Genomic DNA, 230,686 nt, shown 5'->3' with positions numbered 1-230,686 from the left:
TTGCTGACTTTAACGGCTTTTTGGACTTGCTATGGGAATTCTTCTTATGCCGATATTCTTCTTCCTGCTCGAGTGAGGTTCGAGCTGCTTTGTCAAAGGAAATCTTCCCATCGCTGATGCCTTGAACCTTATGTTTCCGTTGCGCCACCATCGGATGAGCCAAGCTTTCAATCAGCGGATAAGCCATCTCTTTGGAGGCTCCAGTCACTAGGGTAACCCAAAGGCGGGACAGTTTGATCGTCAGCAACGGCACATTAAAAAAGCGACGCTTTTTATCCATTATTTCCGCTGTTCTTTGCATCATTTCTCTATATGTCATAACCTCCGGCCCGCCTACGTCTATAATTTGTTCATCAAGAGTACGGTTGCCGATGCTCCGATCCAGCGCATTCAAAATATCCTCCAATGCAATCGGGTGGGTCTTGGTTCGGGTCCAACGAGGCAGAATCATGACTGGTAATCTGCGAACGAGCTTGACCAAAATTGGAAACGATGAACCCTGTGGGCCGACGATCAAGCCTGCACGAATTGTGGTTACAGGTACTCCAAAAGACTTCAATACACGCTCAACCTCCAGACGGCTGCGTAAATGTCGGGATAGTTCATCCTCACTTGTATGCTCGGGAAGGATACCGCTCAAGTATACAATCTGCTTCACCCCGTTATTACGCGCTGCCCGGGCAAAATGCTCTGCCAAAATCACATCCATATCCTCAAATGTTCCTTGTGTCAGCTTCGCTGAGGGCAGCATGGAATGAATGAGATATACGGCATAATCCGCTCCATGTAATCCTTGATTTGCATCCTCCATGGAAAAAAAATCACACGAGCGCCATTCCACGTGCTCTGTATTTTTACGCTGATCTCCACTGCGGGATAAGGCAATGACATCTGCATGCTCAGTCAGCCTCTGCAGCAGATTATGCCCGATATAACCACTGGCGCCTGTCAGTGCAATTCGGGATCTGCCTTTTGGATACAATGCTCCAAGCTCCCGCTCTACTTGTCTTATCTCAGGTTCCGGTCGATACTGCTCATCTACACGCCTTTGTCTGTCATTACGTTGCTGCTCATTCACTACACACCGCTCCCCACTCGTTATCACGCTCTGTGTTTCACATACCCTGATTTACAGTGCCCGTAACAAGCCTCATGACAAGACATGGAAACGTAAACTAGACAGTGCCACCCCAGACAAAACAAATGACCGTAACCTCCATATAAGGAGTTACGGTCAGTCTGTTTACTTCCATATATAGTTTAACGGGACGACTCCCACTACCTCCATCTTCCGAACTTATCATTCTGCACTTCGTTAACCTGTCCAAAAAATACCTGCTGGATCTATTTCTACCTGTTCGAGCTGTTCTTCAAAGCACGGATTAGGTGCAATCTCTTTTACGCGCTGCCAGCTTTCAGCCTCTTGCCGGGCATATACATGCCAATGATTTTCCTCCCAGCGAAATTGGACAATGTCCGTGCGATCCCACGACTCAGTTTCATTAGAAGGCCTTTCCTCCGTCAAGATCAAACAGTTATCCTCTATTTGATAAATGAGCCGCACGTCAGAACGCACGTAGCCTGGCACCTTTAGCGCAATATAGCCATTCAGCAGGTATTCAACCTTTTTAACGGTAAACGGATCAATCCGCTTGTTCACGAGATTTCCACCCCTTGATCAATTCGTAAATATTACGATTTAAATATAGCAGAAATCGAAGTTTTTGAAAAGAGTCCTCCTTGCCGTCCCAAAAGCAAAAAGATATCCTCCAGCCTGAAGGCTCAGAAGATATCTTATTACTCTTGTTATACGCAGTCGAATCATAATTCCCTATGATTTCTAGAAAGTTACAGTACCGCTGTGCAACACGTCAACCATCTATAATAGATTTCGCTTATTTATCAACAGAAACGCCATCTGGTGCTGGAATACCAAAATCAGGTGTTCCATCTTCCTTCCAGTTGAACGGCTGAACACGTGTATGACGATTCGGATCATACAGCGGATCACCTGTAATTTCCTTGTAGTTTCGGGCGTGATATACGATTACATCGCTACCGTCAGCAGCAACCGTAAAACTGTTATGACCTGGCCCGAATTGTCCTGTTTCCTCATTGGTGCAGAATACCGGCTCAGGTGATTTCGTCCATGATTTCGGATCAAGTAAATCCGCATTCTCATCTGCTGTCAACAGGCCCATGCAATAATTGTGGTCTGTGGCGCTAGCTGAATAACTGATAAAGATCCGCCCGTTCCGTTTCAGAACCGCTGCTCCTTCATTCACCTTAAAACCGATGATTTCCCAATCATATTCAGGAGTGGAGATCATGACCTGCTCACCGCGCAGCGTCCATGGATTGCTCATTTCAGAAATATACAGATTGGAATTACCGACGATGTCCGGGTCCTTCTGAGCCCACACATAATACAGAACTCCATTATGCTGGAAGGTTGTCGCATCAAGGGCGAACGTCTCCCAACGGGTTTTGATCTGTCCTTTTTCCACCCATTCCCCTTCCAGAGGATTAGCTGAATCATTTTCAAGCACGAACATCCGGTGGTCGAACAGGCCTTCCTTCGTCTCCGTTGTACGAGCTGCTGCAAAATAAATGTACCATTTGTCGTTAATATAATGAATTTCCGGTGCCCAAATGTTCGCACTTAACGGGCCCGTTTCATATTTGTGCCACACTGCGACAGGCTCTGCCGTACTCAAGCCTTGAATAGTACTTGCTCGTCGAACCTCAATGCGGTCATACTCTGGCACAGATCCGGTGAAATAATAGTATCCGTCACTATGCTTGTAAATCCAAGGGTCTGCCCGTTGCTCAATGACCGGATTATTAAAGGGTACAGATTGATTCATGGTTATTCTCTCCTCTATGTGTAGTATGTAGTTCATACAATTAATCGCTGATACGTTTTCCCCAGATGGAAATTCCCTTTTCATTCATACCCGTGAAAATTAGAGTATGGCGGCCGAGCTCCCAGTCCCATGAAGGAAGCAATAACAGTTCTTCCTTTGTTCCTTCGGATGTATCGCTCCAATCCATTGTTAGAGTACGCTTGCCATCAAAGCTCCAGTGACCTTCAAGAGAACCACTGGTTGCCCGCCCTCCATCTTCAAGACGGAGCGGTTCAGCTTCCACCTGACCATCTACTTCCTGCCTTATCACGATGCGCTCCCAGTTGCCGGATAATAGCCTTTTGGGTATATCCTGCTCCTTTTCCCCCGCATAGCGCTCCGGAGAGACGACCGGCCAGCCCTCTGCCGTCCATAATATTTTGCGTACATGCAGGTACGGCCAGCTCTTGTCCGTTTCTCCCCGCGCATGATGTACAATATAATAATCCGCACCGTCCTTCAGGACAGAATTGTGACCTGGCGCAACCCAGCCTTCTCCTTCGCTGAACCGATATCCGCCCAATACCTTGTTTCCAATCTCGTATTGAGGCAAATAGCTGGTATCTGCCATGTCATGTCCATTCATGTCCACATAAGGCCCTGTGATAGAATCTGAGCGAGCAACGCGAACATTGTAGTCCTCGAACAAAGAATCATACGAGACGAACAAGTAGTATTTACGGAACATTGGATTGTACACAATGTAAGGCCCTTCTACAGCACCGTCCTCAGTTGCCCGATCTCTGGCAGCGATATTTTTGCCATAGCCGGACTCTTTAAGCTTTCCAGTCAGGGGATCAAGCGGCGTAATGTAAATACCGCCGAAAAAAGAGCCGTATACCATCCATGGATTTCCCTCTGCATCCAGCACCGGATTGGCATCAATCGCATTCAGCTTGTCATGCTCTCTCGTTTTAACGACCAGCCCCTCATCCTTCCAAGGGCCTTCTGGGGAGCTGGATGTCTGCAATCCGATCGCAGACCGTGTGCTGCCAAAGGTAGAAGCGGAGTAATACATCCGATAGGTATCACCCATCTTGATGATGTCCGGTGCCCACAGATTGGTTGATGATGACCACGCCTCCGCTTCCTTTGGAATGCCGGGGAGTGCATACTGAACCCAGTTCCAGTGAATCAGATCAGTCGATTTGCGTACCATAACACCAGGTCTCAATTCTCCACCTGTCTTTACATCCGTTGAGTAGACATAATAGCCTTGATCTGTTTTGATAATCGCCGGGTCATGTGCATTGTTAATGGTCCAGCGCTGTTCATCGTTAATCGTACTTTGATCATACAAGTGATCGGGAGGCGGAGCCTGCGGATACACAGGGTCCGGAGTGTTATCCCCACAGCCGGATAGACCCAGCATGAGCAGCATAACCATAACTGTTATTCTCCTCCTTCCTTTACCCATTACATATTGTGACTGCCTTACATCATTCATCCATACCCTCCAAGTGTCAATTAGCCTTTGACACCCGAAATGGCAACCGATTCAATAATTTGTTTCTGGAAGATCAAGAATATAATCAGTACAGGTAACAAGGCTATAATTGATGCTGCCATGATAAGCGGATAGTCCGTCTGAATGGCGTAAGTCGCATTAAAATTCGCGATAACCAGCTGCAGTGTCTGCGTTTCTGGTGAGTTCAAGTAAATAATCGGTGCCAAATAATCGTTCCAAATCCCCATGAACCATAAAATAAGCTGTGCTGCAACTGCTGGCTTAATGAGCGGGAACGTAATCGACGAATAGAGTCGGAAATAAGAACTTCCGTCAATTTTAGCAGCTTCGATAATGGCATCTGGTACACTAAGCAAGTACTGCCGCAGGAAAAAGATCATAACTACATTTCCGAACAAACCTGGAACAATCAGAGGCAGCAGTGTATCCACCCAGCCCAGTTTGGAAAACATCATAAACTGTGGAATCATAACCGTTGGGTATGGAATCATCATAGATGCGATGAGTGCCAGAAACAGTTTATTTTTATGAGGGAATCTCAGCTTTGCAAATGCAAAAGCGGCTACACTGGATGTAAAGGTACCTATAACGGTAACACTTACAGCCACAATCACACTGTTCTTGATCCCGCTTAACAAAGGTCCTGCTTCCCAAATTTCCTTATACTTGCCAAACTGGAACACCTCTGGTATCCATACTGGCGGAAGAGCAAAGACATCCTGCTTTTCTTTCACCGAAGTGGACAGCATCCAAAGCAGCGGCGCGATCATCACAATCGCTCCAATCGCTAGTACAATAAAGATAATGGTATTGGTAACTTTCGTTTTTTGACTATGGGACATAATCAGACTCACTCCTTTCCGCGAAAATCAATCCCCATCAAAGGACGATTTTTCATTCATTTTGAATTGAATCAAAGTTACGATAAAAATGAAGATGCCGAGAATCATAGCCATCGCGGAGGCATATCCCATTTGCAGGTTTTTAAATGCCTTATCCCAAATATAAAAGACGATTGAGGCGGATGAGTATTCCGGACCCCCTGTAGGTGTCATAATGTTCATTTCAGTAAAGATTTGCGAACCACCAATGATATTAGTTACGACCAGAAAGAAGGTTACTGGTTTCACCATTGGCCATGTAATATTGCGGAACATCTGGAATCCGCTAGCTCCATCTAGCTCTGCTGCTTCATAATAAGAGCGAGACACGCTTTGCAGGGCTGCCAGATATAGCAGCATCGTATAGCCGAGACCCTTCCAGACGGTCATGAGAATCAAGGCCGGTTTGACCGTATCCTTATCCATCAGCCAGTTAGGACCCTTAATACCGAATATTTCGAGGAATTGGTTCACCAAACCATAGTCTCCGTTGTATGCCCAGTTCCACATAATAGAAACGGCAGCCAACGAAGAAATAACCGGGATATAGTAAATCACACGAAATGTTGTCGTACCTGGAATCTTGCGATTCAAACCTAGTGCCAGCAGTAAAGCTAGTACAAGACCGATTGGAATACCCAGCATTAAGAAAAGAGTATTGTACATCGATTTATAAAAGAGCTCATCGCTAAATAAATCTTTAAAATTGTCGAAACCAATAAAATTCATTTGTCCCAATCCGTCCCAGTCTGTAAAAGAGCCGTATAACGAATAGACAAACGGGAATAACGTAAAGATTAGCAGACCGAGAATAGGTGGAAGAATAAATAAGTATCCATATATCTTCTCTTTGCGGTAGAGATTAGATTTGGTTATCACAGGGCTCACCTCTGTTTCTAATTTGGAATGAAGATGATGTTAGCAGCATGATATTTAGCCACTAACATCATCCTTTTTTCCTCTATTTACGCATTATTTCTGTGATTTTTTCTCTTGCTCCACCGCTTTATCCAGCAGTTTCTGCATTTTCGGTTGTTCTTGCTTCAGATAATCTGCCGCCGTAATTTTGCCGTCCAGTACAGGCTGAATATCTGTGAAGAAAATATCATACCATTCTGCATTATACGTATAGTTGCCTGGTAATGAGCGTCCATAGTCATTTACGATATCAATAAATTCCTGTTTATTGTTAGGCTTGGTTTTCGTATCTTTGGACCATTCATCAGCCATGTCCAGCAGATTCGGAATTTGTACCTTGGCATCTACCAGCTGCTTCATTCCTTCTTTGGAAGTGGTCAGGTAATTAACCAGTTCTACAGCTTCATCTGGATATTTTGTTTTAGAGGAAACACCGATACCCAGGGAACCAATCCATGTTGCCGATTTTCCAGTCGATCCGGCTGGGAACGGCAGCAAATCATATTCGAATGGCAGTTTTTCAAATGTACTCATATCCCAAGGACCTACCGGGAAGAATGCCATTTCGCCCTTCATCCAACGTTGGTATGTGTCCAATGTTTGCGATTGTTCAATACCAGGTGTGATTTTATATTTGTTTTGCATGTCAGCAAAGTACTGAAGCGCTTCCGCAAATTTCGGATCATCAACCGTTACTTTGGTTTTGCTCTCATCCAGCCAATCCGCCCCATTGCTCCATACAAAGGCTTGTAATGCCCACTGAACGTTAAAGCCTGTACCGTACTGATCTGGCTTGCCGTCACCATTCGTATCTTTGGTTAACTCTTGGTTGACCTTGATGAACTCATCCCATGTATACGGTTTGTCTTTATCAGGCAAAGGCACGCCCGCTTTTTCGAACATCGTTTTGTTGTAGCCAAGTGCGAATGGACCCAAGTCCTTCGGCATACCGTAAATATCTCCTTGACCGGCCATTTTACCGTCATAGCGATATAAATCCACACCGTATTTCCAAATGTTATCTAGGTTTATATCCTTATTCTTCTCAATGTAAGGGGTGAGGTTCTTCAGTACCCCACTGTTTACATAAGCTTTCACATCTCCAGGGTTAAAATAAAAAACATCTGGAAGATTATTTCCTGTGATCGCAGCTCTAAGCTTTGTAGCATATTGGTCCGCTGCTGTCACGACCATTTTAACCTTTACGCCAGGATGTTCCGCTTCAAATTTCTTAATTACTTCCTTATAAGCCTTTTGCTCATCTGTTCCACCACGGAACATGAATGTCAGTTCCTTGCTTCCATCACTACTGGAACTTCCCCCGCCACAACCAGTCAATGCAGCCATCATTAACAACAGAACAACCATTGCTATTGCAAAACCTTTTTTCTTTATCAACGCGACCCCTCCTAAATTTAAATGAAACCGCATACATTTGGTGTTAAAATAACTTCATACCACTCGGCCTAATCTTTAACTGTGCGGTACACAACCCGTTGTTGATTGCCGCTGTGATTATCATCCCTCTCATGTACCATATAATTAACATTTTACTTTATCAATAATGAATTCGTTTACAAACAAAATATAGCATGCGCTTCCTCAGTTCGTCAATGTATTTTTCAATCTTTTTAAATAATTATAAAACATAGATTAGAGTAACATGAAAAGCAAAATTAAATCGTATTTAAGTTAATTTTCATCTAAAAAACCAGTAATAAAACTTAAAAACGATTTATTTATGAAATAATCTCTAATTTGGAGCCTAATCACTCCCCTCTTTATTTAGTAAAAAAAATTTACAAAAAAGCAGTTTACTTCTTTTTGATTTTATTTTAACATAAATCAAAGTAAAAAATATAAGCGCTTACATCACAATTTTTATAGATAAGGATGGTCTATAGCTATGATTTATATTAAGAACTTAATGTCAGGGTTAGATATTTTTAAAGCACTGGGTTCCGAAATCCGCATTCAAATTCTCGAGCTACTTGCTTATCAGGGCCAAAGTATGAATGACATTGCAAACAAACTTAATTTGAGCAACGGTACCATTACAATGCATATTCGAAAGTTGGAAGAATGCGGCCTTGTGGAGATCAATACCGTTAGCGGCAAGCACGGTACCCGAAAAATGTGTTATTTGAACAAGGATAAGCTGATGGTAGATTTGCGCAGCAGAGAACAAAAAAATGTGTATGAGGTTGAGATTCGCGTAGGTCATTATAGTAACTACCAAGCGTCCCCCACTTGTGGATTGGTGACCCGAGACAGCATAATCGGCGATTTTGATGATCCACGCTATTTTGCAGATCCCGGGCGGCTGGAGTCGGAAATGATCTGGATGGCCGAAGGTTTTTTGGAATACCGCATCCCCAACTATCTGAAAGCGAATCAATCCTTTAAGGAAATTCAATTCTCCGCAGAACTGGGCTCAGAAGCACCCTGCTATTGTGAGGAATATCCCTCTGACATTTGTTTTCATATTAACGGTATCCCTATTGGGCACTGGACCAGCGCCGGAGATTTTGGAGAAGTGCCGGGGGTTCTGAATCCAGATTGGTGGCCACCGCATTTGAATCAATATGGTATGCTCAAATTAATTCGCATCAATCAGCATGGCAGCTTCATTGACGGGTGCCGCATATCCGAAGTCACAATAGACGATATTAACCTTAACTATAAAAGCGACATTACACTCCGTTTATCCGTAACCGATCAATCGGAAAACAAAGGTGGGCTCACTATTTTTGGCAAAAGATTCGGGAATTTCAGTCAGGATCTGCTTGTGCGCGTGCTTTACGATGTGCACGGGGAGGACAGCACCAACTCCTGACACGCCACATGTAAAAATAGGCCGAAGCCTGTATTCATTGAATACATGTCCTCGGCCTAAACATCCTGATCCTCACTTAAAGAGATATAGATCAATAAATAAAAAATGACTGCTATCCCAAACACCAGCCAGCAAAAGGACAGCAAATGAAGCCTTGGTCCTGCATGTACTCCCCATCTCCAAATATCCGCAAGGAGCACCAGTGGCTGCAATAATACATCCCAGCTATTCCAGCGAGCAAATCTGCCAATATATACGCCTATGCTGGCCAGCCACAACAACACAAAAACTACAGCCCATGCGAGTCCACCTGAACAAATCCTCCTCAGCATATGGTGGATCACCAATACACAAAGGGATGTAAGAAAAAGGCCCAGCCCTGCTGCTGAAAAAGACGTAAATAAGATAAACCAAAATTGTGTGTTCAACCAAAAACGTGTATCAGGATTCACATCGTAAAAACGAAACGCATGAAGTAACTCAGTCACCAAATAAAGAGCATTCGGCAGAAAAAACAACCATACAATTGAAGAGAAAAATAAAAGAATACTTCTCACTTTTGTACTTTGCAGTCTGAATAAAGCCATCATTCCCAGAGTGATAAAGACCGGAACCCAGGCCAGGAATATATCCCAGTACAGAAATTGATACATCCTTGTTCCGCTTGTGGACTGTAAATACATAATGAGTCCGAAACAGCCCAACGTAGCTACAAGCAGCACTCCCAACAAACTGAGCAGCTTGTAGCCCTTCCTTCTTAACAGCAAGTTTCCATCTACCTCCTGCCTGAGTATGCGTATATACGTCTTTTCAAGCCCTATTTTATAGCGCTTTCATACTTAGAGAGAAAGCCTTTGTCTATTTACTCCACGTTTCGTATGTCCTCGGATACATGGTTTGTTATCGTCAAGGCATCAAAGGTAACAGCACAGCCCTCCCCCACCGGGGATTGAGCAACAACTCCAACTTTTAGCTGGTTAGGAACATTCATACCAAAATATCTCGCCAGCTTCCAATGCTGACCGTCTGATGAATAATGGAATGCAAAGCAATTTCCAGCTCGTGCCACTCGTAAATACGGATTGGACACGTCCATCGCCCCAGAGATACAATCATCGGATGTATCCCGAGTGACCACACTAAGAATAGATGGAGTGCTTTCAAAATATTCAAAACACAGCTTAGCCCAGTGGGTATCATCCGCCATCATCATCAAGCATCCTGAATCATAAGGCTGCTTCATATCAACACGGACCCTCGTCCATATTGTAAAATCACCTTGAAGCGTTGTATGCAAAAAGGGTGCGGACGATTTAGTCGCTGCGCCAGACGGATCCCTAAAGAAATCTGCCTGTGAAGGTGCAGAAATTTGCAAAGACTTGGAATCATCGAATCTCCACTCAGCCGGCTCATTGATCCAGCTCCAATCCGCCGGCAAAACTTCACTGCTAAAGCGTTCAAATACGTTCATATGGATACCATTCCTCTCTGGCAATATAGTCATATAACACATTGAAATCTGGGGCACAATCCCCTTGATACCACTATATACGTTATTTTCCAGTCGTCAATGATGATATGTGTCTTTAAAGTTTATAAAAAAAAGACTTGCCATCCTGAAATGTTGTGCTTATAATTACACCTAACTTGATACGGTAACAAATTTCAATGACGAGAACGAGTAAGCTATACAGCGGATTTGCAGAGAGTTGGGGCAGGTGAAAGCCAACATTCCGAGGGTAGCCGAACGCCATCTCTGAGAAGCGGGCTGAACCTGAAGTAAGCTCTGCCGCCTTTCCAGCGTTAACCGGAACACGTATTGATGGATACGTGAACAGAGTGTCATTTCCAATGGAATGAAACTAGGGTGGTAACACGGGTATAAACTCGTCCCTTTTACAGGGGCGGGTTTTTTTGTTTTTTAAAAAGGAGGAAATCATCATGACAAATGTATCGACAGCAGTATCAATAACCGATTTTTTGACTCCAGCTGTACGGGAAATGCCACCTTCAGGCATCCGTAAGTTTTTCGAATATAGTACAGGCAGAAAAGATATTGTATCGCTTGGTGTCGGTGAACCTGACTTTGTAACCCCTCAACATGTCAGAAAGGCCTGTATCACAGCACTGGAAAATGGTAAAACATCATACACACCGAATGCTGGTCTTCCCGAGCTTCGTGAGGAGATTGCCGGATATCTGGAGAGCAGCTTCAGCACATCCTACAACCCGACAGATGAAATCATGGTTACCATTGGCAGCAGTGAAGCACTGGATTTGGCACTACGCGCCCTGATCACCGCACACGATGAAATACTCATTCCGGCTCCATGTTATATTTCGTATTCACCCATCACGTTTCTGAACGGAGGACATACTGTAACGGTTGAAACCTCTGCGGATCAGCAGTTCAAGCTGACAGCTGAGGCACTCCAAGCCAAGCTGACTCCACGATCCAAAGTGCTTATTCTCTGTTATCCGAATAATCCGACGGGTGGGGTGATGACCTATGAGGATTGGCTACCGATTGCCCGCCTGGTTGAGGAGCATAATCTTGTCGTCATATCAGACGAAATTTATGCTGAACTGACCTATGGACAGAAGCATGTAAGCTTCGCTGCTCTGCCGGGAATGAAAGAGCGCACCCTGCTCATCAGCGGATTTTCCAAAGCATTTGCGATGACAGGCTGGAGGGTCGGCTACGTGTGCGGCCCAAGAGAGTTGATTTCAGCTATGCTGAAGATTCATCAATATACCGCCATGTGCGCTCCTATTATCGGGCAAATTGCCGCAATTGAATCCCTGCGTAACGGGCTGGAGGAAAAAGATCGTATGATGGAATCCTACAATCTGCGTAGAAAATGGTTCGTTGAAGGCCTATGTCAGACAGGACTGCCATGTCACGAACCAAACGGTGCCTTCTATGCTTTTCCCTCCATTATGCACACAGGGTTAAGCTCAGAGCAGTTTGCCAAGCGGTTGCTGGAAGAAGAAGGAGTCATTACTGTACCCGGTTCCGCATTTGGCCCAGGCGGCGAGGGCTTTATCCGCTGCTCGTATGCATCATCACGAGAACAGTTGGAAATGGCTTTGGAACGCATCAGCGTATTCTTGAAACGTCTATAAATACGATTTTTCCTATCATGAAATGAACATGAGTACTGGATGAAAGTTACTTTAGCAGCTTCTGAATAAGCTTTCTGGTGTGCTGGCAAGCCTTCCGGCCATTCCCCTACACGGCAATCACAAATGTCGGAGATTTCGGCGCTTGGTCGGAAAGTATCCAGGAGTCCGGTCGTCCTAATCTTTAGGATGTCCGGTATTCAGAACATTTTGCACAAAATCAGTCTTGGCCTCCGTGTATGCTTCACGATCATGCTGATTTTCCATCGCCAGCCGTCTTTTTAATACATCATATTGCTGAATCAGCTCAGGCTGTTCACGAAGTCGATTCCGAAACAATAGCTGCTGATCCCAATGCTCATCAGATTTAAGCATGAGATGCAGATGTCCCTTTCTTTGATCCTGTTCCACTTTAACCAAAAATCTTCTCCATTCCCGACCGTCCAATTCAGGTGGAACATAGTTCCAGCCTGCTGGTTGTAAAGCAGATACGACCTGTTCCAGTTGATCCCAAGATTCTAATTTTGCCATAATATCAATAATGGGCTTAGCGGAAAGATTGGGAATTGCCGTGCTTCCTATATGTTCGATTTCCGTCACCTTAAACGGCAGTAATAACTCCCGCAACTGGTGAATGACCTTTAAGCCCTGCTCTGACCAGGCAGGATCAGCATTCACTATTTTTACAGGCTCCGTAGCCCACACCGGCCAATGTTCCTGGTTTTGCTCCTCATGCATTCATGATCCCCCCTAATTTCCACGCATGTATTCTCTCATTCAGCTGATATTCGGAAAGGCAATGCTTCGTGCATTCAGTTCTAAAGCTAATTGGAGTGCATTATGGTAGCATTTCGCCAATAGCTCCTCTTCCCGATGGTCGCCACCATTCCACACAGGACCGACAGTATGAATAACATATTCAGCATACAGTCACGTTTAATAGTTCAATTTGGGTATCCATTGATCCTCCTCTTCTAAAAATCAACTCGTTTATATAGTCATCTTATAGTCTCCACAGCCAATTTCTACTATATCGTCATAGGTTTTTAGCATAAGGTGCTTTAGATTTTTCCCCCGTGCACTTGCTATTGTAGCCAATAACGGCGTATCTGTAAGCTCATCAAAGCTGCTGCCCTGCGTATATTCCCGATCAGACAGGTGCAAAGCAACGTCCAGTTCAATCATGTTGAAGTAGTAGACTTCTGTGAATATCAGTTCGTAGGGCACAAAACCATCTGTTGCTTCCGCTGCCAGCCCCCCATTAATCTCTCCCTTCAAAACTAGCTCCTTCTTCGAATAATTCATATGCACATGGTCCAAATAGATCGCATCTCGTCCATACAATGCTCCAATCGGGGTTTGAACGGCCTTTATCTGTGGCATCCCTGCTTCTTCCCTTCATCTCTATTTCCCATCCAGTAATATAAGTAAAGTCGCAACCGCCTGATCTATAAAAGAGCGCGCTGGACGTGATTTCATCATCACGGTAATCCCGATTAACAAAGAGACCATCGTATGGGCCAGAGCTCGTGCGTCCATGCTAGCCTCCAGCTCTCCTGATCGTATACCACGCTCAAGGGTTTCCTGAAAGACGGCAGAAAGATACATCTGATGTTCTCTGGTTAAAATTTCAAATCTTTCATCATGAGGGGCTAATTCTACCATCGTATTGATACAAAAGCATCCCCTATTAGGCCCATCCTCGTACTCTTCTGCCACGATTCCTCCAAAAAAATTGTAAAACGCTTCTTTTACAGAAGAATTGCTTTGTAGTCTAGAGCGTACATAAGCAGCGTGGGATTGCGTATATTTGCGCAGCGCGGCTTCGAATAATTGCTTCTTGTCTCCAAAAGCAGCGTAAATGCTAGGGCGCTGAATTCCCATTTTGGAGGTTAAATCGCTTAAAGATGTAGCCTCGAATCCTTTTTCCCAAAAAATTCGCATCGCTGCATTCAACGCTTGATCTTCATCAAATTCCCGTGGTCGAACCATAAGCAGCTCCTTCTTTTCATATCGTTCAGTATATTAAGATTGTATGATCAGGAAAAGAAACTGTCAAATATGTACATGATAAAATCTTGACATTTTATATATGCACGAGTTATATTGACCTAAATTCATTACATACCAATCGGTATATTATACTCAACGGTATGTAAATTACAGAAAGCGACGTGGTATGTGAAAATGAAGACGTCAGAAGAAAAAGCGGTACTCCTCCCTCATCAAACGGTAGCAAATGCTGCCGAAACAGCCCCCATTCCCTCCTTGTCCCGATCTGTGGCACTCTTGTTTGCCATAGCCTGCGGGCTGGCTGTCGCTAACATTTACTATGCACAGCCATTGCTGGATGCGCTGGCAAACGAATTTGGCATTACGCACTCATCGGTAGGCATGGTCATTACCATCACGCAAATTTGTTATGCGTTGGGATTATTGCTGCTCGTCCCGCTTGGCGATCTTTTGAATCGACGACGACTGATTACAGGGCAAATGCTGCTATCCGCGCTGGCACTAATCGTGGTTAGCTTTGCTCCTACCCGTACAATACTGCTTATGGGAATGGCAATGATTGGACTGCTGGCTGTAGTCACTCAAACACTCGTGGCTTTCGCCTCTACCTTGGCTAATCCGACTGAACGTGGGCGTATCGTAGGTCTGGTGACCAGTGGAGTCGTTATCGGCATTCTGCTGGCACGAACCGTGGCCGGTGTATTAACTGATCTGGCAGGCTGGCGTTCAGTTTACCTTGTTTCTGCTATACTTACGCTGTTTATGGCTGTAGCTCTGTTGCGGGTGTTGCCAAAGAACGAACCCACAAGTGTGACACTTTCCTATCCGCAACTGCTCCGCTCGGTTATCGTACTGTTCGTGCAAGAACGAATTCTGCGTATTCGTGCTGTCCTTGCGCTGCTCATTTTTACGGCGTTCAGCATATTGTGGACTTCGCTTGTGTTACCTCTCAGTGCCCCGCCTCTATCTCTTTCACATACAGCCATCGGAGCCTTTGGCCTGGCTGGAGTCGCCGGGGCATTAGCAGCAGCACGAGCAGGGCGTCTTGCCGATCAGGGCTTGGGACAACGGACGACGGGTATCGCACTAGTTGTATTGCTGCTATCCTGGTTACCTATCCGCTACACCGAGCATTCTCTGTTCGCTTTAGTTCTTGGCGTAATACTTTTGGATTTGGCCGTACAGGCTGTACATGTCACCAACCAAAGCCTGATTTTCAATGTTCGCCCTGAGGCACGGAGCCGACTTACTGCAGGCTACATGATATTTTATTCCATCGGTAGCGCCACCGGGGCCATTGCTTCCACTCATATGTACATCTATGCCGGATGGAACGGGGTGTGTCTATTAGGAGCTGGTGTCAGTGCTCTGGCTCTCATCTTTTGGGCTGTAACTCGACGTTCAACTTGATGGGGAGACTGCTATTGATTGAATCAGAAAAACCGCCGGGTCCACGACAATGACCGGCGGTTCTCTTCTGTCACAACAAAATCATCACTTGATTGCAATATAAATCAAAACAGGTTCATCAGGACTGCCGTACACTTCAAAATCACCTGTGTATGTCCGCTCCCCTTGTCCCGTGGCAGCCCACTCCCAGATCGTCTGCCATACACGGAAGACAGAAGAGGGTTCCTGAGTTGCCTGAAAAATGGCGTAGCGTGCAGCCGGAATGACAAGTTCTTCAAGATCATCAGGAGTCTGGAAATCAACAGCCGCTTCCTTCCCGATAAAAAATGTATACTCGCCCAAAGCTCCATTTTCATAGTCAGTATAGCAACCATAGACAGAAGCATGTCCTGCTTTTTCCTTTATCCGACCAGGCACGTCCTCACTCCAAAAACGTTCCCACATGCTTGGAATGATCCCGTGAGATGTTTGTTCATTCTGATTACTTGTACGTGCTTTCAACCCAATCAAACGGATCTCACCTCGATATTCTTCCCGAATGGGTCCATCCAGTGTAAGCCCCGTATCCTCTGAGGACCGCCATCGTTTCAAAAACGGCAGGTAATTACGCAGCATCGAAGTCGCTTCTTCTTCCTGCATCCCCTTCTCTACCAGGAAAGGCACAGACTGCTGAATCATTCCCTCCATAGTCAATTCAGGCTGTACAAATTCGCCTTCCTTGTAACAATACTTGCAATACTCATCCGTTTTATGATGTTGTGCATCCGTTCCATATTGGTCCTCATGCTCCAACGGCATCCCGCAACTTTGACAAGCTTTATCCATCCTCGTAAATCCCCTTTCGCTAACTGATATCAGGTATGCCACCAGTATAACGAAACAAACCTGACAACTATGGGTCAGGTTTGTTTTACTTAATCTAAGATGATTCCCGAACTTCTTCATAATTAGACGCAATACTCAGCGCCATCTTATGAATCTTGTCTCGCAAATGGGTTGGTTCCTTGACAACCACATCCGGTCCCAGGCTTAAAATAAATCCGTACGCCCATGCATCCTCAGGAAACGGGACCGAAACCGTATAGATCCCTTCCTCCTGCTCGGTCAATGCTTCTACGCCAAACCAGTCCTCCGCCAAATGCCTTGAATTACGGTTAAATTGTAGCGTAAATGGTTGTACGGCTCTGGATGCCTCCATCCGTCCCTCATTCCACGGCAGCACTTCATAAGAAAGGTCCCTGCGAGCAAAAACTGTCTCTGTAACCACAGGGTCACTCATGCGGGAGAGTTTGAATAGACGAAACTGCTCCCTATCGGGACAATACGCATATACAAACCATTGTTGTCCTTTCAGAACGAGCGTATGCGGTTCAACATTCCGTTCCGTTATGGCTCCTTCCGCATTTCGATAGGTAAAAGCGACAGTACGCGCTTGGCTCATTGCTTCTTTCACCTTTTTCAATTTGCCTTCCTGTGCAGCTTGATTTCCCCATCCCGAATGATCGACGATAAACTGTGTGGTACGGACACTAAATCGCTCTTTCCCGGACTCCGGCATAATACTTTCAAATTTATGAAGTAACCGCGACACATTGGGGCTGTCCAACGTCGAGGACAAACTCTGCAGCCCCATCACAATGTCCTTGACATCGTTATCCGTCAGCATACTGCGATCCAAACGGTATCCTTCCATCAGACCGATTCCCCCATTGGCTCCCTGATAAGTCACCACCGGAATACCTGCCATACTAATCGCTTCAATATCTCTATAGATCGTCCGGATCGAAACCTCATATAAATCAGCCAGTTCCTTCGCTTGTACTCTATTTTTCTTTAGCAGCAAAATGACGATAGAAAGCAATCGGTCAATTTTCATTTTTTCAAAACCTTTCACCCTTAGTAAAAATAAGCCATGAGTTCCTCATTATATTCCTGTCCGTGATATTCTAAAGCATTCTTTTCTATACCATAGGTTTCAAATCCCAACTTCCTATACAGCTTAACAGCAGCTTGATTGGTAGTTACCACACTCAGGTTAATTTGCTTCAAACCTTCCAATTTTCTACCTTGGCTGATGACTTCCAATAAAAGTTTTTTAGCGATCCCCTGACCTCGGTAGGTCGATGGTACATAAACTCCCCAAATCGTTCCTTTATGCTGCGTTTTTATTTTTTGTTCTCTTCTAAACCCAGTCATACCAGCCAGCTGATGATCCTTTGTAAATGCACCAAGTATGTAATGATCTCGTTTATTTTGTATCTGCTTCACCACATCAGATAATGGAACTCGTGCAGCTTCCTCATAGGAGGTTCCAAAAGCTTCAGGGTTCATTTGCAGGGCTTCCAGTCTCAAATTCCAATACGTTTCAGCGTCTGCTGGTTGTATGTTCCTGATTAAAATCATGGTTTCCCGTCCCTCCAAATGTTTTCCTTCATCTTACTCTATCTCTTCTCTAAAATGAATCTGTTATTCTTCGATTAAAATAACCTCAGGTGCTCTATCCAGCCGGATAGAATGCCTGAGGTTTCAATAACTCCTTACAAATTATGACTCGTAGCGCTTCAGCACAATAACCGCATTATGACCACCGAAGCCGAAAGAATTAGATAGCCCAATATTTAGTGGAACCTTGCGCGCTTCGTGAGGCACATAATCCAGATCGCAAGCAGGGTCTGGATTATCCAGATGCATGGTTGGAGGAATGATACCTTCTCGCAGGCTTTGCACAAGTGCAATCGCTTCAACACCGCCCGCAGCCCCCAGCATATGACCCAGCATGGACTTATTCGCAGTAACCGGAATCTGATAGGCATAATCACCAAAAAGCTTGTGGATTGCAAGGGTCTCAGCGACATCCCCGACAGACGTACTCGTCGCGTGGGCGCTAATCACGTCCACTTCTTCAGGGGAGATGTGAGCCGAACGAAGGGCCGCTTTCATCGCCAAGTAAGCTCCGGTTCCTTCGGGATGCGGTGCAACCATGTGATAAGCATCCGAACTGGCTCCATAACCGATGACCTCACCATAGATTTCCGCACCACGTCGGATAGCGTGTTCCAGTGACTCCAGTACCAGAATACCTGCACCTTCGCTCATGACAAAGCCGTCCCGATTCTGATCAAAAGGTCGACTTGCTATAGAAGGCTCCTCGTTACGTGTGGACAAGGCAGTCGCATTAGCGAAACTCGCCAAGGCCAATCTAGTCACCGCCGCTTCAGCCCCACCGGCAAAAATGACATCCGCATCTCCTGTACGAATCGTCCGAAACGCCTCTCCAATTGCTGTATTCCCAATAGAGCAAGCCGTCACGGGTGAAAGCGTAGGTCCCATCGCTCCAAACGCGATACTAATTTGAGCAGCAGCCATATTCGAGATCATCATAGGTACCAGCGTTGGGCTAACTCTACCCGGCCCACGATGTAGCAGCACATCTACATTGTCCACCAACGTATCCAAACCGCCGACTCCCGATCCCACATAAACACCGACACGCTCCAAATCGGTGTGATCCAGTTCCAGACCGGAATCCTTGAGTGCTTGCTCTGCCGCATATAATGCAAACTGAGTAAACCGATCCATTCGTCTAGCATCTTTACGTCCCCATTGCTTTTCTGCATCAAAATCCTGTACCAGTCCAGCAATTTGTGCTTTCAAATCGGACACATCGAATGTATCAATTTTACGTATACCTGAATTGCCTTCCAGCAAATTCTTCCACAACGTGTCCACTTCATTACCCAGTGGGGAAACGACACCCATACCTGTTATCACTACTCTTTGCATAAGCTATTCATTCCTCCTGCTCGGTGACTTACTTATAATCCTCATTTTAACCTCGTCTTATCCTATTACAAGTGTTTGTTTATCCTGGTATAATGAACACTACTATAGTAAATGCCTTATTTGCTCACTTCGGATATACCCATTGAATGGAGAGAAAATACCTATGAAAACGGAAGCACGTCTGGAAGCACTATCTGTTTTTCTAAAAACGAAAAGAGCCCGCCTACACCCACATATGGTCGGTCTCCCCCAAGGATCACGTCGCAGAACACCAGGCTTGCGCAGAGAAGAAGTCGCTCAGCTGGCAGGTGTCAGTACGACCTGGTATACCTGGCTGGAACAAGGACGAGATATTAAGGTGTCCGCCTCTGTGTTGGATGCTATTGCTGCCGCATTGCAGTTGAACACAGACGAGCGCAAATATTTGTATGATTTGGCGATCGAGGCCGGGTCTCACAGCCTTCCTGCTCCTGAAGAGCAAGCCGTCATTTCCCCCTCTCTGCAAAAGATCGTACAAGAGCTACACTACTGCCCTGCTATTATTTCAGATCGGCGCTGTCATATTGTCGGCTGGAACGCCGCTGCTGCTCATGTTTTTATGGATTTTGCCGAGCTACCCCATGAGCAACGCAATATGATTGAACTGCTATTCACCAAAAAGGAGTTTAAAAGTCTAGCCGTGAATTGGGAACACTTTGTAAAGGGATTCCTTGCTATTTTCCGCGCTTATTACGGGCAATACGTGACAGACCCCTGGTATGCACAATTTATACAAAATATGAGCCAGGCCTACCCAGAGTTTAACGAGCTTTGGAATCAGAGCGAAGTAAGCTCCGCACCGGAGGTGCTCATTGAATTTCGACATGCCAAGGCTGGCAAAATGCTATTTGACCTGACTTCTCTTCAGGTACAAGGCAGTGTTGATCTCCGTTGTAGCATTTACACCCCCAATGCGCAAACCTCTACGGAAAGTAAACTCCAAAAGTTAATGGAAGGCAGCTAAAGGATTTCATCCCTCCTGTTATGAAGATATCTTTTTCCGTCCATACTACATCTACGATCTGTGCTAAATAGATGCCACATATGTGACAGAACCAAGAGCTTCAACTGTGCTACTACCAGGAGGGAGGGAATCATCATGAAAGCCAAATCGACAAGTTCCCCGCATATACACAATCAAGCTCCACTGCCTGTTCCGGTGCAATTTGATCGAAGCTGGCAGGATGAGCTGGACCAACGCCTACGCAAAGGTGGCCCTTGGGGAGATTGGAATCTGTATCAGCTGGCCATTGAGGCTGAAAAAGCCAAGCTGGTGCCGAGCTTCGATGAGCTTCAATGTCTACAGCATTTGCAAGACCTCACTCCACTACCCCATCAGCTGGATACCGCTCGGAAGGTACTGTTTCAAATGTCCGGACGTGCCATTCTTGCCGATGAAGTCGGCCTAGGCAAAACGATCGAAGCTGGAATGATCCTAAAAGAATATCTGGTTCGCGGGCTGGCTTCCAAAGTGCTTATTCTTGTACCCGCATCCCTGGTCCTACAATGGGTGCGTGAGCTGAACAGCAAATTCGGTATTCCCGCTGTCGCCCAGAAGAAAGCGTATTCTTGGTCTTCCGAGGTCGTCGTGGCCTCTATGGATACCGCCAAGCGGGAGCCCCATAGTAACATCCTGCTAGATACCGATTATGACCTGCTCATTATAGACGAGGCTCATAAGCTGAAAAATAAAAAGACATCCAACTACCAGTTCATTATGAAGCTGCGTAAAAAATATTGTTTGCTCCTGACAGCAACACCTGTACAAAACGATCTGTCTGAGCTGTTTAACCTGATTACACTGCTCAAGCCCGGTCAATTGGGAAGACATGGCGATTTTTCAGCCAACTTTGTTGTAGATAAACGTCTGCCTAAAAATGAAGATCAGCTCAAGGATGAGCTGTCTAAAGTCATGATCCGCAATCGTCGCGGAGAAGGCCCGGTTCAATTCACCAAACGAAATGTTTCCAACATTCACTTGGAACTTTCGCCGGAAGAGCAAGCGCTGTACGATGGGGTGACCTCTTTTGTCAAAGAGCAATACCAGGCGAATGGCGGAAATTTAAGTAGCATGCTGTCTCTCGTCACCCTTCAACGGGAAGTGTGCAGCAGCCGGGACGCTGTGTTCGTGACTCTGGTCAATTTGTCTAAAAAGATGGCTCCAGACTCTCCTCTACGCGATCGTGTCTGGGATTTGGTTGCACACATTAAAGCGATCAAGGCCAATTCCAAAGCAGAAAAAGCGCTTGAGCTTATCCGTCAGATGAACGAAAAAGTGATCATTTTTACAGAATACCGAGCCACACAGGAGTATTTGCTGAACTATTTCCGTGACCGTGGCCTATCTGCTGTTCCTTACCGAGGCGGCATGAACCGTGGACGCAAGGATTGGATGATGGATCTGTTCCGTGGGCGCATTCAGGTCATGATTGCCACCGAAGCGGGTGGTGAAGGCATTAACCTGCAATTTTGTCACCATATGATTAACTTCGATTTACCGTGGAATCCCATGCGCGTGGAGCAGCGGATCGGACGGGTACATCGACTTGGACAGACGCATGATGTTAATATTTTTAACTTGTCCACAACTGGAACGATTGAGGAGCATATCCTGCATCTGCTGCATGAAAAGATAAATATGTTTGAGATGGTCATTGGCGGATTGGACGTTATTCTGGAGAAGTTTGAGAAGAAAGAATCCATTGAAAAAAGTTTGTATAAAATTATGCTTGAATCCAGTAGCGATGATGAAATTCGCAAAAAAATGCAAAATCTGGGTCACTCGCTGGATTCCATCAAACAGGAAATGGAACAACTGCGTACAGACCAGCCAAACACCGAGAATTTATTAGGCTTAGCAGGCAATACGGTTCCTCCAGGCAAAGCTCGACGCAGTGTGAAGGGAGGTCGCTAGTTTGACCATGAATGCACAGCAAGTCCAGCGCTTTGTCCACACCTATCTGGAAGCTACCGGATGTAGTGTCATCGAGAGGTCGCCCCACCATGTAACCGTCAAGCTTTCTCCAGAAGCGGATAAAGCCTTAACAAACCGCCCCTACTATTGGGGATACGTAGAGCGTACTGGCGTTCCAGCGCAGACGATGTCCTTCACTTTCATCTTTGATGGGGAAGCCTATCGCACAGAACAGGAACGTTTAGCGGATCATACGCCACCAACTCCAGCATCAGGCAACGCAGCACAGGATCAGGTCATGGGGCGTTACTTCGGTCATGTACCGACGTTACCACAATTGGGACCTGGACGTATTTTGCAGGAGGAGCTTCGATATGGAAGCCGTCGGCTGCATCAAATTTTTGAAGCCGCACGAGATGGAGGGAAATATGTTTATTTGTTTGAGCAGCCTGATGCCCGTCAGCTGTCTGCCCGCTCTCCCGTAGTCTATGAAGCTTGGCTCAGCATTTGCTATAAGATTGAATTCGCCTGCGATTTGAAGCGTGAGGAACTTCAGTGGCTAGGTATTTCGCTCAAAAGCGGCACCATTGTAACCGATTTTGGCGCCATGCTCGAAACCCGGCAGCTCAGCCCGCTGCTGGCGGGCAATATGCATGTACAGCCTGCCAAGCTATCTGTCCCTGAAGCTTCTACCTCGCTTGAAAGCTACATCACTGAACAACTCCGTCAGCAAGATTATGGTTGGGCTGAGCAGGCGAAGGAACGATTGCGCGAGGAATTGGAGGTTATTGACCACTACTACGATGATCTAATCAAAGAGCAGAAAGAGGAAGAGGATAAAAAAGAAGCCATTTCAGAGCAGCATCAAGCCCGCCGTAAAGAAATGGTATGGCAATATGAGCCAAAGGTACTCGTATCCGCCATTAACTGCGGGATATTTCATCTGCGGTAACCGATATCTCTCGCTCCTTCGCAGGAAAGTTGCAGAGGTATCGTCAGCTTGTAACATCTTGCTTCAGCCTACATCAGTTTCCGCTGCTGTAACCACAAGTTTGGTTAAACATGTCTCCTATGTATCGACAGCAAAAAACGAACCTGGATACGACATTTATGCCGACAAGGTGCAGCAGTCTTTTTATCGGACAGGCTGTATGCTGGATAAAAAAGAATGCCTCCGTCGGGCAATCAAGCCGACAGAAAGGTGGATTACATTGAATAAGAGTCATTCCGGGCACTATAGCATAGGTATGATCGCAGCTGTTCTGATCGGCCTGTCCGCAGTCTGTCCGTTCACTTCCATTCATGCGGCTCCCTCAGCCGCACAAGGCAACAATTTAAACTCGGTGTCTCTCTACAACGAAAGCTCGTGGGTTCCTCCATTGAATTCCACGAGTCCTATTCCCCCTTCCCCAGGTGACGTTTCAGCAAGTTTTCCTACTGAGGAGCAAGGCGTGCCCGCAGACGTAAAACAGACTGCGGACAACACGGTACAATCCCTATCATCGCAGCCCCCTTTTGCCTCGTGGAAAGATGCTGAGCTTAGCTATCATCCGCTCGGACCTGGAACCCATAGTTGGCTTGTTCAAGTAAACCGTGCGGGAGAATACATCGGCTACCTGATTATCGGCTCAGACTCCAATGGCGCATATCAACTCAACGAATACGGGAATGGTCCGGGCGGGCCTTATAGTATGGCTGTACTTCGTCAATCCCTGGTGTCGCTCACAGATACTGATCTTTCATCTATCGACAAGCTGCAAATCACACCTATGTATGAGGAACCGCTACTAGCCTACTGGCTGGTGCGTTCCTCTACAGGCAGCGAAATATGTATTGATGCTGTGACTGGCGATCCGTTACCTGTAGAAGTGGCAGATGGGAGTTGGAAACATAAGCTCCAGAACAACGCATTCTCTTTATCTGTACCCTTTTTGAAAACAAAGGCGCAAGCGGTTACGGTCTCGTCTGCTCCTTTTGATCCCTATGACGATCTGGGTTGGCTTCAACCCAAGCAAAAACTTTCTGTCCGTAACACAGCCCAATTTATGGATACACTGAGTATTTCACCGCGTATTATATTTTCTGCCACAGGTATCAATTTTGCCTTTGGAGGTCCCTTATCCATTAGTGGGTATCAGTCCTGGATATCCCCAGATCATCCGTCCCAACCCAATTTATATGCGTTAACCTACCATCATGGACTGTCCCGATTTGTACCATTAAAACAGTTATTGTCAGCTGGTGAATTTTTTCGTTTGGACTCTTAGTTATTAAGAAACACGCAAAATGATTCGGAATGATCCCTACAACACAAAAAGAGACCTCAAATGGCATCCCCTATGCCTCTTGTGGTCTCTTTGGCGAGTTTAATGTCGCTCTCTTCGTTCTCTGCGTGTGGATTTCATCCACATTTTCAGAGCCAGAGGCAACATGCCAAACCATTTGCTCACCCACGGCTCTCTGGCTTGTTTTTGACTGCGTCGAACATCACGCGGCGTTTCCATATAGCGAACAATTCGCTGCGTAATATACGTCACCAGTTCGTCACTCTTCGCCATCCTCCATGACCTCCTCTATTCTGCCCCTATCATGTCCATTCACATTGCTTGGAAATATCGGATTTACACGTTAGGTGCAGATACAACTAGCTTGCTCATTTTCCAAAAGGTCTAACCCCTGTGGGAATAACTATGCATGGTTTCCCTTAAATGGAACATACTATCTTCAACATAACAGTTACCTCAAGGCTAATTGTTATGTTTGAAGGCAGCTACGTTGCTTTAGGTTTGATGTCTGTTATGCATGGTTTTTCAGTAAACAATCAATTCGTCCACTGGAGGAATAGAACGTGCGAAAAAAAAAGTTAAACAAGATATGGCTGAAAGGGCTGGGGTTGAGTCTATGCATCCTTTGCAGTGCTATATTTGCCCCATTTACCTATCTAGCTGCTCAGCCCAACGAGAAAAGTAGCGAACCGAACAAGTATACAGAGGGTCCATCCAACGTACATTCGTCCTATCACGCTTTTGCCAAGCCCGTTGTCCTGATTGATGTAGGCCATGGCGGTGTGGATGGTGGAACAAGTCACAAAGGGCTTTTGGAAAAAGATATCAATCTCGCCATTGCTCAAAAGCTGTACTTGATCTTACGCTCCCAGGGTTACCCTGCTGTCCTGAATCGGGACAAGGACTACGCACTGAGTGACGATAACCGTTGGTTGCAGTCCAAATCCCGGCACCTTAAAGACCTGGCTCAACGTAAAAGTCTAACAGAACAACTGCCCACCGCTTTGGTTGTAAGCCTGCATGTCAATTGGACCAAACGTACCGAAAAACGTGGACCCATTGTGCTGTATCAGGATGAAGGCAGCAGCTATCTGTTGGCTGAACGGATTCAGCATTCATTAAACCGCTTATTTTGCATGAATAGAGAAACAGTGTACGGAAAACCCTTTTATCTTCTGAATAAAATCCAGCATCCCGCTGTAATTGTGGAAACCGGATTTATCAGTAACGAACAGGACAGAGCCATGCTTTCCGGGGATCGCGGTCAAAAAAGCATTGCTGAAGCTGTTGCCGAAGGCATTATTGCGCATCTGACGGCATGGTAGTGTTGGTGGCTGGGTCTCCAGTCCATCCCCATACAGCACGCACCAAATCGCTAATACCCACAAATTTGGCGTGCTCCTTAAGCTTGGGAACCGATGAATGAAGAGCCGAGGATGTATACATGCCAGACACGCCAACGTGCCCAATCGTTACGCATGTATCGTGCTCGTCCAGCCACTCAACCACTTTTGTAAGTTGCCGATTCACATGAGCGAGTGTATGGACATCATCCAGGAAAACATCATTGCGTACCGGTGGCATTCCCTTTTTAGCGGCAAGTTCAGATACCACTGACCAATAATTAGTACGGCTGTCGACAAAAAATAGTCCATGCTCCTTACAAACATCAAGAACAATAGACATAATGCGTTTATCCGAAGTGACCTTGGAACCCATGTGGTTGTTCATTCCTATCGCATAAGGAACATCCTTTATGGCTGCTGTCACCTTAGCACGTACTTCTTCATCCGTCATATTTGCCTTAATTGCTCCGGGTCCAAGCCATTCGGGCTTTCCCTGCTTTGGTTCCATTGGAAGATGGACGATGACATCATGACCACGCTTATGCGCTTCCATAGCGTCCTGCTTGGTTGTAGGCAGGAAAGGCATCACAGCAACGGTAATCTTAACGGGTAAATTTAAAATTTGCTCAGTCCCTTTCATATTATTTCCCAGATCGTCGATAATGACGGCAACCATCTTTTGCGGCACGTCCTGTTTGTCTAATGCTTTTGCAACACCAGTACTACAGACCATGAATAACATGCATACCGAAATACAGAGTACTACGGTTCTCCGTATTTTAGAGCTTGAATGGAATACAGGTACATAAGCTGGCTCTTTCCGGCCGCGAGATGCCTTTAAAGCCTTTTTTATTATGTTTCTCATGTGTAGCTTCCGTCGTGTACTCATTGCGGGTCAGCCTCCTTCTCTGTCCCTTCATTGTGTGAGTAACCTCGTCTAAATATGTATAAGGCAGATCCATGGAATACTCCCTGATCTGCCTTATCGTGCGTAGAAACGTATATTAAAGCCGCTTACCAGTTCTTATCAATAAATTCATCACGGCCTGATTGGGCCCGATCTTCCTTATAGTGCTTCACGTTTTTCTTGTGGTAATCCTGATGATAATCCTCTGCCGGATAAAAAATAGAAGCAGGAAGAATCTCCGTTACAATTGGCTTATCAAAACGTCCACTTTGTACCAACTGCTCCTTGGACTGTTGCGCAAGCTCACGTTGCTGCTCTGTATGATAAAAAATTGCGGGTTTATACTGTGTACCCCGGTCCTGGAATTGACCTTCCCCGTCGGTAGGATCTGTTTGCGGCCAATATAATTCGAGCAGCTTTTCATAAGGAAATAGCTCAGGCTCAAAAGTAATCTGCACCACCTCGTAGTGACCTGTAGTTCCTGTTTTAACCTGCTCGTAGGTCGGATCGGGAATCGTTCCTCCAGTGTATCCTGACACAATGCCATGAATGCCCGGCTGCTCTTCAAATGGTGTCACCATACACCAGAAGCATCCACCTGCAAAAGTTGCTTTCTCCATCTTACATCCAACCTTTCAATAGCTTCATCATAAAGTGCGTTATTTTTTATCATATCTTAAAAGATAGCCTTATAAAAGAAATTTTCTCCCTTTACAAACCTCAACCGATATCCGTATTACATAGTCGTCTGGATTTTTTTCTGCGAAATAGTTGAGCAAATCCACTGCGTACGCACTCCCGCACACAGTCATCCCTTTACTCGCTATATACTCTTTTATAACGGAGTACGCTTCAGACATTGTTTCATATGATCCTCTGTGATTTAAGACAGCATAGAGGCCTTTGGGTTTGGTAACTATTCTCTCTCCCACAGTCGGAGCCTTTAGCTTATTGGCAATATAATCGGAATAATAATCCCCTGACTCAAACCGATCCTTGGATAAAATGGTCCAGATCGGAAACTCATAATCAGTAAAGTGATTTTCGCAATAATCTCGATGTTCACTTAATTTGTGAGCAAACTCCTTATCACCATCACCCTGTTCCAGTTGTGTGGCAATGAAATATTCCTCTTCACATTCTTCTATCGACGGTCCATCGTGTAACTCTACCTTGGCTTGCTCCGTCATTTCAATGGCACCTTTCAATAGGCTTTGCATCCGTTTTATTCTAATCCGTTCCACTTCAAGGTCATGCAGTTTCTGTTTGAATAGCTCTATGAGCAGAGGCGTATTCTGATTCTCAATAAATTCCTTGATTTCCTGTAGTGAGCTCCCCGCCTTCTTTAGCACATTAATAATATCAAGCGCATAGCATTGCTGAATGGAGTAAAAACGATAGCCTTTTGAGTTTGTGAATTCTGGTTTCAAGAGCCCGATCTCATCATAATGGAACAGGGTATGTTTGGTGACTCCGCAAGTCTTGGCCAGCTCACTGGTAGTAAAGTATGGGCTGTGACTTTTTGACATAACTCATTCCTCCGTTATGTTTTAGAAGTTTAGTATGTCTATTTTATCCCGAGAATTAGCACTTGACTATAGGGTAACCCTATAGATTAAGGTTTTAAATTGTAATAACTTAAATTTGTATTCACGGAGGAACAACATGTCTAAATTCAAACGCTGGTTGGTTCTGGCTATCGTATCAAGCGCTCTTTTGCTTATTGTGATGGATATGACCATCCTGTATACCGCATTGCCGAGCTTAACCCATGACCTCGGTGCATCAGCGTCAGAAAAATTATGGATTCTCAATGGCTACTCGCTTGTTATGGCGGGTCTGCTGCCAGCAATGGGAACGCTTGGGGACCGCTTGGGTTATAAAAAAATCTTTACCCTCGGGTTGCTTGTATTTGCTGCTGCTTCGCTTACTGCCGCCTTTTCCCCCGTGCCCTTTGTATTGGTGGCGTCTCGGGTTCTTCTTGCAGTCGGAGCGTCTATGATGATGCCCGCTACCTTGTCAATCATTAGGGTTACATTTACAGATGAACGCGAGCGTGGATTCGCGATCGGCATTTGGGGCTCCGTTTCTGCAGGAGGAGCAGGACTAGGTCCTATCGTCGGCGGGCTTCTTTTAGAGCATTTTTGGTGGGGTTCTGTATTTTTGATTAATTTGCCGATTGCGATCATTGCTTTTGCATTAACTCTGATTTATGTTCCAAAACATGCGGGCAATAAAGAGAAAAAATGGGATCTTACCGGCTCCATCCAAATCATGATCGCCATGGTGGGACTCATCTATTCCATCAAAGAGTTTGCCCGTCGTGACGGGTCTCCAATATTGGCCGTAATAGGTGCGGTTATCGGCGTCTTGGCACTTATCATCTTTATCCGTCGTCAAAATAAAAGCGCTAGCCCTCTTATTGATCTTACTTTATTTAAAATTACAAGGTTCAGCACCGGATTTATAACGGCCTTGGTGGGTGCATTTACACAGATGGGGATTCAATATATTGTAACCCAGCGTCTTCAACTGGTGGAAGGTCTGTCGCCTCTCCAAGCAGGACTGTACACGATCAGCATACCGATTGCATCTCTCATTGCTGGCCCCTTAACCGGGTCCATATTGCATCGCTATGACGTTATCCGTATTAAAAGCTTCTCTCTTCTGATTGCCGGTCTGGGAATGGGCATCTATCTCACGCAATTTAATTCAGGCATGGCCGGGCAGATTCTTGGATTGGCTTTACTTGGTGTGGGTTTGGGAGCAGGTATGACAGCAGCATCTCACTCCATTATGAACTATGCCCCGGCACACAAAGCAGGCATGGCTGCATCGATTGAAGAAGTTGCCTATGAAATGGGAGGAGCATCGGGGATTGCTATCATCGGAAGCATGTCAACTCTTGCGTATTCCCTAGCTATGAAAGTCCCTACGGGACTCCACATTCCAGCGAATGTGAAAGACAGCCTGGATGAAGCGCTCATAGCTGCAGAGGGTTTGCCTGCCCAGGCTGCAGAAGCACTGAAAGATGCGGGCCGTTCTGCTTTTGATCAATCCTTTTTTGTTATCCTTGTGGGTGTAACTGCAATTTTGGTGGTAGCTTCGCTAGTTGTCCGTTTGGCAGGGGCGCGCTCCAAGAAAAAAAGAGATGTTGAGTTTTGATACAGTTAATTCCATGTAGTTAATTCTAAACAACTGCCGCTACATCTCACGAGCGGCAGTTGTTTTATTTGTTATTTTTTAATCGCCTCCAAAAGTCTCGTATTTAGTAGATTCAATTAGGAAAATTTCGACAGCCATTGGTAAGCATATTGAGTAGATTGAACTGAAATAAGATCAAGCATGGCAAGGCTGGAAAGAAAGAGATAGAAGAGGTGAAAATATCGACTTCATAATAGAAATGGGAAAAAATCCACCGGAATGCGCTTATAAGGTCATTCCAACAGTAGACTTATTATCCTGTTCTCATAGCTTCGGAGAGATTTCTTCGACACAGGTCTTGGGTAACAACTTAAATTTTTTAAGCATACAAAAAGGTCCGCAAACTGCTATAAAAGCAATTCACAAACCTGTATATTATAAGATGATGCGGTCGAGAGGACTCGAACCTCCACGGGGGTTAGCCCACACGGACCTGAACCGTGCGCGTCTGCCAATTCCGCCACGACCGCATATATGTTGTCATATACCTCGAAAGATCTATCTTTCTTAGCGACAAGATAGATCATACCATGCTCATATCAAGATGTCAAACCTTTTATGTTTGTTAATTTCCCCTTGATAAAAAAGGAATAATAAGCTAAAATAAGAACATAAGTTCTCAGGAACGAAGGTTCTTTTTTTCAATCGGTTATGAATTATCATCACATTTTCCTAAGGCGGTGAATGGTAATGACTTCTTTAGATACTACTCAGCATGAATGGTCTCTTGTGAAAAGTTATCTGCTCCTTACCTTTATTCAAAAAGTATTTGAGCGGGACAGCCTAATTCTTGAAGAAAGCGGTATGCTGAAAACCCCTGATCTTTATGTCGAAATGGTTAACGCAGGTGTAGATCGTACCGGAATCCTGCTATCTGAAATAAAACATGAATTTAATAAATATCACATTCATGTTCTAGACATACAACAAAACCACTCCGGCGTTCACGCCACCTATATAAGTAAAGGAAATAAAGAGCAGTTCAATATGGCTATGCCAGCATTCCGTAAAGAAATGTATGAGCGGATGCGAGCATATCTGGGGCTCTCGACCTCCATGCCTCATACAGCCGCCCTTCCTTTACTAGAGAAACATCGCCCCGAATTACCAAACAATTCAACTTCCAAACCCCTACGCATCGTTGAACGAAGTTTGGTTACATCCTCTTTGGCCTATAAGCGTAAAACGTCTCGCCCTGCTGCTTTTGCCGCAAGCAGAAGAGCATAATCCCCGCACAACAAACACGCAAAAGAAAGAAGCTTCCGCAGACACCAACTGTGCTCGGAAGCTCCTTTCCATAACCATCATATATCAAAATCGATCTATATTCGCTATCACGAAGTATAAGCATATCTATTAATGATTTGCTTTATTGCAACGCCTTCTGTACACGCGTAACCCCTTGACTTAGAGCATGTCCTCCACCTACTGCTGCGGCCACAGCAATGGTCTCCATAATTTCCTGATCACTGGCTCCTTTGGACCGCGCCTCGTCCACGTGATAAAACGTGCATACTTCATTGTTGGCAAATAAGCCAATGCCTAGCGCAATCAGTTGCTTGGTTTTCTCATCTAAGCTGCCGGCTTGAAAGCACTCTCCGGTAAAGCGATGATATGCATGAACTACCTCGGGCAACTGATCTTCCAAATGGCTGATTTGATCCTTGTATGCATGTACTTTTTCGTCCATAACCGTCATTGACACAGCACGTCCTCTCTGTTGGATTTCCCTTCATTACTGTGTCCGATTTAGAGTTTCTGTATGCCTAATGAATCGCTCAGTTATTTTTATCCAACACCCATTTGGAACCCCTTCCTAACCCAGATCTATCGGATTGTGACGCGGCTCGCCGAACGGCTGGTATGTATAACTGCGAGCCAACTTGACCACACGTCGATTCTGGCGGCGAATAAGTACCTGTTCATCATCCCATGCCAGTACAATGCCAACAACATCGTTGGACTCCAATCCATCGCGTACGACACGCACCTTTTCACCGGAGAGTCGATAAGCATCCAATTCTTCGTCCATAATCATCCTTGTCCCCTCCTTATTCACTTTTTTAACACAGCAACCATGATTCTATATACATGAAAAAAGTTTAAAAAGAGACCTAAACAATCATTTAGGTCTCTTCTCTCTTACTACTTATATGGATTGCCAACAGAGCGACAAATTATCCCGACTGGTTTACACTGTGATCATGTTCTTTTGTATCGTTCTTCTCGTACCAGAAGTCCAGCACTTGTGCAGACAACACTCGCTGATCTACATACTCCACTTGGTGAGCAGTAAATTCTTCTTTCCAAGAGAAGGACAATTCTTCGCATAGGTTAACCAACGTCAACAACTCAGACCAGGCCACATAGCGTTTATACCAAAAAAACTGAGGATGTTCAATCATATAGGGATACAAATCGTCGAATTCCGTATGCTTACAATCCAAGGCACGCTCAAAGTGTACTTTAGCCGCTGCCAGTTTTTCCAGAAAAAACTGTTCGGTCAATTGTTCTTTCCCCATGTTGCTGCCTCCTCTCCAAAACCTTATCTATATTATAAGCGAAATTGAAGCTCATGCAAAGGTTATTATTAGAAATAAGGATCAGGAGTTTTGAATTGTTACTATTCAGCAAACTCAATCTTGCCGTCAGCTAACGACGAAATTTTGACCAATGACTCTACACGAATACCCTGCTCACGGATGGTTCTCGCTCCGGCCTGAAAGCTTTTTTCCACCGCGACACCGAATCCAATCAACTCCGCTCCGGAGCGTTGAATGATTTTAACCATGCCTCGTGCCGCATCACCATTAGCGATAATATCATCAATGAACAGAACACGATCATCTTCGTGAATAAATTGACGAGACAGCATAATATCCGTAACAATACCTTTAGTAAACGAAGGTACGCGTTCACATAGCGCGTCTGGATCAGCTAATAGGGTCTTTTTACGACGAGCAAATACCAACGGTACACCCAATTCCAATGCTGTCGCAAACCCGATGGCAATGCCTGAGGACTCCACGGTCACTACTCTGGTGATCTTCTCTTCCCGGAAACGTGCTGCGAACTCTCGTCCCATTGCCATTGTCAGCTCTGGATCAACCTGGTGATTAAGCAAACCATCCAGCTTCAGCACCTGATCTGATGCAATCACGCCTTCATTTAAAATTCGTTTCTTTAATACTTCCATTACATGACCTCCCACGACATTCCTATGCGGTAAAAGTACCATACTTCACCCGCCGCTTTCAAGCTGTAGCTGCTTTCCATGCGGTCATGTGACATTTTTTTTACGCTTGTTCCAGAACCATGCGGTGATTCCTCCCACAACGATTAAAAGAATAACGACCAGCCCTATCCGATGCGTCACCTTCTCCATTAGCTTCGCCACCTGCTCCCAATGCATGCCCACCGCATGTCCAATCCCCAAAAATGTACCGCACCACAGCAAAGCTCCTGCTGATGCATAACTGATATAGCGAAAAACGCCTAGACGGGTTGTACCTGCCAGATATGAGGATACATGTCTCAAGCCGGGGACAAAATATCCGAACAGGATTCCCCAGGTACCATAGCGCCCAAACCAATTTTCAGAAGAGGCAATTCTAGAAGGCGTAAGCCTCACCCATTTTCCGTATCGATGCAAAAGTGGTTTGCCCAGCAGACGCCCCAGGGTGTAGCTAAGCATCATACCCGTCATACTACCGAAAAATGTGACTGCCAGTGCAGCAATGAAGTTGTAGTGCCCTTGAGACACGAGCCCGCCGAAGGCGATCATTAGCACTTCGTCGGGTATCGGCATACCCGCTACTCCAAGTGCAAGCAAACCGAACATTGCCAAATATCCGTATTCCAGTATCCATGCAAGGATTTGACCCATAAATTACGCTCCCGTCAAGCTATTCATTAAATTCACTTTAATTATTTTCAGTCTCATCCAGTCATGTCCTATTTCAGTTGAACATAGTTTGTATTATATGCTCGCTGCAGCGTTATTCAAGCAGGCAAGGAGGGACTGGGGATGAAACGTAATATTCATGTTTTTCAGATTGCTTTTACATACATTGGTACAATCGTCGGTGCCGGATTTGCTACCGGACAAGAAATTCTGCAATTTTTTACGCAGTACGGTCGTTGGGCTACACTCACTATTATGCTATCCACAATCATATTTGTATGGTTGGGTACGAAAATGATGCTGATCGCTCATGATATTTCAGCCAAATCCTACGAGGACCTGAACAAACATCTTTTTGGCGCCAATGCCGGGAAATGGATTAGCTGGTTCACACTCATCGTGCTGATTGGCGTAAACAGCGTCATGCTGGCAGGAGCCGGCTCTGTTTTTGTAGAGCACCTTCACCTGCATTACCAAACCGGACTGCTTATTACACTGATTGGAACTTATTTGCTGCTAAGTAAAGGCATTAAAGCCATCTTGCATATGAACACCGTGGTTGTCCCTTTGATGATCATCATGTCTCTTCTGCTCGTTCACAGCACGCTCTCCATGCCTAATCCTCAGAGTTTTATTACGAATACGACAGATCACAGTACATTTCGAACCTTGCTCTCTCCACTGCTGTACACGTCCTTCAACCTGACTATGGCCCAAGCCGTGCTTGTACCCCTTGGCAGCCAAACCTTTTCCCGAAGAACCATCCGCTGGGGTGGAGTTTTGGGCGGAATTGGTGTCGGATTTATGCTGATGGCTGCGCACTTTGCCATGTCAGCACATATGCCGGGTATTCAGCAATTTGAAATCCCTATGGGAAGCATTGCTTACCGTCTGGGTGCCTTTGTCGAAATCATATACATTCTACTCATTTTCATGGAAATCTTCAGTACCTTTGTAGCCGACATTTATGGAGTCAGTCTGCAAATTCGTCAGCATGTCCAAATTTCGCCCAAGCTCATCACACTATTCATTATGCTCACCTGTTTTTTAATCAGTCAGTTCGGCTTCAGTTCACTGTTATCTGTCCTTTATCCTATTTTCGGAATGCTCAGTCTGATGTGGGTTAGTAAACTGATCATAGCAGGACGCGGGAGACCTTTCCGTTCCTCACGTCCTCGCTCCAGCTTTCGGCATTCCGATTCCAAACCAGGTGATACTCGTCATGGTTAATGTGGAAATTTCAAATACATTTTCTTCAACTCGTTAACCGCCCGACTTAAAGAATAGCTTGATTTAGCCTTATCACAGGCAGATCTAGCCAGCTCATAACGATAGGCAGGGTCAGCAATGACCTTCTCTAAAGCGTCTGCCAGTGCCCTCGGATTGTCGGGTGGCACGAGCAGGCCATTTACCCCATCCTCAATCTGCTCCGGTATTCCTCCCACTTCTGTACCTACCAATGCCAGACAACTCAACGCTGCTTCCGCAAATACCGAACCAAAGGCCTCCGCCCGAGAAGGCAAAACAAATACATCAAAGAAAGGCATAAACTCTTCTGGATGAAGGGTATATCCATAAAAAATCGTCTCATGGTATATATCGAGCTGTCGTGCCATCTCTTCCAGCTCAGGGCGAACCGGACCGTCTCCAATAATATGAAGCACAAATTCCAGATTTCTTTTTTTAAGTTCAGCACAGGCCCGCAATAAAATATCCAGTCCTTTCGCCGGAACAAGGCGGCAAACGGTTATGAGCTGTGTCACTTCATTTTCGTGTGGAATGGGCTTGAAGCGCTTCTCATCATATCCGTTCGGAATGACTGCAATGTCTTGCGGATTCTGAACGTAAGGAGTTAAGTAATGCTGAAAAGAATGAGATACCGCTATCAAGCGATCCGCCTTCTGCTCCATTTCCCCATACAGTGACACCAAGAATTGGTGTTCAGGCCCGTTCTCCTCTATTTTCCCGTTTAGAATTAACTCCTTCTCATAGGAAGAGTGAATCGTCTGTACGAGCGGAATGTCAGGAAAAACAGTTTTCATGGCGATTCCGGCAATAGGATGATGGGCATGAATGAGGTCATAGGGCTTCTGAATACGAAGCCGTGTCCACCACAAATAGTCACGGTACGTCTGAATATATTTTTGGACGATTGGATATTGTTCATATCTCGTCCAGTCAAAGGTATCAAAAGTTACTTCGTCCCTACCCTTGTTGCGAATCCGTTTAGGGATTGAAAATAGCTCCATTTCCCAACGGGGGGATGTAAATCGCTCTTGCAGATATGGAATCATGGATGAAACGCCTCCCGGTTGCTCGGGTGGGAAAAAGAGAGCCTGTAGCAATTTCATGACGTGCTTCCCCTTTCAAGCATTAAACTGCCCGGATCACAGATTGTATGTATAGGTTTCCGGATTTTCTGAAAGATGATATATTGAGAATAAATGTTAGTCACAAAAGAAAATTATAACATTTTAAATGGGATAAATCCTGTCTATTGTATCGGAACGGTATCATCCGTTCAATAGATTGACTACTTTTGCAAATGGAGTCGGTGATGTTGACGTTGTTGTCCTTATCGGGAACCTTGGGTTTCCCATCTCTGGCCGGGGCCGTAAGTGCAGCCTGCGGTTTGTATATTATACTCATGATGGCACTGATGTGCGTGATCATATATAGCAGACAACGAAAAAAAGCCTATATCCTTTTTTCGGTTGCCGCTATTATTATTATGACATATGAAGCCATGAATCTCTATTCAGCAGGCGGAGGCAAGATACAACTCCAAGGAATCGTGTGGAAAAATGCGCTGGAGGCATCTGCCTTCGTGCTCATCAATGCCGCCGTATTTCAACTCTACCGGAAGCTGAAACGTGTGCAGACATGGACCCTGCTGCTGCTGGGTGCGTTATTGATATTGCCGGTTATTGCTTGGACTGCAGGTTTGTTGCCCGCTTGGATCAGCGCAGCGAAACTAGTTGGGTTCACTCTGTTTTATCGAGTACTGGTACTTATACTGAGCCTTGTGTTCATAACCCCACGAATCGGACAGCCAAAGAAGTATGTAGCGGGCTTATTCATGTATTTGCTCTGGCTCGGCTATTTGTGGCTGCGAAATGACATCCCTGAAGAAGCAGGCAGGTCAAACGCAGTCCTGTATATGTCATTTTTACCATTGCTGTACTATACTACGTTGTTCATCATCCTGTTTGAACGGATTGTGGAGCTGCTCCAAAGGATTTACCGTTCTTCCATCACCGATGGTCTGACAGGGCTGTATAACCGCAAATATTTTTCGGGACGACTACGGCGATATATGGATCAAGGAATCCGCGTGTCGGTCATTTTTTGCGATATTGACAATTTCAAAAAGCTGAATGATACGCAGGGCCATGCTCGTGCGGATGAAGTACTCAAACAGGTCGCACAGATTATGGAGGATGAACTGGATGAAATCGGACTGACCGGACGATACGGTGGCGAGGAACTGGTCGCAATGGTTGTGGATCGACGTGCCAAGGTTGGACATGTCGCAGAACGTATCCGCGAGCGGGTCGCGGAAGAAAGCATTGTCACGATCAGTGTCGGATACAGTACAGTGAAGAAAGAAATGAACCCGGATGAACTGGTCAAGCAGGCCGATCAAGCAATGTACATATCCAAAACGACAGGTAAAAACAAGGTTACAGCTTATAAAGCAGCCGAAGTGAAAAAAAGTCGGGCAGCACGCGCACAATAATTCGTAACCTGCAATTCAGTGTTGAACGTTGAGTTTGAATAATTCTCTGTCTGGTTGCCTATATCATAAAATGACGCACAGGAATCTCATAAGAACCTGTGCGTCATTTATATTTAATCTGCCTATCATACTTCTGACGTCGCAGATGCTATATCCCGGCCGATCCATGCCAGTTCTTCACTAGTCAGCTCTCGATAGCTGCCCAGTGGAAGCTGTTCATCCAGCTTCAATGGCCCCATGGCCGTTCTTTTCAAATAGGTCACCTTTTTACCAACCGCCTCGAACATACGCTTCACTTGATGAAACTTACCCTCATGGATTACAAGCGAAATATAGGAAATGACTTCTCCATCTGCCTGGTACGGATGTTCGTGACGAAGAATGGTCAACTGCGCGGGAAGGGTAACATACCCATCATCCAGTTCCACTCCTGCTGTAAATTGATGAATATCCTCCTCCGTGACATGACCCGACACGGTAGCCTCATACGTTTTAGGGACATGCCGCCGTGGAGAAAGTAGTTCGTGCGCTAGCTTACCGTCGTTGGTCAACAACAATAGTCCTTCTGTATCTTTATCTAAGCGTCCTACTGGAAAGGGCTCAAAATGTCGTTCTTCCGCACTCAGCAAATCCAACACCGTCCGCTCCCTCGTATCTTCAGTTGCAGATATGACGCCCGGTGGCTTGTGCAGCATGATGTAAATATACTCCCGAAAAACAACAAGTTCCCCGTTCACTTCAATCTGATCCTGGTAGGGATGAACCTGTAAGCCGCTATCCTTGGTGGTTCTCCCGTTTACCGTGATCATCCCTTGCTTCACCTGTCTCTTGATATCACTACGGGAGCCATATCCCATATGGGTTAAAACTTTGTCCAAACGTTGCGTTTGTCTTCCTTTTCCACTCATACCGATGTCCACCTCCAGCCTGTAGGGTATTCATTTTTGAGCATGCCGTCCTGCCATTTGCCCCACCCAGCCGAATAACCATCAATGCACACGAGAGTATAGCCTTTGGGCTGGACTTCGTTCCGCAGTGCCATTCTCTCAACGGGGATGGACAAGGTCTCACCTTTTAAATACCGGATGGCCTCAGCATCTGAACTGGAGAGATTGATGCTTCTAACCGCCTCTGAAGGGCGTAATGCCACCGCCAGCGGATGTGAAGGCACAAAGCGACCATTCTTGTCGGTACCCATAAACCAGCCTGGTCGCACCACCTTCAGGCCGTCCAAACGATGTGATGCCAGTGGCGACTGATAAATGCGATCTCCGTAAACCACCGTATAGCCTGTTAAGCACACCTCCAGCTGCTCCTTCACAAATTGGTGATAGGACTCCAGCACATCCTGTGGGGAGCGTGCAGCGGATTTTACATTTTCTTTGCCAGAACGGGACTTATTGCCACCCAAGCCGCGCGCGGACTTTCCTTTACCGGACTTCCCATCCATTCCTTTACCACTTCGTTTAGGCTCACCAGTCGCATGTCTTCCTTGACCGCTTGGCGTCAACGCTTCCTTGACGGACAAAAACTGCTTCTTCCGTGGATACACTGCATCTATGTTCAATGCCCTGTCATTCTTGTCCTCACGTTGAGTCAAATCCCCGGATTCAGTGTGATCTTCCATCGCAGCAGCATTGCCACCCTGATGTTGCAACACAGCGATAAAATGGCCTTCTCCCTCTACGAGATGCGGCCAAAGGCGTGCTGTTCCCCGCAGTTCGGGGTGTGCTGCCGCGACCTCTTCACTCATCCATTCCGGATGACCTGGTGCAAAGCCTGCTTCCGATGGAACAGGGACTACGTCAAAATCGGGATGAGCTCCCAGAAATTCTGCGATCATTCCTTCGTTTTCTTCTGGCGCAAAGGTGCAGGTCGAATAGACAATTCTCCCTCCTGCGCTCAGCATTGAGGCCGCTACACGCAAAATGTCCCGTTGCATGACTACACATTTATCCACCGAATGCGTCTCCCATTGTTTTGCCATATCCTCATCCTTGCGGAACATACCTTCTCCCGAGCAAGGTGCGTCAATTAGTATCTTGTCAAAAAAATGTGGAAAGGCAGCGGCGATTCGATCCGGGCTTTCATTCAGTACCACGGCATTACGCACACCGTACAATTCCACATTTTTAGCCAACGCTTTGGTTCGGTCCGCGCTAATATCATTTGTCACCAATACGCCGCTTCCTTGTAGTTTGGCAGCTATTTGGGTCGATTTCCCGCCCGGTGCAGCGCACAAGTCCAATACAGCTTCGTCCTGAGCTACATTGAGTAGCTCAACTGGAGACATTGCACTCGGTTCCTGTACATAGTACAGCCCCGCATGGTAGTAAGGATGTAACCCCGGCTTTGTACCGTGCGGAATGTAGAAACCCGTGGCACACCACGGAATCGGCCGCAGTTCGAACGGAGAACGTTCCTTAAAGTCCTCCATCGGAATTTTTAACGTATTGACGCGAATCCCGGCATGGGGCGTGTGGTCATAGGCGGTCATAAATGCTTCAAATTCGTCGCCGAGCAATTGCTCCATGCGCTTTACAAATGCTGTGGGGAGCTGTACACCCATAATCGTAATCATCCTGTCCTTTTAAAATAAATTTTATTGTACCATATTCAACCTGTTATCCTGCAATATCGGTGTGATTTACAAACTTTCACTACAAGCTGTAATGTTGTATAATAATGAGATTCATAGCTACATATTTTGAATTTTGATAGGAGAGATTGCATTGAACGCACAAAAATCCAACAAAAAAAAGCTTATACCTGTCATCGGCTTTTTTGTTGTGCTGGTCATTTTGCTTGGAGTGCTACTCGCTTTAAATTCAGGCACTAAGAACAAGCTGTATGGCGTTTCCACAGCCTCGTTAAATCCTGCTACTCAAGAGTTGCTGAATGACCCGAACTATCAGCAAATTATTAAGCCGGAAGATCTACAGAGCAAAATTGATAAAAAGGAAAACTTTTTCGTCTATCATTTCGCGTCCGACTGTGTGCATTGCCGCGCCACTACTCCCAAGCTCTTGCCTTTGAGCAAGCAGGAGAACATCACGATGCACGAATTTAACCTGCGTGAGTATGAGGATGGCTGGGACAAGTATAAGATTGAGTATACCCCTACGCTCATTTATTACGAAAAAGGCGTGGAAAAGGAACGTATGGTAGGCGGGTTGAAGGAAAGTCCTTCGGACAATGGGTACACACTCGACGATTTCAAAGCCTTCTTTGAGAAATATAAAAAGAACGTAACCTCCTAGTCAAACGTTCACACACCTGAAACGATAAAGCAGCCCGATCCCCATGAAACGGATCGGGCTGCTTGCTTACCATGTGCATGTGCTTCAAACTCAAGGCGCATCCTTCGTTTCCACCGAGACAAAGCCCGATCCGCCAGCGGCCTGTCTTCGCCTAATTGAAGCTTCCAGCGCCTGCTGACGCTGCTCATGCTTTTCCCCACGCCGAGGACCTCTCTGCTGCGGGATGTTGACTGGAATGGACGACGATGCCTTCTCCACGGCACGGCGCAACCCGGGCTCGACGATTTCAATCGTCAAATCCCGATAAACCGGCGGTTGGTGCTGAAGCTCTTCCGTGCAGGTCATAACAGCTTCAGCAAGCTGACGGGCGCAAACGCGCGCCTCGTCCACCAGTTTCGCCATATTAATGCCCAGCGCCTGCGAAGGAGCATGCTCCAGCCGGTGGACCGCACTATCCAGCATCATATGTCCACCACGATAGTTACCATTCCGAAAATGATACAGTCCTACAGCAACTTGCAGCAAACCTTTATATACAGGGTCACGGTCCAGCTTAAGCCACAGCTCTTCCAGTACCTCATGACATTCAAAGTAATCCCGATCCCGATTGAAGTATACCAAATAAGTCACGTACAGCGGTTCGTAGGAAAGGTTTACCATTTAATATTCATCCCTGTCTTCTTCCTTGGTAGAGGCTTCTAGCATCTCTTTAACCTCATCGTGAAGCAGCTTGATTCCTTCCATGTCGTGCCGTTCCCACAGTTCATTAAATCTGCGCTGCGCATCAATCGTTTCACTGATCTTATGGTAGAAATACAGCCGATGCATACCTGTTAGCACTTTGGATACGATATTGGCTTCATCCTCGAACTTTTTCTGCGCTTCCAATATTTCAAGACGCATGGAAGACATCTCATTATCCAATACAAAGGCTGCCTCAGCTGCCTTTTTCAACCGTGTGCGCATATTATCAGGCAAGCTTTCACGATACTTATAGCTAAGAGAATGCTCAATAGTTGCCCAAAAATTCATAGCCAACGTACGGATTTGAATCTCTGCCAGCACGATTTTCAACCCCACTGCTGTCTGAACCGGATACTCCACAATCATATGAAAGCTGCGATAGCCGCTGTCTTTATAATTGGTGATATAGTCCTTTTCATACAGTACGGTCAAATCCTTACGTCTTCTGATGTATTCGGCCACCCGCCGAATATCCTCTACAAATTGACACATAATGCGAATGCCTGCAATATCCTCGATTCCCGTCTCCAGCTGATCAGAAGGAACTTGTAATCTCTTCGCCTTATCGAGGATGCTTGATATTTTTTTAACCCGTCCGGTTACGAATTCGATAGGAGCGTATTCCTCGCGCTTTTTCAGCTCCGCACGCATTGTTTTGAACTTGACCTTAAGCTCTTCCACCGCCTGATCGTATGGCAGTAAAAATGTTCCCCAGTCTCTTCCGTCCATCCCCGTACCTCCTGTCTCTTCCGACAACACTTTTTTATCTGTGATCTGCACCAACAGCCTCGTTAATGTGTCTAAAGCCGTCCTTTCGAAGCAGCTCACGCAGGCCAGCATGTATAGCCCTATTTACTTCCGGCCCTTCGTAGATCAATGCTGTATAAATTTCAATCAGGCTTGCGCCTGCTTTAATTTTGTCATAGGCATCACGACTCGTGAAGATGCCGCCTGATCCGATAATAGGCAGCTTACCTTCCGTCTGGCGGTACACCCGTCCGATGACCTCTGTGGAACGGTCACGCAGCGGCTTACCACTCAGCCCTCCTGTTTCACTCGCATTTCGGTGCGTCAGACCAGCTCTGGATATCGTTGTATTGGTCGCAATAATGCCGTCTACTCCACTGGCAGCAATCGCATCTGTCATATATTCCAATTCCTCATCCGATACATCCGGCGCAATTTTAACTAGTACAGACTTGGCATTGCCGTACTTTTTCGCCTGGACTCCCATCTCTGCCCGAACCGCTTCCAATAGCGACTTCAGTTCATGACCATGCTGGAGCTTTCGTAAATCCGGCGTATTCGGCGAGCTAATATTCACTACAAAGAAGTCCGCATACGGATACAGTGCGGAAATACACTTTTCATAGTCCTTATGAGCATCCTCATTGGGCGTGATTTTATTTTTACCGATATTAACTGCGACCGGAACAGGTCGATGTTTGAGTGCAGCCAGACGTTTGGCCATGCTCTCAGCACCCAGATTGTTAAAGCCCATCCGATTGACTAACGCCTCATCGGGAGGCAGTCGGAACAAACGAGGTCGATCATTGCCGGGCTGTCCCACAGGTGTCACCGTTCCCACTTCCATAAATCCAAACCCGATAGAAGAAAAACCAGTAACCGCTTCTGCATTTTTATCCAGTCCTGCAGCCAGTCCAATCGGGTTGGGAAAATGAATGCCAAACAGATCAACGGCAAGATCCTCCGTTTCCTTGACTCCGTACATCCCTCGCAGTGTCGCTGCTCCACCAGGGAGTGAACCCGCATGTTTTAAGCCGTCAATGACTACATGATGGGCCGTCTCTGGACTCATTTTAAAAAAAACAGGTTTCGCAATCCTTCGATACAACACGATTCATCCACTCCGTTCTATGCCCTTGCACAATCCTAAAAAAACATCTCTACAAAATAGTTTAGCTTTTTCCATACCAAAAAGAAAGTAATTTGCGAGGTGTAGTATCAGAACAATTCAGTTGTCATGGAGATGTCATTGAAAATGTATAATCAAACCATTTACAATGGACATAGTAAGACAAGACCTTAGCCCGTTAGAAAAGAGGGATTGCTGATATGAAGACCAAGCGCAAGCCGCCCAGTCTGCAAAAGAAAAAGGATGAGGTGAACAAGAAAGCGATTGTATGGACCGCCGTCAGCTTTGTTCTCCTCATCATTGTGATTATTCTGGTCATTGTTTTAGCACAAGCAGGAAATCGTTAAACACCAAGTAGCAATAGCATCAAAACGTTAATTTAGCCAGTGATAGGTTTTGCGGGGATTTGTCTGGTCATGCTGCGGCTCACTTGTAAATCGAGAACCAGGCACCAGCACTTGATCAGGCAATCCCCCGTTACCAATGACCACCTCCGTACCCGAAGGTACAAGTGCAAACAATTCCTCCACATCCTCTTTACCCATTCGGACGCAACCCAACGACTCATTTTTGCCAATGCTGTCCGGCTCGTTCGTGCCATGAATGGCATAATTCGTTGCAGACAGTTGCATCCCACGACTACCAAACTCACCGTTGGATTTTCCGTTCGGATTTACTACTTTATCGGTAATCACAAATTTCCCTTCTGGTGTTCTTTCTCCACCCAAACCGATAGGATAATTTCGAATAAGTACATTGCCACTTACCAGGGCGAGCCTGTGCTTAGATTTGTCCACCACAATTCGCAGCGGTTGCCCTAGAAAAGGTCGTCCGTGCAATGACGATGCCAGTAATGGACTGCTTTCGGCCGACGAGTCAGCGTCTAAATCTACTGCCTTCCCTGTTCCCTGTCCAGGTGAAGCAAGTAAATTACGCATAGGTGTAAAAGCCTTCTTCATCCCGTCTGTCGTACCGTACATCGTGTTAGCGGGAAAGTCTCGAGTCAGTTCATCAAGACTCTGGGGAAGACGTTGATGCTGTGAGCGAAAAGCACGCATGGAGCTATTCAACACAGCTAATTCCTCCTGTCCAGCAGCCCATTTTAGACCTGCTTTGCGAAGATTTTCACTGTCTGACGGCTTGCAAGCACACGCAGCGGCGTCGTAAGACTGAACAGCTAATCCGCCGTTTCCTTTGTTCTGTACACTAAGTAATGGCTTCATGCCCTCTCTCCAGAGCAGCCACGAGCCCCCTTGCTCCATGCCCAACATCGTAGTCTTGGACGGCAATCGGCTAGTCTTAGCCAACATATCAGTAAGCCCCGTTCCAGCTCCACTCCCTTTTCGAGCTTGAGCCGTAAACACACCACCAACCACACCGATCTGGGCCATCTCCTTCGGATCAGCAGTGGCCACTTTCGTAACTTCAATATTATCAATTGCTGCCTGCTCAGTTCCGGATGGAACAGATGTATTTTCATTTGAAGGTCTCGGTGAATTGGCTGAAGGAACCCATATGAGCAGTAGTACCATTAACGCAGTTAACAGGTGGCGTGTTCGAGCCGTCCTTCGCTCCTTCTCCTTGGACATCTGAACCAGTTTATCCTGATATTCCATCCATACGTCTGCCGGAATCTGTTTATGCTCGAAGGCTTCGAACACTTCTCCTGCGCGATTGAAGCAATAATTTGCTTTGCCCTCCTGACCGCTGCTCTCATACTCTTTGCCGAGTAAATACCAGGCCATTTTATTATCAGGGTGTTTTTTTACATACGATTTAAGATGAGGCGAATGGTTCATCGGATCCTCCTGATCGTGTAATCTTGCATACTTCCTATTATGTATATCGGTAAAAATAGACTCGATGGACAGCACATAAAAAAAAACGTCTATCGATGGACTTTCACGGAAGCCAGACCGCGTTTGGCAGAAGTTTTTTTTAGATTATAGAATGGCTCAGCTCCGCTGAACCATTCTATAATCTAAAAAAACAGCACCGACAGCTTACTTTCACCGTTATACGGCGAAGGGAGCTGTCGGTGCTGTGCCTATCAAAGAAGCCTACGCTTAACCTTCTTTATTGAACGGCTCGTCTGCTACTTTAATGGAATCTGTAGGGCAACCGTCACAAGCATCCTGCATATCATCAAACAAATCATCCGAGATTGCCTTGATGCCTTGGTTTGCATCCCCTTCAAAGATCACTTCAGCCAAACCTTCATCATCATAATCATAAATGTCAGGTGCTGTAGCGCCACAGGCTCCGCAAGCAATGCATGTATCTTTTTCTACCCAAGTGTATTTAGCCATAACTTTTCTCTTCCTCCTATACAATCAAACAAACCAGCTTTTACATTCTATTCACATATTAATACAAACCCAATATTATTACAAATTATTTTCCTTTATCCTTCGTGTAAAAAATGCTTATAACGTAAGCTTCTGATGCTTGCAATAATCTATCCAAAAGCTCACTCCGGAGTTGGTAGATTGTCTTTTTGCAGCGAAGTTCCGCGCAGCTTGGAGTTGCGCAGAAGTACCGAAGGATCATCTCCCAGCATCCCAGCGGTCAAAATTGCATTTTCACCAAACTTATCGCGCAGTGCATCCATCGTCTTCAATAAGCTTTCTTTCTTAGGCTGATCCTGGTATTCAAATAGATCCATTTGAACGGCCGCTTCCTCCTTTGGAATGAGCTGCTGTAACGTAATCCCCAGTAAGCGTACAGGCTTATCTTCTCCCCAATGGCGACGATACAACGCACAAGCTTCCTTATATATGTCCTCTGCACTTTCCGTAGGAGTGCTCCTGACTTGAGAACGCGTAAAGGTCTTCATATCCGGCGTCCGAATCGTCAATTGTATACCTCCTGCCAGCATACCGTGTCGTCGAAGCCGCCGGGCTACCTGATCACTAATGTTAAGAAGTACCCGTTGGGCTTCTTCCAGCTTTACCACATCCATAGGCAGGGTAGTCGTGTGACCAATGGACTTGTTTGGCTCCCGCTCAGTGCTGACAGGTGAATGGTTAATTCCGTTAGCGGCCAATTTTAACCACGAACCCGTCACACCAAATACGCCAACCAGCATATGCTCATCGGCCTTAGCCAGCTGCCCAATGGTACGAATATTCATTTGTAGAAGCTTATCTGCCGTTTTGCGGCCCACACCAAACAATTGACCACAAGGAAGGTTCCACAAAATATTGGGTACATCACGCAAACGTAGAATAGATATCCCGCGTGGTTTTTTCAGATCAGAAGCCATTTTGGCCAGCAACTTGTTAGGAGCAACTCCAATTGAACAGGGCAGGCCCAGCTCGTCTTCTACTCTGCGCTGGATTTCCTCAGCAATTTCCATAGGTGTTCCAAACTGTTTGGATCCAGAAATATCCAGATAGCACTCATCAATTGAAGTCGCTTCCAGCATAGGCGTATACGAATATGCAATGCTCATAAATGCTTTGGAATAACGACGATACAAGTGAAAATCAGGCTGTATTACAATGAGCTGTGGACAGATCCGGCGAGCCTGCTGAACGACCATCCCTGTTGAAATACCCAATCGTCGGGCTTCATAAGAGCAGGTTACAATTACACCTTTGCGCAGCTCACTACTGCCTGCCACCGCGGTAGGCAGTCCCTTATATTTCTCCGGCTCCTCCGCTGCATGAACGGAACAATAAAATGCATTCATATCCACATGCAGAATAACTCGCCCACCAGCCGGATAATAAGCACTGACATCTTTCATGCTCAACCCTTCTTTTTAACTGTAAATTCACCCATCATCGCGGGAATATGTGTTTTGATTTTATACTTGAGACACTTTTAAATGCTATTTCTATTTTACATAAAAATAATGGTTTTGCGGCTAAAAATGATAATTATATATTACAATTGAAGTCATAAGTTGATATAATCGACTAACATACGAACACGACAAACTAACGCTTTCCTGTTTTTAAGCGTTAAACAACTAAATTAATGTGCTTAAAAAAGCAGAGCATCACCAATCTGAGCAATCCGCAAAGGAGGAGTCCCTCATGTCCACCGCTATTTCTATCTTTGACACAACGCTGCGAGACGGCACTCAAGGAGAAGGAATTAGCTTGTCTGCTGATGACAAATTGAAAATCGCCAAAAAACTCGATGATCTCGGTGTTCATTATATTGAAGGCGGGATTCCCGGAAGCAACAGCAAGGATATCGAATTTTTCAAACGGGTACAAGAGCTGGGCCTTCAGGCAAAGATTGTCGCCTTCGGCAGCACGCGCCGCAAAGATAGCATCGCAGCACAGGATGTCAATCTGCAACGAATTCTGGAATCCGGCGCTCAGGCTGCTACACTTGTGGGTAAATCATGGGATTTTCATGTACACACCGCCTTACAGACGACACTAGAGGAAAATCTGTCTATGATTTACGACTCCATCGCCTTTTTAAAGCAAGGGGGCATGGAGGTTATTTTTGATGCCGAACATTTTTTCGACGGATATAAAAACAATCCCGAGTATGCAATGGCCGTTATGAAAAAAGCTGAGGAAGCAGGCGCGGATTGGCTCGTGATGTGCGATACAAACGGCGGTACCCTACCACATGAGATTCAGGAAATTGTCACTATGCTGCAAAGCCAGATAACGAGGTCACAGTTGGGTATTCATACACACAATGACTGCGAATTGGCAGTAGCGAACTCTCTAAGTGCTGTACAAGCAGGCGCAAGGCAGGTTCAGGGTACCATCAACGGCTACGGTGAACGGTGTGGTAACGCTAACCTGTGCTCCGTCATTCCTAATTTGCAGCTCAAGCTGGGCTACGACTGTCTAGATATTGAAAAGTTAAATCAACTCCACAATACAGCCCGCTTTGTGAGCGAAGTCGCCAACGTCAATATGCCTGTGAACCAGCCTTATGTTGGCAATGCAGCTTTTGCCCATAAGGGGGGCATTCACGTGTCAGCCATTCTACGCGACTCGCGAACTTATGAGCACATCGCTCCTGAACTCGTGGGGAACAAGCAGCGGGTTTTGGTCTCCGAACTGGCCGGGCAAAGCAACGTGGTATCCAAAGCGCAAGAGCTGGGCATCACCCTTGACCCATCCAGTGATGAGGCACGTGGCGTAATTAGCCGCATCAAGGAACTGGAGCATCAGGGATACCAGTTTGAAGGCGCGGATGCTTCGCTGGAACTGCTCATTCGTGAAGCAGGCGGTGAAGTGAAGGAAATGTTCTCTTTTGAGTCCTTTAAAGTGCTGGTAGAGAAAACAGCCGGCCGCCCGGTCGTATCCGAGGCATTCTTGAAACTGAATGTCGCAGGGACGAGTGTCTATACCGCAGCTGAAGGCAACGGTCCTGTCAACGCGCTCGATAACGCACTCCGCAAGGCTCTTTCTCAGTATTTCCCTGCCTTGCGGGACATGCATTTGGCTGACTACAAGGTACGTGTGCTTGACGAAAAGGATGCCACCGCCGCCAAGGTACGTGTGCTCATTGAGTCTAAAAATTACGAGGACGTCTGGAGTAACGTAGGTGTATCTGAAAATGTAATTGAAGCCAGCTGGGAAGCTCTCTTGGACAGTTTCCGTTACGCATTGTTGGAAGCACCAACTCCAAAAAACGATCAGGCAGAGCTTACTCATCATGGATTAGTTAATCACTAATCAGGTGCTCGCATGAGCTATAAGGTGCCTTTGGCGGTCTACTCGGCTCCCAAAGACACCTTCTTTTTTTGAAGAGTTTTTATTTTGCGTTCCAACTCCTGCTCACTGAGCATGCCGATTATGATTTCGCGGACCTGTCCATGATGATCAACCAGTACATGGGTCGGAAAAGCCACCCCTCCAAATCGTTCAAACAATGCTCCTTGCTCATCAAGTAAAATGGGAAATTGGAGATCCAAAGAGCGGGAAAACTTCTGTACATCCTCCAATCGATCATAGCGAGTTACATTGATACCATAAACATCCACATCATCTTTGTACTTACTATACAACTCATTCAGCATAGGTGCTTCTAATCGGCACGGGTCGCACCACGAAGCCCAAAAGCTAATAACCAAAGCTTTATTGCGCGTAGCCCCTACATCGTAGGACTTGCCATTTAACCCCTTTAAAATCATAGAAGGAAGCCGTTGCCCAGGTTTTATCTTTTTCATTACCTCTACCGCATGTGTTTCAGCCTCTACCTCTTTCTCAGCTTCAAGTCTTTCTCTACCATATTCCTCTTTTAATGGTACATTTTTTATGGACAGGCTTGCTGCATAAGTTGTGTTTGCAATAACTCCCCATGAAGCCCCAATCACAACCAGCATAACCATCGCTCTGATGAAAAGAAATCTTTTCACGTCTTATCACCTGTCTTTCATCTAAATGACCCTTACCTTCTCCATAGGATGCCCATACTGTTCCCACCTCTAACCTTCTAAATCTGAACAGGACGCAAAAAAAACAGCAAACCCACGAAATCGCGAACTTGCTGTTTTTATGTGTATATGAATGCTATGCCTTGTACTGAATCAGGCATGACTTAAATGCGCGTAGACATCTGCCAAATTGGTCACGTTACGCTTCAGCATTTCCTGAACATACGCAACCCACAGCTTAGCCGTCATTTTCGCATCCTCTAACGCATGGTGCCGCCCTTCAATCGGAATGGATTGGTAGGCCAACAATTCATCCAAACTGTAGGTTTGATGTTGCTGTGGCTCGAGCCATTTGGCAAGCATCATCGTATCCAGAACACGATGAGTCAATTGGACTTTAGATGTTTTCCATAATGCAGCATTCAAAAAGGCCTTATCATGAGCGCTAGCATGTGCTACAAGTACTCGCCCACCTACAAAGGACATAAAGTCGTGCAGTCCATTCATAAGTGGTGGAGCTTGATCCGTCATTTCCCGGGTAATCCCAGTTAGCTCGGTAATGTGCTCAGGAATCACAGTCCGTGGATTAACAAGCGTATAAAACTGCTCTTTTTCCATAATCATGTCCCCGACAACCCGAATCGCCCCGAACGATAAAATCTCATCACCATGCTGTGCTGAAAATCCCGTTGTCTCCAGATCAAAAACTACCGTCTCCAAACGATCCAGCGGGGTCCGCAATACTTCAGAGCGCCGTTGCTCCCGGGTTAAGGAGCGAATAAACGCCATCTGCTGAGCCGTAGGAGCCCCCATTACAGACGCGATCGCAGACGGCACTCCTCCTCTGCGGAGAGCGCTCCAGAAGCCACTTCCCTGCACTGGTTCCTTCATGACCTTCTCCCTTCCATAAATCGCAACTGCCTTTGCAACGCACGATGCAGCCGTCGTACCGTGGAAAGCGCCTCGCGCAACTCATGCCAGCCTTTACCTTGTTTCAGCGGCTTTACAGCCAGGTAGCCATCGCTGACCAGCAATCCATCATTCTCCTTCACTGGCGTAGCCATTCGTAGCTGAAGCGCAATCCGAAAGGCTCGCTCGCAAGCATCGAGTAAAGGCAACGGTGCCGCTTCCAGTGATGCGAGACGACTGAGCCTTTTGAAGGTGGAGGTTTCCTCTACACCATGTTGCAACGCCAAAAAACGGACTGCGTTCACCAGTGGAATGTACAATCCGTATTTCACATCAAAATCGCCCGCATGCTCACCGAAGCGCTCGGTAACGATCTGACCTAAAATATTAAGTGTCGCTTTATGCCTCACTGTGTTCCTAAGTACCGCCGAGGGTAAATCAGGATGTTTTCGGAACAACTCATAAAAACTTCGTTTCCAGTTTGCAGATAGTCGCTCATCTCCAGCGATATGCCTCATATCAGACGAGATAATCAGATAACGGATCGGCTCCCAAGCAAAATCATCCGACCATTTCGTTAGCTGTTTTTGCCATCCAGACAATGTTTGACGCCACAACGGCTCCGAGCACATTACTTTCCCTTCACATTTGGGATATCCCAAATACTCTAACATCGCAGACACTCTGCGACCAAACTCTCTAAAATACAATTCTTTGTCAGCAGATATTGTGTCACTGATAATCATACCGTTATCCTGGTCACTCCACAGCGTCGATTCCGAGCGCCCCATGCTTCCGAAGGCTATAAATGCGTAAGGGACGGGAGGAGGGCCGAAGCCATCCTCAACCATCCCTTTTTCGCACATTTGTACAGCTCTGGCCGCGATGCGGTCATGCATTTCATTCGCCGTTCGTAACCAGTCTGATAACGGAGCGGAGGCTTGGGAAGCCAGCAGCCATTTTTGAGAGTCGACCCTGGCCTGCCTTAGCGATTCAGGTGTATCTGCATGATCTATCGCTTCGGCGGAACTCACCCAAGGGGCCATATTTTGCAGTTCCATACTTCCATCTCCTCCGCTCATCCATACTGGTTCTTTATATTTTACATATTAGTTCACAATTCCAGAACGCTTTTCAGCCTCAGCAACCAACTTCATTTGCTCAGGATACCCGTACGTACCGTGTTCACTGATATCCAGTCCCATCGTTTCTTCCTCTTCCGTAACGCGAATACCCATAATTGCTTTCATCGCACCCAGAATAATGAAGGAAATGACGAACACGAAAGCCAAGGTGCCAATCAGTCCAAGCAGCTGTACTCCTAATTGGGTAAATCCACCACCATAGAACAGACCCGCTTGACCTACACCTGTTATTTTTACAAGCTCAGGAGTAGCGAAGAACCCTGTGGACACTGCGCCCCACATCCCTGCAACACCATGCACGGAGAAAGCATATACCGGGTCATCTACTCTTGCACGCTCAAACCATTGCGCTGTGAAGAAAGTGACGATCCCTGCAACTGCACCAATGACCAGTGCCGCCCAAGGTGCTACAAAGGCACAAGAACCAGTAATGGCAACCAAAGCCGCCAGCACACCGTTTAACATAGCAGGAATATCTGCCTTTCCGTATACCATCCAGGATACGAGCAAAGCGAAAACTCCACCTGCCGCAGCAGCAATATTGGTAGTCAAGGCCACATATCCAAAGAATCCGTCGTTCATAGCCGATACAGCACTACCTGGGTTAAATCCAAACCAACCAAACCAGAGAATAATAACACCCAAGATAGAGTACACCTGATTATGACCAGGGATAATGTTCGGCTTGCCATCTTTATTGAACTTGCCCAGACGCGGTTTGAGCAGCAGTGTAGCGACGAGTGCCGCCGTAGCGCCTGTCAAATGGACTACCGTCGAACCGGCATAATCCTGCATTCCCAACTTACCAAGCCATCCGCCGCCCCACACCCAGTGAGCTACAACCGGATAGATTACGATGGAGAATAAAATACCGAAGATAATGTATACACTTAATTTTGCACGCTCTGCCATCCCCCCGCATGCGATAGAAAGTGATACCGCAGCGAAAGCAAAGTGGAACAAAAACATAATTGTAATCGGAACATCCAGACCTGAAAGAGCATCAAACGATACTGCAGCATCCGTACCACTCATGAAGAAACCCGTCAGTCCCATAAAACCGTTGCCGCCATCATTACCAAAGCCGAATCCAAATCCAAGTGCCCAGAAGGACAAAGCCGCAACACCCGTGGTGAGAATCGTTTTACCAGCGACATGGCCCGCATTCTTCATTCGTGTCGAGCCTGCCTCCAGCAATGCAAATCCCGCTTGCATAAAAAATACAAGTATAAATGCCAAGAACGTAAAGGCCGTGTTTAGCCCAGCTTGAAGTTGAATATTTGTCGGACCGTCAGCAGCAAACGCACCTACCGGAAAAGCTAATACTGTCAGCATGGCCAATAATACAACTAACCACTTTTTTCTCATGAAGCCCACTCCCTCGAATGTTAAGTTTCTTTACATTTCGTGAAATTCTTATTGTCATTATAATCAGAATACATGAAAGTTGACAAGATTTTTTTTATTATGTTAAAAAAAGATGGTCCCAAACAATCCATGTCACATTTACTAACTATAAAAGTAGCTTGTTTCTGTCCGGAAAAAAGCATGACGTTTGACTGTATGGTTGGGAATCATGTAAAATATTCTTTATAAACACTCCGTTTGCAAATGCTAATATTGAAGGTTGAACGAAGAGCGCGAGGTGAAGACAGATGGGGATATGAAGCTGTATCGAATTGGTGAGCTAGCCAAGGCGGCTGGTGTCAGCGAACGAACTATTGATTATTACACAAAGCTTGGTTTGATCACACCTGAAGAACGATCATTGAAAAATTATCGGCTTTATAATGATGAAACCTTAAACAGGCTTGAACGTATTAACCAAATGAAACAAGAGAAATATAGCCTTGAGGAAATCAGACAGACACTGATTAAATGGAACTCGGTCGCGGGGGAAGAGCACGTCACGGACAAATTAACGAGTCTAGAAATGCACATGCAGCGTCTGGAACGTGAAGTCAATGAACTACAGCCTCTTCTGGGGCAGCTCAAGCCCGTTCAAGCGCGCAAGTTGCTTACTGGTCTACTACCACAAAGCGCCGCTTGTATCGAAGCTCTGAAGTATCTGCTAGAGCATAGTTCTATGATGTAGATGCCCGGGCTAGTGATGAACAATAATGGAGGGTTGCTTTATGATGGGTATGTATATATTGATTATTCTTGCGTTCGGATTATCCTTATGGGCGCAATTCCGTGTAAAAGGTACTTTTAATAAATGGTCTGATGTCCCAAATGAAAATGGGTTGACCGGTTATGATGCTGCTCGGCATATGCTGGATCGCAATGGTTTGCATGATGTGCCTATTGAACCAGTACCTGGTGCGTTGTCTGACCATTATGATCCAATGCAAAGAGTCGTACGGCTGTCCGAGCCCGTTTATTATGAAAAATCCATTTCTGCAGTTGCCGTAGCTTGTCACGAGGTCGGTCATGCCATTCAGCATAAAGAGCATTATCCCATGCTGGCACTCCGTCACCGGATCTTTCCGATCGTAAACTTCGCTTCCGGGATTGCACCGTTTCTGCTGATTGCCGGTTTCTTATTCAGCTACACGAACCTGATTGGCTTGGGTATCATCTTTTTCTCGGCTACTGTCGCCTTTCAATTAATTACATTACCGGTTGAATTTAATGCTTCCAACCGCGCCCGAGAAATTATGGTTTCCGAAGGGTTTATCCGTAGTGATGAAGAACGGGGTATAGCCAAAGTATTAAATGCTGCTGCATTAACTTATGTGGCTGCAGCTCTCGTTTCCTTGCTGGAACTAATCCGCTTAATCGGTATCTTTAACAGCCGGGATTAATTGCTTGTATTACAAAAAAGGTTGTTCCTCCACCAAGAGGAACAACCTTTTTCCTTTATCTAAAACCAATCAGCTATACTCACTGCCCTAAATCCGCTTTAGCACTTCCATTCGGAGTAGCAGCACTACCTTTAAGGCCAAAATATTGCAACAAAAAAGTTCGGAATGACTTTGCAACTAATGGTAGTTTGTCATCTCTGCGATGAATCAAGCCAATAGTTCGCGTGACCTCTGGATCAACAATCGACACTCTTGCAGGTTGAAGCGGGTTGGTCTGAAACAACGCCATTTCAGGCAAAAGACTGACTCCCATACCAGCCGCAACTAATCCGCGAATCGTATCTGTCTCTTCACCTTCAAAAGCGATATCCGGCGTAAACCCTGCCTCCAGACAAGCCTGCCAGACAATCGGACGTAACGAATATCCATCTCTGAACAGGATGAATTTTTCTCCTTTAAGCTGACTCAGCGTAATGTGTTTGGCCGTAGCTAAAGGATGATTGGGCGGGAGAACAGCAAACAACTCCTCGGTCAGCACCACATCCCCCTCTACATGATCATGACGATCCGGAAAAGGAGATACAAAAGCCAAATCCACCTCACCCGCTAACACATCACGAATTAAACTCGGGTACATCCCCTGTTTAAATCTGAATTTAACATTGGGATACCGCTTTCGGAATTCAGCCACCACTGTAGGAATAAGATGAATCCCCAAACTGTGCGGAAAACCGATGCGGATTTCGCCCCCCTCAGGATCCAAAAACTCATGTACTTCCAAAACAGCTCGCTCTAGATCTTTTATAATCGTCTCAACCCGTTTGCAAAATAGTTGTCCCACTGGCGTAAGCTGCAAATTGCGACCCTTTTGCATAAAAAGATTGACTCCCAGCTCCTCTTCAAGCTGATGAATTTGCCGACTTACCGCAGATTGCGCCACATGTAGCTCCTCGGCTGCCTGAGTGACATGTTCTTTTTGCGCTACCTTCATGAAGTATTGCAACTGTCGTAATTCCACTCCGATATTCGCTCCAATCTGTTTTTCAACATCCGGAAGAAGACGTCAATCGAACATCATCCTCTTTCTTCCCCTGCTAACTTACCGTAAAACTATCTTTAGTGACGTTTGCGTTGGCCAGTCAATCTGATCATTAATCCATAAAGGAAAAACCCACTGAGCAATCCCCCGAAGTGAGCGGTCCAGTTAATGTTCGCTACAGCGAAAGAAAACAGGATACCAAACCCAAGCAGCGTGTACAGCGTTTTACGCGAGGCGTCATCCATCAGTGACCGCTGGAACAGGGCAACGTATAGGAATGCTCCATAGATGCCATAAATCGCTCCTGAAGCTCCTACAGAGACTGTCGTTTCCGTCATCATATTGTAATGCGCGATGGACAGTATGTTCCCTACAATGCCCGTGACCAGATACAATAACACATAGCGGAAGGACCCCAGCAAACGCTCCAGCGGAGGAGCGAAGACGAGTATGGCGAAGGAATTGAACAGAAGATGATCAAACCCTGCATGTAAAAACATAGCTGATACATATCGCCACAGTTGATCAGTGAATGGCGCCTCATTAATCAAAGCTCCATATCGGATCAACGTCAAACTATTTTCCGATCCACCCTGTACGGTGAGTACAATAAACATCACAATATTAATGAGCAAAATCAGACAGGTCACTGGGTAAAACCGCAAATAACTTTTCCAGTTCTCATAACGTAAAAAAATCAAGGCAATCCTTCCTTCATGGGTGTCTCCACCTTATTCAAATTGGACAATGTCTTTTATAAAAGATTATAATAGATTTCGGCAACGATAACCAATGCTAAAAACCAAGGAGGCTATTACATATGGCACAAGAACGTACAGGAGCTGCTACTTTTAAAGGCAATCCTTTGACACTCTTAGGTCCTGAACTGAAGGTTGGAGATCAGGCACCTGATTTCAAATTACAGAAAAACCTGCTAGAAGCAGCTACGCTCCAAGACTTTGCAGGCAAAGTCAAATTGATCAGTGTTGTTCCTTCTTTGGATACAGGCGTGTGTGACGCACAGACTCGACGTTTTAACCAGGAAGCTGATTCCCTTGGGGATCAAGTCGTAGTGCTGACTGTCAGCGTCGATCTGCCTTTCGCTCAAGCTCGTTGGTGCGGTGCTGCCGGTATCGACCGCGTATTGACACTGTCCGACTATAAGGATCATTCCTTCGGCGAAGCTTATGGTGTGTTCATCAAGGAATTCCATTTGGATCATAGAGCTATTTTTGTGATTGATCAAAATGACAAAATCGCTTACGTAGAATACTTGAGCGAAATGTCCGAGCACCCTGACTATGAGCAAGCGATTGCAGCAGTGAAAAAACTCGTCTAAATCAAGACTGAATATTAAAAAAGCGAGTGAAGGGTTGCCTTCCTCGCTTTTTTTGACGTTTGTCTGCCACATCACTGCTCACACATCTACAATTACTGCACGACCTTATGAGCGGACAGCTTCTTGTCAATCACAGCGAACAGTTGCAAAATGATGCGGTAATTCGCGCCCAAGTCCCCTAGCGATCCGCGTGAAGCAGAATAAATATCCACCGCACTCCGAACTGGCGAGACGGACAATATAGAAACGGTAATGTCGACAGTTCTACCGAACGCCGTTCGCTTCTCTAACGTAATCTCACCTACGGATGCTACCTCATGGAGTACCTTGTAGCCAGGAATTTTTTTCAAAATAGATGATACTTCTTCCCAAGCCTTGTCTCTCGATAAGTTATAATAGCGTGTCTTCATTTGGGGGTCCTTGACCCGGTCGCTTGTACCTTCTTGGCTGCGCACAATCCCTACCAGAGTCCTCTTCAACGACAAGACATTTCCTCCTTCACGATAATCGTTGCCATAATGCAGCACATCGGTTTTTTTGCTGCAAGCGCTTTATAAAAACGTTAAACAACAAAAATTTAACCGACCATACCTGTGGTATGCGACCTTAGTACCTCATGTCTTAGTTTAACATTGTTACATACAAAAAACACCCTGTTTCTGCACGAAGCATGAACAGAGTGTATTCATTATCTTTGGAGTACCCGCCGATGCCGTCCGACCATAGCGTCTTCTGAACCTGCTTTAGCAGGTGGGTGACCGCAGAATAAACTTTTGAAGTCCCCTTGTCAGGAATTGACAGGGCTTTTCAGCTGTTCATCCGTATAGATCTCCCTAGACATTGTCATTGGTTCAAAACAACAAATGACCGTAACGTGCATCGCAGGATGTGACCTTATTATAGCGCTTCTCACTCAGAAAGTAAATGCTAGGAGAAATATGTTTTATTTTTAGAGGTTATCACTTTTCTTGTCTTCAATGGTTGCCGTACCTTCATCTTTCTGCTTCATCTTTTCCATTTGATCTTGCATTTTGAGGAATGTTCCATAAAAATTAAAGAAAGCGAACCAGGCAACCACGCTGCCGATGAAGAATAGGAAAAGCACAGGATATTTGACTCCAATAAATATAACAACGGCGCTGCCGAGCATGGTGGAAAATACACGGAATGGTCGAATCAGCGTCAATAAAACCGCATTTTTAATAATTTGTCCGGTAGACATATGATAATGAGCCACCATCGAAAAGAAGTTAAACATAGACACAAGCAAAATAATGATAAGAATAAGCATAATTACGCCCACGATTTGCAAGTTGCTGAGTTGTGTCATATATACGGTATAATCCACATACATGATGACAAACAGCAATGTGTAAAAGATACCCCCGATCAGACTCTGCTTATAATTCTCTTTATACCCTTTAAAAAAGGTACGAAACACGCCCGTATCGGTATCACCCATTACCCATTTGCGAACCACTGTGAACATAGCCGATGTGGCTGGAAATAAAGTAAGCGGTGCCAAAATAGCCATCGCCCAGTTCATTTGTAAAGACTCATTAGCCAAATTCTGATTCATTACAAGTAGTTTCAGTATGAGGCAGAATACAAAAGGCGACGAACATAACACCCATAACAAATTTGTAGCCGCCAGTCGGGTAATCCACTCGGTCAGGCGGTAAATACCACCCATAGCTCCTTTAAACTCCAATGTCAGTCTCTCCCTCCGCAAGCCTTGGCAGTTCCAAGACTCATGTTGCTATGCCTATAAATTCCGGCTCTTGACTATATCATACCGTATTTCAGCCCTAATACGCCAGAGAAATCAATACGTGACCCATTAAAGCAGATCGCTAAAAGGTTCATTCATACTGATCAATCATAACAAAAAAGCCGAAGCTTCATCTGCTTCGACTTTTCATTATTTCATTTCTTATTCGGAAGAGGAATCTTCACGTCTTGCAGGACGACGAGTTTCTCCATTGCTGCTCGGGCGTGGTTTACGATCTCCACTGTAGCGGCTTCCGGAATCACGGTTGTAGCCACCGCCTTCTTTGCCACGGTTGTAACCGCCATATCCACCTTTACTTCCACTACCGCCGGTACCGCCAGAACGGTTGGAATTGTAACCACCGTTGCTGCGACCGCTATAGTTGGAAGGCTTGCGACCGCCAGAACGCACGTCTGGTTTACGACGTTTTGCACGGATCGGATCTTCTGGAGTCAACTCAATCGATGCTTCTCTTTTCTCACCAGTCATCAGTTTCAGAGCTGCGGAGAGAAGTTGTACAGAATCATATTGCTCCAGCATTTGAATAGCCAAACCTTTGTACTCGTTCAGCTCACCGCTTTCTACAGCCTCTAGGAGACGTTCAGCAATGATACGTTGTTTGCCTTCCAGAGCTTCAGCCAACGTTGGAAGCGGCTTGCGTGGAATGCGGTGACGAGTTACACGTTCGATAAAGTGCAAATGGTCAATTTCACGAGGCGTTACGAAAGACCAAGCTTCCCCTTCTTTACCTGCACGTCCAGTACGTCCAATACGGTGAACATAGCTTTCTGGATCTTGCGGAAGGTCAAAGTTCACAACGTGAGTTACGCCGGAAACGTCCAAACCACGGGCAGCTACGTCAGTCGCTACGAGCACATCGATGCTTCCGTCACGGAATTTACGCATTACAGCATCACGTTGGTTTTGAGACAAGTCACCATGCAAACCGTCTGCAGAATATCCGCGTTTTTGCAGAGCTTCAGCCAGCTCGTCTACCCGACGCTTGGTACGACCAAATACGATAGCAAGTTCTGGGGATTCCATGTCGATCAAGCGGCTCAATGCTTCGAATTTTTGACGCTCAGGAACTTCGATATAGGCCTGATCAATCAGTGGAGCACTAACTTGTTTAGGAATAACTGAAACATGCTCAGGATTTTTGAGGAATTGCTCAGCCAATCTTTTAATATTAGGAGGCATTGTAGCCGAGAAAAGCATCGTTTGGCGCTCGTCTGGAACTTGCTTCAGAATGGATTGAATATCTTCCATGAAGCCCATATCCAACATTTCATCTGCTTCATCCAAAACAACTGTGTTTACATCTTCCAGCTTGATGGTTTTGCGATTAATATGGTCAAGCAAGCGTCCTGGCGTACCAATAATAATTTGAGGTTTCTTTTTCAAAGCACGAATCTGGCGTACGATATCTTGTCCACCATAGATTGGCAAAGTACGAAGACCTTTGAAACGGGAGAGTTTTTCGATTTCTTCAGCTACCTGGATAGCAAGCTCACGTGTTGGTGCCATGATCAGGGCTCTGATTTTTTCGTCGCTTCTAGAAATTTTGTTGATCAGCGGAATACCAAACGCAGCAGTTTTACCAGTACCTGTTTGGGCTTGGCCAATCATGTCTCTGCCTTGCAGTGCAATCGGGATGGATTGGGATTGAATTGGTGTTGCTTCTTCAAAACCCAGTTCTGTAATCGCCTGAATTACTTTCGGTTCAAGATCAAATTCTGCAAATGTCGTCAAATTTATTCAAACTCCTTCATAATGGTGGATGTGGTGGACAATCCACAATGTTGTCTGTATTCTTAAGTAGCGATATTATTGTATAAGTTTTCCCCAATACAGTGACAGTTTATTTAGACCTATAACTGCATCTTTCTGTAATGAATTTGGGGAACCTATCCGATACATCTTAAACGAATTTATCCTTTTTAAAACAGTTTAAATTTTAAGTGTTTCTCTGGACATAGGTCCCTACTCAAGAATATCCACATCGCATTATAGCACAGAACAATTCATGAATACCAGCAAGTTGCTTCCCGTATAATTTAAATGAGGTGAAATTAAGTTGTTAAAAATAGTGTTAAACTGCTTAACTGTCATTTTTGGAGCCGCTGCCATTGCATGCGGTTTTAATCTGTTTCTCGTGCCACACCACTTGCTGAGCGGAGGAGTAGCCGGGCTTTCCATGTTAATCGGCTACTTCACAAAATTTGATATCAGCGCGATGTATTTTATTATCAATATCCCGATGCTTATTGCAGGCTGGTTTATTTTAGGCAAGCGTTTTATTAGCCTGAGCATTTTATCCGTTGTCGTTACAACGTGGATTTTGGCGTGGGTGCCGGTGCAATCTGTCGTGTCGGACCCCCTGCTGGCCTCCGTTTTTGGTGGGGTAATGATCGGCGTTGGAGCAGGAATTTCCTTTCGGGTAGGAGGGTCCACGGGCGGTTTTGACATTATCGGTTCCATCGTCACTCGTTATCGTGACTTCCCCGTAGGAACTGTACTTGTTGGCATGAATGGACTGGTCATTCTTGCAGCAGGATATTTGAACGATGATTGGAATATTGCACTTGCGTCGATGCTATCTATTTTTGTGACTGGCAAGGTATTGGATCAAATCTATGTCAGTCACACGAAGATTACCGTCTACATTATTACAGAGCACACCGACAAGCTACTGGAGCGGATGTTGACCACACCACGCGGTGTTAGCAAAATAAAAATTGAAGGCGCATTTTCACATACCGAAAAGGACATGCTGATGACTGTCACGACACGCTACGAGCTAGTTGAATTAAAACGCATCATTAAAGAAGTGGACCCATCTGCTTTTGTCAATATTGTGGAAACGGTTGGGGTGATGGGTTCATTTCGCCGAAGATAAGCACAAACCTAAGTGTCAAAATACAGTTTCTGTGGTACACTATATGTGCGCTGTTCCCATAGTATATAAAGACCAGCTTTACCTGCTATTTCACAGGCACTTTGCTTTTCCGAATCGTATTGAATGATTCTTTTGGAATGATTCCGAGCAGGAAAGGGTGATTTTTGTGGAAATGGAAACGGTAAAACTGTCCGACATTGTCTTAAGGTGGTACCCGGAAATGCTCCCTTCTCTCAAAAAGGATGAGCTTAACTCGATGATTGTGCTTCGGGACGGGATGGCCATACTCAAGCCAACGGATGCGCTAGAAATTATTCAGTACAGTATTTGCGAGCATCAAGACAATAATTATCTTCAATAAATTTCTTTACCAAGTGCCGCTTCTTCCGGTTGCATCTACGACCGCGAAGAGAGCGGCATTATTTATGCATTTTTATGGATTCAATGAACACCGGTTGGGTTAATCATGTAAGACTGTGCCTGATGATTCCAGTATTGGTTACAAGCGTGTTGTTTTTCGATACATAACTTTACGTATAATCAGGTAAGCGACATACATAAGGGAGAGAGTTAGGAAATGAATATGATTTGGGCAATTATGCTATTGGCGATGGGGATAGGCGGAAACGGGGATCAGTCAGCCAACGCTCCAAATGTAAAAGATACGGTGGCAACAACAATTAGCAGCGCCATGATTCAGGCTCAGCACAATAATATGAAGGTGGATGCCTCCAATCCTCCGGTTAAAATTGACCCACAACCGACGACTCCTGCTATCAAGGGCATCTATGTCACGGCTTATAGCGCAGGCGGTTCGCGTATGACCCAGCTGCTTGAACTGCTTGACAAGACAGAGCTCAATTCCATGGTTATTGATATTAAAGACGATGCAGGTTACATCACTTATCCAACGACCACTCCCGAGCTGCTCAAATTGGGCAAGCCGCAAAAATTCATTCGGGATATTTCCGGTTTGATGGACCGATTGAAAAAGCATAATGTTTACCCGATTGCTCGTATTGTCGTATTTAAAGATACTGTACTGGCCAACAAAAATCCCGAGATGTCTTTCCGTAACCCTGACGGCTCTGTCTGGAAAAACGGCAAAGGAGACGGGTTCGTTAATCCCTATAATAAAGAAGTATGGGATTATAATATCGCCATCGCTAAGGAAGCAGCCAAACTTGGTTTTAAGGAAATTCAATTTGACTATGTACGTTTCCCCGAAGGCTTTGAGAAAAGAGCAGACAAGCTGAAATATACCAAATCAGATCAATCCCGCTCGGATGCAGTCGCTGAATTCGTACAATATGCCCGCAAAGAGCTAGCTCCATTAGGTGTACGAGTATCGGTAGATATTTTCGGATATGCCGCATCCGTTCCTGCTGCGGAGGGGATCGGACAGGATTTCACTAAAATCTCCGAAAATGTGGATGTCATTTCGCCCATGGTTTATCCAAGTCACTACACCACAGGCTGGTTCGGTGTAAAAGATCCCGATAAGAATCCTTACCAGACGATTAAAGGCTCCATGGCCGATACCCACAAAAAGCTCGATCCGACGGGCAAGCTAAAGCCAATTATCCGTCCTTGGATCCAGGATTTTACCGCAAGTTGGTTGGGGAGCGGACATTATGCCAAGTATGGGAAAACTCAAGTAGAGGATCAAATTCGCGCGCTTAAGGATATGAAAGTGGATGAATATTTACTCTGGAATGCCACAAACCGCTATACAAGTGGAGTAACTTACAAATAATTTATCCCTCCGGACTTCTCGTTCTCTTATACAAGATTTAGAAATTATATAATTATTTCGAAGGCTGTCCCGTTGTTTGGCGAACGGGTGCAGTCTTTTTTATTACTGTTCAAATGTAGCGGTATCCCTTACAATAAATACTTACATGTTATGATATATACAAATAATCAATCCCTAGTAAATGAGGAAAACAAAAATGCAATTGACACTAACAACGGGGCAGAAATGGAAGCAGCTTTTCTACATTTTGCTCCCTATCCTGATTACCCAGCTTGCACTATCTGCCATGACTTTTTTCGATACGAATATGTCAGGGCACTTTTCCCCTGCCGATCTGGCTGGAGTAGCCATTGGAGTAAGCCTATGGGTTCCTGTACAAACAGGCCTTAATGGAATACTTATGGCTATCACGCCCATTGTATCTCAATTGGTAGGAGCACAGCGCAAAGATAAAGTCTCCTACTATGTCATTCAAGCACTTTGGCTCTCTCTCGCCCTGTCTATGGTCGTTTTGATTGCTGGCATTATTTTGGTCAAACCTATTTTGAACGGTATGAATTTGGAACTGAGAGTTCATAATGTGGCCCTATACTACCTTTGTGCCATGGCCTTCGGGATTGTTCCTCTATTTGCCTACACTGTGCTCCGAAGCTTTATGGATGCATTGGGACAAACCCGCTTTACGATGTTAATCACGCTCATGTCATTACCCATCAATGTATTGTTAAATTATCTACTTATTTATGGAAACTGGGGTTTTCCGCGTCTGGGGGGTGTGGGTTCCGGGGTAGCGACGGCGACCACCTACTGGATCATCATGCTGGTTGCCGGTATCACTGCGCATCGTGGAAAAATATTTGCCGAATACCGAATCTTTAACAAAATATACGGGATTGCTGCTGGTGCTTTGAAAGAGCTCATCAAGATTGGAGTACCGATTGGATTTGCTATATTTTTTGAGACTGCCGTCTTTTCAGCCGTCACCCTCTTCATGAGCAGTTATAATACAGCTACCATAGCCGCACATCAGGCCGCCATGAACTTTGCATCTACGCTGTATATGATTCCACTCAGCATTTGCATGGCACTTACGATTCTGGTTGGCTATGAAACAGGAGCTACTCGCCCGCGGGATGCCAAAGCTTATAGTGTAATGGGTATCAGCAGCGCAGTAGGTCTATCACTGATTACAGCTATTGTACTGCTTATCTGGGGTGAACAGGTCGCTCGACTTTACTCCACCGATCCGCAGGTCATTCAATTGGCACAGCATTTTCTAATCTATGCGATTTTCTTTCAGATATCTGATGCTGTCGCTACACCTACACAAGGAGCGCTACGCGGGTATAAAGACGTCAATCCAGCCTTTTTGCTCACATTCCTCGCCTATTGGGTCATTGGGCTTCCTGTAGGATATATACTGGCACGCTGGACTTCATTGGGGCCCTACGGCTATTGGATCGGTTTGATTACAGGATTGGCAGTAGGCGCTATTTTACTTCTCTGGCGTCTGGTGAAAGTACAACGTCGTTTCTCCGAAAAAAAACAACACGCAGAGGCTATCTAGCCTTTGCGTGTCTCGATTACATATGCTGCGCCTAAAGTTATTCGTTTTTTCTCCACAATCGCCACTTCGTTCAGCTTGGGAGGAAATAGAAAGTGTCTCTCCACATGTTGTTCAATCTCCTCAAATGCCTGTTCTTCATTTTCAGCGGCGAGAATAACGGTCAGCGCTCCTTCCGAACTGTCCACTTCGATTTTGAATAGGTACATGTATGACTACCTCCTGATAGGACTCAAAGCTAAAAAAATAGCGGATGACTCGGGTCATCCGCATAATTTTGATCTTTTCCAATATCAGAGCCGATCTATTTTACATAAAGGCTCTTATTATTGGGACAAACGCAAGGCCAGCTCATAAAGCTCCATATTGAAATCTTTTTTGGTATTTACAACCTTGTCAATATCTGTAGCTACCAACTTACCGTCGATCGTTCCGCAAGCCTTGTCAGATATGCCCTCAATCAATTGGCGAACAGCAAAGTCACCCAAACGGCTCGCCAGGTTGCGGTCAAACGCTGTTGGTGTGCCTCCACGTTGGATGTGTCCAAGCACTGTAACACGAGGCTCATAATCCGGACAGTTTTCTTGGATAACCTGTGCTACTGTTTCGCCTTTGCCTACACCCTCAGCAACAATAATGATACTGTGGCGTTTGCCATGCTTAAAGTTTTGTTTCATCCGATCGGATACTTCATTCAGATCAAATTCTACCTCAGGCACCAAAATCGTTTCTGCGCCAGAAGCCAGACCTGCATGGAGAGCAATATCGCCACAATGACGTCCCATAACTTCCACGATGGAAGAACGTTCATGGGATGACATCGTATCACGCAGCTTGTTGATTGCGTCCACTACGATACTAACCGCTGTATCAAAACCAATAGTGTAGTCCGTGAAAGAAATGTCATTGTCGATCGTACCCGGAAGACACATGGTTTTAATGCCTTGCTTGGTCAGTTTATTAGCTCCTTGATAGGAACCGTCTCCACCAATCACGACTACGCCGTCAATTCCACGGTTACGCAAAATTTGAGCGCCTTTTTTCTGTCCTTCTTCAGTCGTAAATTCCAGACATCTTGCAGATTGAAGTACAGTACCCCCACGTTGGATAATATCTCCAACGCTTCTCAGATCCATTGGAAAAATATCATCGTTCAAAAGGCCTTGATAACCGCGTTGAATCCCGAATACTTCCAGTCCAAAATACAATCCGCTACGTACGACGGCGCGAACTGCCGCGTTCATCCCTTGTGAATCTCCACCACTTGTTAATACTGCAATTTTCTTAACTGCTGTCATGATTTATGACCTCCTCAAAATAATCATATAAGCCTTCTTATCCATCGACTGTTTAATAAGAAAAACAAACGCATGAGCGGACTATTTTTCATTAAACGTCTCGAAACAGCGCGAACGTCCTGCTGCTCGCTAACTTTAGGGTCGGATAAATATAAAGCCAGCAATCCCTCGATAATCATCCGGTGAAAGGAGCTGGCAGGGACATCTGCAATATCAGCCCGCGCCCGATTCACAACGTAGGCGATCCGGTCTAGCATCATGTCGGTATCTTCATAATAATTGCAAAAGTTAAGATCTCCGCCCTTCCGGTCTTCGTCTTGATCGATTAGATAATCCAGCAAAATATGAAGACTGCACACATGTGGAAAATACGATGCATGTATTGAGGCAGCCCCTGCATCGGTCAGATGCTGGTCGCTGGCAGCAAGAAACAGCATAAAGACCCCCAGAGTTGAACCGGTAGCCGCAGCAAACTCATTCCAGCGCAACTCTGGTGTACGGTCTTTATGAAGCGACCACCAGTCCAAAAGCGCTTGTTCCCGCAGCTCGGGTTTAATATGCTTGTATACTTGCAAATCCGTGTATAATCGCGCCAAATCCTGAACGTAAGGCATTGCCGCCTCATAGCCCGGAAGCCTGCTTACACAAGACTGACAGGTTGTCACCAGCCCGGTCAAATAACCGCCATCCTCCTGCTCACGACGCAACTCATAATAATTCACTGGCCTAGCCGTCGGATTAACCGCATCCAGCATAGCCTGATGCAACAGCCTGAAATCATCCGGGTCCATGGACGTACTGCGATCACACAGGTTGTCCAGATAATCACTAATGGTCTGATACGCTACGATCAGCGGAATTAGCGTCTGCCGGGCAGACATATTGGCTGCGGCATAAACCGCCCCACCCACGCAGTGAAACGTCTTATCCGCTATGCTCGCAAGCGCCTGGCTTCGCAGCTCAGGGTCCGGAATTTGTTCGGCCTTGCTCTTCCAGTTACTCAATTCTAGTTTCGTTTCAGGGAGAATGTGCTTGTACATTCGGCTCATTAGACCTATGGGGCCTCTCGGTACTTGATAACGTCCTTGCTCAACATAACTCAAATGACGGTGCCTCCACATTGTTGTCTACGTAATTATACCTATCCAAACCATATCCATTATAATATGTTCGTCCTTTTAGCACAAATGAACAACCTCACTTTTTTCTTTAAAATTCAAGAAAAATGAGCTATTCTCACAAAAAGACTTTATACCTGTAATGTTTTATTAGTCAAAAATAGGAGTTACACAAAATCTATCCTTATAAGACTTTAATCGCAAATAGTATAAATGGCCTACCGCCTACCTATCCCTTGTCCTCTGCTGGCTTCACCCCTTGGATTCCCTCTCCCATGCTTGCCTGCTTCCATTTCCCGAAAGCATAATAGAAAATGACTGCTACGGCAGAGATAGCAAAACCAACAGGAAAACTCCACCATACAGCATCTAGACCATACTCATCGACAAATGCATAGGCCAAAGGTATACGAATGCCCCATAATGAAATAATGGTAATTAAAAGCGGTATCATTACGGAACCCGTTGATCGAACAACACCTGTAATGACATTGGTAACACCGAATATAACAAAAGACCACAAAGTGATCAGATTAATCCGCATGCCCAATTCCAATGCACCCCCCGTAGAAGGAAGGAACATGAGCAAGGCCTGACGGTTAAACATGTAAATTAATACCACAGCTCCACCAGTCAACACAAAATTATACACAATCCCAATCCAGGTTGTCATGCGCACTCGATCCCAACGTCCGGCTCCGATATTTTGAGCGGCAAAGGAAGATACGGCTGCACCTAACGCCATTGCCGGCATCTGCACATAGCTGGACAAATTATTGGCTGCTGTATAAGCTGCTGCTGCCACTGTTCCGTAGCCATTAATCAGATTCATTAAAGCAATCGCGCTGGTGGAGACAGCAATCATTTGCAACCCCATCGGCACTCCCTTACGGATTAGGGTCCAAATAATCTTCCAATCAAATCTGAGTAAATGAAGCTCTGAAGAAGTAATGCGCAAAAAATATTTTACTCGATATAGGTAAATGAGGATCAACACAAAGCTAATCCCTTGAGCGATCAGGGTAGCAGTAGCGGAGCCTCCAATGCCCATAGCAGGAATCGGTCCCCATCCGAATATTAACAGCGGGTTAAGTAGTACATCTAGTACGACGGAAACAATTAGAAAATAAAATGGTGTTTTGGAATCTCCAGCGCCTCTCATTACGGTCATTATGTAGTTATAGCCGTACAAAAAGGGCATGCCCGCAAAAATAATACGCGTATATGTGATCGCCATATCCACTGATTCGGCAGGTGTATTGAGTACATGAAGAATCCAAGGCGCACTCAAAAATCCGATAATACCTATAGCAAAAGCAAGCACCAGAAAAAAGACTGCACTTGTACCTACTACACGCTTGGTTTCAGCTACGTCTCCTGCTCCAATATTTTGTCCGATCATAATAGTGGCAGCCATGGTGACGCCAAAAATCGAACTGATAAGAAAAAACATTATAATATTTCCATTGGAAGCGGCAGTCAATGCGGCTTCTCCCAGAAACTTTCCAACCCAGATCGAGTTGATCGTTCCATTCAGGGATTGCAGAATGTTTCCGAACAGCATCGGCAAAGAGAACATAAACAGCGTTTTAAGATGTCTTCTGCTTAGTTTTATTACGTATAATACCCTATTCCTGCTCAATCTTCTCATATCGTAAACGTATTTACGCAAAAAAGCGCAGTCCCTTAAATTTAAGGAACTGCGCTCTCAATTCATAGTTTAACCGTAATATATAAGACATCCGTAGAAACGGAACCATTCTTACAATTCAGTTACACTTACAGTTTGATTACGTTAGCTGCTTGGGGTCCACGGTTACCTTCAGTAATTTCGAATTCAACCGCTTGACCTTCTTCCAAAGTTTTAAAGCCGTCGCCTTGGATTGCGGAGAAATGTACGAATACGTCCTCGCCACCATCCATTTGAATGAAGCCATAACCTTTTTCTGCGTTAAACCATTTAACTGTACCTTTCAAGTGAACAACCTCCTAAAAATACCGCCATCTATGGCGAATATCCATATTATACTTCATGCTTTTTCACAATGCAATTGATGTTTTTCCTGGTTTTTCGGGCTGGAATGATTTGCTTTTGCGGCGGAAACTGCGGTATCATGAACCAAAACATCTATAAAATCGGAGACATGCATATGATGAAAAAACACGAAATATACAAAAAAGACAATTGGAACATGATGACTGTCGAGGTGCAGGGCCGTTACATCGTTCTACGGGAAATATCCGATGATTGGGGCGAGGAAGCCCACACGTTTTTAAGCCGTCCGGCGCTGATGCATTGGGCTCAAAATCGGTTTCCCAAGCAGTCCTTTCAAGATAATGAGGAAGAGTGGCAGCGGATCATGAACGCTTTCAAACAGGTCTAGCCTATTCATGGTGTCCAACAGCTATCTCATCTTCATTATTCTGGCCTTCACGCTGGGCGGAGTGCTGATCATGAAGCGTGATACGATACCGACTCCTCTCAAAAAGTGGATGGCCCTCACTGCTGTAATCATGGTTTGCCTTGCCTTTTATCTTATTGTATACAGCTTATTAAATATAGGTTCCAACCCACAGTAAGGAAAATTATACTTTCGGGCGTAAGAGGTCATACTATGGCATAACAAGCCATGGTATAAGGAGGATCTGCCGTTACATGCATCCTGTAAAACCTCTTGCCCTGCTGCTTACGGTAAGCGTGGCGGTTTCTTCGTTTTGGCATCCGTCCCTTACTGCCGCAGCCCTACCCCACATTACGTTCGATCAGAGGAGGCTCTCCATGAGTGAAATTGTAAAACGCGCTGATGCGCCAGTGGAAAATACATGGAAACTGGAAGATTTGTTTCCCAACCGCAAAGCATGGGATCAAGAATATGAAGAAGTCAAACAACTAGCCAAAAAGGCTGAACATTTCCAAGGCAAGCTCAATTCAGCAGAGTCGATTGGCAGCTGCTTTAAATTGGAAGATGAATTGTCGCTTAAAACCGAGCGTGTATATGTGTACGCACATCTGCATCATGATGAGGATACAGCTGAACCTACATACCAGGGTCTTTCGCAAAAAGCAAAAAAATTAGGCGTTGAGGTTAGCGAGTCTCTTTCTTTTGTGACGCCTGAAATTTTGGCACTGCCGGATCATCAGCTTGATGCCTTCATTGAAGATCCAAAGCTTGCAGATTATCGGTTTACACTTCAAGAAATGAAGCGGGAAAAAGCACATATTTTGGGGAAGACAGAAGAAGCGCTGCTCGCTCAGGTTGGCAATCTGGCTCAAGCCCCGCAAACGATTTTTGGCATGCTCAACAACGCTGATCTGAAGTTTCCAAAAATTAAGGATGAGAACGGCAAAGAGGTTGAGCTGACTCATGGCAGCTACATTCAATTCCTCGAAAGTCCGCACCGCGAAGTACGCGAACGTGCTTTTAAAGCGGTATATGACACATATGCCAAAAATAAAAATACAATTGCTTCTACACTAAGTGCCAATGTAAACAAGAATATTTTTTATTCTCGTGTTCGCAAATACCCTTCTGTACTGGAAATGTCACTGTACGGTGACAATATTCCGAAGGAAGTGTACACGAATCTCATTGACACCATTCATGAAAGCTTACCCCTGCTCCATCGTTACATCAAACTGCGTAAAAAGTTGTTAGGTGTGGATGAGCTCCATATGTATGATTTGTTCGCTCCGCTTGTGGACGAATACAAGATGGACATTACGTATGAAGACGCCAAAACGCAAACAAAAGAAGGCCTTAAGCCACTGGGCGAGGACTATCTCGCTTCGCTGCAAAAAGGCTATGATGAGCGCTGGATCGATGTATACGAAAACGAAAACAAACGTACTGGTGCATACAGTTGGGGAGCTTATGGTACCCACCCATATGTGCTGCTGAATCATAAAGACAACCTGAACAGCATGTTCACACTTGCTCATGAAATGGGGCATGCGTTGCATTCGTACTATTCAGACAACGCATTGAAGTATAGAGATGCACAGTACACCATTTTCCTGGCTGAAGTGGCATCCACAACCAATGAAGCGTTGCTAATGGACTACTTGCTGAACAAATCAACCGATCCGAAAGAGAAAATGTACCTTCTCACCTACTATGCAGATCAATTCCGCACAACGGTATTCCGTCAAACCATGTTTGCGGAATTTGAGAAAATTGTACATGAACGCGCTGAACAGGGGGAATCCCTTACACCGCAGCTTTTATCGGAGATTTACTATGATCTGAATGTGAAATATCACGGGCCTGGCATGAAGGTAGACAAAGACATTGAAATGGAATGGGCACGGATCCCTCATTTTTATAACAGTTTTTATGTCTACAAATATGCTACTGGCTTCTCGGCAGCAACTAGTTTCTCGAAACAGATTCTGGAAGAAGGCCAACCAGCCGTTGACCGTTACTTGGGCTTCTTAAAGAGCGGTGGCAGTGATTATTCAATTAATATTTTGAAAAAAGCTGGCGTTGACATGTCCTCTCCGCAGCCGATCCGCGAAGCGATGAGCGTATTCGAAGAAGTCATTACAGAAATGGAAAAGCTAACTGAAGGAAAGTAAAACCGTGCGCACTTAAAATCCAGCATTGAAATGATGCACGGATAAATCCCTTGTCCATGGCGGGCAAGGGATTTTATAATGTAACGGGAGGAGGTGGCATTTTGAAAACACAATGGTCTTTGATCGCAGCTCTTGTTATTGCTCTGTTAACAGCTGTATTTGCTGTTATTAATGTGAATTCGGTTCAAGTGAACTTTCTATTCAGTATGGTTAGCATTCCTTTGATTCTGCTTATTCTTGGTTGCACTCTTCTAGGTGGACTTATTGTCGGTTCTTTCGGTATTTTCCGCCAATATAGGCTTCAGAGAGAGATTAAACGTCTGACTACTCAGCTTCATACATTACAAGAAGAGCACACATCCACGGTGGAAGCAAACGCGGATGTGACCTATGACACGACTGGGTCTTCCAGCACAGGGTCTACTTTCGACCAAGATATAGAGCAACCGTCCTCTAACCCTGATCGGTTGTCCAAATGAGGAGGAGCAACAAATGACGATTCAATTCAATGAAGATTATATGATGAACTTTTTAAATCAGCTACTGAACACGCCCAGTCCCAGTGGGTACACACACCATGTGATGGAGCTGATTCATAAGGAAGCTGAGAGCCTCGGGGTACCCATCGAATGGAATGCAAAAGGCGGTGCCATCTTGACTCTGGAAGGTCAGGAAACGGACCGTACGGTGGCGCTGAGCGCACATGTGGATACATTGGGCGCGATGGTACGTTCGATTACAGCACAAGGCACCCTACGTCTGACATCCGTCGGCGGTTTCATGATGAACAGCATTGAGAACGAATACTGCCTTATTCATACCCGAAGCGGACAAACGTATACGGGTACTATTCTGTCCAGCCATCCATCCGTGCACGTCTATGATGATGCACGAAGCTTTGAGCGCAAGGAGAGCCACATGGAGGTTCGGATTGACGAGCTTGTTGAGTCAAAAGAAGACGTGCTTCAGCTCGGTATTGCGGTGGGCGATTTTATTTCGTTCGATGCGCGTCCAGTCGTAACACCGAGTGGATTTATCAAGTCACGGCATCTGGATGATAAAGCTAGTGTAGCTGCACTGTTTGGTCTACTGGAATCTGCTGTACATGGAAACTGGAAGCCTCGACATACCGTTAAATTGCTCATTTCTAACTATGAGGAAGTGGGGCACGGAGCGGCTTACATACCTGAAGGAATCAGTGAGATGATAGCTGTCGATATGGGCTGTATGGGTGAAGATCTGAGCTGCAAGGAAACGGATGTTTCTATCTGTGCCAAAGATTCCTCCGGGCCTTACGACTATAATATGACGACCCGTCTGATTGAGCTGGCCAAAGAGCTGAATATTCCGTATGCTGTAGATATTTATCCGCACTACGGTTCGGACGCTTCGGCTGCACTAAGAGCAGGTAATAACATCCGTGCTGCTTTGATCGGCCCTGGCGTACACGCCTCCCATGCAATGGAGCGCACGCACAAGCAGGCCGTGGTGAACACTGCACGTCTGCTTGCAGCTTATGTGACAGTTTAATTCGAACGATAAAAACCGACCTGTTCCACTGGAGAATAGGTCGGTGAAGGCTTAGTGAAAGGAAATCACAGCTATGGATCTGAAAAAACTACGTTACTTTATCGCAGTAGCGGAAGAACTGCATTTTAACCGTGCTGCGAAAAAACTGAATATCACCCAACCTCCCTTGAGCCAACAAATTCAAAGCCTTGAAGAAGAGCTTGGTGTGAAGCTTTTGGAACGAACCAAAAGACAAGTTCAACTTACGTCAGCAGGAGCGATATTTTTAGAAGAATCCAGAAATATGGTTGCTCAATTGGAAAGATCTATTAAGATCACACAGCTTGCAAGTCAGGGGAAGTTCGGACATTTATCCATCGCTTTTGTAGATTCAGCCTCTGGCAGTCTGATGGTTAATGCCTTGAAGAAATTCCGAGAGCGCTTCCCAGATGTGAAGCTTACGTTATTTGAAATGACATCTGTCCAACAACTAAAAGCCATACACGATGGCAAAGTTCATGTGGGCTTCCTGCGCAGTGCAGATCCATCTATACATATCACTTCTCGTCTTTACACCAACGAATCACTCATGGCCGTTCTTCCTCAGACACATCCGTTAGCCCACCATTCAACCTTGTCTTTACGTTCTTTAGCGGACGAATCTTTTATCCTGTCTCCGCCTCATATGGGAGCTTCTTTTCATAATCTCATACTCGACTTTTGCGGACAACATGGATTTCAGCCTCAAATCGTACAGGAAGCCGTTCAAATGTATACGATCGTTAACTTGGTAGCGGCGGGTATAGGTATCTCCATTGTCCCCTCTTCCGTATCTGTCTTTCAACGCAGTGATGTCGTATTTCGTTCATTTCAAGAAGAGTCTCCGTCCATCCCACTTTATGCTGCATGGAAAACAGGTGCACATGAAACTGTTCTGACTCATTTTCTGGAAGTGGTTGAAGAAACAGCTTGTAACGAAGAGTTAGACATGTAAATCTCCTTGATCGTATATCTTAACCTGTTTTTCTCGGATCACGTTCAACAATACCATTTAAAACGCTATCCAATTGTCTCATGACCTGCCCATCTAGACGGACACCCGCAGCTTTTACGTTCTCTTTAACCTGCTCGGGCTTGGAAGCACCGATAATAGCTGAGGACACTTGCGGGTTTTGTAAAACCCATGCGACTGCAAGCTGGGGCAGCGTCAGTCCGCATTCTTCTGCAATCGGCTGAATTTTCTTTACTGCCAAAAGGACTTCTTTACGTAACCATTGTCCAGCCAAACGTTCGAAAAATGGTGACCCTGCTGTCGTAGAAGCTCGTGAACCCTCGGGTAACGGCTTGTCTGCTGTATATTTACCAGAAAGGATACCTTGAGCCAGAGGTGACCAAACCACCTGCCCAATCCCTTCCTGCTCACAAGCGGGAATCACTTCAGCTTCAATGACACGCCACAGCATGGAATATTGGGGCTGACTTGCCACGAATGGGACCTTTAATTCCCTAGCCAGAGCAGCTCCTTGCTTTATCTGCTCTGCTGTCCACTCGCTTACTCCTACATACAAAACCTTCCCTTGCCGCACCAAGTCGGATAAGGCCAAAAAAGTTTCTTCAAGCGATACGGTTGGATCAAAACGGTGTGCATAATATACATCAATATAATCCGTTTGTAGGCGTCGAAGAGAAGCATGGCAGGCCTCCATGATATGTTTACGAGACAGCCCTTTATCATTCTGTCCGGTACCTGTGGGATGAAAAACCTTAGTACATAATTCAATACTTTCACGGCGTATTCCCTTTAAAGAATGACCCAAAACCGTTTCCGCCAGGGTATCCGAATACACATCAGCGGTATCAAACGTGGTAATCCCTGAGTCTAGTGCAGCCTTTACACAGGCTTGCGCTATGGTATCATCCACTTGGGCACCGTGGGTGATCCAGTTCCCCAATGCAATCTCACTTACCATCAAACCACTTTTTCCAAGTTTACGATATTCCATTTTCAATTCCTCCCCTCCATCTGCAATCCATTATACCCACTGTAATTTAATATTAGAAATATATAATTCACTCGCTTTTAATATGAAAAACGTATTAATAATTCGATAAAAAAAGCAAGCCCCCACTCTGAATGGTGACTTGCTTCTGTATTTTTAAGATTTACTTTGTTCAATCTGCTCGGCTAGCTCATTCAGGTAGGTCCAGCGTTCCATTTGGTGCTCCAGATGCTGTTCGGCCTTTGCTTGCTCAGCCATGAGCTCCTGTAGTCGTGCTGAATCACTGAAAGACTCTTCCATCTGTCGTTGAATGTCGGCCAACTTCTGTTCGGCTTGTTCAATCAGCTCATCAATTTGCTCATATTCCCGCTGTTCCTTGAAGGTGAATTTAAGCTTGGTTTTACTTGTCTCCTTGACTGAATCAGAAGGACCCGCAGACTTAGGCGCGGAAGAGCGATTCGAGGAAGCCGTACTCGTCGAGACAGACGTATTCACAGAAGATTGAGCATTTTTACTGATCCATTCTGCATACTCACTATAGTCGCCTACATGTACTCGTATCTGTCCATCCCCTTCAAACGCCAGTATTTTGTCCACTGTCCGATCCAGGAAATAGCGATCATGAGAAACAATAAACACCACGCCCGGGAATTCATCCAGATAGTCTTCCAAAACGGAAAGGGTTTGAATATCCAGATCATTTGTTGGTTCATCCAGTAATAGCACATTCGGTGCTGACATCAGAACACGAAGCAGATACAAGCGCCGTTTTTCACCCCCGGACAGCCTGGAAATAACCGTCCATTGCGCGCTTGGTGCAAACAGGAAACGCTCCAGCATTTGTGCAGCTGTAATCGTCGAACCGTCTGCTGTACGAATCACTTCGGCTTCTTCCTTAATATATTCAATGACACGTAATGATTCGTTCATTTCCTGATGTTCCTGAGTAAAATAGCCTATCTTCACGGTCGGCCCCAGCACAACACTGCCGGAATCCGGTTCTATATGCTGGGCAATCATTTGGAGCAGAGTGGATTTCCCACTACCGTTAGGACCTAGGATACCAACACGATCACCAGGAACCGCAATGTAGCTCAGGTCCTGTATCAGCTTACGGGAATCTACCGATTTGGACAGATGCTCGATCTCCAATATCTTTTTACCCAGACGTGTGGAGGCGACAGACATATCTACAGATCCAGAACGAGCTTCCGGTTGCTGATCCCTAAGCTGCTCATATCGGTCAATACGCGCTTTCTGCTTGGTGGAACGAGCCTTTGCTCCACGACGAATCCAGGCCAGCTCATTACGCAGCAAGTTCTTCCTTTTTTGTTCCGTAGACGCTTCCCGCTCCTCGCGTTCTGCCTTCAGCTCCAGAAAACGGGTATAGTTAGCCTCATAACGGAAAAGGCGGCCATGATCCAGCTCCAGCATGACATTTGCAACTCTATCCAGAAAATAGCGATCATGCGTGATCATTAACAACGCACCACGTCTTTTTTGCAAATACTGCTCCAACCATTCAACAGACTCATTATCAATATGGTTTGTAGGCTCGTCCAGAATGAGCAACTCGCAGGGTTGGATTAAAGCCGCCGCCAAAGCCACCCGCTTACGCTGCCCGCCGGATAGAACGCCCATACGAGACTCAAACTGGGTGATCCCCAGTCGGGTAAGTATATTTTTGGCCTCGCTCTCCAGCTGCCATGCCTGGAACGTATCCATTTGCTGACTTGCTCGCAATAGACGGTTTTGAAGCTCCTCGCTACCCGGATTTAACTCCAACAACTCCATGATTTCCGTATATTCACGGACCGCTTTCATCTCAGGCTGGTTGCCATGAAAAATATGCTGGAGCACCTTCATTTCGGGATCAAACTCCGGATTTTGTGCTAGATACTGAATTCGCACATCGTTGTTCACTGCAATATTGCCATCATCTGGCGGCTCTAAGCCGGAAATTACCCGTAAAAACGTTGATTTGCCGGTACCATTTACACCGACGACCCCTATTTTGTCACGTTCATCCATACCAAAGGAAGCATCCTCAAACAACATTTTCTCGCCATAGCTTTTCGTTATATGTTCAACGGTCATAATATTCATACGGATTCCCTACTCTTCCCCTATTTTGTGATGCATCCTGTTTATTTTAACACAGTCACAGCCAATGATTAAAAAAACCGTTACCTGAACGAAGTCAGTACGGTTTTTTAGCAACAAGATGTCAGGATTTTTGTACCCCGGCTTTACAGCCATGCATAAATAAGTTCGCCGCTAATTCAGCCGTCTGATCTACGTCACATTCGCGGAAATCTTTATTCAATAAAATATCCATTTTTAGGCGTTCCAACATACCAATGAAAGCCTTCGCATGAAACTCAGACTGCTGTACACCCTCTGACGCCAGTTTATTTTTGACCAAATCAGTATAGTCCTGGATAAATCCCCACATAAACTCCATTAGGTCGGGGTCACTGTTGGGGGTCATAAAAAATAATTTAGTATGCTGCTTGCGCTTGAAATAGTAGTGCAGATGCAAATTTGCCATCCGCAGCAGTCCTTCTCCCAAAGTACGATTGATTAATGCGCCTTGCATTTCGGCTAGGTATTGCTCGCAATCTCTACGTGTGACTGCTGTAAATAGCTGCTCTTTGCTTTTAAAGTACAAGTATACTGTGCCTTTGGCAACTCCCGCTTGTTCTGCAATCTCGGAAATTTTGCTTTCATAAAAGCCTTTGGTGCCAAAGACGGTGTAAGCGGCGTCCAAAATAGCTTCATATTTATCTCCTTGTATATCGCCCATCTTAGCACCTCCTTATACAGGGATTGAAACACGGTCAATTCTTATAACAATTTTTTCCTTGTAATGATCTCCAGCTCCGTGTTCAAAATATAAAAAAAATACCTGCAAGAGCGACCAATCCTCCGAAAATAGAACTAATGCTATTCACCCGATCATTGCTCATCCAACGCCAGCCTCGTACATAGACCGTCGTTTGTCCACAATGTGAGTCTACTTCTACTTCCCGTCCGCAAACCGTGCAGGAACGCATCATTTGCACTGTAGCACCTAGATAGGAATCAGCAAAGGCCCCGGCGCTACCGGATATACCTCCAACCAGTGCCCACAGCCATAACGGCAAGCTCGGCGTTCCTATGGCGTGTCCAAAGCCCCATGCACCTATGCCGATCAGTACACCCCCAGCCAAGGCCGCAGCCGTTCCCAATACAGATACTCCTCCTGAGGTTCCGGGTGCGAGCACCTTCCCGTTAAGCACCGAACGGGGTGGCCTACGACTCAGGCTGCCAAATTCCGTTGCCCACGTATCGGATGTTACCGTAGCCATGACACCGACAAAAGCCAGCTGCCACGTAACATGAGGCCATATCGCATAGCCCAGGCATAACAGCATACCTAATCCCCCATTGGCCCATACTTGGCCTGCATCCCGGTTTCCGGTTTTGGCATACGATTTTTCCAGCTCAGCCTTGCGCTCCTTTTTGAACCTCGACAGGAGGGTCGACGTGATAAAGAACAAGAGCAATGTGCCGAACCAGAACAGGTTACCCGCCCCATAATATACGGTTCCCATCAGTACAGCCGTGGCAAAGCCAGATAAGGTTAAGGATTTTTTATAAAATGCAGCTCCCGCCACCACAGCAGCACAAAGCAATCCGATGATCCAGTCCATGATATACCCCCGCTTTTGAAATGAATCTCCGTTTTTCTTTTTTCGTTCTGTATATTATTGTACAATGCTCTACACTTATATAAAAGCCGTGTCCCATGCTTTGGCATAGGACACGGCCTTCACAATGCTTTTCTAAGGGAATCGCTCTTTATTTCCCAACTACCAAGAACATTCCCTTTTTTAATCCTCATCCATGAATGCCGTTCACAAGTTTATGCGATGGTGAAGCTCCCCTGACGATCACTCCCCCAGAAAAGCTCAAAGCGATCCCCGCTTGCTGTAGGCCCTACTCCTGCTGGAGTACCTGTAAAAATAATATCTCCTTCACCCAGCCCATAATGAGTCGCTATATATTCGACGATGTGCTGGATAGAAAAAATCATATCTTTAACATGTCCACGCTGGACTTCCTGTCCATTTTTGAGCAAGGAAAAATCCTGCTGCTCCAGCATGTCCAATTTTTCTAAAGGCAGGAATGGTGTCACGGGAGCAGACGATTTAAAGCCTTTGGCGGCGGTCCATGGATGGCCTTTTTTCTTGAGAACACTTTGTACATCACGCAGGGTAAAATCAATGCCGAATGCAAATGCGTTCAGACACGTATCTGCAGACATGCCTGGTTCGTATTTACGTCCTACAGCCACGACCAGCTCAGTCTCAAAATGAATATCTCCCTGCCCCTGAGGAAGCTCCAGCGTGGCGCCATCCAGCGGCACAACCGCATGAGACGGCTTCAAAAAAATCATCGGTTCTGCGGGAACCTCATTACCCAGCTCCTCCGCATGCAGCTTATAATTGCGCCCAACACAGTAAACATTACGAATTTCCACGTTCATTACGATCCGTCACCCTTCCCGCGTATGTAGTCCAATTGATTAACGAATAAGTTTACGTATATAGTGCCACATCCGGTGCTTGGAAAGCAAAAAAACCTGTTCCCAGCGATCCGGCCAATTAGTGCAAATCATCAATTCAGGATGTAATGAGGACAATTTCCGCATTATACGGCGGTCATCCACCGTCCACGCCATGACAGTAATACCGCGTCCGGTGAGATCTTTCATCAGGTTTCGATCCAAACGCGGATAGCCCATGGATAAAAAAGTGCATTGTAGCTGCTCCAGTTGCGTTGCCAAATCATCTGGACGCGCGTCGATAATCAATCCGGTACGGATCTCAGGAGACAGCTCCTTAGCCCGGCGTAATGCGGCACGCTCAAAAGAGGTTAATACCACCTCTCCCTCCATCCCTCTCATCACAATTTCACGGAGTACGGCTTTCTCCAGTCCCGGATACATATCTCCCGCTGTTTTAAGCTCAATATTGAGTGATGCGCGGCCACGACATAAATCCAGTACCTGTGCGAGGGAAGGGATCATTTCTTCACGGTATTCTGCACTTTTCCAGCTACCAGCATCAAGTTGTTGCAATGCTTTCCAGTCTGAATCCTTTACTTTCCCTGTACCATTCGTCGTTCGCTCCAGCGTAAAATCATGAATTACCACCGGAACACCGTCCTTTGACAGCTGTACATCCAGCTCAACCCAGTGTACAAATGGCTGCTTCAACGCAAGCTTAAAGGCTGCCATCGTGTTCTCGGGAGCAATACCCGAAAAACCGCGGTGAGCCACGCACAAATGATTCATCTTGTTATGACCTCCATCCACAAAGGAGTCCTTCATACGATCGTTCCGTCAATTCCCATATAAAAAATTTCTTTTCGAGCTTCTATTGAGCGCTTACTGTACCATCCGTCCCTATAGAGACATTTCCCGGTGACAGTGCCGCCACTCTCTGCAAAATTTTGCTGGCCTCCGTATCCTTCAATGGAATCGGTTGACCTAGCTCCGCCCGGTAAGGGGTCAGCTTCATTTCGCAAGCCCCTTTTCGGGTGCAGGTTGCCTGAAATATGGCTGTATCCCAAGTGGCTGGCACCGTTGATTTAGAAAAAATAAAATTGCCTGTGCTGTATGCGATCCATTTACCTTTATATTGCTCCATCCCTTGAAGCACATGTGGATGACCGCCAATGACAAGATCAGCTCCAGCATCAATAAAAGCATGCGATAACTCGGTCTGATAGGGCTCAAGTGCAGTAGCGCGCTCCTTCCCCCAATGGGCAATGACAATCACCAGATCGGCCTGCATTCGTGCCTCACGGATGGACTTTACGATAGCGGACGAATCATAGGCTCCTGCTACACCGGGCAGTTTGGCGCCCGCATTCCAGTTGGCTTCAGGCATGACACGTGTAGTCCCCAACAACGCAATTTTGATCCCTTTACGTTCAAAATAATGCGGCGCATACGCTTCTTTTGCATTACGTCCGGCTCCAGCATGGGCTATACCTTTTTCATCCAGATACTTCAGTGTATCCAGTAATCCGCCTGTGCCCTGATCCAAAATGTGATTGTTGGCCAAATTGACAGCATCTATCCCTGCCGCAGCCAACGCAGTTAACGCCTTGGGCGAAGATTTATACACATACGTTTTATTTAACGCACCCACACCATTCGTTGTCACGGGCGTTTCCAGATTGGCAATCGTCAGATCGTCTTTATGAAACAAGTTTCCGAGATATTGATACGGAAACTCAAACCCATTCTGTTCCAATCGCTGCTCAACTTTACCGGAAAATTGCACATCCCCTACAAAGTGAAGCGTGACTGTCGGAGAATCTGCACCGTCTGTTTTGGATCTTTTTACATCCTCCGTTCCTCCCTTATCCGCGGATGGATTACCGTCGTATTCCTTATTGGACGTATCGTTCCCTGCTTGCCCGTCTTTCCCCGAGGATAATTTTGCTCCTGAAGAGCTGCCTTCGGGAGCATTTGTGTCAGACGTTGTCGCGGGACGATGGCTTGTGTCTGAAGCAGCAGATTGCTTCGTTTCATCGTCAGCAAATTGCTTATCTGCATGGGAGCCTTCGTCCAGCTGTTTATTTGACAAGTCTGTAACATTTTCACTGACCGAGGGAGTAGACCGCTCTTCACTAGCAGATTCCGTTTGGATTTTCTTCTCCGTTTGCGAATACCCGGCATTTTCCGCAAGAGAGCCACTGTTGTCGTGTTCAAATATGTAATAATAACCGAAAAGACCTACGATCATAAGCAGCAGGACCAGATTCGTAATAATCCAAGCCTTGCCTATTTTTGGTTTTCTTGCTTTCTTGCGACCTTCATTTCTCTGTGATCTGGGAGGGTACATTCTTCACTCCTTCTATGCTATTGCATATGCATAACTTCTTTATTAGCTGGCGAATTTTACACCTTCTCCATTATATATCAAATTTCAATATAAATAGAACCCCTCGCCTGGATCGCGAAGGGTTCATCATTGAACATTTACACCTGTACCTGGACCGCTTCCTGCTGTGTCGTTTGGACGGCATGGGAGGCCCATTCCTTAGCCTGACGGATGCAATCCGGTAAACCAATCGCATCATAGCCAGCACCCAACACATACACTCCCGGCATGGCAGTGCGTAACTCTTCCCGCAAATCAGCTATAGCCTGCGGATGCCCTACCGGATATTGCGGCATGGAATTGCGAAGACGTGTAATTTCCGTGAACAGCGGAGTTGCTGTAACTCCCATCATCTCTTTCAAATCCTTACGTACCAGTGCAATCAGCTCATCATCCGGTAACTCTACAGTGTCTTCAGCTCCTGCTCGCCCTACATAACAGCGCAACAGCACCTTATCATCCGGGCTAGTATGTAGCCACTTGGCAGACGTCCATGTGCAAGCGGTCACGCTGCGTCCTTCTTTGCGAGGGACCAGAAAACCAGAACCGTCAAAGACATTCTCAATATCATTTTTATCGAAGGCCATGACCACGTTTGCTACGGAGACATAATTAACGGCTTCCAGTGCAGCCACATTGACATGATCTCGCAATAGCGGCGCAGCAGCAAAGTTGGGAGTCGTTACAAAAATATCATCCGCCTCCAGCGTCTCTCCATTATCCAGCATAACGCGATATGGGCTGTCTCCACTTTCCGTGGTCTTTGTGAATTCTGTAACAGCAATTCCGGTGCGTAAATCACAGTCATACAAATCATTCAGCAACGCATGCACCAAACTTTGCAAGCCTTGACGGAAGGTCAAAAAGGCGCTTTTTTTCGTACCTGTATGTGTTTCAGCTGGTTTTCGGCCTGTCATCATCCCGTGAATGAGGCTTCCGTATTGTTGCTCTACCTCAGCAAATTGTGGGAAGGTCGCCTGCAAACTTAGCGTCTTCATGTTGGCAGCATAAATCCCCGCCAGCAGTGGCTCAGTTACATTTTCCAGCACTTCTTTGCCCAGTCGGCGTTCAATAAAATCACCCAACGCCTCATCTCCCGGTACACGGCGAGGCGGAATGACAAAATCCATCATAGCCCGCATTTTCCCGCCTAGAGAGATCAAGCCGCTGCGCAAAAAGGGTTTCAGCTCTGTTGGAATCCCCAGCACCAGCCCAGGAGGCATCGGATGAAGCTGTCCTTCATGCAAAATGTATGTCTTTTTAGCCTCAGGATTTGTGCTCACCAGTTCATGATCCAACTCCAGCTCTTTTGCCAGGTCTATCATGGCCGTTTTACGGGCCAGAAAGGAATCTGGCCCCTTTTCAATTACAAAACCATCTTTATGCAGCGTTTCAATTTTCCCGCCCAGCACGGAAGCTTTCTCCACCAGCGTAATTCGAGGTGTGTAGCCAGCTTCTTTGTACATTTTTCGTGTATAAAAAGCAGTGCTAAGCCCGGTCAAGCCTCCGCCTACAATCACAATATTACGTAACTTTTGCTCCATTATGCCCTCATCCCTTTTTCCATTGGTCTATGATGACATCACTAAGCGTCTCCATATACAGTGGATCACTGTTGAGTGAATCAATACGCTGAAAACGCATATCCAATTCCTTCGCCAACGCCTGTGCTTCAATATCCAGATCGTATAACACCTCTAAGTGATCAGAAACAAAGCCAACTGGCGCAGCCAGCACATACTCCACTTGCTCCTCTTTAAGACTGTGCATGGTATCCAAAATGTCTGGCCCCAGCCATGGCTCTGCTGTACGACCGGCGCTTTGCCACGTAAACTGCCAGTTGGTAATTCCCGCCTTGTCCGCAACAGCCTGCGATGTAGCCATTAATTGCTCAACATAAGGATCACCCATAGCCAAAATCCGTTCAGGCAAGCTGTGCGCACTAAACAGAACACGAACCTCATCCCGCTTGGCTCCAGCTTCTTCAAAAAGCGCCAGTTTGGCGTTTACACGCTCAGTCAGCGTCTTAATCAGCTTTGGATGAAGATAATAGCTCTCCACAAATGATATGGCTAGATCCAGTTCCTGTGCCTTAGCCTGTGCGCGCTTAATATAAGTGCCTACACTCATAACGGAATAATGAGGAGCCAGCACGACACCCACCGCTGTACGAATGCCATCTTGCACCATAGCTTCCACACCATCTTCAATAAACGGTTTGGCATGTTTGAGTCCCTGATAACAGATAAATTCAATGTCCGGGTTGCGATTTTCCCGATTTAAGGTTTCCTGCAAGTTTTGAACCTGCCGATCCGTGTTCTGCCGCAGCGGAAACACACCGCCTACAATAGCTTCATAACGATCCTTTAATTCCTTTAACTGCTCCGGCGAGGGAGCATTGCCGCGACGAATATGTGTATAATAGGCTTCCACCTGATCCAGACTCTCCGGCGTCCCGTAGGACATGACCAGTACACCCACTTTTGTTTTCATTAACAGATCACCTCTTAACATTTCTAATGTATTCATTTTTTGACAAAACCGAGCGGGAATACTCATGTACATAATTAGTAAGCTCTCTTAGCTTATCTAGCGAGGCCTCAGGAAATAAACCATGACCGAGATTGAAAATGTAACCCGGCTCCAAAATGCCTTCATCTACAATGGTTTTCGCATACTGCTTGATAACATCGATTGGCGCAGTAAGCACATAAGGATCCAGGTTTCCCTGTACACCAAAACCGTTCCCCAAGCGACGACGTCCTTCAGGTATACTTACCCGCCAGTCCAGTCCAATCACATCGGCTTTTAACCCATTCAAGTGTGGGAGCAATTCACCAGAGCTTACGCCCGGAAAATAAATTTTAGGTACATCCAGATCAGATAGTTCATGGAAAATACGTGTGATAGTCGGCAGCACAAAAGTTTGAAAATCATAAGGCGAGAGCGCACCTACCCAGCTATCAAACAATTGAAAAGCCTTACCGCCATTAGCGATATGGGCTCGCACGTATGTAATAACCATGTCTCCTAGCTTATCCATCAGGCGATGCCACAGCTCAGGCTCTCCATACATCATCGCTTTGGTGCGAATATATCCTTTCGAAGGCCTTCCTTCTATTAAATAGCTTGCAATGGTAAAAGGCGCTCCAGCGAACGTAATCAATGGCACGTTCAGTTCACGGTCCAAAATACGAATCGTTTCCAAAATATGACCCAAATCGCGTTCCACATCAATTGGACGCAACTTATCTACGTCTGCAGCTGACCGGATCGGATTATCAATAACCGGGCCAATATTTTTGACAATATCAAAATCAACCCCTAGAGAGGCTACCGGATTCATAATATCAGAATATAAAATTGCAGCGTCCACCCCAAGCTTGCGCACGGGCATCAAGGTCACTTCTGCGGCCAACTCGGGCTGGCGGCATATTTCAAGCAACGTATATTTTTCTTTAATTTTGCGATACTCAGGGTCATACCTTCCGGCCTGCCGCATGTACCATACGGGAATATGATCCACAGCTTGCTTGCGGCAAGCGCGGATAAAAGTATCATTGTAGGTCATGACTTCAGCCTCCAGTTCGAATCATAAATACTATATTTTATTATGCCCTTTTTCAAGAGTCGTAACAACCGCAGCTCTCGAACAAACCATGACAAACCCATGACATTTGGATAAAGTTTCAATGAAGTGTGCTATACTAGAGAAATGGCTTTTTTAAAGCTCCGGAGAAGTTATGCTTTGATAAGTAGGATTTACAACAGGATGAGAATGGGCAGAAAGGAAGTGAAAGCACATTGAAAACGTGGGAGACGTGGAAAATCAATCTCATTGTGCTTTGGTTCGGTCAGTTTCTGGTCAATGCGGGTATTACGATGATTACTCCGTTCCTCGCCCTGTATCTGGCTCAGGACCTTCATGTGAAGGGAGAGCACGATATTGGTCTATGGGCCGGAGTTATTTTTGCCGCTAACTTTTTGACCTCATTTATGTTCCAGCCTTTGTGGGGCAAGCTGGCTGACCGATATGGACGTAAAGTCATGCTGCTTCGCTCTGGCTTTGGTATGGCTTTGGTCATCGGATGTATGGGTTTGGTCACCCACCCGTGGCAACTGCTAGCGCTTCGCCTGCTGAACGGTACGATTTCGGGTTTCAATCCGGCATCGATTTCCCTAGTGTCGGGTACCACTCCCAAAGAGCGAACCGGATTCGCTATGGGGATTATGCAATCCGGTCAGATGGCTGGCACGATTCTCGGCCCTCTGCTAGGCGGATTTTTGGCTGATTGGGTCGGATTCAGACCGATCTTTTATATTACAGGCGCTCTAATTCTTATAGCCTCGCTCATCGCAATGTTTCTGGTTAAAGAAAATTTCAGCAAAACGGAAGCTGCACGCATACCGCAAATTTCGGTTCTTGCCGGATTAAAGGAGCTAAGCCATACGCCCCAGCTTCCGGCTTTGTTCACCGTAACGTTTCTGCTCCAGTTTGCCATGATCAGTACGGTATCTCTGCTGCCATTATATGTGCAAAAACTGTATGGGTCGGCAGAAGGAATTGCGCTGATTGCCGGGTTCGTTACGGCTATTACAGGCGTATCCAATATGGTTGCTGCACCGCTCCTTGGAAGATTGAGTGACAAGATAGGGGCGCACAAGATCTTGACCATTGCACTGCTCGGAACGGCGGTTATGCTCATTCCGCAGGCTTTTGTCAATGAAGTATGGCAACTTGTCATTATCCGTTTTTTCATGGGTGTATTTATGGGCGGTCTGCTACCAAGCGTAAATGCGTTGATTCGCACGTATACACCGGAAGGAATGGAAAGCCGTTCTTTCGGCTTCAATACCAGTTCGCTAGCGCTCGGAAATATGCTGGGTGCTGTCATTGGCGGGGTTCTATCCGGGTTTATTGGCATCGAAGGACTGTTTATCATGTCAGGTGTCCTGTTAATCGTCAACATATTCTGGGTACGCATGAAGCTTTTTGATCGTAAGGCTACGCCTGATTTCAGGTAAGATAACCTTCGGGTAAGACAAGCCTGCCTTAACAGACAAGAACCACCTTGTTCACGCTGCCGTGGACAAGGTGGTTCTTTCTTTATATGTGGCTATACATGGGGAATGAACGCTATTTAACTCGAGCTAGCGCCAATCCATCGTACGCTGGCAAAAGCGTGCTGACCAGCCGCGGATCTGTTGCTATCGTTTCGTTAAAACGTCTCACGGCCTGGACGGCAGGGCCGTTCTTATCCGTATTCAGCGTCCGTCCGCGAAGGAAACAGTTGTCTCCCGCAATAATGGCACCCGGATTCGCCAGAGCAATCGCATATTCCAGATACACTGGGTAATTTTCCTTATCTGCATCAATAAAGAAAAAATCGAATGTTCTTCCCTCTTCCTGAAGTTCCTTCAAACTATCCGCTGCGGGTCCGATACGGTATTCGACACGGTCACCGTAGCCGTTGTTTTCCATATGTCGATGTGCCAGCGCTGCGTACGCTTCTTTCAGCTCAAGTGACACAATGCGGCCCTTTTCTCCCAGCCCACGGGCCAGACATAATCCACTGTAGCCGCCTAATGCGCCGATTTCCAATACATGCTGTGCGCCAGATACTTCAATTAGAAAGGTCAACAGTTTTCCGTAAGGATGAGCAACGGATACTTCCGGCATACCTTCTTTAACGATAGCCTCCCTAATACTGCACAGTGCTTCATCTTCTCGTACCAGCTGGTCTACATATTGTTCAGGCGTCATATTTGGTGTAATTTCCACGGTTCATCTCTCCTTCTTGCTTAATCATAGCTCAGGTTGGACGTGGTGTCCTTCGTAAATTTTTTACCTTAATGATTTGTCTCTTCGAGTACAATGACCTATACTATAGGGATTGAACCAAGCTTACATGATTATGGGGACGGAGTGAATACGTTTAATGACTCAACTGCAACTAATTGCAACTGCGCCAATGGGACTTGAAGCCGTCGTGGCCCGGGAACTCAGAGAACTCGGATACGAAGATCTGACCGTAGAAAATGGCCGCGTCGTTTTTACCGGAGATTATATGGATATATGCCGGTGTAACCTGTGGCTTCGCACATCAGACCGCGTGCTTATAAAAATGGGTGAATTTGCTGCAACTACCTTCGACGAGCTGTTCGAGGGTACCAAAGCATTGCCTTGGCAGGATTGGATTCCTGTAGATGGTGAATTTCCCGTAGAGGGACGTTCGCACAAATCACAGCTTAGTAGCGTACCAGCCAGTCAGGGAATCGTCAAGAAGGCGATTGTAGAGAAGCTCAAGGAAACCTACCACACAGATTGGTTTGCTGAAGATGGCCCTCGTTACGTCATTGAGGTCATTCTATTGAATGATCGTGCGTTGCTGACACTTGATACGACCGGTCCAGGACTGCACAAACGCGGCTATCGTAAGCTCGTTACAGAGGCGCCTCTCAAAGAAACGATGGCTTCTGCTCTTATTCAGCTTAGTCGCTGGAGCCCTGACCGACCATTCTATGACCCATGCTGCGGTTCCGGTACTTTATTGGTCGAAGCTGCCATGCAAGCCTGGAACATTGCACCAGGCCTGAGACGTACCTTTAACTCGGAAGACTGGCCTGTCATTGGCAGAGAATTATGGGATCAGGCTCGCGACGAAGCGATGGATTTGACCCGCGATGACATTCCTTTTGAGATTGCAGGTAGCGATATCGACCCAAATGCCATACAAGTTGCTGAGGCAGCTGTAAAAGCAGCAGGCTTTGCTAAAGACATCCCTCTTAAGGTAATGCCTGTAACTAAAGTCAGACTCGAAGGACAATATGGTGTGATGATTACAAACCCACCTTATGGCGAGAGGCTGAGCGAGCAATCCGAGGTGGAAAAGCTGATCCGTTCACTCTCACGCACGGCAGCCGAAATGAAGACTTGGTCCTTCTTTGCCATCAGCTCCACCAAGCAATTTGAGCATTATTGGGGTCGTAAAGCAGACAAGCGCCGGAAGTTGTTTAACGGCCGTATTGAATGCCAATACTATCAGTATCTAGGCCCTCTGCCTCCGCGCCGCAAAGATACTTCGCCGTTGCAGCCTTAAATATGATGAAGTTTAGGCCAGGAAACGAACCCTCTGTTCGTTCTTCTGGCCTAATTTGTGCTGTATTTTCTTTACTTAATCATTGAAATGCGCGAGATGAGCGCTATAATAATTAAAGGCATTTCGGTTTTAACATTACGTTAATATGTAGTTTATACTAGCCGAACATTTCTGCCGGAGGGGGTAAAGTGTTGGTTATTCGCACGTCCAGTGCAAGTCGCACTGGTAACACGTTCAGCAGAGTGCTGCTGTCTCGATATTTTGGATTAGGTCTGTTTTTTGTACTTATGATCGGCAAGCTCGTACTGATTCACTATAACTTGCATGCCCAAAATATTGACATGAATCCGCTGGATTATGTCATCGCTATTGGTTCTCTTTTACTTGTGAGCTTCTGGACCTTATGGCTACCACGTCGCGGACGTTTGATTGCTCTTGTGGTGCTCGATATTTTGCTCACCGCGCTCATTTATTCCGACATGGTTTATTATCGGTATTTCCAGGATTTCATTACGATTCCCGTCTTACTTCAAGCCGGACAAGTTGACTCTCTGGGCGGAAGTATCGCATCCCTTATGTACTGGTGGGACATTTTCTTTTTTGCAGACTGGATTCTATTCATTCCGTATGTCATATTTGTGGCTTCGTTACGACGTCGACTTACAACGAATGATACTTATTTAGAAGCATCCCGAAGCTCGTTCACAAGGAGGTTCCTGCTTCGCTTCTCCAAAGGGGCATTGGCCTTCCTGATTGGCTATGTATTGACATTTGGGCCGATCAAATATTATACCTCCACATGGGCAACTGGCATATTTGTCGGCAACTGGTGGTCGATGGCCTTGTACAACGTAACCGGATTGATCGGATTTCATGGATATGACATCTACCGCTATGGTCAGGATCACCTTGGTCCCCAGCCTACATTGGCTCAAGCAGAATCCGATAAGGATAAGGAATGGTTTAATCAGCACCAAAAGTTGCTTCAGGTTAAAAATGATCTATCTGGCAAGTATAAGGGCAAAAACGTGATGGTCATACAAGCTGAAGCGTTCATGAACTTTTTTATCGGTAAACAGATCAACGGTCAAGCGATTACGCCTAACTTTGACAAACTGACGAAGGAAAGCATGTATTTCAACAATTATTTTCACCAGACTGCGCAGGGTCGTACTTCGGACGCGGACTTCTCTACACATGCTTCGCTGCATCCGCTCCCTACTGGCTCGGTATTTATCCGTTATGCGGACCATAAATTCGATACGTTACCTTCCATTTTGAAGGATACTGGGTATAGTCCCAATGCGTTTCACGTGTATGACAGCAGCTTCTGGAACCGTTACACCATGTATAAGGCAATGAACTATGACAAGTTCTACAGTAAAAAAGATTTTAAAATAGATGAGCCACTGGGTTGGTCACTGGGAGATAAATCCTTTTTCCGTCAAACGCTCAATGATCTCACCACCGAAGTTAAGCAGCCGTTCTACGCCTATATGGTCGGTATCTCCAGCCATCATCCGTACAACCTGTCACCTGACGCGGTAGATTTAGACGTTGGCGAGTTTGAAGGTACCATGTTCGGAGACTATCTGAAATCTGTCCATTATGTAGATGAAGCACTGGGCGAATTGGTAGATCAGATGAAGAAAGACGGACTGTGGGATGATACGATCCTGATGTTTTATGGGGATCATGACAATTCTATTAAAGACAAAGCACTGTATGAGAAGTTTTTAGGCAAGCCACTTACGGATCTGGACATGCAGAAAATCATGAATCAGGTGCCATTGCTTGTGCATCTTCCCGACGGAAGTCAGGCGGGCACGTATACGGAACCGGCAGGTCAGTTGGATCTGACGCCTTCCGTAATGCACCTACTTGGGATTTCTACAAAACCATATCATTTTATGGGAAACGATCTGTTTAGCGGGAAGCCTCGTATGGTTGTGCTGCGTACTGGTGCTTTCACCGATGGACGAGTGTACTACATTCCATCTGAAGACGGTACATTTTCCAAAGGGACCTGTTACAACCTGAATACAGGCCAGCCTACAGATGTAAACGCCTGCGGACCGGGCTATACCGAAGCTCTCAATCGGTTGAACATATCTGATCAGGTTATCACATACGATCTTATTCGCGAATGGGAACCACAAACAAAGAAGTAACTCCTTCTGTATCTAATAGACTTTCTGTGGGAGGTTGCTGACATAGCATCCTCCCCGAACTCTTTTAAGGATGCCGATCGCATACCCACCCTGTATATAACAAAAAAGCACGATCCATCAGCTTGTAAGTGCTGTGGATCGTGCTTTTTTATATGGATTGTCACTCGACTGCGCTAGGAACGCAACGTTTTTTTAGCTTGTTCAAGCCGTTGTACCTCTTCACCAAGCATGTCCTCTGCAACTTCTACTGAGTCGTCACAAAGGCTATCCTTTGCCTGCTGTATGGCATGTTCCGCATGAGTGCGAGATTGCTCCGCCTGTTCAATCAGTTGCTCAGCCGGATGTGACAATGCCTGAGAGACGGCATTGTGTAGCCTGTCCACCGAGTTTTGTGTTTGAGCTTCAACACTGTGATTGTCGAGATTAGAATCATATTGGGCCATGAGTCACTCCTCCTTCTGGGCAGTGGTCTACATCCATTAGCATGGATCAGAAGAAGGAGAACTATTCAAAAATTGCGAATGCTGCGTACTGGAACTATTTGATAAAGCGCGCAGCCTTCTCCAATACTTCATCCTCTGTGGCCGCACTCACATAACGTCCGTTCACATATACAAACGCTCGTTTCCCACAAGGACCGCAATACGATTTGCAGCCGATTTTGATCTCGGCATCTGGTGCCATCTTTTGCAACTTGGGCAAGATCGTTTTCAAGCGGATATGATTGCATTCATCACATACGCGAATATCATTGGCCATCTGTCATCCCTCCGAGCTCCGGCTTAGTGGTCGCCGTGATTACCTTGGGAAGGGTTAGTAATGACAAATCCTTCTTCGGGGAAGTACAAGTAATCAATTTTTACACCATCCAGCAGCGGCTGGCCGTTTTCCAAAATTACGTCAATGCCTTTATCTGTAGATACGACAGTATCTGTTTCTTTAGGCGTGTCCAAATCCAGCCCGTAATGAGCATGATCTCCATGAGCATGAGTAATAACAACGCGCAGGCTCTTCCCTTGGTTCTCTTCCTTATCCAGTTCAAGTTTCAATACTTTAGCTGCGTTACGAGTAATTTTGCAGTTCATCAAACTTCATCTCCTTCATATTCATTAAATGAAATGTGGTTCATTGGATACCTATCCACACCACACAACCTAGCGGGTAAAATCAACAACTCAAATAATTAGCCTCTATCCCAGAGGGAAAGAGGTACTATGGCAGCATAGCTGCGTCTGAAACATCATCATGAGCCAATAGATCACAATTATATTCAGCATAGCAAAAGGCAATATTCCTATTGTAAAGAAAATCGTGAAAAATCGCAATCACGAAATTCATAAGCTTATCTACCGAACACGTACATGCTGTTTTTCAAGCACATCTGGATATTTTCGTTCGGCACGGGTGACAAACCAATTCATAAGCAATAGCGTCACACCAATATCGTCGATGGGCATAAATGGCATGACATCAGGTAATACCCAATAGAGCAATACAGGCACCGCAAAGAGTAACTTTTCTCCCAGCGGAATCCTTGATGAAGTAATAAATCGGGGCATACGACGAAATACATGTGACCATTGACGGAGAGATAGTAATCTTTTCCACTTCATAGTTGTTCACTCCATTTCCAATGCTCCTAAGTATATATACCCCATTGAAGGGACATGTAAAGAGGAACACTTATAAAAAACGTGTTCCTCCTAATACGCGCAAATGATTCGATACGTTTCAGTAGGCCGAATTTTTCACCATGACAGCACTGCTGCCATTAACATGCCCACTTCTGCTGCAATATCATCGTAATCACGCATGGGCAGCGGATTTACACCTAGACCGACTTCAACGGTAAACCCTGGTTTACCAAATCGCTGTATAAACCAATCCTTGTACCCTGCATCGCTCCCACCCAGCTTTACCGCCCGGTACCCTGTTGCGGCAGCTAGCCGCAAGGCCCAATCTCGGCTCTCCTTAGGCTCTAGATCCCGATAATTCCAATAGATCTCCTGTCCCTGACTGTGTATGGATAACACCATGTCGAACTGTTCGCGCTCCGTCAGATCGGCAAGCGCCTTGGACTCTGGTTCAGACAAAGGTGCAGGTCCTGCATAGTCTCGTCGAGACGGACCTATTTTACCGCGTCTGCGTACCTCTTCTTCCCAATATGCCGGAAATTGATCGTTGAGGTCGACACCACGAATATTGGCCTTCCAACCGCGATAATCAGCACGTCCTTCATTCCACTTTTTGAGATCATGATACAACGGATGAGTTGGGAGTACACCTTGTTGCACCAGCTCTACCCCATCCGGGTTGACCATCGGAACCACCCATAGGGATGTATGCTCCAGCAAATCCTGCGGAGAACCTCCATACACCCATTGAGAGGTCCCTATATGTTCTTCAGTCCCATCGATCCCTTGTACATATTGCTCTATAAAACGCAGCAAACAAGGCGTCGTCAGCCATTCATTAGCATGAACAGAAGCATTGGCATGAATTTTACGGGTTCCCTGCCCAATACGTACATAAGGAATATCCTTCCCCATGACACTGGTGCCAATGCTGCCAACTTCAATAAACGGATATCTGAGGGCCAAGGCCGCTAGGTCTTCCTTTAAATCTTCATATCCATACTCTCCACGTAATCGTACAATCTGATCCTGATGGTCTTCAGGAATAACAATAGTTTTTCCTTCCGTAAAATCATGCTCCGCAAGTCCTGGATTGGCTAGCTGTAACTCATCAAGCTCCACACCAAACTGCTTGGCAATCTGTCTTGCATACTCACCAGGCTGAATAACGTATTTACGATCCGTAGACGGACGAATATATAACACTTGACCACTAATCAGATAGGGTTGCGTGGCGGCCCACGGATTATCTACGATCAAAGTATCCGCCGATATTTTAAAAGCCGAGGCGACCCGGTGCAATGTATCTCCTTTTTGAACGATATATTCCCTCATCTTACTACGCCCCTTCCATCTGCCTTACTGCATGTTATGCAGACGCGGCGTGTCTTGATGTAGCGAAAAGCAAAACAACCGACTTCTTTTGTCCAATGACAAAAAAAGTCGGCTGTCTCGTTAATCCAAATTGGTGACTTGCCAGACGACAGGCGTTTGGCGAATTTGCTCCCCGAGCCACTGTGCGGCAATGCGCTGGAACAATTCAGGATCGCCGGAACAAAAAAGCTGATGTACCGGCGTTTCGTCCCCAGCTTCCAACTTGCCTTTGTTATACAAAATGGTACTCGTCTCACGCGCCGTTTCATCTGCCGAGCTAATGAGCTTTACTGCAGGCCCCATGACTTCTTGAATCGTTTCCTTCAAAAAAGGATAATGCGTACAACCAAGAATCAGACAATCAATCGGATACGTTTGAATAGGTCTTAATGTCTCCTCCACAACCTGCGATGTCGTCTTGGAGCGGAATAACCCTTGTTCCACCAATGGAACAAGCGCAGGACAAGCATGGCTCACCACGTCTACATAAGGAGACAATTGCTTGAGCGCAGCTGTATACGCTCCGCTTCGAATCGTACCGACAGTCCCAATCACCCCGACATGCCCGGTAGCCGTCGCGCTAATCGCAGCACGAGCCCCAGGGTGAATGACTCCGATCACCGGAATGGATACCTTTTGGCTTATATAGTCCAATGCCGCGGCAGTAGCCGTGTTACAAGCAATAATAATGACTTTCGGATCAAATTGAATCAGAAAATCAACCATTTGCTCTGTAAATTTTTTAACCTCTTCCGATGGTCGGGGGCCATACGGAGTGCGCGCAGTGTCTCCAAAATAAATGATTTTTTCCCGTGGAAGCTGACGCATGACTTCTTTTACAACCGTCAAACCTCCTACACCGGAATCCAATATTGCAATCGCTTGCTGCACGTACACACCGCTTCCTTTTTTGTTCAAATATGAGTTGTTTCATCTCGGAAAGCTATCCGTTGCTACATACCTTATGTCGTATTAATGTAAAAGGTACCCCAAAAGATTACCCTAAAACGAGGAAGTGATCAATAAAAAGGCTCCACCCCAACGGGAGAAGCCACGAATTCAAACCGTTTTCAGTGTTTCACCTACGTTTTACAGACCGTTACAGAGCATCTTTTTCCGTATCTTCTTGAACAGTCGCTGATGAAATACTAACCTCAGGAATAATTTCACCCTTTTTACGCCATTGCCCAATTTCATGAATGACGGCTGAGGCTGTCTCCTTAATTTTGTCAGTATACTCAATTGAGGTGTCTGAAATTTTCCCCGCTAGCTCCTGTCCCTTATCACTTACGTTGCGCGCCTGATCTGTAATATTCTGACGCAGCTCACGACCAGACTTAGGGGCAAATAACAAAGCAGCAACCGAACCAATAATGCTGCCTGCCAACGCGCCTCGGATAAAACTTTTGCAGTTCTCCTTCATCATCATCTCTCCCTTGTGCCCGGGCGAATGCCCATCTGTTAGTGCATTATAAGCATGGAGAGCTTGTCATGATACAGGAAACAAGCATGAAAAGTTTTACTTTTTTTTAGAGCGGATACGATACAGGCAACAACGGCCCCCATCCGCCAAACAATCCTCACGAACAACCTCGGCATCAAGCAGCTCCTCAAACATTTGCTGCTCGCATTCACAAGCCTTGCGGTAACGGCCTGCAATTTGAGAGATAGGACAATTGTATTCCACAATAGAGTAGCTACCATCCTCTTCCTCGTGCCACTCTGCCATATATCCGGAAGCATTCTGGATGCCCGAAAGCTTTTCCACACGTGAAGCCAGTGTAGTCTCCCCCTCCATGTGAGGGGCGTAGCGCTTCATCATTTTACGTTTTCTACCATCAAACAGCGAGTAAACAGCTTCCATTCCCTGCTCTTCGTCCAGCTCCTCTAACAGTTCCAGTAACAGATGATCATAATTACGAGGAAACTGCTCGCTTCCCTGCTCGCTCAGGCTGTATAAAAACGTCGGACGTCCCATCGCCTGTCTCACGATCGTAGCCACGATCAGACCATCCTGCTCCATCAATTTGAGATGCCTGCGCACTCCCATTTCGGTAATGCCCAATTGAGCTGCCAAGCTTCCGACGCCCACAGGTCCCTGGGTTTTCAATAATGTCATGATCATGCGCCTAGTGGGCATTTCGGGTACGATATACTTATCCGTCACTTTTGCCTTTACACTCCCTCGGGCTGGGGACCCAATTCCTTTTTTAAATAATCATGCACGTTAGATGCAAAAAGCTCCAGCAACCCAGGCAGCTTTGGTGTAAGCGGGTGAAGGCTTGTCCGGTCCCAATGGAAGTACTCCTGTACTAGGGGTTTACGTAAGCCTACCAGCTCTACTAGCGAATGAAATACGGTATCATCCAGTACACCCTCCTCATGAATGATACCGATAATATCCTCATAGCTACTAGCGTCACGCATAATAAATCCGTCGATGATATAGCTTCCTACGTCCGTTACCGTCTCAATTGCCAGATGAAGGCAGCGCTCCTGCACTAGCCCCTGCAACAGATCGCCGTTCCAGGCAGCAGAAGTCTGGCGAAGTCCGGCGACAATGTCGGGAACAGCCCCTAGTCGAAGCTCAATTTGTTCCCGGTTGACATAATACAAGGTCCTACACCTCCAGTAATCGCTTTAGATTTCATAATCAACTGCGATAGATACATCCTTTACTTCATTCATGTGTACAATAATTTCCTGGTGCACAGGGTGTACCTGATACGTTTGCAAATCCTCCAGTGTTTCGACAACTGCGGTAAGGGAAATATCATAAGAACGTTCCGAACGAATCACATCCGTACCTACTTCGAGTGACAGCAGCTCTTTGATTTTGCCGTTCATGCTGCGCAAGATGGATGCCGTGTGCTCAATGCTTTCGGGGGAGCGGTCTTTCAATTTGAACAAAACAATATGTTTAATCATGCGTATAGGCTCCTTATCTTAAAATGTTCTCTTGAAAATTTTATCATAACGCCCCACATACGGAAAGAAACTTTGTAATTCTAGCGATCTTTTCCGCCATTTTTACCATCAGACTCCTTGTCCTTTAATAGGGCAAAAAAATTCTTGAGCTTCGGTGGGAGCGGCAGACCCATTCGTGAACAGTTTTCCGTAATAGAGATCAATTCATTGGATAAATAAAAATACGTTGTCGCCCCTTTCATGATTTCGGTACCCATCAGGAGATCCACATGATGCGCCAAAGAAATTACCATTAGCATTAAAGCCTTTCTAGCCAGCCCCCAAAAGCCGGCTTTACTGCTTAAACCTTGCCCAGTCTTAATTGCTGCGGCGACTCCAGTCACATAATCAACAGCCATTGCAACCGTGAATAGCACCATTAGCTGATTCCAGCCGCCAAAGGCAAACGTAATAAGGGCTCCTGCGGTAGCGCAAATCATACTAAACATACTCGGATTAATATTCATACCTCTCCTCCTCTCGGGGCGGTTACTGTAATATATGCAGCGACGTGGTAACCCGTAAAGTCATATGACCTGTGCATAGACATGAATTCATAGATTCATATAAAGCATGCTGCAAACTTCACAATTCCGAGCGAATACAACAAAAAGACACCTTTTCAACCACTATATAATGGTTGAAAAGGTGTCTTTTCTTTCATGCTATTCAATTAACGATGATCATTCCAAAAATTAAGCGGAGTCAGGTTATCATTCAACGGCTCGAACGAATATCCTTCTTTCTGCAAAGCGGCCATGATTTGTGGAAGCACCTTGATCGTAGATGGCTTATCATGCATAAGAACGACTGGTGTTCTGCCTTGCTTTTTCAATCTTCTAATATCACTTAGGACAGTCTGTACAAAATGCTCTGGATTTTTAGTATAACGCCAATCATTCGAATCTATGTTCCAGTCCCAAATATGATAGCCTGCACCTGTCAGTTGATCGCGGTATGCTTTCTTCAAATATGGTTTGCTGCCATAAGGTGTACGAATCAAAGAAGTGCGTTTCCCTGTGGCCTGAAATAAAATCTCGTTATCCTGATTCATCTCTGCGAGTGCTGCTGCCGGGGATGCATAGATTTTCTTCACCTGATGCGTCATCCCATGCAAGCCCAAACCGTGACCCGCCTCTACCATTCTTTTCATCACTGCGCTATGTTGACGAATTTCAGGTCCCAGCATGAAGAAAGTAGCCTTCGCATTATATTTGTCCAAAATATCCAGCAACTGCGACGTATGCGCCGTAGGACCATCATCGAAGCTCAAATAAATCGTACGGCTGGATGATGAGGCAGTTCCCTTGTTGCCTGAATTGCTGGCTTTGCCCGGTTTGACAGCTGCGTACTGTTTAATTTGTGTCGCGAATGTATTTAAAAATTGTGCATCTGACAAGCTAGCATTTGCGTTCTGAATTCGATACAGATTACTTGTTGGAAGCGTAATAGTGAAGCCAAACGCATCGGTCAAAGTGCGAATTGGCACCATTGTACGATCTCCACGCTCGAACACATCCCCCTTGTTCAAATCCAGCGTAAAGCTGCGATTATGTCCAGTCAGTACCAATGTATTTCCGTTGGCCGAAGTAGAAATCCCCATCTTTTGCCCTAATGTAACGATAGGAACATACAACTTATCATTTTTCATTACGGGCTGAATGGTATTCGAATCTAGCAACACATCATTGACCCCCAGCAAAGGAGCCTTCGCTTGTGCACTCGCCGTATTCGTATGTATACCTAGCAAACCCAAACAACAGATTGCCATCAAGCATACAGCCATCCATTTTGCATTTAAAAGCTTCATTCATTACACCATCCTGTGCTGTATTTTATAATGTGCGGGAGCTATCTCTAGCTTGTCTATGAAGTTATACAGACATGACGATATGGACATGGCAATATAGACATTCACTCAACATATAGAACATAAACGCATCTCAACCGACTGAACCGGACGTCTTTTCGTTCCCCCTATATATATTAATAGATTACCAGACTATAGTAGGTAAATATAGTAAAACAATTTGAAAACAATCTCGCAACCCCCCTGCCAGAGAAGGTTACAAAGTTGTGAATAAATTGGCCGGAGTTACGAAGAGTACAAGCGAATTAGATCTCCGTGAAAATTTGGCCGTTCACACTTAGTTTTGTATAGGGACCTGAATACCGATTGTTTGATCAATATTCTAATTTTGCTATTACATGTCTCTCATGTTTTCAATAGTTTGATTAAAACACAAATGATCTACAAGAGGGTCTTTTTTTTCAAAGTTTCCATTTCATTCAGCTATGATGTGGGTAAAAGAAGGGCCTTGGGAACATAGCCCCAAGGCCTAATATCAAGATATAAAAAATGTTTATTTATACATGCCAAAATACTCATCCGAAAACTCACCGTCAATTGTATACTCAATATCATAGTAATATTGTTGAATTTGTGTCTCTGGATGAAGTAATTCAAGGCAAACTCTAAAAAATGGATATATTCTATCATGGTTATTAAGAAATAGTTCTGTACACTTATAACGTACACTAAAATCTTTTAATTTAATGTCATTTGGTAATTTTTCTTCTTCCTCCTTCAAAAAATTTGAATCACTATTTAATATTAGTTTTTCTAGTAATTTGACCGACTTAATTTTTACATCTTCAAAAAGATATGCTTCATTAAAAATTTTCTCAAGATCTAATAAATTCATTTTCCCTCCTACTTACCACTTGTAATGTAATCAAACAATAAATTACCATTATTATCAATTCTGCCATATACCCTTACGTGATTGGAGGCCTTTGCCACCTTTAACTTATATGTGTATAAGTTTCCTTTTTGCATTAATTGCTCACTTTTTGATAGAAAAATAATCCCATTATCATTTGACCGAGTAATTGCTAATCCCTTTTTCATTGCTCGGTCAAATTGTTCATTTAGTCCTAGTCTTTTTAACTCTTTATAGGTGTCTCGTTGAATCCAACGAGAATCGGGAAGACATGAGTTATGCGTCCAAATTCCAAGATTGGATACAAAGTACGTATGGTAATCCTTTACCATAAAATTGTATACAGTGGCATGCTCCTTCTTAACCTCTATTTTCTCAATGGCTAATTCCTTGCCATTCGAGGTTGTAAGAATATCACCTACTAATACGTCTTTGGATTTAACCCAACCTTTTCCAACAATCCAAAATGGATGCTCATCGGTTGTCGTAATGACTTCGCCGCCAACAGTAATATTATATATCTCCTCAACATCACGTTGGAAGAGCCATTCAACTTCCTTGTAAGCCATCTCACCTGTCTCATCATCTTTAGCAAGAACCTTATCCCCGACTTCAATATCCTCAATTGGTTTCTCTCCTTCGTCTGTTTGAACCTTAGTACCTGCTGTAAAGCAATTACATTTACTTATAACATCTTTTACTGTTTTACCCGTACTGGCACTTTTACCTTTAGTTATTTTTGCTACTGCAGGTCCTTCTACAAGGGAACCACTTACAAAACTTGCACACTGTACATCATAGTAGCAACCCATAACTGCATCAGATATACCTGATTTATCCCATTTAACACGAGTCGCGCCTTTAGGATACCATGTACCTTGTTTCACTCCGGCAGCGTAAATAGACCGACCAAAATTAATGGAAATGGAATCTGGAATATAGTCTGCATTTTTACCTGAGCCACTGCAATATCCAGGGTGAGAATAATATTTCCCCCTAACCGTTGCTGTGCACCAATTCCCGGTTGGATCGCTGTTTGTCAATGGATTATTATGCACATACGTATATCCATTCAAACTTAACGGCTCGTTTATCTCCCCCTGATACGTATCCTCGCCCATAAAACGGGCTGTGCCCGGATCGTACCAGCGAGCCCGCAGGTACTGAAGCCCAGTCGTGTCATCCCAATACTCGCCAGCATAACGCAGCACGTTCGGAACGGTCTCTTTGACCTTCTCCGGGCCGCCCCAGATATCGTAGCTGTAGCTATTCAGTTCCTTGCCCGAACTATCACTTAGTCCTACCACATCACCGTGACCATTGAGCTGATAGTATTGCAGTTGTCCACTTGCTTTGTCTTGTCTGGCCCACAGTTGACCGGACAAGTCATACACATAAGCGTAGGTGATTTTCGCTGTTCCACCTTGGACCTCGGCTTCTGCAATCAGCTTCGCTTCTTCGTCATAGTAATACCGGGTCGTTTTGTCGCCCTCTGTACGCTCGTACAGTAGCCCGTCTCCGTTATAGCTGTACCCAACTTCTTTGCCTTCACCGCTCACCTTTGTCAGACGGCTGACAGAATCATACGTATATTCAGCGTTCTTCATACCGAACACTTTGCCACTGCCTTCGGCGCTTCGGTTTCCATTCGGATCGTAGCCATAGGTCTTATTCTTCTCACCTGCGGCTTCGCTGGCAATTCGATTTGACGGATCATATCCAAATTGGTCTGTTGTTCCGTTTTGTGTACGTCCGATGATGTTTTTATTCCCATCTCGTTCATAACCAAATTGGTGTAATGCCGTACCACCTTGCTCCACCGTAACCCCGGACAAATCCAGTCCGTTATAGCTGAATCGTGTACTCAGCCCTCTGCTTGAAGCCTGACTTTTCAGCAAACCATTCGGTGCATACTCAAACGTCATGCGATCTAATGATCCACCCGTAGCAGCCGTCGCTCCTGCTTGGCTCTGTATGTTTGCTGTACCGGCTCCACTGCTAACGTCCATTTGAGTAACTCGGCCCAAGCTGTCCAGCTTGGATTGAACATGCATAGACGTCCCGGAAGCATCTGTCAGCACATATCCTGTACGAGACTGCTTGTTATACTCATAGTTTATTTGCGTGCCGTCCGGGTACTTCAGCCCGGTCAACGATCCATCTGTTAAATTATAGGCATAGGAGGTCGTTCCCTGCCCATCTGTCATGCTTTTTCTTCGTCCTGCGTTATCGTAGGTATAATTGGTTTTAAAATCGGGACCCGCCGCTTCGGTAACCAATCCGTCAGCGTTATATTGAAAGGTGATTGCGTCCGATTTCCCCGTCAGCATACGGGTGATGTTTCCATCCGTATCGTAAATATTTAACGTGGTTCCTCCGCTCGATTTCTCAAGTAAAGTACGTCTGCCCAGCTCGTCATAGGAATACACATTCTTTTGCCCATCAGGATACTGAACGGTCTTCAAATTCCCGGCCAGATCATACATATAGCTAACCTGCTGCCCGGATGGATCTGTGACCGAAGTCATTTGTCCCAGAGCATCGTAGTCATAGATCATGCGTTGACCGTTACCGTCCGTCCGGCTAGTGACCATACCCGCATGATTGTATGCTAGCGACTCCAGCGGCTGAAATGATCCATTTTTAGCTTCTTGTGTGGAGGTCACACGACCTAGAGCATCCGATACTTCACGTATACGGTAGCCAGAGGCATCCGTCTGAGTAACGGTACGATCCACCGTATTATACGCCACGGTATCTGTTGTTCCATCCGCATAGTTCGTCTTTACAGGTCGCCCAAAAGCATCGTAGGCGTAGCGAGTGGTTGCTTGTTCAGCATCCGTGCTTTCTACCATATCTCCATGATCATCATAACCATAACCATAGATTGCATCATCCACCTGCTGCTGGAGCATCTGCCCGAACGGATTATACAATCTTTCAACGCTTACGCCATCGGGTCCGGTAACAGTGACATCATTCGTATCATCCTTGTACACCACGACAGTTTGAGTGCCGTCCGGATAAGTAACCTTTGTTACTCGCCCCATTGCGTCATACACATAAGACTCCGTTTTGCGCTTGGCATCTGTTTGGGACTTGATTTCTCCGGTCGGATAGTAATCATACGTATACTCGACACCTTTAGGCAAAAGCTGCCTTGTTGGGAGGTAAGAACCATAAGGAGAATCATAATCAATAGACACATTAGCATCGCTTCTGTCATCAATTTGAATTTTCTGGCTGCTTACATTCCCTTTTGTATTGTAAAAAGTAGAGCTGTGCGATAATAGCTTTCCTTGCTCTGTGCCTTCATAGTTTTTTAGCTCATACAAATTGCCCTCTGACTTGTAGGTGCGAACCGTCGTCAACGTTTTTCCTTCACTTATTTTGTTGACCGTCTGAGCGGGTTGAACCCAGAAAAAAGGCTCATTAGAGGTTCTATACGTATGAACAGTCTCCGATCCCGTACTCTGGGATATTTTCAAAGGAAGACCATATTCATTGTAGTCATAGAAGGTCGTTACAGGTTCTGATGAAGAACCTCCCTCCGTATAGGACTCTCGCATTTGCACAGGCAAATTCCAGTCCATGGCATCATTATACGTGTAATCTATATGATAGCCGGTAGAATCTCCCTCTTGATCATAGCTGTTTAGAACAAGCTTGTCCGGTGCGTTATTTCCTCTAAAGACTTTACCGAAATGGAAGGTTTCCGCTGTACGTGTCCCTTTGGCAACTACCGTCCATTCAGCGTTTTTCCCATAGTTGGCTAGATCTTCTCCGGAATAGGTGAAATCAATTTTATTTAAAAAACGATTGCCTGCGGTTGTACTGTACATATCAGCGCGTGAAACCACCTTGAACACGCCTTGTGTACCGTATACACCTATCTGCTTGTTAAATGCTTCATAACGAATGTCTGTGATTGATGAAGTAGGTCGTACAATTCGTGTAAGCAACGCCGATGCATTTTGCTGTAGGGCTCCAGTCTTTCCTTCACCATCTACGACCACATTAAAAGGAGCGTCCATGAATGTATACGCATAGCTTGTGCTTCTGGAAAGAGAATCCAACACTTCTGACAGCACCTTGCTGCTTCCCTCGCCACTTTGACGATAGGTGTACTGATGGTCTGTGCCCTGCTCTTTAACAACAAGCTGTCCAGCATTGTAAGTGAAATCAAGCTCTCTGCCATCATTATTTCGAATCGAACGAATGAGCTTTGCTCCACCAGAACTTGTATAATCAAATTCCACCCGATTCTTATACGCATCCTGGATTAAAATCAAATAACCGTCCTGATCCAGATAATAGTTATTTCCATTCAGTACTGCTATTTTGTACGCACTGCTTACTCCCTGCACGTTTGCGCTTTGATCTGTACTGATCTTGAGATCTTTGTAGGCATATCCTTCAAGCTGAAAATCATCTTTTACCTCATATGAGCCTGTTCCCGGCATATACAAATACCGCTTACCATCCAGTTTCTGTATATGAGGAAGATCCCACTTCCAGCCTCTTCCCAGACCAGAAGCTGCTTCCTCCTCACGGATGGCACTGGCGTTTGTATACAACCCTCCATTTTGCTGCACACCAATCTGGTTATTTGCCAATGAACTGTTATACAAACGAGTCAGTGCAAAGGGTAATGAACCCGGCAACACCAAGTCCGTATTTTGCACGGCAAGCTGTCCTGAAGCGGTGAACACACTGTTGTCACCGTAATCCAGCCCATAACGCGAAGTATCATCACTTAGCCTGCTTTGTGCAAGCGCCGCTTGATCAAAAGGAGCATACACATCTGTTGTAGCAGATACCTGCAACAAACTTTGTTGAAGTAAATTCTGCCCGATCAGACTGTTTTCTCCTGGAGTCGGCGCATATACGGAATCAATTACACGGGGGATGGATGGTATATCCATCTCAGTCGTGTCTAGAGCCGGCGCTTTATCCTCTTCCTTATCTAGCGGTTGTTGAGTTGCCTTTTCATCCTGGGCGGTCTGAGTGGGCTTTTCACCTTCCTTCAGCTCAGCCGACTCATCAGACGGTTCCGCCTTTGCATTTGTGCTCAATGTCAGCCCATTCTGCTGTACCCACAAGCTTGGACTTTGTTCCGGTAATGAATTTTCTCCACCATCTTTTTGCCAAGCTTTATAAATATCATATAAAGTATAGCCTTTGGATAACTGTGCATTGACCCAAGCCTGATCTTTACCAGTTTGCTGCGCAAGCCATGCTCTGGTAATAATCTGTGGAGTGGAAGACGAAGAAGACTGAGAAGCTGCCGCCTCTCCGTGCCCTTCTTCTCCATATGCCCATGTGCTCCATGGACCCAGCAACATTGCCATACATAGTAGACTACAAATATAACGTTTAAACACTCGCTCACCCCTATTTAATAATGCCTGTACATCTAACTATCTGTTATGTTTTTTCGAAGCAAAGACATCCTTTTAATCTGTAAAAGGAAATACCTTCTTCGTCCGTCTAATGACGTTTCCGTTTAAGTCATAATCCAGTTGAATTTGATCACCGGTGAACAAAATAACTTTATTCATTCGGTTCCCTTTTCCATATTCATATGAAGTATCCTTACCAAGCGCCATATGTGCTGCCTTAATTACGGTTTGTAATGCGCCGCTATTGGTTTCTGTCAACTTCACATAAATCGTTTGGCCTGCCTTCATCTCATACTCTAAGACCGTGTAATCCCAACCATATATTTGTGCTTGCTCTGTTGAAGAGACAAGCTGGTTACTAAAATCAGGGTCCGTAAACAAGCTTACAATGGGTTGCTGCGCAGCAAAGTTGGATTTATCCTTCACAGCAAAACGGTAAATCCCGTCTTCTTTGGGTGTAAACCGATATTTCCCTTGTTGGCCTGCCGTAAAGTCAGCTTCTTTATCTATGAGCTCAATTAGCTCGTCCAGCTTGCTGTCATCGTTATTTTTTACGGCAAACACACGATAAGGCGCTCCAAAGTTAACAGCAGGAGCAACTGCAGCTACGGCAAGATGAATATTTGCATTAGCTGGCACTTGCTGTTGATTATCTATCGCCTCTTTATGTTCACGAATCACTTTTCCAGCCTGATCCGTAACGGTATATTGATACGTTCCACCAGCCGCCTTCGCATTCGTCACGATAGGGGCCTCCTGACTTCCGCGATTGATCCATATCTCCTGGTTGCCGCCAGACAAAGACGTTTTTAACAACGCCGGTTCTGTGCTTGGCTCCGCTTTAATTTCATTCTTGAAATGAAAGGTCACGGCTTGCGGCGAAGTGACAGTCACAACAAGCGTATCTCCGGCTCCAAGTGAGATTTCAGGTAGAGAAGCATCCATACCTGCTCTATCCACCTTGGAATTTACACCGCTACCTTCTTCATATATGGCATAGTCGTAGAGGCGGCTTTCGTTTGAAGCATCTGTCGTTAATGAGGAAGCCTGTGAACCAGTATTATGGAATACATAGCTTTCTCCCTGCTTGACAGTGACTTGATTGCCTGTCGGCACCTGAGCATCCTCAACGTCGAATATTCCTAACACAGCTCCATAAGTCACTGGCACATCCGAAACCGTCGTTACAATGGCATATCCACCAGCCTGTACCAACGGCAATTGAGTCGTATCACTGGCCTGACTGTACACCGTACCGTCTGCCTTGTAATTCATGTAATTCCACTTCATACCGCTGACTGAAATGACATCCAGAGCCTTGTCCAAAGTGCTTACATTGATAAATTTCCGGCTTTCACCGCGTTTCAATGTAATTCGATGGAAGGCTGCCTGTGCGTTAAGCATAGCCTCTACCTTACTGCTATAGGTAAAAGTAATTGGCCGATCGGATACATTGGTGACAATGGCTTCACCGCCTGCAACAATCTCTGGGTCCACTGTATTGTTGAAATGATCTGATGTCAGTAAACGAAGCCCTCGATAGCTTGCCGAATCAAAGCGTGCACTTCCACTACTTTTGTCATGCCGCAATGAATTCGATTTGCTATCATGATTGCGGAAAATGTACGAATCCCCTGGCTCCAGCGTCGTTTGCCCGATACCATTATCATCTTCGCTGGCCTTAAAGCTCCGATAGATACCACCAAACGTGATTGGCGTGTCACTGGTTACCGTCACACTGGCCTTTTTACCTGCACCAACCAAAAAGGTTGAGTTTCCGGTATTGCGCCTGGATTGCTCTGTACCATCTGCTTTGTACAGAACCACATCATATTTTCCTTTAACGGTACTGGCTGTGCTATGCAGATTCCTCAAATGATCACTAATATTAGTAAAAGCATAACTTTCGCCTTTAGACAGTGTTACGCGTAAAAAGGCAGGATCATTGCTAGTTTCCCAGGAAAAATCATCTGTATAATCAAAGATAATAGGACTCGGACCGATCACAGTCACAATGGCATATCCCGAAGGCGGGATCATGGGACCTGCCTGGCTGTTAAAACCAGAGGAATTTACCGTTCCATCCGGCTTGTAAATAGCATAGTCGAGCAAGCTTCCTACCTTTTTGGAGTTATTGTAGATCGGATTCATTAGCGTACCATTATTGTGGAAAATGTAGCTCTTGCCCACCTCAAGCTCCACACGGCTGATTGCATCACCACCCACAGGACGGGCAATAAAATTGCGATATGGAGCCCCGTATGTAACCGGGTTTGCAGTGACCTGGGTAATTACCGCGTATCTGTCCACAGCAATCTGCGGCTTCGCCGTAGTGCCACTGCCGCGTGAAGCCTCTGTTCCGTTTGCCAGATAAACAACATAGTCAAGTTTATCTTTAGATGTACCGTCACTTTCCACCGTATCCAATCGGGTTCCCACATTGATAAATTGGTAGCTTTCCCCCTGATTTAGGGTAACCCGCGCATAAGCCGGCTCGCCGGTGCTTTCTATACTGTATTTGCCGTATGGAAATCCGAAGGTCACCGCATTGGCAGTGGAACCTGTAATAATCAGTTCCTCGCCATCACCCAAAGAGGGATGAGCAATGCTATTAAGATCAGATGCGGATAAAGTTCCGTCTGCCTTGTATTTTGCGTAATCAAAACGGCGATTGTCTGCATTTGACCCATCATGCTGAATCGAACGGGCAGTCCATCCTTCATTCACAATCCGATAGCTTTCATTTTTAGAGACCGTAACTCGCTCTAGTGCTGGGTCCTCCGATGTACTGTAGGTGAAGACGTCCGTTACTTTTACGGTTAATGCTGCTGTTCCTGTATTCGTAATAAACGCTGTGCCTCCCCCAGGAACACCAATGGGGCTTATGCCATAGTCCATATGGACAGTGCTGATGTCTCCGTCCTCTTTGTAACTTACACTATCGTACAAAATGCCTTTTGATTGAGAAGCGTTGCTATATATGGACTTACTGATCGTATCTGTATTCTCGAATTCATAGGTTTCCCCAGGTTCGATAACGATTGACGTATACTCCACCGTTGCCGCCAAGCTCATCATGAGTGCATTATAAACGCTGTTTGTCGCAGAAGTGGGCGAATTGAAAGAAACTGTTCCATCAGAAAGCTCCTGTTCCTCCTGTACCAAACCTGCATGACCTTGTTGTATTCCGCCCGTTGCATTTTGTTTTTCTGCTCCTGCTACAACAGGCAGACACAGCAAGGTGTTAATCGCTAAAATCGCCGTCAGAAACCATACCACTACCTTTTTACAAATCATCTAGCTGTATAACCTCCCTTTTTCTCGTCAAAAAAATGCATGTTGGGCTGCAAAGACCCACTTTTCTCTCTGTACATCCTTACAATCGTAAGAGAAGAACATATTACCTCCATTTCCATTAATAATGTCACATTTTAATATATCGACACCTTAAACTTCCATTTTTATAGGCCAAATGGACCTTATTTTCCATAAACCGGTTAAGCCCATGGGATTAAAAGAAAATCAGGAGAGGAGTCACTTGCAAACCCCCCTTCGGGTATAGTAGTATGTGGTTAAAAAAAATCGGAGGGTATATGCCTAAACAACAAGATAAACATTCCATTCAGGCGTGGTCTCTGATCAATCGCAAATATTTGGGAAAAGGTGTGCGTGTCAAACGTTTTCGTAAACCAACACGCTGTCAAGTGCGCAATCGCGTTTTGCTTGCCGTTTTGATGGCTAATGACATTAAACTGTCCCAACTTGCCGAGGAGCTTTCCATTTCCTCCCGTAGTGTCAGTGCGTGGGTATATGAAGGTCGCATTCCCGGCAACACTAATCTGGAAAAGACGTGTAATACACTTGGTTATCCGCACCATATTCTATTTAATGAAGAGGTTGTCCGGCGTTCACCACTCATCTGTCAACCAGCGCCGTCCCGTTTTATGAAACGGACTGTGACTCGTTCTCCGGTTAAAAATCGGATCTTGGCGGGTCTATGCATGGTACATGATATTTCGGTGACCGATGTGAGTCATTGGATTGGTGTTCACCCCGGTACATTTCGGAAATGGTTGCATCAGGGTACCGTTCCTTCGCAAACCTTCCAGGATCAGGCGGAACAGTTTTTCCGTATTCCAAAATCCATTTTGTTTGCTGATGCCATGCTGAAAAAGTAAAAATGTCCGTAAAAGAGAAATGGTTGTAATTTTCATGAAAGTCTTTGAAAGGAACGCATTACCATCTTTCATCCGCTGAGACTTTCACATCATGTAATTCACAGAATATAAAAATGCAAAAAAGCACAGTCTGCCGATTCCTCGGCGCACTGTGCTTTTTAGATAACAGACCTTTAAATACTTCTTGCTTATATTTTGTCAGCTTTTTAAGAATGAATGCTTGCCGTTTCAGTTGAACGTTTGGCTTCTTCCTTGATGGACTTTAGCTTTTTCATCATCGGATTGCCTCCACGTCCAAAGTAGTCGTGAAGACGGCTGTATTCCTCGTACAGCTTATCATACACGGCCGCGTTCTCAGGGATCGGCTTGAAGCTCTCGTCCCGTACACGCGCCATATGACGCGCTGCTACGACGATATCGTCGTACCCTCCAGCTTCAGCTCCCGCAGCCACTGCTGCGAACATGGCTGCACCCAACGCAGGAGTTTGGGTAGAAGCAGCGACCTTAATTTCCCGTCTGGTTACGTCAGCATAAATTTGCATCAAAAGACGATTTTTCTGCGGCAATCCACCGCACGCATACAATACGTCTACTGGCACGCCGTTATGATGGAATGCATCGATAACTTTACGTGTTCCGAACGCAGTTGCTTCCAGCAATGTACGATACACTTCCTCTGGCTTCGTCAGCAACGTATATCCGACAATCAGCCCCGTCAGGTTGGTGTCAACCAACAAAGAACGGTTACCGTTCCACCAGTCGAGTGCCAGCAATCCGGTTTCGCCCGGTTTATATTCAGCCGCTTTACGCTCCAGCCATACATGGACGTTCACACCTTCCGCAGCTGCCTGCTCCTTCACTTCGCCCGGAACAGCATGTTCCACAAACCATGCGAAAATGTCTCCTACCGCCGATTGTCCAGCCTCATACCCGTAATAGCCCGGAATAATTCCGTTCTCTACAACGCCACACATACCTTCTACTTCTTTTTCTTCCTCACCGAGGAGCATATGGCAAATGGAAGTTCCCATCGCCATCACCAGCTTGCCTGGTGTGACGACGCCTACTGCCGGAACAGCCGCATGAGCATCCACATTGCCTACCGCTACTGCCGTTCCCGGGTTCAGTCCGAGTTTTGCAGCCATATCCTCTGTTAATCCACCCGCACGGGCACCCAATTCATAAATCTCACCGCGCAGCTTCGTATCCGTCAAATTTTCTAGACGCGGATCGAGCGCTTTGAAAAATTCACGATCCGGATAACCATCGCGATGATGGTAAATAGACTTGTAGCCAGCTGTACACTGATTACGTTTCAGTTCCCCGCTGAGCTGGGAAATTACCCAGTCGGTCGCTTCTACAAAGCGGTCTGTTTGATTATAAATGTCCGGTGCCTCGTTCAGAATTTGCCAAATTTTTGCGATCATCCATTCGGAAGAAATTTTCCCTCCATAGCGAGGCAGAAACGCCTCTCCGCGCTGCGAGGCAATATCATTTAAACGGTCCGCTTCTTCTTGTGCTGCATGATGCTTCCACAGTTTCACCCAACTATGCGGGTTATCTTTCAGGTTCTCGTCAAAGCACAACGGTTGTCCCTGCGCGTCGATCGGCAGCATCGTACATGCTGTAAAATCAATTCCGATCCCGATGATATCGTCTGGAGAAATCCCTGTCTCCTTCATAACAGCAGGTACGGAAGTAGTCAGGACTTCAATATAATCAGCCGGATGTTCCAGCGCCCAATCCATATCCAATTTGCGTCCGCTACCAGGCAATACTTCATCAATAACTCCATGACGGTAAAGTGTTACATGTGTAGCAATTTCAGCTCCGTCAGACAGGTCAACAATGACCGCACGGCCAGACTCCGTTCCATAATCGACACCAATTGTATACTTGCTCATTTGTGTGCCTCCTCCTTTATCGTTGACCATCATAAGCGTTCGCCCCATGCTTGCGCAGAAAATGCTTATCCAGCAGCGCCTGATCCATTGAGGTGAATTCTGGATTCCGAACGAAAGAACAGTACAATGCCAGATGTGTATGCGTATCTGACGAAGAGCGAACGCAAATAAACGCCTTGTAGATTCAGCACAATCAGTTGCTCCGCTTTCAGTTCTTCATAGTCCACGCCCTTGGAAGAGCCAAATTGGCCTCCCATACTTCCTTTTTCAATTGTTCTACTATGTATAAGGCACACCTTTTACTATCATTTTTGAAATCTGCAATGGAGGAGGTGACTGAAACTAGCCTCAAATGGAAAATTACAGGAAGGTCGTGACGACCCTTTATTCTCGGTTCCGCTTTCATTATATGCTTGTACGTACAACTTAGCTAGTCTTTTTTATGTATTTTTTCGATAGATTTATGTACTCATTTTCAGAAAAAACATAGCAAAAACAGTCTATTTCTGCAATCCAGAAAACAGACTGTTCGGTATGGCGAGTAACATGCCCATCAAATATTAAGCGTTGAAGCTGTACACTTACTAACTTGTCCTTACATGTTAAGACTGATCTCCCTGCCTAGTTTTCTCCAGGCATTACCTGAACAGGCCCCGTAGATTCACGAACTATGAGCTCAGGCGGTAGAATTAACTGACGATCTTCTTCATGGTACCCCTTCTCTTCAATCATCGACAGCATGGTATCGGCAGCACGTAACCCCAATTCTTCCTTTGGATGCCGAATTGTCGTTAGCTTGATTTCCGTTGCTGTCGCCAAAAATGAATCATCAAACCCAACCAGCGATAGATCATTGGGAATGTTCAGGCCCGCCGAACGTACAATATCCAGGAGTCGAACAGCCAACTCATCATTGTAGGTCACCCATCCAGTAGGACGCTCTCCCGCCTCCATCGTCAATAGCCTCGACGCACGTTGTAGCGGAATCTCATTTTTTTCTTCTGTCCGGTAAGTCGTTACTGCGTTCGGGTGTAGTGTCACACCATATTTGCGGTGAGCGGCCACAAATCCCTTCATACGAAGAATCCCCTGCATATCATCGGTTTTGAAAAATCCGGCCAAGCGTCGGTGTCCCAGCTTAATCAGATGCTCGGCCGCCAAAAAACCACCCTTTTCATCATCTACTCGCAGACATGGCGCATCCATTTCCTCATAACGCGCATTGATCATCAAATAAGGGATTTGGCGATTTTCCACGGTTAAATAATAGTTCAGATTGGGGTTACGCTCTCCACTTTTAGTCGGTTCAATAATAATTCCGCTCAGCGGTTGACTTAACAGCATTTCCAGGCACTGACTTTCTTGCTCAGGGTCATTACCTGTGCTTGACAGCAGCATCTTGTATCCCTGGCGACTCAATTTGGATTCAATTCCCTGTACAATGGATGGGAAAATATAATCCGATATATAGGTTGTAACGACTCCAATCGTCTTTGGATCTTCGGGCTGCTTGCTGTCCCGTGTCGCGACAAAGGTTCCCTTGCCCTGCATCCGAAACAGCCAGCCTTCCTGCACCAGCTCACCCAGCGCCTGACGCACCGTTTGCCGACTAACGGCAAATTGTTCAGACATTTCATGCTCAGATGGAAGCTGGCTTTGTGGTTCCAGTTTAGATGAATGAATCCAGGACAAAATTTCTTGTTTAACTTGTATATATTTGGGCGCCATAATTTCCTCCGTACTTGCAATATCGTGTACCTGTTCATATTCCACGATTATAGCATACCGTTCATTTGTACATACAAATGTTACAGGAGCAGGATATCGTCGTATTGCTGCCGGAGGTGTAAACCCATTCACTTATCCCTTCCTTGCCACACATAACTGGCCGAATATCTAAGGACAATTTGTGTAGATGTTGCACATTACGAACGAAGCAATTGATGTTCATTCATATACTTAAGTCCTGTATAGCGATCACGCAAGGTATGGGCCGTGCGCAATGCACGCGCAAGCTGTTCCTCCGTAACCCCCAGCTCGGCAATGGTAGATGGGCCTCCGACCTGAGCCAGCCATGCACGCATCTGCTCCGACGTAGGCAAAGCCCGATACACCTTAAAAGCCTCTACATCCTGACTGGCTGCTAAATCCCTGTACAGGTCAGACAGCAATGCGGATGCTACGCCTACTTTGGCACCATGCAAAACTTGCTTGCGTCCCTCTGAAATAAAATCCATTTCAATTCGGTGGGAAATATGGTGCTCTCCCCCTGACGCTGGACGAGAATGATCTATCATCAGCATCGAAATACCAGATGCAATCAGCGCATTCATCAATACCTCGACACCAGCCTTGCTGCCTGCCGCAATCTCGTCGACATGCTCTACACAGTCACGCAGAGCCTCCTCAGTAATGCGATTAGCCACAGGTGAATATGGCTCGTTTCCCAAATCTCTGGAAACATGCCAGTCCGCTAGTGAGGTGAACTTACCGAGCATATCGCCAAAACCGGCCGCAGTCATCGTCTGTGGCGCATTTGCCAGCACAGACAAATCAGCAAAGATCGCCTCTGGCGGAACTGCTTGGAATGTCTGCTTGCTGCCGTCCACAATTAGTGGTGCGCCTGCGGAGGTAAAACCATCCACCGAAGCAGCCGTCGGTACTGACAAGAACGGACGATTCATTTTATAACATACGAAGCGAACCAGATCATGAATCGTGCCAGAGCCTACAGCAAGTACAGCCTGACTCTTATCCGCCACACCCAGCAGCACTTTCATAATGTAGGTCTCATCAGCAATCACATCCCCTACAGCATTCGGAGGTAAGCGAACTACATCAACTGTCAAACCTGCCTCACGGATCAGCTCAGCCACTTTTTTTCCTGCCGCCGCCGAAGTATGTTCATCTTCTACTAGAGTTACATGACGATAATCCAGTTGGTTCAAATAAGGAACAACAGACTCCAGTGCTCCATCTCGTACCTCGATACACAATTCAACCTTTCGGTGAGGATGGTCAGCGTTACTAGCCTGCGCCTCTTCGTTCCACAGCTTGATCTGCTCATTCATATTCATTTCATCAGCCTCCTGAAAAAGGAATAATTTGCACAAGAATGATCCATAATGATTAAAAGATTCCGTTTGAAAACGATTACTATTTAATTGTACGCACAAGTGTGTGTCCAAGTCCAGCGAAAAAGTACAAGTTGCTTTTTACTTTATATATTCGAAAGGAACATGTTTATGAAATTTGGAACGGATATTGCCTGTGCACTTGGGTTACTGGCAGGTACAACGTTTGGCAGTGGTATTGCTTTTTTGTTCGGCTGGCAAGCTTATCGAGCCCTAACGTCTGTCGCTGTCTTTGGCATTGCGGGGATTATTATTACCATTGCCGTTTTTCGCTTGCTGCATCGTAAGTCGCTTTCCACGTCTAATTCTCGATAAATGCTGTTAGTGAACTTTTTTTGACAGTATACATAAAAAACGGGTCTCTTAAGCAATTGCATCGCTTGAGAGTACCCGTTTTTGTTTTACAAATATTCACTTATAAAGTTGTATCAACCTCTGGATTAACATCTAATTCATAATCAATTTCATCAAACCCGAATCCAAATAATTGAAGGAAATCCAGACGGTATTGTTCAAGATCGCCTAATTCAGATACATTTTCTGTAGTGATTTCGGACCAAGCTGCTTTGACAGCCTGCTGCACATCGTCTCTCATTTCCCAGTTATCCAGACGGATGCGTCCTTCTTCATCCGTTTCCACAGTGGACCCACTGTATAGCGTCTCGAACAGACGTTGTGCCTGCTCAATACATCCCTCGTGCAGTCCCTTTTCTTTCATGACCTTAAACAGCAAAGAAATATACAAAGGCACGACTGGAATAGCCGAACTGGATTGTGTAACCAAAGCTTTATTCACAGAAACATAGGCTTTTCCATGATAACGTTCCAGTTGCTTTGTTAGAGTATGTGCTGTAGCTTCCAAATCATTTTTAGCTTGGCCAATGGTTCCTTTACGATAGATAGCCTCCGTAATTTCAGGACCAATATACGAGTAAGCCAGTGTGGTTACTCCTTCAGCCAGCAGATCAGCTTCTTCCAACGCTTTTAGCCACAAGGACCAATCTTCGCCACCCATTACCGTGATGGTGTTCTCAATTTCCTCCTGCGTAGCCGGTTCTAGCGTAATTTCTGATACGACACCTGTATTGGTATTCACTGTTTTATTAGAAAAAGACTGTCCGATAGGCTTGAGAACGGAATTAAAGGTCTCACCCGTATCGGGATGTGTCCGTCGCGGTGAAGCGACACTATACACAATCAGGTCTACCTTGCCCAGCTTTTCCTTTACCAGCTTCAACGTCTCCTGCTTAATTTCATGAGAAAAAGCATCTCCATTAATGCTTTCTGCTATGTAGCCAGCTGCTCTGGCCGCTCTTTCAAAGGCTACCGTATTGTACCAGCCTGCTGAAGCCGTGCGCCCCTCTGATGCGGGACGTTCATAGGATACCCCTATGGTGTCCGCTCCCAGACCGAAGCTCGCAGCAATACGAGAAGCCAGCCCATATCCAGTAGATGCTCCGATCACAAGTACCTTTTTAGCTCCTTGTATTGATGTGCTATCTTTGATGTAGTTGATCTGACGGTTAACATGAGCCGCGCATCCTGCAGGATGTGCAGTCGTACATATGAAACCACGAATTTTCGGTTTAATAATCATTGCAAGGGTCCCCCTACTTTAGCATTCATTTAATATGGATGTAATGGTTGTCCAGTCATAACTATATAGCAAATCAGCTTGCGGCTCAACACATAACATAACACTTGAAGACAGCCGAAGAAAACTACCGTAAACATCATAGTCTACAACGCTTTTTTACTCCACTATTCATTTTGAATCATTTTCTAACAATTTCACATCTTCTCCTTGCTGTTGTCTTATTTTGATATTAGCCCTCCCCCAAGAACACATTAAGTCAATAATTTCATTTGCTGTAATTCCATATTCCGTTATATAATACTCCACTTTTGGAGGCATTTGATTATACACATGTCTACCTATGATACCATCCTTTTCAAGTTCGCGAAGTTGCTGTATAAGAACCTTTTGAGAAATGCCCGGAATACTACGCTGTAATTCACTTGTCCTTTTTCTACCAGACATTAATAAACAAATGATTAATGATTTCCATTTACCTCCGATGATCTCAAGTGTTGCTTCTATGCCTAAATTATATTGTTTCATAGTACCACCTCTTCAACGCTAAAAATAACAAAGTTTATCTAATTAATTTTATAATTGCGTATCTTCACTCTAAGTCCAATGCACACTTTCAAGTAACTATCTTACTTTATTGTGTGTATTTACTTTTTTTGAAGCATACAGAATAATAATAGAGCATCTACAAAGGCAAATATGTTACGTAAGAAAGGTGATTTATGATGAAAACTCTTGTGATTTTAGCTCATCCCCATATCGAAGATTCTAGAGTAAATAACAGATGGAAACGAGAATTACTTCAATATACCAATGAAATTACAATTCACGAAATTTATAAAGAGTACCCAAACTGGAGCATTGATGTTTTGAAAGAGCAAAAGTTACTTGAAGCACATAGTAATATCATAATTCAATTCCCTTTATATTGGTATAGTTACCCGCCTTTATTAAAAAAATGGATGGATGATGTTTTTACTCATGGATGGGCTTATGGTTCACAAGGTGATAAGTTAAAAGGAAAGAAGCTAGGGATAGCCATGTCCATTGGCGATAAAAAAGAAAATTACTCACCTACTGGTTCCGTTTCTTTTACTGTAGATGAAGTTATAGCACCTTTTAAAGCAAGCGCAGTGCATGTTGGCGCGATAACATTACCCTATTTCGCTGTCTTCGGAGCCTCGTTTCAAGCAAGCGACGAAGACATTAATCAGAGTGCAAAGGACTATATTAAATATATATTTCAGTATAAATAAAATAGTTATAATGGTACACGCATCTTAACCATATAAAAACAGGCTCTTGGTGGCATCCAGCCAATCCAAGAACCTGTAAATGTTAGGCTATAATGCGGTCGAGAGGACTCGAACCTCCACGGGGGGTTAGCCCACACGGACCTGAACCGTGCGCGTCTGCCAATTCCGCCACGACCGCATATTATGTACTCACACCGATGTTTTTCAGTCACCGTAATTCAGATTATATCTCCCATAGAACATAAAATCAAGCTATTTTTATATTATATTTTCTATGAATCATTTCCGCAAATATAAGAAAATCACTGGATATCACAATCCATATATGGTAAAATGGGTCCATCAGGAAAGGAGGTGCGTCAACATCAATAATCACATGTTGAGCGTATCCCTTACCCGGTCCGTTATTCTCTAATTTACAGAGTTGACGGAGGCGCGGGATACGGATCAAAGCTTTAATTAAGCGCCACGGGTAGAAAGACCGTCCTCGGACGGTCTTTTTTATTTCAACATCATCTATAAGATTACATACTGCACTGTGAAAGAGGAGATACGATGTCGATTAGACCCGCAAATGTGGAAGAGCTCAACGAGTTGACAGCCATCTGGCTGGATGCTTCCATAGAAGCCCATCATTTTATTGCTCCGCAGTATTGGGCATCACAAGTTACCGAGATGGAAAACAGGTACCTTCCCCTCGCTCAAAACTACGTTATCATACAAGATGATCATAGCATTGGCGGCTTTGTTTCCATGTTGGATGGATACTTGGCGGCTCTGTTTATACGTGTTGATTCTCAAAGAAAAGGCTATGGCAAGTTACTACTAGATTGGATCAAGAAGCAACATGATGAGATTCAATTAAAAGTATACCAGTCGAACACGAAAGCATTTAACTTCTATACCAAAAATGGATTTACCATTCAAGCGGAATCTGTTGATGCCGAAACTGACGAGAAAGAATTTGTGATGGCATGGACAAAACATTAACGATAATGAAACACCTTTAGCTATATAGTCTTCTTATTTAACCTATAGACCTCGGTATATAAAATCTCTTTAAACGGAGCAAAATCCTGTTCAGCCAGCGCACCTGGATAGCTCATAATTTGAAGCCGCAGATCAGCCTGTCCTTCTCTTAAAGGGGGCTGTACATAGTCAAAATGGTTCAGATGAAACCCCAAACGTTCATAAAAACCAATTCTTCTCCGAGTCCATTCATCCACTGGTGGCTCAACCTCCAGTACTACCGGTTTACCGGACTGTGAAATAAACTTGCTCATAAGCTCTTTACCTAACCCGCCACCTCGTATAGCCGAATCTACGGCAATATGCTCTACAAACCGAAAATCTGTAAACTCCCATCCCGCCAAAAAAGCAATTATTTGCCCTTGTTCGTCCTTTTTGGTAAGTAAACGATAACATGGATGATGAAGCAGAGCCCTTTGTGACTCGGATGTTCTGCATTCCGTTTCAGGAAAAGAAGCCTCCATAATCGCATATACTTGAGAGAATTCTAGTTCATTCATTTATACTTTCAACTCCTCTAACGTTAACTTGTTGGTCTACTAATGTCATTTACATTAGGGCCCTAACCCTTTAGACCTTGTTTAATTCCATAAGCGTCAGCAATATGTGTTCCAACAGCTCTGGAATGTCTTCCATCTGATCTTCGTTAATTTGTCTGGAAAATCGGAGTTCAATCCTGTTTTGGTATATAGACGTCTTCTCTCCGTAAATCTGACTAAGGGTTTGTACCGGTCTAAGATCGGGCTTCCAAATTTCGGCCAGTATATTTTCAATCCGGCTGCATTGTGACTCAATCTCACGAATTTCCATGTAAAAACTCAGCAACAAGACACATCCCGGAACTTGATCTTTGATTTCCAAAATTTCCGCAGCCAAGTTGTTTAAATCCGCCTTTAGTTGAATCTCTGCTGTCACACTCGGGTGTTCTCTCAGTCTGAATTGGACAGCAAATTCACGTGACATCACGGACATTTCCAATCTGTCGATCCGCTGTGTAATGTCAATACGTGAATCCAAATTATCCAGATCGTAAACCGTATTTTCCATAGCCACTTTTAAATTATCAAAAACCGTAGGGTCGAACATGTACAATTCACCTCTGCCTATCGTTACAATTTATTATCCAACTCATGTCGAAGTTTGTTCTTAATCCAATGAGTATACCATATATATTTTCCTCCAAGAAACCTAACCTTTAAACAGAAGCCCTAGAAAAAACCTGTAAACAAGCGAAATGCAATTCCGTAACAAAATGTTCTATTATATTTATTTTATTGATAAATATCCCTTTTTATTATTCCAATTCCCTGGTTAATGATATACAATAAACTCGAGCGTAATTACTAATATATTCATATAAATGAATATAAATCACAAAAAAGGAAGGAAGTTTATCAATGAAAAAAATGTTGTTAACTTCATTAGGCCTGACACTTATGTTAAGTACTTCTGCCAGTGTCGCTTTAGCCGAAGAAGCAAATTCTGTACCAGTAGCAAAGGAATCAACTCTAACCTCTGTACTTGAATATAATGAACAGGAGCCAAATGATAGTTTTGAACAAGCTAACTATTTTTTTATAGGTGATGCTGTCATCGGTACCCTTGGTAAAGAGGTTCAAGGAGGCTGGGAAGCCTACGATGTATTTAAAATTAAGGTTTTTAGATCGAACGAAGTTCAGTTTATAATTGAAGGCGACCAATACCCTGATTCTTGGATGGAACTAACTCTTTACGATAGTAATGGTAAACGAATTAAACGTTCAAAAAACGCCCAATATTCTTTAAATGCTGATCTTGAAAAAGGTAAGGAATACTACCTAGCTGTCGATGTACCAGGACTTCAACCTGGAGGAAAGGTATTCGACTATAAAATCTCTACTGAAGTTATAAGGTAGCCTAAATAAATTTATGTAACTTTCCAAATAGTTAAATTATTATTTACTGCCTGCTGTTGTGTTGGATACATACAAAAGGCGCGTACAAAAATCAAAAAACTCTAACTACACCAAGAGCCTAGCCCCTTTTTTAAGGGGCTAGGCTCTTTTTTAAGATCATGCAATTGGTACACTCTGTTATTTCACATTACCCTTGTCTTACGACAAACGTGAGCTAAAGTCCTCGTAGGAGAACTGACGGATTACCTTGATGCCTTCTTCGTCGTTGTAGCTGGCGATGGCTGGCAGGTTGACTCCGTTGAACATGTGGTTTTTGACCATCGTGTAATGGGCCATGTCGCAGAATACAAGCTTGTCTCCCGGCTTCAATGGCTCTTTAAAGGAATAGTCTCCAATCACATCTCCAGCCAAACACGTAAGTCCACCAAGTCTGTAGGTGTAAGCATACTCACCAGGCTTTCCTGCATCAATGATATTCGGACGATATGGCATAGCCAGCACATCAGGCATATGACATTCAGCCGAAGTATCCAGAATGGCAATATCCATTCCGTTTTTCATCGTATCCAATACGGTAGCCACCAGATATCCAGTATTCAAAGCAATAGCTTCGCCTGGCTCCAGATAAACCTGCACACCATATTTATCCTGAAAATATTGAATACAGCGTACCAGCGTGTCCAGATCATAGTCTTCTCTGGTAATATGGTGACCGCCGCCGAAATTGAGCCATTTCATATTCTTAATGTATGGCCCGAATTTCTCATCCACGACTTTAATGGTGCGCTCCAGCGTATCTGAATTCTGTTCACACATCGTATGAAAATGAATACCATCCACGCCATCCAGATCCTCAGGTCTAAAGTTAGCCAGGGTCACACCCATTCTGGAGTTGTTGTAGCAAGGATCATACAGCGGCGTTTCGATTTCCGAATATTCCGGATTAACCCGAATGCCGATGTCGATTTTTTTGGAAGTTACGCCTTGCACTCTGCTTTTGTAGCGTTTCAGTTGATCAAAGGAGTTGAAAACAATATGGTCAACATACTTCAATAGCTCATCAAATTCACTGTCAACATAAGCAGGTGCGTATACGTGAACCTCCTTGTCCATTTTTTCGCGACCAAGTCGTGCCTCGAACAACGAACTGGAGGTTACGCCTTTTAAGTATTTGCCAACCAGAGGAAAGGTCGAAAACATCGAAAATCCCTTAAGAGCGAGCAAAATGCTGCAGCCTGTCCGCTCTTGGACGGAATTTAAAACCTCAAGGTTTTTGACAAGAAGTCTTTCGTCAACAAGATAACAAGGTGATGGAAGTCCTGTAATATCAATATTCATCGCAGACCTCAATCAAGCAACGTAGGCGTAAAGTTCTCTTGCCATGGCAATCCGTGTTTATTTAGTGCTTCCATAAATGGATCTGGATCAAATTCCTCAACGTTGTAAACGCCTGGTTTTTTCCAGATACCTTTGATAATAAGCATTGCGCCGATCATGGCAGGAACACCAGTTGTGTAAGAAATGGCTTGGGAGCCAACCTCTGCATAACATTCCTCATGATCACAAACATTGTAAACATAATACGTTTTTGGTTTTCCATCTTTCACGCCTTGGATGATACAACCAATGTTCGTTTTGCCTTTTGTTCTTGGTCCCAGAGAAGCCGGGTCTGGCAAAATAGCTTTCAGGAATTGCAGTGGAATGATTTGTTGTCCTTCGTAATCAATAGGCTCGATAGAAGTCATGCCTACGTTTTGAAGTACATTCAAATGATTCAGATAATTGTCCGAGAACGTCATCCAGAAGCGGATTTTTTTCACGCCTTTAATATTCACTGCAAGAGATTCCAGTTCTTCATGGTACAAAAGATATATATTTTTCGGTCCAATTTCAGGAAGGTCGTATACCTTTTTCTCAGAAAGTGGCTCAGTTTCAATCCATTCTCCGTTTTCAAAGTAACGGCCCTTCGCCGTAATTTCACGAATATTGATTTCCGGATTAAAATTAGTTGCAAAAGGATATCCGTGGTCCCCTGCATTCGCATCCACAATATCAATCGTATGAATTTCATCAAAGTAGTGCTTTTGAGCATAAGCCGTAAATACTCCAGTTACGCCTGGATCAAAACCGCTGCCCAGCAGAGCTGTAATTCCTGCTTTTTCGAATCTTTCTTTGTAGGCCCATTGCCAGCTGTATTCAAACTTCGGCGTATCCGGCGGTTCATAGTTCGCCGTATCAACGTAATGAACACCTGTCTCAAGGCAAGCATCCATTATCGTCAAATCCTGATAAGGGAGAGCCACATTGATAACTACATCCGGTTGAAAGCTTCGAATCAAGTCAATGACCATGTCGGTGTTGTCAGCATCAAGCTGAGCCGTTTGTATCTTCGTACGACCTCCACCCAGCTTCTCTTTAAGCGCATCGCATTTCTCAACAGTTCTGCTTGCGATACAAATTTCTTCAAATACATCTGGGTTTTGGCAACATTTATGCACCACAACGCTGGCCACGCCACCGGCGCCAATAATCAATGCTTTTCCCAAAATAAATAACCTCCTTATTCCATACGCTAATCGCTAATCATTCTTGCAAACAAAATGATTATAAAGACATCCCACCAAATAATCAAGAAAAACGACAATTTGCTGTATCAAAATTCACAGGAGCATGTCACAAAAACTTTACAAATCCCAAAATTAGGCATAAAAACTTCGTAAAGTGAGCAGAAAACAAATATTACCCCATACATACCAGGGAAGTCAGCACGCATTTAACGGAAGTTTTTTTGAATATAATGCTCATAGCCCTAAAGAGTTAATATTATCTTATTTCTAAACAAAAGACCACCCCTCCGCATCCTATGAAGAAGATTCATGGGGTGGTAAAATAATGGGCTGATAGCGTAATGCCTCATCTACGATCTCTGCCGCACTCAAATCACGATCATCCCAGTAGATTAAATTACTGATCCCCGGATGGGGCGTATTTTGCATCACTATGGTCAGCATACTGTCGATTTCCTCTTCTGTTCCCTCACCTCTGATGATTTTTTCCACCAACTGTATAAGCTCACTTCGTTCTAAACGGTCTAAATTTTGGAGTTCCTCGCTGGCTCGATCCAGACTCATGTAATCGCCCTCCTTTGTATTGAGTATGATCGGCATTGTGTGGCCCATCCCTTTTTCTGTAAGCGCTATATGACCTATTATGGAGCTTTAAGAAGCGTTTATGATAAATAAAGCCGCCCCCAGTATGGGAACGGCTCTATACAGTAAAGCTTTTTAAACCATGATTTTGCAAATATCATTCGTGAATTCAACCGGATCTTGCAGCGGCAAGCCTTCGATCAGCAAAGCCTGATTATACAGTAATGCCGTATAGAGGTTTACTTTCTCCTTATCCTCGGCAAAAGCTTCTTTCAAAGAGTTGAACACCGCATGGTTTATGTTGATTTCCAGCACTTTATTCGCTTTGACATCGGCGTTATTAGGCATAGCGTTCAAGATTTTCTCCATCTCAATCGTCACTTCGCCGTCTGCGGACAGACATACCGGATGTGTCTTCAAGCGCTTGGAGGCTTTAACACTGGATACCTTGCCTTCCAGCAAGCCCTTCATGTACTCGAACAGCTCTTTGTTGTCGTTTTGTTCTGCTTCTGTTTCTTTCTCGTTTTCGTCAGGCTCAATGCCCAGATCGCCGCTCGATACAGATTTGAATTCTTTCTCTTTGTAGCTTAAGAGCATTTTAATAGAAAACTCATCAATATCATCGGTGAAGTACAGAATTTCGTAGCCTTTATCGGCCACCATTTCGGTTTGCGGCAGTTTTTCAATACGCTCGTTGGACTCGCCGGAAGCATAATAAATATACTTCTGATCCTCTGGCATACGTGATACGTATTCGTCCAAGGTAACCTGCTTTTTCTCTGTAGAAGAGTAGAACATAAGCAGATCCTGGAGAGTTTCTTTATGTCTGCCGTAATCGTTGTAAACACCAAATTTCAATTGTCTGCCAAATGATTTGTAGAATTGATCATACTTCTCCCGGTCATTTTTGAGCAAGGTCAGCAATTGGCCTTTAATTTTGCTTTCGATATTTTTGGCAATCAGCTTCAGCTGACGGTCATGCTGCAGCATTTCTCTGGAAATGTTGAGTGACAGGCTTTCGGAGTCAACCATACCTTTGACAAAGCTAAAATAATCCGGCAGCAGGTCAGGAGATTTTTCCATAATCAGCACACCGTTGGCATACAATTCCAGCCCTTTTTCATATTCCTTGGAGTAGAAATCAAACGGGATATTTTCAGGAATAAACAGAATAGCTTGGTACACTACCGCGCCGTCCGCGCTGACGTGGATATGCTGGAGCGGCTTGTCGTAGCCATAGCGTTTTTCCGCATAGAAATTTTGATAATCCTCGTCGGTCAGCTCGCTTTTGTTTTTTCTCCAGATAGGAACCATGCTGTTGATACGCTGTTCTTCTTCGTAATCCTCGAACTCGTTGTCGCTTCCCTCTTTCAGACGCTTGCCTGTAATATCCATTTTAATCGGATAGCGGATAAAGTCGGAGTATTTTTTAATCAGTGCTTTTAAACGATACTCGTCCAAATATTCGTCGTAGGACTCATCTTCGGTGTTTGCCTTGATTTTCAGAACAATCTCGGTTCCAACCTCGTCCTTCTCAGCTGCTTCAATGGTATACCCGTCTGCACCTGTGGATTCCCATTTATAAGCAGTATCACTTCCCAAAGCCTTGGTAGTCACTGTAACCACATCGGCTACCATAAAAGCTGAATAGAAGCCAACGCCGAATTGACCGATGATGTCATGACCATCCTTGGATTCATTTTCATTTTTGAATGCCAGCGAGCCGCTCTTAGCAATAACACCCAGGTTATTTTCTAGTTCTTCCTTGGTCATACCAATCCCGGTATCACGCAGGGTTAGCGTTCTGTTATCCTTATCGGCAGTTACTTTGATATAATAATTTTCTTTGTCAAAGACCAGTTGATCATCCGTCAATGCTTTGTAATAAATTTTGTCAATCGCATCACTTGCATTGGAGATCAGCTCTCTTAGGAAAATTTCCTTTTGCGTGTAAATCGAGTTAATCATCATTTCTAGCAGACGCTTGGACTCAGCCTGAAACTGTTTTTTCTCCATTCGGATATCTCCTTTCAGATATGAACCTATGTAAGGCCAGCAGATATGAGCTATGCAAACGATTCAACTTTGTTAGCACTCCCATCATTCGAGTGCTAGCCTACCTTTTTTATAACATTCCTCATTTTTTATGTCAATATCTCGGTTGGCTGAGCAGTAAAATTACATTTTAGGAAATCGCTAGTGTCTAATGTGCTTAAACATCACGTTAAACATTTCGACAGAAGATGGAAACAGCCCCTGTACATGGGGAAGCAGATTACTCCTGATCCGCAGCTCATCCTCATTCAAATGCTGTAGGTCTTCATGAAAGAACCAAACAATAGGATAATCGCCGTCCTTATGTCTGCTGCCTGCATTTAAACAAACGGGACCCTGATCGTCCTCTGCTATTGCAAAAGGAATGTAGCCTGCTGACAGCAGAGGTGACCATTGATCAATCAAATCATAAAATGCCTTTAAGCCTTGACCTACAGGCAGACGTGGAAACTCAACAAACGTACAATCGCTCCAGTATACTCCCGGAATGGATTCATTATCGAATTGTAAAGATACATAATGGTAGGACATGATAAAACTCCTCAGCAGGGGCGGCAGCTCAAAATGGTATTTTTCCTCCATCTCCCGAACTTCCTGTTCAGTAATCTGTGAAGGGAGAGGCTTCCATTTGATCCATCCCTCCTCGTCGACATTCCCATCACGCATTTCAATCGGTACATTTTCTTCCACATCCATAAAAAAGGCTTCATCCATTTGAGCAAATAGTTCCTTCATGGATGTACGAATATCCGCTTTCTTGTCCATGTCCTCACACCTCTTTCCTCTCTATTCACATTTTGCATCATGGGTTAATGCCAAATGCCATCTATCTGAAAATAGCATTGTAATCATGTGTTACTACACTTTTTAAGTTCAGCTTATCAGAACTTGCTTTTATCACCATTTGCGGAATATTAGTATTACCAGCGCAATGGCTCATAGTTCCGCCAGATCACCCAACGCGCTGTCTCGTGAATTGGTGCGGTGCCAATGCTATATTCGTCCTTCGTGCCGCTCTGCAAATCAATCAAATGAAGCATACCTCCATACGTTCCAACCGCCAACATACCTTCATCAGGTGTAACTGCCAGCCCGGATAACGTACTGCCGACAAAATAGCGCCAAAGTTCACGACCCTTCCTGTCAATCAGACGGAGATAACCGTAGGCATCACCCAAAATAGATCCTTGTGTCAGCGCTGTTGCAGCGTATACTCGCATTTCTTCATTCATTATCGACCATTCTTCCTTATTCTGAGCAAGACCCTGCTCCACCTCAGCAATCGACACTTGAATGGTGGCACCGTTGTAGAAATGACAGGCATTGTACCAGACGTCCAGATCATCTTTGGAAAATATAGCATAATGCGGATAACTAGAACTTGGCTCCAATGTATGCACCGTCTTATCGGACAGATCCATAAGCATATGCTCACTCATCTGGCTGCCGTAAGCGATCCAGCGTCCATCCCTCGACACAGCTCCATGAGCCATATCCACAATCGTGTCTTCCAGCTCTAGTTTTCTTCGTTCAGACGCCTTGGGATGGATCAAATCCACCTGATCAACACCCAGCAAATAAACACCGTAACCGCAAACCAGCAGAAGTCGCTGTCCATCGCCAAACGGGATCACTTCATCTAATATATCTTCAGGATGCTCCTCATCTCCCAAGCACTCCAGATCAGGAATGGATGCTTTTAAGCGTCCTTGTATATCCTTCCACTGAAAATGTGCTGTCTCTTCTCCTTGCAGATTTCGGTCCGGTTGACGAACAATACGAATCCCCTGTCCATCCACCAACGCAAAATAAGTCCCGTCCGGCGAACAGCCTACTCTATGCAGTCCGGGGATTTGCAAGATTCCATCTTTTCCCGTCACATAGATCGTCCCACGTTCCCGAGGATTGCCCGCATGTACAATGATTTCATTGGCTCCATTCACAAAAGCTATCGGCCTAACGGCTTGCAAAGCCTCCTCGAACGCTGGTGTAAGCGGCCAAGACGCGGCTGGAATTTCTCGACGTAACTGCTCCATTTCACCAGCCTGATTTGCCTCCTGAATCATACGAAAAATATCTTTAGCCATCTTGGGGCGTTCGTCCTGCTTTGGCTCTGATTGCTCCTGCTGCCATTCACTTTCCATGCCGACTCTGACAAATTCATTCACATCTGCGGCATACCTTTTTCCTTCCTGTCGCCACTTTGCTGCCATTTCATGATTCAACCAACTCATTTGCTTCCCCCATCCAGTGTATGTATGCCCTGTTTGTTCTACAGGCTTTGTTCATTATGTAAGGTGGTTTCTCACCTTTGTCAGCACAGACCACAGGTCTGTCACTGCCTTCACCTCTTCATAGTCCAGATAGGCATCTCGCTTGTCATAGTATTTTACCGCCATAATCACCATCTGAAGCGTCACTGGCTGTCCAGCAGCCTTAAGGACTTCTACAATACTTTCGAAGGTCGCCAACTCAAACCAGGTTTGAACCTGACGATCCGGCACCCACTTGGGAATATACTCATCTTGTTCGTTGGTTACGGCTGTACCCTCCTCTGCACATTCCTCTAGCCAATGCTCATCCCAATAATAAATCGGTGTGTGAACAGGGTCCTGATCCCATTGATCCACATTCACATATAACCAGTTATTATGCAGTTGCCCCACGCTACGCACCAATTCCTGCAATCCTTCAAATACACGATAAGACGGGCGCTCTCTGCGACGGTAATCCTCAAGTCTTGTCTCATACCTGCTCATCTCCAACCTCCCGCTTCCTATATCAGCTAAACACTCAAAATTCACATAACATACATTTACAACTTATAAAACCCGATATAATTACAAGCACCTCGTAAAGTGTCAAGACTACATAAGGAGATTGATCTATTCATGAAAAGAATCACCGCACTTGTTATCCTGTCCTTGCTATTACTTGTATCCCCGATCTACGCTGCTGCCCCAGCACCTATGCTGGTCTATGTGGACCAGAGTAACCACTCCTTCATCCCGATTCGTCTCCTGAACAGCTATGAAGGGATCACACTCAACATGACGGCAGCGGACAAAAAAATAGAAATTGCGCAAGGCAATACTCGGATTACCCTATTTGCCGGAAAATCTACTGCCAAAGTGAACGATCAAACGGTCCGTTTGCAAAATGCTCCTTTTACCGATAATGGTTCGACCTATGTACCCTTGCAGTTCATCAGCCAATATCTAAACCTGCAAGTCTCATGGCAAAAGGAAACCTCAGCTGTACGCATTAAGCAGGGTACAACGTCCGTCACGCTTCCGGTACTTACCGGTAAGCTACCTGGAAATACTACACCTATTACGACGGCTCATAAAAGCTTCAAGGTCGGATCTCGCACCTTTTCCGCTAAGGTGGTCACCATCTCTATGCTCCATCCCAAGGTAAGCCTGGACGTGGCTCTGGCAGGCGATACTATCGGCAAAGTGGAAGACTTAAGCAGTCTCGCCAAACGTAATCAAGCGGTTGTAGCCATAAATGGTACATTCTTTGACGCCTATACCAAAAGCTCCTACAAAACGCCTTACGGCTACCTGGTCAGTCACGGAAAGATGTTGAAAAAAAGCTCCGGCGACCAACGGACGGTCTTCACCTACGATGCGAACCATTTAGCTGAACTGGTGTCAGGTTCTGCCTTTGAACAACGGTTAAGCCAAGGTAACGTCGAAGGTGCCCTGCAAGCTGGGCCTCGTCTGGTCACAAATGGACAGGTTTCCCTAAATGTCAAAGCCGAAGGCTTCAAGGACCCAAAAATATTAACAGGCGGTGGCGCCCGCAGCGCAATAGGAATGAGTCGGGATCATAAGCTGATCCTCCTGACCACAAGCGGAGCGACTATACCGCAGCTCGCCCAAATGATGAAACAGGCCGGAGCTTATCAGGCCATGAATCTAGACGGCGGTGCTTCCAGCGGGCTGTATTACAACGGCTCCTACCTCACCACACCCGGCCGCCAAATCAGCAATGCCATTATTGTAAAGTATCAATAGACGGATAAAGGGCTGTCTTCACGGATGTGTAAGCCGTGGGGATAGCCCTTTTTCCATTTTCCCCGGTTCCGTTTGTTCCTGCTTCCACCTGTTCAGGTGGCTTGTATGGGCCATTACGGGTTGATCCTGCAACCTACAATCGAATCAGACCCGTAAAGCTATTGGTGCCTTCGCTTCCTTTTTTTAAAGAAAGATAAATACGATTGTCTTCTCTGCTCGCCAAGCATTCATAAAGTCCGGGTTGCACAGAAAGGAACGTCCCTCCCCATACACATTCAGGCTCCAGTCCACCACTTGTGGCTTCCTCCCCTGCTCCAATAAATAGGTTACCTGAGGGAACCTTCAAAAACAGTCGTACAGCAGGCTTGTCAATATGATCTGTCATCACAACCTCATAGGTCCCGTCGGCTCCCAGATTCAAAAAAGCTACATTTCCCGCATTCAACTCGCCCAGCTCGTCCTCTTCGATGGACCACCAATCCGGATCATCGTCCAAACGATGCTTAAGTGCTTGCGTATCAAATAGGCAGAGAGTCGCCGTGTCTGTCGTAAATTGAAATGGACTGCTTGCCATATTCATCATCCGATCCTCCTGATTTTGGTCAGCGAATTTCCGTTTTTCCACGTCTTACGCTATCCGTATTGCTATATACTTGAGGGAAAATCTCCCTGTATGTAAAGTATAACAATGCTTGCAGAGCCAGACAACATGCAGGACTAACACCCATTCTGCATAAAAAAGCCCTCCCTCACGATGTCGTGAAAGAAGGCCGATTTGTGGATTTAAGCGATGCTAACCTGCTGTTAGATCAGAAACGACTTAGTAATAATCACCAACAAAATGAACAATACCAAAATCGCTCCTGTGGATGTCCATGCTCCACCGTAACCTACTTCACCCATGTCTGAATCCCTCCTTGCGTTAAAGCTTACTCTTATCGTATGAAGAAAAGCGGATTACGACAGGGCGAATTGGCAAGTTTATTTGCCATGGAAGGGCTATTCAGAAAATGGACTGATACGTCTCGGATGGATCGCTAATCACTCGGGATGACAACTGGCAGAGAATGTCGTCCGTTCTTCGCAGTAACCTGCTCACATCCTTGTACTTCATTTTTTGAAGGAGCGGGGTTTCTAACTGGGATGAAAGAAATTGAGTGGTACCTATAAATACAACAACATCCAATCCCGGGTTGGTTTCGGTATGTAATAAGTGCAGCAGATCAGTCATGGACAGGAATCCGGGAGGGAAAAGGCTGTTGTTTTCTTTCATATATAGTGCTTTTAACTTGGAAGTCAACGCCCAGTCACATAGGATAATGCAGCATTGGACTTGATTGTGCTTGTACAGGATTTGGGCTAGTTTCATGTGGTATTGGGATAGAGTGTGGAAATCGGTTATTGAATTATGTAGGTGTTGTGAAGGTCTGGATGGTTGGGTGGGACTTGGAATAAAGGTAGAAGGAGCTTCTTTCATATCTATTCCTCCAGAGAATTTTAAGAATAGTCTTATTATACTCTAAAATAATACTTATAGATATAATCAATGCTGAATATACGATTCTTAATCTCATGTTTACCCAAGAAAATCTTGACTACACTTTTTAGTATGAAGGGGTGTAGATAAATGCAGGACAAAGAAGTACTAAAGCTAGTTGGGGCTAGAATAAGAGTGTTACGCAAAGAAAAAGACCTCTCACAAGAAGCTCTTGGGGAAAAAGGTGGATTTCATTTTACATACATTGGACAGATCGAACGTGGAGAAAAGAATGTTTCTTTGATAAATGTAGCTAAAATTGCAAAAGCACTAGACGTAAACTTAGTTCAGTTGTTTTCATATGTAAGCGAGGACCCCAAAATTGTGGAGTCTGATGAAGATATTATAGAAATTATTACGATGCTCAAAAAGTCGAGTCCAGAGAAAGTACGTTTGGCGAGGAATGTGATAAGGGAAATTACAAATTAAAAAAGATTTTTTTGCAAAAATAAAGGAGCCACCTTTAGTTAATAAGGCAGTTCCTATTGCACTATTGTTTTACGTAAGTTCAATACCCTATCGAAAATTAAAATAACATATATATATCCACTATTAACTTAATTTCAAGTTTCTTATATAAAAGCGCGAACTGAATCGAATACGAAATTACAAAGGATTCCCCGCGACTATGAAATTATTGGCTTCTAGGTAGTTTCTTGCGGTCATTCAATTTAGATTTTCTTTTTACCCTTTTTGTGGGCAATACCATACGAACATTTTTTAGCTTCGTTTTTCTTTGAGCACTATTTGTAATAAGGTTGACTGTAAAATTCACGAAACCGCGTTGGATGTTAAGTGTTTTAAAACCAACTCTTCTGCAATTATTACATAAATTCCCATTAATATTCCAGATCCAACATCCACTGAAATTATAATTAGGAACATGTATCGGGAAACTACCTGACCACACAAGATTTCTTGATACGCTCTCAGCGTAATAATAAATTGTTCTATCCCCTACGTTGCCAGTAACAACTTCCCTCGTTTGACCGGGCGCCAAACGGTACCAGGTAGACAATATACCCGTTTGTCCCACAAAGACAAATCCACACCTACTCGCATGATAGAAGATAGCTACTTGTATGGTAGAATTAGTGCTGTTTCGAAAATAAAGACTCATTTTTTTGTCACTCCCTCTTAATGCCATTCTACAATCCATTGTATGCAAGAGTTGTAAATAGGAAGTGGACAAACATAAAAGAGTCTTAGCCTTTTTTAGGATATTCAGAAATTATACTTTTTTAGATTTTCCCGCCATCTGTTTAGCGAAACCATATGACCATATTGTTTATGTTATGGAATTCAATCAAAAGAATACTCCCACCTAATCTTGTAAATATTAAAAAACACGTCAATATATGACGTGTTTTTTAATAAAATATCTTTAACTAATAGAACCTTTTAATTGCCCTATAAACCTTTACTTCCAAATCTCGTCCGCAATCTCTTTAATGAAAGCAAGCTTTTTCCACTGCTGCTCTTCTGTCAGAATATTGCCCTCTTCTGTCGATGCAAAACCGCATTGTGGGCTGAGGCAGATGTGGTTGATGTCGACGAATTGAGTCGCTTCCTTAATACGATTAATGACCGTCTGCTTGTCTTCCAGTTCACCTGTTTTGGAGGAAACGAGGCCCAGTACGACCTGCTTTTGATCTTTCAGATGCTTAAGCGGTGTGAAATCACCTGCACGGTCGGTATCGAATTCGAGGTAGTAGCCGTCGATGTTGTCGATGCCGAACAGAGTTTCGGCTACAGGCTCATAGCCGCCAGAGGATGCCCAGGTGGAATGGTAGTTACCACGGCATACGTGGGTCGTAACGACCAAATCGGCTGGGAGATCATTCACCGTTTCCTGATTCACGCGAGCGAACAGCTTTTTGGTATCTTCCACATTCTCACCCGCATGCTGTCTAGCTTCCCAATAGTTTTTATCACAGAGCATACCCCATGTGCAATCATCCAGCTGTAAGCTGCGGCAACCCTCATTGTACAACGCTTGAATCACGGATTTGTAAGCTTTGGCGATATCCGTCACCAGTTCATCCAGATTGCTGTAATACGTGTCGGTTGTTTCTTTATTTTCGCCACGCAACAGCTCAGCCAGAAATTGCGCAGGTGCCGGGATCGTTTGGCGCGCGATCGCATCCTCACCTGCTACTTGCTTCAGGAATTTGAAATCTTCAATGAAAGGATGACGGGAATGTCCGATTTTACCGGACAAGCGCGCGGTTTCCGCTCTTGTTTCCACACCTTGGAATTGGTAGCCGTTCGAAAGCTGTACCTTTTCCACGCCGTCCAGCCCCCACATAAAATCAAGATGCCACCAAGAGCGTCTGAATTCACCGTCCGTCACGGCTTGAAGTCCTACGGATTTTTGCTTTTCTACTAGCTTGATAATTTCGTTATCTTCAATCTTTCTCAGCTCGTCCGCAGAGATTTCATTATTTTGAAATTGAATTCTGGCGTCTTTAATCGCTTGCGGGCGCAAAAAGCTTCCGACCATATCATGTCTAAAAGGGGTCACTTTACGTTGGGATGCATTGTCAAGGATGCTGCTCATTAGGGTTATCTCCTTTTTCGCTTCTGTAGTGAAGTTCTTGTAAGAAAGATAACATACATTTTCAGTTATAAGGTAACTCCAATAAACTATAGCTAGTTATAGCCTAAGGCTATACCCAACCTTTTATTCCCCTATCGCCTCATGCAACGCTTCTACATAGACGGTAGCCAGCTTGGAGAGCGCAGCGTTTTTATGGCAAATCCATCCCACATTAATAGACTCATCACATTCCAGAGGGACGGAAATAATGTCATTACCATTCAGATCCGCACTGATCACCCCGGTAGAAATCGTATAGCCGTTCAAGCCAATGAGCAGATTAAAGAGGGTCGCCCGGTCATGGACACGAATGCTTTTGGGATGCGATAACGTACTGAGAATTTCCTCGGAAAAGTGAAAAGAATTGTACTCCCCTTGCTCAAAGGACAGATACGGATAGGGATGAAGCTGATCAATGGTCACGATAGACTGTCGGGATAGCGGATTATTGGCACTGATAAAAATATGCGGCTTGGCCGTAAACAGGCTATTGAATTGCAGATTCGCATCTTTTAGCAGCTTGTTAATGACCTTGGCGTTAAATTCGTTCAGATACAGGATTCCAATCTCACTGCGCAGGCTTTTGACATCCTGTATGATTTCATGGGTTTTGGTCTCTCGTAAAGCCAATTCATACTCTTCTTGACCATATTGATTCACTAGATTCACAAATGCATTTACAGCAAAAGCGTAATGCTGCGTGGACACAGCAAAATGCTGTGGTGAAGGCTTGGCATCCAGATAGCGACTTTCCAGTAACTCCGCCTGCTCAACGACCTGGCGTGCATAACCGAGGAATTCCACGCCTTCCTTGGACAAAGAAATCCCCTTATTGGTACGCTCAAAAATGGTGATATGAATTTCTTCCTCCAAATCACGAATCGCGTTCGACAGACTGGGCTGGGAAATGAACAACCGCTTCGCCGCCTCATTCATGGAGCCACGATTGGCAACCTCAATGACATATTTTAATTGTTGTAAGGTCAATGCATAATGTCCTTTCCGTTTGTGTTTCTTCTATTATATAATACATAATCACACTTCTGGAAAAGGGATAGTTGTTGCTTAAATGAAATCAGCCTCTCCCCCTAAGGTTTAAAAAATATAAACACCTCCCTAAATGAAAATCTTCCATTCAGGGAGGTGCTCTAGTTATGATACTTTAATTAACGAATTTCACCGTTTGTGGAGATCAGCTTTTGATACCAATAGAAGCTTTGTTTACGAATACGACGCAGATCCTTGAGATCAAACTCCTCACGATCCACATAGATAAACCCGTAACGCTTGCTGGAGCCCTGATGGGTACTAACAAGATCAATCGCAGACCACGGACAGAAGCCGAATACTTCTACACCGTCTGTAATAGCCAGTTGAATCTGCTCGATATGTTTCTTGAAAAAGTCAATGCGGTAAGGATCATTCACTACATCCCCTTCTTCAAGCTTGTCAAAAGCGCCCAAGCCGTTCTCTGTCACGATTAAAGGCAAGTGGTAGCGAGAATAAATTTGGCGTAATGTGGTTCTAAAACCGACCGGATCAATCTCCCAACCAAACTCCGTCGTTTGCAGGTTGGGGTTGACGGAACCTCGATATGCTCCGGGTTCACCCACAATTTCATGCTGATCTCCTGTATGTGAAAAATCATTTCCGTCATCTAAACTTTCTCCTACGGTTTGAGAGGTATAATAATTAAATGCGATAAAGTCCGGGTTCCCCTTCGCTAAAATGTCCATATCCCCTTCTTCAATGACAGGCTCATAGCCTTTCTCGACCAAATAGCTCCACGCAATGTGATTGTAACGGCCAAATACAGCCATATCCAGATAGAGCCAGTTGCGAATCGCTGCATAGTTATCAGCCGCCAGTGTATCTTCCGGCTTGGAACTGGCTGGATAGATAACCCCGATATTCGGCGCAGGTCCAATTTTCGCGTCAGGTAGCATTTCATGGCACAATACCATTGCTTTCGCCTGCGCGACTAACATATGATGATTTTGTTGATACAGTACCCTTTGTGGATTTTCGAGACTTGTATCTAATGTGCCAATAGAACCGGGATGGAGAATCAGCATGTTCTGCTCATTAATGGTTAACCAATATTTCACCCTGTCTCCAAAGTTCTCAAACAATGTTTTGGCATACTGTTCGAAGGCATCAATCGTCTCCCTCTTCGACCAACCGCCTTGTTTTTCAAGAGCATAAGGCAGATCAAAATGATACATAGTAACAATCGGTTCAATCCCGTATTTAATTAGTTCATCAATTAATGAGCTGTAAAACGCGATTCCCTTCTGATTAACTTCACCTGCGCCCTGGGGATAAATACGTGTCCAAGCAATAGAGAAACGATATGCTTTAAAGCCCATTTCAGCCATCAGAGCTACGTCTTCTTTGAACATATGATAATGATCACTGGTTACCTTAAAATCAGTGACCCCTTCGACGTGATTAGCCATGTCAATGACAGAAGGTCCTTTTCCATCTTCGTCCCATGCACCCTCTACTTGATAAGCGGAAGTGGAAGCTCCCCAGAAAAAATTTTCAGGAAATGCCTTCAATTGATTATGTTTCATGATCTAGTCCCTCCAGTTATAGTTATATCCTTCTGATGTTCGCAATTCATATATGTGATGATGATGCTTGCCAGTATCACACAACCAAAGTTAACAATACTTCATTTTTTTGAATCTGCTCCTGATTTGTCTCAAATACGTCCACTTTATGTTGCGTAAGTGTGACAATGACAGGCGTCACGATTTCGTATCCTGCTTCAATAATCTGCTCCCTGTCAAATTGGATTAACAAATCGCCCTGTTTCACGCTGTCGCCCTCTTTAACCACTGGATTAAAATGCTTCCCTTTCAGCGAAACGGTGTTAATTCCGATATGAATTAATATCTCTGTACCTGCACTGGAAGTCAATCCTATGGCATGTCCTGTGGGGAACAGCGAGGTTACGACTCCATCTATTGGCGATACAACCTCGCCGACAGACGGTTCAATGGCTAACCCTTTTCCCATGGCCCCTGTAGAAAATGCAGAATCATTCACTTGACTCAGTGGTGTGGTCCTGCCTGTGATCGGGCTGTAGATTGTTTCTTTCTTGATATCAACGGCCTTGGTTGCTGTAACAACAGGCTCTGGTTCTGCTGTTTTCACGGATTCAACTGTTTCTGGGGCCTCCCCCTTTACCTTGCTTTCATATCCAAAAATAAGGATCAACATCGTTGCAGCTATAAATGAACATGCAATGGCGATAACATAAATTAAGGTTGGCGTATATACTGGAATTGCAAAAATGTTATGAAAAACATAAGCCGTCATTTTCACTCCAAAATGTCCATTGATAGCTCCGCCTAGAGCGCCTGCGATAATGACAATCGGAATGACACGTTTATAACGAAGCACCAGACCATACACAATCGGCTCTGTCACACCAGCCAGCAATCCTGTAATACTCGTGGAACCGGCAAGAGTTCTAAGTGTTTTATCTTTTCTCGCCTTCAGGAAGATACCAAATGCGACACCAATTTGAGCAAATACAGCTGCTGCAGCCATCGCCTCAATCGGATCACCGCCAACACCGATATTTTGAATCGTAATGGGTGTAAAACCCCAGTGAAGTCCGAAGACGACCATAAAGGTCATAAAACCGCCAAGAACAATCCCTGACAAAATGCCACTTACACCGATTAACCATGTCACACCTGAAGAAATCCAATCTCCTACCCCTGTACCGAAAGGTCCGAAAGCCATCGCAGATAGCGGAACCATAATCATCAAAGCCAGCATCGGAACTAAAAATAGTTGTAAATCCTTAAGAATGATCTTCTTCAAAAACTTATCCACCAACGCATATATGCTAATGGATATGAAAATCGGGAAAATACTGGCGGAGTAGTTCATCATGACTACCGGTATTCCTAAAAACGATACATCAGACCCTTTGTCCATCAGTCCCGTAAAGTTGGGTTCCATGAGAGCCGCACCGATCACACCAGCTACATAAGGATTCGCCTTCAGCTTTATACCAAGCGTGATCCCAAGCAAAATCGGCAAAAAGTAAAACACAGCATTCCCTGCAGCAGACAGGATCATATAAGTATCACTTGTTGCAGACATCCATCCCAGCAGAGTCAGAACCGTCAGGAGTGCTTTTATCATTCCTGAGCCCGCCATCGCCGGAATCAACGGGGAGAAACTGCCCGAAATGACTTCAAAGATTGTGGATATGACCGATGTTTTTTTACCACTAGATTCACTGGCTGTAGAGGAATTCGATTCAAAATTCCTGTTTTTCATGATCTCCGCATATACATAGGCAACATGGCTGCCAATAACAACTTGAAATTGTCCTCCGCTTTCAACAACTGTAATGATCCCCTCGTGCTTCTCAAGCGCTTCTCTTTCGGCTTTTCGTGAATCCTTCAGGTCAAATCGGAGTCGTGTAGCACAATGGACAAGCCCATTGATATTTTCTTCTCCTCCAACGAGACGTACGATGTCTTCGCCCATTTTCTTATGGTCCATGTTCATTCTCCTCTTGGGCAGATTGCCTGAAAACAAAAAAATACCTAAACGAAAGGCCTGTATGATCAAAGAACATGATCACTGCCATTCATTTAGGTATCGCCTGCTTAACCAGTAACAATCCTTATATTTAAGTTGTGAGCCTACTATAAATCACTTAGAAATCGTTTGCAAGCTTTTTTTTCTAAGAAGTAGCCATATCGTTTCTGGAGGTTACACGCTGTATATGAATCGTCAAATACACTTTTTCGTCAATTGACATAGCACTTTCATGCTTTAATTCCAAATATTGATTGATTAATTGGGTGCATTGAAAAGCCCTCGCATATTTATCTTTGACCTGATCATACAAGAAATTGTCACCTGAAGCCAGTTGCTCTTGTTCATTGCTCAGCAATCGTTGGGCAAAGTACTGCAAATGAGTAATAAACCGGGAATAATTGAATGAAGTTTCATCCAGTGTAATCTGATAGTAATCGGTTACAATGTTGAAAATGTCATCAATGACCTCGGTAATCTCAACCGTTTGTTTCATTCCCTGACCGTCTTGTCTTGCATTTACAAAATGCATAGCAATAAAGCTGGCTTCATGCTCATCCATTTGGATGCCAAATTGAGCATGGATGATATCCAATGCATTCATTCCAATCATAAATTCTTTCTTGTAAAATTTTTTAATTTGCCATAGCAGTGAATTTTTAAGTCCCACGGATTTTCTGTATCGAGAGATAGCAAATTGAATATGATCAATCAGAGAAATATAGATATTATCACTAAAAATATCTCCCATTTCCCTTTTCGCGCTGCCTACAATTTCATCCGCCACCTTTAAATACTCTACAGATGTTTCTCCAATGAGATCAATTAATTTTTGCGGAATTTTATCAGACTTTAATACAAAGGTTTTTTCTATTTTTTCCTCATCAACCCTCTGACCATTTTTCTTTTTAAAGCCCAGACCATTCCCGATGACAACAAATTCATGACCCACCTGATTTTCGGCCCGGATGACATTGTTGTTAAATATTTGCCGGATGATCATTTATCTGCTCACCTCATTGATGTAATGACAAAGTTTGTAATAACAAAAAAAACCAAATAACGACTAAATCAATTAGTCATTATTTGGGTATCGCCTGCTAACCAGTAACAATCCCGAAGGACACTTGACCCTTCATTCAATTACTCTTACTATACCGCTTTCAAAGCAGAATAACAATACAATCATGCTGAAAAGTCTTCTGGGAAGATCGTTTATGAACAAATCAGATAAAAATACTGAGTATCATCACGATACCAAAAGCACTGAACCCGAGAATGGTTTCCATGACTGTCCACGTTTTCAGCGTTTGAGGTACGGACAGGTTCATGTATTCTTTAACAATCCAGAAACCGGAGTCATTCACGTGGGACAAAATGATCGAGCCTGCTCCGGTAGCCAACACCAGTAGCTCCGGGCTCACCCCCGGCATCGTGACTGCAATCGGAGCGACAATACCTGCCGCCGTCGTCATGGCTACCGTGGCGGAACCAACGGCGGCCCGGATAAGACCTGCAATCACAAAGGCCAATACAAGCGGAGACAAATGTGCATGCTGGGCAAAACCTGCAATCGCATCTCCTACACCGCTGGCAGTCAGAATCTTGTTGAAACCACCGCCTGCACCGATCAGCAGGATGATAGAAGCAACCGGACCCAGGCAATCGTTCGTAAACTTCAATAGCTGCTTGCTATCGAAGTTGCGTGCATAACCAAAAGAGTAAAGCGAGAACAGCAAAGCAATCAGCAACGCAATAATCGGACTGCCGATGAAATCAATGACCTGTCTGAAGACGTTGGCTTCTGGCAAAATCAGATCGACAATCGTCGCCAGCAGCATCAAAATAACGGGCAGCATAATGGTGAAGAGTGTAATACCAAAGCCTGGCAATTCTCTTTCTTTCGTTTCTGTAAATTGTTCCATCAATTCACTCGAAGTCTCCACCTTGATACGCTTGGAAATCCAGCTTCCGTAGATCGGACCCGCAATCGCTGCGGACGGCAATGCTACGATAAGCGCAAGGAAGATCGTTTTACCAATATTCGCGTTAAAAATACCTACTGCCAGCATCGCTGCCGGATGCGGAGGGATAAGACTATGCACAACCGCCAATCCAGCTACAAGAGAAATCCCGATTTTAATGAGCGAAGTCCCGGTATGCTTGGCGATGACAAATACGAGCGGAAACAACAGTACGATACCTACCTGAATGAATACCGGGATACCACAAATGACAGCGACCACCATCATGGCCCAGTGAACATTTTTCTCACCGAACACCCGCACCATGGTCTTGGCAATCTGCTCCGCACCACCAGACTCAGCCATCAGCTTACCCAGCATCGTACCCAGACCAAGAACAATGGCGATAAAACCGAGCACACTGGCCACACCTTCTTGATAAGCTGTCACAATACTTTTCAGCGGCATACCTGCAATTAGACCCATGAACACAGCGCCGACGATGAGCGCGACAAATGGGTTCATTTTGACTTTAGCGATCAGCAGAATCAGTCCAATAATAGAAATAAGTGCATATAATAACAAACTTGCATCATGACTGAGTCCGAATACGGAATACATGTTATAACCCCCTCATTAAGTAAGCGCTCTCTAAGTTTGTTGAAAAACAGGGGTTAACCCTGCTCGTTTTCAATTTTCTCTACGGTTTCCAGCAATGTTCGTTCTCCGCCCACATTACCAGGGAACACGATATACGGAATGCCGCTGAATTTGGCTTCGTTTCCGGTCAGCCACACAGGGATGCCTGCCGCAACCTGGCCGAGTACACGTGCTTTTCGGATAGCAAGACCTTTGGTTGCCACATCACTGGAAGTAATGCCGCCTTTGGCGATGATAAACTTAGGCACCGTCTCAAGCGACTGTACGATTTCGACCAGTGCACCGGATACCGTTTGACTAATTTTGAAATTATCAGCTTTATTATCTACCGCAATGAGTTTGCGGCTACTGTATACCACCACATTGTTGCCCGCAGCCAGTTGTGTATTGGCTTCTGCGATAACACGGCTTAATTCCTGTGTGTAGCCCTCAGAATCCAACACCCGTTCCACATCAATTTCAAGACCCACAATTTCCGGGTACGTAAGTAACTGCTCCAGCTGTTTTGTTGTTTTTTGAACATAGGAACCGACGACTACAATACCACCGTGACCTTCCTGTCCACTTGCAATCAGTCGTTCCTTTGGCAAATATTCCTGGTCAGATATCCCGGCATACGATTTCACAAAAGAAGCAGCTGTGCGGAAAATAAACATTTTCCCTTGCTCTTCTGCTTTCAGCAGCCCCAGTGATACTACATCCATATCCGCATACGAAAGCACGTTGACGATGATTGGTACGTTATCCTTCGCTTGTAGCAATACTTCTTGCACAGCGTCTGGTCCCTTGCGAATCTGTTCCAGTGAAATGACAAGACATTCCGAGGCATGAATACGGCCTTCTGTCTTTTCTTCCACCCAAGCGGTTAAATCGCCGTTTTCATAGCCAAATACCTTATCCTTGGCAAACTCCGACTCATGTACGGGGATTAGCGTATCATCCTCCACCATATAGTGGGTGTTGCCTCCAGTTACTCGCCCAGCTTCGAAAAAGGCTGGAATGATCAGATGACCGTCGTAGCTCCGTCCACTTTGACGCGATCCTTCTTCTGCCAGTACGTCCGTTTCCAGCGGGTAATACCCACGCAACATGGAATCACTACGGCTGACAAAGGTAAATGATTTGCCCTTTTCGGTGGCGACAGCCTGTACGTTGCGAGCAATCTCGCGGTTAATCCGTTCTGCGGTTTGCGCATCAAGTCCGCGTGTATTGGTCAGGATATAAAATAGCGTTTCCGGTGAGTCGAATGCTTCACGAAGCAATGCTTCATCCCACTGCGTCAAAACATCAATATCATGAACGGTTTGTACCCCGGTCGGATCATCGTCTAATACGATAATTTTCCGTCCTCTGGCGTCATTAATCCGGCGAATTTCCTGACGCAATCCTTTGCTGTCCCATTCAGGAGGCAATTCTGCTTGAAGAGCTAACAACGAAGTATATCCTGCATTTACATTCATGTGATCTCCACCTTATTCAAATTCTTGATTAGCATGCTCTACTACTCTGCTTTTACCTGTACGCCTGCGAGTTTTTCAAAATATTGCACGATTCCGCCGTGATCATCCGCCGCTTTACCATCCACTTTGAGTGCGTGGAATATTTCCAGCAGTTGGCTACTAAGTGGCAACGGTACACCGATGTCATGCGCGGTTTCCATAACGTTCGTGATGTCCTTGAGGTTAATATCAATCCGACCCCCAGCTACAAAATTCCGTTGCAAGATCAGAGGAACTTTAGCATCCAGTACCGCACTGCCTGCCAATCCACCGCGAATCGCTTGCACCATTTTTTCAATATTAATTCCCGCCTTGGCTGCAAATACAAGCGCTTCGGACATGGCAGCGATATTCAGGTTCACCATGATCTGGTTAGCCAGCTTTGCCGTTGTGCCGCAGCCGTTATCACCAACCAAGGTGACATCCTGACCCAGCACATGCAGAACATCCAAGACATGCTCAAACACTGATTCTTTGCCACCAACCATAATCGCCAATGTCCCATCAATTGCTTTCGGTTCGCCACCACTGACAGGGGCATCCAGCATGTGCAGACCAGCCTCAACGGCTTTCACCGACAGCTCTTTGGAGACGACTGGAGAAATCGAGCTCATATCTACGATAACGCTTCCAATACTAGCCCCTTTTAAAATCCCGTTCTCGCCCAAAATGACTTCTTTCACATGATTGGAATTCGGCAACATCGTAAAAATGATTTCACTGCGCTCTGCAACTTCCTTCGGGGATGCCGCTGCATGTGCGCCTGACGCAACCAAAGCAGTGACGGTTTCCTGATTAATATCAAATACGGTCAGCTCATAATCCGCTTTCAAAAGATTTAACGACATCGGACGACCCATAATACCTAATCCAATAAATCCAATTTTCTTTGTCATGTTAAAGTCCCTCCATAGCTTTTCAAATTCGATTTCCTATTCAGGTTTTTTAGAAAAACCCATTTGTAAACGCTTTTTATCACATGTAAGCGCTGTTAATTCGTCTTCACATCTGCGATTGTACACAATAAATTCATTTTTGTATACAAAAAATTAAAATTTGTATCAATTTTTATCAAATACATAGGAAAGACATTGTTTAACCTCCATCTTTTCGCTAAAGTAGACGTAGAGGTGAATGACATGCAGTACAGCAGCAATAACTCTCGAACGGCGCACCAGCAATCTTATGAAACACTGCGTGATATGATCCTGAACGGAACCATCCCTCAAGGAACCAAGTTGGTCGAGGAAAAGCTTGCCACGCAGCTCGGTGTAAGCCGCACGCCTATCCGTGAATCCATCCGCAAATTGGAGCAGGAAGGGCTTATCGTCAATAAACGTGTAGTCAAGCTATCTGAAACCGACCTGCGCAATACCTTTGAGCTACGGATGCTGCTTGAAGGACATGCGGCGCGCAGCGCGGCTGCCTACTTGTCCGAGACAGAGCTACTGGCTTTGGAGCAATGTGTGGACATCGGGCGTTCCGGCTCGCTGGATGAGGTGATGCAAGCGAACAAAGAGTTTCATGAGATCATTATGAAGGCCAGCAATAATTCGATGATGATTGATTTGTTTGATCGGATGCAATCCGTTATTTATTTATTCCGTCATACGGTCGTCTACTATCATCGTCCCTTTCTGATTGATGAGCACCAGCATATTTGTGAGGCTATCCGCGCACATGACGGCGATACAGCAGAACGGCTGATGAAGGAGCATCTCCAGGCTGATCTGGACTTTTGCCTGCATCTGATCAGATAGTCCTTCGCTTCTCCATTTGTATGCCATGCCAAAAAAACCGCCAAACACTCGGAATCCCTTGTGCTTAGCGGTTTTTTTAGGTTCATGCTTAACTCTCTTTCTCTTTACAAAATACCTCTTTGGCAACCTGAATAGCTGAGGCTGCCCGGGGCCATCCTACATAAAAGGCAAGCTGTGTAATGACCTCAACCAGTTCTTCCTCCGAAATCCCGTTCTCCTTGGCCAGTTTCAGATGATAAGGGAGTTGATTTACATGCTCACCCGCTACCAATGCGGAGACGGTGATGAGACTCCGTTCTCTGAGAGATAGCTCACTTCTTCTCCATACATCTCCAAAAAGAACATCCTCTGTATAACCTACAAAAGCGGGAGCAAAATCACCGATGGTTTCTCGAACACTCGATTTGATCAATTTATGCTTCATACAATCATCTGGGCAAGTCCGTTGCCAAAGGACCAATCCTCTAATTCAGTCTCTACCAGTGTTACAAATACATCCTCCGGTCTAACCTTACATTCAATAGATAAGAGTTCCGCTAACTTTTGGTAGAAACTCTTTTTTTGTTCCGTAGTTCTACCCGTTCCCATTGTAATTTGGATATACAGCAGCTTATCTGTTCTGGGTATATTCAAATAATCGGGACTATAATAAAACTCGCTTTGCTTATGAGCATGAAAAACCTGAAAGTAATCTTTTTCCGGAACCAGAAAATGTTCAATCAAAGCGTTCATGATACAACGACTAATCCAAGGCAACTCTTGCTCTGTGTATTGCTGCTCCATGTAGCCAACTCGTACAAATGGCATGTTCAACTCTCCTATCCGTTGGGATAATATAATTGTACTCCCCTTACTTTCATCTGTATAATTGAAAATAATCATAAATATATTCAATTTCACCGATGGAGATGAGCATGCGTGGATCTGAAAGAATTAACTACATTTCGTACCATAATCGAAGAAGGAACGTTTTCAAAAGCTGCTGCCAAATTAAACTACGCTCAGTCTACAGTCACGAGCCAAATCCAGAGATTAGAGAAAGAGCTGGGATTTCAGCTTTTTAAAAGGGGTTGGGATGCGGAGTTAACGTCCCCAGGCAAACTATATGCCGAGGAGATAGACGGGCTTATTCAGCATTGGAATTTTGTAATGGACCAGGCGAAGTCTCTGAAAAAGGAGGAGATTGGCACGCTTCATATCGGTGTGATTGAAACGGTGGCGGCTACCTTACTGCCCTTGGTTCTACAGCAGTTTCGAGAGCATAAACCGAAAATTACGTGCCATTTTACAGTTGGAAACACGGATGCACTCGCACATGCTTTGGTGGACGGTAAGCTGGATTTTGCAATCTCCGGGGAACCTCACTCGATTCATTCCTTACACTTTGAACCCATATATCACGAACACATCGCCTTTATTGTGTCCCGTAATCACCCTTTTGCGGTAAAAAGTGAGCTTCATCTCGAAGATCTGTACGAGTACCCGCTTATCGTCGGAGGTAAGAACTGCTTGTACCATATACGACTGGAAAAAGAACTTTCCCGCTTCCCGTCGATGCCGTTTTTTTATACTGTCAGTCAAATTTCGTCGATCCCCACATTTGTAAAAACGATTCCTTCAGTTGGAGTGGTTCTATCATCAATGCCTATGCAGGAGGAGCTGGTCACCGTCCCCCTCCAGTTAACAGACCCGAATATTCCTATTGGACTCCTACAAAACAACCATCACCAGCAGTATATGTTTTCGGCCCGAAAGCTGTTTATACAGCTGGTTAAGGAGCTTTGTAGGCTATAGCTCCAATGCAATAACTACTAATAAGCTATATAGGCAAAGCCGACACCTTTGCATAAAGAAAAAGCCGCCAAACACTCAGAAACCTGGTGTTTAGCGGCTTTACTATTTTGAAGGCCTAAGGAAATGTGACCCTCTTTTTATTTTTTCACTCCTGTGATACCCGTTATTTCGCTTCGAGCGGTTTTTTCCACAATCCCAGAATGAGCGCGGAAATCACGGAACCAATCGCCACTGCAAGCAAGAACAACAAAGCATGATTGGCAAGAGCTGCTACAAAAATTCCGCCATGTGGAGCTGGAAGATTGATTTGCCAGAACTGCGTCAGACCACCAGCAATCGCTGAACCTACAATACAAGAGGTCAGGACACGCAGAGGATCAGCAGCTGCGAATGGAATGGCTCCTTCCGTAATGAAGGACAATCCAAGTACATAGTTCGTCAAGCCAGACTTGCGCTCTTGCTCAGTAAACTTATTTTTGAAGAACGTCGAAGCTAATGCGATCGCCAACGGAGGTACCATACCACCTGCCATAACAGCCGCCATCATAGCTCCGTTCGTGTTACCACTGGAAGTAAAGACACCGATCGAAAATGCGTAAGCTGCTTTGTTAAAAGGTCCACCCATGTCGATCGACATCATTCCGCCCAGAATCAGACCCAAAATAACTGCATTACCTGTTCCCAAATTGTTCAGAACATTGACAAGCCACGTATTAATACCACCGAAAATCGGATCGAACAGGTAGAACATAATCGCGCCTGAAATTAGGAGTCCAAATACAGGGTATAACAAGATTGGTTTTAAACCATCCAGCGCTTTCGGCAGACCTGCAAAAGCTTTACGCAGGAAGATCACCACATAACCAGCCATGAAACCAGCTGCCAGACCGCCAAGGAAGCCTGCATTAGAGTTTACAGCCATCAGACCCCCAACCATACCTGGCATCAGTGCCGGGCGGTCTCCAATGCTCATCGCGATAAATCCGGCCAGTATCGGAATCAGGAAGTGGAACGCACCTGTTCCACCGCCAATTGTCTGCAACAGTTGGAACAATACATTGTCTTCTCCTGCCACTTGTTCAATCAAGAAGGAAATTGCTAACAAAATCCCCCCGCCTACAACGAATGGCAGCATATGAGAAATACCGTTCATTAAATCCTTGTAGATTTTGCTGCCCACGCTGCTCTTCTCCGCTTTCGACTCATCAGCGCTGCCTTTACCTTCACTACGATAAATTGGGGCATCGCCGTTCAGCGCTTTGCGGATCAGTTCCTCAGATTTACGGATACCGTCGCTTACTGGTCTTTGCAATACAGGTTTACCGTCAAATCTGGCCATTTCAACCTTCTTGTCAGCTGCGACGATTACACCTTTGGCACGGCGAATTTCATCCGCTGTCAGTACGTTTTGTGCGCCTTCCGAGCCGTTCGTCTCTACACGGATATTTACACCCATTTCTTTCGCTTTCTTAATGAGGGCATCTTCTGCCATAAACGTGTGTGCAATGCCTGTAGGACAAGCGGTCACTGCAACCACAAACTCGTCAGAACTCGGATTGCCAACGATAACGTCTGGTGTTTGCTGCGCTTTGGCAGCCTCTTTCTTAGCCTCTTTTGCTTTCTTGGCAGCTTCTTCTTCCGCCTGCTTGGTATCAAACAGCATAGCTACTTCATCCGGTGTTTGCGTTTTCATAAGGCTCCCGATAAAATCGGTATCAATCAACAGTCGGGAAAGGGCAGCCAATGTGCGAAGATGCGTATTTGCTGCTCCCTCCGGAGCCGCAATCATAAAGAACACTTTTGCCGGCTCACCATCCAACGATTCGAATTCTACGCCTTTACTGCTTTTGGCGAAAACGACAGTCGCTTCATTCACGGCTTTGGTCTTGGCATGCGGCATCGCAATGCCGCCGCCGATTCCAGTGCTGGACTCTGCTTCACGTTTGTAAATCATTTCTTTAAACAACGCCCGGTCATTAATACGTCCACTTGCTTCGAGACGAGCGATGAGCTCCTCAATCGCCTCGTCTTTTGTCGTCGCCTGCAGGTCCATGATCATCGTTTCTTTAATCATCAGGTCTGTTATTCTCATTTTTCACACTCTCCTAAGTTCGATCAGCGTGTCGAGACACGCATAATAAGCTCATGATGCAGCTGGATTACCGTTTTGAAATCGTGACTTGCGGCCGTAATTGTTCAATCTTCTCTCTAGTAGCCAGATCATCGGAGAACGCAGTTGCGCTTCCGGATGCCACTCCTGCACGGAATGCTTCGATCGGATCGCCATGAAGAGCCAGCGTACCCACGAATCCAGCAATCATTGAATCACCTGCGCCTACAGAATTTTTCACCGTTCCTGCTGGTACATTTGCGTGATACACTTCATCTGCCGTAATGAACAAAGCCCCTTCTCCTGCCATGGAAATCAGTACATTTTTTGCACCTGCTTCCAGCAGCTTACGACCATAAGTGACGATCTCCTCCTTTGAATGAATAGTTACGCCAAACAACTCAGCCAGCTCATGGTGATTCGGCTTGATGAGCAGCGGTTTATGAACCAGTGCCTTCATTAGCGCCTCACCTGTGGTGTCGATGACGAATTCAGCTCCAGTTTGCTGGCATACGCTAATCAGCCGATCATAGAAGTCTCCTCCAAGTGACGGCGGGATACTTCCCGACAAGACGACAATGTCATTTTTCTGGAGTCCCGCCAGCTTTTGCACCAACGCATCGGCCTCTTGCTCACGAATCGCAGGTCCCAAACCGTTAATTTCCGTTTCATCGCCATGCTTGAGCTTAATGTTAATCCGTGTGTCATCTTCGATAATTACAAAATCAGTTTTAATGGATTCTTCCCGCAATGTATCGTCGATAAACCTGCCTGTGAAGCCTCCGAGAAAACCAATCGCCGTGCTATCTGCTCCCAACTGGTTCAGTACACGTGATACATTAATTCCCTTACCACCTGGCAGTTTTAAATCACGTTTCATCCGGTTCAAATCACCAAGCTTCAAATCATCAACTTCCACGATATAATCAATGGAAGGGTTCAGCGTTACTGTATATATCATTGTTATCCCTCGATTATCTTAGTTTTCTGAGCGATGGATCGGCGTGACCGTTCTGGCATCGATTCGGTAATAAGTATAGCTTCCTTGAGCTCGAACAGTTTGGCGAAGGTTACTTCTCCAATTTTGCTGGAATCGGCTAACACATACGTTTTGCCAGACAGCTGGTGGGCTCGCCGCTTGATTAGCGCCTCTTCAGGATCAGGAGTCGTATACCCCATTTCCATATCCACCCCGTTCGTTCCTAGAAAGCACTTGTCGAATCGAAAATTGTCCAAATTTTGTAGGGCAATACTCCCGATTACGGCTTTGGTATGAATTTTCATCATCCCTCCCAGTAGATAGCTTCTGATTCTTTTGCTTACCAGTGCTTCTACGTGGGATAGTCCATTCGTCACGACCGTCACGTCTTTAGCTTCAATGTAAGGAATCATCGCCATCGTTGTTGTTCCCGCATCCAGATAAATACATTCGCCATCCAAAATTTCTTTGGCTGCTATACGGGCCACTGCATTTTTTTCTTGAACGTTTTTGAATGTTTTTTCTTCCATGCCAGGTTCCTGACTTTTCTGATTCAGCAAGGTTGCCCCGCCATGAATCCGCTTGAGCAACTGACGGCCCTCAAGATCTATCAAATCACGCCGAATCGTTGACTCAGAAGCTCCCAACAGATCAGCCAATTCTTGCAACTTTACAACACCACATTCTTGTAAGCGCTGTATTATTAACTTGTATCTTTCTTCCGTCAGCATCATCATTCCCCCAACTGTTCATATCGTACCACAAACTTGACAAAAAACAATCATTTTTCTTCAAAAAGATTCAAAAAAATTCATTTCTAATTCATTTTTTTACAAAATGGTGAATTCCTGATCCAATCATTATGATTGCGTTTACATTTTAAAGAAAATCCATCTACTTTTATGTAAATTCATTCTTCTTACATAGGAATTCAGCAGTAAACGTTCAAAAACGTTCTAAGGCTTCCATCAGTACTATTTTACCATTATGCGCACAATTCGTCCCCACCTTCTCTACTCAGAAAAAAGCTAAACACGAGGACTGATCCCCTTTGTGTTTAGCCAATCGAGACGCTTAGCGTTCAGCCCTTAACGATTCCAATGACGAAACCGTCATACCCCTTGCTCCCCACGGTTTGGATAGCTGTAGCTGTAATTCTTGATTCTTCAGCCAGCATATCATAAAACTTTCTTACTCCCTGCACCCGAGGGTCTGTGCTCAACTTCCTCCTCTTTCATCTGTGCTAACTGCTCCAAAGCTTCTCCCTCCCGAAGTTCCACCATTCCATCCAACTGAGTCAGCGATATATTCGACCGAGCAATTTTAGCATGGATCGGGTTGGCTTCCAGCGTAACTATTTTTCCATCCTTCGGCAACGCCCTTCCCAACCAGATTGTACTGTAGCCTCCCAAAGTACCGATCTCCAGCACGCGTCGCGCTCCCTGCATTTGAGCAAGGATATTTAATAGCTTTCCCTGATTGGGCGATACATCATGCGGAGGTAGTCCCGCCTTTTGGTTAGTAGCCAATACTTGTTCCAAGACAGCATCATGCGGAATGAGACTCTCCGAGATATACTGGTCTACTTGATCCCACGTGTTCGTTTGATTCATTCGCTCCACTCTCCTTTGGATTAACTTACAATTTGATTGTAAATGAATTATTAGGGAGTGTGACACGTGCCTCTGAACTTATAAATATTAGCCAACCTGCGGTTACCGCCCAGATTAAAAAATTTGAAAAAGAAATATCTCTCTCACTGCTCATGCCGCTAGGAAGGGATTGCCTTAACGGATGCTGGTGAAAAACTTGCTGTACTCGCCAAACGGCTCTTTGTCGTCGAACAGCAAATCGAACAATTATCTCAAGATTATCGTGATGGAGCCCATGGTCATATCCGGCTAGCAGCTACTTATTTACCGGCTCATTTTCTCATTCCGGCCTGGATTGCAAAATTCAAACAAGAATATGAATATGTAGAACGTGGCGAGCTGTGCCGGGTATATGTAGAAGACATCCAGTTTCTCAATTCAATCGCCATCTGTACCCGCAAGAACGAACCCCTATCTACCGCTACCCTAAATCTCATTCAGCTCATACGTAACCATTCCTGATGAGCATTAGGCATCTGTGTACACTAGCGCTGTATTTTAAAATAACAAGAGCCATGACTGCGTGCATACCGCATTCATGGCTCACCTCGTTATGATAAATATTCCCCCTCAATAATCTTCTCCAGATAATCTTCCGGCTGTGCAAGAAACTCGGCAAAGCTGCACACATCCGCATATTCCTGATGTTCCTCGTCATAATATCCCAGGCACTTCTGCTTCGGATTCCACACCAATATAATATCCGAGTAATTATCTACTTTTAGAGACAGACGCAACAGCTTTTGCCGACCTACCTTCATCTCAACCGTATCTATGAATGAGAAGAACTCAACAAATTGAATATCAAGATCATTTTCTGGCAGGTCCACACGGAGCTGATCCCCCATCAGAAAGGCAACAATCTCCTTTGGAAGCTTGTAGCTTTTCAAAGCATGTCGTTTATTTTCCAGATTATGAAATGCTGGAGGCTCTACAGACTTTAAATACTCACCCATTTCTACGTTTTTATTACTTAGTGCAATTGTATATGCCCGTTCTCCATCTTTTTCTGCCAGCGTCACATCAGCGCCTTGCTGAACCAAATACTTCACCATCGCAAAATCATTGTTGCGTGCCGCCACTGTCAAAGGCGTGGCTTTATAAGGATATACCATATTAGGGGCATTGAAATTAATATCTACGCCATGTTCCAATAGTAATGCTACTGTTTTCAGGTCATGCTTACTAACTGCGTTGCGGAGTGTTGCTCCAGCATGCTGCTTCATATCGAGGCCCAGCTCATGGATAAGCAGCATATTGCTTTTGTTACCGTAGTAGGCTTGCTCATAGGCACCGGATTTGACATGATTTTTCCCGTCCAGCTTCGCGCCATGGGCGACCACATAACGGACAATCTCTTCGGTACCATAGCGAACAGCCGTCAGGAATGCGGGATTATCCTTCACATTAAGTTGAACCCCCTCATCGACCAGTAGCTTCAAGACTTCCATTTGCTCAGTGATGAGTGTAATATCCAATGGACTTAATGTCGTATATTTGCTGAGTACGATCCCTTGTTCTATATCCCAGCCTTCGGTCAGAGCTTGGCGTAAAGCGGATATATTGCCTTGAACGATATGCATCGCTAGCTCAGGAAGGACCTCGAAATTGCCTACATCTTTTAATTTAATCATCGTTATTCCCTCACTCTTTATGTATCTACTATCAAACATGCATATCTATTTTATACCAACCTCTCCTTTACATAAATCCGACAGATTCCCCAAAATTCATTATTCACTCTAGCGCAAACAAGTGAGTAATAGAGGTCAAAACACCTCAGAGAAGCTATAATTGTATTATGATTCTGTATAACCTGTGCAACGAAAAGGAGAACATATGAATAGCATTCAATACCTGTCCCAATTTAATTTGCTTCATAGTCTCTCATTAGAAGATTTAATTGAAATGGACCAAATGACCTCCATTACGACTATAGCGAAAAAAAATTTTATACAAACCCCAGAAACCTTTTCCGAGGGACTTTATTTTGTGAAAAAGGGAAAAGTACGTCTGTATAAGCTAAACGCTGACGGAAAGCAATTTACTTTGGATATCCTCAGCGAAGGAAATGTATTTGGTGAAATGGACATGATTTCACTAGGAACAAGGGATATGTATATAGAAACGATAGAAGAATGCGATATCTGCCGGATGGACAAAGACCGATTCGAGCATTTTTTAATAGAACATCCCCGGTTCATGATGAACATGATCAAGGTGTTAAGTGACCGAATCTCAGGAATGAGCAGTCTGGCCCAGCATTTAGCTTTGGGAAATTTACAGGATAAAATTTTGTATATTCTTCTGAAATTGTCCGATCAGTTCGCCCTCCAAAGCCGTGAAGAGTATCGCAAAATCAATTTTCCTCTCTCCCATCAGGAAATTGCGAATCTGGTCGGGGCTACCCGTGAGGCTGTAACAACTGCTCTTCAGGAGCTTGTCAAAGAAAAGGTCATTATAACCGGCTTTAAGGCGATTTACATCCATCGCGAAAAGCTAATGAAGTTGTAAACTACATTACATCTATACTCCTACCCAAAAAAGTATCGTATACCTATCAGACAATTTACGATATGGAGTGAATGAAATGTTACACCGAAAAGGGGCCCGCAAAGGGTCAGATATTCCTAATGATGTGCTTCAGCTGCTACAGCAGGGGCGGCTTGAGACGGTGAATCTCACCGAATGGCTGGCTGTCGATCATGTTGTACTATTGCAAAATACTCTTGATGAATTTGGCTTGCAGCGATCATCCGATGTCTTCATGACCGAATTGAATCAGCTGAAGGAAAAGAAGATCATGAAAATGATACCTGCAATCGCGCGAGCGTGGCTTCATGTGTTTGAGCAACAAGCGATAGAAGAACGTATTCGCATCTTTGATGCGATGGCCTCCCATCTTTCAGACAGTATTCGCTGCTGGGCTGCCTACATCATCGGGATTGATCCCCGTTTAAGTGTAAAGGAAAAATTGGCTGGCATTCGCCCCTTTACAGCCGATTCCCATTTCGGAGTACGTGAAATAGCCTGGATGGCCGTGAGAGAATCCATATCCTTGCAACTGCTTGAAGGGCTTGCCCTGTTAGACAGTTGGGTGCGAGATGAGGATGCTAACATACGTCGTTTTGCCATTGAATTAACCCGACCGCAAGGCGTTTGGGCCAAGCACATCCCTGAACTAAAAGAACATCCCGAGCTGGCTCTTCCTCTCTTGGAGGCTGTTCAGTCCGATCCGGCCAAATATGTCCAGGACTCCGTTGGTAATTGGTTGAATGACGCCAGCAAAACCAACCCAGAATGGGTTCTTCAAGTTTGTAATGCATGGCTGATGATTTCGGATACCAAAGAAACGAAGCGAATAGTAACCCGGGCCCAAAGAAGCTTGAACAAAGAGAAATAATTGGAAGACTCCTCCCCCATCCAATCCATATCTAGAATATTCACATAAACTATAATATTTATCTGGAATATTAGGAATGGAGGAATTCCTATGTCTATTATTCGAATCTATCTGGAAGCAGACAGTATCGTATCTGGAAACATTGCTATTACAACAAGTATCAATGTCACTCCAGTGGTTAATCGTTACACAGCTATTGTCGTGCTTGGTAATATATTAGGTGGAGTGACCACTATCCCGGCACAAAATTTCACAAATGATAGTGGTACTTCAGTCGCGGCAAACAGTCTTGTTGTTCCGACCAGTAGCGGATACTACAATGTATTTGTAAATGGGACGTTGCAGCGAGGCGGCTTAACAACGCTTTCTGCTACAAATCTAATTATAAATACAGGCCTGATTGTTGGTGCAACAGTAGTCGTTGAGGTTATTAATTTCAACTCTAGTGCTTCCTCAACCTCTGTCAACAATGTCACAGTAACGACTACCATAAGCGACTGAGAGAAAGCCTTCGTAAAATTACTATAAAAAACCGCCAAACACAGGGTTTACCCTCGTCTTTAGCGGTTTATTTCTCTTTAAACCTCGAATATTTAAATCTTGAAGTTCTCCACAAGCACCTGAAGCTTCTCGGCCAGTGATGAGAGGAGCGCTGCGGAGGATTCCACTTCTTGCATGGCAGCAAGCTGTTGCTCCGAAGAGGCGGACAGGGACTCTGCCCCTTTAACCGTATGGTTAGAGACCATTACGGTATTCTGAATGGCTTCAACGAGCCCTTCAGAGATCAGCGCCAGATCCCGAACTGTGGCTGATATTTGCTCGCTTTGGGAAGACATGTCGGAGATGGAGACTTCAATCTCGGAGAAGGAGCGCCCGGCTGATATGATCAACTCCTTGCCCTGCATCATTTCGTTCGTGGAACGCTTCATAGTTTCTCCTGCCTTGTCCATTTGGGCGATAATCAGACTGATCAGCTCGCTGATTTGTGTGGCAGAATTGGCCGAACGTTCGGCCAATTTGCGGACAGAGCCAGCGACAACGGCAAAGCCCTGACCTTCTTCTCCGGCGCGCGCAGCTTCTATCGCTGCATTCAAAGACAGCAAGTTGGTCTCCTCGGCGATGCTGGCAATGGTGCCGACAATGTTCTCAATCTCCTTAGAGTGGCTGCCAAGCGTATGAATAATGCTTGAAAGATCGCCGATGCTTTCGCTGACAACTCCCATTTGGGAGGTGGTGGAATCCATCGATTCCCGGCCAAGACGTGCTTTCTGGACATTATCCGCGGCCTTGTTCATTGCGATGTCCGCATTGCCAGCAATATCGCTGATGAAGCGGGACATATCCTGAATAGCTTTATAGCTTCCTTCCAGGTTTTGCAATTGGGTATGCGCCCCATCAGCCAACTCAATCGTAACATCCACGCTATGCTCTCCAGCACGGTTCGTTGCCTGTGCGCTGGCAGACAGCTCCTGAGAGGAAGAAGCGACCTGCATAGAGGTGTCATTGACCTGAGTAATCAGGTTGCGCAGGTTCATTGTCATATCGTTGAAGTCGCGGGCCAGCGTCCCGATTTCATCCTTGTTTTTGAAGAGAAGCGGTTCATGGGTAAGGTCGCCCTTGGTAATGGTGTTCACAGAGGCTGACAGCTTGGTAAGCGGACTTACCATATGGCGAATCAACAGGTAAACAACAAGGATAGCCACGATGAAAATGGAGCCGCCAATAATAAAGGGCTGAACAATAATATCCAACGTCCGTTCCTGAATTAACGAGCCGTCAAAATTGATGGCCATCAGTGCAACAATGGGCTTGGTGGGATCATGGTCCTGATAAATGGGGCCGTATCCAGTTTTGAGCGAGGTTCCTTCATATGTATAAACCTTGGAATATGCTGAATGCTTCATGGTAGTTATCATTTCTTTGTCTTCGTCTGTAAAATAGAAGGTATCGCCAGCTTGATAGCCTCTTTGCTTAAAGTTGGCATCGGCGGCCAAAATTTTTCCATCCAAAGAGATAATAAAAGCCTCCTTAAAAATAGGCTTATGTGCTACAATCCAGCCGATCCGGTCTTCAATGGCAGCAAGTTTGCTGTTATCTCCACTGACCAGAGCCGATATATCCGCAGGATCTATAAGGCCAGTCGTAATATTGGCGCAACCCACCAGCTCGATCCCAGCAGCTTCATCCACTTGATGGTAAGCGGTACGATATCCGAAGTATCCAATGGAGGAGCCTACGAGAAGCAATATGATGAGCATCATCCAAGTTAATTTTGTTGCCAGCTTCATTATTTGAACCACCAATCCTGACTCTAATAAATTTTTGTGACAATCCGTTTTCACTGCTACGATTATAGCCTATCAACACTAACTATAATATGGCATTCCAGTGTCGGAAGATGTCGTTTTTTGTGAGAATAGTCACTGTTTTTTGTAAACGAGGATGTTGCAGCGAACGGCAGTCATTAATGGCGTGGTGACGGCTACAATAAGCGACTGAGGTGAGTGCCTCTGTTGAATTACGACAAAAAAACTGCTAAACACAGAGGTTTACCCTCGTTTTTAGCAGTTTTTTGTCTATGAATCAAGTGTTTCATCGGTAACGTATTTTCGATTTTTATAGCTGTATTCAGCTTTATTTCTTGTGGGCTAATAAGAGATTAACTATGGTATCCAATTGAAGCTCCAATGAATAAGGATCTTCCATCACAAACTCATCCCCTTTATCGCTAAATGAACCGTACATATAAACCTGTCCTTTTTTTACAGCCGGAAGGCCTTTCCATAGCTCACTATGCAGAATCTGATTAGCCCCTTCATCTTCTGAACCGTATACAAAGATGTGATCTCCCATATACTCGGGTAAAACTTCAAGCGAAATATTTTCAAATCCTTCTTTCATGTTCAATGCCTTTTTAGTAGGTGGCAGCTTTAGCATCTGATAAATGGTCGGACTTCCGTAATTGCCGCCTTTCGCTGCCAAAACATATATCGATTTATTGGCGACTTGTACAATTGAAACCGTCTCTCCGTCTTTAACGATACCTTGAATTTTCGTTCTGGCCTCTGCAGCTTTCTTCTCATATTCAGTAATCCACTGCTCGGCTTCTTTCTGCTTGCCAAAGATTTCGCTAATTCTGCGGAATTTATCCAGCGGTCCCGCTGTAGATTCGCCTTCCCAATACGGCAGGAACACAGTCGTTCCTACCTTTTGGTAGCTGTCGATGTTCTTTTCGATTGAACCGATAATTAAATCCGGTTGCAGAACGGTCAGTTCCTCCAAATCCATAGGAAATTCACCGAGATCCTTGATTCCGGCCAATTTCTCTTTGGGATATCCCGATTGATCAATCCAAGCCTCATTCAGCATAAAGCTTCTGACCCCCACCGGAATAATCCCCAGCTTCAAAAGATGACCCATATACTGATCCGATGCCACTCGTTTAGGGTTTGCAGGTACTTCCACATCGCCTTTTAATGTCTTAACCGTTCTTGTCTGTGCTTGCACTGCCGCTTGTCCATCGCTGTTGGATGATGTCGCTGTATGATTAGCCTTCGTTTGCGAGCTTCCATTTGTATTCGTCGGAGCCGAGCAAGCTCCCAGCATCAATGATAAACACAGCATAATCATCATGGCCGTTATTTTGACTCTTCCGTGCATAAACAAATCTCCTTCCGCGTTATACCGATATTGATAATCAATATCAGTATAACGTGCGAAAGATGTCCGCTGAAGGGCATATTTAAGCATCGTTTGGGGCATATCCTGATCTTGCTTCTGAGCATGATGCTCCCGTTCCTTTTTGAATCGTACGGGAGATAGTCCCTTATATTTCTTGAAGCTGCGACTTAAAGAATGGGCATCTGGATATCCCACACGCTCTGCGATCTCCTGCAAAGTGGCGTCCGTCTGCATTAGCAGTTCTGCCGCTCGATCTGCTCTTACCTGGCCCAAGTAATGAATCGGACTGGTATGCATTTTATTTTTGAACAACCTGGATAAATGTCCAATACTGCATTCTAGCTCCTCTGCAATGGACTCAAGTGCCATAGGCCGACTAAAATGCTCACGAATATAGGCTACAGCCTGCGATACCAGGTCGGGCTTAAGAGGCTCAATGCCCTGCCGATACAACTGCTGCAACAACTCATATACAAATTGTTGAAATAAGGCTTTGACATGCAGTTTGCCAAGTCCGGAAGCTTCACGCCATTCTTGCTCCAACAGCTTCACTTTATCGTACAGGGGCAGTGGGTAATGAGGTGCGAAAGCATACTGGTTCTGAAAAGGATTTTCCTTTTCCAGCAATTGTGCAATCTCTTTGCGGCTAGGCAGGGCCAACGTTGCCTTGTACAAAATGATGTAATATTCAAGCACCTCTTCCGCCAGGATACTCAGGCACATTCCTTTTCCGCCATGCAGTACATGGAAACGCTCTACCCTGTGAATACTGTTATCCAACCGTACCCGTGCGTTTCCACGAACGGTATACAAGAACGCACTGGCAGGAAGTCGATAGGTTCGTAGCTCCTCCCCTTCTTCGATCTTCTTATGACGAACATCCATCACCTGTATAAAAACATGATTCCACAGCAAAATGTGATCATTCAACTTCATTGCTTTTGTTCAGCCCCCGATCCAAACCATCCACGTACCTGCTCAAACTCATATTCAAACTATAATATATTATAGTTGATAATTATTCTCACAGGCAATGAAGTGATTTCATACGGAGCCTCTACTTTGGACGGTCCATTTTTCTGACCGCATTCTCCGCAGCCTCCATGATTACTTCTCCCAATGTAGGATGGGGATGAATGGTTAGAGCTAAGTCTTCTACGGTTGCTCCCATCTCGATAGCCAGAGCAAGCTCGGAAATGAGTGTTGAAGCTTCGACGCCGACGATTTGCGCCCCCAGTACGATCCCCGACCCCTGCTTTGCTACGATTTTGATGTACCCCTCTGCTGCCCTTAGCGCCAATGCTCTGCCGTTAATTGCAAAGGAAGCTCTGCCAATGACAATCGGTAAGGCTTTTTCCTTTGCTTCTGTTTCACTTAGGCCAACACTAGCCAGCTCTGGTTCAGAAAAGACAACCAGCGGCATGGCTTTATAATCCACTTTAGCAGCTTGACCTGCAATCGCTTCTGCCGCAATCTTCGCTTCATAGGAAGCCTTATGGGCAAGGGCTGGACCCTCCGTAATATCTCCAATGGCAAAAATATGCGGAATAGCCGTTCTACACTGCTCGTCTGTCTCGATCAACCCCCTGCTCGTCAGTGGCAAGCCAATGTGCTCCAATCCTAATCTGCCATCCGTATTCGGTTTTCTGCCTACAGTAACTAATACAAACTCAGCGGTGACATGATGCTGCTCTTGATCTTTTGAATAATGCAGCGTAATAGTATCCGTATTATGCACGACTTTTTCGGCTATCGCCCCAGTTACGATGCTTGCACCATCTGTTTTCAATTGCTTAACAACAGGGGCCACAAGGTCCGTCTCAAATCCCGGCAGCACCCGTTCCCCTCCCTCCAGAATCATTACCTTTGTTCCAAATTTGGCATACATTTGTCCAAGCTCAACGCCAATATATCCACCACCTATCACGATCAGGCTGGACGGAACCGCTGGAAGCGAAAGCGCCTCTGTAGAGGACAAAATACGTCCGCCAAACGGAAATGCTTTCAGCTCGATTGGACGGGAGCCGGTTGCCAATATGGCATACTTAAAGGATATCGTTTGTTCCGCTCCATTTTGATTGATGATGGCTGTATGCCCATCAACCAAACTCGCCTCCCCTTCCAGAATGCTCACACCTGCCGTTTTCATTAAAAAGCCAACTCCGCCTGCCTGCTTATTCACAATCCCCTGTTTGAAAGCCTGAGCATTCACGAATGACATCGCTGCATCTGCCTGATTTACCTGCCTGAGTATCTCATAGCGATGTGCTTCGGCAATCAAAGCTTTGGATGGAATGCAGCCCACATTCGTGCACACTCCACCTAGCTGACTGCGTTCAACAATCGCCGTTTTCATTCCAAGCTGAGAAGAACGCAATGCTGCCACATAACCTCCTGGCCCTGATCCAATGACCAGTGTTTCTACAGATTCAAGCTTGCTCATAACTAATACCTCCTGTTAAAATGGCATGATTTAAAATATGATGATTATAATATATTATAATCATCATATTTTAAAAGCGTCAATAGTCTTGATCAGCCTTTCTGAAGTTGTCGTTATAGGAAGACAAATTGACACGTTTTATTATGATGATTATAATATTTTGAAGTTAGCATTATAAACCCGTGGAGTGATTACAATGCCTTATCCAAAAGGCCATAAGATGAAAGTGCGGAGTAAGATCGTTGAAAGTGCTGCCCAAGCTTTCCGTGCCAACGGTATTCAAGATGTAAGTGTGCCCTTTATTATGAAAGGGGCAGGATTAACTCACGGCGGGTTTTATTCACACTTTGATAACAAAGAACAGCTAGTCGCCGAAGCCTGTCGCTATGCCGTCAGTGATACCCTCGCACTGCTTCAGGAGGCCGTTGACCAAGAAAAGCAAGATCCTAAAATTAATGTTGTCATCGATTACTATTTAAGCACCCATCACCGTGATCGAACAGAAATAGGCTGTATTATTCCTGCCCTTTCCGTAGAAATAGCCCGTTCTTCCGAAGAAATCCGGCAGATATTCACGCAGGAGTTGGAAAGAATGATTACGTTTATCTCCAATTTGGGGGGAATGGATCAGTCCAAGGGCAGTGCATTGTTCAGTAGTATGGTTGGTTCTCTTGTGCTTGCACGTTCTGTTAATGATCCTAAACTGAGTGACAGCCTTCTCTCGGCAGGCAAACAGTATGCCAAAGCGCTCGTTAATAGTTGAATGTAAGTATGTTTTACGTATGCAAAAAATCCGCTAAACACCAAGAAATCCTTGATGTTTAGCGGATTTTTCCTAAGAATCTAAACTCAAAACGGAGGTAACGATTTGTCAGAGATTCGAAGTCTCCACCTGCCAAATCTCCGTTATGTTCCAAATCGTTTGCGGTACCCGCATTTTCGGCATAACTCTTCTACCGCTTCTCTCTTAGAGAACCCGAAGTACAGACGGTTTGCACGCTCCCCTTCCACAATGTCGGAAAAAGATTGTTCATGCACGTTACCTAAATTTATGACGCCTTCTCCATCCAGACAGCAAGGGACCACCGTTCCATCCACCAATACCGCCGCTTGGCTACGGAGTGCATGGCAAAAGCCTTTTCCGTCATCTTCCGGAGCACTGAGGCTCGGCCATTCAAATTCATGGTCTTGATTCAAATAAACGTTTGGTGCGATTTTGACCCCACTGCCCGGTATCACCTTTTCCTCAATCCGATAGTCCAGTCCAAATTCTCGCTCCAGTCGTTCAAGTGTTTCCCGGTTGCGCTGACGCTGCACATTAGTCAAATTATCTTCAGTCAAGTTCCAGAGACGGAACGAAATAATGACATTGTGTTTCACCGCTTCTCTTACAAACGTGAAAATATTACCCAAATACCCTTCTCGATCCACGGAGCCTTCATGCCCGTCAAAACTGTGGAGAGAGAAGTTCATCTGACGCAGCGCTGGTTGCCCAAGCAGCTTATGTCCGGTCTTCGGCAGCAAGGTACCATTGGTGGTTATATTGACCTTCAAGCCTTTCTCATGAGCACTTTCCAGCAAAAGATCAATTTTCGGATGGAGCAACGGCTCTCCTTTTACATGCAAATAGATGTAATCCGTATGTGGTTTGACCTGATCAAGCACATTTCGAAAGACTTCCGGATCAATAAATTTTTTGACACGCTGTGTTTGAGGACAAAAACTGCATGCGAGATTGCAAATGCTCGTTATCTCAATGTATACCTTTTTAAAAGTTTTCAACATGATTTCCCCATTCTAACCTTCATCCGGAGCATCTTGTTTATGCTCACTAATCTTATGATTATAACGGGTTATCACCGACAGGTAAACTCTCCAGTCTCCCCCTTGGTGTGGGCATCAAATGCTCGACACATACGCCTATCCAAGATTTGATTTGATATTTTCTATTGACCCTAGGTCTGACCTAAGGTTTATAGTGGAGTTATTCAACTATCAGTAAGGAGTCCTGTCATTGAAAGAACACATTACGATCAGCCAGCTTGCTCAGCTCATGAATGTATCTGTACATCAACTGCGATATTTTGAAGAAAAGGGAGTCCTGTATCCATCACATACAGAAGAAAATCAATATCGAATGTACGGGCTTCATGAGATTTATCAGCTTTCGCATATTTTATTATTACGCAAATTAAATGTCCCTGTCGATCAGATTCAAGAATGTATGACTTCCTATGCTGCCGATGACTATAACCAGCTTTTAGAGCATTCGTTGCAGAAGGTACAGGCCGAAATAGCTAACTTGAAGATGCATGAACAGTTTATTCACAAAGTGTTAGAAGAACATAATAATCGGACCCAGCAGGACGATGAGTATCAGGTCAAACGATTAGGTCCCCGTCATTTAAAGCTATGGTTTGCATTGGAGAATGGTCAAGAGCTCACTGCCGGTAACCTATTTGAACACCGCCCTGCCCCACCTCGATTATTTGAAAATGACCTGCATTACTTGTCTGATGCTGGACAGGCGAAGCTATGTTATGAAACGGCGGATGTGGCTGACTATATTCTGGAAGAGGGCAACTATCTTTATAAGCATCTTTCCGTCATTGAAGAACCAGAGATTGATTATGAAATTAAACAAATGGAACGATATGTAGCTCATCACCAATATAACTGCCAAAGCAAGATTGTTCTAGTAGAAAAATCTTATCTTTCGATGTTCGACAACAACAAGCTGCAATACGAAATTCAGGTTAAAGTAGAATAAATCTTGGAGGGCGTTAAATGAGTGCAAAATCCTTTGACATTGTTGCATACCAGAAACAAGACCATGAAGCTGTTTGCAGTCTTTTAGTCGAATCGTTTAAAGCAAAATTCCAATCTCTTGTTACACTGGAGGAGCAAGATATACAGAAGTTGTTAATGCAGGTTTGGGTTCAAAATCCTTATTCTTCATCTATGAAACAATTTGTAGCCAAAGAGAACGAAGATGTTGTCGGTGTTCTTTCCCTCAAATGGAAGGCACCCTCCTCTTCACTTCCTGAAACAAATCCCATTTCTTTAGCTCCGCTCCTAAAACAGTTTGGTTGCTTCAATGTATTTAAATTTTTGACAGGTATGCATGCGCTGGAGTATACCCCCGCTGCAAATGAGTGTTACATTGATCATTTGGCAATTCGTTCAAGTCATCGTAACCAGGGAATAGGGCGCCGTCTTCTAGCTTTCGCACAGCAATTTACGGTTGAATCTGGGTTTCATGCATTGACGCTTCATGTAGCGCATAAGAACCAAGGGGCTATCCGTTTGTATCACAAACTGGCGTTTGAAGTAGAACAATCCAAGTATAATGGGTTACGGCATTTTTGGTTCAAGGAGCCTGTATGGTATCTGATGAGTTGGAAAGAGAACCTGCATTCGAGGAGAGAGCATCGTTGAAAAAAACATTCAAGCTTACTTTTGGTATTGCGGCAACTCTGGCTGTTGCCTTGATACTAATTGTTCTATATCAAAATTCCTACAAGATGACAGAAGAAAAAATACAAATTAAGACACCTAAAGGGCTGTTAACAGGTACATTAGCTTTGCCTAAGAACTACTCGGGAAAGGTTGGATTGGTTGTTTTTGTCCATGGGGATGGTCCTATTAATGACACATATGATGATGGATACAAACCACTGTGGGAAAAGTTCGCTTCCAAGGGTTATGCCTCCCTGTCACTGAATAAGCCCGGTATTAACAGCGCTCCTGGCAATTGGCTCGACCAAAGCATGGAGGACCGCGCACAGGAGATCCGATATGCAATAGACTGGGCAAGAAGCTTACCGATGATTGATAAGCAAAAAATCGGCCTATGGGGAGCCAGTCAAGCAGGATGGGTCATTCCGAAGATCGTTAAAGAGGAGCATGATATTGCATTCAGCATCCTTGTATCGCCTGCCGTGAACTGGATTTCCCAAGGACAATTTAATACCAGAAAAGAAATGGAACAAGAAGGAGCTACTCCGCAAGAAATTCAAAAGACATTGAACTACGATCAAGAAGTTCTACAGTTACTGAAAAAACATGCTTCTTATGAAGAATATCTAGGCATAGCCGATCCTGACGATATGATTTCCAAAGAAAGATGGAGCTTTATAGGCAAAAATTTTCTGTCTGATTCCACCGAGGAATTAAGTCACTTCCATTCTCCTGTACTCTTGGTTCTGGCTGGCAAAGATATTAATGTTGATGTAAAGGGTACCGAGCGAGTCTATCGCCAGAAAATACCTCCAGAACTGCTGTCCGTGATTCATTTACCTGAAGCCGACCATTCCATGATGGATGAAAAAATCGCGCGTTCAAAATCTCTAACTTTCTTAACAGCCGTATTCGCCCCAAGAAAATTGGTGAATGGTGAGTATCTCAAATCCCTTTCCGATTATGTCAGTCAGCGTTAAACAATGATGTTCTTTTTTGCCATACTTCTTTTGATATGCTAATGAAAAAATGCTAATGAAAACCCCATAACTGTTCTCGGTTAGACTGGGAATAGATCTATAAACAACAAAAAAACGGCATCTCTGCCGTTTTTTCTAAAAGGATGGACTCTCAGGGACTCGAACCCTGGACCAATTGATTAAGAGTCAACTGCTCTACCAACTGAGCTAAGAGTCCATAATAAAAGTTTGGTGGAGCCTAGGGGGATCGAACCCCTGACCTCATCGCTGCCAGCGATGCGCTCTCCCAGCTGAGCTAAGGCCCCATCATAAGTAAGTTAATCAACGTTTCAAGCGACTTCTATATCATATAAAATTTTTATTCCTGTGTCAATACTTTTATAAAAAAAATATAATCATCTTCCCACCTTGACCCAAGAAAGATACAGTCAGCGATCAGTCGCTGGCTGTATCTTTAGATAACAATGTTTTCAGTTCCTTCATAAACATATTGATGTCTTTAAACTGACGATAGACGGACGCAAAACGTACGTAGGCGACTTCATCCACTGGGTAAAGCTGTTCCATGACCAGCTCCCCGATCTGCTGACTATCGACTTCTGTGGCTGCTGTGTTGCGGATAGCGTTCTCCACCTGGGATACGATCATATCCAATTGCTCGACGGATACTGGGCGCTTCTCACAGGCTCGAATGAGACCGCGCAGCATTTTATCACGACTAAACTCTTCACGGCTGCCGTCTTTTTTGATGACCATGAGTGGGGTTTCCTCCACCATTTCAAAGGTGGTAAAACGCCTGGCACACTGCTCACATTCACGGCGGCGACGGATGGACTTGTTATCATTCGCAGGTCGCGAATCCAACACTTTCGTGCCATTGTAGGCACAATACGGACATTTCATAATCTCACCACTTTCTTTTTCCAATAAATTCCCGAAGATTTTTAGTAATAATTTTGTCAAAACGGATCATAATATGTTTACCACATCGCGAGGAGGTGAACAACAATGGCACAAGGAAACAATGGCAACTCCAACAATCTGGTAGTCAGCAGATCCTCCGGCGCTCTGGAGCAAATGAAATATGAGATCGCTCAAGAGCTGGGTATCAGCATTCCTCAAGATGGATACCAAGGTAACATGACTTCCTATGAGAACGGTTCGATCGGGGGCTACATCACAAAACGCCTCGTAACGATCGCCGAACAACAATTGGCAGGTCAATACCAATAATCGCGGTAATAATGCAGAAATAACAAGAAAAAGTGTATGGACGGGCTGCTAAAAACAGCCTGTCCTGCGCTTTTTTTCATTTTAAAGCGAAAAGGCTCATCATGTCATTAACTTGTCTTTTAAAAATCATTATAAATTTTCGTGTATTGCCTGTAGTAATAAATGACCCGCTGTACATAATGTCGTGTCTCACCAAAAGGGATTTGCTTAATGGACTCTTCTTTTCCATCCCACACTCCCTTATCGAGCCACTCTTGAACTTTACCCGGCCCTGCATTGTAAGCAGCTACGATTGCTACAGGATTATCCTGAAACTTCATGGATAGGTTATGCAAATACCAGGTTCCCAGCTCTATATTGGTACCAGGCTCGTGCTTGACACTGTCTAGCGGAACCTTTTGAATCTGGGCGCTGTCCATAATCCAATTTGCTGTATTCGGCATAATCTGCATCAACCCCAGTGCACCCTTATGCGATTGCTTACTGGTTTTAAAATTGGTTTCTACGCGGATAATAGACGCCACCAAAAATGGGTCCACTTCATACGTTTGTGAATACTGCCGAATCTCATCCTTATATTGAATCGGATAGAACCAGGACATCCAATTTGAATTGAGGAACAGAATCAGGACAAACCCGACAAACAAAGTGAGCAGGACTCTTTTCTTTCGCAAAATATTCATGCAAGTCCCTTCCGCTGCCAAAATTGATCAATTTGTCGTTTCGTCTCAGACTGTGTTCCGCTATTATCGATAACGATATCGGCCAAGTTTTTCTTTTGTTCAATATCCATTTGTGCGGACAGCCGAAGTCCAGCTTGTTCCTCCGTCAGACCGTCTCTGAGCATCAGACGCTGGAGCTGAATATCACGTGGTACGTACACAACCATAATTTCCTCGTACAAGCTCTCCAGCCCGGACTCGTACATTAACGGGATATCTGCCAAAACAAGCTTGTCCGGCTGTTCCCGTTCATATGCTTCCATACGCAGTCGCATTTCCTCACGAATAGCAGGATGTGTAATATCGTTAAGTGCCTGCCGCTGGGCAGGGTCTCCGAATACAATCTCACCCAGTTTTTTGCGGTGCAGGGTTCCGTCACTGTTCACTATAGCTTGTCCAAAATGCTGTATGACCGCCGCCAGCACCGGATGCCCCGGAAGCATCACTTCCCGGGCAATGGCATCTGCGTCGATCAGCAGCGCACCTTTGGCGACCAAAAGAGCCGACACGGTGCTTTTTCCGGTAGCAATACCTCCGGTTAATCCGATATTCATGCTCTTTCACCTCATAACAGCTTCAATATGCCCATCATAATCAGTAATAATGCCGGCAATACACCCAGCGCCTTCATAAATCGAAATGCTGATAGAAAGAAGCCTGCCTTCATCCCTGCAATCAAAAATGTTCCACTGAATAACGTAATAGCCAGCGCAGTAGACAGTGGCTGAAAACCAAGCATAGCTGCCCCTAATCCCGCTCCGAACGCATCGACCGATAATGCAATACCCAGCCAAACCGCTTCGGTAGCAGATATACTGCCAGAACGGTCCATATCCGCAGCAGACGGGCTTCGAAGAATCCGAATAACAAGTCCCCATTTGCGGAACTCCAGAGAAAATAGCGTTCGCTCCTGCTGCTCTACAGAAGCTTCTGCCGACAGATCTTTTCTTGAGCTAAGGAAAGACTCTGTATCAGCATCCTCTATACTCTTCTTCTCTCCAAGAACAGATCTGCTCACTGGATCAGTCTGTTCTGTAAGAAGCAGCCCCCGAGAGGCCTCCGCTGAATCCTCTAGCGAATCCTCTTTGCGGTGCAGAGCTTGAAACAAAGAGTAACAGCCGATACAGATCAGGATGACAGCGCCGAAAACGGTCGTATATACAGGAGACAGGACACGAGATAGTAATGCGCCCAATTGCATGGATATGCCAATCACCAAACCTGAACATACGGAGATGATAGCAATCGACAACAGTGGAATTTTCATTTTGCGCAGACCATATGTAACACCGACTCCGAAACTGTCCAAACTTAGCGCAAATGCCAGTAACAGCAGGGCTCCCCAATGATTAGCCACTCCAATTCCCTCCCATTGCGAAGGCAGGGCCTTATAACAACCGAAACCCTCCGCAGTATTGGTACTTGGAACAATATATGAGAGGGATGGGCTTGGGGTGACTGTGCCTGTTTAGCGCAGAGGCTGGCAGACCGGACAATGATGTGTGCCACGTCCGGCTACGACAGATTTTTCGATCAATGTGCCACAGTTAATGCAAGGCTTCGCGTTACGTCCATAGATTTGCAATTGATGCTGGAAGTCGCCCGTTTTGCCCTGTCCATTAACGAACGATTTAATGGACGAGCCTCCAACCTGAATCGACGCACCCAGCGTGGAGACAATAGCTTCATGCAAGACATGAAATTGGCTATCCGTTAGGCTTTTGGCTGGCTGTGCTGGATGAATCCCCGCCTTAAACAACGATTCATCTACATAAATATTCCCAATGCCCACCACATATGACTGGTTTAACAGCGCTGCCTTGATCGAAGTCGAACGAGTTCCAACAGCGACACGCAGCATTTCGGGTGTAAAGGCCTCGTCCATCGGTTCCAAACCAAGCTTGTTCAGCGGCTTTTCCAGCAAATCCTGTCCTGCCGGAAATAAGTGCATCGTGCCAAACTGGCGCACATCCTGATAACGCAGCTCCGTACCATCTTTAAAATGAAAGATGACATGGGTATGCTTTTCCACAGGATCATGTTGCGAATACAATCCATATCGCCCTTCCATTCGAAGATGGGAGACCAACACCAGCCCGTCCAGCAAAATCCGCAGAAACTTTCCGCGTCTCTCCACCCCTGTAATCCGGTGATCGGCCAATTCCATCGCAAAAGCATGGATATCATCGGGCCGTTGAATGATCCGCGGTAAATTCACGGTGACATGATCTATATGTTTATCAACGATAAGCTCGTTTAGCGTTCGTTTAATTGTTTCTACTTCCGGTAATTCCGGCATGATGTCTTCACCTCACCCTATATTATAACGGAAGCAGCGTCAAATTGGGACTATCTACTCATTGAAATATCTTACTTGGCCTCATACCAATTGCTTCCATAGCTTACTTCGGCTTTGAGCGGCACAGCCAGCTTTAATGCAGCTTCCATGGTAGCCGGGACAAGCTCTTTCATCGTTTCCATTTCCTCAGGCGGAACCTCGAACACAAGCTCATCATGTACTTGGAGCAGCATTCTGCTGCGAAGATTACGTTCACGTAGCGCCTTATCCATCTGTACCATCGCCAACTTGATAATATCGGCAGCGGTACCTTGAATCGGCGTATTCATCGCTGTACGCTCAGCGAATGAACGCAGGTTGAAATTGCTGGCGTTAATCTCCGGCAAATAGCGTCTGCGTTCCAACAGCGTTTTTACGTAGCCGTCCCGCTTCGCATCCTTCACAATATCATCCATGTAACGGCGAACGCCTTGGAACACATCAAAATACTGGTCGATAAAGCGAGCCGCTTCCTTCCGCGTAATATTCAAATTTTGTGACAGACCATAATCACTGATTCCATAGACAATCCCAAAGTTGACTGCCTTCGCAGAACGCCGCATGTTGGAGTCCACATCTTCCGCTGCTACACCAAACACATCGGATGCGGTCTTGGTATGGATGTCCATATCGTGGACAAAGGCTTCCTTCAAACGTTCATCATCCGAAATATCAGCTAGCACCCGCAGCTCAATCTGTGAGTAGTCTGCCGCCAAAATAGACCAGCCCGGTTCGGACGGAACAAACACTTTGCGGATTTTGCGACCCTCTTCAAGACGAATCGGAATGTTTTGCAAATTCGGAAATTGACTGCTCAAGCGTCCAGTTGCTGCAACCGTCTGCCGGAAATACGTATGCACCTTACCTGTTTTCTCCGAGATTTCTTTCAGCAATCCTTCGACATACGTCGATTGGAGTTTGGCAATAGTGCGGTACTGCAAAATATTTTGCACAATATCATGATAGGGGGCCAGCTTTTCCAATACCTCCGCATCGGTCGAGTACCCCGTTTTCGTCTTTTTAATGACAGGCAAACCCAGTTTATCAAACAAAATCTCACCCAGCTGTTTAGGTGAATTCAGATTGAACTCTACTCCGGCAATGCTGTAGATTTCACCCACCAACGTTGCAATCTGGGCTTCAAATTCTTTCCCCAAAGCGCGTAGTTCTTCTACGTTCACCAAGATGCCCTGCTTCTCCATATCCGCCAAAATGCGGGACAACGGCATCTCCAGCTCATGAAACAGCTTGTGCATTTCCGTTTTTTCCAGCTCCGCCTGCTGCACAGGCACCAAAGCTTCAATCACCGCTGCCTTACGCGCCACATGATCGGACAGTACATCCACGTCAGGGACTTTATATTTAGCTCCTTTGCCGAACACTTCTTCGTCTGGACGGATCGAAGACAAGCCATATTTGGCTGCCAATCCGCTCAATGTCTGGTTTGCATCGGTTGGGTCCAGCAAGTACCCTGCCAGTTGCACATCAAACTCGGCACCTGCAAACTCAATTCCATGCCAGTGTAAAGCCAAATCCGTTCGATGCAGATCATGACCGCGTTTTTTGCGTTCAGGGTCAGCAAGCCATACGCGAATAGGTGTAGCTGCATCGCTTTGCAGTACATCCAGTGTCATAAAAAATTGCTGTCCCGTTGCGGCAAATATCAGACCTACAATGTCAGCATGATGCGGATTATCACCATGCGTCTCAACATGCAGCACATCCACACGATCTAACACTTCTACCAATTCGCTAATCCGCTGCTCATCCAGCACTGTTACGTCAGCCGCGGCTTCCTCTACGTCTACCCCAGTACTGCCAACCTCACCTGAAAAGGATAAACGCTCCAGCAAGGACTTGAACTCCAGCTTCGCCAGAGCTGGCCCGGCTGTTTCTGCTTGCAGCCCGCCGAAAGCCACATCATCCAGCTGCTTGTCCAACGTTACATCCCGATAAATGGTCGCTAAATCTTTGCTCATTCGCGCGTCGTCAGCATGTGTCTCTACGCGTTCTTTCATTTTGCCCTTCAGCTCATTCGTGTGCGCCAGCACTTCTTCGACTGAACCGTATTGATGCAGCAGCTTGAGCGCTGTTTTTTCACCCACGCCGGGAATACCAGGAATATTGTCCGACGTATCGCCCATCAGACCCTTAAGGTCAATAATTTGCAGCGGCTTCAGGCCATATCGTTCCTGAATTTGCTCAGGTCCATACGTCTCCACCTCAGTAACCCCTTTGCGGGTCAAGCCGACTGTGACATGGTCTGAGGCCAATTGGAGCATATCCTTGTCCCCAGTCACGACCAGCACATTAAAACCGGCTTCGTCCGCTGTCTTGGACAGGGTGCCTATAATATCGTCCGCCTCATAGCCATCCAGTTCAAACTGGGCAATGCCGAAAGCGGTCAATAGCTCTTTCAGCAACGGAAATTGCTGAGACAGCTCTGGCGGTGTTTTCTCCCGTCCACCTTTGTAATTCTCGTATCCTTTATGGCGAAACGTTATTTTGCCGGCATCGAAGGCAACCAGAATATGTGTTGGTTTGTGCTCCTCCAAGAGCCGCAATAACATCGTCGTAAATCCGTACACCGCGTTCGTCTGCTGCCCGCTCGAATTCGTTAACGGTGGCATAGCAAAAAACGCCCGGTAAATGATACTGTTACCATCTATAAGCATGAGTTTATCCATTTAGCACCTCGCAAGTTCATCAATGCATTCGTAACGTTCTTACGTTTTACGCATTCCTCTTCCTATCTTAACATACAAGACTCCTTTTTCAGAAAAAAACGGCTGCTTCCTAACCAAATTTGCCTTTTGCTCAAAGACAAGTCTGGGTCAGAAACAACCGCTATATACCTGAAAGCTCTACTGGTTCAAATCTGGTCTCTCCCCTGTCACGAGATATACAGTACTTTCACCAATATTCGTAGCATGGTCACCAATTCGTTCAATGTATCGTCCTACAAGCAGTTGCAGCATGGCTTGTGAAGCCTCTGCCGGCTTTTCTACCATAAAGGCGTACAGATCGCTGATCATGTGGCTATACATGGAATCCACACGATCATCCTCTTTGGCCATTTTGTAGGCCAGATCTGTATTTTCATCCAAATAGGATTTGATCGCATCATCTATCATTTCTTTAACAATGGAAGCCATGTGCGGAATATCCACCAGAGGCTTAATGATCTGCTGCCCTTCCAAACGAAGTGTCACCTTGGCAATATCAAGTGCCAAATCGCCCATTCGTTCCAGATCACTGGAAATTTTAAATGCAACAATGATCCGGCGCAAATCCTTCGCTACCGGTTGCTGGGTAATAATGAGCTTGGAACCCATATCGAGAATATTCTCTTCCAGCGTATTGAGGGATGCATCATTTTTGACCACCTGCTGAGCCAATTCTATATTTTTGGTCTGCAAACATTCAATGGCCTGATCGAGCGCCTTCGAAACGTGTGCACCCATTTCGCGCAGTACGGCTCTCAGCTCATCTAACCCTTCATCAAAACCTTTTCTACGTATCATTTCGAAGTCACCCCTTCTGGCATATTCATCTGGTAGGCTTTAGCCAAATCGCCCTGAAATATAATCTTCTGTACGTGAATCTTGCGGCGTGGAAAACATCGTCTCTGTATCCGCCGCTTCCACCACAACACCATTTAAAAAGAACGCAGTTCGACCGGACACACGCGCTGCCTGATGCATGTTATGCGTCACCATGACGATGGTATATGTGTCTCGCAATTCCTGAACCAGTTCTTCAATTTTCATCGTGGAGATCGGATCTAGCGCAGATGTCGCCTCGTCCATCAGTAAAATATCTGGCTGTACGGCAAGCGCCCGGGCAATGCACAACCGCTGCTGTTGTCCACCGGACAAGCTCAGAGCTGAACGCTTCAGAAAGTCCTTGACCTCTTCCCAGAGTGCCGCCTGCCGCAGGCTTTGCTCGACCAATTCGTCCAACTTGTCCTTTTGCCGAACTCCATGCAGACGTGGGCCGTAGGCTACGTTATCATAAATCGATTTGGGAAATGGGTTAGGCTGTTGAAAAACCATTCCCACCTGCTTACGCAGAGTTTCTACTTCCATAGTATCGCCGTATATATCCTGACCTGCGATACTCACGGTGCCTTCAATACGCGTTCCCGGTATCATGTCATTCATCCGGTTCAGCGTACGCAGCAGGGTCGATTTGCCGCAGCCGGACGGGCCGATAAAGGCAGTTACCGTTTTTTCAGGAATATCGAGGTTTATATGTTTCAGCGCGTGAAATTTCTCATAATATAAATTCAGCTTATCAATCCGGATTACGGAATCATTCATGGATTTATGATCTCCTTCGTGTTGCAGTTATGATCCTCAAGCATTGCACCTGATTTGCACAATATGAAGATTATATAAGCTGTGTGTAAATTTAGTGTGGTGGATTTGTTAACGGTATGTAAAATGATCAAGAACTTAGCATGAGCTCAAGCTCCTGTGCAATTTCGGCTGCATTCAAAGCCGCTTCCTCTGCGGAATGGGACATTTCGCTGTTTTTGGCTTCAATTTCATCGACAGCCTGCAATAGTTTGGCAAAAGTTTGTGTTCCAGCAGAAATATATTGAGAGCCTGTATGAATCTGCTGCATACTCGTATCCGTCAGTTCAGCAGTGTCACGCAGCATCTGCTCGATATGGGTGAGTAAGCCTGTAATCTGCGTGGAAAAAGCTTTCGTCTGGAGTGACATATTCCTCACCTCCTGAGACACAATCTGGAAGCCTCGTCCGTGTTCGCCAGCATGCGCCGCTTCAATGGACGCATTGATCGCCAGCAGTCCGCTTTGATCTGCCAGTGCACGAATGGATGAGGCCATGCCCGCAATGTCATTCAGCGATTGGGTCAACGCCGTCATCTGCTCATGCTGGCGCTTCATTTGCTCCGTGACCGCACGATAGGAGAGCAAAACATCCTCCAATTCTACTTTGCCACGGCGGGATAATTCACTCATTGAGCGGGTTAGCCGCACACTGTCATCGGCCTCTTTAGCTGCATCCAGCACAGTCAGCTGAATACGCTGGACTCCGTCATAGCTATGCCGAATCACATCGCCCCGCTCTTCGTCCGCTTCTCTTTGCATTCGCTGCACGACGGACAGGATATCACGAATCGTGAGTACGCCGAGTAATCGTGTGCCTTCCTTAATCAACACACAATCGTAAAAACGCTGTTCTTCACGCAACATCGCCAATTCCACAATGTCCGATGCCCGGCTTTTTAAATCCACAATTAATGTATCGGGGTCGGCAAATATGGCCGCAGGCTTGTCATAGAACAACGCCGCAGCAAATCTGCCCGTAAAATGGCGATTGTACGCATCTCTCATAATAATGCCCAGTGGAAGATCATTTTTATCCACAACAATAACACAAGGTATATCTTCCTGTGTTTTCATAAGTGCTAACAGTTCTTTACAAGACATGTCCGTACCAATGATCGGAACCTCCCGGCATGGCACATAGGTAGTAATCGGCTTGTATGCTTCACGTTCAATCACGGCAGTGGAACTCGGCTGGGTCTTTGGTTCCGTTATCATCGTTCTGAAGTCCCCTTTTTTTAACTACTTGGAGTGACGGGAACATCATATCGGTCATTTGTTGATTCTAGCGATCAGTTTTGTTAATGAAATGTAAAATCACGAAATGGACACAAAAGTCGCCGGACACTGCCATAGATAAAGAAAAACGCTCCTCATTTATAATAAATGAGAAGCGCTTCTTTTTTTATTTACAACCAGCTTGTACCCCACTCCACGGATCGAATCAATATGAACCGAGTCGGGATCTAGCTCCAGCTTTTTACGTAAGGAACTGACGTGCACATCCACGGTCCGTTGACCGCCAATGTAGTCAAAACCCCAAACAGCATTCATCAGATCATCTCGGGTCAATACCACACCCGGCTTGCGGGACAAATAAAGAAGTACCTCAAATTCCTTTGGTCTGAGGCTGATGGACTGACCTCCAAGAATGACTTCATATTTTTCGGGGTAAATCTCCAGCTCGCCCAATTGAATTTTGGAGCTATCTTTCTGATCAGACAACACTCCTTCATCCCCGCCGGAAGTTCTTCGCAGCACAGCCGTCACGCGGGCCAACAGCTCAGAAACGCCAAAAGGCTTCGTGATGTAATCATCCGCACCCGACTTCAGCCCTTGAACAACCTCTGCTTCACCGTTTTTGGCCGTTAAAATAATGATAGGCGTCGTCAGCCCCTGATGGCGAAGTCTGCTCAGAATGTCCAGTCCGTTCATTCCCGGCAACATCAAATCCAGCAGGATCAAATCGTAGGACTCTCTGGAGGCTTTCTCAAACCCGGCACTGCCATGATCCTCCGTGTCCACTTCGAAGCCTTCTTGTATCAAATTGTAGGATAGCAATCTGGCAAGCGTTGGTTCATCCTCAATAACCAGCAAGCGTTGTCCCATAAATAACTTCATCTCCTGTTTACCTGTTAAAGGCGCATTGGTCAAAATCCTGAAACCTTTTCCATACTCATGCGACACCCGTTTATTTTATCACGGCATTGTTAACAGAATGTAAAAAATGTTCTAGTTCATTCTTCCTGTTGCAATAGTGGTAATTCAACTGTAAACGTGGTACCCAATCCAAGCTCACTTTCCACCGAAAGGGTGCCATGATGCAAATCGACCAAGTGTTTGACGATCGACAATCCCAGCCCCGTTCCGCCAGAGTTGCGCGAGCGTCCTTTGTCCACCCGATAAAAGCGCTCAAAGATACGTGGCAGGTCCTTCTTCGGAATTCCAATACCTGTATCACTGACTGTAAATACGACCTTTTCCGTGTCATTCTCCCGCTGTATCGTTAGAACCTTGATCTTTACCTTGCCACCATCAAGTGTATAGTTGATGCCATTAGACAAAAGGTTCAAGAAAATCTGCTGAAGCTTATCTTCATCTGCCTCCATAAACAACTCATCCGGGATATCCATGTGTAGCGTAATTCTTTTTTTGGCCGCAACATTGTTCAGTTTTTCCAGCAATGAATCTATGAACGACGAAACGTGCACCGGCGAGCAATCCAGCGGAGAACGCTTGGATTCAATTTTGGATAGCTCCAGAATGTCACCGATTAGCCGATTCAATCGTTCGCTTTCATCATATATAATTTGCAAAAATGAGCGGGCCGTTTCTTCATCTTTAACCCCGCCACCGAGTAACGTCTCGGCAAAGCCCTTGACCGCGGCAATCGGTGTTTTTAGCTCATGAGAAACGTTAGCCACAAATTCGCTCCGCATATTTTCCAACCGTCGAATGGCCGTAATATCCTGTAAAAGGAACAGCATCCCGCGGTATCCGCCTTCATCCTCATACATCGGGACACCGTCCAGCAACACGAGTCTCTCCTCGGGATTGTACAAATGAACCTCACCATGCAACCTCTCTCGGCTTTGTATGCTGCCCTCAATTAGCTTTGTGAGCTCATAGTGCTTCTTCAGCTCATGATACGGCTTGTCCGTCACCCGTTTACCCACGACACCAAGCATTCGCTCAGACTCACGGTTTACAAGCGCAATACACTCACTTGCATCAATCATTAGAATTCCGCCTGTCATATTACTCATGACGCTCTGGAGTAGATCCTCATTGTCGCGTATCGTTTTCATTTGGTCTTGGAGACTGTCAGCCATACGATTAATGGCTTCACCCAGTTGCCCTACCTCATCCCGGCGCTGTACACCGACTCTTGCGTCATAATCCAGCCCTGATATGCGGTTGGCTACCCCTGTAATATGTTCAATGGGCGAGGTGAGGCTGCGAGCAATACGATAGCTCACCAGTCCAGCAGCAATAAACAGCAACACAAGACCAATCCCGATGGCCGTCCAGCCACGCCGTACTCCCTCCTCCACCGCTTTCAGGCTCATAGACAAACGGATATACCCATCAAAGCCCTTGTCCGATACAACAGGTTCAGCGACGTATAGCATGTTTCGTTGCAGAGTTTCGCTGTAGCGTATTGTCCGACCGATTCCTTCCGCCGTGGCTTGCCGTATTTCATCACGAGATGCGTGGTTTTCCATCTTACGAGGATCACTTAACGAATCGCCAACCACCGTCCCGTCCTTGCGAATGAAGGTCACCCGCGATTCCGTCAGACGAGCAATTTCTTTCGCCTTTTGAGAATAATAAGAGACATAATCCGTACTGGACAGGGCATCTGCATTAACAAAAGGGAATGTAGCCCGAAGAAGGTCAATCTCCCGTCCCATGTTCTCCTCTAGCACCTTCATATTCGAATTTTTAAAAATTTGTCCCATCGTGATTCCAGCAGCAAGGACAGATACGCCAATCAAAATCAGCATGATCAGGGTAAGCCTGAAACGAAACGATTTCATAAAATATGCCCATCCTTTATGTAGGTTAAGTCTCATTCTACAGGCTACTTTCATTATGTTCCACTGTGAAAAGAAAAAAAGGCCAGGGCATAACACGCCCCCAGCCTTTCCTTTATCCTCTTATCCGTTTATAACTTCACCGCCGTTGATATGAATAACCTGCCCGCTTACATATGAAGAATCGTCTGAAGCAAGGTACACATAGGCTGGCGCCAATTCTTCCGGCTGGCCCGGACGCTTCATTGGCTGTGCTCCTCCAAACTCGCTGACCGTCTTGGCATCAAATGTAGACGGGATTAACGGCGTCCAGATTGGCCCTGGTGCTACAGCGTTCACCCGAATACCTTGATCCGCCAAATTGAGTGAAAGGGAACGAGTAAAGGATGTGATTGCCCCTTTCGTCGATGAATAATCAATGAGTGTCTTGTTCCCAGCGTACGCGGTAATCGATGTTGTGTTGACGATAGTGCTTCCTTTCTTCAAATGCGGCAATGCTGCTTGCGTCAGGAAGAACATACCAAAAATATTCGTACGGAAAGTACGCTCCAACTGTTCTTTGGTAATATCCTCCAGCTTTTGCTGTGGATGCTGCTCTGCCGCATTGTTCACAACGATGTCGAGCTTGCCCAGCTCGTGAACCGTCTGTTGAACCGCTTTTTTGGCAAATTGGTCATCTCCGATATCGCCAGGAATCAACACACATTTGCGTCCCTCCTGCTCTACCTGACGTTTTGTTTCTTCCGCGTCCTTGTGTTCATTCAAGTAAATGATAGCTACGTCCGCACCTTCTTTGGCATACGTGACAGCTACAGCCCGTCCAATTCCACTGTCTCCACCAGTAATAAGTGCAACTTTACCTGTTAGCTTGCCAGCAGCTTTGTAAGTTGGTTTTTCAAACTGGGGTGCAGGCGACATTTTGGACTCAATCCCCGGTTGCTGGTCCTGATGCTGTGGGGGCAAGGTTTGCTGAGGTTGGTTACTTTTAGGCATTGTACATTCTCCCTTCAAAATCAGATATTTTTTAGGATGCAACATTTGCATCCACTCTACTCCTGATTTACCACACAAAGTTATTCGTTAAACGAAAAATGTAGTTATTTGAGCGCACAAAAAAACGACCTATGCTTATTCAGCACAGACCGTTTTTTCAATTTAGCATTTGTCATCATTCGATTACAGGCTCTCACCAAATGCATAATTAAATAATATGGCTGTATACCATTAAAAACGTAATTAAAATGAGGAAGACGGCAAGCAGCGTACTGAACATTCGCATTTTGCCAGCGTATTGCGTAATAGGCTGTTGGCTACGAATCGCTTCCAGCGACAGCCGTAACGGCTTACCCATGGCTCCCGCGATACCAGAAATGGCGAGAAACAACAGCAAAACGACAACGATCCATGCTACCGAATAAGAACCCCAGGGAAAAATCATATAGATACCGCTAACAAGCACAAGGATCAGTGCAAATTGAGCCAAACGGTTCAATAGCTGAACAGCCGATATCGTTCCCTCCTGCACGCTAGGAGCCAATTTGTCGATTTTGCCCACAACGAAGGGGAGCAATAAATAAAAACCCATTGCCAGTGATCCAATAATGTGAATAAAAAACATTCTTTACAACCTCCATTTCTTTGTTTTCTTACAAACTTTTTTTCCATAGAACGATCATATTCCAACGAATGACTACCATCTTTTCAGTGTTTTGGGACATGCTTTTCTATGTCAGGATTTTGCAAAATCCTCATGTAACTATCAATACATACGAACTCTATTATACCGGGGAAGTGGGTCAAAGCAAAGGAATACAGAAGAAAACGAATAGATTACTTAAAAGTAAAAGAGGTGTCCAGCGGCCATGACTATGGCTTGGGGACACCTCTTCAAGTAAAAGTATACCGTCTTAGTAGAAAATTGAATCTATACGGTAACTATTTTAATCACACTGCGGACCGATTCGGCGGATTGATCGAGCGCTGCTTTTTCTTCGGCTGTCAATTCCAACTCGAACACTTTTTCGATGCCATTGCCGCCAAGAAGTGTCGGTACGCCAAGGAATAAATCCTGATAGCCGTACTCTCCCTCCAGGTATGCAATGACCGGAATAATCCGTTTTTTATCTTTTACAATCGCTTCTGTCATTTGTGCAAGCGAAGCTGCCGGAGCATAATATGCGCTACCATTACCCAACAGATTAACGATCTCTCCGCCACCGCCGCGTGTCCGTTGTACGATCGCTTCGATACGTTCCTGCGAAATCAGGGTTTCGATAGGTATACCTCCAACGCTGGAATAGCGTACCAGGGGCACCATATCATCACCGTGACCACCCATAACGAAGCCGCGCACGTCTTCGACAGAAACGTTCAGTTCTTGTGCAATAAAGGTACAATATCGCGCTGTATCCAGCACACCTGATTGGCCAATAACCCGATTTTTCGGGAACCCAAGCGTTTGATAGGCAGTATAGGTCATAGCATCTACCGGATTACTCAGAATAATGACGATAGAATCCGGCGCATACTTCTTCACGTTCTCACAAACGGATTTTACAATTCCTGCGTTCGTATTTACCAAATCATCACGGCTCATACCCGGCTTGCGTGCAATCCCGGCTGTAATAATGACGATATCCGAGTTAGCTGCATCCTCGTAATTGGAAGTGCCCGTGATCTGGCTGTCAAATCCCTGTACCGGACCGGCCTCCAAAATATCAAGCGCCTTGCCTTTGGTCGGATTCTCTAGTTGCGGAATATCGATGAGTACGATATCACCTAGCTCCTTTTGAGCCAGCAGCAATGCGGTAGTGGCACCGGTAAAACCGGCGCCAACAATGGATATTTTTTTACGTTGAATGGACAAGTGGTATTCCCCTTCCTTACAGGTTACTAATAATGGTATCTGCGAACTCGGAGCATTTCACTTGTGTAGCACCATCCATCAGACGAGCAAAGTCATAAGTTACAATCTTCTTATTAATGGACGTCTCCAACCCTTTGTAAATCAGGTCAGCCGCTTCTTGCCAACCCAAGTGTTCAAGCAACATTACGCCCGACAGAATTACGGAACCAGGGTTCACTACGTCTTTGTCGGCGTATTTTGGAGCTGTACCATGTGTAGCTTCAAAGATAGCATGCCCTGTTACATAGTTAATGTTCGCACCTGGCGCAATACCAATTCCACCAACTTGGGCAGCAAGAGCATCGGACAGATAGTCCCCGTTCAGGTTGAGCGTAGCAATCACATCAAATTCAGAAGGACGAGTCAGTACTTGCTGAAGTGCAATATCAGCAATCGCATCCTTGATAATGATTTTGCCTGCATCTTCAGCTGCTTTTTGAGCTGCATTCGCCGCATCCTCACCGTCTTTTTCCTTGATTACATCATATTGGGCCCAAGTAAATACTTTATCTGCAAATTCTTCCTCAGCCACTTCATAACCCCAGTTTTTGAAGGCACCCTCGGTAAATTTCATAATGTTACCTTTGTGTACGAGCGTTACACTCTTGCGTCCGTGGTCAACAGCATACTGAATGGCAGCCCGCACCAGACGCTTTGAACCCTCGGAAGAAACTGGCTTAATGCCAATACCAGAGGTTTCAGGGAAACGGATTTTGTTCACACCCAGCTCTTGTTGGAGGAACTGAATAACCTTTTTCACGTCTTCAGACCCTTCAGCATACTCGATCCCCGCGTAAATATCTTCTGTGTTCTCACGGAAAATAACCATGTCTACCAATTCAGGACGTTTCACTGGAGAAGGAACACCGTTAAAATAACGAACAGGACGCAGACATACGTATAAATCCAGTTCTTGACGCAATGCCACATTCAACGAACGGATACCACCGCCAATAGGTGTCGTAAGTGGTCCTTTGATGGCTACAATATACTCACGGATGGCTTCCAAAGTATCGTTAGGGAGCCATTCGCCGTATGTATTGAAAGCTTTCTCACCAGCGAATACTTCATACCAGGCAATCTTTTTGCTGCCGTTATATGCTTTTTCTACAGCTGCGTCCAGTACGCGTTTGGAAGCTTTCCAGATGTCGCGACCCGTGCCGTCACCTTCGATAAACGGAATTACCGGATGGTTCGGAACCTGTAGTTGACCGTTATCAATCGTAATTTTTTCGCCTTCAGTTGGGAGCTCAAACTTTTCAAATTTCGCCATAAGTTCCTTTTCCTCCTCAGATATGAATGGGTACAGGACGAAAGACATGATCTTTATCACAGACAAAAACGTACATCTCTCGTCGTCCCCTCTATTGTACCTTATTTTTTAAATTCAGGGTATACAACCTCAATCTTCCTTCGACAAAGGGTTAGCGCAACTCTGGTGATACATATTTTTGATCCATTGGACCTGTATATTCGGCGCGAGGACGAATCAGGCGGTTATTTTCATACTGCTCTAAAATGTGTGCGGTCCATCCAGATACACGACTCACAGCAAAAATAGGTGTAAACAGGTCTCTCTTGATGCCCAGTTGGGTATACACAGAGGCAGAATAAAAATCCACATTGGGCTTCAAGCCTTTTTGCCCTGTTACAATTCCTTCAATTCGAACTGACATATCAAACAACGTTGTGTCACCGTTCATTTCCCCCAGCTCGCGGGACATTTTGTGCAAGTGCTTGGCACGCGGATCACCGTTTTTATAGACTCGGTGTCCAAAGCCCATAATTTTTTCGCGGTTATCCAGTTTCGCCTGAATATAGGAGTCCACCTGATCCAAACCACCAATCTCCTCCAGCGTTTTGGCCACAGCCTCATTGGCCCCACCATGCAGTGGTCCTTTTAAAGCTCCAATTGCAGACGTGATTCCAGAATAAATATCCGACAATGTGGCTACCGTTACACGCGCAGCAAAGGTAGAAGCATTTAATTCATGATCGGCGTGCAGCACGAGAGCCTGATTGAACGCTTTAATAGCCGTCTCCTCTGGATCCTTGCCAGTCAGCTGATACAAAAAGTTTTCAGCGATGGAAATACCTTTTTTAGGCGCAATCGGCTCCAAGCCCTCGCGTATACGTGCTATCGCTGCCACAATGGTGGGCAATTGCGCCTGAAGCTTGACGGTTTTAGTCACATTAGACTCTCTCGACATATCATCCGCCTCTGGGTCATACAAAGCGAGAGACGATACGGCTGACCTCAAGGCAGCCATCGTGCTCAAATTTTTCGGGTATAACTTTAATTGAGTAACAATTTCATCCGGAATAGCAGCGTATTCGCTTAACTGGTTGCGAAGCTCCTGCAATTGCTCTTTATCAGGTAATTTTCCAAACCACAACAAATAAGCTACCTCTTCAAAATCGGCGTTAACAGCCAAATCATCAATGTTATAACCCCGGTACGTGAGAACGCCATCTACGATAGAGCTTATGGAGGAAGTGGTCGCTACGATCCCTTCCAGACCTTTAGTCGCTGTCATCGTTACATCTCTCCTTTGTAAAAACATTGTGAACGGACTTGCAATGTAAACATTTTCAAAAGTAAGATATGTCTTTTAAATAGCTGAGTAATGTTAACGCCATATGTCAATATTTAAACCTTCTTTCACTATACTGGATTTTGTCGTTTATGTGAACATTGAGGGCTATTCCAACACATTCAAATGTTTTATCGCTTCCATAAATAAATTTTTGAAACCCCTTACAAAAAATATTGATTTATTTGCACTTTTTTACACAGGTCTTGTCTCCCCCCTTTCCCGCATATGTATAGTAGAGCATTTATTTTATGAAAAACTATCGCAAAAGAAAGGAGCCGTGAGAGCTTGAGCCGATTAATCCTGAATCGCATATTTCGTGCTATATGGGTGGCAATCGTGATTGTAGCTCTGTTACTGGGCATATATGCGCTTTTCCCTCTCATCTATCCTTTCCTATTCGCCTGGCTTGTGGCTTATGCCATGAATCCACTGGTTAGTTTTCTGCGTAACAAAGCCCGTATGCCACGTTGGACGGCTGTCACGGTCTCATTATTTGTATATTTAGGTGGAATTGCAATTATCCTTTCTGCGGCAATCACCCGCATGGTCCGAGAAGTTATAAAGTTGGCCATGACTTTCGACGGACATATTGAGCGTTTTAAAAGTCTGTTTATCGATTGGACACAAAGCGATTTGATTCAAAATGTAATTATTGAAATTAACCATTTTATCCGGGATAATCCGGATTACCAACATACCATTAACAGTAATATTGATAAGACAACTCAAACCGTGAGTTCGGCTGTCACTACGCTAGTCGCTCAATTTTTTAATGGAGTTTTGAACTTGCTAACCTCTCTGCCTAATATGGGAGCAGTTCTAATGGTTATTGTATTAGCAGCCTTTTTTATTAGTAAGGACTGGGACCGACATAGTCGGATGCTCTCAAATACGGTTCCTGATACGATTCGCAAACCATTGTCGGATATATGGCACGATCTGCGTAAAGCACTGTACGGCTATTTGCGTGCACAGTTTATTATCATCTCCATTACGGCATTAACAGTCATTGTTGGGCTGTTCATATTGCGTGTGGAATCCGCCTTTACCATCGGTTTGATGATCGGGCTAGTGGACTTGCTACCTTATTTGGGGGTTGGCATTGTGATGATTCCGTGGATACTGTATGCGTATATGTCTGGTAATTTGGCACTAGGGGTAGGATTGTCGATCCTTTATATCATCCTGTTGATTGGACGACAGATCGTGGAGCCTAAGGTGCTGGCCAGCAGCGTGGGCTTGAACCCGCTTCCCACCCTCATCGGTATGTTCATCGGGCTCAAGCTATTTGGCGTTTTAGGATTAATTATCGGACCTGTATCACTAATTGTCGTTGATGCACTGAATCGTGCGAATGTCATTCAGGACTTGCGCAACTATATTCTCGCTGGAAGAGTCCGCTAGATCATGGATAGGAAAAACGGCAGCTCACGTCAAAATCGCCGAAACGTAATACTGCCGTTTTTCATTTTTTTCTCCAGCCACTTCAATAAAAAGCGGCGGTACAACGCTCGTGTTAAAGGGAATACCAACGTAAAACCAATAATATCTGTTAAAAATCCGGGGATAAGCAGCAAGCTCCCACCGAAAAAGACACATAATCCATCCAGCATTTTACGGCCGGGCATTTGCCCCCGGTTCATTTCATTTTTCGCATCGGCAATCACCTTACGACCTTCAAATTGCATCATGGCAGCCCCGATTAGGGTCGTCAGAATGATGAGTAAAATCGTTTTGCCCGCTCCAATCCAATGACTTACCCATATAAACCCGTACAGCTCCGCCAAAGGAATGAGCAGCAGCAACAGCCATAGACGTTTACGCATCATCATGACTTCTGCCCCTCCCCGCCTGTAAAAGTAAACCTTAATGCAGTGTACAGCTCAGGTAGCGCCTGATCTAGTCGAACAGGCTTCCATTCGGTGTTCAACCATACATGACGTGTCATCCCTGTGACAAGCAGTTCTCCCGGTAGCGTGTCTGCCTGGGTCCATACCTTTCCCAGATACCTTTGATGCTCATCGTCCGTTACCCGTCGAACCTCATAGGTATAGTTTAGACGTAGTCTAGAGAAGTCCGTAATTGCCGTATAAATGGTAATTAAATCATCATATCGAGCAGGACTCGCATATTTCGCATTGATTTCAATAACTGGCAGCAAGACTCCTCGTTCCTCCATGCTCCGATAGTTAAAGCCCGCCTGCCGGATCATTTCGGTACGCCCGATCTCAAACCAGTTCAAATAATTTGCATGATATACGACCCCCATCTGGTCGCTTTCCTGATAACGGACACGTAGCGGTGCGCCATACCAGCGTAATTCCGTTTGTTTCTCCTCTTGAGTCATACAAGCTCTCCTATCTTTGTGCATCTTTATCTCTATTTTGCCCTCTCTCCATTAAACCATATTTACAGCCCAGGAACAAAAAGAGGGCAGACCGACCGGTCCACCCTCGCAAATCATATATAATAATGCCTTTATTATTGTGGCAACGGCTTGGACAGTTTATAATATCCGCTATCCGAAGCCAGCTTAAGCAAACTCTTAGCCTGGCTTCCCGCCCAGGCGTAACCAAGTCGTCTTTCCTCACTAATTTTCATGATGTCGGTATACTTTTTGCCATCCCGGTCTGAAAAGAAATACTTATTGTCTTCCACATTATAGAAACGATACCACATTACGCTCGATGCATCCTTTTGAAAAAACTCCGGACCTTGACGATTGTATTTGATACCGTCGATTCGGTTCGCGTCGAACCATTTCAAAGCGCTCTGAGCCGCTTTTTTCACTTCAGCGGTTTGCGGCTGGGACATGAGAAAAGCAGTAATGCCTACTGATTCCGTAGTTGTTTTGGAAGGTAGCTCAAATGCCCGGGCTTCAACAGATGCATAAGTAGCCGGATCGTGCTGTGCACCCCAGATTGTCGGTGTACCATTATTTACAATTTGAGACTTAATTGTGTACTGGATACCTTTGTTTAGCGCTTGCTGAAGTCTGGAGCGAGATGCATCGTCCAAAATATCGCTATCAAACGGCTGCTTCTTGTTCACAATATCGTCAGCCAAAACCATAACTCTAACCATCGCATCATCATTATAAGTTACAGCATCGGAATAATTACCACGTTTAGGGTATACTTGCGGCCAGCCACCGGAGGAATACTGAGAGGTTAAAACGAAGTCAATTGCTTTTTGTACACTGTTCTTAATGTCTTTATTTTTTGTTTTTTTGTATACATCCGCCAAAAAGCGAATCTCGGTTGTCGTGGCCTCGTTATCGAACGTTCCGAGCTCAACACCATCCTTGCTCTTCCATGTGGAGCGTGCAGTTTTGCCATCCCATTTGGATTTATAATTCTTTTCCATAGCTTTGAAGAATCCGCCATGTGGTAATTGCCAGGATACAATATTTAAGGCAAGTGTAGTATCCTTGGATGTATTCCCCGTAGAGAACTTGCTAAAGTCGCGCATTTTGTTCAGGAGGCTGTCTGTATTCACAACAGCGGTTGGCTTCGTCACAGCCGACAGCCCAAATAATTGCTCACGATCCAAAACACCTGAATTTACACCGTCACCATAAACGTCCCGTCCCACAGCTGAATCTGTGGTAAGCTCATAAGAAGCAGTCGCCGATTCACGTCCTGAATCATATGTAGCCGGCACCATCTCCTGTGCCGCAGCCCATGAGGGACTTAGGAGTCCTGACGTTACTGTAATCGCCAAACTTGAAAGCGCTAACATCTTTACGGTTGGACACATCTTCTTCTTCATTTGAACCTCTCCCTTATTTTGAGTTGGGTAATTGCGTTCAGTTTAACCCTATATATTCTTGCTGAAGATTCTTTTTGATAGCGAAGGGAACTAAACCACTATTTATGCATGATAAATAGTTAGTTGTATTATATGAAAATATACCCAAACGATCAATATATTTTAATTTACTAATAGATTAAAAAAGTTACAAAACGTTGAAAACAATAAAAATCCTCTTACTAATGCTGGATTAGTAAGAGGATTTTACGTGCAGCTAATATATAGTAGGTCGATGAGCAACATCGCTTAACCAAATCGACCCATGATGTACTCCTGAGTCAGCTCATTTTCAGGATTCGTGAAAATATCGTTCGTTTTCCCATGTTCAACCAGACTTCCGATATAAAAATAAGCAGTATAATCGGAAATTCGTGCAGCCTGCTGCATATTGTGCGTCACAATAACGATGCGCAGTTCTTTTTTTAATTCGGTAATGAGCTCTTCTACCTTGCCTGTAGACACAGGGTCCAGCGCGGAGGCTGGCTCGTCAAGCAATAGAATTTTCGGTTGAACGGATAGTGCACGTGCAATGCAAAGCCGCTGCTGTTGCCCGCCAGACAGCGCCAGAGCGGAGTCGTGAAGGCGATCCTTGACCTCATCCCATAATGCTGCTTTACGCAGGCTGCTTTCGACGATTTCATCAAGCTGTTTCTTCTTGCGCACCCCACGGTATTTGGGACCGAAGGCGATATTATTGTAAATAGATTTGTAAAAAGGGTTGGGACGCTGCCACACCATGCCAATTTGCTGACGCAGCTTGATCACGTCCGTTTCCGGTGCTGTCAAATCCTGTCCATCCATCCAGATGTGACCCGTTGTAGAGGAAGATGCAATCTCATCATTCATCCGATTAAGGGAGCGCAAAAAGGTCGATTTACCGCAGCCGGAAGGCCCGATCAGGGCAGTCACTGTCTGCTCGGGAAAGGCCAGATTCACTTTTTTCACAGCCTCAAAGCTGCCATAATAAATACTCAAATCCTCAGTACTGAACGGATGAGGCGGTTGCCCCGCAAGCTGTTCCGAACGCGTAGACTGAACGGATGTTGCTGGTGCGGCGGTTTTTGCCGTTCGCGTAATCACATGTTCCATTGTTCTTCATCCCCTTTCTAATCCATACGTTTGGCAGCTGTCAGACGGCGGTATACAACTCTTCCGAACCATCTTGCACTCAAGTTGAATGCAAGCACAAGCAGCACCAGTACGGCAGAAGCGCCTGCAGCAATATCTTTGGAGTCAGGAGCAATCCCCTCACTGTTGACCTTCCAAATATGAACAGCCAATGTTTCAGCAGGTCGCATCGGGTTAATAGGCGATCTGGCATGCAATGGATTCCAATCGGTAAAATCAAGCGGCGGCGTACTCATCCCTGCTGTAAACAGCAATGCGGCGGCTTCCCCGAAAATACGGCCTGCGGCCAAAATCGTACCCGTAATCAAGCTTGGCAGCGCAGCTGGCAACAAAATGGAGGTGATGATTTTCCACTTGGATAATCCAAGCGCGAGTCCAGCTTCCTTTTGCTCCTTCGGCACAGCTCGGAAAGCCTGCTCAGTTGTGCGAACCATCAGCGGCAGGTTGAATACGGCCAAAGCCAAGGCACCTGATAAGAGGGAAAAGCCAAAATCAAACGTATTTACGATAAGTAGTAGTCCAAACAATCCGATGACGATAGACGGGAAGGAGGACAATACTTCGACGACAAGTCGTATAAAGTCCGTAATTTTCCCCGGCTTTGCATATTGCGCCATGTAAATACCTGCGCCCCAGCCAATCGGAATGGTGATAATCAAAGTTAAGATTAACAAAAATACGGAATTAAATAGTTGTGGGCCAATGCCACCGCCTGCACGTAATGTTTGGGGAGCACTGGTTAAAAAGTCAAAAGAAATATGACTGACTCCGCGGGCCAAAATGAAGCCCAGTAATCCCACCAAAAGCGCAACAATGAACAAGGCGAAGAAACAGATTACAAATGTAGCGATCTTGTCGGTCGTTTTAGCTTTCATCAAACCCGGTTTCTCCTTTCAAGCAGCCTTACCAGCAGCACGAAAATGAATGTCATGAGCAGAAGAACAAGCGCCATGCTCCAGAGAGCATTGTTATGAACGGAGCCCATCGCTGTATTCCCCATGCTAAGCGTAATGACGCTGGTCAAGGTCGAAGCGGATTCCAGCAAGGAATGCGGTATGTGCGGAGCATTCCCGATTACCATCTGTACAGCCAACGCTTCTCCGAAGGCACGAGCCATACCGAGAATAATTCCTGTTAAAAGAGCAGGCAGCAGCGTCGGAATAATAACACGGGCAATTGTCTGCCAGCGGGTAGCACCCAAAGCATAAGAGGATTCACGCAGCCCCCCCGGTAAGGAAGACAATGCATCCGCCATAATACTCGTAATCGTCGGCAAAATCATGACTGACAACACTAGGCAGCCTGCCATTATGCCAATGCCTTGTCCTCCAAACACGTTCCGCAGCAGCGGGACGATGACGGTCAAGCCGACAAAGCCATATACAACCGACGGAATACCGGATAATAATTCAATCGCGGGTTGAAGGATACGTTTACCCGATTTCGGCACGATTTCCGTCATAAATAAAGCTGCACATAAGCTGAGCGGACTGGCAATTAAAGCCGCCAGTATGGTTACTGCAAAAGAACCCGTAATAAACGGAAGCGCGCCGAAGGACTTAGGCTCGCCATCCGGGCTCCATTTGGTTCCAAAGAAAAACTCTCGCAGACTGACTCCATTCACCGCAAATGTAGCTACACCTTTGGAGGCAACAAAATATACGATGGAGACAATGACTGCAACTAAAAAAACGACACAAACCGACGTATATATGCGGCCGGTCCATTCTTCCCAGTAATGTCTTTCTTTCAAAACTCGGGATCGTTTATTCTGTTCCATGTATGCCTTCCCTTCAATTGGTTCCATACTGTAACTCCTTTAACCGAAGAATAGAGGCAGGACGCTAGTCCGCCTCTTCTTCGTGAATATACTCGCGTTAGCTGCGTTCATCGAACAGGAGGTGTGACTCTCCTTATTTCGTGATATTACCGTCAGCATCACGTTTCACTTGCATACCTGCTACTGGAATGTATCCCAAGTCTACGACATCCGTTTTTTGGATTTCATCTGACAGAATGTAGTCAAGGAATGCTTTCACATGCTCTTTTGGCTCACCTTTAGTGTACATATGCTCGTAAGCCCATACTGGATATTTACCTTGTTCTACATTTTCAACGTTAGCTTCAACGCCATCATATTTCAAAGTAGTTACTGTGTTGTCGATGTAGGACAGAGCCAGATAACCAATCGCACCCGGTGTTTCAGCAATCAGCTTTTTCACAGTACCGGAGGAATCTTCTTGAATGGAGCCCGGCAGATCTTCCGTTTTTTGTCCCAATGCGTATTTTTCAAATGTTGCACGAGTACCGGAGCTGCTTGGACGGTTTACGATAACGATTTTTTGATCTGCACCGCCAACTTCTTTCCAGTTCGTGATTTTACCTGTAAAGATTTGTACCAATTGATCTTTTTTCAGATCTGTAACGCCTACTTTAGGATTCGCTACCGCTGACATGGCTACAACAGCTACTTGGTGATCGACCAGTTCATCTGCGCCGCTCTCCAGTTTTTCTTTTGCAAACACGTCGGAGTTACCGATGTCCGCTTGTCCGCCGGAAACTTGAGTCAAGCCAGTACCGCTACCGCCGCCCTGTACTTGAACTGCAATGCCTTTATATTTATCGACAGCCATAAATTTTTGTCCCGCTTGCTCTACCAATGGTTGAAGTGCAGTGGAGCCAACAGCCAGAATATTTCCTGTCAGTTCAGCAGCTGCTTTATTGTCTGTTCCTGTAGCAGCTTCTCCTTGTGGTGCAGCATTGTTACCTGATCCGCAAGCTGCAAGTGCAAATACCATGGTGAGAGTCATCAGAATGAACGGCCATTTTTTCAACATTTTTTATTGTCCTCCCCTTAGTTAAGTGACGGTTTTTTATTTATGACCATCAACACTTTTACATTGTAGGCCTGGAATGTTAGACGAACGACGTGGTTTTGTAAAACAAATATAAAATATTGATAGATAAATTATTTTTCGGTATATAATTAATCTATAGTTTGAAATTCACATATGAATGACATATAAGGAGAGCTGCTGGATTCCATGAATATTCTAAAATTGCGTATCTTGATGCTGATCGACAAATTCCATAAGGCGACGGATGTGGCCGAAGCTTTGCAAGTCAAACAACCTACCGTCAGCTTTCATATGAAAAGCTTGGAAAAGGAAATGGGTGTTTCCCTATTCTCTCTTCAACAAGGCAGGATTATGCTAACGGAAGCTGGAAAAAAATTATTACCTTACGCAAAGCAGATCATCTCTCTGGAGCAAGAAGCTAGACAAGCTGTAGATGAACTGACAGAAGAGTCACAGGGTCAATTACATCTGAGTGCAGAGTCGATATCAGGTACGTATCTCCTCCCCACTTTGATGGCTAAGTTTGCTCAACGATATCCAGATTGTCGTATTCAGTTGGAGATTCAATCCCCGGATGCCATTAAGCAGCTACTGAAACAGGGAGAAATTGATTTTGCTTTTCTCGACGATAGAGATTCTCTTCCAGAGTATACGGTGGCAGAGCCAGTGGCTTCAGATCAAGTAGGAGTTATCCGTTCTGCATCTGCACTTGCACCTGCATCCATATCAGAGGAGTTCGATGGACCCGATATGCTGGACAAGCACACATGGGTAAAATATAGCGGTTCATCAGTTGTAGATCAGTATTCCTCGCTAGTTAAGCCTCATCTGGAAATCAACTCTTGGGAAGCGGTAAAGCAAGTCGTAAGCGGCGGAGAAGCGCTTGCCTTCTTTCCTGCAAGTGGAGTCGATAATAATGAAAATGCTGTTCCCTCGGTGGAATGGCTTCCTTATCCCGAGGCTGATAACAAAAGGAGTCATTATCAAATAAACATCGTGTACCAACAAGATACACACATGAACTTGACGCAACAGGCATTCCTTGATTTCATACGACGAGAAGGACTGGAAATAAAAAGCTAGAGAACATAAAAAAAGAGCATCCAAGTCTTATTGACTTGAATGCTCTTTTGCTTGTTGTAACGAATACATACAGCCTCGGTATTATTTCGAGACTTTAATTACGCTTGTGCTGGAACGCAGCTAATTTTGATCAGGTTCGTAGAACCGGAATCACCAAGAGGTACGCCCGCAGTAATCACAACCAAATCGCCCTCTTTAACGAGGCCAGATTTGCGACCGCCTTCCAGCGCATTGTCAAACAGACTATCTGTTGTGTCAACGACTGGTCTGCCTTGTACTGCATGTACACCCCAGATCAGAGCCAAACGGCGAACTGTTCTTTCCTGTGTTGTAACAGCAACAATCGGAGCTTCAGGACGGTATTTAGAAATCATACGCGCCGTTGTTCCGCTTTGTGTGGACGTCAGGATCGCTTTGGCATGCAGGTCAAGCGCAGAAATAGAAACGGATTGGCTGATTGCTTCTGTAATACTAATTTCTTGAGCCGTTCTTTGTTTTTTGAACAAATCACGGTAGTTCAGAGAAGACTCAGCTTTTTCTGCAATACGTGACATCGTCAATACGGATTCTACCGGATATTTACCCGCAGCTGTTTCGCCGGACAGCATAATTGCGTCTGTTCCGTCAAAAATAGCATTCGCCACGTCACTTGCTTCCGCACGAGTCGGACGCGGGTTACGTTGCATGGAATCCAGCATTTGTGTTGCCGTAATAACAGGCTTGCCAGCAACATTACATTTGTTAATCATCAATTTTTGCGCCAGAGGCACTTCTTCAGCAGGAATTTCCACACCGAGGTCACCACGAGCAACCATCAGGCCATCCGAAGCTTCCAAAATTTCATCCAGGTTGTCAACACCTTGCTGATTTTCTATTTTGGAGATGATTTGAATATGACTTGCGTTGTGTTTCGCCAGCAATTCGCGGATTTCCAGCACATCACTTGCTTTACGAACAAAAGAAGCCGCGATGAAATCAATGTCCTGCTCAATACCGAAAATGATATCATTAGCATCTTTTTCCGTAATACCAGGCAAAGAAATAGCGACGCCTGGAACGTTAACGCCCTTCTTGCTCTTGATCGTTCCGCCATTAACAATGCGGCATTTGATTTCAGTGCCTGATACTTCAATAACGGTGAGTCCGATCAGACCATCGTCGATCAGAATGGTGGAGCCGGGCTCCACGTCCGAGGGAAGATCTTTGTACGTAATAGAAATACGATCTTGCGTACCGAGAATTTCTTCCGTTGTCAGCGTAATGAACTCGTCCTGAACAAGCTCAATAGGTTCAACTTCGAGCTTTCCTGTCCGGATTTCCGGCCCCTTCGTATCGAGCAAAATAGCAACGTTCTTGTTAAGCTCCTTACAAGCTTGACGGATGTTTTTAATCCGGTTGCCATGCTCCTCGAAATCACCGTGAGAGAAATTCAGGCGGGCTACGTTCATACCAGCCAAAATCAGTTTCTTCACATTTTCCAATGACTCACTGGAAGGACCGATGGTACATACAATCTTAGTTTTGCGCATTTGGGTTTTTCCTCCGTTTTCAAAGGTGCTACTCTTTATATCTTTTTCCAACAATTAAATCTACTACACTTTTTCCTATTTGTATAGGAAGTTCGTCATATTTATTGTTACCCGTTTACAGCGTATTACAACATAGGCTCAGATTCCGAAGACTTCAAGAAGGTGTATTGACCTATTTTTCGGAATTTTTGATACCGATCTTCCCTCAATTCATCGCAGCTCATATTCGTAAGGTCTGCCAAATGACGTTCCAATAGCTCCTTGATTGCGGCAGCGGTCACTTCATAGTTACGATGCGCGCCCCCTTTCGGCTCCGGCACAATATCCTCGATAATTTCCATGCGCAGGAGGTCATTAGCCGTAATCTTCATGGCTTCAGCTGCCTGATCGGCCTTGGAAGCATCTTTCCATAGAATCGAGGCAGCACCATTTGGAGAAATGGCCGAATAAATGGCATGTTCCAGCATCAGCACACGGTTACCAACTGCAAACGCAAGCGCACCGCCGCTTCCACCCTCGCCGATGACCACACAAATAACAGGCACCGAAAGCTTTGCCATCTCCCGCAAGTTGCGGGCAATCGCTTCCGATTGACCTCTCTCCTCTGCTGTATTACCCGGATAAGCGCCCTTCGTATCAATGAATGTAATAATTGGGCGTTTGAATTTATCAGCCTGCTGCATCAGACGCAAGCCTTTACGAAATCCTTCCGGATGAGCACTACCAAAGAAACGTGCAATGTTATCTTTCGTATCCTTACCACGCTGTTGACCAATGACGGTCACCGGAATACCATTTAGCTTGGCAATTCCGCCCACAACCGCCAGATCGTCTCCAAACAAGCGGTCGCCGTGTAATTCAATAAAGTCCGTAAACACCTGCTCAATCAGATCAAGAGACGTTGGTCTTTGATGATGACGGGCCAAATGCATTTTTTGTGGTGCTGTAATGTTCGAATATATTTCTTCTTCCATCTCGAGATAACGGTCCTCGAGACGGTTGATTTCATCTGTAAAATCAATTTGCTTATCCTGTCCGAATTGCTTGAGTTCTTCGATCTTCTGTCGCATCTCGACCAGGGGCTTTTCATAAGGCAATTCACCAGCCATCTATTCCACCCCTTTCACACTGTGCAGATCAAGCAGTTGCCCGAGGGTATCACGCAGTTCCTTGCGGTGTACAACCATATCCAATTGTCCGTGCTGCAAATTAAATTCGGATGTTTGAAAATCATCCGGCAACTTCTGTCTGATTGTCTGTTCAATTACAATACGCCCTGCAAAGCCGAATACAGCTCCTGGCTCCGCAATATTAATATCTCCAAGCGTAGCAAAGCTGGCGGATACTCCGCCTGTAGTCGGGTCGGTGATAACAGAAATATAGAGCAAGCCCTGCTCATCCAGACGAGCAAGAGCTGCACTTGTTTTGGCCATCTGCATCAAGCTTAAAATACTTTCCTGCATACGTGCCCCGCCAGAAGTTGAGAAAATAATTAGCGGCAGACGCTTGTCTATTGCTTGCTCAATGGCGCGGGTAATTTTCTCTCCTACGACCGAACCCATACTGCCGGTAAAAAAGTCAAAGCTCATCACAGCAACGACAACAGGATGTCCATAAATAAGGCCGTCGCCTGTAACGACAGCCTCTCGCAAGCCAGATTTCAGGGTCTGTTGCTCCAGCTTGCTCGCATATCCCGGAAAGTCCAGCGGGTCAACCGAAATCATATCTGCATCATATTCCGTAAATGTGTCTTCGTCGAGCACCATGCGAATGCGATCCATTGCATTCAAACGCATATGGTATCCGCACACCGGACACACTTTCAAATTTTTCTCTAGTTCTTTGCTGTATTGAATACTTCCGCACTTGCCACATTTGGTCATAAGACCTTCGGGAATTTCCCGTTTGGGACGATCCGGCATGTCCGCTTGATCGCCGCTCAGCGCCCGTTCCGAAGGGATGGTCGCGTATTTACGCTTCTTTTGGAATAAATCTTTAAACACAACTACACCTCTCCAGCCGTTTATTTGTCAGCCGTAACCGATACAAGGTCCTCTGCCGTCTATGCGGCACCTCTAAGCATTATGTTCATACACACGTCAACGCCTGTTACTAAAACATTACCGCCGATCGTGCATCCTTTGTTCCACTCATGCTGCTGTATCACTTCCGCCGTTCCGGACTCAAGGGCGCAAAATCGAATTAAGCACTTCCTGTATTTCTTCGACTTCACCCGAAGGCACAAGTATCTCAAACTGTTGCTTGGATGCGCTGATGGCCCGGGCCTGCACCATAAAACCTTCTTCAGACAGTTTGAGCTTAATCATGTCAGCCAGTCTGGCCGTCGGTGCAATATAAATCACCGTCCACATGCCTTGTTTCTACCCCCTAAGCCTCAAGTTTTGAGCCCATATAATAGACTCATGATAACATACCTTACTTTTTTCCCGCAACAAAAGCCCTCCTGATCATTCAAGTTCCGTCGGAGGGCCTAGAAAATCATCAACTCTGTCCACACAGGTCAATTAAGCGTCCAATGATGCAGGATAATGCTTAGCATGGAGGCTCCGATGTGCAATGCGCGAAGAAGCAGCGGCAGCCAGTCCGGCGACAAGATCGTCTAAAAACACATGAATACCACTGCCTTTTTGGTTCAGCTGTTCAATAATCCCCGTCTTTTCCTTATCCAGATAACCAAAACTGGTTAAGCCTATCATACCGTACACACTCGTAATTCCAAGAGCCAGTGTCTCGTCCACTCCGTACAGCGGTTCGTCAGCCTCCATAATGGCTTGCAATGGCTGGGGGAGAAGTTTTTTTTCGGCCAGTTCATCAAGCGCAATACCTGTGAGCAACGTATATTGAACCTCGCGCTTTTGCAAAACCGCTTTGACACTGTCTATACATTCTTCCATCGTCAAATGAGGATAATATTTTAGCTGAAGCTGAAAAACAATGTCCGCAATGGACTCGATCCGAATGCCTCTGCGATTTAACAAAGTTTCTGCATATTCATAGGACATAATTTCCCTCCCGCTTTCACCGTGCAGTTCTATTCTTTCACCGTACGGGACCTTATGGTGCAGGGTACGTGTTGAATCTCCTGTTCCGCCAGTTTTCCAAGTGTATGCGGGAGGGAAGGAAAATGTTCATTAAACCGTTACAATAAGGGCGCTTTGCTGTGTGCCTATCATTTGACTTTCACCGTGCCTTCACCCAACATCGACTCCATTTGATCAAAAAGCTGAGGAGAAGGCTTAATGTTGTAAGCATCGCTCAACGCAAGCAGACGCTGGTTGCTCTCATAAAAAAGCACGGTAGGCATAGCACCGGAATGCTCCTGTAGCAGTGCCTTGAGACTGACCAGCAAGCTGGCGTCCTCCTCGGCATGGCGAGTGATTTTGACAAACACCCGCTGACGAGTGGTCGGCTCCACGCTGCGCGGGACCGGCACCTGTTCACCGCGATCCGCTTCGGCTCCGCGCGGTGAAGCAGCCGTCACGGGACGGGCCGCCTTCGGCTGAGGCGAAGCAGATGCAGTGGCTGCCGAAGGCGAGGGTGACACACGCGGCGCTCTCCCGCCTGGGCCGCCAGCAGCAGAACCAGCAGCTGGTACGGATGCTCCAGCTGTGGCGGACGAGCGCGTACTGGCACGTCGGCGCTGGAGGAGCCGTGCCAGCGAGTCTTCCGCCAGCGGGGCGGTCTCATCCGCAAGGAGCTTGAAGTGCTCGTCCTGCTGCTGCATCTTGGCTCGAAGCGTAAGCAAAGCTCCCTTTTCAATCCACTGCTGGCTTCGCTTCCATACCTCAGGAAACAGCACAACCTCACAGCGCTCAATCTGATCCTCCAGCTCAATAAAGGCCATAGCCTTACCCTGCTTGGTCGTAATCGTTTTGAGTGACACTACCATGCCTGCAGTCACAACAACCGTTTCATCGGGGACATCGCCCAGCTCCATCAAACGATCCGCCTCGCTGCTTTCCAACAGCGACTCAAAATCATCCAACGGATGCCCCGATAAATACAGTCCCAGCAGTTCACGTTCCAGCTCTAATTGCTGGCTGGCACTAAATTGGGGTACATTGGGATATTCGATATCCCAATTGGGCATTTCCACAAAACCAAACATATCAATTTGCAAGTCATCCCGTTCCTTGCGCCATTTGACGGCTGCATCCACCGTTTCATCCAGCATGGCAAGCAACTGTGCCCGATGACCCGTCAACGAATCAAAGGCCCCTGCCTGAATAAGCGATTCAATTACTCTCTTATTACATACCCGCAAATCGACACGTCGACAAAAATCGAGCAGGCTGTCGAAAGGCCGTTCCTTGCGAACAGCGAGAATGCTCTCCATCGCCTGTGTGCCGACATTTTTAATCGCAGCCAGGCCGAAGCGGATGCCTCCCTGCTGTAACGGAGTAAACAGCACCCCGCTCTCATTCACATCAGGTGGCAACACTGCGATATCCATACGACGGCATTCGACAACATATTCAGCCACTTTTCGATGACTTCCCATCACCGCTGTCAGCATTGAAGCCATAAATTGTACCGGATAATGGGCCTTTAAATAAGCCGTCTGAAATGCTAGCACACCATAAGCAGCTGCATGGGCACGCGGGAAGCCGTAGTCAGCAAAACGGACAATCATATCGTAAACCCTTCCGGCCTCCTCCTCCGTGTATCCCTGCTTGATACTGCCTTCGACAAAATGCCCGCGCTCCAGATCCAGCACTTCGCGCTTTTTCTTGGACACAGCCCGGCGCAACAGATCGGCTTCTCCCAGGGAAAAACCCGCCATGCGCGAAGCAATCTGCATGATTTGCTCCTGATACACAATAATACCGTACGTGTCCTTTAAGATCGGTTCCAGGTCAGGATGCGGATAAGAAATCTCAATCTGACCATGTTTGGCCTGTATAAAGTTAGGAATAAATCCCATCGGGCCCGGACGATACAAAGCCAGGACAGAAATGATATCCTCGAATACACTCGGCTTCAAATCCTTGAGTACCCGGCGTACACCGGCCGACTCCAGCTGGAATACGCCTCCTGTATCTCCTTTGCCCAGCAAGTCATAGGTATGTGGATCATTATCGGGAATACGGATAAAATCAGGCGTTTCTCCATGGTCTTCCGCAATCCAGTGTATGCACCGTTCAATAATGGAGAGTGTACGCAGCCCAAGGAAATCCATTTTAAGCAAACCAATGCGCTCTAGATTTTCCATCGAGTACTGCGTCAATGGTACCCCTTCACTCCCCTCTTGAAGCGGAACCGCATCGGTCAATGGAGTCCGCGAAATGACAACACCTGCTGCATGTGTCGAAGCATGACGAGGCATTCCTTCAACCTTGATCGCCATATCCAGCAGTTCACGTGTCTTGGGCTTCGTTTCATATAGCGTTTTCAGCTCCGGGGTAATTTCCAACGCATGACGGATATTAATGCCTAGCTGCGCCGGAATCAGCTTGGCTGCCTTGTCCACCTCGCCATATGGCACGTTCAATACACGACCGACGTCACGGACAGCGGCTCTTGCCGCCAGCGTTCCAAAGGTAATAATTTGCGCTACATGCTCATTTCCGTACTTTTGTACTACATAGTCGATAACCTCGTCACGCCGTTCATCACTAAAATCAATATCTATATCCGGCATACTAATTCGTTCGGGATTCAGAAACCGTTCAAAGAGCAGGTTGTATTTCATCGGATCGACATTCGTGATGTTAAGCACATAGGCAACCAAACTGCCTGCTGAGGAACCCCGCCCCGGTCCCGTTGCTATCTTATGCTTATGAGCGAAGGCAATAAAATCCCATACAATCAGGAAATAATCGCTGAAACCCATACTGTCAATGGTATTTAACTCATAGTTTAGCCGTTGGTTCAGCCTTTCCCGTTCTTCCGGCTGCTCCCATCCGGGATCGCTTCCATAGCGACGCTCCAGCCCTTGCACACACAGATTGCGTAAATAGGAAGAAGAGGTCATTCCTTCCGGCAGCGGACGATATTCAGGCAAAATGGATTGACCGAATTCCAGCTCCAGTTCGCATTTTTCAGCAATACGCACCGTGTTGGCGATGGCTTCTGCCACATGCGGGAATAAACGAGCCATATCCTCCTGACTTTTCAGATACAACTGACGTGTTGGTATACGCAAGCGCTCCTCATCGTCAACTGTCTTCCCTGTCCCGATACAGATCAGAACGTCCTGCACGTCTGCATCTGGCTCAGTCAAGTAATGCACGTCATTCGTCGCCACCAGTGGAATATCCAGTTCCTTCGCCAGTGCGATCAAGAGAGGATTTACGCGTTTTTGCTCCGATAGACCATGATCCTGGAGTTCCAGATAAAAATCATCGCCAAAAATGTTACGATATCGCTCCGCTGCTCGTCGTGCTTCAGCTTCCCGACCATGCAGTAAATGCTGCGGCACTTCACCGCCCAAACAAGCGCTCAGGCATATGATGCCTTCATGATGGGCAGCCAAAGCCTCCATGTCGATGCGCGGCTTGTAGTGAAAGCCCTCCAAATGGCCGATGGAGCACAGCTTCATCAGATTTTGATAGCCTGTTTTATTTTTGGCGAGCAAAATTAAATGATATATGGGCTGATCCTTCCGGCTGCCACGCTCCTTGCGCGATCCTGCCGTCATATAGGCCTCACACCCGATAATCGGCTTAATGCCGTTCTCTACACACGCTCTATAAAAAGGAATGGCACCGTACATGACCCCGTGATCTGTAAGGGCCAGCGCCTTCATTCCGTAAGCTGATGCCTGTTTGACCAACTCCGCGGTACGAGCCGCGCCGTCCAGCAGGCTGTACTCGCTATGAACATGCAAATGCACAAATGAACTCATGCGCTTCTCTTCCTTTCACCGCTTGATTTTCTTCAAACTATTTTATCATATCCGCGTTAGTAGCGCCCATAGAATAAAAGTACAGACCTCGGCGGACAAGCGCCGTCCTGATTCGTATACCTAAGGAGGAAAAGAGCATGAGCACTTTTATATCCAAAGCGATTCTCGACTTCTTCATTGCCTTCGGCATCGTGCTCGGGGGAGCCATGCTCGGCGGAATGGGAGCTGTGGTATCGCTTCAGCCGCCTACCCAGACCATGCTGGAGGTTGCTGGAAGAATTAAAATATGGGCGCTTGCCGCCGCTGTGGGGGGGACGATGGACCCGATCCGGGTTATTGAAAGCAATATGTTGGATGGTAATTTGTCACCTGCCATTAAGCAGATATTGTATTTGATTTTCGCCTTTTTAGGCGCTCATATGGGTGCAGAGCTGGTCAAGTGGGTATGCGGCAACGGACGGCCGTGAGGTGAAACGACTATGAGAGTCCCCCCTTTTGAGCGCCTGCGCCCTTTTATGCAATTATCCTCCGTCTTTGTACTCGGTATGATTACGGGAGGAATGATCTACAATGCCATCTGGCATGCCAGCTTCAATCAGCTATGGACGAACAACCAGGATCTTCAATTCCAGCTCCAGCAAGCCGAGGAGGACAACAAAACATTGCGCAAATACAGCAAGCGCCAAACCGTTGTCAAAGAGATCAAGCTGATTCCGGAGGAAGCTTCGGCCGAAAAAATTGATTCTATCAACCTAAAGGAACTTCTGCGCCGTGTCAGTCGTGATCTGGAGGTGCTGCGTGGCAGAGATATGTTTGAGATTGACTCTGACAGCAAGCTGGTACGTATGTTGCTGCATCAAAAAAAATACACCGTTCGTGACAAGGAGTATACGATCCAGGTCAAAACGATGCTTGTAATGGAAGGTGTGCTGCAAATTTGGCTGGAAGCAAAAGAAAGACTGCCTGAAAGCCACTAAGTCGATCTATTCGCCTTCACACCTTGCTCCAATCCATTGGTTGACTAACCATGTTCAATGGATTGAAGCGTCATCACTGCTTTGCATACCAAATGATTTTCCCGTGAAATTGCAATTTCTAGCTTGCAGGTACGGCGACTCATCTCAAGCAACAACGGACGAAGAACGACAGCATCCTCTATCTGTACGGGTCTAATAAAATAAGTCGTTAAATTGTCCAGCACATAATCCTTGCCGGTCATGTCTCTAGCTGCCCGGTAGCCCGCTTGTGTCATCACGTTGACCAATACGCCTTCCGAGATCGTACCTAAATTGGTCGCCATTTGCGGAATGATAAAACCGCGGAAAAATAACGATCCATCCTCATTACGCTCTTCAGCAAACCCGTTCCAGATCAACTGGTCGAACGTCTCGCCAAGTTGTGGCTGCTTTTGGGCGTTACGCAGCGCCTCCAGCACCTCACGCCGTGTAACGGACCCGAGCAGCTTGCGGTTGCGGTCCACGACCGGCAAGTAATCCACACCTTCCCACGCCATCATTTGCGCGGCTGAAGCCAGCGAGGTCTGGTAAGTGACCGTTATCGGATTGCGGATCAGACATTTATCCATCGTATGCTCAGGTTGAAGCCCCTCCACATCTTTGCGGCTGACGATACCAATTAAACGATTCCACTCATCCACTATTGCAAAATGATGATGTCCAGTCGTCACCGAAAGTTCTTCAAACTCGGTAAGCGTGCTGTTGATTTTCAAGGTCAACGTTTTCGGTTTGCCTGCCGCAATGTCTTCAATCAGCATAATTTTCTTTTTGATCAAGCGGTCAAATATGGCTCTATTAATCATAGATGCCACTGTAAAAGTATCATGGCGTGAGGAAATAATCGGCAGACTGATCTTGTCTGCGAGCTGCTTAACCTCTCGGCTCGTACCGAATCCCCCTGTAATCAGCACACCTGCCCCCTGCTCCAATGCAAGTGAATGCGCATCCTCACGGTTACCAACGATCAGCAAACTGCCAGCGTCAATATAACGGGCCATAGCTTCCTCGCGCATCGCCCCAATAACATACTTGTGCAAGGGCTTCTCCAGCCCCTCACTTCCGCCCAGCACATGTCCCTCTACAATATTCACGACATCTGCAAAGGTCAGCTGCTCGGACAAGCCGCGCGGACGCTTCTCTACTCGTACTGTTCCGATCCGTTCCTTGGTAATGACAATTCCCAGGTTCTCGGCTTCCTTCACGGCCCGATAGGCCGTTCCTTCGCTGACGCTCATTTCTTTAGCCAACCTGCGCACAGAAATTTTGGAGCCTATTTTCAACTGCTCGATATGTCGCAATAGTTGCTCATGCTTCGTAACTGTTTCATCTAGCCCGTCCAACTCTGTTACACCCCCAACGTTCAATCTGTATCATTCTGTATCTATTATAGCACAAAATACCTTTATTTTAGACCTTTGTTCATTTTGAGTTTTCTGCTTCGGAAATAGCAAAAAAGCGATCCCCTCTATTACAAGGACCGCTTCTTACTATGATTGATTTGTATCTGGGGGCAATCCCAGGACAAGCTAAAAAAAACTCACTGCATGCTACCTTTGTCAGCTTTTTTATCCCATTTCATCTGCCACTGCTGCATTTTGGCCCGCCGCACACGCTCCAGCGTTTTGCGCTTTTCCTCATCCACACCCAGCAAAAAATGCATGTTCGCCCCGATGACTAGCAGCGCAAAAAGTACCCATACTATCCCAAAGCCGTTGACCCAGTTCAAACCGCCTGCAAGCGAGATGCGTGGTAACGCAACCAAGACCATAGCCAGCGCAATCAGTGTGTACAAACCGTGTTTCCATTTTTTAAAAGAACCCAATCGTATCCCTTCCTCTCCCTGTGACTCTATGTATCTAGTCTATGAGAGGACAGGAAGGAATATGAGACAAACTTACAGAGATGAACCGTACAAATCTTGAAGACTGTCTGCAATAATTTTGTTAACATCCTCAATAATCACGCTCAAGCGGCGTTCAGCGTCGAACAGGCGTCGGATGTTGAGGTTCAAGCTAAGTACCTCAAACAGCTTCTCCATCTTTTCCATCTCTTCCTGTGCTGGCATATCGCCGCTCATCATCCGTTGCTGTACTTCCATTTGGCGTTCACGGAAATCGTCGAGCATTTTCTTGGCTTCTGGATCGGTTTCGATCAGCTTCATCGCTGACGTAATTTCCTCTACCTCTTTGCTTTCCTTCAATGCTTTCGCTAAATCATGGGCTTTGTCATAGATGTTCATGATTGTTTATTCCTCCAATACAAGTTTAGTGTCAACATTTCACATTGTCCGTCAATCACCAAGGGATATATGTCCTCATATGATGAATCAGTGCTATTACAGCCCATTCACGTTTCCCGTTACTTTCAAGACATCAAGTTGCTGCCCGGAAGGAGATCCACGATGTCCATCAAAAAAACAACGATTCAAATCATCGGATCGGGCATCTTGCAGGATGACGTACTCATGGTCGGCGAGTCCCTGCTTCGCAAATGGAAAATATCCGCTGGCCACCCCGTTCAGCTCGCCTTCGGTTCGTTCCGCCAAGAGGTTACCGTCATATCGGTGCCCCGCTACAGCGGCCTACGTGTGGGAAGCGTGCTAGCCCGAAAAATGGGGCTTCATGCCAATTGTGATCTGCGAGTAACCTACAGCCGAGGTCGCCGGACACTTCGAGTGGGCCCACTTATTAGCGTGCTGGTCAGTCGGGACTATCCCGAACAGCCCGACAAGCCTTTCGGGTCGATCACCCTGTTCTGCCGTGAACTAGTCGGGGAATGCCGCAGACAAGGAGCATATGTGTATTTTTTCACCCCGGAGCATATCGGAAGTCAGCCCGGGCGAGTTCAGGGATGGGTGTATGACGGAGGCTGGAAAAAGACGGTCATGCCCGCAGGCGATGTCGTCAATAATCGTCTTACCTCCCGTAAACTCGAGAACAGAACTAGCGTACAGCATTTCATGAAAGAAGTAAAATCGCAGTACGGCACGACCATTTTTAACGAAAAGTTTCTGGATAAGAATGAAGTATTTGATGCGCTTAAATCAAATTCTTCCCTGCGCAAGTATTTACCCGAGTCCCACTTGCTGCAAACCTTTGCTGTTTTCAAAAAAATGTGCAACCAGTATCCCGCTGTTTTTCTCAAGCCAGTGCGCGGAAGCTTAGGTAAAGGCATAATGCGCATTAACAAGCAAACCGATGGCACCTTTTCGGTGTTATCCACAACAGCGGGCACGCCCCGCAAGCAAACGTATGCCAACGTAGATAAGCTGTACAAAAGCTTAGCGGGAAAAATGAAAACAACACGCTTTCAACTCCAACAGGGACTTACCTTGATTGATCACGGTAAGCGTCCGGTCGACTTTCGTGCGCTTGTACAGAAAAATTCGTCCGGAACCTGGACCGTAACATCCATTGTCGCCCGGATCGCTGGAGGAAGCCACTTTGTGTCCAATCTGGCAAGAGGCGGCACGCTGAGCACAGTCAAGGAAGCACTTGCCAAAACCACGCTGCCCGCAACCGTTAAATCGAATGGGCATACCTCTCTGAAAACAGCAGCACTGGATATCGCAAGCGGAGTGGAAAAAGAAATTCCCGCCCATTTCGCGGAATTTGGTATTGATCTGGCAATAGATAGCACAGGGCGCATCTGGTTGCTGGAGGTCAATTCGAAGCCATCAAAGAATGACAACACGCCGTTAAATGATCAGAAAACTCGCCCGTCCGTTAAAAAAATGATTGAATACTGCTGTTATTCAGCCGGCTTCAAATGAATTCATCTCTTCCAGAGTCTGGCTGCCAAAGGAGCTGTTGTCGGTGTCTCTTATTGTGCCAGGTACGCTGGGCGTGCTTGTTAGCCGGAATCAGGCCGTCACTCCCCCTATTACCGAAGCCGATTTTTGCTGCAGGCTAAGTCTGTTGGGCAGACGCTCTGGTCTTAGCGTAATGGCGTTTACCGCCGAAGGAGTCTCACCTGAAGATCACTCCATACGAGGTTATGTTTATCGTAACGGAGTATGGACATCCGGTCGATTTCCGTTGCCGGACATTGTGTATAACCGCTGTCTCCATATCCACGAGAGCCAGAATGTCAGGCGCACACTGGAAGACATGGCGGAGCAAAAATCGCGCAAGCTCATCTACTGGTCGCGTAACTTACCTGGCAAATGGCAGGTGTATCGCGCTTTGCATGCGGTAGATAAAGTGCGTCCCTTTGTGCCGCCTACGGCGCCTTACCGGGACACGACTCAGCTTGTGGAATGGCTACGACGCCATTCGGAGCTGTTTATGAAGCCACAGACCGGAACACATGGCAAGAGCACACTGTATCTCCGGCTGGCAGAAGGAGGTCAGGGACTACTTGTACAGGGTAGAGACTCCCGTAACCGCCCGTTCCGGCGCTCGTTTTCCGAATTGGATGCAGGATTGTCATGGATCCACGGAATTGCACACAAACGCGCTTATATCGTGCAGCCTTATTTGAAATTAACAAGCCAAAGCAATCATCCCTTTGATGTTCGCGCACTCATGCAAAAGGATGGCAACGGCTATTGGTGCCTGACGGGCTTTGCCGTAAGAGAAGGCAGAAAAGGAACCCTGACTTCTAATCTGCACGGTGGAGGCGAAGCCCATCCTGCTGAGCCTTACCTTCGTGAACAATTTGGCGCGGACACCACGCGTCTCATCATCAGGCAGATGATGACGCTGTCCTTGACCATTACCAGGGCGCTGGAGGAACGTTATGGCCGCCTTGGCGAGTTGGGAATTGATTACGGTATTGACCGGATCGGGAACATCTGGCTATTGGAGGTTAATTCCCGACCTGGGCGGGCCTCCTTTTTTCAGACCCGTCAGCCAGAGTGCGCTTTCCAGTCGGTCAACCGCCCGCTCGAATATGCTCGATATTTAATGACCCATTCCAAAGCGACAGGGCCAAAGGGCGCGGACGCCTCCCTTGAACATACGGTATAGGAGGATAAACAGATGAGTTTAACGCATTGCAATGTGCATTTCTCACAGCAGCCCGACAAGGTGGCGTATATATCCACTGCCTTGTTGAAAAGCCTTAAATTATCCGGAGCCAAGTCCGTTCGTCTGCGGCTCGGTAAGGATCAGATCCCCGCTACAGTAAAACCAATTCAGAAGGCGGGACGCCATCTATACTTGACCTCCGGCTTACGTAACGCAATCCGTGTTCCCAAAAGCGGGTCCATCTATTTGCGAAATCTGGATGGTGATATACAGCTAGGGCCGTTGATTGGCGTGCTGTCTGACGGTACCACCTCCACCACTCGCCCTTTCGGATCACGCACAGGCTTTATTAAGCAACTGCTGAAGGAAGGTAGCAAAAAATCGTATATTTTTGCCTTCACCCCTCGGGATATCAACTGGCAAAATGATACGATTAACGGCTATTTTCTGTCATCCAGCGGGGAATTTACACGTAAACTTGTACCTTTGCCAGACGTGATCTATAATCGTTTGCCGAGCCGTCGCTCTGATTTTTCCCCGGCGATCAATCAACTACGCGAACGCTTTTCCCGCAAACGAATTCCCTTCTTTAACTGGAGCTTTTTCAATAAGTCCGATATCTATAATCTGCTGGAGAATAACCCAGATGTTAACCGCTATGTCCCTGAATCATACACGAATCCCAGCTCTGAACGTATCCGAAGTATGCTGGAGCGACATCAATTTGCTTATTACAAGCCAAGTGGAGGCAGTCTCGGTAAAGGAATCTACCGTCTGTCCCATGTTCCCAAGCAAGGATATTATGTGAGGTACCGTAAGAAAAATAGCAATGTATTGCTAAAATTCACCTCTTTTAACTCCATGCTCAGGATGCTTCACTCCAATCAGGGACAGATGCTAAAGGGTTATGTCATTCAACAGGGCATCCAGCTGATCGAGATTGACAATTGCCCGATTGATTTCCGGTTTCACATGCATAAAAATGGAAATAACCAGTGGGTCGTTGTCGGCATTGGAGCTAAAAAATCCGGACGTGGCAGTGTCACAACCCATATCAAAAATGGCGGCTCCCTTATGACACCTGAACAGGCATTGAACCGGGTATTCGGAGACCGGGCGGGTGAAGTGCTTCAACGTGCCAAGAACGTAGCAGTTACGCTCGCTGAAGCCATTGAACACCACCACCAGCATCTACTGGGTGAAATCGGCTTTGATCTGGGCATTGATCAGGATGAAAAGGTATGGATGTTTGAAGCCAACTCCAAGCCAGGCCGATCCATTTTTCAGCATCCATCGTTGCGTGCAGAGGGTAAAGCATCCGTGGAGCATATTTTGGACCACTGTCTTTACCTCAGTAAATTCCGCAGAAAAGAGGAACTATGAATACCCGGGCGGAGCATAAGCCAGTCGTTGCTGTATTGACAGTGCACGACGAAGGGCAATTTTTCAAGGGCAATCAGCGCAATTTCAGGGATATTCTTGAAACGGGAACACGGATGGGATATCAGGTGTACATTGTTACCGTCAGGGACCTGAAACTGGCAGATGAGACGGTTAAGGGCTATGTCTTCAACAAGAGCTTACAGACGTGGGAGGAACAGAATTTCCCACCTCCACAGGTCATTTATAATCGCATCCCAAACCGTAATTATGAACTTAAAACCTCTGTGCGCACAAAGTTGGATGAAATTTCACATGCCTCAGGCATTGAACTGTACAATCCAGGCTTTTTTAACAAATGGGAACTGTTCAAGTGGTTGCGTACCTCGGAAACCACTCGTCAGCTTGTTCCGGCAACCAAACGGTTAAGCAACCTGTCTTCATTAGGAAAAATGCTGTCTGCGTATCCATACCTGTATCTCAAGCCGGAAAACGGTAAGGCCGGAAAAGGGATTATGATTCTTAAATTCCACCCAGACCATCTCATGGCTTACAGACTGACCATTCAGCATGACAAAAAAAGTGTAACCTACAAATCTGTATCGCTATCCCGGCTGTGGGGACGTATCCGCCGGGAAGCAGGCAACTCGCCTTATATCATTCAACAGGGTATCGATCTGGCAACCTATCAGAAAAAACCCTTCGACCTGCGTATCCTGGTACAAAAAAATATCCGTGGCTCCTGGAGTATAACCGGGGTCGGTGCCAGACTGGCGGGTAAAGGGAGCATCACCACACATGTCCCGCGTGGCGGGAGTGTAGAGGACCCGTTCAAGCTACTGTCCTCGCTGTTTGGGCCTGAGGACAGCACGGATCTACTGAGCAAAGTTAAAAGTACGGCCATACAGATTGCACGTCAAATTGAACGCGCATCCGGTCTTTCTCACGGCGAAATGTCCATGGATTTGGGCGTGGATACGCTCGGAACACTCTGGTTTTTTGAGGCCAATGCCAAACCGATGAAATTTGACGAGCCGGAAATCCGCCAAAAGTCGCTTAGACGCATATTCCAGTACAGCTCCTTTTTGGCCGGACGATTGAAATCATGATCAAGGAAGTGGAATCATGCCGCAAATTAGCGATGTTCAACATTTGCCTGCCCGGAGCTGGCTACTGAGACGACGACAGTTGCTGTTTTTGGCCCGCAGTTCAGGGGGCATGCGCATTACTCGTAATGCTCTGCGGCAGTTGGCAGTTTTAACGCCCGAGCTATTGAACACCCCTGGCTCCTCCCTCCTGTGCGCATATGTGCGCACGGAGAAGGGGCTGCGGATTGCGGGATTTTCCCTCGCTCTGAATTACGGGAAGGATGCTTGCATCGTAATTGTTCGTCCGCTTTACCGGGGCCGCAGACTGGGCGCTAGACTGCTGTCCGCCCAGCTCAAACAGCTGCGCCGTCTGACGTGCAGCGTAGCCGCCGACAATATGTCCAGTCTCAAAACCTGTTTCCGCGCTGGACTTGTTGCGCACGAAATGACGACTGGACCGACCGGGAAACCCACGCTGATATTTCACGGGGAGTTATCCCAAGATAAGCAGACGGCAGAGGAAGGTGGAATGCTGTGTCAAAACCTGTCCTAGGCATCATGACCTTGTATTTGAACAACAAGAAGCAATTGGAGGAGCGCGACATATATGAGCGCATGATTGCAGAAGGGAAAAGGCTGGGACTGGATATGTATGTATTCACTCCTGCAGATGTCCACAAGGATCGCAGGCTGCTCCTTGCCCAAATCTATGATCCACACAGCGGAAAATGGACCCGAAAATGGCGAGAGTTTCCAGATATGATTTTCGACCGTTGCCGGGTACAGCGCAGTGAGCGATATCGTCAGTTGAAGCAGTTCCGATTGCAATACACAGACCTTGTATATTTAAACCGACCGCTGAGTAACAAGTGGGTCATTCATCAGCAGCTTGCGAGGAGGTCTGCCTTTCGCGCCCATTTGCCTGCAACAGAGCTGTTCAGTGGATTTCATAGTGTAAAACGGATGCTTAAACAGAATTCACTAGTGTACCTCAAGCCGATTAACGGTACGGGAGGCCGCGGCATTTTACGTATTGAACCTGTTAACAAGCAAGGAGGCCTGTATCTGATTGAGGGCCGCAATCGCAAACGCCATATTATTCCCCAGCAGCGGGTACGTCTAGACCGTCTGGAGCCGCGTCTGAGCAGCTGGAACATGGATAACTACATTGTTCAGGAAGGCATTCCTGTGCAGTTGCCGAATGGCAGAGTCCATGATTACCGTATGCTGGTACAGAAAAATAGCCAAGGAGTATGGGAGCTAACCGGATGCGCCGGGCGAATCGGGGCACATCGGAGTGTCACTTCCAACCTGCATGGTGGAGGCAAGGCGGTACCGATGAGCCAATTGCTGACGCAATGGATTCGTGATGAAAGCCATAGAGAGAAAATCATCAAGCAAGGGGAAAAACTCGGACTGGACATCGCTGCATATCTGGAAGAAAGCTACGGGGCATTGTGCGAGCTTGCGCTCGATTTGGCAATTAATAAGGACGGTCATATATACGTGCTGGAAGTCAACCCGAAGCCAGCCCGTGAGGTCTTTTCACGTATTGGTGAAAAAGAAACCTATCGCCGTTCCATCGCCAAGCCCATGGAATATGCTTTGTGGGTCTACCACACACAAATTAATCCTAAGCCTCAGACGGACTACAAAGCAGAAGATAAAATAGAAGATAAAGCAGAAAATAAGACAGAGAATAAGACAGAGAATAAGACAGAGAATAAGACAAAGGAAGGCTCCACGTAAAGTGGCTGCCTTCCTTTCTTTTTTCGTCTGCCCGACAGTACCAGCATGTTTTAATTATATGGTGCGTCGAGCCTATTTATAACCAATTACCTGTGTTTCACAGTTACTCGGCGTTTTTATAAAGTGTAAGCAGTTGCGTAAAGTCTGTAATAATCGCATCGGACCCCTTCAACTCATCGTTCACACCAAATCCAGCATAAGCGCAACCGATCACCGTCTGTCCGTTCTTTTTGCCTGCTTCCACATCTGAGGAACGATCTCCTACCATCCATACGTTCGAAATATCGTGCTTGCTCAACAGAATTTCCAGCAAATTCACTTTGGAAAGCGTGCTGTACTCCCCAGCACTGTACAGTCCTTCAAAAATGGGAACCATTTCATACGCAGCAGCGATCCCCTTTACATAGTCCTCCAGCCCGTTACTGGCTACGAACAATCGAACACCTTGCTCATGAAGGGTCTGGAGTGTTTCTTTTACATGTGGATACAGGGCATGACTTCCGTTCTTCAATCCTTCCAGTTCCAGCTGAAGCAGCAGCTCGTCCGCTCTTCTATGGGCCGCTTCGCTGGCTTCCGGCATCACTCTTCTCCAGATTTCATCCAGCAGCATGCCCAAACTATTCAAAATAAGCTCCTCGGGAGGAGTCTCTCCTTCATAAAGCCCTTCGGCGCGCAGCGTATCAAACAGCTTGTGGTACGCAGGAAGCAATAGCGTCTCCGTCTGAAAAAGTGTACCGTCCATATCAAATACCATAGCCTCAGGTTTCTTCAACACAGGTGCATTGTTCATGTAGTTATCAGTCATTCCTTTCCTATGTAGGTTTACAACTCTAACCCCTCTCATGATAAGCAATAAGAGAGGTCCGTGTAAACCTCATTGCGCATACCGCTAACTCTTATATTTTTTTAAAACAGTCCTGAAACAATGCAAACCACCCCACATATCCGTGTGTAAAGCACCCCGTGGAAGCTTGAGATCCACACCATTCCAATACGAAAATCCCGCCTGCTCTATCCATTGCTCCATCGCTGACAGGTCCACTGTAGGGTAATCAAACGTCAGCAGAAGCATTCCGTCATCGCGTAAGGTCCGGTGAAATTCACGTAAGGCTGCCAAAGATTCATCAGGTGTTAAATGCTCCAGCACCGAAATACATACAATTTTGTCAAAACTGGCATCCTCATAGGGCAGAGCCGTCAGATTGGCATGTGCGGAGTGGAGCCGAACTGGCAAAATCTCCTGAATGCGCTCGGCAGCCTCCTCTCCGATATCCCGCCGCACCTCGGCCAAAATGGCATCCACGGAAATGATCCGAATATCCAGATCGCAGGCATAGACCTGAGCGCAACGGCGGGCCAACTCAAATTTGAATGGATGTGGGATTCCACATGCTGCGTCCAGCACTGTATCTTGCCCAGACATAAATTGAAGACACCACTCATACTCATAGGGGCGACTCCACCAGCTTTGGGGGAGTCTGTAAATCATGCTGGAGGAGTTGGGATCAGAATATACAAAAAAGCGAGACAGATACGGGTCAGACATGTTCATGGATGCTGCCTCCTTTTAGGGATGATTAAATTACTCTTGCGACACAGCACAGTTCATGACCCCGTTTCTCGCCTTGAAGTTTGGCTAACAATCCCATTTGCTCCGTAAAGGCAAGCTCACCGTACAAAGGATGGGCTTGCAGCAGGGCATCCAAACCAGAGGGAAGTTGGCGGGTGAACATAGCCACTGGGCGGAAGCCAGACTTTTCCAGTAAGAGCGCAAGCGTATGCTCAGAATAATGATACAAATGATCTTCCTCCGTAAATAAAGGCGAATAAACACCATAAGCCTCATTGGTGAACGAGTTTTTGTTGGGCACCGTAATATACAACGTCCCGTCAGGTTGAAGCTGTTCGCGTAAATCTGTCAAAAATGTAACAGGGTCCGCAATATGCTCCAGCACATGCCAGCATGCTACGGCCTCGTATTTGTGATCCAGTGCTAAGTCAGTATCTTCTTCTGCTTCTTGTTCTTCATTCAATTCCTGTATTTCATGTGCTTCTTCGGTTTGAGTATCTTCTTCGGCTTCATCGCCCCAGTAACCCGGCAATAAATCCACGTCATATTTGTATTTGGCGTAAGCACGCGAGTCTATGGAAGGTTCAATGCCCACTGCATCCCAGCCGGCTTGAAGGGCAGCATGGATAAATTCTCCGGTACCTGATCCAATCTCAAGCAATTTTCCTTTACCGGTACTGAACATATCCAGCAGCATGAGTCCAAAAAGGGCATGATCTCCATAAGTTGAAGTTGCTGCACTATCCCGCATAGCAACCCATTCGGCATTATAAATTTTTGCAATCATATCCTCTGGCTGTATATGATCCACATCATTACGAAAAACCAATCCGCAGGAGCCGCATCCCATCAAGGTAAAGCGTTCATAGCTATGAAATACTGCCGTGTCGGATGAGCCACACAGTTTGCATTTACTATAAAGTAAGTCCTTTGTTTCACTTTTTATTTGTAGGTCGGAATTATTAATAACCTGGACACTCGCAATCTCAGCAACATCCATGGCGTTCACATCATCGGCAGCTTCATACTCTGGTGCAGTTTCTTTTTCTGCATTTATGTTGTCCTGATCTACCCAAAGCGTGAGTCGGGGGTTCGGGTCCAAAATAGATTCATATTGCTCTTTCCAGCCATAACGAGCACTTGGATCAAGCAACTGGTATCGCTGAAATTTGGCCATGCGAATAGCAGGTGTACACCATCCCCAATGCTGGATGCGGTAGTTGCTGATTTCACTGGGTAGGTCAAGCACATTTTCGGGAAATCTCCCACAGTGCAAGGACTGCTCCTTCCATTTATAAGAAAACCCTTCCTTATATCGAATTAAAAAAGGACGGTAATACTGATGAGCCTGCCAATAATCATCATCGCGATAATGCGTGGAAGTCCACATATCAAACAACCTGAAACAAATCGTATCCGCTTTCGTTCCCGCTAACAACGAATGTACCCCTTGAGCAAAACGGGATTCGAACATTTCGTCAGCGTCCATGTTTAATATCCATTCGGGAGAGGATGCCAACGTCTCTCTCCACTGCTGTTTTCGCAGCTCTAATTCATTGGTAAAAGAAGCTGTTTCATTGCGTATTAAACGCAATGGGATTCCCTTCAGGATCTCGCGGCACAACTCTCCGCTATCATCCTGACTGCCATCATCAATAATGACCGCTTCATCAATATATTCCCGATGACTCCGCAGCACGTCAATGAGCTTGCGATCTGCCTCATTGTATACCGTCATGGTCAGCGTCAATTTGGGTTTGGAGACAGGCGGCGTATGAAGTTCACTTTGTCGTGGACCAGAGAATGTTTGTGGTACAGCAAAAGAATCTGCAGTGTACTTGGCAAAGACAGCTGACTCACGGAGATCATACGGTATAACAGGAGGTTCAGGGAACTTAGAGGGACTTGATGATGCAGAACGATTGAAGGCAGGAGAGTTAGTAGAAGTATCGGAGTGATCCAGATATGCTAAATGTTCTGAATGGTCCGTATGAACAGCACTCGTTGTAAAATACTTTAGGGTGAATAGTAGCTGCTCTGCCTTTATTCTATCCGCTTCCCGGTACAGATGCATCGCCGGATAGTGTGTATCCACAAAAAGTGGAAATCCAAATGCAGCTGCCCGAATACAGAAATGTCGATCTTCTCCCCAATAGGAAACGTTTTTGATTTTACCAAAGTGAATCCCTGCTTCCAGTGCACGTCTGCGGATTAGGGTGCAAGCGCCTAGACCACCCACCTCGTACAAACCAGGAACATGCAATTGGTGTATGAAATGCAACTCGCGTTGCGCTCGCTCCTCTGCCGACAACACTTCGCCTTCTTCACGATGGAACAAATTATATTCATCACTAACCCACACCTGAGGCAATAGAGGCCCCTCCGGCTGCCAGCGTGTCCAGAAAATCTCAGATACAATATCCTTCTCCGCCTCTACCAGTTTACATAAGGTACGGGAATGGAGAATCAGGTCTGAATCGACCAAAAACAGCGCGTCATAATTATGCTGAAGTGCATAATCAATAAGACGATTTTTAAAATCAGCCACTTTCCAGACGAGGGCAGGCGGCCAATAATGAGTGTGCTCATCACTTCGGTTCTCCACTTGCTGTGAGCCTGTCAACAAGGGCAAAACCCTGCCTGGCAGTCGATTGGAAAAATCGGCAAGCCATTGGCTTGAAGTCGGATTGTCATTATCATCGACAAATAAATAATCGGGCAGCACGTCAGGTGCCTCCAGTCGCTCCAAAGCTTGAAGAAATAAAGACAATGTTTCCGGTTTCTGGTGCACCGGGCTACCGATTAGTATACGCATGATTCAACGCCTCCATCAGGTAGAAGCCTCATAAACCGTTCTCCCTCCATGTCCTAAGGCATACCATAATTGCGACCAAGCGATATGGGAGTGAGCGTGGTAGGAATGGACTTACACCTGGAAATATCAATGAAAACGACATCAATACAAAAATACAACCTTAACATCCAGTTAACTGCCTTTTTTCTGTTTTTCACCTGTTTTCCAACTACATTTAGCCATCAAATTTATTTCCCGGTCGCACTTGATAATATCGAATTTCGCACAATCTCCTCCCCCTTCATATCAGACTTTGATTTTCTAATTTATTAGAGCAAGTTTGAATTTATGATCATTACACATCCTCTAAATGCTCCATCGGAATTACTACATAATGAGCAAGCTATCCTACATAAAATGGAGATTATATCAAGTTTTTTGGGAGGGACAAAGAGCATGGTAACTGTCAGCTTATGTATGATTGTCAAAAATGAAGAAGAAGCACTTCATACCTGTCTGAAATCAGTCCATGACCTGGTAGATGAAATCATTATCGTTGATACTGGCTCTACCGACAGTACCCAAGAGGTAGCTGCATCGTTCAACGCTCGGATATACCCTTTTGAATGGTGTGATGATTTTTCCGCAGCCCGCAATTATGCGTTTGATCAGGCAACACAGGAATATCAATTTTGGCTGGATGCCGACGACATCCTAGAAGAGCAAGACCGACTGGCATTTCTCGACTGGAAAAAACAAGCCACCGTCTCGTATGACAGCATTACGATGGATTATGTGCTATCTGTAGATGAACAGGGGCAGCCGCTGCATAAGCTCAAAAGAAACCGAATGGTGCGACGTGATCGTAAATTCAGATGGATCGGATTTATTCACGAATTCCTGAATGTGACAGGCAGTACCTTTCACAGTAATATGGCGGTGACTCATAAAAAGGCACGTGCTTACACTGATCGTAATTTGCATATCTATCTCAAGCATCGGGAGCAAGGCACCGCATTTTCTGAACGAGATCACTACTACTTCGCTAATGAACTTTATGATAACGGACGCATACTAGAAGCCATCCAGCAGTACAAACACTATCTGGGTCTAGATCTCGGATGGATTGAAGATCGGATTGCTGCTTGCTTTAAGCTAGCGGATTGCTACGCTCACCAGGGTCAAAAACAGGAGCAGCGTATGGCTCTGCTTCGCACACTTAACCTTGATGTACCACGCGCACAGTTCTGCTGTGCCTTTGGCAATTTGTTCATTGAAGATGAGCAGTATACTCAAGCCATTTACTGGTTTCGTCAGGCGACGCTGATAGAGCCTCCACAAGATGTGATGGCCTTAACCAATTCCTCGTACTATACCTGGTTTCCACACTTGCAATTATGCCTGTGTTACGACCGAATCGGTGACATCGAAAAGGCAAAATCGCATCACCGCATCGCTCAGTTGCACCATCCTACCCATCCAAGCGTGTTATATAACGAGCAATATTTTGCACAACTGAAGCAATAGGGATGAGAAAGACGCGCCAGGGAAGGTCGTTTAATGTAGCCGGCCTTTTAGTCATCATGCCGATATGTGCTCGGCACGATACCCGGGCTGACAGCCTGCAATTTTTGGGGGCTTTTATTTTTGCCCCCTCTTATATACAAAATGCCCATTGCTACTCCTTGGGAACGACCATTTCATAGCTTAGATGACTTCAAAAGAAAAAAGTCTCCTGCAAGCTTAAGCTCACCAAGAGACCTTGTGTATCATTTTCTCAGAACACTTTCTTCCGGTCTCTTTCCCCCTTCAAAATTTCCACAGACTCATGGAAACGGAGCGAATGGATTATTTCGCGTTCACGCAGAAACTTCAGACTATCCTGCAAATCCACATCATCGGTTAAATCAATCAGCCACTGATATGTAGCTCTCGCCTTTTCTTCTGCCGCAATATCCTCATACAAATCCGCAATTGGATCACCCTTGGCTTGAAAATAGGTCGCTGTAAAAGGAACTCCGCCTGCGCTCTGGTAATACAGCGCATGATCATGCGCCGCATAATATTCCCCCAGCCCGGCTGCCTTCATTTGCTCTACACTCGCATCCTTGGTCAGCTTGTAAATCATAGTCGCAATCATTTCGAGGTGCGCAAATTCTTCCGTACCTATATCATTAAGTACGCCGATAACCTTATCCGGAATCGTATACCGCTGATTCAGATACCGCAAAGCCGCCGCCAGCTCGCCATCCGCTCCACCATACTGCTCCATAAGCAGTTTGGCCATATGAGGATCACATTTGCTGACACGTACGGGATATTGCAGTTTTTTCTCATATACCCACATTCATGTTCCTCCTTTATAAAAGGTTGTACCTACCTAGACCTGCCACGGCCAAGGAGTTTGGTTCCATTCCCAAGGATACTTGGAATAGGCACGGCCAAAATTTTGTAAAGGCCCATATAAGATCTGGTACTCGTTAGCAATCACCGTTCTTTCCTGCGTCAGCTTATTGAACTGTTCGATAGCCTGTAAATCATCCGGGTGTGTATTGAGATACAAATTCAGTTCCACCAATACAAAATCTACCGCCTGAAGCTTCTCCAACAGCGCATAAAACTGGGCATCACCCGGCTTGGTTTGGGGCGTGCAGCCTTGGGCTGGGTTTCCGGCTTGACTATAGTCCTGAGCTTGGCTCTGATACTGGTTCTGGTATGAATACGGATTTGAATAAGGGCTTTGATATGGATTCGGCTGTTGATACCCACTCTCATGCTGAATTTGCTGTTGGAATGGGTTTGGGGACTGACCCTGTTTTGGATTCTCCATTCTATTCGCCTCCCCCCTGGTTTCTCATAGGCTCATAAGGGCTGTAAAGTAGAGGCCATAGTGTCCCCTTCGTCAGCGCCTCATCTGGACTGAATTGCGGTAGACCAGGGGGCTGAAATTGTACAAATAAGTTTGGCGGAAGCACATAAGTCTTGCACAGGACGGGTGGACACGGATCGAACGGGCCGACAAACGGGGCATACTCACCTTGCTGTGGAAATTTCACGGGCCGGGACCTCCTTTGATTGATCCATCTGCTTTACTATTCAACATATGCCGCATCGCCCAAGTCTCGAACAAAAAATCACAGATAAAAATAATTGTTCAAAGAAAATAACTATAGAACTGTTTCTAATCAAAAAAGAGCCTTTAAACCCACGGTACGTGGATCTAAAGGCTCTTTCTTCAGCACTCTATAATAACTTACATACCTCAACTGATCTTACCTATCTCTGTGGATCAGGAATCAATCGGTAGAAAGCTCATCTTCAATCACAGGCTCAGGCTTGCGGTGAATCTTCACTCTCATTATGCGAAGCCTTGTTGCTTCCTCCACCTCAAAGGTAAGGTTATAAAACTCAATTTTCTTCCCTTTCACCGGAATGCCTTCCAATTCCTTGAACAGCCATCCCCCGATGGAATCCACCTCGTCGTCTTCAATATTCACTCCAGTCAAATCATTGACATCCTCAATGAGCATACGACCGTCCACAGAGATGAAGTTCTCCTTCATTTCCACGCTCGGGCGTTCATCCTCAAATTCATCATAGAGATCCCCGACGATTTCCTCCAAAATTTCCTCCGCTGTCAGCAGCCCGGCCGTTCCGCCGTACTCATCTACCACGAGAGTCATTTGGGAATGTTTTTTCTGCATAAGGCGTAGCACGTGACTCACTTCCATGGACTCCGGCACATTCAAAATAGGACGTACCACCGAAGCCAGATCCAGTTGCTCTCCCTGCTCAGCTAGCAGAAGATCCGTAATATGGACAAAACCGATAATCTGGTCTTTATCCTCAACCGCTACCGGGTAGCGGGAATGCTTGGTCTCGCTGATAATCTTGAGATTTTCCTTAAACGACAAATTCGTGTACAAACAATCCATATCTGTACGCGGCAGCATGATTTCGCGGGCAAGCAAGTCAGAAAAATCAAAAATATTATCCATCAGCTTAATTTCGTCCTTATCAATCACACCGCTTTTGGCGCTCTGATTCATCAATATACGAATCTCTTCCTCCGAATGAGCCGCTTCGGCTTCACTCGCCGGCTGAATGCCGAATGCACGCAACAGTAAATTTGCCGCAGCATTCAATACCCAGATCACAGGCAGAAAGACCTTATAAAAAAGCAGCAAAGGCGCCGATAAAAACAACGCCACACCTTCGGTCTTCTGAATCGCTAAGGACTTTGGCGCCAGTTCCCCCAATACGATATGCAAAAAGGTAATTACGCAAAATCCGACGATAACGGATACCGTTGTAATCAGTGTACCGTCAGTTACACCGAGTTTGTGCATGAGTGGCTCTATCAGGTAGCCGGATATTGCTGGCTCTCCAATCCAACCCAAGCCCAATGAAGCCAGCGTAATGCCCAATTGGGTGGCGGACAGATAAGCATCCAACTTTTGGTTCACCTTCAGCGCATAGCCTGCCAGGCGATGACCCTCGCTTTGGAGCTGCGTCAATCGGGATTGGCGCATTTTGACCAACGAAAATTCTGCGGCCACAAATACACCATTTAGAAAGACAAGCAGCAGTACCAAGAGGAGATTCACAGCTAGCAATCCCCAATGAAACTCGGTATGACCATCCAATACGAACTCCCCATTTCTATAGTTTGCATTTTGCATCTTTTGGTTTGCAAGCAATTCAATCCAAATTTTATTGATTGGAAGCTGCTAATTAAAATCATGCAAAAATACTCATAATTGTAATGCTTTTCTTGATTTAAAGTCTATTCCTTTGTAGTACATATCCGCCACGAGCAGGTTCGGTCCACAACAGGCAGCGGCATCACAATGACAGTTCACAGTCTGATTCAGCGGATGCTCATTCAGCCATTCACCAAAAATATCGTCCAGACTGTCTTCCTGAATGTTTCCGAAAGCCGGAATGTCTGCAAAATCCGTCACATACACGCTACCCGTGAACATATTCACATTCACACGGTTTCTTCCGTCTGGATCATTACGCACCGTAATATTCGGTTCCTGACGCAAGCGGCGAAGCAGTTTGCGGTCTTCTTCCCGATCCGAACAAGCAAAGAACGGTAATGTCCCAAACAACATCCACATGTCCTGATTACGTACATCCAGCAGCTTATGGATAGAGTTTCGCATATCGTCGAGTGAAAGCACAGGCAAAGCAGAGGCAAAATTCGACGCATACATTGGATGAACTTCATGCCGTCGGCATCCCATTTCGTTGATTAACTGATGAATGCCCTCCAGCTTCGTGTGTGTCCGATAATTAATCATGGATTCAGCTGAAATGAACATTCCCATTTCACTCAATCTGCGGGCATTTTCCATCATTTTTTCATACAGGCGAACAGCACCCGCACGTGGAGTCGGCCGGCCGGTATTTGCAAAACCCACTTCATAAAAATCGTCCGCATTCAAATAGTTAAACGAAATATGCATCACATCCAGATAAGGAAGCATCTTCTCATATCTGCGAATATCTAACGTCAGATTGGAGTTGATTTGTGAGCGAATACCGCGCTCCTTGGCATATTTCAGCAGTGGAACGATCACTTCATCCACTGTTTTATCGAGTAAAGCAGGTTCCCCGCCTGTAATACTGATGGTCTCCAGATGCTCGACTTCATCCAGACGCTTCAGCATTAGGTCTAACGGCAGGAAAGGGGCCTCCTTCATAACTAACATGTCGCCAACAGCGCAATGCTCACAGCGCATATTACATAGATGCGTTACGGTCATTTCCACACTCGTTAGCAAATGACGACCATGTGTACGCAGTGAGACAATCGGGTCCCACGGATCATAGGTTGGCGATATTTGGGGTAGCGTGTTATTTTGTAGAACTGTCATTATGTTTTCACCTTATTTCTGTTATTAACCTCAAAAGACGTATAATTATCATATCATGATGTGTAAAGTGTCTGCATGCTTTCTTCCACATCATCTGCTAATCTACGTGTACTCCTCCGAAAGGGGCGGCAGTAGCGCCCAATGTGTTTGTAATCATAACCGAGAGGGATACGGACAAATCGACATCATAAGGTGCCTTCACTTCTTGCCCATCCCGGTCCCTTACAATGCGAATGACGGGTCTTTGCGGGATTTTGGGATGTATACGCACCACGACCCCCTCTTCCCCCGTGTTGAGCACCACAGAGAGTCCCAGGGGGTAAATAGCTACACAATCACGAAAGGCTTCCAGCATTCGCTGCTCATATAACGTTCCTGCCCCGGCGTACAGCACTTCCATCGCTTCATAAGGCAACAAAGCCTGTTTATATATCCGACTTGCTGTCATTGCGTCGTACGAGTCCGCCAGACCGATCCATTTCGCATATTCGTGGATCTGGTCCTTTTTCCAACCATGTGGGTATCCACTGCCGTCGATACGCTCATGATGCTGTAATGCACAATGAGCCGACAACAAGGGAATTCCAGGCTCGTCTTTGAGCAGCTTGTAGCCGATCACCGTGTGTGTTTTCATATGCTCATATTCCTCATCCGTCAATTTACCCGGCTTATAGAGTACTTGAGGTGAAATTTTCATTTTACCGATATCGTGCAGTAGTGAACCTATCCCCAGCTCCATGAGCTGGTTATTATCGTAGCCATTGGATATTCCAAGTACTAGTGAATATAAACATACGTTCAAAGAATGATGATACAAATCCTGATCCGCGGCCCCGATATCCATCAACATAATGATGGTGTCCTGACGGCCTCCAATATCGTCCAGAATGGATTCCATCACCTTATAAAATGACTTGCCAAAATATTTGTGCTTATGATCTACGGAGTAGGATGACAACCCTTGAAACTGCTTTTTGATTTCCTGTAGCGCCGCGGCCCTTGTCTGTTCATGGATCATCTCAGGAATGACGATATCTTCTGTCACAGCATCCTCAATGTATACATATCCAATACCGACTTGGCCTAGACGTTCAATCAATCGCGAAGTAAGCTCAACACCTTCCGAGAGCAGCACCATTCCGTTTTCATTGTATATTTTTTTGCCCAGCTTCATGCCGGCTCTCAATAATGTAACAGGTACCAGTCGCAGCTTAATCCTCTCCCGATTGTTTTGATACCTGAAGCCACCTAGCTGCAAAACATTCTTCCATCGCGCCCGGACGCTTCAACTCCATTTCAATCAAATCCCGTAAAAATTCTGGAAGCATAAATCGGAGATCTGTTCCGTTCGCAAGCACTTCATAACCTGCTTTGAAAGTGAACATATCCAACGTGCCCACTGTGTATTCCTCATGCTCTTCCAATAGTTGACCCGCTACACGAATGTCCGTCACTTTTTCATAAGGAGCACGGCCCGAGTCATACTGAATGGCCAAGCCTTCCACACACATCGTGCCAAGCACTTTGCCTCTGAAGCCAAAGCCCGTCATGGGCTTGTCTGTAAATTCAGGCAGCAAGGACTGCTCCAGCGCCAACCGAATATCTCTTCCCCGCAACTTCATAACACAGGCATTAATCGGCGAAGGGCATAAGGAATGTAGTATTCCTTTGCTGATATCCCCTTGAGGTAATGGGCCGAGCAGTTGTCCCGCATTGACGAGGGCAATTTCTGTTCCTGTAAAATGGGACACCGCTTGTGCCAGCATATTCCCAAAAGGGGATTCCTGATCATATGCAATCTCCAGTTTCCGATCCGTCACCGCAATGGTGCTCTCCATGGTGCGCTCTGCTTGTCTGCGATGCACCACAATGGCCGATGCCACTTTTTCGTCCAGTAGTGTCTGATCTACAGGAACTACGCCGCCTGACGTGACTCGAAACGGTTCGAGGCTATTGTTACGACTTAGTGTCACTTCACCCAGCAGCGTTCCGAACTTCCCCGCCCCACATAAAGCTGTTTTTCCGACCCAAAGCGGTTCCTCCAGCACATGATGGGTGTGACCTCCAAGGATAACGTCAATTTCAGGAAACTGCGACGCTAATTTTTGATCGGAAGGTAGACCCAGGTGCGACATCACGACCAAAACATCAACCTGCTTTCTCAGTGCCGCGATCTGCTTCCCCAGCACCTCAAACGGATTGAGCACATCCCAGCCCAGCAATTGATAAAACTCTACAAAAGGAGCCGTCACACCGAGTAAACCGACCTTGATTCCAGCTTTGTTTACGATAAGGGATTCCTTCATCCACGAAGGGCTCATCCCCGTAGCACGCTCTGTCATATTGCCGCATACGACCGGACAATGAATTCCCGCATATGCCTGTTCAATCATATCCGGGGTAAAAGTCAGTCCCTCATTGTTACCGATCGTAATTGCATCGTATCCTGTTAGATTAATCACATCCACATTTGCCCCACCGAGCGTTCCTTCCGTTTCGGGGGCCATCCGGTCCATGTGGTCTCCTATGTCGAGCACAAGCAGCGCATCCCGTGATGCGGCTCTTCGTTCATCGATCATCGCGGCTATCGAAGGCATACTGCCAAAATGACTATGGATATCATTGGTATGCAAAATGGTCAACGTTTGCCGAGTCGTCATCTCCATAACCGCCCTCCTCTATACTTTATATATATCGACTTTGGAGCTTCTAATGTTTAAGCATACCATGTTATTTAGCAATATGGTACATATGAGTGGACATAGTCCTTAAGCTTCGCTGTACTCTCTGAACAATCTCACATCATAAACATAGTGAAAAGCATTGACGTAATCTACTGTAGGTATCTGATAGGAAACGGGTGCCTGGGACCTATTTTACAGCTTGGAATAATAGTAATTTAGTCGTTGTCATCCCATATAATTCTTGATATATTAGGGTTGTTTCATATTTTCGACAAATTTACGACAATAAGGAGGTTAGCACATGAGAGTTCACGTTACCGATGCCAAGCCGGGAGATCGCCTCAAATCCGATACATACAATGGGCACGGTGTACCTGTCATGATTCAGGGCACCGAGCTTCAGCATGACGACATTTCCAAACTCATTATGCATGGTGTCGATTATATCGACATTGATGCCGGTTCTGCGAGCATTCCGGTTGACTTTGCCCCCGATGTTCCAGCTTCCCCTGAATCCCTCAAACGCGCCGTTCCCCTCATGGAGCAGACGATCAGTGGCTTTGAAAGCATGTTTCTCGAAGCTTCCTCAACTGGAAAATTTGATGAATATCGAGTTGATGAACTGTTCGGCCCTCTCGTTTCAGAGCTGGCTCGTCAAAAAGATGTCGTATCTCTGCTGTTAATTATGGAGCGGGGAGATCACTATACCTATAATCATTCTCTCCAAGTAGGTGTACTGTCATATTACATTGCCACATGGCTTGGATATACAGAAGAAGAAGCTTATGCCGCTGGTAAAGCCGGATATTTACACGATATAGGCAAATCCATGATACCGGATGAAATTTTGAACAAACCGGATAAACTGACACCTGAAGAATTTCATGAAATGAAGAAACATTCTCTCTATGGCTATGATATTATTCGCAATTCAACCAGCGATGAGATTTCTGCAATTGTCGCCTTGCAGCATCACGAGCGTGAAGATGGAAGTGGATATCCCCATGGACTGTTCAAGGAAGAAATTCATCCTTTTGCCAGCATAACAGCTATTGCAGACGTGTATAGCGCGATGATTTCCAATCGTGTGTACCAGACGAAGCAGGAGCTACTCGCCGTATTACGCGAGCTGCACAGCATGAGTTTTGGACATCTAAACCCAGAAGCTACCCAAGTGTTCATCAGACATATGCTTCCTAATTTCATTAATAAGCAGGTTCTGCTGACTACAGGGCAGACAGGAACGATTATTCTGAACAATCCTGCTGATTACTTCAGACCCTTAGTGAGAATTAACGATGATGAATATGTAGATTTATCTAGGGAACGCCATGTATCCATTGATGAAATTTATTTGGAATCCTGATCCGCTACTGCCTCCCGGCGTTACTTCGGTGGAACGAAATGTCTTGCCGAAGCCCAGGCTACGCGAATAAAAAGAGACGGTCCTTGATTCGTAGGTTCTTCTACGAAGGACAGCCTCTTTTTATGTTAGGGACATTAACCTAGTCACAATTTACAACGATCAAACACAATAAAAACGCGTTTCTACTACTATATTATTTGCTACATTTGTTTATTAAATAAGAGGTGCCTGAATCAATGTTGCGAAATTGAACTGGTGTACATGACCATCATTTAATGTGGTTTGGCCCGTAACAAAATGTACGTGCTTGCCATTTCCGACTGGAATAGCGGGTCCTGTTCTAATCCTTCTCAGATTATGAAAATGGTTCACGAAATCAGTTTTTGAAAGATCAATTTCATGGACATGACTTCTTCCAACTCGAATCGCTTGCCCAGTAACACCTGCAAAGCGGTGGTTATGTCGGTCTGCGCCTTCTTCAGCCAGTTTGGTACTACCTTCAAATTCATGTACATGCCTCTGTGTCTGTTTAGAAGAGAGGGGTTTCTTCTTCACTCCAGCTTTATTCTTCTGCATCCGTTGCCTGCCTCCTTATGTTTTGTGGCTTTACAATATCCTATTAAGCAAACATAGTTAAGTGCTAGGCAATTATCCGCAGTCCTAACAATAATTTTTTTTAATTCTATCTCCCCTTATAAAAGCGTTAGATCATAAGACAATTCAGAAAACTGCCGACATCTTTTTAGACATTACGGAAAAAATAGAAGAAGGCGAACTTAAAAAGTTCGCCTTCTGTACTAGCAGGAAATCCGAGTCGGCACAAAATCGGCACGACTCCGATTTAACAGCTTTAGAATACCTCAAAAACCTTGTCACACCAAGGGTTACTGCGTTTTAACCAATACTGCCTTCCATTTCGAACTTGATCAAACGGTTCATTTCTACCGCATATTCCATCGGCAGCTCTTTGGTGAACGGCTCAATAAAGCCCATAACGATCATTTGCGTTGCCTCTGCTTCAGTCAAACCACGGCTCATCAGATAGAACAGCTGATCTTCCGATACCTTGGAAACCGTTGCTTCGTGCTCAAGCGTGATGTCGTCATTCATGATTTCATTATAAGGAATAGTATCTGAAGTTGATTGATTATCCAAAATCAGCGTATCACACTTGATATTCGATTTTGCACCTTGAGCCTGACGACCGAATGAAGCTAATCCGCGATACGTTACTTTACCGCCGTGCTTACTGATCGACTTGGATACAATTGTGGAGGTGGTGTCTGGTGCCAAGTGGATCATTTTCGCACCTGCATCCTGATGCTGGCCTTTGCCTGCAACAGCGATGGACAGGACCATCCCTTTCGCTCCACGGCCTTTCAATACAACGGCTGGATACTTCATCGTCAACTTGGAACCGATGTTACCATCGACCCATTCCATCGTTGCGTTTTCTTCTGCAACCGCACGTTTGGTTACCAGGTTATAGATGTTTGGTGCCCAGTTCTGGATCGTTGTATAACGAACGCGTGCGTTCTTCTTACAAATAATTTCGACCACGGCACTATGCAGTGAGTTCGTGCTGTAAATTGGAGCCGTGCAACCTTCTACATAATGCACAAAGCTGTCTTCGTCCGCAATAATAAGCGTACGCTCAAATTGACCCATGTTTTCCGAGTTGATACGGAAGTAAGCCTGCAATGGAACTTCACATTTCACGCCTTTTGGTACATAGATGAAGCTACCGCCTGACCATACCGCACTGTTCAGTGCAGCAAACTTATTGTCCGCAGGAGGTACAACTGTTGCAAAATACTCTTTCAGAATCTCAGGATGCTCACGCAACGCCGTATCGGTATCCATGAAAATAACGCCCTGGTCTTCCAGTTCCTTTTGCATACTGTGGTAGACAACCTCGGATTCATACTGTGCGGATACACCAGCCAAAAACTTTTGCTCCGCCTCAGGAATACCCAGTTTATCAAAGGTTTCTTTAATTTCCGTCGGAACTTCTTCCCATGTCTTCCCTTGTTTCTCGGAAGGTCTTACATAGTACTGGATATCGTTGAAATCCAGTTCATCCATATCTCCGCCCCAGTTTGGCATTGGCATTTTTTCAAACTGTTTCAGTGCTTTCAGACGGAACTCCAGCATCCATTCTGGCTCATCCTTAATTTTGGAGATTTCCTTTACAATTTCCGGAGTGAGACCCTTACCTGTTTGGAAAATGGACTTGTGCTCGTCACGAAAGCCATATTTATACTCTTCCATTTCCGGTGCTTTCTTGGCCATGTTTCTCAAACCTCCTCTGTTCTATTTAAATTATTTATCTTCATCAATCCCTTTGCGCAGCGCGTTCCAAGCCAGTGTCGCACATTTGATGCGGGCCGGGAACTTATTCACGCCTGACAAAGCTTCCAATTCTTCATAATCATCGAATTCAACGGCTTCTCCCTTCATTAAAGAAGAGAAGCGGCTTGCCATATCCAGTGCCTGATCAATCGTTTTTCCTTTGACCGCTTCTGTCATCATCGAAGCTGAGGACATACTAATCGAGCAGCCTTCGCCAGTAAAACGGGCATCTTCGACCACGCCGTCTTTCGTTTTGAGTTGAAGAGAAATCCGGTCACCACACGTAGGATTATTCAAATCCACCGTAACGGCATCGTCCTCAAAACGTCCGCGATTGCGCGGATTTTTATAATGATCCATAATCACGCGTCGGTACAAGTCATCAAGTTGCATCGCCAAAATACTCCTTTGTTTGGATTAAGGCGCTGACCAAAGCGTCGACTTCCTCTTCCGTGTTATAGAGGTAAAAGCTGGCACGTGCAGTCGCACTGGCTTTCAACCAGCGCATCAATGGCTGGCAGCAATGATGGCCTGCACGTACAGCCACCCCTTTGCTATCCAATACGGTAGCTACATCATGCGGATGCACATCATCCAAGTTGAATGTTACAAGCCCGACATGACGTTCTGCAGGTCCGTAAATCGTCAACCCCTCCACTTCACGGAGACGTTTGAGAGCATAGTCGACCAGACGGCTTTCATGCTGTGCAATGGCGTCCAGTCCGATGCTTTCCAGAAAATCAATGGCAGCTCCCAAGCCAACGGCTCCGGCTATAATCGGGGTTCCACCTTCGAATTTCCAAGGCAGCTCCTTCCATGTGGATTCATACAATCCCACATCGTCGATCATTTCACCGCCGAACTCAATGGGCTCCATGTTTTCCAGCAGCGTCTTCTTGCCGTACAGTGCTCCGATCCCAGTAGGAGCACACATTTTGTGACCCGAAAAGGCATAAAAGTCAGCATCGATGTCTTGCACGTCTACTTTCATATGTGGTGTGCTTTGTGCACCGTCTATAACGATGACTGCGCCTTTGCGATGCGCAATAGCTGCAATCTCTTTGACAGGGTTCACAACACCCAGCACATTGGAGACATGCGCAATCGCTACAATTTTCGTGTTTTCTGTAATGGTATTCTCCACATCAGCAAGATCAACGCTACCATTCTCTTGAAGTGGAATATATTTCAAAGTCGCGCCTGTGGCTTTGGCTACCTGTTGCCACGGAATCAGATTACTGTGATGCTCCATCTGTGTGATGACAATTTCATCACCTGCCTGGCAATTAGCCCTGCCATAGGAAGAAGCGACCAGATTCAACGCCGTTGTTGTTCCTCTTGTAAAAATAATTTCCTGACTGCGCTTTGCATTCAGAAAGCGGGCTACCTTCTCCCGCGCACCTTCATAAGCATCCGTTGCGCGACTACCCAAGGTATGCACACCACGGTGAACATTTGAATTATCATATTCGTAGTAGTGCTTGATCGCCTCGATGACCGCCAGCGGTTTTTGCGAAGTGGCCGCATTATCCAAATAAACCAGCGGATGACCGTTAATCTCCTGATGTAAAATCGGGAACTGTTCACGGATCAATGCAGTATTCATTGGCCTAACTTCCTTTCAACAAGGCTTTGCAGCTGATGTTGAAGTCCTTCGAGCGGAATTTCAGATACGACAGGTGCCAAGAAGCCATAAATAATCAGACGTTCAGCTTCTGCACGGCTAATCCCGCGGGACATCAAGTAATACACTTGTTCACGGTTTACCTGACCAACCGATGCTGCGTGACCTGCCGTTACATCATCTTCATCAATCAGCAGGATCGGGTTAGCGTCACCACGCGCTTTCGGGCTGAGCATAAGAACACGTTCTGTTTGCTGACCGTCTGCTTTGGTAGCACCTTTTTCAATTTTTGTAATTCCGTTAATGATGGAAGACGCTTCTTCACGCATTACTGCGCGCGTAATCATCTGACTGGCGGAATTTTTACCAAAATGCTGTGCTTGTGTCGTATAGTTCAGCTTTTGTGAGCCGGAACCAACAGCAATGATCTTGGCATCCGAATTGGAGCCATTGCCTTTGAGCACGGACATGGTATTGCTTGCTGTATTACCGTTGTTCATTTCGCCCACAATCCATTCGATAGCTGCGTCATTTCCCAACGTAGCACGACGAATCGAAATATCCGTTACTTGCTCTCCAAACTGATGGACTGTCGCATAACGTACTTTAGCTCCTGCATTTGCAACAACTTCTACCGCACCGTTATGAAGAACAGGTGCCGCCAAATCCGCAGATACATAGTTGTCTACGTAAGTCACGGAACTGTGGCTTTCAACAATGAGCAGCACATGCGGTGCAAACGTTGCAGTCGCATCGTCCGTCAGAAATACAGCTTGAAGCGGAACGTTCAGCTCTACATTTTTAGGCACATAAGCAAATACTCCACCGTTCCAGAGTGCTGCGTGCAATGCAGATAATGAATTTTCTTCAGCCTTAATAACTGTGTTCAGATGAGCTTTAACCAAATCAGCATGCTCTTTAACCGCTGTTTGTAAATCCGTGAAAATGACGCCTTGCGCCGCCAATTCCTCGCTCAGCTTCACATATACCGCGCCGGAGTTGCGCTGAATAATCAGACCACCCTCCTGTTGCTCTTTGACCAGATCAGCAATGGCTGCCGGGACCTGCCCTACCGATGCAATGACCTCGTTCTGTTTATGTTGACCGTAATCGTTTAATTTCCATCGTTCGATTTTTGTTTTTTCAAATACCGGAAGCTCCAGTTTGCCTGCAAGCTCAAGTGCTTTTTGTCTGTCTTCGGCCAACCAAGATGGTTCGCCGTTACGTTCGGACAGAACACGCAGTTGCTCGGAATCTACCGGAAGGATTGTTTGTGTAGTCATTAGTTTTCCTCCTCGCTTCCGGCTTACGCCTCTTGTCCTACAGTTTCATCAACGATACCCAGCTCTTCCTTGATCCAGTCGTAACCGTCCGCTTCCAGACGCTCAGCAAGCTCAGGACCACCGGATTTAACGATACGTCCTTGCATCATTACATGTACATAATCTGGTTTAACGTAGTTTAACAGACGTTG

General features: G+C 45.6%; 220 protein-coding genes, 4 tRNA genes, 1 other RNA gene, 2 pseudogenes and 1 other annotated feature (2 of these 228 running past the window's edge). Of the genes and pseudogenes, 61 read left to right on the top strand and 166 right to left on the bottom strand.

Features of this window, described 5'->3' with window-relative positions; all coding sequences use genetic code 11:
• From NLX82_RS10810 to NLX82_RS10780, 7 genes are all read right to left on the bottom strand, one after another.
• Positions 1–1,078 carry the 5' portion of an NAD(P)H-binding protein gene (locus tag NLX82_RS10810; RefSeq protein WP_319016732.1) on the bottom strand. It extends 455 nt beyond the left edge of the window, so the window shows 1,078 of its 1,533 coding nt (coding positions 1–1,078); its start codon is at positions 1,076–1,078; its stop codon lies off the left edge, out of view.
• 237 nt (positions 1,079–1,315) lie between these two features.
• Positions 1,316–1,660, bottom strand: coding sequence for a DUF3024 domain-containing protein (locus tag NLX82_RS10805; protein WP_231517263.1), 345 nt, complete (start codon positions 1,658–1,660; stop codon positions 1,316–1,318).
• A 235-nt stretch (positions 1,661–1,895) separates the two neighbouring features.
• Positions 1,896–2,867 carry a glycoside hydrolase family 43 protein gene (locus tag NLX82_RS10800; protein ID WP_068940562.1) on the bottom strand — a complete coding sequence of 324 codons (972 nt, stop codon included), beginning with the start codon at positions 2,865–2,867 and terminating at the stop codon, positions 1,896–1,898.
• Positions 2,868–2,907: 40 nt separating this feature from the next.
• Positions 2,908–4,293, bottom strand: coding sequence for an arabinan endo-1,5-alpha-L-arabinosidase (locus tag NLX82_RS10795; RefSeq protein WP_076156991.1), 1,386 nt, complete (start codon positions 4,291–4,293; stop codon positions 2,908–2,910).
• Between the two features lie 80 nt (positions 4,294–4,373).
• Entirely contained in the window at positions 4,374–5,216 is an 843-nt protein-coding gene (locus NLX82_RS10790) for a carbohydrate ABC transporter permease (RefSeq protein ID WP_023988072.1), read from the bottom strand.
• 27 nt (positions 5,217–5,243) lie between these two features.
• The gene (locus NLX82_RS10785) at positions 5,244–6,134 is read right to left on the bottom strand and encodes a carbohydrate ABC transporter permease (protein ID WP_023988071.1); all 891 of its coding nucleotides are present in this window, start codon (positions 6,132–6,134) and stop codon (positions 5,244–5,246) included.
• Between the two features lie 93 nt (positions 6,135–6,227).
• Positions 6,228–7,571, bottom strand: coding sequence for an ABC transporter substrate-binding protein (locus NLX82_RS10780; protein WP_023988070.1), 1,344 nt, complete (start codon positions 7,569–7,571; stop codon positions 6,228–6,230).
• A gap of 508 nt (positions 7,572–8,079) precedes the next feature.
• Between NLX82_RS10780 and NLX82_RS10775 the strand changes: the two genes are divergently transcribed.
• Entirely contained in the window at positions 8,080–9,009 is a 930-nt protein-coding gene (locus tag NLX82_RS10775; protein WP_053325180.1) for an ArsR/SmtB family transcription factor, read from the top strand.
• Between the two features lie 56 nt (positions 9,010–9,065).
• On the opposite strand, the gene NLX82_RS10770 is transcribed toward NLX82_RS10775, so the two are convergent.
• Positions 9,066–9,776, bottom strand: coding sequence for a DUF1361 domain-containing protein (locus NLX82_RS10770; RefSeq protein WP_028542798.1), 711 nt, complete (start codon positions 9,774–9,776; stop codon positions 9,066–9,068).
• Between the two features lie 95 nt (positions 9,777–9,871).
• Positions 9,872–10,480 carry a DUF1349 domain-containing protein gene (locus NLX82_RS10765; RefSeq protein ID WP_028542799.1) on the bottom strand — a complete coding sequence of 203 codons (609 nt, stop codon included), beginning with the start codon at positions 10,478–10,480 and terminating at the stop codon, positions 9,872–9,874.
• A gap of 188 nt (positions 10,481–10,668) precedes the next feature.
• Positions 10,669–10,907, top strand: a binding site (T-box leader).
• A gap of 43 nt (positions 10,908–10,950) precedes the next feature.
• On the opposite strand from NLX82_RS10765, the gene NLX82_RS10760 reads away from it, so the two are divergent.
• Positions 10,951–12,135, top strand: coding sequence for an aminotransferase class I/II-fold pyridoxal phosphate-dependent enzyme (locus tag NLX82_RS10760; protein WP_023988066.1), 1,185 nt, complete (start codon positions 10,951–10,953; stop codon positions 12,133–12,135).
• Positions 12,136–12,309: 174 nt separating this feature from the next.
• Here NLX82_RS10760 and NLX82_RS10755 read toward each other — a convergent pair whose 3' ends face one another.
• The 4 genes and pseudogenes from NLX82_RS10755 to NLX82_RS10740 form a co-directional block, all read right to left on the bottom strand.
• Positions 12,310–12,870: a GrpB family protein gene (locus tag NLX82_RS10755; protein ID WP_023988065.1), complete on the bottom strand. Its 561-nt coding sequence runs from the start codon at positions 12,868–12,870 to the stop codon at positions 12,310–12,312.
• A 42-nt stretch (positions 12,871–12,912) separates the two neighbouring features.
• Positions 12,913–13,062: pseudogene (locus NLX82_RS10750) on the bottom strand (macro domain-containing protein); the annotation flags it as partial.
• A gap of 60 nt (positions 13,063–13,122) precedes the next feature.
• Positions 13,123–13,515 carry a hypothetical protein gene (locus NLX82_RS10745; RefSeq protein ID WP_254348011.1) on the bottom strand — a complete coding sequence of 131 codons (393 nt, stop codon included), beginning with the start codon at positions 13,513–13,515 and terminating at the stop codon, positions 13,123–13,125.
• Positions 13,516–13,536: 21 nt separating this feature from the next.
• Entirely contained in the window at positions 13,537–14,124 is a 588-nt protein-coding gene (locus NLX82_RS10740; protein WP_254348009.1) for a TetR/AcrR family transcriptional regulator, read from the bottom strand.
• Positions 14,125–14,319: 195 nt separating this feature from the next.
• Here NLX82_RS10740 and NLX82_RS10735 point away from each other — a divergent pair, with 195 nt between their 5' ends.
• On the top strand, positions 14,320–15,555 hold the full coding sequence (locus NLX82_RS10735; protein WP_254348007.1) for an MFS transporter: 1,236 nt from the start codon (positions 14,320–14,322) through the stop codon (positions 15,553–15,555).
• 84 nt (positions 15,556–15,639) lie between these two features.
• On the opposite strand, the gene NLX82_RS10730 is transcribed toward NLX82_RS10735, so the two are convergent.
• The 4 genes from NLX82_RS10730 to fabF form a co-directional block, all read right to left on the bottom strand.
• Positions 15,640–16,380, bottom strand: coding sequence for a zinc ribbon domain-containing protein (locus NLX82_RS10730; RefSeq protein WP_069080855.1), 741 nt, complete (start codon positions 16,378–16,380; stop codon positions 15,640–15,642).
• A 94-nt stretch (positions 16,381–16,474) separates the two neighbouring features.
• Entirely contained in the window at positions 16,475–17,431 is a 957-nt protein-coding gene (locus NLX82_RS10725) for a helix-turn-helix transcriptional regulator (RefSeq protein ID WP_069080863.1), read from the bottom strand.
• Positions 17,432–17,451: 20 nt separating this feature from the next.
• On the bottom strand, positions 17,452–17,958 hold the full coding sequence (locus NLX82_RS10720; RefSeq protein WP_028542801.1) for a GNAT family N-acetyltransferase: 507 nt from the start codon (positions 17,956–17,958) through the stop codon (positions 17,452–17,454).
• 141 nt (positions 17,959–18,099) lie between these two features.
• On the bottom strand, positions 18,100–19,338 hold the full coding sequence (gene fabF, locus NLX82_RS10715) for a beta-ketoacyl-ACP synthase II (RefSeq protein WP_023988058.1): 1,239 nt from the start codon (positions 19,336–19,338) through the stop codon (positions 18,100–18,102).
• Positions 19,339–19,501: 163 nt separating this feature from the next.
• Between fabF and NLX82_RS10710 the strand changes: the two genes are divergently transcribed.
• The 4 genes from NLX82_RS10710 (at position 19,502) to NLX82_RS10695 (ending at position 24,558) form a co-directional block, all read left to right on the top strand.
• A complete protein-coding gene (locus NLX82_RS10710) occupies positions 19,502–20,341 on the top strand; it encodes a helix-turn-helix transcriptional regulator (RefSeq protein WP_069080854.1) in 840 nt (279 codons plus the stop codon).
• A 135-nt stretch (positions 20,342–20,476) separates the two neighbouring features.
• Entirely contained in the window at positions 20,477–22,291 is a 1,815-nt protein-coding gene (locus NLX82_RS10705) for a DEAD/DEAH box helicase (protein WP_068940291.1), read from the top strand.
• Position 22,292: 1 nt separating this feature from the next.
• On the top strand, positions 22,293–23,243 hold the full coding sequence (locus NLX82_RS10700) for a YqhG family protein (RefSeq protein ID WP_053325174.1): 951 nt from the start codon (positions 22,293–22,295) through the stop codon (positions 23,241–23,243).
• 58 nt (positions 23,244–23,301) lie between these two features.
• Positions 23,302–24,558, top strand: a complete 1,257-nt coding sequence (locus NLX82_RS10695; RefSeq protein ID WP_226887703.1) for a hypothetical protein — start codon at positions 23,302–23,304, stop codon at positions 24,556–24,558.
• A gap of 99 nt (positions 24,559–24,657) precedes the next feature.
• Here NLX82_RS10695 and NLX82_RS10690 read toward each other — a convergent pair whose 3' ends face one another.
• On the bottom strand, positions 24,658–24,849 hold the full coding sequence (locus NLX82_RS10690; protein WP_023988052.1) for a YqzE family protein: 192 nt from the start codon (positions 24,847–24,849) through the stop codon (positions 24,658–24,660).
• Positions 24,850–25,139: 290 nt separating this feature from the next.
• On the opposite strand from NLX82_RS10690, the gene NLX82_RS10685 reads away from it, so the two are divergent.
• The gene (locus NLX82_RS10685) at positions 25,140–25,901 is read left to right on the top strand and encodes an N-acetylmuramoyl-L-alanine amidase (protein ID WP_068940287.1); all 762 of its coding nucleotides are present in this window, start codon (positions 25,140–25,142) and stop codon (positions 25,899–25,901) included.
• On the opposite strand, the gene NLX82_RS10680 is transcribed toward NLX82_RS10685, so the two are convergent.
• From NLX82_RS10680 to NLX82_RS10670, 3 genes are all read right to left on the bottom strand, one after another.
• Positions 25,876–26,811, bottom strand: a complete 936-nt coding sequence (locus NLX82_RS10680) for a divergent polysaccharide deacetylase family protein (protein ID WP_254348005.1) — start codon at positions 26,809–26,811, stop codon at positions 25,876–25,878. The two genes, NLX82_RS10685 and NLX82_RS10680, sit on opposite strands and share 26 nt — an antisense overlap.
• A gap of 125 nt (positions 26,812–26,936) precedes the next feature.
• Positions 26,937–27,449, bottom strand: a complete 513-nt coding sequence (msrA, locus tag NLX82_RS10675) for a peptide-methionine (S)-S-oxide reductase MsrA (RefSeq protein ID WP_028542807.1) — start codon at positions 27,447–27,449, stop codon at positions 26,937–26,939.
• 69 nt (positions 27,450–27,518) lie between these two features.
• Positions 27,519–28,358, bottom strand: coding sequence for a MerR family transcriptional regulator (locus NLX82_RS10670; RefSeq protein WP_068940279.1), 840 nt, complete (start codon positions 28,356–28,358; stop codon positions 27,519–27,521).
• 136 nt (positions 28,359–28,494) lie between these two features.
• Here NLX82_RS10670 and NLX82_RS10665 point away from each other — a divergent pair, with 136 nt between their 5' ends.
• Positions 28,495–29,994, top strand: a complete 1,500-nt coding sequence (locus NLX82_RS10665) for an MFS transporter (RefSeq protein ID WP_068940277.1) — start codon at positions 28,495–28,497, stop codon at positions 29,992–29,994.
• Positions 29,995–30,419: 425 nt separating this feature from the next.
• Here NLX82_RS10665 and NLX82_RS10660 read toward each other — a convergent pair.
• Positions 30,420–30,503 (bottom strand) — tRNA-Leu (locus NLX82_RS10660).
• Positions 30,504–30,723: 220 nt separating this feature from the next.
• Here NLX82_RS10660 and NLX82_RS10655 point away from each other — a divergent pair.
• Positions 30,724–31,260, top strand: a complete 537-nt coding sequence (locus NLX82_RS10655; RefSeq protein WP_023988046.1) for a YhjD family protein — start codon at positions 30,724–30,726, stop codon at positions 31,258–31,260.
• 142 nt (positions 31,261–31,402) lie between these two features.
• Here NLX82_RS10655 and NLX82_RS10650 read toward each other — a convergent pair whose 3' ends face one another.
• The 5 genes from NLX82_RS10650 to NLX82_RS10630 all read right to left on the bottom strand — a co-directional run bounded on the left by NLX82_RS10650 (position 31,403) and on the right by NLX82_RS10630 (position 33,919).
• Positions 31,403–31,732: a carboxymuconolactone decarboxylase family protein gene (locus tag NLX82_RS10650; protein ID WP_013309744.1), complete on the bottom strand. Its 330-nt coding sequence runs from the start codon at positions 31,730–31,732 to the stop codon at positions 31,403–31,405.
• Positions 31,733–31,849: 117 nt separating this feature from the next.
• Positions 31,850–32,071, bottom strand: a complete 222-nt coding sequence (locus NLX82_RS10645; RefSeq protein ID WP_254348003.1) for a hypothetical protein — start codon at positions 32,069–32,071, stop codon at positions 31,850–31,852.
• A gap of 139 nt (positions 32,072–32,210) precedes the next feature.
• The gene (locus NLX82_RS10640) at positions 32,211–32,555 is read right to left on the bottom strand and encodes a hypothetical protein (RefSeq protein ID WP_007429850.1); all 345 of its coding nucleotides are present in this window, start codon (positions 32,553–32,555) and stop codon (positions 32,211–32,213) included.
• A gap of 101 nt (positions 32,556–32,656) precedes the next feature.
• Positions 32,657–33,229 (bottom strand): xanthine phosphoribosyltransferase, encoded by a 573-nt coding sequence (locus tag NLX82_RS10635; RefSeq protein ID WP_023988043.1) that lies wholly within the window; start codon positions 33,227–33,229, stop codon positions 32,657–32,659.
• Between the two features lie 84 nt (positions 33,230–33,313).
• A complete protein-coding gene (locus NLX82_RS10630; RefSeq protein ID WP_023988042.1) occupies positions 33,314–33,919 on the bottom strand; it encodes a DedA family protein in 606 nt (201 codons plus the stop codon).
• A gap of 141 nt (positions 33,920–34,060) precedes the next feature.
• Between NLX82_RS10630 and NLX82_RS10625 the strand changes: the two genes are divergently transcribed.
• Positions 34,061–35,167, top strand: a complete 1,107-nt coding sequence (locus NLX82_RS10625) for a YkvI family membrane protein (protein ID WP_023988041.1) — start codon at positions 34,061–34,063, stop codon at positions 35,165–35,167.
• Here the strand turns inward: NLX82_RS10625 and NLX82_RS10620 are convergent.
• Positions 35,164–36,288 carry a glycosyltransferase family 4 protein gene (locus NLX82_RS10620; protein WP_023988040.1) on the bottom strand — a complete coding sequence of 375 codons (1,125 nt, stop codon included), beginning with the start codon at positions 36,286–36,288 and terminating at the stop codon, positions 35,164–35,166. The two genes, NLX82_RS10625 and NLX82_RS10620, sit on opposite strands and share 4 nt — an antisense overlap.
• Before the next feature lie 206 nt (positions 36,289–36,494).
• On the opposite strand from NLX82_RS10620, the gene NLX82_RS10615 reads away from it, so the two are divergent.
• Positions 36,495–37,676: a GGDEF domain-containing protein gene (locus tag NLX82_RS10615; protein WP_068940274.1), complete on the top strand. Its 1,182-nt coding sequence runs from the start codon at positions 36,495–36,497 to the stop codon at positions 37,674–37,676.
• 125 nt (positions 37,677–37,801) lie between these two features.
• On the opposite strand, the gene NLX82_RS10610 is transcribed toward NLX82_RS10615, so the two are convergent.
• Together NLX82_RS10610 and NLX82_RS10605 are read right to left on the bottom strand one after the other, a co-directional pair.
• Entirely contained in the window at positions 37,802–38,584 is a 783-nt protein-coding gene (locus NLX82_RS10610; RefSeq protein ID WP_023988038.1) for a pseudouridine synthase, read from the bottom strand.
• Positions 38,581–40,245, bottom strand: coding sequence for an RsmB/NOP family class I SAM-dependent RNA methyltransferase (locus NLX82_RS10605; RefSeq protein WP_254348001.1), 1,665 nt, complete (start codon positions 40,243–40,245; stop codon positions 38,581–38,583). The genes NLX82_RS10610 and NLX82_RS10605 overlap by 4 nt, the downstream gene beginning before the upstream one ends.
• Positions 40,246–40,408: 163 nt before the next feature.
• On the opposite strand from NLX82_RS10605, the gene NLX82_RS10600 reads away from it, so the two are divergent.
• Positions 40,409–40,936 (top strand): thioredoxin family protein, encoded by a 528-nt coding sequence (locus NLX82_RS10600; protein WP_013309735.1) that lies wholly within the window; start codon positions 40,409–40,411, stop codon positions 40,934–40,936.
• A gap of 90 nt (positions 40,937–41,026) precedes the next feature.
• Here NLX82_RS10600 and NLX82_RS10595 read toward each other — a convergent pair whose 3' ends face one another.
• From NLX82_RS10595 to NLX82_RS10585, 3 genes are read right to left on the bottom strand one after another with little or no spacing between them, the layout of a single operon-like run.
• Positions 41,027–41,596, bottom strand: coding sequence for a DUF309 domain-containing protein (locus NLX82_RS10595; RefSeq protein WP_076157008.1), 570 nt, complete (start codon positions 41,594–41,596; stop codon positions 41,027–41,029).
• Positions 41,597–42,409 carry a GTP diphosphokinase gene (gene yjbM / locus NLX82_RS10590; protein WP_023988035.1) on the bottom strand — a complete coding sequence of 271 codons (813 nt, stop codon included), beginning with the start codon at positions 42,407–42,409 and terminating at the stop codon, positions 41,597–41,599.
• Between the two features lie 34 nt (positions 42,410–42,443).
• Positions 42,444–43,538, bottom strand: coding sequence for a quinone-dependent dihydroorotate dehydrogenase (locus NLX82_RS10585; protein ID WP_025720086.1), 1,095 nt, complete (start codon positions 43,536–43,538; stop codon positions 42,444–42,446).
• A gap of 218 nt (positions 43,539–43,756) precedes the next feature.
• Here NLX82_RS10585 and NLX82_RS10580 point away from each other — a divergent pair, with 218 nt between their 5' ends.
• Entirely contained in the window at positions 43,757–43,903 is a 147-nt protein-coding gene (locus NLX82_RS10580; protein WP_023988033.1) for a hypothetical protein, read from the top strand.
• Between the two features lie 27 nt (positions 43,904–43,930).
• Here NLX82_RS10580 and NLX82_RS10575 read toward each other — a convergent pair whose 3' ends face one another.
• From NLX82_RS10575 to NLX82_RS10565, 3 genes are all read right to left on the bottom strand, one after another.
• Positions 43,931–45,355 carry a L,D-transpeptidase gene (locus NLX82_RS10575; protein WP_076157011.1) on the bottom strand — a complete coding sequence of 475 codons (1,425 nt, stop codon included), beginning with the start codon at positions 45,353–45,355 and terminating at the stop codon, positions 43,931–43,933.
• 267 nt (positions 45,356–45,622) lie between these two features.
• On the bottom strand, positions 45,623–45,865 hold the full coding sequence (locus tag NLX82_RS10570) for a ferredoxin (RefSeq protein WP_023988031.1): 243 nt from the start codon (positions 45,863–45,865) through the stop codon (positions 45,623–45,625).
• Between the two features lie 161 nt (positions 45,866–46,026).
• Positions 46,027–47,307, bottom strand: coding sequence for a DNA polymerase IV (locus NLX82_RS10565; RefSeq protein ID WP_023988030.1), 1,281 nt, complete (start codon positions 47,305–47,307; stop codon positions 46,027–46,029).
• A 292-nt stretch (positions 47,308–47,599) separates the two neighbouring features.
• Between NLX82_RS10565 and cimA the strand changes: the two genes are divergently transcribed.
• Positions 47,600–49,216, top strand: coding sequence for a citramalate synthase (cimA, locus tag NLX82_RS10560; protein ID WP_013309728.1), 1,617 nt, complete (start codon positions 47,600–47,602; stop codon positions 49,214–49,216).
• 38 nt (positions 49,217–49,254) lie between these two features.
• Here the strand turns inward: cimA and NLX82_RS10555 are convergent, their stop codons facing one another.
• The 4 genes from NLX82_RS10555 to NLX82_RS10540 all read right to left on the bottom strand — a co-directional run bounded on the left by NLX82_RS10555 (position 49,255) and on the right by NLX82_RS10540 (position 53,339).
• Complete coding sequence (locus NLX82_RS10555; RefSeq protein ID WP_075154033.1) at positions 49,255–49,899, bottom strand: TlpA family protein disulfide reductase; 645 nt, start codon at positions 49,897–49,899, stop codon at positions 49,255–49,257.
• 171 nt (positions 49,900–50,070) lie between these two features.
• Complete coding sequence (locus tag NLX82_RS10550; protein ID WP_069079859.1) at positions 50,071–50,808, bottom strand: exonuclease domain-containing protein; 738 nt, start codon at positions 50,806–50,808, stop codon at positions 50,071–50,073.
• Positions 50,805–51,887, bottom strand: coding sequence for a DUF294 nucleotidyltransferase-like domain-containing protein (locus NLX82_RS10545; RefSeq protein ID WP_254347999.1), 1,083 nt, complete (start codon positions 51,885–51,887; stop codon positions 50,805–50,807). The genes NLX82_RS10550 and NLX82_RS10545 overlap by 4 nt, the downstream gene beginning before the upstream one ends.
• A 48-nt stretch (positions 51,888–51,935) precedes the next feature.
• Complete coding sequence (locus tag NLX82_RS10540; protein WP_023988025.1) at positions 51,936–53,339, bottom strand: ammonium transporter; 1,404 nt, start codon at positions 53,337–53,339, stop codon at positions 51,936–51,938.
• A gap of 295 nt (positions 53,340–53,634) precedes the next feature.
• On the opposite strand from NLX82_RS10540, the gene NLX82_RS10535 reads away from it, so the two are divergent.
• Both NLX82_RS10535 and NLX82_RS10530 read left to right on the top strand, forming a co-directional pair.
• The gene (locus tag NLX82_RS10535) at positions 53,635–54,066 is read left to right on the top strand and encodes a MerR family transcriptional regulator (RefSeq protein WP_023988024.1); all 432 of its coding nucleotides are present in this window, start codon (positions 53,635–53,637) and stop codon (positions 54,064–54,066) included.
• Positions 54,067–54,106: 40 nt separating this feature from the next.
• A complete protein-coding gene (locus NLX82_RS10530; protein WP_023988023.1) occupies positions 54,107–54,778 on the top strand; it encodes a zinc metallopeptidase in 672 nt (223 codons plus the stop codon).
• A gap of 79 nt (positions 54,779–54,857) precedes the next feature.
• On the opposite strand, the gene gltC is transcribed toward NLX82_RS10530, so the two are convergent.
• Positions 54,858–55,796: a glutamate biosynthesis transcriptional regulator GltC gene (gltC, locus tag NLX82_RS10525; RefSeq protein ID WP_023988022.1), complete on the bottom strand. Its 939-nt coding sequence runs from the start codon at positions 55,794–55,796 to the stop codon at positions 54,858–54,860.
• Between the two features lie 98 nt (positions 55,797–55,894).
• Positions 55,895–56,518 (bottom strand): rhomboid family intramembrane serine protease, encoded by a 624-nt coding sequence (locus tag NLX82_RS10520; RefSeq protein ID WP_023988021.1) that lies wholly within the window; start codon positions 56,516–56,518, stop codon positions 55,895–55,897.
• Positions 56,519–56,637: 119 nt separating this feature from the next.
• On the opposite strand from NLX82_RS10520, the gene tpx reads away from it, so the two are divergent.
• A complete protein-coding gene (gene tpx / locus NLX82_RS10515) occupies positions 56,638–57,156 on the top strand; it encodes a thiol peroxidase (protein ID WP_053325164.1) in 519 nt (172 codons plus the stop codon).
• A gap of 92 nt (positions 57,157–57,248) precedes the next feature.
• Here tpx and NLX82_RS10510 read toward each other — a convergent pair whose 3' ends face one another.
• The 4 genes from NLX82_RS10510 to cshA all read right to left on the bottom strand — a co-directional run bounded on the left by NLX82_RS10510 (position 57,249) and on the right by cshA (position 60,679).
• Entirely contained in the window at positions 57,249–57,641 is a 393-nt protein-coding gene (locus tag NLX82_RS10510) for a DUF1499 domain-containing protein (protein WP_013309718.1), read from the bottom strand.
• A 211-nt stretch (positions 57,642–57,852) separates the two neighbouring features.
• A non-coding RNA gene (ssrS, locus tag NLX82_RS10505) (6S RNA) lies at positions 57,853–58,047 on the bottom strand.
• 58 nt (positions 58,048–58,105) lie between these two features.
• A complete protein-coding gene (locus NLX82_RS10500) occupies positions 58,106–58,867 on the bottom strand; it encodes a YesL family protein (protein WP_028542823.1) in 762 nt (253 codons plus the stop codon).
• Between the two features lie 222 nt (positions 58,868–59,089).
• Entirely contained in the window at positions 59,090–60,679 is a 1,590-nt protein-coding gene (gene cshA, locus NLX82_RS10495) for a degradosome RNA helicase CshA (protein ID WP_023988018.1), read from the bottom strand.
• Between the two features lie 325 nt (positions 60,680–61,004).
• Between cshA and NLX82_RS10490 the strand changes: the two genes are divergently transcribed.
• The 4 genes from NLX82_RS10490 (at position 61,005) to NLX82_RS10475 (ending at position 65,149) form a co-directional block, all read left to right on the top strand.
• Positions 61,005–61,826, top strand: coding sequence for a YitT family protein (locus NLX82_RS10490; protein WP_023988017.1), 822 nt, complete (start codon positions 61,005–61,007; stop codon positions 61,824–61,826).
• Positions 61,827–61,998: 172 nt separating this feature from the next.
• On the top strand, positions 61,999–62,187 hold the full coding sequence (locus NLX82_RS10485) for a hypothetical protein (protein ID WP_080683009.1): 189 nt from the start codon (positions 61,999–62,001) through the stop codon (positions 62,185–62,187).
• A gap of 216 nt (positions 62,188–62,403) precedes the next feature.
• Positions 62,404–63,582 (top strand): putative glycoside hydrolase, encoded by a 1,179-nt coding sequence (locus NLX82_RS10480; RefSeq protein ID WP_028542824.1) that lies wholly within the window; start codon positions 62,404–62,406, stop codon positions 63,580–63,582.
• 196 nt (positions 63,583–63,778) lie between these two features.
• Positions 63,779–65,149, top strand: coding sequence for an MATE family efflux transporter (locus NLX82_RS10475; RefSeq protein WP_028542825.1), 1,371 nt, complete (start codon positions 63,779–63,781; stop codon positions 65,147–65,149).
• On the opposite strand, the gene NLX82_RS10470 is transcribed toward NLX82_RS10475, so the two are convergent.
• The 5 genes from NLX82_RS10470 to NLX82_RS10450 form a co-directional block, all read right to left on the bottom strand.
• Positions 65,146–65,355, bottom strand: a complete 210-nt coding sequence (locus tag NLX82_RS10470; RefSeq protein WP_023988014.1) for a DUF3906 family protein — start codon at positions 65,353–65,355, stop codon at positions 65,146–65,148. The genes NLX82_RS10475 and NLX82_RS10470 overlap by 4 nt on opposite strands.
• A 117-nt stretch (positions 65,356–65,472) precedes the next feature.
• A complete protein-coding gene (gene pfkA / locus NLX82_RS10465) occupies positions 65,473–66,444 on the bottom strand; it encodes a 6-phosphofructokinase (protein WP_023988013.1) in 972 nt (323 codons plus the stop codon).
• A 23-nt stretch (positions 66,445–66,467) separates the two neighbouring features.
• The gene (locus NLX82_RS10460) at positions 66,468–67,547 is read right to left on the bottom strand and encodes a tetraprenyl-beta-curcumene synthase family protein (RefSeq protein ID WP_013309708.1); all 1,080 of its coding nucleotides are present in this window, start codon (positions 67,545–67,547) and stop codon (positions 66,468–66,470) included.
• A gap of 244 nt (positions 67,548–67,791) precedes the next feature.
• Positions 67,792–69,141, bottom strand: coding sequence for an MATE family efflux transporter (locus NLX82_RS10455; protein ID WP_254347997.1), 1,350 nt, complete (start codon positions 69,139–69,141; stop codon positions 67,792–67,794).
• A gap of 200 nt (positions 69,142–69,341) precedes the next feature.
• On the bottom strand, positions 69,342–69,539 hold the full coding sequence (locus tag NLX82_RS10450; protein WP_013309706.1) for a cold shock domain-containing protein: 198 nt from the start codon (positions 69,537–69,539) through the stop codon (positions 69,342–69,344).
• Between the two features lie 173 nt (positions 69,540–69,712).
• Between NLX82_RS10450 and NLX82_RS10445 the strand changes: the two genes are divergently transcribed.
• The 6 genes from NLX82_RS10445 to NLX82_RS10420 all read left to right on the top strand — a co-directional run bounded on the left by NLX82_RS10445 (position 69,713) and on the right by NLX82_RS10420 (position 74,641).
• A complete protein-coding gene (locus tag NLX82_RS10445) occupies positions 69,713–69,946 on the top strand; it encodes a hypothetical protein (RefSeq protein ID WP_013309704.1) in 234 nt (77 codons plus the stop codon).
• A 7-nt stretch (positions 69,947–69,953) separates the two neighbouring features.
• Positions 69,954–70,142 (top strand): hypothetical protein, encoded by a 189-nt coding sequence (locus NLX82_RS10440; RefSeq protein WP_025715827.1) that lies wholly within the window; start codon positions 69,954–69,956, stop codon positions 70,140–70,142.
• Positions 70,143–70,341: 199 nt separating this feature from the next.
• Positions 70,342–72,138, top strand: a complete 1,797-nt coding sequence (gene pepF / locus NLX82_RS10435) for an oligoendopeptidase F (protein WP_254347995.1) — start codon at positions 70,342–70,344, stop codon at positions 72,136–72,138.
• 56 nt (positions 72,139–72,194) lie between these two features.
• Positions 72,195–72,617 carry a LapA family protein gene (locus tag NLX82_RS10430; RefSeq protein ID WP_254347983.1) on the top strand — a complete coding sequence of 141 codons (423 nt, stop codon included), beginning with the start codon at positions 72,195–72,197 and terminating at the stop codon, positions 72,615–72,617.
• A 13-nt stretch (positions 72,618–72,630) separates the two neighbouring features.
• Positions 72,631–73,668, top strand: a complete 1,038-nt coding sequence (locus tag NLX82_RS10425; protein WP_254347981.1) for a M42 family metallopeptidase — start codon at positions 72,631–72,633, stop codon at positions 73,666–73,668.
• Positions 73,669–73,741: 73 nt separating this feature from the next.
• Positions 73,742–74,641, top strand: a complete 900-nt coding sequence (locus NLX82_RS10420) for a LysR substrate-binding domain-containing protein (protein ID WP_068940256.1) — start codon at positions 73,742–73,744, stop codon at positions 74,639–74,641.
• Positions 74,642–74,660: 19 nt separating this feature from the next.
• Here NLX82_RS10420 and NLX82_RS10415 read toward each other — a convergent pair whose 3' ends face one another.
• From NLX82_RS10415 to hemE, 10 genes are all read right to left on the bottom strand, one after another.
• Positions 74,661–75,650 carry an aldo/keto reductase family protein gene (locus NLX82_RS10415; RefSeq protein WP_023988006.1) on the bottom strand — a complete coding sequence of 330 codons (990 nt, stop codon included), beginning with the start codon at positions 75,648–75,650 and terminating at the stop codon, positions 74,661–74,663.
• A gap of 153 nt (positions 75,651–75,803) precedes the next feature.
• Positions 75,804–77,753, bottom strand: a complete 1,950-nt coding sequence (locus NLX82_RS10410; RefSeq protein ID WP_068940252.1) for an ABC-F family ATP-binding cassette domain-containing protein — start codon at positions 77,751–77,753, stop codon at positions 75,804–75,806.
• A gap of 121 nt (positions 77,754–77,874) precedes the next feature.
• Positions 77,875–78,453 carry a TetR/AcrR family transcriptional regulator gene (locus tag NLX82_RS10405; protein ID WP_028542833.1) on the bottom strand — a complete coding sequence of 193 codons (579 nt, stop codon included), beginning with the start codon at positions 78,451–78,453 and terminating at the stop codon, positions 77,875–77,877.
• Positions 78,454–78,535: 82 nt separating this feature from the next.
• Positions 78,536–79,342 carry a DUF92 domain-containing protein gene (locus NLX82_RS10400; RefSeq protein WP_254347979.1) on the bottom strand — a complete coding sequence of 269 codons (807 nt, stop codon included), beginning with the start codon at positions 79,340–79,342 and terminating at the stop codon, positions 78,536–78,538.
• 212 nt (positions 79,343–79,554) lie between these two features.
• Positions 79,555–80,178: a fumarylacetoacetate hydrolase family protein gene (locus NLX82_RS10395; RefSeq protein ID WP_028542835.1), complete on the bottom strand. Its 624-nt coding sequence runs from the start codon at positions 80,176–80,178 to the stop codon at positions 79,555–79,557.
• Positions 80,179–80,217: 39 nt separating this feature from the next.
• Positions 80,218–80,988 (bottom strand): glycerophosphodiester phosphodiesterase, encoded by a 771-nt coding sequence (locus tag NLX82_RS10390; RefSeq protein ID WP_254347977.1) that lies wholly within the window; start codon positions 80,986–80,988, stop codon positions 80,218–80,220.
• An 82-nt stretch (positions 80,989–81,070) separates the two neighbouring features.
• Positions 81,071–82,549, bottom strand: coding sequence for a CapA family protein (locus NLX82_RS10385; RefSeq protein WP_254347975.1), 1,479 nt, complete (start codon positions 82,547–82,549; stop codon positions 81,071–81,073).
• A gap of 137 nt (positions 82,550–82,686) precedes the next feature.
• Positions 82,687–84,132, bottom strand: coding sequence for a protoporphyrinogen oxidase (gene hemG / locus NLX82_RS10380; RefSeq protein WP_076264302.1), 1,446 nt, complete (start codon positions 84,130–84,132; stop codon positions 82,687–82,689).
• A 7-nt stretch (positions 84,133–84,139) separates the two neighbouring features.
• Positions 84,140–85,081 carry a ferrochelatase gene (gene hemH, locus NLX82_RS10375; protein WP_068940250.1) on the bottom strand — a complete coding sequence of 314 codons (942 nt, stop codon included), beginning with the start codon at positions 85,079–85,081 and terminating at the stop codon, positions 84,140–84,142.
• Positions 85,082–85,088: 7 nt separating this feature from the next.
• Positions 85,089–86,159, bottom strand: coding sequence for a uroporphyrinogen decarboxylase (gene hemE, locus NLX82_RS10370; protein WP_023987997.1), 1,071 nt, complete (start codon positions 86,157–86,159; stop codon positions 85,089–85,091).
• Between the two features lie 233 nt (positions 86,160–86,392).
• On the opposite strand from hemE, the gene NLX82_RS10365 reads away from it, so the two are divergent.
• Positions 86,393–87,613: an MFS transporter gene (locus tag NLX82_RS10365; protein ID WP_023987996.1), complete on the top strand. Its 1,221-nt coding sequence runs from the start codon at positions 86,393–86,395 to the stop codon at positions 87,611–87,613.
• Positions 87,614–87,725: 112 nt separating this feature from the next.
• Here NLX82_RS10365 and NLX82_RS10360 read toward each other — a convergent pair whose 3' ends face one another.
• Positions 87,726–88,370: a class I SAM-dependent methyltransferase gene (locus NLX82_RS10360; protein ID WP_160789850.1), complete on the bottom strand. Its 645-nt coding sequence runs from the start codon at positions 88,368–88,370 to the stop codon at positions 87,726–87,728.
• 157 nt (positions 88,371–88,527) lie between these two features.
• Between NLX82_RS10360 and NLX82_RS10355 the strand changes: the two genes are divergently transcribed.
• Both NLX82_RS10355 and NLX82_RS10350 read left to right on the top strand, forming a co-directional pair.
• The gene (locus tag NLX82_RS10355; protein WP_076264303.1) at positions 88,528–89,688 is read left to right on the top strand and encodes a THUMP domain-containing class I SAM-dependent RNA methyltransferase; all 1,161 of its coding nucleotides are present in this window, start codon (positions 88,528–88,530) and stop codon (positions 89,686–89,688) included.
• A gap of 188 nt (positions 89,689–89,876) precedes the next feature.
• Positions 89,877–91,859 (top strand): LTA synthase family protein, encoded by a 1,983-nt coding sequence (locus NLX82_RS10350; RefSeq protein WP_254347973.1) that lies wholly within the window; start codon positions 89,877–89,879, stop codon positions 91,857–91,859.
• A gap of 173 nt (positions 91,860–92,032) precedes the next feature.
• Here the strand turns inward: NLX82_RS10350 and NLX82_RS10345 are convergent, their stop codons facing one another.
• The 15 genes from NLX82_RS10345 to NLX82_RS10275 all read right to left on the bottom strand — a co-directional run bounded on the left by NLX82_RS10345 (position 92,033) and on the right by NLX82_RS10275 (position 109,256).
• A complete protein-coding gene (locus NLX82_RS10345; RefSeq protein WP_254347971.1) occupies positions 92,033–92,302 on the bottom strand; it encodes a hypothetical protein in 270 nt (89 codons plus the stop codon).
• Positions 92,303–92,396: 94 nt separating this feature from the next.
• Complete coding sequence (locus tag NLX82_RS10340) at positions 92,397–92,618, bottom strand: YuzB family protein (RefSeq protein WP_007429791.1); 222 nt, start codon at positions 92,616–92,618, stop codon at positions 92,397–92,399.
• A 23-nt stretch (positions 92,619–92,641) separates the two neighbouring features.
• Complete coding sequence (locus tag NLX82_RS10335; RefSeq protein ID WP_013309686.1) at positions 92,642–92,944, bottom strand: iron-sulfur cluster assembly accessory protein; 303 nt, start codon at positions 92,942–92,944, stop codon at positions 92,642–92,644.
• Between the two features lie 261 nt (positions 92,945–93,205).
• A complete protein-coding gene (locus tag NLX82_RS10330) occupies positions 93,206–93,472 on the bottom strand; it encodes a hypothetical protein (RefSeq protein ID WP_023987991.1) in 267 nt (88 codons plus the stop codon).
• 135 nt (positions 93,473–93,607) lie between these two features.
• Entirely contained in the window at positions 93,608–94,828 is a 1,221-nt protein-coding gene (locus tag NLX82_RS10325; protein ID WP_068940244.1) for a M14 family metallopeptidase, read from the bottom strand.
• Positions 94,829–94,948: 120 nt separating this feature from the next.
• A complete protein-coding gene (gene racE, locus NLX82_RS10320; protein ID WP_023987989.1) occupies positions 94,949–95,758 on the bottom strand; it encodes a glutamate racemase in 810 nt (269 codons plus the stop codon).
• A 208-nt stretch (positions 95,759–95,966) separates the two neighbouring features.
• The gene (locus NLX82_RS10315; protein WP_068940242.1) at positions 95,967–96,290 is read right to left on the bottom strand and encodes a YtxH domain-containing protein; all 324 of its coding nucleotides are present in this window, start codon (positions 96,288–96,290) and stop codon (positions 95,967–95,969) included.
• Positions 96,291–96,386: 96 nt separating this feature from the next.
• Entirely contained in the window at positions 96,387–97,034 is a 648-nt protein-coding gene (locus NLX82_RS10310) for a helix-turn-helix transcriptional regulator (RefSeq protein ID WP_068940240.1), read from the bottom strand.
• Positions 97,035–97,042: 8 nt separating this feature from the next.
• Positions 97,043–97,483, bottom strand: a complete 441-nt coding sequence (locus NLX82_RS10305) for a DUF86 domain-containing protein (protein WP_068940238.1) — start codon at positions 97,481–97,483, stop codon at positions 97,043–97,045.
• A 24-nt stretch (positions 97,484–97,507) separates the two neighbouring features.
• A complete protein-coding gene (locus tag NLX82_RS10300; RefSeq protein WP_013309679.1) occupies positions 97,508–97,795 on the bottom strand; it encodes a Dabb family protein in 288 nt (95 codons plus the stop codon).
• Between the two features lie 80 nt (positions 97,796–97,875).
• A complete protein-coding gene (locus NLX82_RS10295; RefSeq protein WP_023987985.1) occupies positions 97,876–98,301 on the bottom strand; it encodes a phage holin family protein in 426 nt (141 codons plus the stop codon).
• A gap of 206 nt (positions 98,302–98,507) precedes the next feature.
• Complete coding sequence (locus NLX82_RS10290; protein WP_068940234.1) at positions 98,508–99,644, bottom strand: polysaccharide deacetylase family protein; 1,137 nt, start codon at positions 99,642–99,644, stop codon at positions 98,508–98,510.
• A gap of 553 nt (positions 99,645–100,197) precedes the next feature.
• Positions 100,198–100,539: a hypothetical protein gene (locus NLX82_RS10285; protein WP_069079873.1), complete on the bottom strand. Its 342-nt coding sequence runs from the start codon at positions 100,537–100,539 to the stop codon at positions 100,198–100,200.
• Between the two features lie 8 nt (positions 100,540–100,547).
• The gene (locus NLX82_RS10280; protein ID WP_075154018.1) at positions 100,548–105,941 is read right to left on the bottom strand and encodes a polymorphic toxin-type HINT domain-containing protein; all 5,394 of its coding nucleotides are present in this window, start codon (positions 105,939–105,941) and stop codon (positions 100,548–100,550) included.
• 72 nt (positions 105,942–106,013) lie between these two features.
• A complete protein-coding gene (locus NLX82_RS10275; RefSeq protein WP_069079875.1) occupies positions 106,014–109,256 on the bottom strand; it encodes a hypothetical protein in 3,243 nt (1,080 codons plus the stop codon).
• A gap of 296 nt (positions 109,257–109,552) precedes the next feature.
• Between NLX82_RS10275 and NLX82_RS10270 the strand changes: the two genes are divergently transcribed.
• On the top strand, positions 109,553–110,137 hold the full coding sequence (locus tag NLX82_RS10270; protein WP_007429779.1) for a helix-turn-helix domain-containing protein: 585 nt from the start codon (positions 109,553–109,555) through the stop codon (positions 110,135–110,137).
• A gap of 206 nt (positions 110,138–110,343) precedes the next feature.
• On the opposite strand, the gene NLX82_RS10265 is transcribed toward NLX82_RS10270, so the two are convergent.
• From NLX82_RS10265 to NLX82_RS10250, 4 genes are all read right to left on the bottom strand, one after another.
• On the bottom strand, positions 110,344–112,041 hold the full coding sequence (locus NLX82_RS10265) for a ribulokinase (protein WP_254347969.1): 1,698 nt from the start codon (positions 112,039–112,041) through the stop codon (positions 110,344–110,346).
• Positions 112,042–112,106: 65 nt separating this feature from the next.
• Positions 112,107–112,298, bottom strand: a complete 192-nt coding sequence (locus tag NLX82_RS10260) for a hypothetical protein (RefSeq protein ID WP_069079877.1) — start codon at positions 112,296–112,298, stop codon at positions 112,107–112,109.
• Between the two features lie 364 nt (positions 112,299–112,662).
• Complete coding sequence (locus tag NLX82_RS10255; protein ID WP_069079894.1) at positions 112,663–113,769, bottom strand: GntR family transcriptional regulator; 1,107 nt, start codon at positions 113,767–113,769, stop codon at positions 112,663–112,665.
• Positions 113,770–113,966: 197 nt separating this feature from the next.
• Positions 113,967–115,118, bottom strand: coding sequence for a sn-glycerol-1-phosphate dehydrogenase (locus tag NLX82_RS10250; protein WP_069079878.1), 1,152 nt, complete (start codon positions 115,116–115,118; stop codon positions 113,967–113,969).
• 168 nt (positions 115,119–115,286) lie between these two features.
• On the opposite strand from NLX82_RS10250, the gene NLX82_RS10245 reads away from it, so the two are divergent.
• Positions 115,287–115,490 (top strand): hypothetical protein, encoded by a 204-nt coding sequence (locus tag NLX82_RS10245; protein ID WP_075154015.1) that lies wholly within the window; start codon positions 115,287–115,289, stop codon positions 115,488–115,490.
• Positions 115,491–115,590: 100 nt separating this feature from the next.
• Here the strand turns inward: NLX82_RS10245 and fabV are convergent, their stop codons facing one another.
• Together fabV and NLX82_RS10235 are read right to left on the bottom strand one after the other, a co-directional pair.
• A complete protein-coding gene (gene fabV / locus NLX82_RS10240; protein WP_023987975.1) occupies positions 115,591–116,772 on the bottom strand; it encodes an enoyl-ACP reductase FabV in 1,182 nt (393 codons plus the stop codon).
• A gap of 168 nt (positions 116,773–116,940) precedes the next feature.
• Positions 116,941–117,297, bottom strand: coding sequence for a winged helix-turn-helix transcriptional regulator (locus NLX82_RS10235; RefSeq protein ID WP_075154014.1), 357 nt, complete (start codon positions 117,295–117,297; stop codon positions 116,941–116,943).
• Between the two features lie 197 nt (positions 117,298–117,494).
• Between NLX82_RS10235 and NLX82_RS10230 the strand changes: the two genes are divergently transcribed.
• On the top strand, positions 117,495–118,025 hold the full coding sequence (locus NLX82_RS10230; protein ID WP_075155044.1) for an NAD(P)H-dependent oxidoreductase: 531 nt from the start codon (positions 117,495–117,497) through the stop codon (positions 118,023–118,025).
• Positions 118,026–118,118: 93 nt separating this feature from the next.
• Here the strand turns inward: NLX82_RS10230 and NLX82_RS10225 are convergent.
• Positions 118,119–118,203 (bottom strand) — tRNA-Leu (locus NLX82_RS10225).
• Positions 118,204–118,580: 377 nt separating this feature from the next.
• Between NLX82_RS10225 and NLX82_RS10220 the strand changes: the two genes are divergently transcribed.
• Positions 118,581–119,015, top strand: a complete 435-nt coding sequence (locus tag NLX82_RS10220) for an N-acetyltransferase (RefSeq protein ID WP_053325137.1) — start codon at positions 118,581–118,583, stop codon at positions 119,013–119,015.
• A gap of 20 nt (positions 119,016–119,035) precedes the next feature.
• On the opposite strand, the gene NLX82_RS10215 is transcribed toward NLX82_RS10220, so the two are convergent.
• Complete coding sequence (locus NLX82_RS10215) at positions 119,036–119,554, bottom strand: GNAT family N-acetyltransferase (RefSeq protein WP_023987972.1); 519 nt, start codon at positions 119,552–119,554, stop codon at positions 119,036–119,038.
• A 70-nt stretch (positions 119,555–119,624) separates the two neighbouring features.
• On the bottom strand, positions 119,625–120,140 hold the full coding sequence (locus tag NLX82_RS10210; RefSeq protein ID WP_028542858.1) for a hypothetical protein: 516 nt from the start codon (positions 120,138–120,140) through the stop codon (positions 119,625–119,627).
• Between the two features lie 311 nt (positions 120,141–120,451).
• Here NLX82_RS10210 and NLX82_RS10205 point away from each other — a divergent pair, with 311 nt between their 5' ends.
• Positions 120,452–120,949 carry a hypothetical protein gene (locus tag NLX82_RS10205; protein WP_023987970.1) on the top strand — a complete coding sequence of 166 codons (498 nt, stop codon included), beginning with the start codon at positions 120,452–120,454 and terminating at the stop codon, positions 120,947–120,949.
• Between the two features lie 198 nt (positions 120,950–121,147).
• Here NLX82_RS10205 and nspC read toward each other — a convergent pair whose 3' ends face one another.
• The 7 genes from nspC to NLX82_RS10170 form a co-directional block, all read right to left on the bottom strand.
• Positions 121,148–122,287 carry a carboxynorspermidine decarboxylase gene (gene nspC / locus NLX82_RS10200; protein WP_028542859.1) on the bottom strand — a complete coding sequence of 380 codons (1,140 nt, stop codon included), beginning with the start codon at positions 122,285–122,287 and terminating at the stop codon, positions 121,148–121,150.
• An 8-nt stretch (positions 122,288–122,295) separates the two neighbouring features.
• A complete protein-coding gene (locus NLX82_RS10195) occupies positions 122,296–123,495 on the bottom strand; it encodes a saccharopine dehydrogenase family protein (RefSeq protein WP_013309649.1) in 1,200 nt (399 codons plus the stop codon).
• A gap of 315 nt (positions 123,496–123,810) precedes the next feature.
• Positions 123,811–124,080 carry a bacteriocin immunity protein gene (locus tag NLX82_RS10190; RefSeq protein ID WP_053325134.1) on the bottom strand — a complete coding sequence of 90 codons (270 nt, stop codon included), beginning with the start codon at positions 124,078–124,080 and terminating at the stop codon, positions 123,811–123,813.
• Positions 124,081–124,233: 153 nt separating this feature from the next.
• The gene (gene htpG / locus NLX82_RS10185) at positions 124,234–126,114 is read right to left on the bottom strand and encodes a molecular chaperone HtpG (protein ID WP_053325133.1); all 1,881 of its coding nucleotides are present in this window, start codon (positions 126,112–126,114) and stop codon (positions 124,234–124,236) included.
• A gap of 180 nt (positions 126,115–126,294) precedes the next feature.
• Entirely contained in the window at positions 126,295–126,918 is a 624-nt protein-coding gene (locus tag NLX82_RS10180) for an SMI1/KNR4 family protein (protein WP_023987966.1), read from the bottom strand.
• A 155-nt stretch (positions 126,919–127,073) separates the two neighbouring features.
• Positions 127,074–128,387, bottom strand: coding sequence for a WD40 repeat domain-containing protein (locus NLX82_RS10175; RefSeq protein WP_076157027.1), 1,314 nt, complete (start codon positions 128,385–128,387; stop codon positions 127,074–127,076).
• Between the two features lie 54 nt (positions 128,388–128,441).
• Positions 128,442–128,912: a DUF7716 domain-containing protein gene (locus NLX82_RS10170; protein ID WP_076264308.1), complete on the bottom strand. Its 471-nt coding sequence runs from the start codon at positions 128,910–128,912 to the stop codon at positions 128,442–128,444.
• A 132-nt stretch (positions 128,913–129,044) separates the two neighbouring features.
• Between NLX82_RS10170 and NLX82_RS10165 the strand changes: the two genes are divergently transcribed.
• On the top strand, positions 129,045–130,175 hold the full coding sequence (locus NLX82_RS10165) for a phosphodiester glycosidase family protein (RefSeq protein ID WP_254347967.1): 1,131 nt from the start codon (positions 129,045–129,047) through the stop codon (positions 130,173–130,175).
• Positions 130,176–130,308: 133 nt separating this feature from the next.
• Here NLX82_RS10165 and NLX82_RS10160 read toward each other — a convergent pair whose 3' ends face one another.
• From NLX82_RS10160 to NLX82_RS10150, 3 genes are all read right to left on the bottom strand, one after another.
• Complete coding sequence (locus NLX82_RS10160) at positions 130,309–130,755, bottom strand: DUF6386 family protein (RefSeq protein WP_233903854.1); 447 nt, start codon at positions 130,753–130,755, stop codon at positions 130,309–130,311.
• Positions 130,756–130,979: 224 nt separating this feature from the next.
• Positions 130,980–131,078: a hypothetical protein gene (locus tag NLX82_RS10155; protein ID WP_014599622.1), complete on the bottom strand. Its 99-nt coding sequence runs from the start codon at positions 131,076–131,078 to the stop codon at positions 130,980–130,982.
• A 100-nt stretch (positions 131,079–131,178) separates the two neighbouring features.
• Complete coding sequence (locus NLX82_RS10150; RefSeq protein ID WP_226887705.1) at positions 131,179–131,406, bottom strand: hypothetical protein; 228 nt, start codon at positions 131,404–131,406, stop codon at positions 131,179–131,181.
• Positions 131,407–131,802: 396 nt separating this feature from the next.
• Between NLX82_RS10150 and NLX82_RS10145 the strand changes: the two genes are divergently transcribed.
• Complete coding sequence (locus tag NLX82_RS10145; protein ID WP_254347965.1) at positions 131,803–132,141, top strand: helix-turn-helix domain-containing protein; 339 nt, start codon at positions 131,803–131,805, stop codon at positions 132,139–132,141.
• A 205-nt stretch (positions 132,142–132,346) separates the two neighbouring features.
• On the opposite strand, the gene NLX82_RS27735 is transcribed toward NLX82_RS10145, so the two are convergent.
• The 9 genes from NLX82_RS27735 to garR form a co-directional block, all read right to left on the bottom strand.
• A complete protein-coding gene (locus tag NLX82_RS27735) occupies positions 132,347–132,832 on the bottom strand; it encodes a DUF1036 domain-containing protein (protein WP_076157039.1) in 486 nt (161 codons plus the stop codon).
• Between the two features lie 300 nt (positions 132,833–133,132).
• Positions 133,133–134,272, bottom strand: coding sequence for a 5-methyltetrahydropteroyltriglutamate--homocysteine S-methyltransferase (locus NLX82_RS10140; protein WP_023987955.1), 1,140 nt, complete (start codon positions 134,270–134,272; stop codon positions 133,133–133,135).
• 123 nt (positions 134,273–134,395) lie between these two features.
• Positions 134,396–135,298 (bottom strand): LysR family transcriptional regulator, encoded by a 903-nt coding sequence (locus NLX82_RS10135; RefSeq protein WP_023987954.1) that lies wholly within the window; start codon positions 135,296–135,298, stop codon positions 134,396–134,398.
• A gap of 179 nt (positions 135,299–135,477) precedes the next feature.
• Positions 135,478–136,887 (bottom strand): glycoside hydrolase family 1 protein, encoded by a 1,410-nt coding sequence (locus tag NLX82_RS10130; protein ID WP_254347963.1) that lies wholly within the window; start codon positions 136,885–136,887, stop codon positions 135,478–135,480.
• A gap of 76 nt (positions 136,888–136,963) precedes the next feature.
• Positions 136,964–138,844, bottom strand: a complete 1,881-nt coding sequence (locus NLX82_RS10125; protein ID WP_254347961.1) for a beta-glucoside-specific PTS transporter subunit IIABC — start codon at positions 138,842–138,844, stop codon at positions 136,964–136,966.
• Positions 138,845–139,028: 184 nt separating this feature from the next.
• Positions 139,029–139,886 (bottom strand): BglG family transcription antiterminator LicT, encoded by an 858-nt coding sequence (licT, locus tag NLX82_RS10120; RefSeq protein ID WP_023987951.1) that lies wholly within the window; start codon positions 139,884–139,886, stop codon positions 139,029–139,031.
• Between the two features lie 223 nt (positions 139,887–140,109).
• On the bottom strand, positions 140,110–141,468 hold the full coding sequence (locus NLX82_RS10115) for a GntP family permease (protein WP_023987950.1): 1,359 nt from the start codon (positions 141,466–141,468) through the stop codon (positions 140,110–140,112).
• Positions 141,469–141,521: 53 nt separating this feature from the next.
• Positions 141,522–142,967 (bottom strand): four-carbon acid sugar kinase family protein, encoded by a 1,446-nt coding sequence (locus tag NLX82_RS10110; protein WP_254347959.1) that lies wholly within the window; start codon positions 142,965–142,967, stop codon positions 141,522–141,524.
• A gap of 41 nt (positions 142,968–143,008) precedes the next feature.
• On the bottom strand, positions 143,009–143,902 hold the full coding sequence (garR, locus tag NLX82_RS10105; RefSeq protein WP_071558949.1) for a 2-hydroxy-3-oxopropionate reductase: 894 nt from the start codon (positions 143,900–143,902) through the stop codon (positions 143,009–143,011).
• A 243-nt stretch (positions 143,903–144,145) separates the two neighbouring features.
• On the opposite strand from garR, the gene NLX82_RS10100 reads away from it, so the two are divergent.
• A complete protein-coding gene (locus NLX82_RS10100) occupies positions 144,146–144,766 on the top strand; it encodes a GntR family transcriptional regulator (RefSeq protein ID WP_071558950.1) in 621 nt (206 codons plus the stop codon).
• 88 nt (positions 144,767–144,854) lie between these two features.
• Here NLX82_RS10100 and NLX82_RS10095 read toward each other — a convergent pair whose 3' ends face one another.
• Positions 144,855–145,190, bottom strand: a complete 336-nt coding sequence (locus NLX82_RS10095) for a carboxymuconolactone decarboxylase family protein (protein WP_023987946.1) — start codon at positions 145,188–145,190, stop codon at positions 144,855–144,857.
• Entirely contained in the window at positions 145,187–145,573 is a 387-nt protein-coding gene (locus tag NLX82_RS10090; RefSeq protein ID WP_254347957.1) for a tautomerase family protein, read from the bottom strand. The genes NLX82_RS10095 and NLX82_RS10090 overlap by 4 nt, the downstream gene beginning before the upstream one ends.
• A 111-nt stretch (positions 145,574–145,684) precedes the next feature.
• On the opposite strand from NLX82_RS10090, the gene NLX82_RS10085 reads away from it, so the two are divergent.
• On the top strand, positions 145,685–146,560 hold the full coding sequence (locus tag NLX82_RS10085; protein ID WP_254347955.1) for a LysR family transcriptional regulator: 876 nt from the start codon (positions 145,685–145,687) through the stop codon (positions 146,558–146,560).
• A gap of 163 nt (positions 146,561–146,723) precedes the next feature.
• On the opposite strand, the gene NLX82_RS10080 is transcribed toward NLX82_RS10085, so the two are convergent.
• The 4 genes and pseudogenes from NLX82_RS10080 to NLX82_RS10065 form a co-directional block, all read right to left on the bottom strand.
• Positions 146,724–148,652, bottom strand: coding sequence for a PTS fructose transporter subunit IIABC (locus NLX82_RS10080; RefSeq protein ID WP_160789363.1), 1,929 nt, complete (start codon positions 148,650–148,652; stop codon positions 146,724–146,726).
• A 67-nt stretch (positions 148,653–148,719) separates the two neighbouring features.
• Complete coding sequence (gene pfkB / locus NLX82_RS10075; protein ID WP_023987942.1) at positions 148,720–149,631, bottom strand: 1-phosphofructokinase; 912 nt, start codon at positions 149,629–149,631, stop codon at positions 148,720–148,722.
• A 2-nt stretch (positions 149,632–149,633) separates the two neighbouring features.
• Entirely contained in the window at positions 149,634–150,380 is a 747-nt protein-coding gene (locus NLX82_RS10070; RefSeq protein WP_023987941.1) for a DeoR/GlpR family DNA-binding transcription regulator, read from the bottom strand.
• 350 nt (positions 150,381–150,730) lie between these two features.
• Positions 150,731–151,262 (bottom strand): annotated as a pseudogene (locus NLX82_RS10065) (O-methyltransferase).
• 59 nt (positions 151,263–151,321) lie between these two features.
• On the opposite strand from NLX82_RS10065, the gene NLX82_RS27920 reads away from it, so the two are divergent.
• Positions 151,322–151,453 (top strand): helix-turn-helix domain-containing protein, encoded by a 132-nt coding sequence (locus NLX82_RS27920; protein ID WP_413630618.1) that lies wholly within the window; start codon positions 151,322–151,324, stop codon positions 151,451–151,453.
• A 399-nt stretch (positions 151,454–151,852) separates the two neighbouring features.
• Here the strand turns inward: NLX82_RS27920 and NLX82_RS10055 are convergent, their stop codons facing one another.
• Positions 151,853–152,935: an ankyrin repeat domain-containing protein gene (locus tag NLX82_RS10055; RefSeq protein ID WP_254347952.1), complete on the bottom strand. Its 1,083-nt coding sequence runs from the start codon at positions 152,933–152,935 to the stop codon at positions 151,853–151,855.
• Between the two features lie 205 nt (positions 152,936–153,140).
• Here NLX82_RS10055 and NLX82_RS10050 point away from each other — a divergent pair, with 205 nt between their 5' ends.
• From NLX82_RS10050 to NLX82_RS10040, 3 genes are all read left to right on the top strand, one after another.
• On the top strand, positions 153,141–153,815 hold the full coding sequence (locus NLX82_RS10050; RefSeq protein ID WP_254347950.1) for a Crp/Fnr family transcriptional regulator: 675 nt from the start codon (positions 153,141–153,143) through the stop codon (positions 153,813–153,815).
• A gap of 76 nt (positions 153,816–153,891) precedes the next feature.
• Positions 153,892–154,704 carry a DNA alkylation repair protein gene (locus NLX82_RS10045; protein WP_254347943.1) on the top strand — a complete coding sequence of 271 codons (813 nt, stop codon included), beginning with the start codon at positions 153,892–153,894 and terminating at the stop codon, positions 154,702–154,704.
• Between the two features lie 90 nt (positions 154,705–154,794).
• Positions 154,795–155,205, top strand: coding sequence for a DUF4183 domain-containing protein (locus NLX82_RS10040; RefSeq protein ID WP_254347942.1), 411 nt, complete (start codon positions 154,795–154,797; stop codon positions 155,203–155,205).
• 92 nt (positions 155,206–155,297) lie between these two features.
• Here NLX82_RS10040 and NLX82_RS10035 read toward each other — a convergent pair whose 3' ends face one another.
• From NLX82_RS10035 to lpdA, 3 genes are all read right to left on the bottom strand, one after another.
• On the bottom strand, positions 155,298–156,992 hold the full coding sequence (locus tag NLX82_RS10035; RefSeq protein WP_254347940.1) for a methyl-accepting chemotaxis protein: 1,695 nt from the start codon (positions 156,990–156,992) through the stop codon (positions 155,298–155,300).
• A 346-nt stretch (positions 156,993–157,338) separates the two neighbouring features.
• Positions 157,339–159,321, bottom strand: coding sequence for an AraC family transcriptional regulator (locus tag NLX82_RS10030; protein ID WP_209941568.1), 1,983 nt, complete (start codon positions 159,319–159,321; stop codon positions 157,339–157,341).
• A gap of 121 nt (positions 159,322–159,442) precedes the next feature.
• Positions 159,443–160,828: a dihydrolipoyl dehydrogenase gene (gene lpdA / locus NLX82_RS10025; protein ID WP_053325104.1), complete on the bottom strand. Its 1,386-nt coding sequence runs from the start codon at positions 160,826–160,828 to the stop codon at positions 159,443–159,445.
• A 196-nt stretch (positions 160,829–161,024) separates the two neighbouring features.
• Between lpdA and NLX82_RS10020 the strand changes: the two genes are divergently transcribed.
• Entirely contained in the window at positions 161,025–161,591 is a 567-nt protein-coding gene (locus NLX82_RS10020) for a TetR/AcrR family transcriptional regulator (RefSeq protein ID WP_023987933.1), read from the top strand.
• Positions 161,592–161,734: 143 nt separating this feature from the next.
• Here the strand turns inward: NLX82_RS10020 and NLX82_RS10015 are convergent, their stop codons facing one another.
• Positions 161,735–162,613 carry a radical SAM/SPASM domain-containing protein gene (locus NLX82_RS10015; protein WP_254347938.1) on the bottom strand — a complete coding sequence of 293 codons (879 nt, stop codon included), beginning with the start codon at positions 162,611–162,613 and terminating at the stop codon, positions 161,735–161,737.
• A 229-nt stretch (positions 162,614–162,842) separates the two neighbouring features.
• On the opposite strand from NLX82_RS10015, the gene NLX82_RS10010 reads away from it, so the two are divergent.
• From NLX82_RS10010 to NLX82_RS10000, 3 genes are read left to right on the top strand one after another with little or no spacing between them, the layout of a single operon-like run.
• Complete coding sequence (locus NLX82_RS10010; RefSeq protein WP_028542888.1) at positions 162,843–163,598, top strand: helix-turn-helix domain-containing protein; 756 nt, start codon at positions 162,843–162,845, stop codon at positions 163,596–163,598.
• Positions 163,599–163,615: 17 nt separating this feature from the next.
• A complete protein-coding gene (locus NLX82_RS10005) occupies positions 163,616–164,266 on the top strand; it encodes a GNAT family N-acetyltransferase (RefSeq protein ID WP_104411499.1) in 651 nt (216 codons plus the stop codon).
• The gene (locus NLX82_RS10000) at positions 164,263–165,267 is read left to right on the top strand and encodes an alpha/beta hydrolase family protein (protein ID WP_254347936.1); all 1,005 of its coding nucleotides are present in this window, start codon (positions 164,263–164,265) and stop codon (positions 165,265–165,267) included. The genes NLX82_RS10005 and NLX82_RS10000 overlap by 4 nt, the downstream gene beginning before the upstream one ends.
• Positions 165,268–165,411: 144 nt before the next feature.
• On the opposite strand, the gene NLX82_RS09995 is transcribed toward NLX82_RS10000, so the two are convergent.
• The 3 genes from NLX82_RS09995 to nrdR form a co-directional block, all read right to left on the bottom strand.
• Positions 165,412–165,484: transfer RNA gene (locus NLX82_RS09995), tRNA-Lys, on the bottom strand.
• A 12-nt stretch (positions 165,485–165,496) separates the two neighbouring features.
• Positions 165,497–165,572: transfer RNA gene (locus NLX82_RS09990), tRNA-Ala, on the bottom strand.
• Between the two features lie 130 nt (positions 165,573–165,702).
• Positions 165,703–166,170 (bottom strand): transcriptional regulator NrdR, encoded by a 468-nt coding sequence (nrdR, locus tag NLX82_RS09985; protein WP_013309614.1) that lies wholly within the window; start codon positions 166,168–166,170, stop codon positions 165,703–165,705.
• Between the two features lie 105 nt (positions 166,171–166,275).
• Here nrdR and NLX82_RS09980 point away from each other — a divergent pair, with 105 nt between their 5' ends.
• On the top strand, positions 166,276–166,500 hold the full coding sequence (locus tag NLX82_RS09980; protein ID WP_013309613.1) for an alpha/beta-type small acid-soluble spore protein: 225 nt from the start codon (positions 166,276–166,278) through the stop codon (positions 166,498–166,500).
• Between the two features lie 119 nt (positions 166,501–166,619).
• Here NLX82_RS09980 and NLX82_RS09975 read toward each other — a convergent pair whose 3' ends face one another.
• From NLX82_RS09975 to citZ, 15 genes are all read right to left on the bottom strand, one after another.
• On the bottom strand, positions 166,620–167,183 hold the full coding sequence (locus NLX82_RS09975) for a lytic transglycosylase domain-containing protein (protein WP_023987928.1): 564 nt from the start codon (positions 167,181–167,183) through the stop codon (positions 166,620–166,622).
• Entirely contained in the window at positions 167,180–167,776 is a 597-nt protein-coding gene (gene coaE / locus NLX82_RS09970; RefSeq protein ID WP_023987927.1) for a dephospho-CoA kinase, read from the bottom strand. The genes NLX82_RS09975 and coaE overlap by 4 nt, the downstream gene beginning before the upstream one ends.
• 11 nt (positions 167,777–167,787) lie before the next feature.
• Positions 167,788–168,579 (bottom strand): MntP/YtaF family protein, encoded by a 792-nt coding sequence (locus NLX82_RS09965; protein ID WP_023987926.1) that lies wholly within the window; start codon positions 168,577–168,579, stop codon positions 167,788–167,790.
• A gap of 111 nt (positions 168,580–168,690) precedes the next feature.
• Entirely contained in the window at positions 168,691–169,521 is an 831-nt protein-coding gene (gene mutM, locus NLX82_RS09960; protein ID WP_023987925.1) for a DNA-formamidopyrimidine glycosylase, read from the bottom strand.
• A gap of 71 nt (positions 169,522–169,592) precedes the next feature.
• The gene (polA, locus tag NLX82_RS09955) at positions 169,593–172,247 is read right to left on the bottom strand and encodes a DNA polymerase I (RefSeq protein WP_254347934.1); all 2,655 of its coding nucleotides are present in this window, start codon (positions 172,245–172,247) and stop codon (positions 169,593–169,595) included.
• Between the two features lie 177 nt (positions 172,248–172,424).
• Complete coding sequence (gene phoU, locus NLX82_RS09950) at positions 172,425–173,084, bottom strand: phosphate signaling complex protein PhoU (protein WP_023987923.1); 660 nt, start codon at positions 173,082–173,084, stop codon at positions 172,425–172,427.
• A 39-nt stretch (positions 173,085–173,123) separates the two neighbouring features.
• Entirely contained in the window at positions 173,124–173,882 is a 759-nt protein-coding gene (pstB, locus tag NLX82_RS09945; protein ID WP_023987922.1) for a phosphate ABC transporter ATP-binding protein PstB, read from the bottom strand.
• Positions 173,883–174,009: 127 nt separating this feature from the next.
• A complete protein-coding gene (locus NLX82_RS09940; protein ID WP_023987921.1) occupies positions 174,010–175,134 on the bottom strand; it encodes a methyl-accepting chemotaxis protein in 1,125 nt (374 codons plus the stop codon).
• Between the two features lie 159 nt (positions 175,135–175,293).
• Positions 175,294–176,025: a response regulator transcription factor gene (locus NLX82_RS09935; RefSeq protein ID WP_013309604.1), complete on the bottom strand. Its 732-nt coding sequence runs from the start codon at positions 176,023–176,025 to the stop codon at positions 175,294–175,296.
• Positions 176,026–176,153: 128 nt separating this feature from the next.
• A complete protein-coding gene (gene pnpS, locus NLX82_RS09930; protein ID WP_053325099.1) occupies positions 176,154–177,956 on the bottom strand; it encodes a two-component system histidine kinase PnpS in 1,803 nt (600 codons plus the stop codon).
• Positions 177,957–178,076: 120 nt separating this feature from the next.
• Positions 178,077–178,946, bottom strand: coding sequence for an SDR family oxidoreductase (locus NLX82_RS09925; RefSeq protein WP_023987919.1), 870 nt, complete (start codon positions 178,944–178,946; stop codon positions 178,077–178,079).
• Positions 178,947–179,154: 208 nt separating this feature from the next.
• Complete coding sequence (locus NLX82_RS09920) at positions 179,155–179,571, bottom strand: hypothetical protein (protein WP_023987918.1); 417 nt, start codon at positions 179,569–179,571, stop codon at positions 179,155–179,157.
• Between the two features lie 306 nt (positions 179,572–179,877).
• The gene (gene mdh / locus NLX82_RS09915) at positions 179,878–180,819 is read right to left on the bottom strand and encodes a malate dehydrogenase (protein WP_028542892.1); all 942 of its coding nucleotides are present in this window, start codon (positions 180,817–180,819) and stop codon (positions 179,878–179,880) included.
• Between the two features lie 16 nt (positions 180,820–180,835).
• Positions 180,836–182,131 (bottom strand): NADP-dependent isocitrate dehydrogenase, encoded by a 1,296-nt coding sequence (gene icd, locus NLX82_RS09910; protein ID WP_023987916.1) that lies wholly within the window; start codon positions 182,129–182,131, stop codon positions 180,836–180,838.
• Between the two features lie 151 nt (positions 182,132–182,282).
• Entirely contained in the window at positions 182,283–183,395 is a 1,113-nt protein-coding gene (gene citZ, locus NLX82_RS09905) for a citrate synthase (protein WP_028542893.1), read from the bottom strand.
• A gap of 345 nt (positions 183,396–183,740) precedes the next feature.
• Here citZ and ytvI point away from each other — a divergent pair, with 345 nt between their 5' ends.
• Complete coding sequence (gene ytvI, locus NLX82_RS09900; RefSeq protein WP_028542894.1) at positions 183,741–184,859, top strand: sporulation integral membrane protein YtvI; 1,119 nt, start codon at positions 183,741–183,743, stop codon at positions 184,857–184,859.
• 29 nt (positions 184,860–184,888) lie between these two features.
• On the opposite strand, the gene NLX82_RS09895 is transcribed toward ytvI, so the two are convergent.
• The 7 genes from NLX82_RS09895 to NLX82_RS09865 all read right to left on the bottom strand — a co-directional run bounded on the left by NLX82_RS09895 (position 184,889) and on the right by NLX82_RS09865 (position 191,233).
• Positions 184,889–185,287, bottom strand: a complete 399-nt coding sequence (locus tag NLX82_RS09895; protein ID WP_013309596.1) for an FxsA family protein — start codon at positions 185,285–185,287, stop codon at positions 184,889–184,891.
• Entirely contained in the window at positions 185,284–185,802 is a 519-nt protein-coding gene (locus NLX82_RS09890) for an acyl-CoA thioesterase (protein WP_254347928.1), read from the bottom strand. Before NLX82_RS09890 ends, NLX82_RS09895 begins: the two co-directional genes overlap by 4 nt.
• A gap of 134 nt (positions 185,803–185,936) precedes the next feature.
• Entirely contained in the window at positions 185,937–187,226 is a 1,290-nt protein-coding gene (pelA, locus tag NLX82_RS09885) for a pectate lyase (protein ID WP_254347926.1), read from the bottom strand.
• 288 nt (positions 187,227–187,514) lie between these two features.
• Positions 187,515–188,357: a phosphate ABC transporter ATP-binding protein PstB gene (pstB, locus tag NLX82_RS09880; RefSeq protein WP_023987911.1), complete on the bottom strand. Its 843-nt coding sequence runs from the start codon at positions 188,355–188,357 to the stop codon at positions 187,515–187,517.
• Between the two features lie 17 nt (positions 188,358–188,374).
• Positions 188,375–189,271, bottom strand: coding sequence for a phosphate ABC transporter permease PstA (gene pstA, locus NLX82_RS09875; protein ID WP_023987910.1), 897 nt, complete (start codon positions 189,269–189,271; stop codon positions 188,375–188,377).
• Positions 189,271–190,203 (bottom strand): phosphate ABC transporter permease subunit PstC, encoded by a 933-nt coding sequence (gene pstC / locus NLX82_RS09870; RefSeq protein WP_254347924.1) that lies wholly within the window; start codon positions 190,201–190,203, stop codon positions 189,271–189,273. Before pstC ends, pstA begins: the two co-directional genes overlap by 1 nt.
• 106 nt (positions 190,204–190,309) lie before the next feature.
• A complete protein-coding gene (locus NLX82_RS09865; protein ID WP_025722004.1) occupies positions 190,310–191,233 on the bottom strand; it encodes a phosphate ABC transporter substrate-binding protein PstS family protein in 924 nt (307 codons plus the stop codon).
• 207 nt (positions 191,234–191,440) lie between these two features.
• Between NLX82_RS09865 and NLX82_RS09860 the strand changes: the two genes are divergently transcribed.
• A complete protein-coding gene (locus NLX82_RS09860; RefSeq protein ID WP_068940189.1) occupies positions 191,441–192,337 on the top strand; it encodes a LysR family transcriptional regulator in 897 nt (298 codons plus the stop codon).
• Between the two features lie 98 nt (positions 192,338–192,435).
• Here NLX82_RS09860 and pyk read toward each other — a convergent pair whose 3' ends face one another.
• The 6 genes from pyk to NLX82_RS09830 all read right to left on the bottom strand — a co-directional run bounded on the left by pyk (position 192,436) and on the right by NLX82_RS09830 (position 200,734).
• Complete coding sequence (pyk, locus tag NLX82_RS09855) at positions 192,436–193,866, bottom strand: pyruvate kinase (protein WP_023987907.1); 1,431 nt, start codon at positions 193,864–193,866, stop codon at positions 192,436–192,438.
• Between the two features lie 125 nt (positions 193,867–193,991).
• Entirely contained in the window at positions 193,992–194,975 is a 984-nt protein-coding gene (locus NLX82_RS09850) for an acetyl-CoA carboxylase carboxyltransferase subunit alpha (protein ID WP_023987906.1), read from the bottom strand.
• The gene (accD, locus tag NLX82_RS09845; RefSeq protein WP_013309586.1) at positions 194,976–195,869 is read right to left on the bottom strand and encodes an acetyl-CoA carboxylase, carboxyltransferase subunit beta; all 894 of its coding nucleotides are present in this window, start codon (positions 195,867–195,869) and stop codon (positions 194,976–194,978) included.
• A 180-nt stretch (positions 195,870–196,049) separates the two neighbouring features.
• On the bottom strand, positions 196,050–196,238 hold the full coding sequence (locus NLX82_RS09840; protein WP_013309585.1) for a hypothetical protein: 189 nt from the start codon (positions 196,236–196,238) through the stop codon (positions 196,050–196,052).
• 153 nt (positions 196,239–196,391) lie between these two features.
• Entirely contained in the window at positions 196,392–196,889 is a 498-nt protein-coding gene (locus NLX82_RS09835; protein ID WP_023987905.1) for a phosphatidylglycerophosphatase A family protein, read from the bottom strand.
• Positions 196,890–197,056: 167 nt separating this feature from the next.
• The gene (locus tag NLX82_RS09830) at positions 197,057–200,734 is read right to left on the bottom strand and encodes a DNA polymerase III subunit alpha (protein ID WP_254347922.1); all 3,678 of its coding nucleotides are present in this window, start codon (positions 200,732–200,734) and stop codon (positions 197,057–197,059) included.
• A 137-nt stretch (positions 200,735–200,871) separates the two neighbouring features.
• On the opposite strand from NLX82_RS09830, the gene NLX82_RS09825 reads away from it, so the two are divergent.
• Both NLX82_RS09825 and NLX82_RS09820 read left to right on the top strand, forming a co-directional pair.
• A complete protein-coding gene (locus NLX82_RS09825) occupies positions 200,872–201,201 on the top strand; it encodes a YtrH family sporulation protein (RefSeq protein WP_013309582.1) in 330 nt (109 codons plus the stop codon).
• 12 nt (positions 201,202–201,213) lie between these two features.
• Positions 201,214–201,711, top strand: coding sequence for a sporulation membrane protein YtrI (locus tag NLX82_RS09820; protein ID WP_023987904.1), 498 nt, complete (start codon positions 201,214–201,216; stop codon positions 201,709–201,711).
• A gap of 44 nt (positions 201,712–201,755) precedes the next feature.
• Here NLX82_RS09820 and NLX82_RS09815 read toward each other — a convergent pair whose 3' ends face one another.
• The 3 genes from NLX82_RS09815 to NLX82_RS09805 all read right to left on the bottom strand — a co-directional run bounded on the left by NLX82_RS09815 (position 201,756) and on the right by NLX82_RS09805 (position 203,989).
• On the bottom strand, positions 201,756–203,090 hold the full coding sequence (locus NLX82_RS09815; protein WP_013309580.1) for a DRTGG domain-containing protein: 1,335 nt from the start codon (positions 203,088–203,090) through the stop codon (positions 201,756–201,758).
• Positions 203,091–203,287: 197 nt separating this feature from the next.
• The gene (locus NLX82_RS09810) at positions 203,288–203,572 is read right to left on the bottom strand and encodes a hypothetical protein (RefSeq protein WP_013309579.1); all 285 of its coding nucleotides are present in this window, start codon (positions 203,570–203,572) and stop codon (positions 203,288–203,290) included.
• Between the two features lie 72 nt (positions 203,573–203,644).
• On the bottom strand, positions 203,645–203,989 hold the full coding sequence (locus tag NLX82_RS09805; RefSeq protein ID WP_013309578.1) for a YlbF/YmcA family competence regulator: 345 nt from the start codon (positions 203,987–203,989) through the stop codon (positions 203,645–203,647).
• 162 nt (positions 203,990–204,151) lie between these two features.
• On the opposite strand from NLX82_RS09805, the gene NLX82_RS09800 reads away from it, so the two are divergent.
• From NLX82_RS09800 to NLX82_RS09775, 6 genes are read left to right on the top strand one after another with little or no spacing between them, the layout of a single operon-like run.
• Positions 204,152–205,522 (top strand): YheC/YheD family endospore coat-associated protein, encoded by a 1,371-nt coding sequence (locus NLX82_RS09800; RefSeq protein ID WP_023987902.1) that lies wholly within the window; start codon positions 204,152–204,154, stop codon positions 205,520–205,522.
• Positions 205,523–205,565: 43 nt separating this feature from the next.
• Positions 205,566–206,720 carry a YheC/YheD family endospore coat-associated protein gene (locus NLX82_RS09795; protein ID WP_254347920.1) on the top strand — a complete coding sequence of 385 codons (1,155 nt, stop codon included), beginning with the start codon at positions 205,566–205,568 and terminating at the stop codon, positions 206,718–206,720.
• Between the two features lie 12 nt (positions 206,721–206,732).
• On the top strand, positions 206,733–208,103 hold the full coding sequence (locus tag NLX82_RS09790) for a YheC/YheD family endospore coat-associated protein (RefSeq protein WP_013309575.1): 1,371 nt from the start codon (positions 206,733–206,735) through the stop codon (positions 208,101–208,103).
• Positions 208,100–209,209, top strand: a complete 1,110-nt coding sequence (locus tag NLX82_RS09785) for a YheC/YheD family endospore coat-associated protein (RefSeq protein WP_023987900.1) — start codon at positions 208,100–208,102, stop codon at positions 209,207–209,209. Before NLX82_RS09790 ends, NLX82_RS09785 begins: the two co-directional genes overlap by 4 nt.
• 16 nt (positions 209,210–209,225) lie before the next feature.
• The gene (locus NLX82_RS09780) at positions 209,226–209,741 is read left to right on the top strand and encodes a GNAT family protein (protein ID WP_023987899.1); all 516 of its coding nucleotides are present in this window, start codon (positions 209,226–209,228) and stop codon (positions 209,739–209,741) included.
• On the top strand, positions 209,723–210,937 hold the full coding sequence (locus NLX82_RS09775) for a YheC/YheD family endospore coat-associated protein (RefSeq protein WP_254347918.1): 1,215 nt from the start codon (positions 209,723–209,725) through the stop codon (positions 210,935–210,937). The genes NLX82_RS09780 and NLX82_RS09775 overlap by 19 nt, the downstream gene beginning before the upstream one ends.
• A 103-nt stretch (positions 210,938–211,040) precedes the next feature.
• On the opposite strand, the gene NLX82_RS09770 is transcribed toward NLX82_RS09775, so the two are convergent.
• The 3 genes from NLX82_RS09770 to NLX82_RS09760 all read right to left on the bottom strand — a co-directional run bounded on the left by NLX82_RS09770 (position 211,041) and on the right by NLX82_RS09760 (position 215,322).
• Positions 211,041–211,742, bottom strand: coding sequence for an HAD family hydrolase (locus NLX82_RS09770; protein ID WP_013309571.1), 702 nt, complete (start codon positions 211,740–211,742; stop codon positions 211,041–211,043).
• 84 nt (positions 211,743–211,826) lie between these two features.
• Entirely contained in the window at positions 211,827–212,489 is a 663-nt protein-coding gene (locus NLX82_RS09765; RefSeq protein ID WP_023987896.1) for a class I SAM-dependent methyltransferase, read from the bottom strand.
• Positions 212,490–212,514: 25 nt separating this feature from the next.
• The gene (locus NLX82_RS09760; protein ID WP_254347917.1) at positions 212,515–215,322 is read right to left on the bottom strand and encodes a bifunctional glycosyltransferase/class I SAM-dependent methyltransferase; all 2,808 of its coding nucleotides are present in this window, start codon (positions 215,320–215,322) and stop codon (positions 212,515–212,517) included.
• Positions 215,323–215,757: 435 nt separating this feature from the next.
• Here NLX82_RS09760 and NLX82_RS09755 point away from each other — a divergent pair, with 435 nt between their 5' ends.
• Positions 215,758–216,828 (top strand): glycosyltransferase family 2 protein, encoded by a 1,071-nt coding sequence (locus NLX82_RS09755; protein WP_069080143.1) that lies wholly within the window; start codon positions 215,758–215,760, stop codon positions 216,826–216,828.
• A 250-nt stretch (positions 216,829–217,078) separates the two neighbouring features.
• Here NLX82_RS09755 and NLX82_RS09750 read toward each other — a convergent pair whose 3' ends face one another.
• The 7 genes from NLX82_RS09750 to NLX82_RS09720 form a co-directional block, all read right to left on the bottom strand.
• Positions 217,079–217,648 carry a manganese catalase family protein gene (locus NLX82_RS09750; RefSeq protein WP_013309567.1) on the bottom strand — a complete coding sequence of 190 codons (570 nt, stop codon included), beginning with the start codon at positions 217,646–217,648 and terminating at the stop codon, positions 217,079–217,081.
• A gap of 33 nt (positions 217,649–217,681) precedes the next feature.
• Positions 217,682–218,131 (bottom strand): spore coat protein CotJB, encoded by a 450-nt coding sequence (locus tag NLX82_RS27560; protein ID WP_302055785.1) that lies wholly within the window; start codon positions 218,129–218,131, stop codon positions 217,682–217,684.
• Between the two features lies 1 nt (position 218,132).
• Positions 218,133–218,357, bottom strand: coding sequence for a spore coat associated protein CotJA (locus NLX82_RS09740; RefSeq protein WP_025722540.1), 225 nt, complete (start codon positions 218,355–218,357; stop codon positions 218,133–218,135).
• 240 nt (positions 218,358–218,597) lie between these two features.
• Entirely contained in the window at positions 218,598–219,947 is a 1,350-nt protein-coding gene (locus tag NLX82_RS09735) for a hemolysin family protein (protein WP_023987891.1), read from the bottom strand.
• 108 nt (positions 219,948–220,055) lie between these two features.
• The gene (gene yfkAB, locus NLX82_RS09730) at positions 220,056–221,186 is read right to left on the bottom strand and encodes a radical SAM/CxCxxxxC motif protein YfkAB (RefSeq protein ID WP_023987890.1); all 1,131 of its coding nucleotides are present in this window, start codon (positions 221,184–221,186) and stop codon (positions 220,056–220,058) included.
• 97 nt (positions 221,187–221,283) lie between these two features.
• Entirely contained in the window at positions 221,284–222,444 is a 1,161-nt protein-coding gene (locus NLX82_RS09725) for an HD-GYP domain-containing protein (protein ID WP_025722542.1), read from the bottom strand.
• Positions 222,398–223,852: a bifunctional metallophosphatase/5'-nucleotidase gene (locus NLX82_RS09720; protein WP_075153999.1), complete on the bottom strand. Its 1,455-nt coding sequence runs from the start codon at positions 223,850–223,852 to the stop codon at positions 222,398–222,400. Before NLX82_RS09720 ends, NLX82_RS09725 begins: the two co-directional genes overlap by 47 nt.
• Positions 223,853–224,171: 319 nt before the next feature.
• Between NLX82_RS09720 and NLX82_RS09715 the strand changes: the two genes are divergently transcribed.
• The gene (locus NLX82_RS09715; protein WP_023987887.1) at positions 224,172–225,236 is read left to right on the top strand and encodes an HD-GYP domain-containing protein; all 1,065 of its coding nucleotides are present in this window, start codon (positions 224,172–224,174) and stop codon (positions 225,234–225,236) included.
• 213 nt (positions 225,237–225,449) lie between these two features.
• Here the strand turns inward: NLX82_RS09715 and NLX82_RS09710 are convergent, their stop codons facing one another.
• The 6 genes from NLX82_RS09710 to sufC all read right to left on the bottom strand — a co-directional run.
• Positions 225,450–225,812: a YmaF family protein gene (locus NLX82_RS09710; RefSeq protein WP_028542906.1), complete on the bottom strand. Its 363-nt coding sequence runs from the start codon at positions 225,810–225,812 to the stop codon at positions 225,450–225,452.
• A 318-nt stretch (positions 225,813–226,130) separates the two neighbouring features.
• Positions 226,131–227,528 carry a Fe-S cluster assembly protein SufB gene (sufB, locus tag NLX82_RS09705; protein ID WP_013309556.1) on the bottom strand — a complete coding sequence of 466 codons (1,398 nt, stop codon included), beginning with the start codon at positions 227,526–227,528 and terminating at the stop codon, positions 226,131–226,133.
• A gap of 30 nt (positions 227,529–227,558) precedes the next feature.
• The gene (gene sufU, locus NLX82_RS09700) at positions 227,559–227,981 is read right to left on the bottom strand and encodes a Fe-S cluster assembly sulfur transfer protein SufU (protein ID WP_013309555.1); all 423 of its coding nucleotides are present in this window, start codon (positions 227,979–227,981) and stop codon (positions 227,559–227,561) included.
• A complete protein-coding gene (locus NLX82_RS09695) occupies positions 227,971–229,194 on the bottom strand; it encodes a cysteine desulfurase (protein WP_076161336.1) in 1,224 nt (407 codons plus the stop codon). The genes sufU and NLX82_RS09695 overlap by 11 nt, the downstream gene beginning before the upstream one ends.
• Positions 229,191–230,495, bottom strand: a complete 1,305-nt coding sequence (gene sufD, locus NLX82_RS09690; RefSeq protein WP_023987884.1) for a Fe-S cluster assembly protein SufD — start codon at positions 230,493–230,495, stop codon at positions 229,191–229,193. Before sufD ends, NLX82_RS09695 begins: the two co-directional genes overlap by 4 nt.
• 23 nt (positions 230,496–230,518) lie before the next feature.
• Positions 230,519–230,686, bottom strand: the 3' end of a protein-coding gene (sufC, locus tag NLX82_RS09685; RefSeq protein WP_013309552.1) for a Fe-S cluster assembly ATPase SufC. It continues 615 nt past the right edge of the window; only the last 168 of its 783 coding nucleotides appear in the window; its start codon lies off the right edge, out of view; its stop codon occupies positions 230,519–230,521.

It is taken from the genome of Paenibacillus sp. A3M_27_13 (assembly GCF_024213315.1).
Lineage (GTDB): Bacteria > Bacillota > Bacilli > Paenibacillales > Paenibacillaceae > Paenibacillus > Paenibacillus polymyxa_B.
The sequence above is the reverse complement of the archived record's forward strand: the minus strand, read 5'-3'. Positions and strand labels throughout refer to the sequence as shown.

Bases quoted from the DNA above. Each gene is read 5' to 3' on its own strand.
- NLX82_RS10800 (WP_068940562.1), bottom strand. From the start codon at position 2,867: ATGAATCAATCTGTACCCTTTAATAATCCGGTCATTGAGCAACGGGCA.
- NLX82_RS10795 (WP_076156991.1), bottom strand. From the start codon at position 4,293: ATGGTTATGCTGCTCATGCTGGGTCTATCCGGCTGTGGGGATAACACT.
- NLX82_RS10790 (WP_023988072.1), bottom strand. From the start codon at position 5,216: ATGTCCCATAGTCAAAAAACGAAAGTTACCAATACCATTATCTTTATT.
- NLX82_RS10775 (WP_053325180.1), top strand. From the start codon at position 8,080: ATGATTTATATTAAGAACTTAATGTCAGGGTTAGATATTTTTAAAGCA.
- NLX82_RS10765 (WP_028542799.1), bottom strand. From the start codon at position 10,480: ATGAACGTATTTGAACGCTTTAGCAGTGAAGTTTTGCCGGCGGATTGG.
- NLX82_RS10760 (WP_023988066.1), top strand. From the start codon at position 10,951: ATGACAAATGTATCGACAGCAGTATCAATAACCGATTTTTTGACTCCA.
- NLX82_RS10755 (WP_023988065.1), bottom strand. From the start codon at position 12,870: ATGCATGAGGAGCAAAACCAGGAACATTGGCCGGTGTGGGCTACGGAG.
- NLX82_RS10745 (WP_254348011.1), bottom strand. From the start codon at position 13,515: ATGCCACAGATAAAGGCCGTTCAAACCCCGATTGGAGCATTGTATGGA.
- NLX82_RS10740 (WP_254348009.1), bottom strand. From the start codon at position 14,124: ATGGTTCGACCACGGGAATTTGATGAAGATCAAGCGTTGAATGCAGCG.
- NLX82_RS10735 (WP_254348007.1), top strand. From the start codon at position 14,320: ATGAAGACGTCAGAAGAAAAAGCGGTACTCCTCCCTCATCAAACGGTA.
- NLX82_RS10730 (WP_069080855.1), bottom strand. From the start codon at position 16,380: ATGGATAAAGCTTGTCAAAGTTGCGGGATGCCGTTGGAGCATGAGGAC.
- NLX82_RS10725 (WP_069080863.1), bottom strand. From the start codon at position 17,431: ATGAAAATTGACCGATTGCTTTCTATCGTCATTTTGCTGCTAAAGAAA.
- NLX82_RS10720 (WP_028542801.1), bottom strand. From the start codon at position 17,958: ATGATTTTAATCAGGAACATACAACCAGCAGACGCTGAAACGTATTGG.
- fabF (WP_023988058.1), bottom strand. From the start codon at position 19,338: ATGCAAAGAGTAGTGATAACAGGTATGGGTGTCGTTTCCCCACTGGGT.
- NLX82_RS10710 (WP_069080854.1), top strand. From the start codon at position 19,502: ATGAAAACGGAAGCACGTCTGGAAGCACTATCTGTTTTTCTAAAAACG.
- NLX82_RS10705 (WP_068940291.1), top strand. From the start codon at position 20,477: ATGAAAGCCAAATCGACAAGTTCCCCGCATATACACAATCAAGCTCCA.
- NLX82_RS10690 (WP_023988052.1), bottom strand. From the start codon at position 24,849: ATGGCGAAGAGTGACGAACTGGTGACGTATATTACGCAGCGAATTGTT.
- NLX82_RS10680 (WP_254348005.1), bottom strand. From the start codon at position 26,811: ATGAGTACACGACGGAAGCTACACATGAGAAACATAATAAAAAAGGCT.
- msrA (WP_028542807.1), bottom strand. From the start codon at position 27,449: ATGGAGAAAGCAACTTTTGCAGGTGGATGCTTCTGGTGTATGGTGACA.
- NLX82_RS10670 (WP_068940279.1), bottom strand. From the start codon at position 28,358: ATGTCAAAAAGTCACAGCCCATACTTTACTACCAGTGAGCTGGCCAAG.
- NLX82_RS10665 (WP_068940277.1), top strand. From the start codon at position 28,495: ATGTCTAAATTCAAACGCTGGTTGGTTCTGGCTATCGTATCAAGCGCT.
- NLX82_RS10655 (WP_023988046.1), top strand. From the start codon at position 30,724: ATGACTTCTTTAGATACTACTCAGCATGAATGGTCTCTTGTGAAAAGT.
- NLX82_RS10650 (WP_013309744.1), bottom strand. From the start codon at position 31,732: ATGACGGTTATGGACGAAAAAGTACATGCATACAAGGATCAAATCAGC.
- NLX82_RS10645 (WP_254348003.1), bottom strand. From the start codon at position 32,071: ATGATTATGGACGAAGAATTGGATGCTTATCGACTCTCCGGTGAAAAG.
- NLX82_RS10640 (WP_007429850.1), bottom strand. From the start codon at position 32,555: ATGGGGAAAGAACAATTGACCGAACAGTTTTTTCTGGAAAAACTGGCA.
- NLX82_RS10635 (WP_023988043.1), bottom strand. From the start codon at position 33,229: ATGGAAGTATTAAAGAAACGAATTTTAAATGAAGGCGTGATTGCATCA.
- NLX82_RS10630 (WP_023988042.1), bottom strand. From the start codon at position 33,919: ATGGGTCAAATCCTTGCATGGATACTGGAATACGGATATTTGGCAATG.
- NLX82_RS10625 (WP_023988041.1), top strand. From the start codon at position 34,061: ATGAAACGTAATATTCATGTTTTTCAGATTGCTTTTACATACATTGGT.
- NLX82_RS10620 (WP_023988040.1), bottom strand. From the start codon at position 36,288: ATGAAATTGCTACAGGCTCTCTTTTTCCCACCCGAGCAACCGGGAGGC.
- NLX82_RS10615 (WP_068940274.1), top strand. From the start codon at position 36,495: ATGTTGACGTTGTTGTCCTTATCGGGAACCTTGGGTTTCCCATCTCTG.
- NLX82_RS10610 (WP_023988038.1), bottom strand. From the start codon at position 38,584: ATGAGTGGAAAAGGAAGACAAACGCAACGTTTGGACAAAGTTTTAACC.
- NLX82_RS10605 (WP_254348001.1), bottom strand. From the start codon at position 40,245: ATGGGTGTACAGCTCCCCACAGCATTTGTAAAGCGCATGGAGCAATTG.
- NLX82_RS10595 (WP_076157008.1), bottom strand. From the start codon at position 41,596: ATGGTAAACCTTTCCTACGAACCGCTGTACGTGACTTATTTGGTATAC.
- yjbM (WP_023988035.1), bottom strand. From the start codon at position 42,409: ATGGACGGAAGAGACTGGGGAACATTTTTACTGCCATACGATCAGGCG.
- NLX82_RS10580 (WP_023988033.1), top strand. From the start codon at position 43,757: ATGAAGACCAAGCGCAAGCCGCCCAGTCTGCAAAAGAAAAAGGATGAG.
- NLX82_RS10575 (WP_076157011.1), bottom strand. From the start codon at position 45,355: ATGAACCATTCGCCTCATCTTAAATCGTATGTAAAAAAACACCCTGAT.
- NLX82_RS10570 (WP_023988031.1), bottom strand. From the start codon at position 45,865: ATGGCTAAATACACTTGGGTAGAAAAAGATACATGCATTGCTTGCGGA.
- NLX82_RS10565 (WP_023988030.1), bottom strand. From the start codon at position 47,307: ATGAAAGATGTCAGTGCTTATTATCCGGCTGGTGGGCGAGTTATTCTG.
- cimA (WP_013309728.1), top strand. From the start codon at position 47,600: ATGTCCACCGCTATTTCTATCTTTGACACAACGCTGCGAGACGGCACT.
- NLX82_RS10550 (WP_069079859.1), bottom strand. From the start codon at position 50,808: ATGAAGGAACCAGTGCAGGGAAGTGGCTTCTGGAGCGCTCTCCGCAGA.
- NLX82_RS10545 (WP_254347999.1), bottom strand. From the start codon at position 51,887: ATGGAACTGCAAAATATGGCCCCTTGGGTGAGTTCCGCCGAAGCGATA.
- NLX82_RS10540 (WP_023988025.1), bottom strand. From the start codon at position 53,339: ATGAGAAAAAAGTGGTTAGTTGTATTATTGGCCATGCTGACAGTATTA.
- NLX82_RS10535 (WP_023988024.1), top strand. From the start codon at position 53,635: ATGAAGCTGTATCGAATTGGTGAGCTAGCCAAGGCGGCTGGTGTCAGC.
- NLX82_RS10530 (WP_023988023.1), top strand. From the start codon at position 54,107: ATGATGGGTATGTATATATTGATTATTCTTGCGTTCGGATTATCCTTA.
- tpx (WP_053325164.1), top strand. From the start codon at position 56,638: ATGGCACAAGAACGTACAGGAGCTGCTACTTTTAAAGGCAATCCTTTG.
- NLX82_RS10485 (WP_080683009.1), top strand. From the start codon at position 61,999: ATGGAAACGGTAAAACTGTCCGACATTGTCTTAAGGTGGTACCCGGAA.
- NLX82_RS10480 (WP_028542824.1), top strand. From the start codon at position 62,404: ATGAATATGATTTGGGCAATTATGCTATTGGCGATGGGGATAGGCGGA.
- NLX82_RS10475 (WP_028542825.1), top strand. From the start codon at position 63,779: ATGCAATTGACACTAACAACGGGGCAGAAATGGAAGCAGCTTTTCTAC.
- NLX82_RS10470 (WP_023988014.1), bottom strand. From the start codon at position 65,355: ATGTACCTATTCAAAATCGAAGTGGACAGTTCGGAAGGAGCGCTGACC.
- pfkA (WP_023988013.1), bottom strand. From the start codon at position 66,444: ATGACAGCAGTTAAGAAAATTGCAGTATTAACAAGTGGTGGAGATTCA.
- NLX82_RS10455 (WP_254347997.1), bottom strand. From the start codon at position 69,141: ATGTTCTCTTTGCCGATGCTGTTCGGAAACATTCTGCAATCCCTGAAT.
- NLX82_RS10445 (WP_013309704.1), top strand. From the start codon at position 69,713: ATGATGAAAAAACACGAAATATACAAAAAAGACAATTGGAACATGATG.
- NLX82_RS10440 (WP_025715827.1), top strand. From the start codon at position 69,954: ATGGTGTCCAACAGCTATCTCATCTTCATTATTCTGGCCTTCACGCTG.
- pepF (WP_254347995.1), top strand. From the start codon at position 70,342: ATGAGTGAAATTGTAAAACGCGCTGATGCGCCAGTGGAAAATACATGG.
- NLX82_RS10430 (WP_254347983.1), top strand. From the start codon at position 72,195: ATGGCGGGCAAGGGATTTTATAATGTAACGGGAGGAGGTGGCATTTTG.
- NLX82_RS10425 (WP_254347981.1), top strand. From the start codon at position 72,631: ATGACGATTCAATTCAATGAAGATTATATGATGAACTTTTTAAATCAG.
- NLX82_RS10420 (WP_068940256.1), top strand. From the start codon at position 73,742: ATGGATCTGAAAAAACTACGTTACTTTATCGCAGTAGCGGAAGAACTG.
- NLX82_RS10415 (WP_023988006.1), bottom strand. From the start codon at position 75,650: ATGGAATATCGTAAACTTGGAAAAAGTGGTTTGATGGTAAGTGAGATT.
- NLX82_RS10410 (WP_068940252.1), bottom strand. From the start codon at position 77,753: ATGAATATTATGACCGTTGAACATATAACGAAAAGCTATGGCGAGAAA.
- NLX82_RS10405 (WP_028542833.1), bottom strand. From the start codon at position 78,453: ATGGGCGATATACAAGGAGATAAATATGAAGCTATTTTGGACGCCGCT.
- NLX82_RS10400 (WP_254347979.1), bottom strand. From the start codon at position 79,342: ATGGACTGGATCATCGGATTGCTTTGTGCTGCTGTGGTGGCGGGAGCT.
- NLX82_RS10395 (WP_028542835.1), bottom strand. From the start codon at position 80,178: ATGAACGTGGAAATTCGTAATGTTTACTGTGTTGGGCGCAATTATAAG.
- NLX82_RS10390 (WP_254347977.1), bottom strand. From the start codon at position 80,988: ATGAATCATTTGTGCGTGGCTCACCGCGGTTTTTCGGGTATTGCTCCC.
- NLX82_RS10385 (WP_254347975.1), bottom strand. From the start codon at position 82,549: ATGTACCCTCCCAGATCACAGAGAAATGAAGGTCGCAAGAAAGCAAGA.
- hemG (WP_076264302.1), bottom strand. From the start codon at position 84,132: ATGGAGCAAAAGTTACGTAATATTGTGATTGTAGGCGGAGGCTTGACC.
- hemH (WP_068940250.1), bottom strand. From the start codon at position 85,081: ATGAAAACAAAAGTGGGTGTACTGGTCATGTCCTACGGGACGCCGGAG.
- hemE (WP_023987997.1), bottom strand. From the start codon at position 86,159: ATGACCTACAATGATACTTTTATCCGCGCTTGCCGCAAGCAAGCTGTG.
- NLX82_RS10355 (WP_076264303.1), top strand. From the start codon at position 88,528: ATGACTCAACTGCAACTAATTGCAACTGCGCCAATGGGACTTGAAGCC.
- NLX82_RS10345 (WP_254347971.1), bottom strand. From the start codon at position 92,302: ATGGCCCAATATGATTCTAATCTCGACAATCACAGTGTTGAAGCTCAA.
- NLX82_RS10340 (WP_007429791.1), bottom strand. From the start codon at position 92,618: ATGGCCAATGATATTCGCGTATGTGATGAATGCAATCATATCCGCTTG.
- NLX82_RS10335 (WP_013309686.1), bottom strand. From the start codon at position 92,944: ATGAACTGCAAAATTACTCGTAACGCAGCTAAAGTATTGAAACTTGAA.
- NLX82_RS10330 (WP_023987991.1), bottom strand. From the start codon at position 93,472: ATGAAGTGGAAAAGATTACTATCTCTCCGTCAATGGTCACATGTATTT.
- NLX82_RS10325 (WP_068940244.1), bottom strand. From the start codon at position 94,828: ATGAGGGAATATATCGTTCAAAAAGGAGATACATTGCACCGGGTCGCC.
- NLX82_RS10315 (WP_068940242.1), bottom strand. From the start codon at position 96,290: ATGAAGGAGAACTGCAAAAGTTTTATCCGAGGCGCGTTGGCAGGCAGC.
- NLX82_RS10300 (WP_013309679.1), bottom strand. From the start codon at position 97,795: ATGATTAAACATATTGTTTTGTTCAAATTGAAAGACCGCTCCCCCGAA.
- NLX82_RS10295 (WP_023987985.1), bottom strand. From the start codon at position 98,301: ATGAATATTAATCCGAGTATGTTTAGTATGATTTGCGCTACCGCAGGA.
- NLX82_RS10290 (WP_068940234.1), bottom strand. From the start codon at position 99,644: ATGAAGCTTTTAAATGCAAAATGGATGGCTGTATGCTTGATGGCAATC.
- NLX82_RS10285 (WP_069079873.1), bottom strand. From the start codon at position 100,539: ATGAATTTATTAGATCTTGAGAAAATTTTTAATGAAGCATATCTTTTT.
- NLX82_RS10275 (WP_069079875.1), bottom strand. From the start codon at position 109,256: ATGATTTGTAAAAAGGTAGTGGTATGGTTTCTGACGGCGATTTTAGCG.
- NLX82_RS10270 (WP_007429779.1), top strand. From the start codon at position 109,553: ATGCCTAAACAACAAGATAAACATTCCATTCAGGCGTGGTCTCTGATC.
- NLX82_RS10265 (WP_254347969.1), bottom strand. From the start codon at position 112,041: ATGAGCAAGTATACAATTGGTGTCGATTATGGAACGGAGTCTGGCCGT.
- NLX82_RS10260 (WP_069079877.1), bottom strand. From the start codon at position 112,298: ATGGGAGGCCAATTTGGCTCTTCCAAGGGCGTGGACTATGAAGAACTG.
- NLX82_RS10255 (WP_069079894.1), bottom strand. From the start codon at position 113,769: ATGGCGCCCAAATATATACAAGTTAAACAAGAAATTTTGTCCTGGATT.
- NLX82_RS10250 (WP_069079878.1), bottom strand. From the start codon at position 115,118: ATGAATATGAATGAGCAGATCAAGCTGTGGAACGAAGAGGCGCAGGCT.
- NLX82_RS10245 (WP_075154015.1), top strand. From the start codon at position 115,287: ATGAAATTTGGAACGGATATTGCCTGTGCACTTGGGTTACTGGCAGGT.
- fabV (WP_023987975.1), bottom strand. From the start codon at position 116,772: ATGATTATTAAACCGAAAATTCGTGGTTTCATATGTACGACTGCACAT.
- NLX82_RS10235 (WP_075154014.1), bottom strand. From the start codon at position 117,297: ATGAAACAATATAATTTAGGCATAGAAGCAACACTTGAGATCATCGGA.
- NLX82_RS10230 (WP_075155044.1), top strand. From the start codon at position 117,495: ATGAAAACTCTTGTGATTTTAGCTCATCCCCATATCGAAGATTCTAGA.
- NLX82_RS10220 (WP_053325137.1), top strand. From the start codon at position 118,581: ATGTCGATTAGACCCGCAAATGTGGAAGAGCTCAACGAGTTGACAGCC.
- NLX82_RS10215 (WP_023987972.1), bottom strand. From the start codon at position 119,554: ATGAATGAACTAGAATTCTCTCAAGTATATGCGATTATGGAGGCTTCT.
- NLX82_RS10210 (WP_028542858.1), bottom strand. From the start codon at position 120,140: ATGTTCGACCCTACGGTTTTTGATAATTTAAAAGTGGCTATGGAAAAT.
- NLX82_RS10205 (WP_023987970.1), top strand. From the start codon at position 120,452: ATGAAAAAAATGTTGTTAACTTCATTAGGCCTGACACTTATGTTAAGT.
- nspC (WP_028542859.1), bottom strand. From the start codon at position 122,287: ATGAATATTGATATTACAGGACTTCCATCACCTTGTTATCTTGTTGAC.
- NLX82_RS10190 (WP_053325134.1), bottom strand. From the start codon at position 124,080: ATGAGTCTGGATCGAGCCAGCGAGGAACTCCAAAATTTAGACCGTTTA.
- htpG (WP_053325133.1), bottom strand. From the start codon at position 126,114: ATGGAGAAAAAACAGTTTCAGGCTGAGTCCAAGCGTCTGCTAGAAATG.
- NLX82_RS10180 (WP_023987966.1), bottom strand. From the start codon at position 126,918: ATGGACAAGAAAGCGGATATTCGTACATCCATGAAGGAACTATTTGCT.
- NLX82_RS10175 (WP_076157027.1), bottom strand. From the start codon at position 128,387: ATGAGTTGGTTGAATCATGAAATGGCAGCAAAGTGGCGACAGGAAGGA.
- NLX82_RS10170 (WP_076264308.1), bottom strand. From the start codon at position 128,912: ATGAGCAGGTATGAGACAAGACTTGAGGATTACCGTCGCAGAGAGCGC.
- NLX82_RS10165 (WP_254347967.1), top strand. From the start codon at position 129,045: ATGAAAAGAATCACCGCACTTGTTATCCTGTCCTTGCTATTACTTGTA.
- NLX82_RS10160 (WP_233903854.1), bottom strand. From the start codon at position 130,755: ATGAATATGGCAAGCAGTCCATTTCAATTTACGACAGACACGGCGACT.
- NLX82_RS10155 (WP_014599622.1), bottom strand. From the start codon at position 131,078: ATGGGTGAAGTAGGTTACGGTGGAGCATGGACATCCACAGGAGCGATT.
- NLX82_RS10150 (WP_226887705.1), bottom strand. From the start codon at position 131,406: ATGACTGATCTGCTGCACTTATTACATACCGAAACCAACCCGGGATTG.
- NLX82_RS10145 (WP_254347965.1), top strand. From the start codon at position 131,803: ATGCAGGACAAAGAAGTACTAAAGCTAGTTGGGGCTAGAATAAGAGTG.
- NLX82_RS27735 (WP_076157039.1), bottom strand. From the start codon at position 132,832: ATGAGTCTTTATTTTCGAAACAGCACTAATTCTACCATACAAGTAGCT.
- NLX82_RS10140 (WP_023987955.1), bottom strand. From the start codon at position 134,272: ATGAGCAGCATCCTTGACAATGCATCCCAACGTAAAGTGACCCCTTTT.
- NLX82_RS10130 (WP_254347963.1), bottom strand. From the start codon at position 136,887: ATGAAACATAATCAATTGAAGGCATTTCCTGAAAATTTTTTCTGGGGA.
- NLX82_RS10125 (WP_254347961.1), bottom strand. From the start codon at position 138,844: ATGGACCATAAGAAAATGGGCGAAGACATCGTACGTCTCGTTGGAGGA.
- licT (WP_023987951.1), bottom strand. From the start codon at position 139,886: ATGATCATCCGGCAAATATTTAACAACAATGTCATCCGGGCCGAAAAT.
- NLX82_RS10115 (WP_023987950.1), bottom strand. From the start codon at position 141,468: ATGTATTCCGTATTCGGACTCAGTCATGATGCAAGTTTGTTATTATAT.
- NLX82_RS10110 (WP_254347959.1), bottom strand. From the start codon at position 142,967: ATGAATGTAAATGCAGGATATACTTCGTTGTTAGCTCTTCAAGCAGAA.
- garR (WP_071558949.1), bottom strand. From the start codon at position 143,902: ATGACAAAGAAAATTGGATTTATTGGATTAGGTATTATGGGTCGTCCG.
- NLX82_RS10100 (WP_071558950.1), top strand. From the start codon at position 144,146: ATGCAGTACAGCAGCAATAACTCTCGAACGGCGCACCAGCAATCTTAT.
- NLX82_RS10095 (WP_023987946.1), bottom strand. From the start codon at position 145,190: ATGAAGCATAAATTGATCAAATCGAGTGTTCGAGAAACCATCGGTGAT.
- NLX82_RS10090 (WP_254347957.1), bottom strand. From the start codon at position 145,573: ATGCCATTTGTACGAGTTGGCTACATGGAGCAGCAATACACAGAGCAA.
- NLX82_RS10080 (WP_160789363.1), bottom strand. From the start codon at position 148,652: ATGAGAATAACAGACCTGATGATTAAAGAAACGATGATCATGGACCTG.
- pfkB (WP_023987942.1), bottom strand. From the start codon at position 149,631: ATGATATATACAGTAACGCTGAACCCTTCCATTGATTATATCGTGGAA.
- NLX82_RS10070 (WP_023987941.1), bottom strand. From the start codon at position 150,380: ATGCTGACGGAAGAAAGATACAAGTTAATAATACAGCGCTTACAAGAA.
- NLX82_RS10055 (WP_254347952.1), bottom strand. From the start codon at position 152,935: ATGATTAAATTAAAAGATGTAGGCAATTTCGAGGTCCTTCCTGAGCTA.
- NLX82_RS10050 (WP_254347950.1), top strand. From the start codon at position 153,141: ATGAATAGCATTCAATACCTGTCCCAATTTAATTTGCTTCATAGTCTC.
- NLX82_RS10045 (WP_254347943.1), top strand. From the start codon at position 153,892: ATGTTACACCGAAAAGGGGCCCGCAAAGGGTCAGATATTCCTAATGAT.
- NLX82_RS10040 (WP_254347942.1), top strand. From the start codon at position 154,795: ATGTCTATTATTCGAATCTATCTGGAAGCAGACAGTATCGTATCTGGA.
- NLX82_RS10035 (WP_254347940.1), bottom strand. From the start codon at position 156,992: ATGAAGCTGGCAACAAAATTAACTTGGATGATGCTCATCATATTGCTT.
- NLX82_RS10030 (WP_209941568.1), bottom strand. From the start codon at position 159,321: ATGAAGTTGAATGATCACATTTTGCTGTGGAATCATGTTTTTATACAG.
- lpdA (WP_053325104.1), bottom strand. From the start codon at position 160,828: ATGAGCAAGCTTGAATCTGTAGAAACACTGGTCATTGGATCAGGGCCA.
- NLX82_RS10020 (WP_023987933.1), top strand. From the start codon at position 161,025: ATGCCTTATCCAAAAGGCCATAAGATGAAAGTGCGGAGTAAGATCGTT.
- NLX82_RS10015 (WP_254347938.1), bottom strand. From the start codon at position 162,613: ATGTTGAAAACTTTTAAAAAGGTATACATTGAGATAACGAGCATTTGC.
- NLX82_RS10005 (WP_104411499.1), top strand. From the start codon at position 163,616: ATGAGTGCAAAATCCTTTGACATTGTTGCATACCAGAAACAAGACCAT.
- nrdR (WP_013309614.1), bottom strand. From the start codon at position 166,170: ATGAAATGTCCGTATTGTGCCTACAATGGCACGAAAGTGTTGGATTCG.
- NLX82_RS09980 (WP_013309613.1), top strand. From the start codon at position 166,276: ATGGCACAAGGAAACAATGGCAACTCCAACAATCTGGTAGTCAGCAGA.
- NLX82_RS09975 (WP_023987928.1), bottom strand. From the start codon at position 167,183: ATGAATATTTTGCGAAAGAAAAGAGTCCTGCTCACTTTGTTTGTCGGG.
- coaE (WP_023987927.1), bottom strand. From the start codon at position 167,776: ATGAATATCGGATTAACCGGAGGTATTGCTACCGGAAAAAGCACCGTG.
- mutM (WP_023987925.1), bottom strand. From the start codon at position 169,521: ATGCCGGAATTACCGGAAGTAGAAACAATTAAACGAACGCTAAACGAG.
- polA (WP_254347934.1), bottom strand. From the start codon at position 172,247: ATGGATAAACTCATGCTTATAGATGGTAACAGTATCATTTACCGGGCG.
- phoU (WP_023987923.1), bottom strand. From the start codon at position 173,084: ATGATACGTAGAAAAGGTTTTGATGAAGGGTTAGATGAGCTGAGAGCC.
- pstB (WP_023987922.1), bottom strand. From the start codon at position 173,882: ATGAATGATTCCGTAATCCGGATTGATAAGCTGAATTTATATTATGAG.
- NLX82_RS09940 (WP_023987921.1), bottom strand. From the start codon at position 175,134: ATGATAACGGAACCAAAGACCCAGCCGAGTTCCACTGCCGTGATTGAA.
- NLX82_RS09935 (WP_013309604.1), bottom strand. From the start codon at position 176,025: ATGGGACAACGCTTGCTGGTTATTGAGGATGAACCAACGCTTGCCAGA.
- pnpS (WP_053325099.1), bottom strand. From the start codon at position 177,956: ATGAAATCGTTTCGTTTCAGGCTTACCCTGATCATGCTGATTTTGATT.
- NLX82_RS09925 (WP_023987919.1), bottom strand. From the start codon at position 178,946: ATGCCTAAAAGTAACCAACCTCAGCAAACCTTGCCCCCACAGCATCAG.
- NLX82_RS09920 (WP_023987918.1), bottom strand. From the start codon at position 179,571: ATGTTTTTTATTCACATTATTGGATCACTGGCAATGGGTTTTTATTTA.
- icd (WP_023987916.1), bottom strand. From the start codon at position 182,131: ATGGCGAAATTTGAAAAGTTTGAGCTCCCAACTGAAGGCGAAAAAATT.
- citZ (WP_028542893.1), bottom strand. From the start codon at position 183,395: ATGACAGCGACTAAAGGTCTGGAAGGGATCGTAGCGACCACTTCCTCC.
- NLX82_RS09895 (WP_013309596.1), bottom strand. From the start codon at position 185,287: ATGATGATGCGTAAACGTCTATGGCTGTTGCTGCTGCTCATTCCTTTG.
- NLX82_RS09890 (WP_254347928.1), bottom strand. From the start codon at position 185,802: ATGACTCAAGAGGAGAAACAAACGGAATTACGCTGGTATGGCGCACCG.
- pelA (WP_254347926.1), bottom strand. From the start codon at position 187,226: ATGAAGAAGAAGATGTGTCCAACCGTAAAGATGTTAGCGCTTTCAAGT.
- pstB (WP_023987911.1), bottom strand. From the start codon at position 188,357: ATGGAACATGTGATTACGCGAACGGCAAAAACCGCCGCACCAGCAACA.
- pstA (WP_023987910.1), bottom strand. From the start codon at position 189,271: ATGAAAGCTAAAACGACCGACAAGATCGCTACATTTGTAATCTGTTTC.
- pstC (WP_254347924.1), bottom strand. From the start codon at position 190,203: ATGGAACCAATTGAAGGGAAGGCATACATGGAACAGAATAAACGATCC.
- NLX82_RS09865 (WP_025722004.1), bottom strand. From the start codon at position 191,233: ATGTTGAAAAAATGGCCGTTCATTCTGATGACTCTCACCATGGTATTT.
- NLX82_RS09860 (WP_068940189.1), top strand. From the start codon at position 191,441: ATGAATATTCTAAAATTGCGTATCTTGATGCTGATCGACAAATTCCAT.
- pyk (WP_023987907.1), bottom strand. From the start codon at position 193,866: ATGCGCAAAACTAAGATTGTATGTACCATCGGTCCTTCCAGTGAGTCA.
- NLX82_RS09850 (WP_023987906.1), bottom strand. From the start codon at position 194,975: ATGGCTGGTGAATTGCCTTATGAAAAGCCCCTGGTCGAGATGCGACAG.
- NLX82_RS09840 (WP_013309585.1), bottom strand. From the start codon at position 196,238: ATGTGGACGGTGATTTATATTGCACCGACGGCCAGACTGGCTGACATG.
- NLX82_RS09835 (WP_023987905.1), bottom strand. From the start codon at position 196,889: ATGTCCTATGAATATGCAGAAACTTTGTTAAATCGCAGAGGCATTCGG.
- NLX82_RS09830 (WP_254347922.1), bottom strand. From the start codon at position 200,734: ATGAGTTCATTTGTGCATTTGCATGTTCATAGCGAGTACAGCCTGCTG.
- NLX82_RS09825 (WP_013309582.1), top strand. From the start codon at position 200,872: ATGAGCACTTTTATATCCAAAGCGATTCTCGACTTCTTCATTGCCTTC.
- NLX82_RS09820 (WP_023987904.1), top strand. From the start codon at position 201,214: ATGAGAGTCCCCCCTTTTGAGCGCCTGCGCCCTTTTATGCAATTATCC.
- NLX82_RS09805 (WP_013309578.1), bottom strand. From the start codon at position 203,989: ATGAACATCTATGACAAAGCCCATGATTTAGCGAAAGCATTGAAGGAA.
- NLX82_RS09800 (WP_023987902.1), top strand. From the start codon at position 204,152: ATGTCCATCAAAAAAACAACGATTCAAATCATCGGATCGGGCATCTTG.
- NLX82_RS09790 (WP_013309575.1), top strand. From the start codon at position 206,733: ATGAGTTTAACGCATTGCAATGTGCATTTCTCACAGCAGCCCGACAAG.
- NLX82_RS09785 (WP_023987900.1), top strand. From the start codon at position 208,100: ATGAATACCCGGGCGGAGCATAAGCCAGTCGTTGCTGTATTGACAGTG.
- NLX82_RS09780 (WP_023987899.1), top strand. From the start codon at position 209,226: ATGCCGCAAATTAGCGATGTTCAACATTTGCCTGCCCGGAGCTGGCTA.
- NLX82_RS09770 (WP_013309571.1), bottom strand. From the start codon at position 211,742: ATGACTGATAACTACATGAACAATGCACCTGTGTTGAAGAAACCTGAG.
- NLX82_RS09765 (WP_023987896.1), bottom strand. From the start codon at position 212,489: ATGAACATGTCTGACCCGTATCTGTCTCGCTTTTTTGTATATTCTGAT.
- NLX82_RS09760 (WP_254347917.1), bottom strand. From the start codon at position 215,322: ATGCGTATACTAATCGGTAGCCCGGTGCACCAGAAACCGGAAACATTG.
- NLX82_RS09755 (WP_069080143.1), top strand. From the start codon at position 215,758: ATGGTAACTGTCAGCTTATGTATGATTGTCAAAAATGAAGAAGAAGCA.
- NLX82_RS09750 (WP_013309567.1), bottom strand. From the start codon at position 217,648: ATGTGGGTATATGAGAAAAAACTGCAATATCCCGTACGTGTCAGCAAA.
- NLX82_RS27560 (WP_302055785.1), bottom strand. From the start codon at position 218,131: ATGGAGAATCCAAAACAGGGTCAGTCCCCAAACCCATTCCAACAGCAA.
- yfkAB (WP_023987890.1), bottom strand. From the start codon at position 221,186: ATGACAGTTCTACAAAATAACACGCTACCCCAAATATCGCCAACCTAT.
- NLX82_RS09720 (WP_075153999.1), bottom strand. From the start codon at position 223,852: ATGGAGATGACGACTCGGCAAACGTTGACCATTTTGCATACCAATGAT.
- NLX82_RS09715 (WP_023987887.1), top strand. From the start codon at position 224,172: ATGAGAGTTCACGTTACCGATGCCAAGCCGGGAGATCGCCTCAAATCC.
- NLX82_RS09710 (WP_028542906.1), bottom strand. From the start codon at position 225,812: ATGCAGAAGAATAAAGCTGGAGTGAAGAAGAAACCCCTCTCTTCTAAA.
- sufB (WP_013309556.1), bottom strand. From the start codon at position 227,528: ATGGCCAAGAAAGCACCGGAAATGGAAGAGTATAAATATGGCTTTCGT.
- sufU (WP_013309555.1), bottom strand. From the start codon at position 227,981: ATGCAACTTGATGACTTGTACCGACGCGTGATTATGGATCATTATAAA.
- NLX82_RS09695 (WP_076161336.1), bottom strand. From the start codon at position 229,194: ATGAATACTGCATTGATCCGTGAACAGTTCCCGATTTTACATCAGGAG.
- sufD (WP_023987884.1), bottom strand. From the start codon at position 230,495: ATGACTACACAAACAATCCTTCCGGTAGATTCCGAGCAACTGCGTGTT.